The sequence below is a fragment of the Amycolatopsis sp. NPDC114478 genome (assembly GCF_055633805.1).
In genome coordinates this window covers 1-222,017 of the sequence record NZ_JBVKDO010000015.1, presented here as the reverse complement: position 1 = coordinate 222,017, position 222,017 = coordinate 1, and the positions used below count along the sequence as shown (strand labels likewise).

Genomic DNA, 222,017 nt, shown 5'->3' with positions numbered 1-222,017 from the left:
TTGACGACGCCGGGCACGCCGTCGACGCGCAGGCTCGTCGTGGCGACGATTTCGCGGATCACGGCGTTGCGCATCACCTCGCGGGCCAGGCGCAGCTGGTCGGTGGCGGTGCTCGTGGTCGAGTCCTCGACCCCGCTGGCGCCGGTGTAGGTCGTGTCGGCCATGCCGAGAGCGGCGGCCTCGCGGTTCATCTTCCCGACGAACTCTTCTTGGCTGCCGGCGTCCCAGCGGGCGAGCAGCCGGGCGGCGTTGTTGCCGGACGGGACGAGCATCAGCGCCAGCAGATCGCGTTCACTGACCTGCCGTCCGGCCCGCAGGGTCACGGTCGACTCTTCGCGCGAGGTCGATTCGGTGTCGGCCCGCTCGTCGACGGTGATCATCGGGCCCGCTTCGCCCGGACCCAGCGGGTGGTCCTTGAGCACCACGTACGCGGTCATCACCTTGGTGACGCTCGCGATCGGCACCGGCCGCGGGTCCCCGCGGCTGCCGAGCGAGCCCAAGCCCTGGACTTCGGCGCTCGCCTGCCCGTCGGACGGCCACGGCAGCGCGAGGTCGACGACGGGCCGGCTCGCGCTCGCGTGCCCCTCGACCGAGGGCGGGAAGACAACCCAGCAGGCCGCGGCGAGCGCCACCGCCACGGCGGCGGCGAGGCCGCCGGCGACGGGTGGGATGCGGGTACGGGCCATGGTTCTCCTCCGGGTGCCGGGGCGCTCGATGAGCGCACACCGTCACTGTGTACGGGGAAGATCGCCGGGCCGTCGGGGTTGTTCGACAGGTCTGAACCAGAAATGTCCGGGTTGTGTACCAAAAGACGTGGCGCGGGACCGGCTCCCCTCCGCCGCGCACGGGGAGGAGCCGGTCCCGCTGGTCTCGACCCTCAGCTCACGTGGACGTAGTCGACCACGAGCTGCTGCGGGAACTGGGTGCTGCCGTCGGGGTCGCCGGGCCAGTAGCCGCCGACCGCGAGATTGAGGATCACGAAGAAGTCGTGGTTGAACACCCACTGGTTGCCGCCGACGTCGGCCGGCGTGCGGGTCTGGTAGGCGTTGCCGTCGACCGACCACACGATCCTGTCCTGCGACCAGTCGATCGCGTAGGTGTGGAAGTCGTCGGAGAAGTTCGGCCCGCTGTAGGGCGCGCCGATGCCGCCGGAACCGGAGTAGCCGGGGCCGTGGATGGTGCCGTGCACGGTGTTCGGCTCGAACCCGACGTTCTCCATGATGTCGATCTCGCCGCACTGCGGCCAGCCGACGCTGCCGATGTCGGAGCCCAGCATCCAGAACGCGGGCCACATGCCCTGCCCGCGGGGCAGTTTCATCCGGGCCTCGACGTGCCCGGACGACGCGGTGAACTTGCCGGAGGTGTTGAGCCGCGCCGACGTGTACTCGCAGGCGCCGTACCAGCAGTTGTTCCCGCTGTTCTCCTTCTTCGCGGTGATCACGAGGTGGCCCTGGCCGTCGAGCGCCGCGTTGGCGGTGCCGTCGGTGTACCACTGCCGCTCGTGGTTGTTCACGTTGTCGCCGGTCTCGTGGACCCACTTCGAGCCGTCGACCCCGCTGCCCGCCGGGCCGTCGAAGTCGTCGCTGAAGCTCGCGAGGGTCTGCGCCGGCGCCGCCTGGCTCTGCGGTGCGGTCACCACGGCGGCGGTCACGAGCAGGGCCGCGGGGGCCACCAGCAGGCGGGCGGTCCGCCGCCATCGGGCGGAGTTCCTGGTCGACATCGTCGTCGCCCCTTCCGTTCCGCGGGCGACGGCTGGCGGCTCACCGGCACCCTATTTGTTGTCGAACACAACAAAGTATGGACGGGCCGGTGGCGAAGAACAAGGCTATCCGGTCGGACATTTTCCGACGAGGACCCGATGGTCCGGACCACCGGGTACTTTCGGGCAACGCGCGGGTCAGCGCAGGATGCAGTCGAGGCCGAGCCCGACGCCGGTGAGGACGTACTGGCAGATGTGCGACGCGTGGGCCGCGTCGGTCTCGGTGCACGACAGCGGCACGCCGAGCAGATCTACCGAGCAGTAGGCGTAGAACTGGTCCGGATTGCCCGGGACCGGGTCGGCCGACGCCGGAGCCGCCGCGGCGACCACCGCGGAAATCGTGAGCGCAGCAGCCGTCGCCAGGGAAGCGATTCGGGTCTTCATCGTGCTCTCCTTCCGCAATCTCCCCTGTGCGTCAGGGGTTTGTGCTGATCAAGATTCCCCGTCCGGACCGCGTTCACCTCCGGGTCACCGGAAAGTGTCACGCCGGCGTCCCGCGAACCGAACAGCTCGTGAACTTCACGCTGCGTGATTACGTCCGATCGTCGGTGTCACCGGGCCGCCGTGATCACCTACGCTGGCGCTGCCCTGCCGAGGTCCCCTGGAGGCTCCCGTGATGGCCGACCCGCCCGAGCTCACCCGACGCAGTTTCCTCGGCGGGGTCGCCGCCGCCGGCGCGCTCGGCGCGCTGCCGGCCGGCATGGCCGAAGCCCTCGCCGAACCGCGCGTCTCGGGCAGCCTGTCGGACGTCGAGCACGTCGTGGTCCTCATGCAGGAGAACCGCTCCTTCGACCACTACTACGGCACGATGAAGGGCGTCCGCGGCTACGGCGACCGGTCCGCGATCATCCAGCCTAACGGCCAGGACGTCTTCCACCAGCCCGATTCCGGGCGCAGCGACGGCAAGTACCTGCTGCCGTTCCGGGTGGACACGACCAAAGTGGACGGTCAGGACCTCGGCGACCTCGGCCACGGCTGGACCGACCAGCACCAGGCGATCGCCGGCGGCGCGAACACCGCGTGGGTCCCCGCCAAGGGCGAGATGACCATGGGGTACTTCGACCAGGGCGACATCCCGTTCCACCGCGCGCTGGCCGACGCGTTCACGGTGTGCGACCACTACTTCTGCTCGGTGCAGGGCCCGACCACGCCCAACCGGCTCTACCTGTTCACCGGCACGATCGACGCCGACGGCAAGGCCGGCGGCCCGGCGAACTACAACCCCGCCGACTACAAGCCGGTCTTCAGTTGGACGACCTACCCGGAACGCCTGCAGCAGCAGGGCGTCTCGTGGAAGGTGTACGCCAACAAGGAGGTCGGCGACGCGAGCGGCTCGTTCGTCGGCGACTACGGCGACAACCCGCTGTGGCTGTTCAAGGCCTACCACCAGGACTACCGCTCGGATCTGTCCAAACGGGGCAGTGTGTTCAAGACGTGGGCCCCGGACTCGGGACAGGGCAAGGACGTCGACCACGTCCTCGCCGAGTTCAAGGCCGACTGCGCGAGCGGCTCGCTCCCCCGCGTGTCCTGGGTCGTCGCACCCTACGGCTACTGCGAGCACCCCGAAGCCCGCCCGGTCGACGGCGCCGCGTACACCCAGACCGTCCTGAACGCCCTGTGGGCCAACCCGAAGCTGTGGGAGTCCACAGTGGTCCTCATCAACTACGACGAGAACGACGGCTTCTTCGACCACGTCGCCCCGCCGATCGCGCCGTCGGGCACCGCGAGCGAGTACATCGGCGGCAAGCCGATCGGCCTCGGCGCACGCGTCCCGATGACCGTGATCTCGCCGTGGAGCCGCGGTGGCTGGGTCAGCTCCGAGGTCACCGACCACACGTCGGTGCTCCGGTTCCTCGAGCGCTGGACGGGCGTGGCCGAGCCGAACATCAGCGCGTGGCGGCGGGCGATCTGCGGCGACCTCATGACGTGCTTCGACTTCGGCGCCCCGAACGTGCAGATCCCGCTGCTGCCGGACACCGCGGCGCTGCGCAAGCAGGCCGACGACACCCAGAAGAAGCTGCCGAAGCCGGCCCCGCCGGCGACTGGGAAGCAGCAGGTCCCAGTGCAGGAGCCCGGCACCCGGCCCGCCCGGGCACTCCCCTACCGGCCGTCGGTCACGACGTCCCTGAGCGCGGACCGCAAGATCCTCACGACGACGTTCGCCAACCAGGGCACCGCGGCCGTGCAGCTGATGGCCTACCGCAACGACGGCCAGACCGACGGCCCGTGGCCGTACGACCTGGCCCCGGGGGCGCAGGTGAGCGACACCTGGCGGATCCAGCTCTACGGCGGCGGCAAGTACGGCGTCGCGGTGCACGGCCCCAACCGGTTCCGCTGGGTCCTGGCGGGCGACGCGAACAGCGCGGGCGCGGGCGTCGACGTCCTGGGCAGCTACACGACGGACAACAAGCTGCGGCTGACGATGCGCAACAGCGGCACGACGGCGGTGCGCGTCACGATCACCGCGAACCACTACCGCACGGACGGCCCGTGGACGTACGCGCTGGCCGCGGGCCAGACGGTGACGGACGACTGGAACCCGGTGGCGTACGGCAACGGCTGGTACGACCTGTCCGCGACGCTCGACGCCGACCCGAAGTTCCTCCGCCGGTTCAGCGGCCACCTGGAGACGGGCGCCCCCAGCGTCACCGGCTGAGGCGCAGGCTCGTGGCCGCGGCGGTGGTTCACAGGTGCATGGCGAGCCAGAGCGCCACCCACGCCGCGGCGGCGAGCAGTGCTCCCGCCGCCGCGGCGAGGAGCACCCGGCGCAGGCCGCGGGCGGGTTTCGCGGACGTCTCGATGTGGTCCATGAAATCGATCATCACCCACGCGCGCCGGACACGACAGCCGGCGCGCTCGTCCGGGCGACCCCTGCGCGGGGTACCCCGGATGGCCGCGACGCACGTCACTCCCGGCCGCGGAACACCAAACCGGCCGAAGCGTTGTACTCGGTGTCGGTACGGCGGTGCCCCCGGGCCTCACCCCTTGCCTTCACGGAATACCGGTAACGCTGGAGCCGTGTCGTGCCTTCCGCCGCGAGGCGGCCCCCGTACCGGCCCAAAATCCCCCGTTCCCTCCCGGGCCTCCCCCGTGCGCCCGGGCGGGAGCGGGCCTACGGCAGGATCGAGTCGACGTACCCGCCGTCGACCCGGACCGCACCGCCCGTGGTCGCCGAGGCGAACGGGGAACTCAAGTACACCACCAGGTTCGCGATCTCTTCGGGCTCGATCAGCCGCTGCAGCAACGACTGTGGCCGGTGCTTCTTCATGAACTCGCGCTGGGCCTCTTCCCACGGCAGGTCCTTGTCGACCAGCTCGTAGACGAAGTCCTCGACGCCGCCGGTGTGCGTCGGCCCCGCGATCACGGCGTTCACCGTGACGCCGGTGCCGGCCGCGTGCTTGGCGAACCCGCGCGAGACCCCCAGCAACGCCGTCTTGGACACCCCGTAGTGGATCATCTCGGCCGGGATCACGACGGCGGAATCGCTGGCGATGTACTGGATCCGGCCCCAGCCGCGTCCGGTCATCCCGGGCAGGTACGCGCGGGTGAGACGGACGGCGGCCAGGACGTTGACCTCGAAGTAGCGCCGCCAGTCGGCGTCGGTGATGTCCAGGGGCTCCTGCGCGCCGAAGATGCCGAGGTTGTTGACCAGGATGTCGGCGTCCGGCACTTCCTCGACGACCTGGGCCGCGCCGGCCTCGTCCGAGACGTCACCCGGCGCCGGGATCAGGTCGGCGTCCGGCTGGTCCTCCTTCAGGCGCGCGATGGCCTTCGCGACCCCCGTCTCGCTCCGGCCGTTGACCGCGACCCGCGCGCCCGCGGCGGCCAGTCCCGCCACGATCGCCGAGCCGATGCCCTGGGTGGACCCGGTGACCAGGGCCGTCTTCCCGCTGAGGTCGACCCGCATCGTGAAAACCCTTTCTCGCGTCGGCCGTTCCCCCGGCCGATCCAAGCACAGGCGCCCGCTGCGCACCGGCTGGAAATACGGTTGCCCCGCCGGGCGCCCGGCTACACCATCTGCGCATGACCTCTCACCGCACGCCGCTCCTGCCGACCGCCGCCGCGACCACCGCGCCGGTCCAGCAGCAGCCGGGCCCCCCGCGGAGGTCGATCACCCCCGTGCCGTGACGGGCGCGCTGCTCGCCGGCCTGCTGGCCGGCTACGGCATCGCGATCCCGGTCGGCGCCGTCGCGACCTACCTCGTCGCGCTCACCGCCCGCACCTCGCTGCGCACCGGCCTGGCCGCGGCCCTCGGCGTCGCGACCGCCGACGGCGTGTACGCGCTGGTCGCGGTGCTCGGCGGGGCCGCGATCGCCGGGGTCGTCACGCCGGTCGCCGGGCCGTTGCGGCTGGTGTCGGCCGGCGTCCTGGTCGTGCTGGCGGTCCGCGGCGCCGTGCTGGCGCTGCGCTCGCACCGCGACACCACCGCCCGGCCCGTGACGCCGCTCGCGCCCGGCCGCGCCTACGTCAGCCTGCTCGGCATCACGCTGGTGAACCCGACGACCGTCGTCTACTTCACCGCCCTGGTCGTCGGCGATCGCGCCGGGGACGCCGTCTCGGTGCTCGAACAGGTCGTGTTCGTGCTCGCCGCGTTCGCCGCCTCGGCGAGCTGGCAAGCGCTGCTGGCCGGCGGCGGGGCATTGCTCAGGCGCGTCCTCACCGGGCCGCGGGGCCGGCTGGTGACGGCGCTCGCCTCCAGCGCGGTGATCACGGCGCTGGCCGTCCGGCTTGTCCTGTCTTGAGCGGAGAACCGTTGCGGTGTAACGGTTTGCCCGGTTCGCGGCCGCACGGACGGAGACGTTCGGCGGCCGGTTCCGCGGCTAGCCTGGGCGGACGCGGACGGGAGGCGGCCATGACGATGCCGATGGGGGCGATGTCCGGCTGGGACGTCGCGGGCGCGACGCTGCTCGTGCTCTGGGCGCTGGCCATGTGGGCCGCGGTCGGGGTGCTGGCGTACGCGAACCGCCGGCCGGTGCGGCCGTGGGTGTACCGCGGCTCGGTCGCGGTGATCGGCATCGGCGTCCTGGGCCAGCTCGGCCACGTCCAGGAGCACATCGCGCAGGTCGGCTACTGGCTCGGGCACCCGAACGCGCCGGCGTGGATGACGCCGTGGGGCACCGGGCTCGCGAACGGCCTGCAGATGCTGCTGCCGGACCGCAAGACGTTCGGCATGGAACTGCTGCACCTGACCGGCAACTTCATCTTCCTCGCCGGGCTGGCCGGGGTCATGGTGATCACGCGGCGGGCGCGGGGCACCCGCGCCCGCCGCTGGGCGAAGATGGGCGTCTGGATGCAGGGCCTGCACGGGCTCGAACACCTGGTCCTGACGCTGTCCGTGGCGTTCGGGTCGCGCGCCATCGGCCTCTCGACGTTCTTCGGCCTGGTGGACCCGGGCCCCGGCCTGACCACCTACCGCGTCTGGTGGCACTTCGTCGCGAACGTCGTCGGCTCGATCATCTTCGGGCTCGCGCTGTACCACCTGTGGCGCGAACGCCGCGAGGTCCGCGCCACCTTCTTCCTCCGGGGACTTCCGGCGGTCACCGAGCGGGCGGCGTAGTGCAGGTCAGCGTCGGCAGCGCCCAGTCCGCGTGGTCGTTGCCGTTGCCGTCCCCGCCGTCGCCGACCAGCAGGTCCAGGACCTGGGCGCCGGTGACGTCGACGTCGATCGGCACGGCCGCCTGGCCGCCCCGGACCACCGGCGTCGTCACCTTCGTCGCACCGTCCGCCGAGACGCTGAAGGTGACGCTGCCGCCGGTGCCCGTCTCACCGTCGACGCCCACCGACGCCGTCAAACGCGTGCAGGCGCCCGCCAGGTAGAGCTGGACGTCGCTCGCCGCGTGGGCGCCCAGGCCCTTCGCGTACGCCACCCCGCCGATGGTCATCGGCTTGCCGTCGCCGGCGTTCGCTTCTCCGTTGCTGGTGTCCCGCTCGACGGGCCCCCAGCCGTTGGTCGCGGTGAGGAACGGCAGCGAGCTGACGGCCACCTGCCCGGCCGGCGGTGCGGGCGGCACCGCGCCGACGATCCGCTCGTCCGAAGCCGATCCCGGCCGTCCGGCCTGCCGGTACGCCACCGCCACCTTCAGCGCCGCGGTGTCCACTGTGGAGGGAGCGGTGACGGGCCAGGTGAAGGTCGCCGCCCGGCCGCCGTCGACCTTCGCCACCGAAGGCGGGGACGCCGGTCCGACGGTCCACCCGGCCGGCGCGGTGAGCGCCGGCTTGACGTCGAACGCCGGGGGCGCGTCCGCGGCCACCCGGACCGTCGCTGAGGCGGTGAACCGCTGGCCGCCCGACGCGGTGTCCGGCGCGGTCAGCGACACGGTCGTGGTGGGCGCGGCCGGCATCGCGTACCGCGCGGGGTCGAAGCCCGGCGACGCGTTCTGCCGCACGGTCAGCGGCGAGGAGTAGCTGCCGTAGTTCGTCCACGCGATCTTGCCGAGGCCGCCGGTGCTGCCGTCGAGGTTCCACACCGCGACGGCGATCGTGTTGTGCCCGTTCGGGTTCAGAACCCCGTTCGGGATCGGGAAGCTGTGCTGCGGCCCGAGGTAGTTGACGTACTGCCCGAGCTGCCAGCCGTTGACGAAGAGCAGCGCCCGGTACTGCCGCGCGGGGTCGTCGCTGATCGTCAGGCCGAGCGAGGTGTCCTGGCCGCGGGGCAGGTCGAGATCCGCGGTGGTGCGGTACCAGGACACGCCCGGCGTGGTGTCCTTCGCCGGCAGCGTCGTCGACGTCCAGCGCCCGTCGGGGAAGCCGGGCAGCGACCAGCCCGCGCGCTCGCCGTACAGCCCGCCGGTGTTGAGCGGGCCGCGGACCGGGTCGAGGCCGGTCTCGCCGCCGCGGACGCCCTGCAGGCGCCAGGTCACCGACGTCAGCGGCGACCCGGTGAGTCTCGCGGAGGTGAGCCCGCGCGCGGCCTTGTTGCCGTTGTTCGCGCCGTAGTCCTCCTCGTGCCCCATGTTCACGGTCAGCACGGAAATCTCGTTGTCGCCCGGACGCACCGAACCGGCCGGGAACCCGAACGTGTGCTGCGGGTCGGTCGAGCTGCCGAGGAAGACGCCGTTGAGCCACGCCGAGAACGCGCCGGCCGGGCCGCCGCTCTGGCTCGACAGCGTGATCCCGGTCTGCTTGCCGTCGCTCGCGAACCGGCCCCGGTACCACGTGTTGCCGGTGTGGAAGCCGTAGTCGTCGGCGAAGAGCACCGGCTTCGTGCCGAGCGCGGTCGAGCTGTTGGTGGTCTGCTTGTCGGCCACCGGCCACGCCGAGTCGTCGAAGCCCGGCTGGCTCTCCGGCGACTCCTGCTGGTGCTTCCACCCGCTCAGCGCGGGGAGGGTCACCGGTTTCGCGGTCGGCGCGGCGGTGGTCAGGCTGCCGCTCGACGTCGGCTGCGTCGCGACGCGGGAACCGTTCCACGACACCGCCTTCTCGGCCGCGAAGACCTCGAACGCGCCGTCGGTGCCGGTGTCGCCGGTCAGGTTCAGCGTGCCGTGGTCGTCGGCCGCGGTCCGCACCAGGTGCGTACCGCGGACCAGCACCGGGCCGGCCGCGGTGTCCTGGCGCCAGAACGTGGCCGCCGTCGCCTTGTCCGCGAGCAGCAGGAGCAGCGGCCGCTGCCCGGGGGCGGTGACGAGCACGCGGGTCAGGCCGTCGTGGGTGTAGTCCAGCCGCAGGTCACCGCGGGCGGCGTCCCAAGTGGACGTCGCGGCCCCGCCGAGCACCTGCACGGACGGCTGCTGCGCGAACCGCAGGACGGTCTCGCCGGGGCCGCCCTTGTCGCCGTACAGGACCGCGACGTCCCGGCCGCCGATGGCCGCGTTCGTCATGATCTCCGACGTCGAGTACTGCATCCGGGTCTGCCCGAGGTCGTACCCGGCAGCGACGATCTTCGACTGGCGGCCGTTCAGCGTGATCCCGGTGCCGGGCTGCTGTGGGACGACCGGGTAGTAGTCGCCACTGCCCGTGAGCAGGTCGACGGCGTCCACGACGACGAACGGCCCGGTCGCGCTCGCGTTCTTCTGCCCGGTGACGACGATCTTCAGCGTGTGCGCGCCGGCGGGCAGGCCGCGCACCTCGTAGCCGGTGACCTGGTTCTGCTTGCTGCCCGCGTAGAGGTCGACGGTGCTGACCTTCGCGTCGTCGAGGTAGACGTCGGCGATGCCGTGGCTCGGGTCCTTCGACGTCACCCAGCGGATCCCGGTGCCGGTGAAGGGAATGCTCACGCTGTCGCCGGTCGCTTGCGAGAACGACTCGGTGTGCTGGTAGTCGCCGCCGGTGTAGTTCACCTCCGGCCCGACGTGGCTCCACGTGCCGGTGTAGCCGACCTCGGCGGCGCGGTCGTCGTAGGTGTAGCCGGCGTGCGCCGCGAGGTCGAGCGCCATCGTGGTGGTGTTGGTGGCGGTGGACGTCGAGTCGGTGTGGCGCAGGGTGTGGAACTGCGTGCGGGTGTCGGGGTTGATCCGCGCGGTGTCGGTGAGCGCCGGATCGGTCAGCGGCGCCGAGGCGAGCCCGTCGGTCTTGGTCAACGGCGTGACGGACTGGGTGAAGTACCCGATCAGCTTGTCTTCGTTGTACTTCGGGTCGAACTGGCGGCCTTCGGTGATGGCGGCGCCGTAGTCGTAGGACGTGTAGTTCTGCGGGATCGCGCTCCAGCCCCACGACGTGCCGCCGTGCAGCATGTAGAAGCTCTGGCCGGTGGCGCCGACCGCGATGTTCTGCTTGTAGAACACGTTCGCGAACTGGTCGTTGATCAGCTGGGCGCACTTCTCGTAGCCGGGGCCGCCCCACGGGTCGAAGGCGCCGCCCTGGAACTCGGCGGTGATCAGCGGCTTGCCCGGGACGTGGTCGTAGCTGATGTCGGGGACGCCGTTCCAGCGCGTGGGGTTGGAGCAGTCGAAGCCCTGCGGGTAGGAGTCGGCGGCGTCGACGTCGAGCGCGGCCTCCCCGGCGTTGAAGGTGCCGTTGTTGTTGCCCACCAGGGGAACGGTGATGCCGTCGGCGCGGGCTTTGTCCTCGAGGTGCTTCATGTACGCGCGGCCGTCGGCGTTGCCGTTGTAGTACTCGTTCTCGACCTGGTAGGCCAGCACGCTGCCGGTGCCGTTGGTGAGCTGGTGGCGCTGCAGGATCCGGTCGATCTGCGTCTGCCACTCGTCGGAGTACTTCAGGTAGACCGGGTCGGCGCTGCGGGTGTGGCCGGGGGTGGTGGACCGCCAGGTCGGGAAGCCACCGCCGTCGACCTCGGCGTTGATGTACGGCCCGGGCCGCGCGATGACGTAGAGCCCGGCCTGCTGGGCCATGTCGAGGAGCTTGTCGAGGTCGCGGACGCCGGTGAAGTCGTAGACGCCCTGGCGTGGCGAGTGGTAGCCCCAGTCGAAGTAGAGGGAGGTCGCGTTGAAGCCGGCGGCCTTCATCTTCTGGAAGATGTCCAGCCAGAGGTCGGGGCTGGGGAGCCGGTAGGAGTGGAACTCGCCGGACCACAGGTAGGTGCGGTTGCCGTCGACCAGGAAGGAGTAGCCGTCGTAGGTGACGGTGTGGGCCGCTTTCGGCGGCGGCGCGGCGGTGGCTTGCGGGACGGTCACCCCGACCAAGGCGAGCACGGCGACGAGCAGGGTGCGGACGGCGGCACGCATGCGGGGACCTCCAGGAACGACACTGAACCGAACACGATCCTTTGCCGATCACACAGAAGCGGTCAAGATACAACACCGGGATGGATCAGTGCCGACGTCGTGTTAGCGCTAACAGTCCGGCAAGCTGTCTTGAATGACTCATTCGAGGCGGTTCAGCGCGGGCCGGTGCTCTCCCGGACGATCAGCTCGGCCGGGACCAGGTGGCGCGCGCGGGTGTCGCCGCCCGCCATGCGGTCCTCCAGCAGCCCGAACGTCTTCCGGCCGACCTCGATGAAGTCCTGCCGGACCGTCGTCAGCGGCGGGGTGAAGTACGCCGCCTCGGGGACGTCGTCGAAGCCCGCCACCTGGACGTCCTCCGGCACCCGGATCCCGGCTTCGGTGAACGCGCGCAGCAGGCCCAGCGCCATCTGGTCGTTGGCCGAGAACACCGCCTTCAGCCCGCGCTTGTCGACGAGCGCCCGGCCGGCCTCGTAGCCCGACCGCGGGCTCCAGTCGCCGCGCACGACCGCGGGGACCCGCAGGCCGCGCCGCTCCAAGGTCTCGCGCCAGCCGCGTTCGCGGTCGCGGGCCTCCAGCCAGTCCTCCGGGCCCGCCAGGTGCCAGACCGTCTTGTGCCCCAGGGCGAGCAGGTGCTCGGTGGCGCGGCGGGCGCCGTCGTACTGGTCGACCGAGATCACCGGTACCGGCGCCGACTCGCCGCCGCCGACCGCGACCACCGCGATGTCGCCGGGCACCGCCGCCAGCGCCCGCCCGGCCGTCACGTGGGGGGCGATCACGACGATCCCCTCGACCGCCTGGCGCCGCAGGCTTTCCACCGCGTCGCCGATCGACGTCCGGCCCGGCCGGGTGACGCTGCAGATCGCGACGCCGTACCCGGCCTCGCGCGCGGCGTTTTCGATGCCGTACAGGGTGCTCGCCGGCCCGTAGAGGTTCGACTCCAGCGCGACCACGCCGAGGGTGCCCGACCGGCCGGTGACCAGCGTCCGCGCGGCCGTGTTGGGCCGGTACCCGAGCTTCTGCACCGCGGCGAGGACCCGCTCGCGGGTTTCCGGGCGCACCGGCCCGCTCTCGTTCACCACGCGCGAGACGGTCATGTGCGAGACCCCGGCCATGCCGGCGACGTCGGCCAGGCTGGGCTGCCGCGGCCCCGGAGCCGACGTCCTGGCCTGCTCCCCCGGCTTCGCCCGGTCCACCACCGTGGCCCCCTTCGCCTCGCTCCGCGTCACCACCGGGGAAACCGTACCGCCGAACGGGCCGTCACCGGCGGACGCCGGGCGCGTCAGGACCGGGCGAACCGCGCCGGGGTCGTCGGCGCGGTGCCCGTCCGGCGCTTCGACGTGGTCTCCGGCGGCGCGGAAGTCGCCGTCGTGGCCACGCTCGTCGTGAGCGGCGGCGCGGGCGGTGGCGCGGCGGGCGGTGGCCGCACCGCCGCGGCTGCGGCCAGCATCGCCACCACCACACCGCCACACGTCGCGGCCAGCAGCATCGCGCTTCCCCTGGGCATACCGGATGTTGTCCGCAGGCCCCGGTGCTGTTCGGGCCGGGAGCCCGGATGTGGCCCGCGTCTCATCGGGGCGGGCGAGCGGGGACGCGGGCGGCGGGTCGCGACAACCAGTAGCGTGACCAGAATCGTGGAACGGCTCGACCGGCCCGACCTCGCCGCGAAGGATCCGAAAGAGGTCTTCTCGCGGCTCTTCGACGAGTACGCCCATCCCCTGCGCGGGTACCTCGCGGGCCGGGTGGGCGTGCACGCCGCCGACGACCTCGTGGCCGAGACGTTCGTCGTCGCGCTGCGAAGACGCGCCAGCTACGACCCGGCGAAGGCGCCCATCCGCGGCTGGCTCTACGGGATCGCCACCAACCTGCTGCGCAACCACGTGCGCCAGGAGGTGCGCGGTTTCCAGCTGACGGCGAAGGCCGGCGTCGAAGAGCGTCCGGAGGACAACCACGACACCGCGGTGGCCGGCCGGGTCGACGCGGCCGCGCGCCTGCGCGTGCTCGCCGGCGAGCTGGCCGCGCTGTCCGAACAGGACCGCGACGTCCTGCTGCTCACGTCCTGGGCCGGGCTCGAACCGGCGGAAGTCGCCGAAGCGCTCGGCGTGCCCGCCAGCACGGTCCGCTCGCGCCTGCACCGCGTCCGCCACCGCCTCCAGGCCCTGCTCGTCCCCACCGAGGAGAACCCCCATGCCTGAGCTCGACGAAACCCTCGAGCTGCTCCACCGCGACGCCCGCACGGCGCCGGCCGACCTCTCCGCCGCCCGGGCGCGGCTGATGGCCGAGCTGGCAGTCACGCCCGCTGTCGTCCCGCTGCGGCAGAAGCGGACCCGCCGGTGGATCGCCGTGCCGGTCGCCGCCGCCGTGGCCGGCGCGGTCACGGTGGCCGTCGTCGTCCAGACCGGCCCGGCCCCGGACGCCCCGGCGGCCGCGGGTCCCCCGCCGAGCGCGCACCCGAGCACGACCCCTACCGCGAACTGGCCCGACATCAAGCTGATGTCGGCCGCGCAGGTGCTGAACCGGGCGGCCGACCTCAGCGTCGGCGCGGCCGACCAGCCCGTCGGGCCGGGGCAGTTCCGCTTCGTCGCGGAGCACACGTGGGTGCAGCGCGGCGTCCAGATCGGCGCCGCAACCGGGTACACGTACCTCTGGGAGCAGCAGGTCGACCGCTGGATCCCGGCCGACGAGCACGACGTCTGGCAGGAGAACCGAAGGATCCTGAACACCGGGAAGTTCCTGGGCGGCTCGGTGCCGCAGTCCCAGGCACCCGTACCGGAGGTCACGGACACCGACCAGGGCCAGTGGCAGGGCCGCTGCGGCGACTTCTTCCCGAACGCCAAGCCGCCCAAGAAGTGCGACGACCCCACCGACTGGGACAGCCCGGCGTTCTACGCGACGCTGCCGCACGACCCGGCGGCGCTGTACGCGAAGCTGCGGGCACTGACGGCGGGCCGCGGCTCGACGCCCCGGGCGATGTTCCACTACGGCATCGAGATCCTCCGGGCCGGGGTGATGCCGGCCGGGCTGCGCGCGCAGTGGTACCGGGCGCTGGCGAAGATCCCGGGCATGACGGTGCTGGCGGCGGAGACCAACCTCGACGGCCGCACCGGCGTCGCCCTCGGTCTCGACGACCGCCACGAGATCCGCCAGCTGATCATCGACCCGGTGACGGGGCAGTTCATCGGCGAGCGCCAAGTGGCGGGCGCGGAGCCGGACGAGCCGTGGATCAAGCCGGGCACGGAGATCGGCGCGAGCGCGCTCACGACGGGCGTCGCCACCCGGCTCGGCGAGGTGCCGGCCAAGTAGGAACGGCGTGTTAGCGTCGGCGCCGTGGTGGCCGTTCTGCTGCTGGCGGTGCCGGTCGGCGTCTTCATCGGAGCGATCGGCATCGGCGGTGTCCTGCTGCCGCCCGCGCTGACGTGGCTCGCCGGCCTCGACGTCCACACGGCGGCGGGCACGAGCAGCTGGGCCTTCCTGTTCACGGGGATCGTCGGCACCACGGCCTACGCCCGTCACCAGGCCATGCCGTGGCGCTTCGGCGGGTGGCTCACGCTCGGAGCGGCCCCGGCCGCGGCGGCCGGCGCCCTGGTCAACGGCGTCGTCCCGGCGACGGCGCTCTGGCTGGTCCTCGCCGTCGTGACGGCCGGTTCCGGCGCCTTCAACCTCTGGGCGCGCCCGCGCGAAGCCCTCGAGCTGCCCGCGCCGGCCGCCGTCGCGGTCGGCGCGGCCGTCGGGTTCGGCTCGGCGCTGACCGGCACCGGCGGACCCGTGCTGCTCGTCCCGGTACTGCTGGCCCTGGGCGTGCCCGCGCTGACGACGATCGCCGCCGGCCAGCTGATCCAGCTGCCACTGGTGGGGTTCGCGACCCTCGGCTACGCGGCGCACGGGTCCGTCCACTTCGGACTAGGCAGCGTGCTGGGGGTCGTGGCGGGCGCGGGAACGCTGCTGGGCACACGGCTCGCGAGGAGGTTGCGCGGCCGAAGCCTCCACCGCATCGCCTCAGCGGCCCTCGTCGGCTTCGGCGCGTTCCTCGGCGTGCTGGCGTTTCTCCCGCGCTAGAAGGGAAAGCCGCGGACCTCGCCGGCTCGGCATCGACCGCCCCTGCTCGCGGCGAACCTCAGGCGGGCGCGAGGCGCACGCAGCAGCACCCGGGCTGCGGATCGAGCCGAGCCCGCAGCCGGCGGTCGCCGGCGCCGTCGAGCAGGCCCTCGACCAGGCCCAGGTTCATCTCGCAGACCAGCCGCGTGTGCGTCCGGGCCAAGCGCTGGAACGGGCAGTTGCCCAACAGCACGCCGTCTCCTTCCACACGCGGCTCGAACCCGTGCTCCTCCAGCGCGGCGACGATGTCCGATGCCGCCAGTCCCGCGCCGTGCTCGCGGGCGCGGCGGCCCAGGATCTCCCGCGCCGACCCGCCGGTCTCGTCGGCTTCCTCGATCGCCGACGCGAGGAGCTCGCCGGCCAGCTCGTAGTGCCGCTCCGGCACCGAGACGCTCACCTGGCGGTCCGACCGGCGGTAGAGCTTGGCCGGGCGGCCCGCGCCCGGTCCGGTGCGGCCGCTGCGGCGCTCGTACTCGACGGCCAGCAGCTGCTCCTCCACCAGGCGGTCCAGGTGGAAGGCGACGGTCGCGCGGGGCACCGCGAGGGCCGCGGCGACGTCGTCGCGGCTGACCGGCTGCGGGCGCCGGACGACGTACTCGTACAGCCGGCGGCGCGTCGGCTCGTCGAGCGCCGCGACCGCGGCCAGCGCGCCGGCCTGGGACTTGTGCATCCGAGCACTCTAAAACACACAACCGTTGACGAAAACCCCGGCGGACTTCTAACGTCGGCACGTCTTGGTTTTAGAAGGAGGCCTCCGTGACCGTCGAACCCGTCAGCGAACCGGTGCCGCTGCGGCACCTGGGCGTCGTCCACGAGCGCGACGCGATGGACCTGCCCGCGGCGGAACGCGCGGTCGCCGACCTGCTGCGCGCCCTGGGGAAGGACCCGTCGTCCGAGCACCTGGGCGACACGCCGCGGCGGGTGGCCGGCGCTTTCGCGGAAATGCTGAAGCCGCGCGACTTCCGGCTGACGACTTTCCCGAACGACGAGGGCTACGACGAGCTCGTGCTGGCGAAGAGCATCCCGGTGCAGTCGCTGTGCGAGCACCACCTGCTGCCCTTCCGCGGCGTCGCGCACGTCGGATACCTCCCCGGCGAACGGATCCTCGGGCTGTCGAAGCTCGCCCGCGTCGTCGAAATGTTCGCGCGCGACCTGCAGGTGCAGGAGCGGCTGACCAAGCAGGTCGCCGACTGGCTGCAGGAGCACCTGGCGCCCAAGGGCGTCGGGGTCGTGATCGAAGCCGAGCACCTGTGCATGTCGCTGCGCGGCGTGCGGGCCACCGGCGCGCTCACCGTGACGTCGGCGCTGCACGGCCTGCTGCGCGAGGAACCCAAGACGCGGCAGGAGTTCTTCGCGCTGACCGGGGTGAGTGCCTGATGGACGCGTTCGTCATCGCCGGCGCGGGCCTGGCCGGCGCGAAGGCCGCGGAAACGCTGCGGGCGGAAGGGTTCGCCGGGCGCGTCGTGCTCGTCGGCTCGGAGCCGGAATCGAAGGGCTGACCGGCCGCCGCGTCACGGCACTCGACCGCGCCGCCCACGAGATCGAGCTGGCGGGCGGCGAACGCCTCGGCTACACGAAGCTGCTGCTGGCGACCGGGGCGTCGCCGCGGCGGCTGCGGGTGCCGGGCAACGACCTCGAGGGCGTCCACTACCTGCGCCGGCTCGCCCAGGCCGACCGGCTGCGCGACGCGCTGGCCGCGGGCGGCCGGGCCGTCGTCGCGGGCGCGGGCTGGATCGGCCTGGAAACGGCGGCCGCGGCCCGGACCTACGGCTGCGAGGTGACGATCGTCGAGCCGAGCCCGTCCCCGCTGCACGCGACGCTCGGGCTGGAGCTGGGCGCGTTCTTCGCCGACCTGCACCGCCGCCGAGGAAGCCGGGCTGGCGGTCGACGACGGCGTCCGGGTAAACGCGTCGCTGCGCACCGAGGACCCGGACGTGTTCGCCGTCGGCGACGTCGCGAGCGCGTGGCACCCCGCCTACGACCGGCACATCCGCGTGGAGCACTGGGCGGCGGCCACGAACGGCGGCCCGGCGGCGGCGCTGTCGATGCTCGGCCGCGAAGTGGTGTACGACGACCTGCCGTACTTCTTCTCCGACCAGTACGACGTTCCACGCGTTCTGGCTCGCGGGCGGCCGGGTCGTCGCCGGCCTGCACGTCAACCAGTGGGACGAAGGCCTCGACGCGGTCCGCGAGCTGATCCGCGGTGGACGGACGGTCGACCCGGACGTGCTGGCCGATCCCGCCCGTCCCCTCCCGAGCTAGCCGCGCCGGCGACCGTCAGTTGTCCCGCCGGTGCCGTCCGCCGCGCGACCCGGCGATCGCCCGGACCCGCAAGGCGAGGTCGCCGCGTCGCGCCCGGCGGGCGTACTCCAGCAACGCCTCCGCCTGCTCCTCCGGCAGCCAGCCCTCCTCGGCCCCGACTTCGAGGCACAGCAGGTGCCCCACCAGCTCACGCGACTCGACGTCGTTTTCGCCCGCCAGCTCGGCGAACCGGCGGGCCGCTTCGGCTTCGCCGTCGCACCACGCCGTCATCGCCAGGAGCGTCGCCGTCGCCGTCAGGATGTCGCCACGGTGGACGCCTCCCTCCGCCGCCAGGTGCTCCGCCAGCTGGAAGCTGCGCGTGCCGACCCCGCCGGCCCCTTCGCTGCGCACGGCTCTCGCCAGTGCCCGGATCTGCTGCGTGACATAGTCCCCGCTCGACAACCCCGACATGCTGTCCCCTCTGCCGCGCACGACAATTCGTGCGTCACCCGTCAGGTGTATCGCATCGGCGGCCAGATACGTCGGATGCCCCACGGCTTTGCGCCGAGTGGGCGTGGGATCAGCCCGAACGGCCGCCGTCGGCGTGTCGCTGCGACAGGTACACCGCCGCCGAGGTGCGCCGCTCGACCCCGAGCTTGTGCAGCACCGACGAGACGTAGTTCTTCACGGTCTTCTCGGCCAGGAACAGCCGCTCGGCGATCTGCCGGTTGGTCAGGCCTTCGGCGACCAGGTCCAGCACCCGCCGCTCCTGCGGGCTGAGCTGCTCGTACCGCGGGTCCGGGGCCGCCACGTCCGCGCCGCGCAGCTTGTTCATCACCGACGCGGTCAGCGTGGCGTCCAGCAGCGAGCCGCCGACGGCCACCGTGCGGACGGCGTCCACGAGGGACCGGCCCGACACCTGCTTCAGCATGTACCCGGCCGCGCCCGCCATGATCGCGCCGAAGAGCGCGTCGTCGTCCGAATAGGACGTCAGCATCAGGCACGCGGGCGGCGGCGCGACCGTCGAGCGGATCTCGCGGCACACCTCGACGCCCTGGCCGTCGGGCAGCCGGACGTCGAGGATCGCGACGTCCGGGCGGGACTGAGGGATCCGGACCAGCGCCTCGGCCGCGGTCGCCGCCTCGCCGACCACCTCGATGTCCGATTCGGACTCGAAGACGGTCTTCAGCCCGGTGCGGACCAGCTCGTGGTCGTCCAGGAGGAACACCGAGATCGTCATCGTCCACTCCCCTGCTCGCCGGTCCGCGCCGGCAGCTCCGCGGTCCATTCCAATCGCGAGCCGCCGCCCTCGGCGGCCGCCAGCCCGCAGGTCCCGCTCCACCGTGCCGCACGCGCGGCCAGGTTGCCCAGCCCGCTGGCCCGGCCCGGACCGGACGGGGGACCCGTTCCGTCGTCGCGCACGGCCAGGGTCAGCCGCCGGCCGGCGGTGTCCACGGTGACCTCGACCGAGCACGACGTCGCCCCGGCGTGGCGCGCCACGTTCGTCAGCGCTTCGCGCAGCGACGCGATCAAGTCGGACCGGACGGCGTCCGGCACCGCCGCGTCGAGCGGCCCGTCGAACCCCACGCGCGGCTCGAAGCCCAGCGTGTCCCGCGCGTCGACGGCCACCCGCAGCAGTTCCGCGCGCAGGCTGCCCTGGGCCTGCGCGGGCGCCTGCAGCGAGAAGATGCTGTTGCGGATCTCGCGGATGGTGCCGTCGAGGTCCTGGGCGAACCCGGCGACGCGCCCGGCGACCGCCTGGTCCGCGATCAGCCTGCTGACGCCCTCCAGCCCGAGGCCGGTCGCGAACAGCCGCTGGATGACCAGGTCGTGCAGGTCGCGGGCGATCCGGTCGCGGTCCTCGAACACCGCCAGCTGCTGGCGCGCGTCCTGGGCCCGGGAGAACTCGACCGCGAGCGCGGCGTGGCCGGCGAAGGTTTCGGCCAGCTGCACTTCGGCGTCGGTGAACGGCGTCTTGTCCCGGAACTTCGCGACGACGAGCACGCCCAGCGTCTCCTCGCCGACGATCAGCGGCACCGAGATCGCCGAGTCGAGGTCCTTGATCATCGCCGGCATCGATCCGGCGCGGTCGCGCTGCTGTTCCTGCACGCGCTCCCCGTAGTCGCGCACGACGACCGGCTTGCGGGTGGTGTACGCGACCCCGGTCGCGGTGCCTTCGGTCGGCACGGTCACGCCGGTGAGCCGGTCGGCGTCCTCGCCCGGCGGCTCGACGATGTCGAAGACGAGCTGCCCCGGCCCGTCCGGCAGCGCGATCGCGCCGGCCGTGCCGCCGGCCACGACGCGCGCGCGTTCGGCGATCAGCCGGAGGGTCGCGTGGAAGTCCTTCGTGGCGAGCAGGGCGCGCGTGACGTCGTAGGAGGCTTCGAGCCATCGCTCGCGGCGGCGCATCTGGCCGACCAGGACGGCCTTGTCGACGGCCATCGCGGTCGCCGCGGCGACCGCGCCCAGGACCTGCCGCTCGCGGGGGCCGAACTCGCGGCCGGCGGGCGGTTCCACCCGGAAGGTGCCGAGCGCCTTCGGCCCGGCCCGCAGGGGCAGCTCGACCACGCCGTTGCCGCCGGCCCGGCCGCGTTCGGCGACGCCGCCTTCGGGGCCGGTCAGCTCGACGCGACCGTGCGGGGCGCCGACCAGGTCGCACACCACCGTGACCGCGGTCTCCAGCACCGCCGGAACTTCCAGCTCCCGCGCGATCCCGGCCACCGCGGCCAGGATCGCCGGCATGCCGATTTCGTCCGCCACTTCCCGCCGACCCCGTCTGTCCGATCCCGAGTGCCCTCGGGCCGTCAAGGGTCCCACAGGCGACTGCCCGTGTCGGCCCAATCCGGTTCGTCCATCCGGTGGGTCGATCGGCGGAATGGCTTTGTTACGCGGAGTGGCAGCTGATGCGGTGACCGCTGATGGTCTCGACCGGGATCCGCAGGAACCGGCGGCCGTTCAGGGCCGGGCACGGGCACAGGCAGGCGACGCCGGCGGCGTCGACGGGCGACTCGGTGGCCCGCCCCAGCAGGCTGACGTACCACCCGGCGCCGAAGTCGTCGGCGAAGTCGTCGGCTTCGAAGGCCACCACGGCGTCGCGGGCGCCCGCGTAGAGGGGGCTCCCGGTCGGGACGGCGAACACCACGGCGTCGTCGACGACGGCGAACCGCACGGGGCGGACCGCCGGCATGGCCCGGTGGGTGAAGATCACCCGCCCGAGGCTCGCCGTCCGGAGCAAGGCCAGGCACTGCTGCCGGTCCAGCAGCAGCCCGAAGCCCACGTCGTCCACCATCGCGTTCCCTGTGTTTCTCCTGTGAAAATTCCCCGGCCACCAGCGTGATCGGTGGGCCGGGGCAGCCGGTAGGGCCGTTCGGCCCGGGCGCCGCCGCGCACCCCGGCACACACACCGGGGGTGTGGGCACCAGGGCCGGAAGACCCGAGCCGTGGCGGCCGCCCGGCCGGTGTGGCGGCCACTCCGGGTGACCTAGCGTCGTGACCGTCCGTCGCCGAGGAGAGGTGAAGTCCGATGCCGCCGCAGTCCGCCGCGGGCGAACCCGCACCGACGGCGACGTTCAGCCTCGACCCCTCGCTGGTCCGGTCCGCGATGACCGGCAACCGCGCCGCGGTCGCGGGGGTGCTGCGCGCACTGCGGCCGATGGTGTTCCGCTACTGCCTCGGCCGGCTCGGCACGTGGCAGGACGGGTCGTCGGACGCCGAGGACTGCGCGCAGGAAGTGCTCCTGGCGGTGGTCGGCGCGCTGCCCGGGTACCGCTACGCGCCCGATGGCTTCCTGGCGTTCGTGTTCGGCATCGCGGCGCACAAGGTGTCCGACTTCCACCGCCGTCGCGCGCGCGACCGGACGAGCCCGGTGGCCGAGCTGCCGGTCGACCGGTGGACCGGCCCGGATCCGACGGGCGAGGAGGTCGAGCGCGCCGCGGGGCTGGACTGGTCGGAGGGGCTGCTCGACACGCTCCCGCCCCGCCAGCGGGAAATCCTGGTGCTGCGCATCATCCTGGGCCTGTCGGCCGAGGAGACGGCGACGGCGGTGGGGTTGAGCAGCGCGGGCGCGGTCCGGGTGGCCCAGCACCGCGCCCTGACGACGTTGCGGCGCGGGCTCCTCGACCGGAAGCGCGAGGTGTCCTGAACGAGCGGGCGCGAAGGTCCGGGAGCGGCGGATCGAGGGACTTGGCCTCCTCCGATCCGGCGCTCCCGGATCGGGTCGCCGGGTCGTGACCGTCAGCGAAGCGGCGGCGCGGTCTCGTCGTTGACGTTCTCCAGCCGCCGGCCGGTCGTGCGCGGGCCGAGCACCGCGACGTCCAGCGCGACCACCACCAGCGCGCCCGCCACGACCAGGAACAGCGTCGTCGGGCCGTGCGAGTTCAGCAGCGGCACCAGCACGAACGGCATCGCGCCGCTGGCCAGGCGGGAAAGCGAATAGGTGCCGCTGGACGCCGTCGAGCGCAGCGCCGTCGGGAAGATTTCGGCCTGGTAGATGTGGAAGGCGTTCGAGAACAGGTTGCTGGTCGCGGTGTAGAGGAAGCCGAACACGAGGATCAGCGCCATCGACCCCGCGTAGCCGAAGGCGACGCCGAACGCCGCCATCGCCAGCACCGAGCCGACGACGAGGTACTTGCGCTCGACGCGTTCCACGATCGGCAGCGACAGCGCGGACCCGACCGGGTAGCCGAGGTAGGTCAGCGCGGCGAACAGCAGCGACTGCGAGACGGCGTACCCCTTGGCGGCCAGCACCAGCGGCACGAGCGTGCCGAAGCCGTAGTAGCCGAGCGTCTGCAGGACGTGGAAGACGACCATCATCCCGGTGCGGCGGCGCAGCGCGGGACCGAACAGCTCGCGCACCGGCGCGGCGGCGCGCTTGCGGGTGGTGCCGCGCGGCGGGGCCGGCGTCGCGGCCACGGTGCCGCGGGCTTCGGCTTCCATGCCCATCACCAGGTACTCGGCTTCCTCGGTGCGGCCGACCGATTCCAGCCACCGCGGCGACTCGGGCAGGCCGCGCCGCAGCAGGAACACCGCGCCCGCGCCCAGCGCGCCGAGCACGAACAGCCAGCGCCAGCCAGCGATGCCGAGGATCTCGTGCTCGGTCAGGCCGCGGGCGAGGAAGCCGACGACCGGGAAGCCGCAGAAGGCGAGCGTGTACGCCCACGCGATGAACCGGCCGCGCTTGCGGGCCGGGAGCAGGTCGGTGAGGTAGGTGTCGGCCAGCGGCGGCTCCGCGCCCAGGCCGATGCCCGCGAAGAACCGCGTCACGAGCAGCATCAGCGCGCTGCCGCTGAACGCGCCGAGCAGCGAGAACAGCGAGTAGAGCCCGAGGTTGAGCAGGAAGGCGCCGCGGCGGCCGAACCGGTCGGCGAGCCGGCCGAGCAGCAGGGCACCGAAGAACATGCCGACGAACGTCGACGCCAGCAGCGGCGGCAGCTCCGCCTTGGTGAGCGAGAACTCCTTGACGAGCACCGAGCTCAGCACGCCGGTCAGGAAGACCTCGTAGAAGTCGAAGAAGAGCCCGAGCCCGACGGCGACGGTGGCCCGGCGGTGCGTGCGGGTGATGGGCAGCCGGTCGAGCCGGCCCGCGATCGTGCCGGTGTCCGGCACGGCGGCGTCGGGGATGTTCGCCATCCGTCGTCTCCTTTGACTTCTCCACTATGTGGTTGGTCAACCCATAATGTGACGGGCCCGCATCAGAGTCAAGGGCGCGACCGTGCGCGGCACGTCGCGAAGACAGGATGGATCAGAGAGCGGCGACCCGCTCGACACCCGGCCGGTACCCGAGCCGCTCCGAAGCGCGGCGCCCGGCCTCGGTCACGATCGGGGCCAGCCGCGGCACGTCGGCAGCGGTGAACCGCTGGGTCGGCGCGCCGATCCCGATCGCCGCGCTGACCTCGCCGTTCAGGCCGAACACCGGGGCGCTCAACGACGCCGCGCCCAGGTCGCGTTCCTCGAAGCTCACCGCGTAGCCGGCCTCGCGGATCTGGCCCAGCTGCTCGGTGAGCAGGTCGATGTCGACGACCGTGCGCGGGGTGAAGCGGGCCAGGCCGTGGCCGATCGCGTCCTTGATCGCCAGCTTGTCCCAGGCCAGGAACACCTTCCCGGCCGAACCGGCGTGCAGCGGCATCACCATGCCGACCACGAACAGCCGGACCACCGGGTGCCGGGACTCGGCCAGCGAGATCACCGTGCGGTACGCGCCGTCGCGGACATAGAGGCAGGCCGTCTCGCCCGTTTCGTCGCGCAACTGCTGCAACACCGGCCGGGTCAGCCGGACCAGGTCGAGGCCGAACGTCCCGGGCGCCGCCCAGCGGACCAGGCCGAGCCCGACGCGGTAGGTGTCGTCGTAGCGGTCGAGGAAGCCCTCGCGCACCAGGTTGTGCACCAGCCGCTGGCACGTGCTCGCCGGCAGCCCGGTCGACCGGGTGATCTGCTGCAGCGTCAGCTCGGGGTCGTCGATGGTGAACGACTCGAGGATCTGCTTGAACTTGCGCAGCACCAGGACCGGTGTCGTGCCGCTGCGTTCTTCCTCTGCCATCGCGCCGCCCCGTGCCGTGGTGTGCCGCACAGTCTATCCACGCGCCGCGCTGTTGACTCCCCGACACTCGCCCGTATTCTGGGTTTACAACTCACATCGTGGTTTGGAGTCGGGCATGAGTCAGCAAACCGGACCCCTATCCGGCATCCGCGTCGTCGAGCTGGGCACCTTCGTCGCCGCACCGACCGCCGGGCGGCTCCTCGCCGACTTCGGGGCCGACGTCGTCAAGGTCGAGCGCCCGGGCACCGGCGACGAGCTGCGGCGCTGGCGGCTGCACGCCGGCGACACGTCCCTGCTGTTCCGCGCGCTCGGCCGCAACAAGCGTTCGATGACCGTCGACCTGCGCCGTCCCGAAGGCCAGGAGCTCGTCCGCGCGCTTGCCGCCCGCAGCGACGTCCTGCTGGAGAACTTCCGCCCCGGCACCCTCGAACGCTGGGGCCTCGGCCCGGCCGAGCTCCGCGCGCTCAACCCGCGGCTGGTCGTCGTCCGCGTCTCCGGGTACGGCCAGACCGGGCCCTACCGCGACCGGCCCGGTTTCGGCGGCGTCGCCGAGGCGATCGGCGGCCTGCGCGCGCTCACCGGCTACCCCGACCGGCCGCCGACGCGCGTCGGGGTCAGCCTTGCCGACTCGGTCGCCGGGCTCTACGCGGTGATCGGCGCGCTGATGGGCCTGCTCCGCCGCGAGCGCGAGCCGGGCAGCACCCCCGGTGAAGTCGTCGACGTCGCGCTGTACGAAGCCGTTTACTCCTTGATGGAGTCGCTGATCCCGGACTACGACGCGTTCGGCGTCACGCGCGGACCGGCAGGTTCGGCGCTGCCGGGGGTGGCGCCGTCCAACACCTACCCCTGCGCCGACGGCAAGTACATCGTGGTCAGCGGCAACGGCGACGCGATCTTCCGCCGCCTGATGCACGCCGTCGGCCGCGCCGACCTGGCCGACGACCCGCGGTTCGCGGACAACGCCGGCCGGGTCGCCCACGCCGGGCTGCTCGACGACGCGATCGGCGCGTGGACGGCGACGCTCACCCAGGAAGCCGCCGAAGCCGTGCTGCGCGCGGCGTCCGTCCCCTGTGGACCGATCCTGACCGCCGCCGACATCGCGAAGGACCCGCACTTCACCGCGCGCGGCATGCACGAGCGGCACCGGGTACCCGGCCACGACGCCGAAGTCACCTTCCCCGGCATCGTGCCGGCACTGACCGAGCGGCCCGGCCGGACCCGCGCCCTCGGGCCGGAGCTGGGCGAACACACCGAGGCCGTGCTCGCCGAGCTCGGCGTCACCGGCGAGGCGGTCACCCGCCTCCGCGAAACGGGAGTGATCTGATGACCGAAGTCCTCCTCACCGAGGTCGTCCTGCGCGACGGCCTCCAGGACGAGCCGATCACCGTGCCCTCGCACGAAAAGGTGCGGCTCGCGCGCGGGCTCGTCGACGCGGGCGTGCGGTCGCTCGAGGTCGGCTCGTTCGTCTCCGCGCGCCGGGTGCCGCAGATGGCCGACACCGGCGAGGTGCTGCGGACGCTGCTGGACGCCCCGGCGGTCCTGCACACGCTCGTCTTCACCGAACGCGGGGCCCGGCAGGCGATCGAGGCCGGAGCCCGCTCGGTGCGGCTGGTCGTCTCGGCCAGCGACGGCCACAGCGCCGCCAACGCGGGCGTCCCGACGGACGCGGCGCTCGACCGGCTGGCCGCGTGCGCTGCGCTGCTCACGGAGGCGGGCGTCGCCATCGAGGCATCGGTGGCGACGGCGTTCGTCTGCCCGTTCGACGGCGACACCGATCCCGACCGGACGGCCGACGTGGCCGCGCGGCTGGGCCGGCTCGGCGCGCGGGTCGTCCACCTCGCCGACACGATCGGCGCGGCGCGGCCCGGGCAGCTGCGCGCGACCGTCGCCGCGGTGCGCGACGAACTGCCGGACGTCCCGCTCGGGCTGCACCTGCACAACACCTACGGCCGCGCGGCGGCCAACGCCTGGGAAGGACTGTCGCTCGGCATCCGCCGCTTCGACTCGGCGCTGGGCGGGCTCGGCGGCTGCCCGTTCGCGCCGGGGGCGTCGGGCAACGTCGCGACGGACGACCTGGTCGACTTCTTCCACCGCGAAGGCATCGCGACGGGCATCGACGTGGACAAGCTGGCGGCGCTGCGCGACCAGGTGGGCCACGCGGTCGGCCACCGCCTGGACTCGGCCCTTTCCGCGATCCCGGCGGTTCCGGCGGCCCTGCATTGACGTGAACTGCGCATTCGGATCGGCGGCGGACCGGAATGGGTCATTCACCCGCGCCACGGTTCCGCCCCCGCTGCGAGCGGCATTCGGCCGGTGGGCATTCGGCGGGTCTCACCCAGGGATACGGACGCGGGTTCGGATCGGTTCAAAGTTTTTCGCCACATCCTCGGAAGCTGGACAACGCCCCGGTCAGCGCCCCAGGATGACCGCACACCCGAGTACGCCGGAGAGGGACACGCGCGGCGATCCAGCGTGATCCAGCCGCGTGCCCGCGCGCCCGCGTTTTTCGCGTACACCATTCTTCGTCGATTTCCCGCGCCTTTTCGCGCCCGCGCCCGGCTACGCAGACGAGAACCCGGAATGACGGTTCGTGATTACCGAAAATACCTTCTTGCCCGGTGTCAAGCCCCGGTGTAGCTTCCATCACGGAACGATAACCAGCCGGTTGTCGGCGTGGCCACGGGCAGGTGGCCGCGCACCCACCGATGTCGGGTCGGTGGCCGGCGCGGCCGTCGTTCCGTCCCGCCGACGCAGTACCTGGTGGGTACGAGCCTGGGCTCGCACCGCCAGTGTCGCGCGTTCCCGCCAGCCCGACACCCGGAGGATCCATGTCCCGCACCCAAGGGCGCCATCGCATTTCCCGCAGAACCAAGATCGCGACCGGCGGCTTCGCGCTCGCGATCGCGGTCGGCGGCATCGTCGTCGCGACGACCACCGGCAACACCGGTGAAGCGAGCGCCGACGAAGCGAACCCCGCGTTCTTCGTCGACATCCTCAAGGTCCAGCCGAACCAGTTCGACCCGCGCCCGGTCTACGGCGCGTCGACCGGCACCTTCACCGTCGACTGCGGCCGCAACGAGAACGGCCACTTCAACCCCGACAACTTCATCGCCCAGCCCGGCGTCCGCAACGGCGCCCAGCACCTGCACGACTACGTCGGCAACCTCTCGACGAACGCCGACTCGAACAACAAGAGCCTCGTCAAGGCCGGCACCACCTGCCGCAACGGCGACAAGTCCGCCTACTTCTGGCCGGTCGTGCGCATCGACACCGGCGAGAAGGAGAAGAACGAGCCCGCGAAGAAGCCGGACGGCGACCGCGTGCAGGCCGACCAGGAGGCCAAGACCGTCCAGGTCGCCTGCCCGGACGTCGCCAGCAAGCTCGCCGACGTGCCCGACCAGGCGATGGCCGAGGTCGACGGCAACCTCGACCAGCTCGACACGCAGACCGACGAGGCCAACCAGCGCATCGCGGCGACGCAGGGCCAGGGCGGCGCGAACTTCGTGCAGAACGCGATCCTGAACCCGCTCAAGGACCGCCGTGCCGCGATCATCGACCGCATCGCCATCGCGATCGGCCGGTTCGCGCCGAAGCCGCAGGACCTGGGCGGCCTCGCGCAGTGCGCGCCGAAGCCGGGCAAGGACACCGGCACGCCCACCCCGCCGCCGAGCACGACGGCGGGCGGCGCGCTGCCCGGGCAGGACGAGAACAACGAATTGCCGGGCAACGACGGCAAGATCCTGCGCCCGCAGAAGGTCCAGATCACCTTCCGCGGCAGCCCGGTCGGCAAGGTCGTGGCGATGCCGAAGTTCCTGCGCGTTCTCTACGGCGACGCGAAGGTCTCGACCAACGGGCCGGCCAACGCCCGCGCGAGCTGGACGTGCACCGGGTTCGAGAACCGCGTCACGGACAAGTACCCGATCTGCCCGCAGAACAGCAAGGTCAAGCGGATCCACACGTTCCCGAGCTGCTGGGACGGGAAGAACACGGACAGCACGAACCACCGCACGCACATCGTGTTCCCGGACCAGTTCGGCCAGTGCGCCAAGGGGTTCAAGGCCGTACCGCAGCTGCAGATCTCGCTGACCTACGACATCCCGCACGACATCCAGGTCAAGAAGCAGTACAAAGTGGACGCTTTCCCGCAGGAGAAGCACAACCCGGGTTCCGACCACGACGACTTCGCCAACGTGATGTCGCAGCGGATCATGAACGGGCTGGTCAACTGCGTGAACCGCGGCAAGACCTGCCGGGCGTGACGCTCGCGAAGCCGGCGGCGCGGGGTGCACCCGCGTCGCCGGCCCTGTCGCGGGGCGAGAACTCCTACGTGGCAACCCATCCGCTCTGATCGAGCGCCTCCTCGGTCACCACGCGCAGGCCGGCCACGACGGAGAAAGCCAGCACCGCCATCACCACGAACACCGCGCGCAGCCCGGCGACCTGCGCGATCGCGCCGCCCGCGAGCGCTCCGAGGGACTTCGTGCCCCACGCGACCAGGCGGTAGCTGCTGTTGAGCCGGCCGAGTAGCCGGTCGGGAGTGAGCCGCTGGCGCAGCGACACCATCACGACGTTCGACACCATGACGCCCGTGCCGCCGAGGAAGAAGCCCGCGCCGACGGCGTACGGGTTCGCGGTCACCGCGAGCGTGCCGACCGAAAGCCCGCCGATGAGCCAGGAGATCCACAGCGCGCGAACCCGGCCCAAACGGCGTTCGACCGCTTCGGCGACCAGCGACCCGGTCAGCCCGCCCGCCGCGCTCGTGGCCATCAGCAGGCCGAACGCCGGTGCGGACAAGCCCATCGCCGAGCCCGGCCCGACCGCGTAGAGGACGAGTACGGCGAAGGTCGCGCCGGTGGCGAAGTTGAACGTGCCGACCATGAGCGAGAACGTCCGCAACACCCGGTGCCGCAGCAGGAAACGCAGCCCTTCGGCGATGTCGGCGCGCAGGGTCGTGCGGGGCTCGCGCGGGATCCGGTACTCGCCGCGCACGAGCAGCAGGGCCGCGACGGCGACGGCCCACAGCGCCACCGGCGTCACGAGCGCGGCGACGACCCCGGCGGCGGCGAGCAGTCCGGCGAGCGGCGGGCCGGCGAACTCGTTGGCGGTCTGCTCGGCGGCGAACATGCGGCCGTTGGCGCGGGCGAGCTGCTCGCGCCCGACGACCTGCGGGACGATCGACTGCGCCGCGGTGTCGTAGAGGGTCTCGGCGCACCCGACCCCGACGGCGACGACGTAGAGCGCCCAGATCGAGCCCGCGCCGAAGACGGTCAGCAGCGTGACAGCGCCGAGGAGCCCGCCGCGGACGAGGTTGACGGCGAGCATCGCGCGGCGGCGGTCGAGGCGGTCGACCAATGCGCCGGCGGGCAGCACGAGGAGCAGCCACGGCAGGCTGAAGGCGAAGGCGAGCCCGGCGATGAGGGCCGGCTCGCGGGTGTAGCCGACCGCGACCAGCGGCAACGCGACCTTGAGGACGCCGTCGGCGAGGCTGGACAGGCCGGCCGCGGTCCACAGCCGCCAGAACGCGGTGGTCATGAATGGAGGATCGCACATCGATGGGGTTTCCTCCATCGATGTGACGCGATTCCATCGATGGACTACGCTCCGATCATGACGGAACCCCGCCGCCGGCGCCCGGCGACGCCGGAGGAGGCGAAGGCCCTCGGCCACCCCCTGCGGCTGCGCATCATGCGGTTGTGCTTGGTCGAGGAGCTGACGAACAAGCAGCTGGCCGACCGACTGGACCGCGACCCGGGCACGGTGCTGCACCACGTCCGCCAGCTGGTGGCGGCGGGCCTGCTGGAGCCGGCCCCGGTCCGGACAGGTGCCAGCGGGGCGCTCGAGAAGCCGTACAAGTCCAACAACGAGACGTGGTGGCTCGACGGGCCGCTGTCCGAAGCCGACGCCGAGACGAGGTTCGCGCCGATCGAGATCTTCCAGGAGGAGCTCCGGGCGGCCGGGCCCGAGTCGGTGGCAGTGCACGAGAAGTTCCTGCTGCACCTGTCGCCGGACGAGGTCGAGGAGCTGGACCGCCGGATCCTGGCGGTGCTGGACGAGTACGTGGCCACGGACCACGAGCGAGCGGACCGGCCGGCGGTGGGCGGGATCTTCGTGCTGCACCACCTGAAGCCGGGCGGCTGAGCGGAACGGCCCCTGCCCGGGGGAGGTGGGCAGGGGCCGATCGGTTTCCTTGCGGTGGCCGGCGCCGAACCGGGCGCTGCCCGGGGATGGTGGGCAGTGCCGGAATCCGCGCGGCGCCGAGCCTGGTCGCGGTCCCCACCCCGCGAAGTCGACCTCATCCATCCAGTCCTGGCCGGGGATGCCGGACAGAACCGGGCTGAGGTCTTCGCGGCGCACGGCCCGGCGGCCGCAGGCCAGGTCGCCAGCTAGCCGGGTGGCCAGGTCGCCGAGCGGCCAGGTCGCCGGGCGGCCGGGTGGCCAGGTCGCCGGGCAGCCGGGTGACCGCGCGGCCAGGTGACCGGGTGGCCGCCGGGTGGGTGGGTCTCGCCGCCCCCAGGGCCGGCGAGACCCGCTCCCCCGCCTCAGCGGGTCAGTGGTTCACCTTGAACCACGGCTGCGACCAGCCGAGGTAGGTCTGGCCCCACTTGCTCTTGATCTGCGCGATCGTCGTCTCGGTGTAGCTGCCGTAGCCGTTGATGTCGTTCGACAGGAACTTGCCGCCGCCGATCGAGATCATCGTGTGGCCCGCGCCGCTGCTCTTGAAGAACGCGAGCCCGCCGGCCGGGACCTGGTAGTCACCGGGGTGCTTGAACGAGGCCGGGATCTGCGTCCAGTGGACGTAGGCCGTCTCCGAGCCCGACGCGGACCAGCCGTAGTTCTGCGCGTTGATCCGGTCGCACCAGCCCTCGTAGGAGGCGAGGTCGTTCGTGTGGATCCGGGTCTTGGCGTAGGCGACCGCCTGCGCACAGGACTTCGAATCGCCGGTGCCCGCGGTGGTGCAGGTCAGCGTCGAGCCCGCGCAGTCCGGCGCGACGCGGCCGTCGGAGCCGGTGTAGACGTAGGCGTCGCTGACGTAGCCGTTGCCCACCTTGTCCCAGATGTCCGAGGTGCCGTACTTGCCGTCGACGGTCGATCCGTTGGTCTGGCAGCTGATGGTCACCGCGGTGCCGTCGGCGATGGAGCCGACGGCGCTCCCGCCGGTGCTCGGCGTGGCCCGCACGGTCAGCGCGGCGCCCGAGTCGGTGTGCACGGTGCCCGACGCCGCGAAGGCCGGGCTCGCCCCGACGACCGCGATCGCCGCGGCGATGCCGGCCACCCCGGCCATCCGCTTCAGGATCCCCATGTTCATGCTTCCGTCCTCCAGTTTTCCGGTGTGGGAACAGAATGGGGACCGCCGGTACAAGGCCCGTACAAATCGCGGCCGAGCCCGTGGAGATACGGCAAAGCGGACGAAACCCCGGCATTGTCGCGGGGTTTCGTCCGCTTTCAGGCGAGATATTCCGCGGCGGCGCGCAGGCTGACCCAGGAACCGCTGAACGTGTCGATCCGCGGCCCGGCACCATCCGGCGGCCCCGGTACCCCGGTCTCCACCCGGATGAAGTCCACAGTGGACAACGCGGCCAGCAGCTCGCGGACCCGCGGGTGCCGGTGCGCCTCCCGGGTGACCACCACGACGCTGCGGACCTCCCGCGCCGCTTCCAGGACCGCCGAAACGTCGTCCGGGGTCGCGGTCATCGCCCGCGTCCCCGGCACCAGCTCGGCCAGGTGGGCGCCGAGGCCCCACGGCATCGGGCCCGCCGCGATCGTCGGCTCGGTCTGGACGTCGACCACCAGCGGCGGCCCGGCCAGCCGGGGCTCGCCGGTGATCCGCAGGGCTTTGCGCGCCGCCTCGAGGCCGAGCCGCCGGTCGACCGGGCCCACCGAGGCCGGCGCCGGGTCGGTGCCCAGCGCCGCCGTGCGCGACGCCGCCTCCGCCAGCCGCTCCAGGGGCAGCTCCCCCGCCGCGACCGCGGCCACGATCGCCGACACGCAGGCGTCCAGGTGTTCGGCCTCGAACGCCGCGCCGCCCAAGCACAGCGCGTCCGCCCCCGCCACCAGCGCCCGGACGGCGGAGCGGCCGAGGCCGTCGTGCCGGCCGTACGCGCCGGACACCGCGCCCATTTCCAGGGCGTCGGTGATGACCGCGCCCGTGAAGCCGAGCTCGCCCCGCAGCACCTCGGTGAGCGCCACCCGGTTGAGCGTGGCCGGCTCGTCGCCCCACGCCCGGACGACCAGGTGGCCCGACATCACCGAGCGCACCCCGGCCCGGATCGCCGCGGCGAACGGGACCAGCTCGATCTCCCGCAGCTCTTCCACGGTCCGCGGCAGCACCGGCAGGGCGACGTGCGAGTCCTCGGTCGCCGCGCCGTGGCCCGGGAAGTGCTTCGCGCACGCCGCGACGCCGTACTTCTGCAGCCCGGTCACGTACGCCGCGACGTGCGGCGACGCCTTCGCCGGGTCGGACCCGAAGGCCCGGACGCCGATGATCGGGTCCTCGGCCGCCAGGGTCAGGTCCGCACACGGCGCCAGGTTGAGCGTGACGCCGCAGGCCGCGAGCCGTTCGCCGAGCGCGGCGGCGACCGCCGTGGTCAGCTCCGGGTCGTCGGCCGCGCCGAGCGCCAGCGGCCCCGGCACGAACGACCCGGTGTTGACGTCGAGGCGGGTGACGTCGCCGCCCTCCTCGTCGATCCCGACCACGACGCCGTCGCGCTCACCCCGCAGCTGCGCGGTGAGGGCGGCGACCTGCTCGTCGTCGACGACGTTGCGGCCGAACAGGACCACCCCGCCCAGGCCGTCGGCGACCCGGCGGCGGAGCCAGTCCGGCGCGGTGGTCCCGGCGAACCCGGGCAGGAGGACGGCTTCGGCGAGCTTCTCCGGTGTGGTCAACCGCTACCCCTTCACCGCGCCGGCGGTCGCGCCGGACACCAGCTTGCGTTGCACGAGCAGGAAGAAGACCAGCGCCGGGATCGCGTAGATGACCGACGCGGCCATCACGCCGCCCCAGTCGGTGGCGAACGCCGTGCGGAACGACGCCAGCCACACCGGCAGGGTCTCCTTCGGCTTGTCCTGGATGAACACCAGCGCGAACAGGTACTCGTTCCACGCCGTGATGAAGCTGAACACCGACGTCGTGACCAGCCCCGGCCCGAGCAGCGGCAGCGTGACCCGGCGGAACGCGCCGGTCTGGCTGCAGCCGTCGATCATCGCGGCCTCTTCCAGCTCGTACGGGATCCCGTTGACGAAGCCGTAGAGCATCCAGACCGTGAACGGCAGCGTGGTCGCGAAGTAGATCAGCAGCAGCGACGGCAGCGTGTTGAGCAGCCCGGCGTCCCGCATCAGCAGGAACAGCGGGATGAACAGCGCCGACACGGGAGCCAGCTGCGCCACCATGACCAGCACCAGGAAGCCCTTGCGGCCGGTGAAGCGCAGCCGCGACAGCGGGATCGCCGCCAGGGTCCCGGCGACCAGCGCGCAGAGCACCGAGCCGACCGTGACGATCAGGCTGTTCATCAGGTAGACCGGGAAGTTGTCCTTGCCCAGCGCCGTCGCGAAGTTGCCGAACGAGAACGACGTCGGGATCAGGTCGTACTTCGGCGACAGGATCTCGCCGGGCGTGCGCAGCGACGTGACGAACATCCAGTACGTCGGGAAGACGATCAGCAGCGCGACGAGAATGCCGACGACCGACAGCACGATCCGCTGCGGCAGCGATTTCCTCACTTGAGATCACCTTCCGGGGTCCGGACCAGCAGCTGGATGTACCGCCCGGTGATGAGCGCGAGCACGATCAGCATCAGGGTCGCGATCGCGCCCGCCGCGCCGAAGTGGTTGCCCGCGATGCCCTTGAGGTAGAGGACCACGGCCAGCGTGGTGCTCTCGCCGTCGGGACCGCCCTCGCGGATCGCCCAGATCTGGGCGAACGCGTTGAAGTCCCACAGCACCGACAGGAACGTCACCATCGTGGTGATCGGCCGGATCGCGGGCCAGGTGACCGCGCGGAACGTCTGCCACGCGCTGGCGCCGTCGATGCCGGCGGCCTCGTACTGCTCGCGCGAGACGCCGATGATGCCCGCGTACAGCGAGAACGTCACGAACGGCACGGCCTGCCACACGATGAGCAGCCCGATCACCGACAACGTGCTGGCGCCGCTGGAGAACCACGAGAAGCCGATGAAGCCGTGGAACCCGAGCCGGTCGAGGGTCTTGTTGAGGATCCCGTACTGCTCGTCGAAGATCCACTGGAACACGGTGGTCGTCGCGATCACCGGCGTCGCCCAGGCCAGCACCAGCGTGACCTGGACGATGATCCGCACGACCGGGCCGAGGTGGCGCATGAGCACCGCCAGCAGGAGGCCGCCGAGGATGGTGGCGGCCACGATCGCGGCGGTGAAGACCAGGGTCCGGAAGGTGACCGTCCAGAACTCCGGGTCGGAAAGCGTGTTGGTGTAGTTGTCGAAGCCGATCCAGACCGTCTTGCCGGAGACGAGCTGGCCGATGTCGAGCTTGCGGAAGCTGATCGCGAGCACCTGGACCAGCGGCCAGGCGAGCAGGACGAGGATGGCCGCCAACGCGGGGAGCAGCAGCAGGTACGGGAGGACCCGGTCGCCGAACCGGCCCCGCTTGCGCCGCTTGACCCCCGCGTCGCGCGGCGATGCCGGCGGGGTCGCCCCCGCCGGCATCGTCACATTCGCGGTCGCTGTCATCCGCCGATGAGCTTGTTCAGCGCTGCGTTGGCGTCGGCGGTCGCCTGGTCGAGCGTCTTCTTGCCGGTCAGGTACGCGGTCAGCATGTCCTTGACCGGGTTCTGGCCGGACTCCACGTCACCCCACTTCGGGCTGGCCGGCACGGCCTTGCCGTTGGTGGAGGCCTTCGCCATCACGCTGCCCAGCGGGTCCTTGTCCAGGCCGGTGAGGTCGGTCGACGTGCCGGGCACGACGCCGGCGGCGGCGAGCTGGCTCTGGTACTTCGGGCTGGAGAGCAGCTTGATGTACTCCTTGGCCGCGGCCACGTTCTTGCTGTTGGCCGGGATGGCCAGGTTCGAGCCGCCCAGGAAGACCGGGGCGCTCTGGCCGGCGTTCTTGCTCGGGATCGCGAACGCGCCCGTCTTGCCGGTCAGGCTCGGGTCGGTCTTCGCGGCCGTCGCCAGCTCCCACGGGAGGCCGATCATCATGGCCACCTTGCCGGCGCCGTAGACGGTCGCCTGCTGCGGCTTGGCCTCGTCCGCGTCCTTCGGCGCCTTGGTGCCGGAGGTGTCGACGAGCTTCTTGTAGAAGTCCAGACCGGCCTTCGCACCGGCGCTGTCCAGCGTCGCCTTGAAGTTCTTGCCGTCGGCCTGGGCGATGTCACCGCCGTTGTCCCAGATGAACGACAGCAGCGCGTACCAGTTCTGGCCCGGCATGTAGAGCGCCTGGAAGTCGGGGTCGGAGCCGAACTTGGTCTTCAGCTTGCCGATCGCGTCGATCCACTCGTCGTTCGAGGTCGGCGTCTTGGTGATGCCGGCCTGCTCGAACATGTCCTTGCGGTAGATGACCTCGCGGTTGGCCGCGTAGAACGGGACGCCGTAGGTCTTGCCGTCGTAGGTGCCGGAGTCCGCGAGACCCTTCAGCCACTGCGCGCCGTTGAAGCTGGCCTTGTCCCCGGAGAGGTCGGTCAGGACGCCGTCCTGCGAGGCGAACGCCGCGGTCTGCGTGTTGCCGATCTCGATGACGTCCGGCGGGGTGCCGCCGGCCAGCGCGGTGGTCAGCTTCTGCTGGATGCCGTCCCACTGCTGGACTTCGTACTTGACCTTGACGCCGGGGTGCGCGGTCTCGAACTCCTTGTTGAGCGCGTCGGTCAGCGTGGCGGGCGCGGAGCCCGTCATCAGCCAGACCGTGACCGTGCCGCTGAGCTGCGCCGGAGCGCCGCTCGACGAAGCGGCCGTGTCCGAGCCGCTGGAACCCGCGCAGCCGGCGGTCGCGAGGGTGAGTGCGGCGGCGCCCGCCGCCAGCTTGAGCCAGCGTTTCACTCGATGCCGTCCTTTCCATGCCCGGCCACCGTGGCCGAGCGCCCCAAATGGTGTAGACCAATGTTGGGGTTAGAGTGGTACGTACCACAGGCGGTGTCAAGGCGGTTGCCGGAACGTTGTAAACGCACCGGGGAGTTGTACGCGCAGTAGCCGGACGGTTACCAGGGACTGACGAGCGGGCGGCGGAAGTCGTCCTGATAGGAAGGTGTCCGGGCCGTTTTTCACCGCTGGGCAGCGGGAAATCCGCGCGGCCGCACGAAGTCCGCGCAACGAAAACCGCCCCGGGAAAGGCTTCCCGGGGCGGTGGTCACGCGCGTTCTACGGTTTTCGCCGGCAGTACGCCCTCACACCGTCGTTGTCGCGGGTGAGCCGGCACCTCGGCGCGCGCGGTGGGCGGCCATCCGCACCGGGGCGTTGGCCACCCCGTACCCGCGGTACCCGCCGATCCGCTGCACGACCTCGAAGAACACCCGCGCCCCGGCCAGCGCCGTGTAGAAGTGCAGGAACTCGCCGTGCGCGTCGCGGTCGTACAGCACCGAGTGCTCCCGCAACCCGGCCAGCCGCGCGGGCGGCAGGTCCAGACGGGCGTCGAGGTCGTCGTAGTAGTTGGCCGGGATCGCCAGCAGCGGCGCGCCCGCGGCCCGCATCGCCGCGGCCGCCGCGAGCGCGTCCACGCAGGCGAACGCCACGTGCTGCGGTTCGGGGACCGCCGGCGCCCATTCGCCGCGGCGGACCAGGGCGCTGTCCAGCGTCAGCCGGACCTCCCCCGCCGCCACCGCGCGGCTGCGCACCAACCCGAACGGCGCCGCGAACTCGGCCACCGGCGACGGCGTCAGCCCGAACACCGACCGGTAGAACAGCGCCGCCTCGTCGAAGTGGTCGAAGGGCTGGGTGAGCGCCACGTGGTCGATGCCGAGGATCCCCGCGCCGGCCGCCGTTTCGCCGGTGTGCACGAAGTCGTCGCGCCAGTCGTCGCCGCAGAGGAAGACCTGGGTGCCGTCCGGCGCCGCGACCGACGCCAAGTCGGCCTCGCGCGGGCCGCGCACCCGCGGCAGGACCGGCGCGAGCAGCGCTTCCGCGCGGCGGGCCGAGCGGGCCGGATCGGTGCTGGCCAGCGCCACCGCGCCGACCGCGCCGTGCGCCGCGCCGCCTTCGTTGACCACCACCCGGGCGTCGCCCTGCTCCCACAGCTCGACCGGCTTGGTCCGGTGGATCCCGGTGCGCGCGAAGCCGAGCGACGCCAGGACCTTCCCCGCGCCCGGGTCGGTGACGACCTCGGCGAACGCGTGGCCGGCCAGCGCCGGCGCGGCCGGCACGTCCCGGACGCCGAGCGAATCCTGCAGCGCGAGCAGCGACCGCATGGCGTCGACCGCGGCCGGGCGCGGGTCGGCCTGCCGGTACACGTCGTTGAAGACCTCCAGCGACAGCGGGCCGCGGTAGCCCGCGGCCAGGACGTGCCCGGTGAACGCCGTCAGGTCGAAGTCGCCCTGGCCGGGGAAGAGCCGGTGGTGGCGGCTCCAAGGCAGGACGTCCATCGGCAGCTCGGGTGCGTCGGCGAGCTGCAGGAAGAAGATCTTGTCGCCGGGGATCGCGCGGATCGGCGCCGGGTCGTGGCCCTTCGACAGGATGTGGAAGCTGTCCAGGCACACGCCGAGGGCGGGGTGCGCGGCCCGGCGCACGATGCGCCACGCGTGTTCGTAGCCGCTCACGTGCCGGCCCCAGGCCAGCGCTTCGTAGGCGATCCGCATCCCCCGCGTCGCGGCCAGCTCGGCGAGTGCGTGCAGCTGCTCGGCGGCGAGCTCGTCGTCGTCGATCGCGTCCGGCGAGACGGACGAGCAGACCAGCACGGTGTCCGCGCCGAGCTCGGCCATGACGTCGAACTTGTGCCGCGCGCGGCGGAGGTTGGCCGCGTGGACGGCCGGCGGGACGGCTTCGAAGTCGCGGAACGGCTGGTAGAGGTCGATCGAGAGGCCGAGGTCCGCGCAGCGGCGGCGGATCTCGGCCGGGCTCGACGGCGAGACCACCAGGTCGTTCTCGAACAGCTCGACGCCGTCGAAGCCCGCCGCGGCGGCCGCGGCGAGCTTGTCCTCGAGGGTCCCGGAGAGGCAGACGGTGGCGATCGCGGTACGCGGTTCAGGCGGCACGGGCGGCCTCCCCTTCGAGGGCGTCGAAGTGGCGCAGCATCCGCGCCGGGTCCGGCTCGACGCCGGTGAACAGCCGGAACGACTCGGCGGCCTGCAGTACGACCATGCCGCCGCCGTGCAGGACGCGGCAGCCGCGGGCGCGGGCCTCGGCCAGCAGCGCGGTCTCCAGCGGGCGGTAGACGATGTCGGCGACCCACAGCTCCGGCCGCAGGTACCCGGCCGGGAGCGGCGAGCCGGGGTGGGCGGCCATCCCGGTCGGGGTCGCGTGCACCAGGCCGTCGGCGCGGGGGATCGCGTCGAGGTCACCGGTTTCCGCTCGTCCGGCGCCGAACCGCCGCCGCAGCGCGTCGACGAGCTTCGCGCTGCGCTCGGGGGCGACGTCGTGGACGGTGAGCCGGCCGGTGCCCAGGGACAGCAACGCGTGCGCGACCGCGGCCCCCGCTCCCCCGGCGCCCAGCAGGACGACCTCGTCCATCCGGACGTCCGGCAGGCCGCGAGTGAGGCTGCGGGCGAAGCCGGTCGCGTCGGTGTTGTGCCCGATCGCGCGGCCCCGGTCGAAGACGACGGTGTTGACCGCGCCGAGTGCCGCGGCTTCCGGCGACAGTTCGTCCAGGTGCTCCAGGACCAGCTGCTTGGCCGGGTGCGTGACGTTGAGCCCGTCGAACCCGGCCAGCCTCGCGGCGGCGAGGACGTCGGCGACCGGGCGGCGCAGCACATCGAGGTCGAGGCGGCGGTAGAGGTAGCGGAGGCCGAGCTCGTCGGCTTCCCGCTCGTGCAGCGCCGGGCTGGCGGACGGCCCGATGCCCGTGCCGACGAGTCCGATCAGGTAGCTGGTCACGCGGTCGCCCTCCGGATTAATGTACGAACTAGTGCGTTCACGTTAGCGCGGCGACCGCGCCGGCGGAAGGGCTGGGCTAGAGTGGGGCCGTTGACCTGCAGTGGAGGGAGCCCGGTGGCCGCACCGTCGTCGGAGGCCGAACGCCAGCGCGACAAGGAACGGACTCGCGCGGACATCCTCGCGGTGGCCACGCGGGAGTTCGCGGACAAGGGCTACACCGGCGCCCGCGTCGACGAGATCGCCGCCCGCACCAGCACGACCAAGCGGATGATCTACTACTACTTCGGCGGCAAGGAACAGCTCTACCTCGCGGTACTGGAGAAGGCGTACTCGACGATCCGGTCGCTGGAGCGACAGCTCGACGTCCAGCACCTGGACCCCGAGGACGCGCTACGGCAGCTGGCCGCGCTGACCTTCGACCACCACGAGGCGAACCCGGACTTCATCCGGCTGGTCAGCATCGAGAACATCCACAACGCGGAGCACCTCGCGCAGTCGGAGATCCTGGCCGGGCTGGCCGACCCGGCGCTCGGCGGACTGACGGTGGTCCTCCAGCGCGGCCGCGCGGCCGGCCGCTTCCGCGACGACGTCGACGCGCTCGACGTGCACATGATCATCAGCTCGTTCTGCGTGTTCCGGCTGGCGAACCGCCATACGTTCCAGGCGATCTTCGGCCGCGACATGCTCGACCCGGCCCGGCGCGAGCACTACCGGAAGATGCTCGGCGACCTGGTGATCGACTACCTGACCGCCTGAAATCCCCCTCTTGACACCCGGGGCACAGTCTCGCACTCTCTATTAACTAACTAGACCGTACATTGCTTCCCCGCCGACTCTGAGCAACGAAGCACGGACGTCAGGAGCTCATCCCCGTGACCGGATCGATGCCCCGCAAGGCGGCGCTGGCCGCCTGGATCGGCAGCGCGCTCGAGTACTACGACTTCTTCATCTACGGGACCGCCGCCGCGCTGGTGTTCAACAAGGTCTTCTTCCCCGCCTCCTCCCCCGCGACCGGCACCCTGCTGGCCCTGGCCACGTTCGGCGTCGGCTACCTGGCGCGGCCGGTCGGGGCGTTCATCCTCGGCCACGTCGGCGACCGCTTCGGCCGCAAGCGCGTCCTCGTGTTCACGCTGCTGCTGATGGGCGTGGCGACGTTCGCCGTCGGGTGCCTGCCGACGTACGGGAGCGTCGGTGTCCTGGCGCCGATCCTGCTGGTGCTTCTGCGTCTGCTGCAGGGACTTTCGGCGTCCGGCGAGCAGGCCGGCGCGAACTCGATGTCCCTGGAACACGCCCCGGAACGGCGGCGCGCGTACTTCACCAGCTTCACCCTGAGCGGCACGCAAGCCGGCCAGATCCTGGCAACGGCGATCTTCCTGCCGGTCGCCGCCCTGCCGAAGGACCAGCTGCTCACGTGGGGCTGGCGGGTGCCGTTCTGGTGCAGCGCGGCGGTCGTGGTGGTCGGGTTCGTCATCCGCCGCAAGCTCGACGAGACACCGGTGTTCGAACGCACCGAGGTCGCGAAGCTGCCGGTCGCGATCCTCTTCCGCGACAACTGGGCGGACGTGCTGCGCGTGGTCGTCGCGGCGACGATCGCCTCGGTGAGCACGATCTTCACGGTGTACGCGCTGAGCTACGCGGTCAACACGATCGGCCTGGCCCGCACACCGATGCTGTGGGTCGGCGTGCTCGCGAACATCGTCGCGCTGGCGGCGATCCCGCTGCTGGCCGGGCTCGCCGACCGGGTCGGACGCAAGCCGGTGTTCATCACCGGGTGCCTGCTGTGCGGGGTCCTGATCTTCCCGTACCTGTGGTCGATTTCGATCGGGTCGTACGCGCTGCTGTTCGTGCTGGGCATCGCGCTCTTCGGCGTGGCGTACTCCGGCGTCAACGGCGTCTGGCCGTCGTTGTACGGCGAGATGTTCACCGCCCGCGTCCGCCTGTCCGGCATGGCGATCGGCACCCAGATCGGCTTCGCGGTGGCGGGTTTCGCCCCGAGCGTGGTGGCGGCGATCGGTTCGGCCAAGGCGGACTGGCTGGGCGTGGCGATCTTCACGGCGGCGGTCTGCGTGCTGGCGGCTTTGGCTGCGGCGACGGCCCGGGAGACCCACCGCGTCCCGACGGCGGAGCTGGGCCGACGGAACCCGGCGACGACGTCACCGTCCACTGTGGTCGCTTCCACTGTGGACGGCTAACGCACTCTCCTCCGGCGCGCCCGCACGAATCCGAGCGCCGAGAGCGCGACCCCCACCAGAAGCAGCGTGACCCCGAACTCCGGCCGGGCGTCGAAGTGCTTGAGCACGCGGGCCGCCCCGAAGCCGAACCCGGTCACGAACAGGACGGGGCCGACCATCAGCGCGACGGTGCCCGTCCGCGGGACGGGCACCACGGCGAACACCGGCTGCTCGTCCCCGACCGCCCGCAGGTCCGAGTAGACGGTCGTGATGGGACCGAAGGAAACCCGGTCGCCGTCGCGCAGCAGCCGCGCCTGCCTCGGCGCCAGCGCATCACCGTTGACGCGCGTGCCGCCGCGTGACCCGTCGTCGGACACCCAGGTCCCGCGCGCATCACGCCGGAGCCGGGCATGCAGCGGGCTCACCCCGTCCGAATACAGCCGGAGATCCGCTTCCGGCCCGCGTCCGACAAGCCACGAGCCGCGCCGCACCTCCAGCCGCGCAACGGCCCCTTCGAGCGTCTCGATCGTCACTGGATGTTCCATCGCCCCTCCCATCGCGGCCCGACTCGGGGTAGAGGCGGGCCGCGGCGGGAAGATATGCGGCGAACGGGTGAACGTCAGGGCTTGGGCGCGGCCTCCGGGGCCTTCACCCGTTCCAGCAGCAACTGAGCCACATCGCGGACATCCACGTTCTCCGCCTTCTGCTCGCTCTGCCGCTGCACCAGCCCATCCGTCAGCATCACCCGGCAGAACGGGCACCCCGTCACGATCGTCTCCGCGTCCGTCGCGATCGCTTCGTCCACTCGCTCCAGGTTGATGCGCTTGCCGATCTGCTCCTCCATCCACATGCGTGCGCCGCCCGCGCCGCAGCACAACGCCCGGTCCGCGTGGCGAGGCATCTCCGCTAAAGACGCCCCCGTCGCGCCGACCAGCTCGCGGGGCGGGGTGTACACCTTGTTGTGACGCCCCAAGTAGCACGGGTCGTGGTAGGTCACGCGCGGGCCGTCCTCGACCGGCTTCACCGGGGTCAGCACTCCGGAGCGGACCAGGCGGTTGAGCAGCTGCGTGTGGTGGACCACCTCGTAGTGCCCGTCCAGGTCCGGGTACTCGCGGCTGAGCGTGTTGAGGCAGTGCGGGCACGTCGTGACGATCTTGCGCAGCCGCGGCTCGCGGCCCTCGAACACCGCGTTGAGCGTCTCCGCCGTCTGCTGGGCCATCATCTGGAACAGGAACTCGTTGCCCGCCCGGCGCGCCGGGTCGCCCGTGCAGGACTCCTCCTTGCCCAGCACCACGTACTTGACGCCGGCGATGTGCAGCAGCTCCGCCGTCGCGCGGACCGTCTTGCGGGCGTTGTCGTCGAACGCTCCCGCGCAGCCGACCCAGTAGACGTATTCGACGTCTTCCGCAAGCTCGCCGTCGAAGACCGGGACGTCGAAGCCGAGGTCCTTCGTCCAGGCCAGCCGCTCGGAGTTGTTCTGGCCCCAGGGGTTGCCCTTGGTCTCCAGGTTCTTGAACAGCCCGCCCAGCTCGGTCGGGAACGCCGACTCGATCATCACCTGGTAGCGGCGCATGTCCACGATGTGGTCGACGTGCTCGATGTCCACCGGGCACTGCTCGACGCACGCGCCGCACGTGGTGCACGACCAGAGCACGTCCGGGTCGATGACGCCGCCGTCGGCCTCCGGGCCGACCAGCGGGCGCGCCTCCTCGTGCTCGGTGCCCGCGAGGATGTAGGGCGCCTCCTCGAAGAGGTTGTCGCGCAGGTTCATGATGACGAGCTTGGGCGACAACGGCTTCCCGGTGTTCCACGCCGGGCACTGCGACTGGCAGCGGCCGCACTCGGTGCACGTGGCGAAGTCGAGCATGCCCTTCCACGTGAAGTCGCCGATCTTGCCGCGGCCGAACGTGTCGTCCTCGCCCGGGTCCTCGAAGTCGATCGGCTTGCCGCCGGACTCCATCGGCAGCAGCGGGCCGAGCGCGTCCGGCAGCCGCTTCGCCGAGACGTTGATCGGCGCGACGAAGATGTGCAGGTGCTTGGAGTAGAGCACGATCGACAGGAACACCAGCATGACGCCGATGTGCAGCAGCAGCCCGACGGTCTCGAGCACCTCGGTCGTCGAGTGCCCGAGCGGCCGCAGGAGGTTCCCGACGCCGAGCGAGACGTACGCGCCGTTGTCGTACGGGAAGTTGCCGGACGCCGAGGAGGCGCCGCGGAAGAAGAACATCGTCCAGACGACGTTGAAGATCATGACGAGGATCAGCCACGCGCCGCCGGTGTGCGAGCCGTAGAATCGCGACGCGCGGTCCTTGCGCTCGGGGGCGTTGCGGATGCGGATCACCGTGAACACGCCCAGCGAGACGGCCACCATGACGGCGATGAAGTCCTGCAGGAAGCCGAGCACCGCCCAGTGCCCGATCCACGGGATCGCGAACTTCTCGTCGAACAACGCGCCGTACGCCTCGAGGTACACCGAAGCGAGGATCACGAAGCCCCAGAACGTGAAGAAGTGCGCCAGGCCGGGCACTGACCACTTCAGCAGCTTGCGCTGGCCGAACACCTCGCGCACCTGCGCGAAGAGCCGGGCACCCAGGTCGTCGGACCGCTTGGTGTCCGGCTGGCCGGCCTTGATCAGCCGGTACAGGAACGCCACCCGCTTGCCGGCGACGGCGAGGCCGACGACGGTCATGAGCAGGCCGAGGATGAGACGAACGAGCACGAGTCCTCCGTGACGTGCTGGAAGGAACGGCTCAGTGCGAGCCGGTGTAGTAGCGGCACGCCTTGCACGCGTACCGCATCTTCGCGACCCGCCAGTGTTTCCGGTACAGATCGAGGTCGGCCGACCGGCGGACGCCGAGGCGCTGGTAGCGCCCGGGACGGCGGCGGCCGGTTTCGTACTGCTCGGTCGCGCGGCCGAGGTGGGCGCGCCGCAGCACGCATCCCCGCGTCCCGCAGCGGCCGAGCGCGCCGCGGCAGAACCGGTGCAGCAGCACCAGTTCCCCGGTGACTTCTTCGACCACGCCGTAACCGGGGTGCGCGCCCGGTCCGGTGAGCCGCACCGGCAGCCCGCAGTACCCGCACTTGAGGGTGCAGGACAGGCAGCCGGCGATGTGCCTGAGCCGCAGTTCGCGCCGGTCTTCGGAGCCGGGTCCTCGGACGCGCGACGCCATGGGGCCTCCTCCGGCGACTGTGATCGGCACCACTGACTACTGGAGGGTAATGAGGAGGTCACTTCACGCGACAGGTCCGAATGGCCTAGTTACATTGTGCCGTTCGGCGTAAAAAACAAAGCAAGGATCACCTTACTGTCCGTATATCGAACGCGTCTGCGTCGTAAATCGCACGTTCGGCCCTGCTGCCGCAGGCGTGTCCCCCGCCACAATCCGGACATGACCTTCCACCCCGTCCCCTACCGGCCCGCCCGGCTGCCCGACGACGAAGCGCTCGCCCAGGCCGCCGCGCTGCGGCAGCGGATGGAGGCGCGGCGGTCGGTCCGGATGTTCTCCCCCGACCCGGTCCCCGAACGCGCGGTGCTCGACGCGATCGCGGTGGCGTCCACGGCCCCCAGCGGGGCGCACCAGCAGCCGTGGACGTTCGTCCTCGTCACCGATCCCGACGTGCGCCGGCGGCTCCGCGAGGCCGCCGAGGCGGAGGAACGGATCTCCTACGACGGCCGGCTCGGCGAGGCGTGGCTCGACGCGCTGCGGCCGCTGGGCACGGACGCGGTGAAGCCCCACCTGACCGACGCGCCGTACCTGATCGTCGTGTTCCAGCAACGGTTCGCCCTCGACGACGACGGCGGCGTCCGCAAGCACTACTACGTCGACGAGTCGGTGGGCATCGCGGTCGGCATGCTGCTGACGGCGTTGCAGGTCGCCGGGCTGGCGGCGTTGACACACACGCCGTCGCCGATGCGGTTCCTCGGCGAGCTGCTCGGCCGGCCCCGCAACGAAAAGGCGTTCGCGGTGATCCCGGTCGGCTACCCGGCCGACGACTGCGTGGTGCCGGACCTGCGGCGCAAGTCCCTCGACGAGGTGCTGGTCCGGATCTGAACCCTCAGGACGGCAGGCCGTCCGGCAGCGCGGCGAACAGCGGGCCGCACATCCGGTCCGCACCGCGCTCGCGCCACCACCCGGCCTCTTCCTCGGTCGCGACTCCGGTGACGGCGACTTCGGCGCCGGCCAGGTGGGCCGCGTCGACCAGGGCCGTCAGCGCGTGCTCCACCAGCGGGTGTTCACGCCGCTCGGCGATGTGCGCCGCCACGCGGACCGCGCGGGCCGGGAACTCCGTCAGGCACGTGACGTCGCCGAACTCGTGGATCTCGGCGCCCACGCCGATTTCGGCCAGCACCTTGAGGTTGTCCGCCGCGTCCCCGGTCGCCGCCGTCAGCGAAGCCATCGGGAAGCCGGGTCGCAGCCGGTCCGCCTCCAGGCCGGTGGATTCCAGCACCCCGCGGATCTCGCCGACCAGCTCGGGGTCGGCGGCCTGGTGCGCGGCCAGCTCGACGGTCAGCGGCACGGTGACGCCGGCCGCCACGACGCGCTCGGCCGCCGTGCGCAGGAGCCACGTGCCCAGCGGCAGCGCCAGGCCCGTCTCGCCCGCCAGCCGCACGCACGTCTCGTGCGACAGAACGCCTTCGGCCGGGTGGTTCCAGCGCAGCCGCGCCTCGACGCCCCGGACCGCGCCGTCCCGCGCGTCCACCAGCGGGCGGTAGCGGACCTCGATCTCGCCGTTCTCCCACGCGCCCGCCATCGCCGCGGCGAGGCCGAAGTCGTGGCGGTCGCGGCGGTCCAGCTCGCGGTCGAACAGGCCCCACTGGTTGCCGGCCCGTTGGACGCGCCGCAGCGTCAGGTCCGACGCGCGCAGCAGCTCGGCCGGGGAGATGTCGCGCGGCGGCCGGTGGACGACGCCGATGCTGGCCGACACCGCGACCCCGCGGTGCCCGTCGACGTACTCCGGCTCCGCGAGCTCGTGGGTGATCTTCCGGACGAGCGTCAGCACGCCCGGCGTCTCGGCCGTGTTCTGCACCAGCACGCCGAACTCGTCGCCGCCGAGGCGCGCCACGAGCGCCTTTTCGCCGTCGAACACCGCCTTCAGCTTCGCCGCGACGCCGCGCAGCACCCGGTCGCCCAGGTCCTGGCCGAGGCCGCCGGTGATCTGCGAGAAGCCGTCGAGGTCGAGGTGGAACAGCGTGACGCCGCGGGCCGCGTCGGCGTCGCGCAGCAGGGTTTCCAGGCGGGTGCTGAAGAACTGGCGGTTCGGCAGCCCGGTGAGCACGTCGTGCAGGGCCTGGTGCGACAGCCGTCGCTGCAGCAGCGACACCTCGGTGTCGTCGTCGACGATGGTGATCAGCTGCCGGGGCGTGCCGAGGGCGTCGCGGACGACCGACGCGGCGAAGGTCGCCCACATCGGCTCGCCGTCCCGGCCGACGAGCCGGCGTCCGACGCGCAGCCGGTGCAGCCGGCCGGCCACGAGTTCGGCGTAGGACTCCCGCAGCTGCTCGACCTCGTCCGGGTGGACCAGGTCGAAGAGCGTCATCGAGGCGATCTCGGCGGGAGTGCGGTTGAGCGTCTTGGCGAGCGCCGCATTGGCCCGCAGCACCCGGCCGTCCAGCTCGGTGAGCGCGACGCCGCTGGCCGAACCCGCGAACACCTCTTCGAACTGCGCGCGCGTGATGACCTGCTTCTGGCGCGTCTCCTGCTCGACCTTCAGCAGCGCCCGGCTCAGGCCTTCCTGGCGCTTTTGGATGTCTTCGCGCAGCATCTCGCCGTAGCCCGAGCTGAGCGCGCCGAGCACCAGCACCACGCGCTCGGCCAGCCCGTCGACGTGCCGCAGCTCCGGCTCGCGCAGCAGCGCCTTGCCGAGCACTTCGAGGGTGCGGCGCAGGCTTTCCGCGCCCACGCAGCGCAGCTCGACGAGCCGTCCGCCCGCGGCGGCGGCCTCGCCGAGGTCCGGCGGTTCGCTCGCGACCGCGTCGAACAGCCTGCCGACCAGCACTGCCAGCTCGCGCTCGATCTCCTCGGGCGTGTGCGGCAGGTACGCGGTGGTGGAGATCAGGTAACCCCATTTGCGGGCGAGCGTGCCGAGCCGTCTCGCCGCGCGTTCGGCGGACGGCTTCTTCCGCGGGTCGTCACCACGGGGATGGGGAGCGGTCACCTCAGCCTGTCCTGGGGCTCAGTAAACTCCGGTCGGGGTAGCCGATATATCTTGGCGCGAAATTGTGTCCGGCGCACGAAACAGCATTCATCCAATCGAGTGATAACCCTGCGGAGCGATCGCCAGGCGATCCCGCAGCCACGACCGGGTGGCGTCGCGGTAGTCCGCCGCGTTTGCGTGCAACGCAACGGAATGACCGGCACCCGGCAGGACGTACATCGACAAGTTCGACGGATCGGCGTAATACGGCGCCTCCTGCGCGCGCAGCACGCCGGCGTCCGAACAGTCACGCAGGGCGAGCAGCCCGCAGAAAAGGACGTCCTTTTCCCCCACCACCTGGAAAACCGGTACGGTAATTCCCTTCGTCGCCGGGAGCACGATCCCGAACAACGCGACCGTGCCCATCCCCGGCACCGAAACCTGGTCCTTGGTCGCCTCGTCGGCGGCGATCACGCCCGGGTCGGCATCGCCCGCCGCGTAGAACAACCCGGCCCGCGCGCCCGGTTTCGTCGTGAAGTAGAGCGGGTCGCTACCCAGCCGGCCGAGCTGCCCGTCGAGCAGCGCGGGCTGCAGGCCGAGCGCCGCGCCGAGCGCCAGCACCGGCAGGGCGGGCAGGTGCGTGATGCCGGTGAGGACGACGCCGTCGACGTCGTGGTAGGTCGAGGCCTCGACCGCGACCACCCCGGACCCGACCGAGTGCCCGACGATGACGACCTTCGCGAACGGCACGCCGCCGACGTGCCCGGCCCGCAGGTGGCCGACCACCTCGTGCATCGACTCGGCCGCCGCCCAGACCGACAGCGGCAGGCTGAGCGGGTGGCTGCTGGCCCCGGCGCCGAGCTGGTCGGCGGCGAAGGTCGCGTAGCCGTGCGCGGCCATGTCGCGCTGGTAGGAGTAGCGGTCGGGCTGGTACGGCAGGTCCCAGTACGCGCTGTTGTACGTCCCGCCGTGCACGAGCAGCTGGACCGTGTCCGGGGCGTCACCCGCCGGCAGGCAGAGCCGGCCGTGCACCGTCGCCGGCGCGCCCGGCACCAGCGGGGGCAGGGCGGGGCCGGTGACCGGGAGATCCGTGTCGCCGCAGGAGATCGCGGCCGCCTCGGCGGGCATCGCGGCCGTCAGCGAGGCGAGCAGGACACCGCAGGCGAACAAGGCAGACGTCACCTTGACGGGCAGCTTCACGCCGCACTCCCTCTGGACTCGGACAGGTGAAGGAACTCGGGAACACTACACCTGGTAGCCGGACGCGTACCGTCAGGTCCCGCGCGGCACCACGGTCATCGGCAGCCGGTTCGGCTGCATGGTGGCTTTGAGCTGCGCGCAGACCTTCTTGCCCGGCACCGGGACCAGCCGCCAGCGCGCCCCGATCGTGGCGGCGACGATGCCGATCTCCGTCGGCGCGAACACGTGGCCCGGGCACAGCCGCGCGCCGGCGCCGAACGGGATGTAGGCGCCCTTCGGGAGTTCCGCGGTCTCGCCGGGGGCCCAGCGGTCCGGGTCGAACCGGTCCGGGTCCGGGAACCAGCGCGGGTCCCGGTGCAGCGTGTGCTGGCTGACGGCGACCTCGCTGCCCGCGCGGATGGTGACCCCGCCCAGCTCGACGTCCTCGCGCGCGCGGCGCATGAGGATCAGCGGCGGCGTGCGGCGGACGATCTCGTTGACGATCTGGTGCGTGTACACCAGATCCGGGAGGTCTTCGAAACGCGCGGGCCGCCCGCCGAGGACGTCGTCGACCTCCGCGTGGAACCGGCGTTCGACCTCCGGGTGCTGCCCGAGCTCGTGGAAGAACCAGGCCAGCGCGACGGCGGTGGTCTCGGCGCCGGTGGCGAGGATCGTGATGACCTCGTCGTGCACCTGCCGGTCGGACATGCCTTCGCCGGTGTCCTCGTCGCGGGCCAGCAGCAGCATCGACAGCAGGTCGCCGTGGTCGGCGCCGTCTTTCCGGGCGGTGACCACGGTTTCGCCGATCACTTCGCGCAACCGCGTGGCCGCGGCGTCGAACTCGCGATTCGCGGGAATCGGCATCTTTTCCACGAATTTCGGAGAGAACGCCCGGATTAGCACGTATTTCAGCATGATCGGGATGGAACGCCGGATTTCCGCGAGTGCTTCGTCGCCGAGCGCGGTCGAGAAGAGCGTCTGCCCGGCGATGGTGAGGACGAGGTCCTGCATCCGCTTGTCGAACTGGACGACTTCGCCGGGCCGCCAGGAGCCGGCCAGCTCGTCGGCCAGCTTCGTGATCGTGGTGTCGGCGTAGCCCGCGATCCGCGTCCGGCCGAACGCGGGCATGACCAGGCGGCGCTGACGGCGGTTGAGCTCGCCGTTGGAGGTGGCGAGGCCGTCGCCGAAGAGCGGGCGCATCTTGTCGAAGACCAGGCCCTTGTCGAACTTGTCGGCGTCGGTGGCCAGGACCCGCCACGAGAGTTCGGGCGTTGTGACCACGTGCACCGGCAGCGGGCCGAGGCGGAGTTCGACGACGTCTCCGTGCGCCGGAAGGGAAGTGAAGAGCTTCAGCGGGTCGCGCAGCAGGGACACCGTGTGCCCGAGCACGGGCCACCGGCCGGGAACGTTCGTCATGGCCTCGTCTCCTCGCGACCGGAACACCCTAGCGGCGCGGGGATGCGCTCGAGCACGAGTCCACACGAACGGAGGAGGGGGCTACACTCGCCCACTCCGAGGAGCGCGAGGGGTGGGAGGTCCCGTGACCGGGGAGCTGAGCTGGGTACCGCCGGAGATCGACACCACGGTGCCGAACCCGGCGCGGGTGTACGACTTCTGGCTCGACGGCGACCACAACTTCGCCGCCGACCGCGCGCTCGGGGAGCAGATCCTCGAGATCATGCCGGGCGTGCGCGACGCGGCCCGCCTCAACCGCGCGTTCCTGCGCCGCGCGGCGAAGTTCATGGTCGCCTCCGGCGTCCGGCAGTTCCTCGACATCGGCTCCGGGATCCCGACCGCGGGCAACCTGCACGAGATCGTCCAGCAGGCGGACCCGTCGTGCCGCGTGGTGTACGTCGACCGCGAGTCGGTCGCCGTGGCGCACAGCCGCCTGCTGCTGCAGGACAACGACCGCTGCACGGTGCTGCAGGCCGACCTGCGCGACGCCAACGACGTCTTCGAAGGAGCGGCCGAGCTGCTGGACCTCGACCAGCCGGTCGGCGTGTTCATGTTGCTGCTGCTGCACTTCGTCCCCGACTCGTGGGACCCGGCGGCCATCCTGGCCCGCTACCGCGACCGCTTGGCCCCGGGCAGCTTCCTGGCGATCACGCACGTGGCGGCGGATTCGGAGTCGGACCACCTCGACGAGGCGGTCGAGGTGTACAAGAACAACCAGGACCAGCAGAACCAGCCGGTCCCCCGAACCCACGACGAGGTCCTCACCTTCTTCGACGGCTTCGAGGTGGTCGAACCCGGCGTGGTCGGCTGCGCAATGTGGAGGCCCGAGGGAGCCGGCGACATGTCCGACGACCCCGCGATCAATTCGCTGCCGTACGCCGGGGTAGGCCGGAAACCCTAGTCACCGCAGTGAGAACGTCGCCAGGTTCACCGGTCCGTCGAACGTCAGGTAGACGTCGTGGCGGCCGGTCGCCTTCGCCAACGCCGCCGTCACCGTCGTGTACTCGTACCGGTCCCCCGTCGACGTCACCGGCGCCGTGCCCAAGACCCGGCCCGTCGGCGAGTCCAAACGCACCGTGACCCGCCCTGACTCCACTGTGGACACCGACGCCGTGAAGCGCGCTGGGCCGTTCAGCGCGACGTCTCGGTACGCCAGCCAGCTCCCGGCCACCGCCGCGACCGAGGTGCCCGACGTCTTGGACGTGTCCGTCAACGTCGTTCCGGCGTAGTCGTCGAAGTTCTGCGCCTGGGTCGGACGGCTCAGGTCGCGGGGCTCGGCCCGCTCCCCCGGCACGAACACCGCCTGCGCCGCCGACAAGTCCGAAGCGTTGCGGCCCACGGAGAAGTCGTACCACCCCTGCGCCACCACCGACCGGTCACGTGAGACGTCCCAGGAAGCCAGATCCGCCAACGGAACCTCGAACCGGACCGTCCGCGTCTCGTGCGGGGAAAGCGTCACGCGGGAGAAGTCACGCAACCTCTGCACGCCGGACTCCTTCGAATACAGCTGGACGACGTCGGTCCCCGCGCGGCTACCCGTGTTCGTCACCTCGACGCTGACCCGCACGGACGAACCGGACCGCGAAGCGTGCACCGCGCCGTACCGGAAGCCCGTGTAACTGAGCCCATAACCGAAGGGGTACAAGGGCTTCCCCTGGTAGTACTGGTACGTCATCCCCGTCTTCGCGATGTCGTAGTCGAGGATGCTCGGCAGCCCCGCGTCGGAGGCGTACCACGTCTGGGTCAGCCGCCCGCTCGGGTTGACGTCGCCGAACAGCACGCCCGCGACCGCGTGCCCGGTCTCCTGGCCCGCGTGGCTCGTCCAGACGATCCCCGGCACCGACAGCGTGTCCCAGCCCGTCGTCGGGTAGCTGTTCTCCACCACGACCACCGTGTGCGGGTTGACCCGCGAAACCGCCTCGATCAACGCCCGTTGCCCCGGCGCCAAAGCGGTGCTCGTCCGGTCGTTCGCCTCGCGGCCGTTGATGAACGGCATGCTGCCGACCACGACCACCGCCGTGTCTGCGCCCTTCGCAGCCGCGACCGCCGACGCGACGCCGCTGCTCAGCACCTCGCGGCCGAACTTCGTCGCGTGCGCCGCGTCCGGCGAGGAGATCGTCAGGACCCCGTCCGCGCCGACGACGGCGAAGCGGTTCGGGCCGAACCACGGCTCGGTCACCTCGTTGCCCGCGTACTCGAGCACGTAGCTGCCGTCCGGTTGCGGGTCGAGCTTGAGCTGCTGCTGCACGAACCAGCCGGCGGGCTGGTCGACGTCGTCCACAAGAGCGCCGCCGGAGTAGCTGAGGAACTTGCCGTTCGCCGCCGCACGCAAGGTGTTCTTGCCCGCGCCCCAGTCGTAGGCGTCGAAGGACTCCGCCTTCCCGGCGGTGGTTCCACCCGCGGTCACCTTGCCGGGCGCGGCGGGCGCTGTCAGGTAGCGGCCGGTCGTGAGGTCCTTGAGCGCGATCCGGTCGACGCCTTCGGACGAGGCCACCGCGGTCCCGAGCCGTTCCTCGATACCCTGCTTCGGCGTGACGCGGTACGGCATCGCGCCGCTGTACCAATCCTCGTACAGCGTGTCGGACAGCGGGCCGACGACCGCGACCTTCTTCTTCGCCGCGTCGAGCGGGAGCGCGTTCGCGTTGTCGCGCAGCAGGACGACCTGCTCGTCCGCCACCTTGCGGGCGAGCGCCTGGTGCTCGGGTGAGTTGATGACCGCCGGGGTGATCTTCGCGTACGGGTTGCGGCCCGGCGGGTCGAACTCGCCGAGCCGGAACCGCAGCGACAGCAGGTGCCGGTCGGCCTTTTCGACGTCGGCCATCGTCAGCAGCCCGCGGGACAGCGCTTCCTTGACCGCTTCGACGGTGATCGAGCCGTTGGTGTCGTTGTCGGTGAAGCTGTCGAGCCCGGCCTTGATCGCCGCCGCGTCGGCTTCGGCCTTGGTGGCGTAGTACTTCTCCGAGTCGACCAGGTTGGACGGCGCACCGGCGTCGCTGACGACGGCGATGTCCTGCGGCGCCCACTTGCGGAGCAGCCCACCGAGGTTCGGGCTGACGGTGTTCGGCCGCCCGTTGACCAGGTTGTACGACGGCATCACGGCGTTGGCCGCGCCGGCCTGCAGCGGGATCTTGAACGCCTGCTCGTCGTAGTCGTGGAGGATCTTCGGCGGCACCGAGGAGTTGCTCGTGTCCCGGTTGACCTCGTTGTTGTAGGCGAGGTAGTGCTTCAACGTCGGAGCCGCCTGCAGGTAGCGCGGGTCGTCGCCCTGGATACCGTGGCCGTACGCGGTCGCGAGCGCGCCGGTGAGGTGCGGGTCCTCGGAGTAGCCCTCCTCGTTGCGGCCCCACCGCGGGTCGCGCAGCAGGTTGACCACCGGCGCCCACAGGTTGAGGCCCCACAGCGTCGGGTTGCGCGCGTTGAACCCGCGCGCCTCCTGACCGACGGCCGTGCCGACCTGCTTCACCAGGGCCGGGTCCCACGTCGACGCGAGGCCGATGGCTTGTGGGAACACCGTGCCGTCGGCTTTCACGACCGCGCCGTTGTTGTCGTAGTCGGTCGACCAGGCGACGCCGTGCAGCGCTTCGGTGCCCGTCTTGAACACCCCGATGCCCAGCCGCGGGATGGCCGGCTCGTACTGGTGCAGCAGCGAGATCTTCTCGTCGGCGGTCAGCCGGGACAGCAGGTCGTCGATCCGCGCCGCGAGGGGAAGGGCGGGATCGCGGAACGGTGGCGGGGGCGCCGCGAGCGCCGGCGCGGGGGCCAGCAGCAGGGTGGCGGCCACCACCGGGACGAGGGCGCGGCGGAGCGGGGACTGGCGCACGAACGGCCTCCCGGAATCGTCGAATCGTTTCGACAGTGCGGCGCGGAACATTCGCGTCGAAGGTGAGGATGGTGACGACTATTACAGTCGTGTGAGCACGAGGTCAAGACTTTCTGGACACGCTCCCAGACGATCCGGCCCCGCCCGGAAATCGGCCACTGAGCTGGGCGCGGAGGCACCATCAGCGGCGTTCGACGAATTCGACGAAGAGGCGATCGTCGAATGGGAATCGAATTCCCGCGGCGGGCAAATCACTGCTTGTGTTTCGGACCGGGGTCTTCTACCTTCGTGCCATCGTCGATGCGCTTCGACGCCACTTCCGCTCCGCGTCCCCAGGAGGCCGCCCGTGGTCACGATCAACGACGTCGCGACGGCGGCGGGCGTGGCCCCCAGCACGGTGTCGTACGTGATCAGCGGCAAGCGCTCGATCTCGCCCAAGACCCGGCGGCTGGTCGAGGAGAGTATCCGCAAGCTCGGCTACCACCCGCACGCCGGGGCCCGGGCGCTCGCCAGCAGCAAGACGAACGTGCTCGCCCTGGTCGTGCCGCTGCGCACGGACCTCAACGTCGCCGTGGTGATGGAGTTCGTCGCCTCGGCGGTCACCGCGGCCCGCGCGCACGACCATGACCTGCTGCTGCTGACGAAGGACGAAGGCCCGGCGGCGCTGCAGCGGGTGGCGTCGTCGGCGATCGCCGACGCGCTGATGGTGATGGACGTCGAAGCCGCCGACCCGCGGGTGCCGATGCTCATCGCGCTCGACCTGCCGGTGGTGCTCATCGGCGTGCCGGACCACCCGGCCGGGCTGAGCTGCGTGGACCTGGACTTCACCGCCGCCGGCTCGGCGTGCGTCGCGCACCTGGCCGACCTCGGCCACCGCTCGATCGCGCTGATCGGCCCCTCCCCCGCCGTCTACCGGCGCGGCACGAGCTACGCGACGCGGTTCCTGCGCGGGTTCGACGACGCCGCGAAGAGCCACGACGTGCGCGCGACGAACCGGCCGTGCGCCCACTCCTACGAAGCGGTGAGCGCCTGCCTCGACGAGCTGCTCGCCGCCGACCCGGACCTGACCGGCCTGGTCGTGCACAACGAGGCCGTGCTCCCCGGCCTGCTTTCGGATCTGCGCCACCGCGGCTTGCGGGTGCCCGAGGACATCTCCGTCGTCGCGGTCTGCCCGGACACCATGGCCGCGCAGCACGCGGTCGCGCTGACCACGGTCGCCATCCCGGCCGAGGAGGTCGGGGCCCAGGCCGTCGAGATGACCATGCGCCGGCTCGCCGGCCACACCACGCCCGAGGTCCGGCTGCTCGGACCCCGGCTCACCCGGCGCGACAGCACCGCCGCGCCGCGCAGTACCTGACCGGTTCTGCTCCAGCGTCGTAGGAGGATCACCATGTCCCTACCCCGTCGCGCCCTGATCCTGGCCGCGAGTGCCGCTTTGCTCGCCGCGTGCAGCCCCAGTCCCGCGCCACCCTCCTCGTCGAACGGCACCCGGCCCGCGTCGTCGATCACCGAGCTCGACTACTACGCCGACGAGCAGGGTTCGGCGGCGTGGCAGAAGATCCTCGACGCGTGTGCGACGCAGACCGGGATCAAGATCGAGCGGCAGAAGGTGCCGACCGACCAGATGCTGCCGAAGGTCCTGCAGGGCGCGAGCTCGAAGACGCTGCCGGACCTGCTCTTCACCGACAACCCGACGCTGCAGCAGGTCGCCGCGACCGGCGCGCTGACCTCGCTGGACACCTACGGCATCACCACCGGCGGCTACTACGACAGCATCGTCAAGGCCGGGACCTACCAAGGCAAGGTGTACGGCGTCGCCCCCGGCGTCAACGGCCTCGCGCTGATCTACAACAAGGATCTCCTGACCGCGGCCGGGGTCGAGCCGCCGAAGACCTGGGACGAGCTGAAGGCCGCCGCGGCCAAGCTCACCAAGGACGGCAAGTACGGCCTCGCCTTCTCCGCGATCCCGTCCGAGGAAGGCACCTGGCAGTTCCTCCCGTTCTTCTGGAGCAACGGCGCCGAACTGTCCCAATTGGACTCGGCGCAGTCCGTGAAAGCGCTTCAATTCGTGACGGACCTGGTGACCTCCGGTTCGGCGTCGAAGTCCGTGGTGACGTGGAACCAGAACGACGTCGCCGACCAGTTCGTCGCGGGCAACGCGGCGATGATGGTCAACGGGTCGTGGAACCTGGCCCGGCTGGACGAGCAGAAGGCGCTGCACTACGGCGTCGTCCCGATCCCGGTGCCGCAGGCGGGCGCGAAGCCCGTGATCGCGCTCGGCGGTGAGGTCGGCACCGTGCCGGTCACCGGCGGGCCCACCCAGCAGGCCGCCGGCAAGGTGCTCTCCTGCATCCTCTCCGAACCCACCATGCTCGAGTGGAGCAAGGCGCACGCCTACATCCCGTCGAAGACCGCCACCGCGGCCAAGTTCGGCGCGGACCAGCCGGCGATGCAGGCGTTCGTCGACGAGGTCGGCACCGCCCGCTCCCGCACCGCCGAGCTGGGCGAGAAGTACCCGAAGGTCTCCCAGGCGCTGGCCGACGCGCTCCAGGCGGCGCTCACCGGAAAGCAGCCCGCCGACCAGGCCCTCAAGGCCGCGCAGCAAGCGAGCGGTTCGTGACCCTGGTGGCCCCGGCCGTCGCGGCCTCGCCCCGCGCCGGCCGGAAACCCCGGCGCACGCCCCGGTTCGCCGCGTGGCTGTTCCTGCTGCCCGCGCTGGCCTACATCGTGGTGTTCTTCGGCTACCCGCTGGCCGCGAACGTCGTGATGAGCACGCAGAACTACACCGTGAAGTCGTTCTACACCGGCGAAGCGCCCTTCGTCGGCCTCGGCAACTACGCGGCCGTGTTCGACAACCCGCTGTTCGGGACGGCGGCGCTCAACACGGTGCTGTTCACCGCGGGCTCGCTCGTCTTCCAGTTCGGGATCGGCCTCGCGCTGGCGGTGTTCTTCACCGGCCGCTTCCTGGGCAGTGCGTTGCTGCGGTCGCTGCTCCTGCTGCCGTGGCTGCTGCCGCTGGTGGTCAGCGGCGCGGTCTGGCGGTGGATGTTCGACCAGGACCACGGCGTGCTCAACGCGGCACTGCGGTTCGTCGGCTTCGACGCGGTGCCGTGGCTGAGCAGCACGAGCTGGGCGCTGCCGGCGGTGATCCTGACCAACGTCTGGATCGGCATCCCGTTCAACCTGGTCATCCTGCACGGCGGCCTGCGCGCGATCCCCGCGTCGCTCTACGAAGCCGCGGCGCTGGACGGCGCGGGCGCGTGGCAGCGGTTCCGGCACGTCACCTGGCCGCTGCTGCGGCCGGTCACCGGGATCGTGCTCATGCTCGGGCTGGTCTACACGATCAAGGTGTTCGACGTGATCATGGTCGTCACCGGCGGCGGCCCGGCCAACGCGACGCAGACGCTCACGACGTGGTCCTACCGCCTGTCCTTCAAGGACTTCGCGTTCGGGCAGGGCGCCGCGGTCGGCAACGTCCTGATCCTGGTGGCGACGGTGTTCGGGCTGCTGTACCTGCGTTCGGCGAAGGCGACCCTGGCCGAGGCGGCGGCATGAAGACCTCGTCCTGGCCGCGCACGGTCTTCGGTGTCCTGATCGTCGCGGTGCTGCTGTTCCCGCTGTACTGGATGGTCAACGCGTCCTTCCAGCCCAGCGGCGCGCTGCTGCGCCCGGACCCGGCGTTCTTCCCCACCGGCGGCACCCTGGACGGCTACCGCAAGGCGCTGTCCTCGCAGGGACCGCACCTGCTGTCCAGCGTCGTCGTCGCGCTCGGCGCGGTGCTCGTGTCGCTGGCGATCGCCGCCCCGGCGTCGTACGCGCTCGCGCAGCTGAAGGTCCGCGGCGGGCCGGTGCTGGTGTTCGTGCTGCTCATCGTGCAGATGATCCCCGGCATCGTGATGGCCAACGCGCTCTACACCGTGTTCAGCAACCTGGGGTTGATCGACAACTACCTCGGGCTGGTGCTCGCGGACTCGACCGCGACCATCCCGTTCGCGGTGCTCCTGCTGCGGGCGTTCATGATCTCCGTGCCGAAGGAGCTCACCGAAGCGTCCCGTGTGGACGGTGCCGGGTACTGGCGGACGTTCGTCTCGATCATCCTGCCGGTCAGCCGCAACGCGCTGGTCACCGCCGGGCTGTTCTCGTTCCTGTTCGCGTGGGCGGACTTCCTGTTCGCCGTCACGCTCACCACCGGCCAGTCGTTCGAGCCGATCACGGTGGGCATCTACCGGTTCGTCGGCAACCAGTCCGCCGACTGGAACGGGATCATGGCCACCGCCGTCCTCGCCGCGATCCCCGCGGCCGTCCTGCTCGTCGTCGCCCAGCGGTACGTCGTCGCCGGGCTGACCAGCGGCGCCGTCAAAGACTAAGCCGTCAAAGACTAAGGAGACCCGCGTGATCACGTCCGAAGACGGCCGCTCGCTCGAGGTCACCGTGCGGCACGAGGTGCTGCGCGTCGAGCCGTGGGGCGACGGCAGCCTGCGCGTGCGCGCGGGACGCCACCGGATCATCGACGACGTCCCGGGCGCGCTGCTGCCCGCGAAGCCGTCCGCCGCGACCGCGTCGGTCGAGGAGCGCACCGGCCGGGTCGTCAACGGCGCGCTCACCGCGATCGTCGAGATCGCCGACACCGACACCGGGATCGACGCGCAGCTGAAGTTCGTCCGGACGGACACCGGCGAGGAGCTGCTGGCCGAGCAGCGCGCGCACTTCTGGTGGCCCGGCGCGCGGCTGTTCATGCCGTCCCGAAACGGGTACGGCCGCCTCGAACAGCGGTTCACCGCCTACGAAGACGAGCGGGTCTACGGCCTCGGGCAGCACACGCACGGCCGGCTCGACCAGAAGGGCCTGGTGCTCGACCTGGTGCAGCGCAACGCCGAGGTGTCGGTGCCGTTCCTGCTCTCCAGCCGCGGGTACGGGTTCCTCTGGAACAACCCGGCGGTCGGCCGGGTCGAGCTGGCCACCAACGGCACCCGCTGGGTCGCCGACGACGCCCGCCAGCTCGACTACTGGGTCACCACCGGCGCCGGCCCCCGGGAGATCCTCGGCCACTACGCCGACGCGACCGGGTACGCGCCGATGCTGCCGGAGTGGGCGGCCGGCTTCTGGCAGTCGAAACTGCGCTACCGCACGCAGGAGGAGCTGCTGGCCGTGGCGCGCGAGTACCACGGACGCGGGTTGCCGCTGTCGGTGATCGTGGCGGACTTCTTCCACTGGACCCACCTCGGCGACTGGCGGTTCGACCCGGCCGAGTGGCCGGACCCGGCCGCGATGGTGCGGGAGCTCGACGACCTCGGCGTCAAGCTGATGGTGTCGGTGTGGCCGTCGGTGAGCCCGCTGTCTTCCAACTACCGGGCCCTGCACGAACGGGGTCTCCTGGTCGCCGCCGAGAACGGCGTCCCGGCACACGCGCCGTGGAAGGACAAGGGTTTCGACGTCGAGATGCCGGTGGCGTTCTACGACGCGACCAACCCCGCGGCGCGGCAGTTCGTCTGGGGCAAGGTCAAGGAGAACTACTACGACCTGGGCGTGCGCGCGTGGTGGCTGGACGGCGACGAGCCGGAGATCCAGCCGGGCCACCCGCACAACCTCGGCTTCCACGCCGGCCCGGGGTCGGAGGTGTTCAACCTCTACCCGCAGGCGAACGCGCAGACGTTCCACGACGGCATCCGTGCCGAAGGCGACGACGAGGTGGTGCTGCTGAGCCGGTCGGCGTGGGCGGGCAGCCAGCGGTTCGGGGCGGCGCTGTGGTCGGGCGACGTCGGGGCGACGTGGGAGTCACTGCGGGCGCAGGTGCGCGCGGGGCTGAACGTGGCGCTGGCCGGGATTCCGTGGTGGACCACGGACATCGGCGGCTTCCACGGCGGCGACCCGGCGTCGGACTCCTACCGGGAACTGCTGGTCCGGTGGTTCCAGTACGGGGTGTTCTGCCCGCTGTTCCGCCTGCACGGCTTCCGCGACCCGCGGCCGCCGTTCGGCCCGGCGATGACCGGCGGCCCCAACGAGGTGTGGGCCTACGGCGATGCGGCGTACTCCTCGATCGTGGAGTCGCTGAGGCTGAGGGAGCGGCTGCGGCCGTACTTGATGGAGCAGATGCGCGTGGCGCACGAGCAGGGCATCCCCCCGATGCGGCCGCTGTTCGTCGACTTCCCCGGGGACGCCGTTTCCTGGGACGTCTCCGATCAGTTCCTGCTGGGCCCGGACGTGCTGGTGGCCCCGGTCCTCTCGCCGGGTGTGACCTCTCGGCGCGTGTATCTGCCGGCGGGTGCGGTGTGGACGGACGCGGTGACGGGTGCGCGTCACGACGGCGGCGGCTGGGTCGAGGCGGCCGCTCCGCCCGAGCGGATCCCGGTCTTCCTCCGCGACGGCGCGGAGGTGCCGATCACGACCTCGGCCCAGTGACCCGGCTTGCGCGGGGACGGCGGTCCGAGAGTCCAGCCCGGCGGCCAGGTGCGTCGCACATACACATCCGTGCGGGCGCGCGCCCGCGGGAAGCGGAACCGCTCGGCCGTGGTCCCGGTGAAGTCGGCGTGCCCGCTGAACCGCGCTCCGCCGAAGAAGGCGTCGGCGAAGCGGGCGTCGCGGAAGGACGTCCGGCCCGCGAAGCCCACGTCAGCGAACGACACGTCCGCGAACGCGCTTCCGGAGAAGTCGGTGTGAGCCGAGAACCGGGCCCCGTCGAACCACACTTCGCCATCGGCGGTGGCCTCGGTGAACGAGGCCGAGCCCGTGAAGGTGACCTTCTCGAAGTCGGCGCCCGCCTCGAAAGAGGTGCCGCGGAACAACGCGTGGCGCGCGAAGCAGGATCCTTCGAAGCTGACCGAACGCGTGAACACCGCGCCGCTGAACCGGGCGGTACCGGCGAAGCGGACGTTGCGGAAAGTCGCGTCGCGGAGTTCGCAGCCGCGCAGGTCCACGTCATGGAGCACCATCGGCGGCACGTGCAGGTCCATCCCCGGCCAGAACAGCCGCGAACCTCGACGCAGGCGCGCCAGCAGTACCGGCCACAGCTCGGCCGGCCAGGACCCGGTCTCACGCCAGCCGTGTCCCAGCTGGTCGACGAATCGATCGACGAAGTCCTGGCGCAGCGACGGGTCCCGGTCCGCCCGCTCGGCGAACTCGCGCACGGCGGCCAAGCGGACGTCACGATCGTCGGCGGAGACCTTCCGCTCGGTGTCGGAGCCGGCGATCACGGGTCCGGCGGTCAGCTCGGCATACCGGTCCCGGCGCACGACCAGCCACGCCGTCACCAGGCACGCGGCGACGGCGGCGTAGAGGAGGACCCACCAGGACACGCCCGGATTGTCCCGTGGTGGCCGACGTCCGCGACACCGGTTTAAAGTGGACTAGTGAGTCCAACCCTGACCCGGAAGGGCGCCGCGACGCGGCAGCGGATCGTTGAGGGCGCCGCGGCGGAGATCCGCGAGCGCGGCGTCGCCGTCACGACCCTCGACGACATCCGCGCGCGCACCGCCACCAGCAAGAGCCAGCTCTTCCACTACTTCCCCGAGGGCAAGGAAGAGCTCCTGCTGGAAGTCGCGCGGTTCGAGGCGACGCAGGTGATGGCGGCCCAGCAGCCGCAGCTGGGCGAGCTGGACTCGTGGGCGGCCTGGCGGCGCTGGCGCGACACGGTCGTCTCGCACTACCGCGAGCGCGGCCAGTACTGCCCGCTCAACGTGCTGATCTCCCAGCTGGGCCGGGCGACGCCGGGGGCGCAGGCCGTGGTGACCGAGCTGCTGCGCAGCTGGCAGGACGAGCTCGAAGCGGGCATTCGCCGGCTGCAGGACGCGGGCGAGGTGCGCGCGGACCTCGACACCGAACGCACGGCGGCCGCCCTGCTGGCGGGACTGCAGGGCGGCGTGGTGGTGATGCTGTCGACCGGCCGCATCGACCACCTGGAAGCGGCGCTCGACGTCGGGATCGAAAACCTGCGGGCGAGCGGGAACCGGCGCTGAGACCGGCTCCCGCTCCCGAAGTCAGGCGTTCTTGATCGCGGAGATCTCGAACTCGAGGGTGACCTTGTCGCTCACCAGCACGCCACCGGTCTCGAGGGCGGCGTTCCAGGTGATGCCGTAGTCCTTGCGGCTGATCGTGGTGGAGCCTTCGAAACCGATCCGGTCGTTGCCGAACGGGTCCTTCGCGGAGCCCTCGAACTCGAACGGAATGGTCACCGAACGGGTGACGTCCTTGACCGTCAGGTCGCCGGTGACGTCGAACGACGTGTCGCCGGTCTGCTTGATCTCGGTGGTGGTGAAGGTGATCGTGGGGTACTCGTCCATCGACAGGAAGTCATTGCTCTTCAGGTGCCCGTCGCGGTCCGCGTTGCGGGTGTCGATGCTGTGCGCCTGGATGGTGACCTGGGCGGACGACTTCTCCGGGGCGTCACCGTCGATCGTCGCGGTTCCGGTGAACTCGTTGAAGCTGCCGCGGACCTTGGTCACCATGGCGTGCCGGGCGACGAACCCGATCCGCGAGTGGGCGGGGTCCAGGGTGTACTCACCGGTCAGCTGGGGGTAGGTGGTCGCGCTGGTCATGGCTCTCAGTCATCTCCTCGTGGTGGCGCCCCCAAGTGATTGAGGGTTCAACAAGACTGTACTCACTTTCACTGGTTGCGCAAGCAAGCATTGGCTACACTCGCCTGTATGGGTGAACGGTACGCGCTCGATCTCGACGAAGCTCCCTTCTGGCGGGCGCTGATGCGCATCACGACCGCGCTGCCGCGAGCGCTCGAAGACCAGTTCCTGCCCGAGACCGGTCTCGCGATCACCGACTACGGCGTGCTGGTCGCGCTGTCCGAAGCACCCGGCCGCCTGCTCCGCATCTCGATGCTGGCCACGACCACCGGGCTCTCGCTGAGCCGGATCAGCCGCGTCGTCGACGACCTCACCCGGCGTGGCCTGGTCGAGAAGCGCAAGTGCGCCGAGGACGGCCGCGCGTCCAACGCCGTGCTGACCGACGCGGGATTGGCCAGACTGGAGGCGGCCTACCCGAGCCACCTCGCCCGCGTGCGGGCTTCGGTGTTCGACCACCTGAGCGCCGAGGACATCCGCACGGCCGGGCCGGTGCTGGCCCGGCTGGCCGCGGCGCTGGACGCCGCTCCCCCGACCGACGACTGCTGAGGACGCCGATGAGCGACGAGGGCGAGTACAAGCGGGACCTGAACTACCTCCCGGACCGCATCACCGCCGACGGCCGCGACGGCTGGCCGGTCGAGCCCGGCCGCTACCGGCTGGTCGTGGCGCGGGCGTGCCCGTGGGCGAACCGCGCGGTGATCGTCCGGCGGCTGCTCGGCCTGGAGCCGGTGCTGTCGATGGGCATCGCCGGGCCGGTGCACGACGAGCGGAGCTGGAGCTTCGACCTCGACCCGGGTGGCCGCGACCCGGTGCTCGGCATCGAGCGGCTGCAGGAGGCGTTCTTCAAGCGCGACCCGGAGTACCCGCGCGGCATCACGGTGCCGGCGTTCGTCGACGTCCCGAGCGGCCAGGTCGTCACCAACGACTTCGCGCAGATGACTTTGGACATGTCGACCGAGTGGACCGCGTACCACCGCTCGGGTGCGCCGGAGCTGTACCCGGAGAAGCTGCGCGACGAGATCGACGACGTCGCCGAGAAGGTGTTCACCGACGTCAACAACGCGGTGTACCAGTGCGGCTTCGCGCGTTCCCAGGAGGCGTACGAGCACTCGTACCGCAAGCTGTTCGCCCGGCTGGACTGGCTGTCCGAGCGGCTCGCGGACCAGCGCTACCTCGTCGGCGACACGATCACCGAGGCCGACGTCCGGCTGTTCACGACGCTCGTCCGGTTCGACGCGGTCTACCACGGCCACTTCAAGTGCAACCGGCAGAAGCTGACCGAGCTGCCGGTGCTGTGGGCGTACACGCGCGACCTGTTCCAGACGCCCGGGTTCGGCGACACGATCGACTTCCCGCAGATCAAGGAGCACTACTACGTGGTGCACAAGAACGTGAACCCGACCGGCATCGTGCCGCTCGGGCCGGACACGTCGGGCTGGCTCACCGCGCACGGCCGCGAGCAGCTGGGCGGCCGCCCGTTCGGCGACGGGACACCCCCGGGCCCGCCGCCGGAGCCGGAGAGGGTGCCCGCGCCGTAGTTTCTTGGCTACGGTGATCGCCATGGAACGCCTGCGCGATCGCCGAATCCTGGTCACCGGTGCCGGCTCCGGCATCGGCCGGGCCACCACGTTCCGCCTGATGGAGGAGGGTGCCCAGGTCATCGGCACGGACGTCTCCGAAGAGGGGCTGATCGAGACCCAGAAGGCCGCGCCGCTCGGCGGCCTGACGACGTACGTCATGGACGTGGCCGACGAGGCCTCGGTGGAGTTCGGGGTGACTTCGGCGGTCAACGCGCTCGGGGGCCTCGACGTGGTGGTCAACGCGGCGGGGATCCTGCTGGCGTCGCACACGCACGAGACGTCGCTGGAGTCGTGGAACCGGGTGCTGGCGGTGAACCTGACGGGCACGTTCCTGGTGACGCGCGCGGCATTGCCGGCGCTGCTGGCGTCTTCGCACGGCGTGGTGGTGAACTTCAGTTCGACATCGGCATCGTTCGCACACCCGTACATGGCGGCGTACTGCGCGAGCAAGGGCGGGATCCAGGCGTTCACGCACTCGCTGGCGCTGGAGTACGGCAAGCAGGGGCTGCGGGCGGTGAGCATCGCACCGGGCAGCGTGAAGAGCGGAATCACGGACTCGGCGGCGAGCTGGCTGCCGTCGGACGTCGATTTCTCGCTGTTCGGGCGGTTGCTGCCGATCCTGCCGACGGACCACACGACGGAGGTGGGCAACGCGGTGGCGGGCCCGGAGACGGTGGCGGGGGTCGTGGCGATGGTGGCGTCGGAGGACGGGAAGTTCATCACGGGCACGGAAATCCGCATCGACGGCGGCACGCACACCTGAGCCGATCGGATGCGTCGCCTGCCGAACGCTCGAGGACCGCCACTGTCCTCGAAGCACGAAACGGTAGCCGCATGGATCCCTTCCGCATCGACGTCCCGCAGGCCGACCTCGACGAGTTGCGCCATCGGCTCGGCCGGACCCGGTGGCCGGGTGAACTGCCCGGCGCCGGCTGGGACTACGGCGTCAGTGAGCCGTACCTCGCCGAGCTCGTCGAATACTGGCGAACGAGCTACGACTGGCGCGCGCACGAAACCCGCCTGAACGCCTTCCCGCAGTTCACCACGACCATCGACGGCCAGCGCGTGCACTTCCTGCACGTCCGCTCCCCCGAACCGGACGCCACTCCGCTGATCCTCACCCACGGCTGGCCGAGCACGGTCGCCGACTTCGCCCCCATAATGGCCCCGCTCACCGACCCGAGGGCCCATGGCGGCGACCCCGCCGACGCGTTCCACGTCGTCGCGCCGTCCGTGCCCGGCTTCGCCTTCTCCGGGCCGACGCGCGATCGGGGCTGGAACACCCGGCGGACCGCCCGGGCGTGGGCCGAGCTCATGCGGCGGCTCGGCTACGAGCGCTACGGTGCCCAGGGCGGGGACTTCGGCAGCATCGTCTCGCCCGAGCTGGGCCGGACCGCGCCGGACGCGGTGCTCGGCGTGCACGTCAACGCCGTCGCCAACGCCGGGGTGCCCACGGCGCCCGGTGACCTCGACCGACTGTCCGAAGAGGACCGGAAACGCGCCGAAGCGAACCGGGCCTGGTGGTACGGCCATTCCGGTTACGCCACCCAGATGTCCACCCGGCCGCAGACGCTCGCCTACGCGCTCAACGACTCCCCCGCCGGCCAGCTCGCCTGGAACCTCGAATGGTTCGTCGACTGGGACCCCACCGCGACGGCCCAGACGCCGGTCGACCGCGACGCCATCCTGACGAACGTCACGATCTTCTGGCTCACCGGCACCGCGGGCTCGGCCGCGCGCCTCTACCTGGAGGCGAGCCAGGACGGCTGGGGCGAGCGGCCGGCGCCGTCCGGCGTGCCGACGGCCGTCGCGAACTTCCGCGGCGACCACGCGATCCGCGGCCTCGCCGCGCTGTCGAACACGATCACGCGCTGGACCGAGTACGACACCGGCGGCCACTTCGCGTCCCTGCAGGCGCCCGACGTCCTCGTCGAGGACATCCGCGAGTTCTTCCGCGGCCTCTAGACCACTGCGCCGTCGAGCAGCGGGCGCAGTTCCGCGACCACCGTGTCGAGCGGTGCGACGTCCTGGTGCGCCCGCGCCAGGACGATCGCGCCCTCCAGCGCGCTCAGCATCAGGACCGCCAGCGACGTGCTGCGGGCCGCCGGCACCCCGAGGTCCTGCAGCGTCGAAGCGACCGGGCGCTGCCAGCCGTCGAACGCCTTGCCGACCGCTTCACGCAGGCTTTCGCTGGTCGCCACGGTGTCGGCGACCGTCGCGACCAGCGGGCAGCCCGCGTCGAACCCCTGCGCAGTGAACTCGTCGCGCCACTGCGCGGCCATCGCCTCGAACAGCTTGCTCGGCGTCGGCTCCTCGATCTTCGCCGCGATACGCGCGACGCGCCGGGCCGCGTAGTCCCCCGCCCACGCGACGGCTTCGGCGATCAGCTGGTCCTTACCGCCCGGGAAGTAGTGCTGCAGGGATCCCCGCGGCGCCTCGGCGTGCGCGACCACGTCCCGCATACCGGTCGCCCCGACCCCGTGGATCCGCACCAGCTGAGCGGCGCTCAGCACCATCCGCTCGCGGGGTGTCCGCGTCATCCGCCGCCTCCTTCATGACGTCCGTCATGGTAGCCCAGTCCGGGACGACCAGCGCGAAGTCCCGCTCGCCGCGTTCGTAGGACGGCACCGGCCGGAACCCCTGGCGCAGCAGCAAAGCCTCGGCGCCGGTGTTGCCCGCGCGCACGGTCGCGCGCACGGTCCAGCCCGGCCACCGCCCGGACGCCCACAGCCACCGGGTGAGCGCGCTGCCGATCCCCTGCCGCTGCCAGGGGTCGGCGACGAGGATCCCGATCTCGGCTTCGCCGGGGGTCTCCGCGACGAAGTTGAGCAGCCCCACGGGCGCGCCGTCGCGCGTCGCCAGCAGCGCGGGCGTCCCGGCGAGCAGGAAGCGCCCGTAGCGCCGGAAGACCTCCGCCGGGCGCGCCGGGCCGCCCATCAGGAACCGCAGCCGGAGGCTCTCCGGCGAGCAGGCCGCGACGAGCGCGGCGACGCGGTCCCGGTCCGCCGGGCGGTCGCCCAGCTCCCGGACTTCTATGACAGCTGTCATGACTCCATGAGAGCACAGTGCGACCGGAAGCACACTATGACCGCTGTCATAGATCAGCCGGACGCGGCGGACCGGAACCTGGTACCAAGGGCTGGATCTGGGAAGACGTCCCGGAGACCGGAGGGAGGAAAACCACTCCCCTCCATGTCTAACGTATAGCGCACCCCCGGGCTTGCGGCAAGACCCCCGTTGTGCCGCACAATTCTCAGCCGTTGCCACAACCTGCGGAAACGCGGGTGATCCGAGGGGGTCTTTTTGTTCGACGTGATCATCGCCGGCGGCGGGCCGACCGGCGTGATGCTGGCGGCGGAGCTGCGGCTGCACGGCGTCGGCGTGCTGGTGCTCGAGCGGGACGCCGAGCCGACGAAGGTCGTCCGCTCGCTCGGCCTGCACGCGCGCAGCATCGAGGTGATGGACCAGCGGGGGCTGCTGGAGCGGTTTCTGGAGCTCGGCACGAAGTACCCGGTCGGGGGTTTCTTCGCCGGCATCCCGAAGCCGTCGCCGGACAAGCTGGACACCGCGCACGGGTACACGCTCGGCATCCACCAGCCCGTCATCGACCGCCTGCTGACCGAGCACGCGCTCGAGCTCGGCGCCGAGCTCCGGCGCGGCCACGAGGTGACCGGGCTGAGCCAGGACGACGACGGCGTGACGGTCGAGCTGGCCGACGGCACCCGGGAACGCGCACGGTTCCTGGTCGGCTGCGACGGCGGGCGCAGCACCGTCCGCAAGCTGCTCGGCGTCGGCTTCCCGGGCGAGCCCAGCCGGATCGACACGCTGCTGGCCGAGGTGGAGGTCGGCGTCTCGCGGGAGGAGATCGACGTCGCCAACGTCGAGGTCCGCAAGACCGAGAAGCGGTTCGGCTTCATGCCGGTGGAAGGCGGCACGTACCGGGTCGGCGTCCCCGCCGGGGACGTCGCCGAGGGCCGCCGGACCCCGCCGACGCTGGCGGAGCTGAAGGAGCAGCTGCGCAAGACCGCCGGGACGGACTTCGGGGTCCACTCGCCGCGCTGGCTCTCGCGGTTCGGGGACGCGACCCGGCAGGCCGAGCGCTACCGGGTCGGCCGGGTGCTGCTCGCGGGCGACGCGGCGCACGTCCACCCGCCGGTCGGCGGGCAGGGGCTCAACCTCGGCGTCCAGGACGCGTTCAACCTGGGCTGGAAGCTGGCGGCCGAGGTGAACGGCTGGGCGCCGGACGGGCTGCTGGACAGCTACGAAGCCGAGCGGCACCCGGTCGCCGAGGAGGTGCTGAACAACACCCGCGCGCAGATGGAGCTCTTGCTGCTCGAGCCCGGCCCGCAGGCCGCCCGGCGGCTGCTGACCGAGCTGATGGACTTCGAGGAGGTCAACCGGTACCTCACCGAGAAGATCATCGCGGTGAACATCCGCTACGACTTCGGCGAAGGGCCCGCCCTGCTGGGCCGGCGGCTGCGGGACGTCGAACTCAAGCAAGGCCGGCTCTTCGGCCTGATGCACGCCGGCCGCGGGCTGCTGCTCGACCAGACCGGCCGGCTGTCGGCGGCGGGCTGGGAGGACCGCGTCGACCACGTCGTCGACGTCAGCGAGGAACTGGACGCGCCGGCGGTGCTGCTGCGGCCCGACGGTCACGTCGTCTGGACCGGCGAGGACGAGGCGGGGCTGCCCGCCGCGCTGCGGAAGTGGTTCGGCGCGCCCACCGCTTGAAAGCTGTTGCGGGACAACGAAGAGGGAATGTGACACAGGGGTACGAAGAAGAACTGCGGTCCGAACGCGACCACGTCGCGGGGCTGTACGCGCGGCTCGACGCCGAGCGCGCGCGGGTCAAGGCCGAGTACGAGGCCGCGCTGGGCGGCAACGGCGTCGGCGCCATGGAACGGGACGTCAGCGTGCGGGCGCTCGGCCGGCAGGTGAAGCGGCTGGACGTCGTCGACAACGGGCTCTGCTTCGGGCGGTTGGACGCCGTCTCGGGCGAGCGGACCTACATCGGGCGCGTCGGCCTGTTCGACGAAGAGGACGAGTACCGGCCGGTGCTGCTCGACTGGCGGGCCCCCGCGGCGCGCCCGTTCTACACGGCCACCGGCGCGAACCCGGAGGACATGCGGCGGCGGCGCCAGTTCCACACGCGCGGGCGGCGCGTCCTCGGCTTCACCGACGAGGACCTCGGCCGGCCGGACGGGGACGCGCAAGGCGACGCGGCCCTGCTCGCGGCCGTCAACGCGCCGCGCGGCGAGGGCATGCGCGACATCGTCGCGACGATCCAGGCCGAGCAGGACGAGATCATCCGCCTCGACCACCCGGGCGTGCTGGTGATCGAGGGCGGGCCGGGCACCGGGAAGACGGTCGTGGCGCTGCACCGCGTCGCGTACCTGCTGTACACGCAGCGGGAGCGGATGGAACGCCACGGCGCGCTGGTCGTCGGGCCGAACCCGGCGTTCCTGAACCACATCGGGCGCGTCCTGCCGTCGCTGGGCGAGACCGACGTCGTATTCACGACCACCGGCGACCTCGTGCCCGGCCTGCACGTCACGGCCGAGGACACCCCGGAAGCCGCGCGACTCAAGGGGTCGCTGGAGATCCTCGACGTGCTGAAGGCGGCGGTCGCCGACCGGCAGCGGCTGCCGGCGGAACCGGTGCCGATCGCGCTCAAGGACGTCACCGTGCGGATCGACGCCGAGACCGCGGAGTGGGCCCGGCAGGAGGCGCGCGACAGCGGGCTGCCGCACAACGAGGCGCGGGCGGTGTTCACCGAGATCGTCACCTACGTGCTCACCGAACGCGCGATCGGCCGGATCGGCCGCGGCTGGCTCGGCCGCGACGACAAGGACGAGTGGGAGAGCATGCGGAAGGGGCTCCTGCAGGACCTCGCCGGCGACGCGAAGTTCGCCGCGGCGATCGACGCGCTGTGGCCGATCCTGACGCCCGGGGAGCTGCTGTCCTCGTGGTACACGTCGGTCCCCGCGGACTCGCCGCTGTGCCGGCCGCGGGGCGACGCCTGGACGGTGTCGGACGTGCCGCTGCTCGACGAGCTGGTCGACCTGCTGGGCCACGACAAGACGGCGGACAAGGCGGCCGCCGCGGCGGAAGCGCGACGGCGGCAGGCCGAGGCCGAATACGCCGAGGGCGTCTTCCAGACGATGAAGCTGGACCGGGAGGAGATGGACGAGGACGTCATGCTCTCGGCCGAAAACCTGCTCTACGCCGAGGACCTGGCCGAGCGGTTCGTCGAGGCCGACACGCGCACGCTGGTCGAGCGGGCGTCGGCGGACCGGGACTGGACCTACCGGCACGTCGTCGTCGACGAGGCCCAGGAACTGTCCGAAATGGACTGGCGGGTGCTGATGCGGCGGTGCCCGGGCCGCTCGTTCACGGTGGTGGGCGACCTGGCCCAGCGCCGCGCGGCGGCCGGCGCGCGGTCGTGGGGCCCGATGCTGGCGCCGTACGTGGCCGACCGCTGGGTCTACCGCTCGCTGACGGTCAACTACCGCACGCCGGCGGAGATCATGGCGGTCGCGGCGGCGGTGCTGGCGGACTTCGCGCCCGACGTGCGGCCGCCGGAGTCGGTGCGGGCCTGCGGGGTTCCGCCGTGGTCCCGGCAGGTGACCGGGGACGAGCTGCCGGCGGCCATCGAGGAGTTCGTCCGCGAGGAAGCCGGGCGTCCCGGGACGAGCGTGGTGATCGGGCCGCCGGGGGTGCCGGGCGCGGTGCTCGCGTCGGAGACGAAGGGGCTCGAGTTCGACGCGGTCCTGGTGGTGGACCCGGCGGCGATCCTCGCCGACAGCGCGGCCGACCTGTACGTGGCGTTGACCCGCGCGACGCAGCGGCTGGGCGTGCTGCACGAAGGGGCGTTGCCGGCGGCGCTGAGCGGGCTCGCGGAGGTCGTCCGGAGCTAGCCGCGGTTCGGTGGCCGGGAGCGCGGGTACGTTGCCCGCGCCCGCGCTCCCCCACCGCGAAAGGCGTTCCGATGCAGCTCTACGCCGAACGGCCGATCCGCCGCACCGCCCAGCTCGTCAGCGACCTGCTCGCCCTGCTGCTCGTGATCTTCGCGGTCTGGCTGGCGACGTCGGTGTACGACGAGGTGATGAAGCTGCGCGCCCCCGGTGACGGGCTCGTCGACGCGGGCACCGGCCTGCGGGGGACGTTCGATTCGGCGGCGAACTCCGCGGGTGGGCTCCCGCTGGTCGGCGACGCGCTGGCGAAAGCGCTGCACGGCGGGTCGGACGCCGGTACGAAGCTGGTCAACGCTGGTCATTGGCAGATCGAGGCCGTGGAGAACCTCGCGTGGTGGATGGCGGCGATCATCATCGCGCTGCCGGTGGTGACGCTGGTGGCGACGTGGCTGCCGCTGCGCTGGCAGTTCACCCGCCGCGCGTCGGCGGCCGCGCGGCTGCGCGAGCTCGGCGACGAGGGCATGGACCTGCTGGCGCTGCGGGCGCTGACGACCCAGCCCCCGAGGCGGCTGGCGTCGGCCGGCGAGGTCGCGACGGGGTGGCGGCAGCGGGACCGGGACGTCATCGAGGAGCTGGCCGGGCGGGAGCTGGCCCGCCACGGCCTGGTGTCCTGAGCCGCCCTCAGCGTGGGCCCTGCCGGCGGCCCACCGAGCGGCCGATGAAGAACCCCAGCAGCAGCCCCACGACCAAGCCGATCGCGATGAAGAAGATCACCGTCGCCGCGGCGATCTTGCCCACTGTGCCCAGGAAGCCCCTCGCCTCGAACTCCCCGACCGTCGCCAGCGTCTGCGCGAGAACGTAGTGCGTCATGATCACAGGATGGCAGGCGGCCGGGGCGGGCGCACGATGGCGGAGGTCCCCTCACCGGGGCTCAGGACACCGGTGAGGGGACCTCCGTTCCCCGTGGGCCGCGGACGAGGGCTCAGCCCACGGAGGGGCCCATCCCGAGGGACTGCGGCGTGCTCGCGTCGGGCGAAGGCTGGTGCAGCCCTTCGTCCAGTGGCCCGAACTCCGTCATCAGCGCCGCGCTGCCGCCCCAGGGGGTCTGCTCCTCGGCGATCAGCGAGTTCGTCGTCAGCAGCAGGCCCGCCACCGACGCGCCGTTCTGCACCGCCGACCGGCACACCCGCAGCGGGTCGACCACGCCCATCGCCACCATGTCGCCGTAGCGGTCGTGCAGGGCGTCGAAGCCCTCGTCGTCGCCCAGCTCCCGGGTCCGCGCGACGATCTCGTGCGCCGGGTGGCCCGCGTTGTGCGCGATGAGGAACGCCGGTTCGGCCAGCGCCCGCCGGACGATCTCCACACCGATCGCCTGGTCGCCTTCCAGGCCCAGGCCCTCGAGGGCCTTTTCGGAGTGCAGCAGCGCCGCTCCCCCGCCCGCCACGATCCCTTCGGCCATCGCCGCCCGGGTCGCCGACAACGCGTCCTCGACCCGGTGCTGCAGCTCCTTCAGCTCGGCCGGCGTCGCCGCGCCGACCCGCACCACGGCGACCTTGCCGGTCAGCGCGCCGATCCGCTCGGTCAGGACGTCCTCGTCGACGCCGAACTGCGCGCGCTCCAGCTCCGCGCGCAGCTGGCCGACCCGGAACTCGACGGCGTCGGACGAGCCCGCGCCGCCGACGATCGTGGTGCGGTTCTCGGTGACCCGGACCTGCTTGGCCCGGCCGAGGTGCTCCAGCGTCATCGTCTCCATCGTGAACCCGGACTGCCGCGAGAGCACCGCGCCGCCGACGATGGCCGCGAGGTCCTCCAGCTTGTGCAGCCGCCGGTCGCCGAAGCCGGGCGCGCGGACCGCGACCGACTGGAACGTGCCGTTCATGTGGTTGTGCACCAGCATGGACAGCGCCGTGCCCTCGACCGTCTCGCCGATCACCACGAGCGGCCGCGGCGCGCGCATCACCTTGTCCAGCAACGGCATCAGCTGCTGCACCTTGGTGATCTTCTCCGCGCACATCAGGATGTACGGGTCGTCGAGCACCGCTTCCAGCCGGCCCGGGTCGGTGACCAGGTACGGCGAGAGGTAGCCGTTGTCGAACTCGAACCCTTCGACGAACTCGACGCTCATCCCGATCGACGGCGACTCCTCGACCGTCACCACCCCGCCGTCGCCGACGGTGTGCAGCGCCTTGGCGATGACCGCGCCGACCGTGTCGTCGTCGTTGGCCGAGATCGCCGCTACCCGCGCGTAGTCCTGTTCGGACACCACCGGGTGCGCCTGCTTCTCCAGGTGCGCCACCAGCAGCCCGACGGCGTGGTCGATACCGCGCTTGACGAGCACCGGGTTGCCGCCGCCCGCGATCGCGCGCATGCCCTCGTGCACGATGGCTTGGGCGAGCACGGTGGCCGTGGTGGTGCCGTCGCCGACGACGTCGTTCGTCTTGATCGCCGCTTCCTTGACCAGCTGCGCGCCCATGTTCTCGAACTGGTTCTTCAGGTGGATCTCGCGCGCGATGGTGACGCCGTCGTTGGTGACCACCGGCGAGCCGGTGATCTTTTCGATGATCACGTTGCGGCCCTTGGGCCCCAGCGTGGACTTGACCGCTTCGGCCAGCTTGTCGACACCCGCCAGCAGCAGGTCGCGGGCGTCCGAGCCGAACCGCAGTTCCTTCGCCATGTTCGGAGCTCCTAGGGGGTGAGGATGGCCCGACCGCGCACGCGACCGGCATCGAGGTCGGCCAGTGCGTCGAGAGCCGCGTCCAGCGGGTACTTCTTCGTGTGGAGCGTGACCTTCCCGGCCTGGGCCAGCACCATCAGCTCGGCCAGTTCGTTGTAGGTGCCCACGAGGTTGCCGATGACGTTGCGCTCGGTGGAGATGATGTCGATCGTCGGGATCTCGATGTTCGAGCCGTAGCCGATGACGAAGTGCGACCCGGCGCGGCGGGTCATCGCGAAGGCGTCCTGCTGGGCGCCCTGCTCGGCGACGAAGTCGAGCACGACCTCCGCGCCGTCGCCGCCGGTCAGGTCGAGCACGGCGTCGACCTGCTTGCCGTCGGCGAGCACGGTCTCGTCGGCGCCCAGGGTGGCCGCCAGCTCCAGGGCGTCGGCGTTGCGGTCGACCACGATCACGCGGGTCGCGGTCAGCGCCTTCAGCGACTGGATGCCGATGTGCCCGAGGCCGCCGGCGCCGTTGACGACGCAGGTGGTGCCCGGGTACAGGTGCGGGACGGCCTTGCGCACCGCGTGGTAGGCGGTGATGCCCGCGTCGGCCAGCGCGGCGACGTCTTCCGGTTGGGTCGCCGGGTCGAGCTTGATGCACGCCCGCGCCGACGTCAGCAGGTACTCGGCCATCCCGCCGTCGGAGTCGATGCCCGGGAAGCTCCCGTTGGGACAGTGCATGTCGTCGCCCGCGCGGCAGGCGTGGCACAGCCCGCACGTCGGCGTCGGGTGCAGGATGACCGTGTCGCCGACCTCGACGTTCGTCACCGCCGGGCCGACCTCGTGCACCCAGCCGGCGTTCTCGTGGCCGATCGTGTACGGCAGCGTGACGCCGGACTTCTCGGCCCACTGCTCTTCGATGATGTGCAGGTCGGTGCGGCACACGCCGGCGCCGCCGATCTTGACCACGACGTCGAAGGGCCCGGTGGCGCGCGGCTCCGGCACTTCTTCGATGACCGGTTGCTGGTGGTACTTCTGCAGCCGCACGGCCTTCATCCCGTGCCCTCCTCATCCGGTGTCAGCGCGTACCGCGCGCGCAGCATGCCGCGGCACACGCCGGAGTTGGCCTCCATGCTGGTGCGGGTCAGCCGGGCGAAGGCCAGGTGGCGCTTCGCGTCGGCCGGGGCCACCGCCTGCCCGGTGGCCGGGTCGAGCAGCAGCGGGTCGCCGTCCTCGGCGGGCAGGCCGAGTTCGCGGCGGCGGGCCCGCAGCCGGTCGAGGTCCGGGCTCGGCGGGACGTCGCCGAGCGTCAGCTCCCGCGGGTCGCGACCGTCCAGGGACCGGCAGACGCGGTCGGTGCCGGCCAGGACGGCCTTGCGGACGAAGTCGTACCGCAGCGTGTCGAGCTCGTCGGCGGCCTCGCCCTCGAACGACGCGACGAACCCCTGCCGGGCCGCCACCCCGCGGTTGATGACGTCGGAGGCGAAGTGGTCGTCGAGCCGGATGTCGAGCCCGGTCAGGCCCGGCACGCCGGCGACGGCGTCGTAGGCGTCGGCCACCATCAGGAACGCGAAGTTGGGCGCGCAGAAGTACGTCGGCAGCCGCAGCCGGACGACGGCGTGGCCGTCGTCGCCCACCTCGCAGCGGGCGACGAACCCCAGGTCGGTGAGGGGTTCGTCCAGCTCGGGATCGCGGACGGTGCCCAGCGCCGCCCACACGGCGGCGCGGGCACCGAGCACCAGGGTGGTCATGAGTTCGGCACGCCGACGGGTTCGACCGACTTCGGCTCCGCGAGCTTCAGCTCCGCCGGCACGTCGATGTCGTAGAGCCGCGCGGCGTTGAGCCCGAGGATCTTCTTCTTCTGGTCGACGGTCAGCGGCGCGAAGTCCGACAGCTCGTCGTCACCCGGCATGTTCCAGTCGACGAAGCCCTCGACCTGCCACTTGGGTTCCCAGATGGCGTAGTCCGCGCCGAAGATCAGCTTGTCCTCGCCGAGCCAGAACATCAGCTCGCCCATGACCTTCGCGAAGAACTTCGGCCGGGCGTGCATCAGCCCGCCGACCACGACGGCCAGCCCCGCGTAGACGTTCCGCTCCTGGGTGGCCATGAAGCAGAAGTCCTCGATGCGCGGCAGGCCGACGTGCTCGACGATGAAGTTGAGGCCCTGGAAGTTCGTCGCCACGTGGTCCACATCGGACACGTCGAAGGCGTCCTTGTCGAGGGGCCAGATCGTCGGTCCCTTGTGGATGTGGATGTTCTTGACGCCGAGCTCCTCGCACTTCTCCAGGTAGCGCGCGGCTTCCGGGTCCTTGAGGCTCCAGCCGCGCGAGTCCCCGCGCCACTCGGCGGTGTACAGCTTGACGCCCTTGCAGCCGTACCGCTTGACGCGCTCTTCGAAGGCCTTCATGCCCTCGTCGCCTTCACGCGGGTCGAAGGTCGTGTTGACGAGGAACTTGCCGGGGTGCTTCGCGGCGAGCGCCGCGTCGGCCTCGGTCGTGTTGAACCCGTTCTTGTACCACTGCCGCAGGTTGGTCGGCTGGAAGATGGCCGTGTCGACGTGCCCGACCTCGAACAGGTCGTGCATCATCAGTTCCTCGGAGTACTTCTGGAACCGGTCGATCGGCCAGTGCGTCTCCTTCGGGCCGAGCCCCTGGTAGGCGTGGAAGCACTCGATCCAGCCCTTGGCGTATTCCTCCTGGCCCTTCACCCAGTTGTCCGGGCTCGCGTCCCAGAAGTGGGTGTGGGCGTCCACCACGAAATACTTTTCGCCGTCTTTTTCGTACATCGGTGATCCTTCCTGAGCGGATCGAGTGCTTCCGTGCCGGAGTTACTTGAGCGGCTTGAGGTCGAAGTCGAGGTACTCGGCCGCGTCCTCGGGGTTGGCGAACATGATCGTGCGGTCGTCTTCGTGGATCATCCGCCCGTAGTGGGTGGACATGCTCTCCTCGAACTCCGCCGCGTTGAACCAGCCCTCCTCTTCGCCGGCGGCCTCGTCGACCTCGGCGTAGACGACGTCCATGCGGCCCACCGCGTCGACCCGGATCATCGACGGCAGCGGCGTGATGGTGACGTTGTCCTTGGTCCCCATGACCTCCGCGATGATCGCGCCGACCTGGTTGTTCATCAGGGTGAACCCGCACATGTTGGACGCGGTGTTGTTGACCTTGTACGGGCTTTCCGCGGTTTTGAAGACAGTCACTGGCCCAGCTCCTCGGGTGCCTTGAGGCCCAATTCGGACAGGATTCCGGCGAACCGGCTCTTCACGCGGTCGAGGCCGTCCTCGAACCGGATCGGCTTGGCGTCGGGCTGCGACCACAGCGGCTGCAGCGCCCGGGCGGCGGCGATGCTCTTCGGCACCCAGTCCTCGAGCCACTTCTGCAGCAGCGCGCGGTTGTGGTCGGCGAACTCCTTGTCGTTGATCAGCAGGTCGAACAACGGCTTGGTGTAGCGGAGGTCGCGTTCGGAGAAGTCGAACTCCTCGGCGCCGATCAGCGTCGGGGTGACGAAGTCGCCGTTCGCCGGCGCGGCCTGCTGCACCAGGTTGCTGCGGAACAGTTCGCCGACGAGGGGTTCGAAGACGATGTTGGCGGCGAAGATCGCCTCGCCCCAGTCCCAGATCCCGGTCAGCTGCTCGGCGGTCTCCCGCACGCCCTGCCAGGCCGGGTCCTCGTTCCAGGTGCTCAGGTGCGCGGTGCCGTCGAAGCCCTCGATCTCCTCGGTGAGCGTCAGGTTGTACAGCGCCAGGTCCTGGGCCGCGCGGATCCGGTGCATGCTGTTCACCGCGATCGCGTTGTTGTGCATGTTCGTCGGGGCGCGGCGGTTGGCGTTGGCGAACAGGTAGAGGCCGAGGCCGTGGTCGACGTGCATCCACGCGCCGACGTGCTTGGCGACGAAGTCCACCCAGTTCCGGTTCCACTGCTCGAACGCCTTGGCCTGGCGCGCGGCGTCGACGTTCTGGTTGAGCTGGCGCACGACGTTCGCGTTGTACCGGTAGAGGGTGAGCTCCCACTCCTCGTTGGGGTCGCGGAACTCGTGCCAGCCGTGGGCCGGCCAGTCGTAGCCCTTGCCGCCGGAGCCGGGGCTGCGTTCGGGCACCGGGCGGTCCGAGCCCCACGCCTTCAGCGCCGTCCACTCCAGCGGGTACCCGGCCTTGCCGTCGGCGAAGGCGTAGAGCCAGCCCTGGGACAGGTAGTGCCGCGGGTCGGGCTGGACCTCGACGGTGACGTCCTCGTAGTGGCTCTGCTTGCGCTTGGCCGGGGTGAAGTAGTTGTACTGGCGGGCATTGGAGTCCGGGAAGACCTTCGCGCCCGCTTCGGCGTCGGTGAACGCCGGCTTCGGCACGCTGCGTTCGGAGGTGGCTGTCATGGGTTTTTACCCTTCGCCCGTGGTGGTGAACTTGTCGTAGAAGACGCGCTTGTCGGCGACGCCGAGCGCGGGCAGCAGTTCCAGCGCGGCCTCGACCATCGGCGGCGGGCCGCAGACGTAGGCGTCGGCACCGGTCAGGTCGAGGCCGGCCCGGCGCAGGACGTCGGTGATCAGGCCGGTCTCGCCGTCCCAGGCGTCGTCGCCGGGTTCGGAAAGCGCTGGGACGTAACGGAAGTTCGGCAGCTTCTCTTCGAGCTCCCGCAGTTCGGCGTGGAAGCAGAGGTCGGCCTCGCGGCGGGCGCCGTAGTAGTAGGTCGCCTTCCGGTCGATGCCGCGCTCGGCCATGGACCGCAGCAGCGACAGGATCGGCGCCATCCCGGCCCCGCCGCCGACGAAGACCAGCTCCGCGCCCGGGTTGTCCCGGAGGGTGAACACCCCGAACGGGCCGGTCACCCGGAGTCGGTCGCCGACCGCGACTTCGGTGTCGAGGAACCGGGAGAACAGCCCGTCGGGGTAGACCTTGATGACGAACTCCAGCAGCCCGTCGCGCGCCGAGGTGTTGGCCATCGAGAACGACCGTGTCTCCTCGGTGCCCGGGATCGCGAAGTCCAGGTACTGCCCGGGGAAGAACTTCAGTTCCGCGTCGAGGCGCACCACCAGGTGCCGGAGGTCGTGCGTGACGTTCTCGTTCGAGACGACCTCGGCGGTCGCCTCCTGGATCGGCAGCCCGGACTGGATCATCTCCTCGTCGTAGTTGAGCAGCTCGATCGTGAGGTCCTCGTAGGCGTGGGCCCGGCACAGCAGCGTGAAGCCTTCCTCCTTCTCGTAGTCGGGGAGCGCGAAGGTCGAGTACCGGTCGTGTTCGACGTCGTCGCCGTCGAGGATGAACGACTTGCACGCCGCGCACTGCCCTTCCTTGCAGCCGTGCATGAGCATGACGCCCTGCTCGGCCGCGGCGCGCAGGATCGTGGTGTCCTCGGCGACGTCGATCTCGATCCCGACCGGCTCGAACCGGACGCGGTGCTTTTCCGCCATGCCGGGCCCTTCCCGTCTCGTCAGGCCTGCTGCGGCGCCGGCCGCCCGGCCGGGCCCTGGCGGTTGTAGTCGGCCACGAACGCGGCGCGCTGCTCGTCGGTCATCTGGTTCAGCAGCACGTTCGGCGACTGCACCTCGGGCATCCGGCGCAGGTGGTCGAGCGTCCACATCTTCTTCGGGTCGAGGTTCAGGTGCGGCTGCGCGACCATGGTCTTGCCGTCGTCGCGCACGAAGCCCATGTCGGAGACGACGTCGGCCCAGTTCCAGCCGTGGTAGAGCGTCTCCCACTCGCGGGCGCCGACCAGCTGGCCCATGTTCGGGGTGTTGCGGCCCTGGTAGGTGGGCCGGAACGCCTCGGCGTCGGTCCAGCGGCACGTCTCCGAGCAGTACGTGCGGTGCTGGCCGTCGACCTCGTCGACCACCATGTCCTCGCGGATGAGGCACGGGACCATGCAGGTCCAGCAGCGGTGCGGGTACACGTAGTCGACGTCTTCGGCGACGATCGGGTGGTGCCCGTTCGGCGTCGCGAGGCGGGCGTAGTTCTCCCACCACTTGCCGTACTTGTCGTACCAGCCCGGGTACTTGTACTCGAACCACTCGAAGTCTTCGTCGGTCATCGGGTCGATGCGCCAGTAGTTGGCGAGCCACCCGGTGGCGAAGAACTGCGCGACCTCGTGGACGTAGCCCTTGTTCCAGATCCGGTTCCAGGCTTCCTCGATGAGGTCGTGCGGGATGACGAGCCCGTACTTCTCCAGCGGGACGAGGTAGCTGCGGTAGTAGTCGTCGTAGATCCAGCGGCGCCACATCTCCGCGTAGCTCTCGCGGTCCTTGCGGCGGTCCTTGGTGCCGTACTCGATGAACGTGCCGATCGCGGCGTCGACGACGGCGTGGTTGTTCCACCACGCGTACCGCAGGTCGCGTTCGAGCAGCTGGTGGTTGCTCTCGTCCGACAACGCCATCAGCAGCGTCGCGTAGCCGTTGCTGATGTGGCGGGACTCGTCGGACTGCACCGAGTGGAACACCGTGGGCAGCAGGTAGTCGCCGTTCGCGGCGGCCTCGGCCGGCATGGCGACGAACAGCGTGTTCGTGAACGCCGTCTCGGCGACGATCGTGAGGTAGATGCTCGCTGCGGTGATGGCGTCCCCGGTGATGAAGCCCTCGGCGAACTGGCGGCCGATCGTGCCGCAGTAGTCGTTCTGGAAGTTGCGCAGGCTCGAGTTGAAGCCCGCCGGGTCGATGTAGTTCTGCATGTAGAGGCGCTTGAGGTTCTGCTGGATCGTCGAGTGGCGGACCTCGTCGATCATCTGGATCGCCTGGCCGTTGTGCAGCTCCGGGTTCGGGACCGTGCGGAACAGCAGCGGCATCGCCCGCGCCGCGGAGATCTCGGGCAGCGGGATGATCGACAGGAACAGCTTCTGCCACTCCAGCCAGCGTTCCTGCACCTGGCGGAACATGTTGCCGCGGATCGCGCCGTCCTCGGCGCCGTAGACCCGGTGGTCCTTCTCCTCCTGCATCGGGAAGTACGAGCGGAGGACCTGCTTCAACGGGTCCTTCTTCTTGGCCTTCTGGAACGTGTAGTCGGTCCCGTAGTGCGAAACCGGGGTGTGGTACGCCGGCTCCCACGACAGTTCCTGGATCTTCTGGTGGGCTTTCGCCACACTCTGGCGACTCATGGATCAACTCCTTATCGGTCGCTCGCCGTCGGGGCGGACGTCCTGCGTTGACCATTGAAGGGGCGCGGCCGGGTGATGCGGGTCTCAATCTGAGACAGAACCGCTGCTCAGGGCGTTTCGTCCCCGTCGAGCATCCGCGCGCGCAGCTCGGCCAGCTCGCTGTGGACGCCCGTGCGCACGCGCGCGTCCCCTTCGACCGTCGGGGTGATCCCGAGCGCGCGCAGCAGCGCCGCCGCCGGGTCACCGGGGTGGCCGTCCCCGCCGAACGTCGGGTGCAGCCCCTGTTCGGCCAGATGCGTGAAAACCAGGTTGACGATCGTCCACGGGTTGTACGTCTCCGCGGCATCGGCGGCCATGGGCACTCCTCCTGGTCAGCAGTGGGTCGTGCCTCCATCGGACCGCCGGGGGCGCGGCCCGGGCGTCTCAATTTGAGACACCGCGCGCCGCGCGCCGGATCTAGGCTGAACGGGCGGCACAACGGGTGTGCCCGCACCCACGTGGGCCGCGGGAAGCTGGAGGTCACGTGGACGAGATGGCGCCCGGAACCCTGCTCGCCGACGACGAGCTCGCCCGCACCCGGGTGCGTTTCCTGACAGCCGAACCGGTGCCGCCGGGCACGGTCCGGCAGACGATCCTGGCCTCCTGGCGGCGTTCGCGGGAGTTCCGGGTGGAGGCCGACCGGATCGACCCGCGCTACTTCGGCGACCAGAACCTGGACATCCCGCTCATGCGCGGCGCCGAGCCCGTGCTGGACAAGCTGGGCGAGCAGTTCGACGGGCAGCCGATCAGCCTGATCCTCACCGACGCCAGTGGCGTAGTGCTCACCCAGCGCACCGGCGACGCCGACCTGAAGCGGCACCTCGAACGCGTCGAGCTGGTACCCGGGTTCAGCTACGGCGAGAAGTCCGTCGGGACCAACGGCATCGGCACCGCGCTCGAGGACGGCCGCGCGACCACCGTGTTCGGGCACGAGCACTACGCCGAGCACCTGGAGAACCTGGCCTGCGCGGGCGTGCCGATCCACCACCCGATCTCCGGCAAGAAGATCGGCGCCGTCGACCTCACCTGCTGGTACAAGGACGCCGGCGGCCTGCTGATCGCGCTGGCGCGGTCGACGGCCGAGCAGATCCGGCAGGCGCTGCTGCGCCACAGCGACCTGCGGGAGATGATCCTCTTCCAGGCCTACCTGCAGACCTGCCGCCGGTGGACGGGCATCGTGCTGGCGTTCAACGAGGACATCGTGATGATGAACGACCGGGCGCGGCAGCTGCTCGACCCGGCCGACCAGTCGGTGCTGCTGAGCCACGGCACCGCTGCGCTCACCGACGGGCGCCGGACGTCGGCGACGCTCGCGCTGTCCAGCGGCCTGCGCGTCCGCGTGTTCTGCCGCCGCGTCCCGGGGCAGCGGGAGACCGACACCGCGGGCGGCGTGCTGTCGGTGAAGCTGATCGAGGCCGAAGAGACCTTGGCGGTGCCGTCGACGCCCATGCTGCCGATGTACCTGCCGGGCGTGGTCGGATCGGCGCCGCTGTGGCTGCGCTGCGGGCACGAGCTCGACACGGGCCACCAGCGCGGCGAGTGGGTCGCGCTGGAAGGCGAGGCCGGCACCGGCAAGCTGATCCTGGCGAAGGGCCTGCACCAGCGCCACCACCCGGCGGCGCGGCTGCTGACCCTGGACGCGGCCGCGGCGACCGGCACGGACTGGGCGGCCGCCCTGCTGCACGAGCACGCCGAAGCCCCGATCCGCACCCTGGTGATCCGCCACGCCGACCGGCTGACGGCGCCGGCGGCGAACGCGCTCGCCACGGCGTTGCGGGAGCTGCGCGAGCGGCCCGACGCGCCGTGGGTGGTCCTCACGCTCGTGCCGGAGGCCGAGACGAAACCAGCGCTGGCCGAGCTGCTGAAGTCGTTCCCGCGGACCGTGCGGGTGCCGCCGCTGCGCCACCACGTCGAGGACCTGGCGGAGCTGGTCCCGCTGGTGCTGAGCAAGCTCGGCTACGGCGGGCGCCTGACGTGTTCGGCCGCGGCGCTGCACCTGCTGATGCGGGCGGAGTGGCCGGGCAACACCGGGCAGCTCTACCAGGTGCTGCGGGCGGTGGCCCAGCGCCGCCGGGCGGGCACCATCCGCCCGGGCGACCTCCCGGCGGAGTTCCACACCGTCGGGCGGCGGCCGCTGAACCGGTTCGAGTCGATCGAGCGCGACGCGATCGTGAAGTGCCTCGAAGACGCGGACGGCAACAAGGTCCGGGCGGCGAAGCTGCTGGGCATCTCCCGGGCGACGATCTACCGCAAGATCCACGAGTACGGGATCGTGCCGCCGACCCGCTAGGTTGGCCGGCGTGACCTGGCCACCCGATCCGGTTCCCACCGAGCGGCTCGTGCTGCGCGAGTCCGAAGCCCGCGACCGCGCGGCCTACGTCGAGCTGTTCGCCTCGCCCGAGGTGGGCACGTACATCGGCGGCTCCCGGCCGCGGGCGGAGGTCGAGAGCGCGGTGCCCGAGCTGCCGGGGCGGCGGTTCGGGTCGTTCGTGGTGGACCTCGACGGGGCGATGATCGGCATGGTCACCCTCGACCGGAGTGCGGACGGGGAGACCGAGATCGGCTACCTGTTCCTGCCGTCGGCGTGGGGTCAGGGGTACGCGACCGAGGCGTGCGCTGCGGCGCTGGGCTGGTTCGCTTCCGCGCGGCCCGGCGAGCCGGTGGCGCTGCGCACCCAGACCGCCAACGTCGCCTCGATGCGGCTCGCGGCGAAGCTGGGGTTCATCGAGGTGAAGCGGTACGAGGACTTCGGCGCCGAGCAGTGGCTCGGCCGGTGGTCCCCGGCGCGCTGAATCGTCACCGCGCTGCGAGTTCGGCCAGCTGGTAAGCCAGCTTCGCGCGCACCGGCGGCAACGAGAACGCCGCCTTCATGATCGTGTTGCGCAGCAGCCGCGCCGGGCGGGGGCGCAGCGTCGCCATCCGGGTCATCCGGTCGGTGAACGCCACCACCTCCGTCGCCACCGGGCGGCGGGTCTCCTCGTACGTGTCGAGCGGTGCGTCCGGCTCGCCCGCGGCCACCCGGACCAGCAGCCGGCCGAGCGCGACCGCGTCCTGGATGCCGGTGTTCATGCCCTGCCCGCCGGCCGGGCTGTGGACGTGGGCCGCGTCGCCCGCGACGAACACCCGCCCCGCGCGGTAGTGGTCCGCCACCCGGTGGTGGACGCGGAACCGGGAGCTCCACACCACTTCGGTGACCCGCGACCGCGCGCCCTCCGGGCCGCGTGCGTCCACAATGGACTGGATGTCCGCGAGCCCGGGGGGCTCAGGCGCCTCGGCGACCGTCGCGACCACCCGGTAGTGATCTTCGCCGTCGGGCAGCGGGGCCACCACCGTCACGCCCTCCGGGGACAAGTGGAGGCTGACCTCCTCGCGGTCGAGCGGCCAGCTCATCCGGACGTCGGCCAGCATGAACGACTCGGCGTACGTGGCGCCGGTGAACCCGATGCCCGCCTGCTCGCGCACGGTGCTGTGCACGCCGTCGGCGCCGACCACGTACTTCGCGCGCACGGTGCCGCCGGTCGTCGTGACCGTGACGCCCGTGTCGTCGCCGCTGAGCGACGTGACCTCGTACGGGCGGTGGACATCGCCGCCCGCCTCGCGCAGCCGCGCCAGCAGCACGGCCTCGGTCCGGTCCTGCGGCACCATCAGCGTGTACGGGTAGGCCGTCGGGAGCCCGCCGAAGGGCACCTTGGCCAGCACGGTGGCGCCGTCGCGGACGGTGAACGTCGGGACGACGACGCCCAGCTCCTCCAGCCGGCCGGTGACGCCGAGCTCGGCGAGGACCTCCAGGGTCCGGGCGTGCACCACGCAGGCCCGGGAGGTGTTCGCGCCCTCGGCCTGGCGGTCGAGCAGCAGGAAGTCGACGCCGGCGTCGGCGAGGACGATCGCGGTGGCGAGGCCGGCGGGGCCGGCGCCGGCGATCAGGACATCGGTGCGGGCGGGCAGGGTCATGACGGCTCCTCCGGGTTTGCCAACAACTGTTGGCATCGACGGTAGGCGGGCCCGCCGTGGCTTGTCAACAAGTGTTGGCCTACACTTGTTGACATGAGCGAGCCACCGCGGCGATCCGACGCCACCCGGGCGGCCATCCTCGACGCCGCGCGCCGCCGGTTCGCCGCCGACGGCTTCCGCCGCGCGACGATCCGCTCGATCGCCGCCGACGCGGACATCGACCCCTCGATGGTGATGCGCTACTACGGCAGCAAGGACGGCCTGTTCGCCGCGGCCGTGGACGTCGAGCTCGACCTGCCGGACCTGGCCGCGGCGGACCCGGGCACCGTCGGCGCCCTGCTGACGCGGCAGTTCCTCGCGCTGTGGGAGCGGCCGCCGACCGACGAGATCCTGCTGACGCTGCTGCGCACGGCGGTCGCCGACGACGCGGTGGTCGAGAAGATGCGCGAGGTGTTCGCCGGCCAGGTCACCCCCGCCGTCCTGCGGTTCGGCGAGCCGGCCGACGCCGCCCGGCGCGCCGGGCTGGTGGTGAGCCAGCTGCTCGGGCTGGCGCTGACGCGGTACGTGCTGCGCCTGCCGCCGGTGGTCGCGCTGACCCCGGCGGAGGTCGTCGAGGAGGTCGGCCCGACGATCCAGCGCTACCTCGCGGGGGTCACTTCGGCGGATTGACCGCCGCGCTCGGCCCGGCGCCCCCGTGAGTGCCATCCTGGACGGCATGCCGACCCGCTGGACGTGCCCGCGCTGCGACCGCGAGTTCGCGCGCGCCGGCCAAGGGCACACCTGCGTCCCGGGGTGCACGGTCGAGGAGACGTTCGCCGGGCGGGACCCGGAGTTCCGCGCGATCTACGACGCCGTCCTCGGCCACCTGCGGACGCTCGGCGACGTCCACGAGGACGCCGTCAAGGTCGGGGTGTTCCTCAAGCGGGACCGGAAGCTGGCCGAGCTCCGGCCCCGCTCGCGGGACGTCCTGGTCTACCTGTTCCTGCCGCGGCCCGTCGAGACGGCCCGGATCGCCCCGGCGCGGTGGGCGTCGGGGCCCCGGGTCGGACACCAGCTGAAGCTGCGCGAAGTGTCCGATGTGGACGACGAAGTCCGCGGCTGGTTCACGATGGCGTACGACTTCTCCTGACGGGAGTTCAGGCGGCCGGGCCGGTCCAGCCGTCGGGGACGTGGCCGATGCGGACGCGCTGCGGGTGGTCGCCCACCGGCACCGAGACCAGCTTCTGCCCTGTCGCGAAGTCGATCGCCGTGACCCGGTCCGCGCCGGCCTCGGAGATGACGCACGCGCTGCCGTCGCCGCTCACCGTGGCCCAGTACGGCTTCACCGCGGGCACCAGCGTGCCCTGCTCCAGGGTCGCGCGGTCGACGACCGTGGCGTAGTCGTCCATCGTCCCGGCGACGCAGAGCTTGGTGCCCGCCGGGTTCATCGACAGGCCGTGGTGGCGGGAGTCGTTGACGAACGTGGTGCGGTCGTCGCTCGTGGCCGGGTTCTTCGGCAGCTCCTTGACCCGGGTGATCTTGTCGGCCGCGACGTCGTACTCCAGGAAGCCGTTGAAGAACGACACCTGGAAGTACAGTTTGGACTCGTCGGGGGTGAACGCGACCGGCCGCACGGCGTTGGAGAGGTCGTGGCGCCCGAAGGCGTCGAGCCGCGAGCGCATGTCGATCACCTTGACCTGCTGGAAGGTCGTGGCGTCGACGATCGTGATGTGCCGGTCCCCCTTGGTGAAGTCCCAGCCCGGGTCGTCGAGGTTCGTGTCGACGTTGCCGATCGACATGTTCCACAGGTACCGGCCGCCGGCGGTGAAGACGTTCTCGTGCGGCTTGTCGCCGGTGGCGAACGAGCCGACCTGCTGCCCGGTCACGATGTCCAGCACGTGCACGGTGTTCGACGTCGAGGCCGAGACGGCGACGCGGCGGCCGTCCGGCGAGACCGCCATGTGGTCGGCGCGGAACCCGGAAACCGGGAAGCGCCAGTTGATCCGGCCGGTGCTCAGGCTGATCGAGACGACGTCGGCGAAGCTGGGCCGCGACGCCACCACCGACGTCCCGTCCGGCGTCGTGTACATGTCGTCGACGAACTGGTCGTGCCCCTCCCCCGGCCCGTTGCGGATGCCGAGGAAGAACGCCAGCTTGATCGGGTTCAGGTAGATCTCGCGGAGCCGGTCGTCCTTGTCGGGGATGATGTTGACGCGCCCGATCTTCGCGAAGGAGCCGCTCGAGGCGATGACGTCGGCCGTCCCGTCCCAGTTGTTGCCGACGAACATCACCTCCCGCAGCGCCGCGGGCGCGCCGGTCGCGGGCACCGCCGCGCCGGTCGCCAGCAGGGCGACGGCGGAGGTCAGGTACGCCAGGCGCGAGAGGTAGGACCGCCGGCGGCGGGTTCTCGGGGAAGTGCGCACGACAAGACACCTTTCGACGCTGAACAGGTGCGGCGGTGGTTTTTGCGCCGGACAGGGGTTACTGTCCGGTATTGCCACGATAACCGGGCACCGGAGCCCGTCCGGTAGGGTCGCGCGCCCAACGTCGCCGGTGCCGGGTTGTGGCGGTGCCACAACGGTTTCGGGAGGTGCCCGGTGACGCCGCTGCTCCGCCGGATCCTCGACGACCTGGCCGCGGACGAGGCCGTGCTGGACGAGCTGGTCAAGGTGGCGCGCAGCGAGTCGCCCGAGGTCGCGCGGCTGCCGGAGGCCGAGAACCGGCGCCACATCCAGGTACTGCTCTCGGCCGCGCTGCGGGCGACGGCGAGCCCGGACGGCCCCGCGCGAGAGGACTACACCACTGCCGAGGCGCTGGGCGCCGACCGCGCGGCGCAGGGTGTCCCGCTCACCGCGCTGCTGCGCGGGGTCCAGGCCGGCCGCACGCACGCGGCCCGCGTCGCCGTCGAGCGCGCCCGGGCGGCGGGCGTGCCGGACGAGCTCATCCTCGAAACGGTCCTCGACGCGGACCGCTACACCGGGGCGCTGGAGCACCACATCGTCAAGGGCTACCACGCGGCCGAGCTCCAGCTGTCCCGCACGGTGCGCGACGCGCGCACGCAGCTGCTGCGGACGTTGCTGCACTCGGGCCACCCGCCCGCGCCCGAAGAGCTCCGGCGGGCGGGGCTGCATCCCGACGTGCGGTACTTCTGCGTGGTCTCGGACGTCAGCGACCCGGCCCAGGCGCGGACGCTGGAGCAGGCACTGCTGGAGTTCGGCGGGGTGTACGGCCTGGTCGAGGGCAGGCTGACCGGCTTGGCGGCGCGGTCACCGGCCGGAGTGGCGCTCGCGGACGGTGTTCTGCTGGTGGTGTCGCCCCCGGCGGCGTTGCCGGAGCTGCGGGAGGTCCACCGGCTCTGCACGGCGGCGGCGCGCATCGCCGGCCGCGGCTACCACGACTTGACGGCGCTGGCGGGCGAAATCGCGGTGACGGCCCAGCCGTTGCTGGCGGGCCTGCTGACGACGGCGTTGCTCGGCGCGCTGGATCCGGCGAACCCGTTCCACCGCGAGCTGGCGGCGACGGCCCTCGCGTACCTGGACCACGGCCAGCGCCTGCGCCCGACGGCGGAGGCCTTGCACCTGCACCCGAACACGGTCCGGTACCGGCTGGACCGGCTGACGGAGCTGACCCCGTTGCCGCTGACGGAAAACGCGGGCGGCCGGGTGCTGGACGCGGTGCGGTCCTGGTGGGCGCTGCACCATTGGCTCACCGCGGCGGGCTGATGCCCCGCACCGCCAGCTCCAGCAACCGCTGCGCCTCGGCCGCCGGGTCGCGGTGGTGCCCGGTCGCCAGCACTATCCCCGTCACCACCGCGATCAGGTCCGCCGCCGTCACGTCCGGCCCGACCGCGCCCGCGCCGGCCGCACGGCGGACCAGCGGCTCGGCCGCCTCCGTCATCGTCGCCGAGCACGCGTGGGCCATCGACTCCTCGTCGCGGACGAGCGCCGTCGCCAGCCCCCGGGCCGACGCCGAGTAGGTCGTCAACGCGCGCAACCACTCCAGCAGTGCCTCGCGGGCGTCCGCGGCCTCCCCCAGCGACCGGGCCCGCTCGGCCAGCGCGTCCACCTGCCGCCGGAACACCGCCTCCAGCAGCGCCGGCCGGGTCGGGAAGTGCCGGCGGACCGTCGCCGAGCCGACGCCCGCCGTCCGGGCGATCTGCTCCAGCGACGCGTCGGCACCGCGCGCCGCGACCTCCTCCTCGGCGACGGCGAGGATGCGCGCGTAGTTGCGGCGGGCGTCGGACCGCGGCACGGACCACCTCCGGAACAGGAAGTGGCGGGGGCCGCCACTTAGTGGCTAGTGTAGCGACCACGAAGTGGCGGGCCCCGCCACTTATCGTCCCGAGGAGTCCCCATGTCCCCCGTCCTGGTCACCGGCGCCACCGGCAAGCAAGGCGGCGCCACCGCCCGCGCGCTCCTGAAGGCCGGCGTCCCCGTCCGCGCGCTCGTGCGGAACCCGGAGAAGGCGCGGGCCCTGCGCGCATCGGGCGCCGAAGTAGTGCAGGGCGACCTCCACGACCCCGCCTCCCTCGCCCCGGCTGTGAAGGGCGTGCGCGGGGTGTTCTCGATCCAGATGCCCGACATGACGAACCTCGACGGCGACTCCGAGTGGGTCCAAGGCCGCAACCTCGTCGACGCGGCCCGCGAAGCCGGCGTGCCGCAGTTCGTGCACACCTCCGTGTCCGGCGCCGGGCAGCACCGGTCCGTGCCCGGCTGGGCCGAGGGACGCTGGGCGTCGATGGAGCACTACCTGGAGACCAAGACGGCGATCCAGGACCACGTCCGCGACGCCGGTTTCCCGCATTGGACCTTGCTCAAGCCCGGCTTCTTCATGGAGAACTTCCTGCCGCCGTCGTTCCTGCTGCCCCACGGCCGGCTCGTCACGACCGTCAAGCCCGCGACCGAGCTGGCCCTGGTCGCGGTGGACGACATCGGCGCCGCGGCGGCCGCGGCGTTCGCGGACCCGGCGCGCTTCGACGGGGTCGAACTCGAGCTCGCGAGCGAGCGGATGACCATGACACGGGTCGCCGAGGTCCTCTCGCACGCGCTCGCAGTCGAACTGACCGCGCCGGACATGACCGCCGAGGAGGCGATCGCGGCCGGAGCGCCCGCCTACGCAGTGCGGCACGAGTGGCAGAACGAAGTCGGCCACCCCGCGCGTCCCGAATTCGCCCGCGCGCTCGGCATCCCGCTGACGACGTTCGCGGCGTGGGCGGAAACGCACCTGGCGAAGAGCTAGGCCTTGTGCAGCTTGTCCGGGTGGTGCACCGCGGTCTTCCCGGACTTCTCGCTCTTCACGAGGTACTGCGGCTCCTCCGGCGACGCCTTGACGTCCCGCTTGCCCGCGTGGGTGTCCTCGGTGATCTTCTCCTCGACCGTCCCGGCGGAGCTCTGGTTGCCCGCGTCCCAGCGGACGCGGTCGCCCTTCTTGAAGTCCTTGCTCACGAGAACCACCTCCTGAGGCGCGGATACCCGTGATCGGAGCGGGTATGCGTCCCGAATGGACGACGGCCGGCGGCCCCGCCCCCGTGCGCGAGGTCGCCGGTCACGGGAACTCCTTCAGCACCAAGGCGTTCGCCGCTTCGCGGATGGGGCGGGCCATCTGCTCCAGGACGCGGTTGCGGCCCGGGAGGTACGGCATCAGCTTGATCATCCGGGTGTTGAACCAGGCGAACGCGCGCGACTGCGGGATGATCCCGCGCAACGCCGTCTTCGCCAGGGCCTGGTTCTTCTCGATGTAGGGCCGCATCTCGCTCTCGTACCGGGCGAGCGCCACCCCGAAATCGGGGGCGGTGGCCAGCTCGCCCGCCAGGACGTACGCGCCCGCGAGCGCCAGGCTCGTTCCCTGCCCCGACGCCGGCGAGGGGCAGTACCCCGCGTCGCCGAGCAGGGTCACGCGGCCGGCCGACAGGTGGTCCATGACGATCTGGCACACCGGGTCGAAGTAGAAGTCGCCCGCTTCGCGCATCGCGTCGAGCAACGCGGCGGTTTCCCAGCCCAGGCCGGCGAACTGGTCGGCGACCAGGTCCTTCTGGCCGTCGACGTCGCGGCGGTCGTAGGTCAGCGGCGGGGCGCTGAACCAGAACGCCGCCTTCGCGTCGGCAGCGCGGGCGGTGCTGTAGACGTTCACCATCTTGCCCGCGGCCGCCGAGTGCAGCAGCTCCCAGCGGTCCAGCTCGAAGGTGTTGGGCACCGTCGAGATCGAGAGGTAGGCGTCGAACCGGCGCAGGAAGTCCTCCTCCGGGCCGAACGCCAGCGCGCGGACGCCGGAGTGCAGGCCGTCGGCACCGACGACCAGGTCGAACCGGCGCGGCGCCCCGTGGGCGAACGTCACGTGGACGCCGTCCGCGCGCTCGTCCAGGCCGGTGATCCAGTCGCCGAAGACGTACTCGGTGGTCTCGCGAGTGGCGTCGTAGAGGATCTTCGCCAGGTCACCGCGCAGGATCTCGGTGTCGTCGCCGTGGCGGAAGCCGAACGTGTCGGCGTCCAGCGTCGCGACCTCCTTGCCGCGCTTGTTCACGAACGCCGCGCCGCGCATGTCGGTGCTCGCCGCGCGCACCTCGTCCAGGAGGCCCATCCGGCGGACGACGTCGACCGCGACGCCGCGGATGTCGACCTTGTAGCCGCCGTCGCGCAGGCTCGGCGCGCGCTCGACGACGGTGGGGCGGAAGCCGTGGTGGTGCAGCCACCAGGCGAGGGCGGGGCCGGCGACACTGGCGCCGGAGATCAGGATCGTCTTCGTCATGCCCCGGACTGTGGGCGCGGCCGCTGACCGCTCACGAACCGAGCGCGAACCGCCGCTGACCGAACTCGCTCAACGCCTGCTCGGGCGGCATTTCGCGGCCGCGCTCGAAGGCCTTGCCGTACGCCTCGGCGCCGATGCGCGAGCGCACCCGGTCGGTCACGCCCGCCACGTCCGGGTCGCCGGTGACGGGCGCGCCGCGCAACCCGACCGCGACGCCGAGCAGGAACGCCGCCCGCTCGTCCTCCTCCCGCGCGGCGAGGACGCCGGCCAGGCCTTCGATCGCCTGGGCCGCGCCCGGCAGGTTCGCGTGCTCCAGGGCGGTGGCCAGCGCCTCCTGGTGCAGTTCGGTCGCCTCGTCGAGCCGGCCCTCGGCGGCGGCCGTCCAGCCGAAGCCCGTGTGAAGCCGGATCCGCGTCTCGCCGCCGGTGACCGGCCCCGCGGCGAGGCCGACGGCCGCGGTGTACCAGCGCCGCGCCTCGGCCAGGTCGCCCGCGCGCCGTGCGATCTCGCCGAGGCCGCCGCGGGCCCGCGCGAGCGTCACCGGCGTGCCGGCCGCGCGGGCCTGCTCGGCGGCGGCTTCGTAGTCGGCGCGGGCGGTTTCGGCGTCGCCGGCCCGGAGGACGCCGTCGGCGCGGCGGCAGAGCAGGTCGGCGGCGTCCTCGAACGAACCCAGCTCGCCGGCCAGCCGGACGGACTCGTCCATCAGCTCCCGGAACCGCGCATGGTCGCCGCGCCAGTCCGCGAACTCGGCGAGCTTCTCCAGCGCGCTCGCCGCACCCCAGCGGTCGCCGAGGGCGCGGAACCCGTGCAGCGCCGCGGAAAAGTGCGTCTCGGCTTCCGCGATCCGGCCGCGGTACTGGGCGCCGAGGCCGTCACCGATGCGCGTGAACGCGCGCGACCACGGGTCGTCGCCGACCAGCGCGGCCAGCCGCTCGCCGTCCTGCACCTTGGTGTGCGGGGAAAACGCCCACAGCAGGAAGAGGTACGGGTGGCGCAGCGGCCCGTCGAGCTCCCGCAGGATCGGCTCCGGCTCGACGTCGGTGCGCGACGCGTGGATCAGGCAGACCACGTACTCCTCGGCCAGCCCGGGCGGTGGCTCGGCGCCGAACGCGGCGACGACGGCGTCCGCGAACGGCGTCGCCTCGCCGCGGCGGCCGCGCAGCCACCAGTACCAGGTGAGGGCGGCGATCAGCCGGACCGCGGTCTCCGGGTCTTCGGCGGTGCTCCAGCGCAGCGCCGCGGTGAGGTCCGCGTGCTCGGCGGTCAAGGCGTCCAGGGTCTTCAGCTGCTCGGCGCCGCGCAGCTTCGGTTCCGCGGCGCGGGCCAGGTCGAGGAAGTACTTCGCGTGCTCCGCGTGCCGGTCGTCGCCGTGCTCGGCGCAGAACGCCCGGATCGTCTCCAGCATCCGGTAGCGGCCGCCGTCGAACTCGACGAAGGACTTCTCGACCAGGCCGGTGAGCACGACGTCGGCGTCGGGTTCGGCGCAGACGCGTTCGGCCGCGTCGAGCCGCGCGCCGCCGGCGAACACCGCGAACCGGCCCGCGAGCCGCCGCTCGTCCGGTTCGAGGAGGTCCCAGCTCCATTCGACGACGCCGCGCAGCGTCCGGTGCCGCGGCTCGGCGGTGCGGTCGCCGCGCGAGAGCAACCGGAAGCGGTCGCCGAGCCGGGCGGCGACGTCGGCGGCGGACAGCGACCGCAGGCGCGCGGCCGCGAGCTCGATCGCCAGCGGGAGGCCGTCGAGGGCGGCGCAGATCCGCGTCACCGCGGCCCGGTCGGGCTCCTCGCCGGACGCGACGGCCGCGGCCCGGTCGGCGAACAGCCTCGCGGCGGCCTCGGCGGGGAGGGCCCCGACGGGCACCAGCGTCTCGCCGGTCAGGCCGAGCGGTTCGCGGCTGGTGGCGAGCACGCGCAGGCCGGGGCACCCGGCGAGCAGCCGCCGAACGAGCCGCGCGGCCGCGGCGACGACGTGTTCGCAGTTGTCGAGGACGAGCAGCAGCGGCCGGTCGGCGAGGGCGGTGGCCAGGCGGTCGGCCGGGTCCTCGGCCGCGCCCAGGGCGAGCACGCCCTGTTCGCGCAGGCCCAAAGCGGTCAGCACGGCCCGGGGCACGTCGGTGGTCGTCGCCAGCTCGACGAAGCAGGCGTCGCCGGTCGCGGCTTCGATGGCGAGGCGGGTCTTGCCCGCGCCGCCGGGTCCGGTGAGCGTGACGAGCCGGGCAGCGCCGAGAGGTTTCTTCAGCTGCCCGAGTTCGGTCCGGGCGACGAACCCGGTGAGCGGCACCGGAACGCGCCGGGCCGGGACCGGGCCGGCGGCCCGCAGGACGGCGGCGTGCGCGTCCGCCAGCTCCGGCGACGGGTCGGCGCCCAGCTCGTCGGCGAGCCGCTCCCGCGTCTCGGCGAAGACGGTGAGGGCCTCGGCCGAGCGGCCGCTGCCGTGCAGGGCGCGCACGAGCTGGGCGGTGAGCCGTTCGCGCAGCGGGTGTTCCCGGGCCAGCTCCCGGAGTTCGGCGACGACCTCTTCGTGGCGGCCGAGGACCAGGTCGGCTTCGACGCGGTCCTCGGTCGCGGCCAGGCGCAGTTCGGCCAGCCGGGCCGCGCGGGGCGGGTCGGCGAGACCGTCGAGCGCCGGCCCCCGCCACAGCGCGAGCGCCTCGGAGAGCAGTTCGCGTTTCCCGGCCGGATCGGGCGTTTCCCGCGCTTGGGCGGTGAGCCGTTCGAAGCGGTGGAGGTCGACGTCCCAGGGGTCGACGGCCAGCCGGTACCCGGCCGGGCTGAACTCGACGAGCCCGTCGGGCGCACCGCCGTCCCGAAGCCGGCGCCGCAGCCGCGAGACCTGGGACTGGAGCGCTTCGGCGGCACCCTCGGGCGGGTGGTCGCCGTGCAGGCCGTCGATCAGCCGCTCGGCACTGACGACACGTCCGGCGTCGAGCGCGAGGAGCGCGAGCAACCCGCGAAGCTGCGGACCACCGAGGGTGACGACGGTCCCATCGGGACGGCGGGCTTCGACCGGCCCGAGGATCGCGAACTGCACGCGCTGATTCTGGCCCACCGCGGGGGTCCGGCGGTCAGCTTTCGGTGAACCGGGCGTTCACGGCCGCAGGCCGCGGAAGAACGCGCGGATGTCGTTCACCAGGAGTTCCGGTTCCTCCATCGCCGCGAAGTGGCCACCTTCGGCGAACTCCGACCAATGCGCGATCTTCTCGTCCGGGTCCATGATCCGGCGCACCACGGGCGAGCTGTCGAACACCGCCCAGCCGGCCGGCACGTCCGACGGTGCCAGCCAGCCGTGGCCGGAATGCGCGGCCTCGTACAGGAAGCGGGCGGCCGTCGCGCCGCTGCGCGTGAACCAGTACAGGCTCACGTTCGTCAGCAGCCGGTCGCGGTCGACGCCGGCGCCGGTCCACGCCTGGAACTTCTCCGCGATCCACGCCAGCTGCCCGACCGGGGAGTCGGTGAGCGCGGCCGCGATCGTCTCCGGCTTGTGCGACTGGAGGTCGAGGTAGCCCCGGCCGGCCCGCCACGCCGTGCGGGCGGCGTCCAATTCGGACTGTTCGGCCTCGGACAGGTTGTCCGGCAACGGAAGTTGCTCGCCGGCCAGCGCGATCGTGCCGCGGTCGCTGTTGACGTGGGTGCCGACCACGCGGTCCGGGTACAGCGCCGCGAGCCGTCCGGTGACGCCGGCGCCGATGTCGCCGCCCTGCGCGGCGAAGCGGTCGTAGCCCAGGCGCGTCATCAGCTCGGCGAACGCGTCCGTCGTCCGGGCGAGCTCCCAGCCCGGGCCGCTCAGCGGCGTCGAGAACCCGAAGCCGGGCAGCGACGGCACGACGACGTGGAACGCGTCCGCGCCCGGCTCGGTCAGCGGCCCGATGACGTCGAGGAACTCGGCGAAGGAGCTGGGATAGCCGTGGGTGAGCAGCAGCGGCAACGCGTCGGCCCGCGGCGACCGGACGTGCAGGTAGTGGATGACCTGGCCGTCGATCTCGGTCGTGAACTGCGGGAAGGCGTTGATCGCGGCCTCCTGCGCGCGCCAGTCGAAGCCGTCGCGCCAGTACTCGGCCAGTTCGCGCACGGCGTCGGTGGGGATGCCGCGCGACCAGTCCGGCTCGTCGCCGGGCACGGGGTCGGCGAACCGGGCCTCGGCGAGGCGGCGGTGCAGGTCGTCCAGGTCGGGCTGCGGGATCTCGATGCGGAAGGGGTTCGTCATGACCAGGACGCTAGGAGCCATTGCGGAAGACTTCCTTCCGCGATTCGTGCCATCCTCGAAGAATGTTGCAGACCTCCGCCCGCCTGTTGCGGCTGCTGTCGCTGCTCGAGACGCGGCGTGACTGGACCGGCGCCGACCTCGCCGAGCGGCTGGGCGTCAGCGCGCGGACCGTCCGCAGCGACATCGGGAAGCTGCGCGACCTCGGCTACCCGGTCGAAGCCGCCCCCGGCGTCCAGGGCGGCTACCGGCTCGGCGCGGGCGCGCAGCTGCCGCCGCTGCTGCTGGACGACGACGAAGCGGTGGCCGTCGCGGTCGGGCTGCGGACGGCCACCGGTGTCGCCGGGATCGCCGAGACGTCGGTGCGCGCGCTGGCGAAGCTGGAGCAGGTGCTGCCTTCGCGGCTGCGGCACCGGGTCCACGCGCTGCAGGCCGCGACGGTCGCGGTGCCGGGCGACGGGCCGGCCGTCGACGCGGACGTGCTGACGGCGATCGCGGCAGCGATCCGGGCCGGCGAGCGGCTGCGGTTCGACTACATGAGCCACACCCGCGCGGCGAGCCGCCGCGACGTCGAGCCGCACCGGCTGGTCAGCTGGGGCCGGCGCTGGTACCTCGTCGCGTGGGACACCGCGCGGGACGGCTGGCGCACGTTCCGCGTCGACCGGATGACGCCGAAGGTGCCGAACGGGCCGCGCTTCGCCCCGCGCGAGCCGCCCGAGGGCGACGTCGCGCAGTTCGTCCAGCGCAGCGTCGGCGCGGCGACCTGGCGGTTCCACGCGAAGGTCCGCCTGCACGCCGCCGAGGCGTACGTCCGGGCCCGGCTCCCGCTCGCGGTCGAGGTGACGCCCGAGGGGCCGGAGCGCTGCGTCGCGGAGGTGGGCTCCGACAACGCGCAGATGCTCGGGCTGTACCTCGGGCTCCTCGAGGTCGACTTCGAGGTGCTCGACGCGCCGGACCTGGCGGCCGAGCTGGCGAAGACGGGCGAACGGTTCCTGCGCGCGGCTAGCGCAGGGAGTCCGCCAGCTCCTGGATGATCGCCATCTGCTCCTTGACGCCGACCTCCATGCCGGACTGCAGGATCGTGTCGCGCAGTTCCTTGCTGCCGGTCACGGTCAGCAGCTCGAGCCGCGTGCGGTCCCCGTCCAGCGCCGTGAAGGTGACGGTGTTGAGCGGGCCGTCCACGGAGTCGAGGTCCACGCCGGGCATCTCGAAGACCTCGGTGTAGACGATCCGCTCGTCCGGCACGATTTCGCGGTACTCGCCGTGGAAGCCGACCTCCGCGCCGGCGTTGGACTTGATGACGTACCGCCAGCGGCCGCCGGGGCGCAGGTCCAGCTCGACTTCGGTGGTGGTGCCGCGGTGCCCGCTCCACCAGCGCCGCACCAGCTCCGGCGTGGTCCACACGCGGTAGACGAGGTGCTTGGGCGCGTCGAATTCGCGCGTGATGAGGATCTGGTCGTCGGCGGGGGTGGTGATCTCCACGTCACTGCTCCTGTTCCTTGAGTTCTTCGAGGACTTCGTCCATCAGGTCGAAGCGTCCGGCCCACGTCCGCTCGTAGCGCTTCACCCAGTCGTGGATGGGCTTGAGCGCGGGCCCGTTGAGCCGGTAGAGCCGCTGCCGGCCGTCGCCGCGCACGTCCACGGCACCCACCTCCCGCAGCACGCGCAGGTGTTTCGACACCTGCGGCTGGGCGAGGCCGAGCAGGTCGACGAGGTCGCCGACAGACCGTTCGCCGCCCATGAGGACGTCGAGGATCTGCCGCCGCCGGGGTTCGGCGACGGCGTTGAAGGTGTCGGCGGTCGTCGCTGCTCGTGCCACGCGAGCTATCATATGCCGATATGGGTATGCGTCAAGGTGCGCATCGGCCCGGCCGGTAGTCCGCAAAGGACGGATACGCGAGGAACCGGGGTCAGCGGCCGTTGCGCTCCAGGTCGCGGAAGCAGTCCCACGCCCGGCTGACCAACGCCGGGTGGGTGCGCAGGTCGATCGTCGTCCGGGCCAGGGCCGCCGCGGACGCGAGCATCGCCGACCGGCCGCGCGGGCTCGCCGCGGCCGCCGCGAACTCCGCCGTGTGGTCGGAGTACTCCTCCGCCGTGATCGCCACGAACGGGTGGATCGCCGGGACCCGCACGCTCACGTCGCCGATGTCCGACGAGCCCAGGAACACCCCCGGCTCGGGCGGGGTCGCGTGGATCCCGCACGCCGCCAGGTGCTCGGTGAACCGCTCGGACAGCACCGGGTTGTCGCGGAAGTGCGAGTAGCCGCTCCCGAGGCGTTCGACGTCGACCTTCGCGCCCGTCGCCAGGGCCGCGCCCTGCGCGCACGTCGAGACGTCCTCGGCCAGGCGGTCCAGCGCGTCGGTCGTGAGCGCGCGGAGCCCGAAGCGGCCTTCGGCGCGGTCGGGGACGATGTTCGTGGCCTCGCCGCCATGCGTGATGATGCCCTGGACGTGCGACCCCGCCGGGAGCCGCTGGCGCAGGGCCGAGACCGCGCCGAACGCCTGGATCAACGCGGCCAGGGCGTCGACGCCGGCCTCGGGGTCGCCAGTCGGGTGGGCCGCGCGGCCGTGGAAGGTCACCTTGAGCTCGACCTGCGCGGTCAGCGGGGCCCACGACCACGAGTGCACGCCGGGGTGGACCATGAGGGCCGCGTCGACGTCGTCGAAGACGCCCGCCTCGGCCAGCGCCACCTTGCCGCCGCCCCGTTCCTCGGCCGGGCAGCCGACGGCGAGCAGCGAGCCGGCGCCGTCCGCCAGCACCTCACGCGCCGCCAGCGCGGCACCGAGGCCGGCTGCGGCGATCAGGTTGTGCCCGCACGCGTGACCCAGCCCGGGCAGCGCGTCGTACTCCATCAGCAGGGCCACGCACGGCCGCCCGCTCCCCGCTCGCGCGACGAACGCCGTGGGCAGCCCGGCGACGCCGGTCTCCACGTCGAACCCGTCGGCGGCCAGCTCCGCGGTCAGCCGCTCGGCGGCCGCGTGCTCCTCATAGGACAGTTCCGGTCGTTCGTGCAGTGCGGTCGCGACCGCCCACAGCCGGTCCGCCAGCGCGCCGATCCGCTCGTCGGCGCGCTCGTGCAGCTCTTCGTGCCACTCCATGCCCACCGGAATACCCCTACCACGTACGGTCACACCAGCGGGGGTGTTTCACCCGGCCGGCTTCGGGCTACCCGCGCCGGCCGAAGCCCAGGAGCTGACGGCCGACGAGGTCGGCGCCGAGCACACGCTCTTCTCCACCTCCGGCAGTCGAGATCCCGCCACCCCACGAGTTCGAGCTGGAGACGGCGGTGCTGCCGCGCGACGCGTTCTTCGGCCGCACCGAGCGGGTGCCACTGGCCGAGGCGCCGGGCGGATCGCGGCGAAGCGGGCTGCAAGCGGGCATGGAACTACCCGACCCGGCCGGTTCCACGCCGGAGCCGGCCGGGTCGTGGCCGCGGCTAAGCCTTGGCGCTCTTGAGTTCCAGCGGGTTCTTCGGCGCATCACCGCGCGCGTCGATCATCCGCTGCCCCAGTTCCTGCAGCCGCTTGCGGCCCATCGCCGAACGGACCTCCGGGAACCACTCGTCTTCTTCCTCTTCGACGTGGTGGCGGACGTTCTCCGTCAGCACCGTCACCTTCGCGTCGAACGTCTCGTCCTTCGGGTCCATGCCGAGCAGCTCGGACAGCATCCAGACGACGACGTGGTGCTCCTCCACGCTTTCCAGGATGTGGTCCTTCGTGTCCGGCACGGCTTCGCGCGCGGCCGGGTAGAAGATCTCCTCCTCGATGTACGCGTGGACGGTCAGCTCCTCGATGATCGAGTCGGCGATCCGGCGCTTTTCGCCGTACGCCTCCTCGCCCGCCTTCTCGAACTCCTTGAACAGCTTCTCCACGGTCTTGTGGTCGTTCTTGAGCAGCACGATCGCGTCGGTCGACATCGGTGTCCTCACGGTGCGGCCAGGCCCCGCAGGGTGACCTGGGCGTTTTCCAGTTCCTTCGTCATCAGCAGGGCCACGGTGCCGGCGTGGGCCAGTGCCCGGCCGACGTCCCCCACCGAGTCCCACGTCGCCGCGACGGCGTCGTCGCCGCCGTGGCCGGCCACCCGGCCGGACAGCAGGCCCTCCTCCAGCCGGCCCTGCAGGGCGGGCAGCAGGTGGGTCAGGTCGTCCGCGAGCAGCCGCAAGGCGCCCAGCACGCGGTACAGCTCGGCGGGTGAGTCGAGCCCGCCGTCGCCGACACAGCGGGCCAGCCGGCGCACGGTGGCCCCGGCGTCGGCGGCCAGCAGCGACGGTGTGGGAGCGTCCATGAGTGCCCGGTTACCCGTTCCCCGCCGGGGAAAACGCCGTTTGCGCCGGTCGCCGCCCGGGTATTCCACCGGCTCCCCGACCCCCCAGGAGCAACCCCGGTGAACCCAGACGTGCTGACTTTCGGCATCGAAGAGGAGTTCTTCGTCGTCGACCGGCGTGGTCACCTCTCGCAGGCCGGCGACGACGTCGTCGACGCCGCGGAGGCGGCCGAGGACGTCCAAGGCGAGCTGCAACACGAGCTGAACCTGTCGCAGGCCGAAGCCGCCACCGAAGTCTGCAGCACCCACGCCGAGGCACTGCGCCAGCTGAGCGGGCTGCGCGCGGACCTGGCCAAGGCGGCCCGGGCCCGCGGCTACCGGCTGCTGCCCGCCGGCGCGCCCCCGCTGCCCGAAGCGGAGCCGCCGCGGATCACGCCGAACCCGCGCTACCAGCGGATGGCCGAGCACTTCGGCGCCACCGCGTGGACTTCGCTCACCTGCGGCTGCCACGTGCACGTCGCGATCCCCGACAAGGCGCGCGGGATCGACGTGCTCAACCGCGTCCGGCCGTGGCTGCCCGCGCTGCTGACGATCACCGCGAACTCGGCGATCGTCGACGGCTACGACACCGGGTACGCGAGCTGGCGCTACCACCAGTGGAGCCGGTGGCCCTCGGCCGGGCCGCCGCCGCGGTTCGCCTCACTCGACGAGTACGAGAGCATCGTCGACGGCTGGCTGCGCTCCGGTGCGATCCTGGACCGCGGGATGATCTACTGGGACGTCCGACTGTCGGAAAAGCAGCCGACGCTGGAGTTCCGCATCTCCGACGTCGCCGCGACGCCGTCGGAAGCGGTGCTGCTGGCCGTGCTGGCCCGCGGGCTCGTCGCGACCGCTCTGGCCGACGACGGCCCGGCGCCGGAGCTGTCGAACGAGGTGCTGCGCGGCCGGCTGTGGCGAGCGTCGAAAGAAGGGGTCACCGGCTCCTGCCCGCACCCGCGGACCGGGGAGCTGGAACCGGTGAAGGCGGTCCTCGACGACTTGATCGCGCTGACCGCCCCGGCTTTGGAGGCGGCGGGAGACCTGGACTTCGCGCGGGAGACCACGGCGCGCTTGGCGGCCGAAGGCGGCGGCGCCGACCGGCAGCGGCGTGCCTTCGCGGAGAAGAACTCGGCGGAGGCCGTGGTCGATGTGCTGACCGGAAGTGCTTAGGGCAGCAGGGGTTCGAGCTCGTCGAGCAGCTCGAGCGCGCGGACGGCGGCCCGGGAACGGCCGGGGTCGACGACGAGGTGGACACCGGCCGCTTCGGCGGACCGGTGGGCGCGCACGAGAACTTGCAGGCCCGCGGCGCCGAAGAACCGCACCTCGGCCAGGTCGACCCGCAGGACCCCGGGGCGGGCGCGGATGTGCTCGGCCAAGGTCGCTTCGAGCGCGCTCGCGGTGCAGAGGTCGACCTCGCCGCCGACCTGGACGACGATCGCGTCCGGCGACTTCCACCGGAGCTTGCTCCGGAGGTCGCCCTCGGCCGGGGCGCGGGGCGCCGGCAGCCGCTGCGTCAGCGGCGGATCGGCCGGCACCACTCGCGGGCGTTCGTAGGTTGTCATGCGTCCGAGATACCCCTCGCGCGCCGACGGCCAAACAACGGCCGGGCCCAGGCGCATTTACCCCGGCCGAACGGGTAACCACCGCCGAACGCCCGCGCGGAAGGAGCCCGCCATGGCCGACGGCCCGCCCACGATGGGCGTCGAAGAAGAGTTCTTGCTGGTCAACCCGCGCACCGGGCACGCGTCACCGGGCGCGGAGCCGGTGCTGGCGCGGTACCCCCACCACGGGCCGCTGCCGGACGGCGTCCGGGTGCACCGCGAGCTGCGGCTCACGCAGATCGAGGCCGCCAGCGGCGTCTGCACCACCGCCGGGGAACTGCGGGAGCACTTGACGGCGGCGCGGCGGGTGCTGGCGGGCGCGGCCGCGGCCGAGGACTGCGCGCTGCTGGCGACCGGGACGCCGGTCGGGCCCGGACCGGCCACGCCGCCGCCCGCGGCGACCGGCCGCTACGCCGACATCGACGCCGCCTACGGCGCGGTGGTCGCCGACTACGAGGCCTGCGGCTGCCACGTCCACGTCGGGGTCGCCGACCCCGACACCGCGGTCGCGGTCGTCAACCACCTCGGCCGGTGGCTGCCCACCCTGCTCGCCCTCTCCGCCAACGCGCCGTTCGACCACGGGCGCGACACCGGCTACCACAGCTGGCGGATGGTCCTGCAGTCCCGCTTCCCCGGTTCCGGCGTCGCGCCGCACCTGAGCGACCACGCCGAGTACCGGCGGGCGGTCGAGACGCTCGTCGACTGCGGCGCGCTCGTCGACCCGGACCAGACGTTCTGGCTCGCGCGGCCGTCCGGCCGGTTCCCGACGGTCGAGCTCCGCGTCGCCGACACCGCGCTGACCGTCGACCACGCCGTGCTGCAGGCCCTGCTCAGCCGGGCGCTGGTGCGTCGGGCGCTGGACGACCTGGCCGCCGGGCGCGAAGCCACGCCGCTGTCCCCGCAGGTGACCGCGGCGGCCGTGTGGGCCGCGGCGCGCCACGGGGTGACCGGCCTGCTCGTCGACCCGCTCGAAGAGACGCGCCGGCCGGCCTGGTCGCTGGTCGAGGCGCTGCTGGACCACGTCCGGACGGCGCTCGAAGACAGCGGGGACCTGACGGAGGTCCAGGCGCTCGTGGCGGCGCTGCGCGCCGACGGGACCGGTTCGGTGCAGCAGCGCGCGGTGGCCGGGCGCGGGACGGCGGAGGCGGTGCGGTGGCTCACCGCGCGGACCGTGCCTGCCGGGCATGGAACGCGGCTGACCGGGTAAACCCCGGCCATGACGACCTTCACCGCCGCAGCCACCCTGCCGGCGTCCCGCGGTCCGCTTTCGGAGACCGTTCTGCAGACACTGCTGCGGGAACAGCCGCGCGCGGACCTGAGTTTCGACGGCCTCGCGGACGCCGACCCGCTCGGCGACGACCTTCAGCTCGCCCTGCACCTGTGCTACGAGCTGCACTACCAGGGCCTGCCGGGCGTCTCGCCCGACTGGGAGTGGGACCCCGAGCTGCTGCGGCTGCGCGGCGCGCTCGAGGCGCGGTTCCTGGCCGCACTGCGGGAAAACGTGCCGGGCGGCGACGACGTCACCGCCGCACTCGACGCGCTGCTCGTCGAACCGCTGGACGCCGAAGGGGTGTCGCACTTCTTGCGCGACCACGGCGACTGGAACCACGTGCGCGAGTACTTCACGCACCGCTCGATCTACCACCACAAGGAAGCCGACCCGCACGCGTGGGTGATCCCGCGGCTGCGCGGCCGGGCCAAGGCGGCGGTGGTGGCGGTGGAGTTCGACGAGTTCGGCGGTGGCCGCGCGGAGCTCGCCCACGCCCGCCTCTACACGGACCTGCTGCGCGCAGCGGGCTTGCCGGACGGCTACCTCGAGCTGATCGACCAGGTGCCGGGCACGATGCTCGCGGTGGTCAACATGATGTCGATGTTCGGCCTGCACCGGTCGCTGCGGGGCGCGCTGTGCGGTCACTTCGCGGCGGCGGAGATCACGACGGCGCCGTCGGCGACGCGGCTGGACCAGGGGTTGCGGCGGCTGGGAGCACCCGAGGCGTGCCGGTTCTTCTTCACCGAGCACATCGAGGCCGACGCCGTGCACGAACAGGTGATGCGCCGCGACGTGCTCGGCGACCTGCTCGAGCAGGAGCCCGAGCTGGCCGCCGACGTCGTGCTGGGGATCCAGGCGACGGAGTTCCTGGAAGGCCGGTTCGCCGCGGGCCTGCTGGAGAGCTGGCGGGCCGGGCGGTCGTCGCTGCGTCAGCCGTCGGCGGGCTGAGCCCGGACGCGTTTGCGGTGGCTCGTGTCGCAGAAGGGGAACCGCTTGCTCCGGCGGCACGCGCACACCGCGACGACGAACCGGTCGGACGTGACGACTTCGCCCTCCGGGGTGCACAGTTCGACCGGTCCTTCGACGAGGACCGGTCCACCCGGGACGACGGTGACGCGGCGGGGACGGTCAGCGGACGGCACGCAGCACCACCAGCTCCTCCATCCGCTGCCCCGGCTCGATCAGGCCGGCGGCCTCCAGGAACTCCGTCCGTCCGGAAAGGACCGGCCCGAACGGGATGCGCGCGGTGCGGACCACGTCGGCGCGCAGTCCGCGCGCGGTCAGCACCTGCAGCGACTTGTCCACATTCGACAGTCGGGACTGGACGATCAGCATCGTGCCGCCGGGCCGCAGGAGCGTGTCCGCCCGGTCGCAGAGCGGGTCGAGGACGGCGCGGCCATCCGGGCCCGCGTCCCAGCCGCGGGTGGCGCGGACCGTCGCGGCCGGGGACGGGACGTACGGCGGGTTCGCGACGACGATGTCGAACGGCCCCTTCCCCAGCGCGGTCGCGAGGTCGCCGCGGCGAGGCCGGATCCGCAGGCCCCGGGTCAGCGCGTTGAGGCGGACCGACGCGAGGGCGCGGCGGGAAAGGTCCAGCGCCAGCACGGTTTCCGCGCCGCGGCGGGCGAGCGTGAGCGCCTGGGCGCCGGTGCCCGTGCAGAGGTCGAGGGCCCGTGCGCCGGGCGGGATCGCCAGCTCGGCGATCGCCGCGGCGAGCAGGGCGGTGTCCTCCTGGGGGCGGTAGACGCCCGAGAGCCGCAGCAGCCGCGGGGCGGGCCGGAGGACGACGGGCCGGGCGGCCAAGGGCCCCGGGCGGACGGGTTCCGCCGACGTGGTCATCTCGGTCTCCTTCACTCGCCGCGGCCCGGCGCACTCGCCGGCGGACAACCGCGTCGGCCCCGGCTACCCGGCGAAGATCGCCGCAAACGGATCGGCCGCGGAGTGGTTGACGGAGGTGCCACGGGGTAACCGCTTCCGGAAAACACTTCCGGAGGAGGATCCGAGATGACGAGTCAGGACCGCACGCAGCACCCGACGAACCCGGCCGAGGGCGAGGACCCGCACGGCGACACCCCCGAGGCCCAGCGCGAAACGTTGCGCGGCGAGCAGGGCACGTCGAGCGGCGATCAGCACGACGACAGCGACCCGCAGTCCGGCTGACGCGGGCACGGTCGCGGCCGGGGAACTCGACTCACCGGATACCCGGCGGCAAATCCGCGGAGAAGCCGGCCGGGTTCGGGCGACCACCACTCGGCCGGCCGGACCCGTATCGGGCCGGCCTCGCCCCGGCCTCAGGTCGGAGGCGAGGTTTCCTCCATCATCAGCAGCGCTCCCTGGCTCTCGCCGTTCGCGCTGCGCAGCGCGCTGCAGCGCAGGTGGACCTGCGTCGCCCGGCCGCGGCGGTTGATCGCCTCCAGCATGTCCTCCGTGTGGAAGCTCGCGTCCGCCAGGGCGTCGCGGACCGCCGGCCGCAGCTCGGCCAGCGGGAGCCCGATGTCCAGGTTGAGCAGGTGCATCCCCTCGGCTTCCTCGCGGCGCACGCCCCACAGGTCCTCGGCGCCGCGGTTCCACGCCTTGACCCGCATCTCGCGGTCCACCACCACGATGCCCGCCTGGATCGACGTCAGCACCGACTCGAGGAACTCGTCGACCTCGTCGAGGTCGAGGCTGCGCTCGCGCAGGGCGTCGTTGATCGTCTGGAGCTCGTCGTTGGTCGACTGGAGCTCCTCGTTCATCGTCTCCAGTTCTTCGTTCGTGGTCTCCAGTTCCTCCACTGTGGACTGGAGCTCCTCGTTGGTGGTCTCCAGCTCCTCGTTCGTCGACTGCAGCTCTTCGTAGGCCGACTCCAGCTGGCGGTTCGTGTGCTCCAGCTCGGTGCGCAGCTGCCGCGCCCAGCTGACGTCGTGGAGCACCACCGACACGCCGAGGAGCTTCTTGTCCTTGCCCACCAGCGGGTTGACGTGCACCTCGTACCAGACGACCTCACCGGCCCGGCGCCACTCGACGTCCTTGATCCGCAGGGACCGCCGCTCCAGCCGCGCCTGCTCGACGTACGCGCGCAGCGCCACCGGACGGTAGGAGACGTCGAGATCGCACAGCGGGCGGCCGATGTCGCGTTCGGACAGTCCGAACGCGACCTCCGCCTGCGCGTTGACGAGCGCGGTGACCTCGTCCTCGGTCACCACGATCTGGGCCACCGGGCTGGCCGAGAAGGCGTGCTCGCGCAGCTCGTCCAGCCCGGAGATGTCGCGGGTCCGCCGCTGCGGGAAGCCCGTCGAGACGAAGTGGTTGTAGCTGACCGGCGCGTTGACCGCCTTGCGGAACACGCGCCGCTTGAGGTCGAGCGGTTCGAAGATCCGGGCGTGCGAGAGCAGCATCTCGGCCTTGCCGAGGAACAGCATGCCCTTGGGCGCCAGCGCGAAGTGGAGCCGCTCGAGGATCTTCGTCTGCGTGTCGGCGTTGAAGTACATCAGCGTGTTGCGGCAGACCAGCAGGTCTATGCGCGAGATCGGCGCGTCCTGCACCAGGTCGTTGCGGCCGAAGATCACCGAGCGGCGCAGGTCCTTGCGGAAGCAGTAGCGGCTGCCCTGCAGCTCGAAGTACTGCTCCAGCTGGCTCTCGGTCAGGCCCTCGACCTCGGCGGGGGTGTAGGCGGCGTGCCGCGCCTGCGCCAGCGCCTCGTCGTCGACGTCGGTGGCGTAGATCTTGACCCGTTGGCGGAACGCGTCGACGCCGATGGCGTCGGCGAAGAGCATCGCGAGGCTGTAGGCCTCCTGGCCGCCCGCGCAGCCGGCGCTCCACACCCGGATCGGCTCCTCCGGGCTGCGCTCGGCCAGCAGGCCGGGCAGCACGTGCTCACGCAGGTAGTCCCACGCGTCGGGGTCGCGGAAGAACCCCGTGACGTTGATGAGGATCGTGTTGAACAACAACACGAACTCCTCGGAGTTCACCTGGAGCTGGTCGATGTAGTCGGTGTAGCTCTCGATGCCGATCTGGTTCATCCGCCGCCGGACCCGCCGCATCAGGCTGCTCCGCTTGTACCCGGTGAAGTCGAAGCCCCGCGACACCTTCAGGTAGGCGAGCACCGACTCGAATTCGCCGTTCGGTTCCTTGGGCTCGGTCACGGTCCGACACGCTACGCGCCGCCGCGGCCACTGCCGGGAGCGGCACGCCTGGTGAGCACCGCCCAGACGACCTTGCCACCCGACCACGACCGGTTGCAGCCCCAGACCTTCGCCACCTGGGCCACCATGCGCAGGCCGAGACCCGGTTCGAGGACGCCGAGCCGCTCGAGCAGGACCGCCTGCTTCAGCTCGTCGTCGCTCACCGCGACGCTCAGCAGGCCGCGCCGCAGCTCCAGCCGCACCCGTGGGGCCGACCCGGTGTGCCGGATGACGTTCTCGACGAACTCCGTCACCACCAGCAGGGCGTCATCGGCCAGGTAGGGCACGGTCCACTCCGCGCAGACGCGGCGGACGAAGTCGCGGGCGAGCGCCGACGAGTTCGCCGACCGGGCCAGCAGCTGCGCCGCCCGGCGGCGCGGCGGCACCAGGAGCCGGTCCTCGGCGGTTTCGCGGTCATCGTGCACCGGCACGAACCGGTCGACGGTCCGGTCGCTGAACATCGTCCGGTGCTCGGCACGGCCGGTGACGACGCTGAAGGGGATGCCCGGCCAGTCCCCGATCCGCATGGCGACCAGGGAGAACACCGTCACCAGCGCCGGGTCGTGGATGATCAGTCCGTCGACGTCCGCGATCAGGCCGTCGGGAGCTTCGGCGGCGATCTTGAGCAGCCCGTCGCGCAGCTGGGGGTAGGACTCGATGTCGAGGACCCCGGTGACGACGGCGGTCGTCGCGGCCGTCCGGTACTCGGGCTCCAGGCGGACCCGGTCCGCGGCGATCACGGTCCGGCCTCCTCCTGCGACTCGGCCGACAGCGACAGCAGGAGCTTCCGGAGGGTTTCCGCGGCCGCGGTGCACTCGTCGGCCGTGACGGCGTACCGATCCGCGAGCAGGCCGTGGTTGCGGTGCTTCGCATGCTTGCGCAGACGCTCGGCCAGCCCGGCCTTCTCGTCGAGCGAACGCAACGCCGTCCACAGCGCCCGCTGGAACTCGGTGTCGCGCGCGCCCAGCAGCGCTTCGGCCGACCACGCGTGCCCGATCCGGCAGCGGTACTGCCCGGGCTGGCCGACTTCGAGCAGGGTGCCCTGGCAGTCCGGGCAGGTGTAGCCGGACGGCGGCAGCTCGGCACCGGGCAGCACGGCGCCGAGCCGCACGCCGTCGCGGGCGATCCGGTCTTCCAGCAGCAGGGAGGCGGACGGCCGCGGCACCTCGGCCGGCTCCAGCGGGGCCCTGGCCAGCTTGTCGAGCGCCGCGCCGAGCTCGCTCGCCGGCAGGACGCACTCGGCGTCCACCGCGGCCAGCGCGCTCTCCGGCATGCCCGGGTAGATCGCGTCCGCCGGGTCCTGCACTACGGCGAGGCCCCCGCGGTCGACGATCGCGCGCAGCCCGGCGGCACCGTCGTCGAGGGAACCCGAGAGGATGACGCCGATCGCGCGCGGACCGGCCGTCACGGCCGCCGAGCGGAAGGTGGCGTTGATCGCCGGGCGGTGCCCGCTCTCCGTAGGGCCCTGGGTCAGGATGAGCGAATCGTCATCGGTCAGCGGGTGCCGGTCCGGCGGCGCGACGTAGATGACCCCCGGCCGCAGCGGCGCACCGTGGGTGGCCGGCAGCGCCGGGAGCGGGCCAGCCCGGTCGAGGATCATCGGCAGCGCGCTGCGGGCACCGGGCGGCAGGTGCATGGTCACCAGCAGCGTCGCGGGGAAGTCGACGGGCAGCGAGCGAGCCAGCGCGCGCCGCGCTTCGACCCGGCCGGCCGACGCCCCGGCGACCACGACGTCCCGCCGGGCTGCGGGCACGGCGACCACCTCCTCCCACCACACGCTAGACCTCGTGTCGTTCGGCGGGTAGCCCACCCGTGGCCGGTCGAAACCCGATCGTCACCCTTCGTCGAACTCGAACCGCAGGGCGTCCACGCACGCCTGGTACTTCTGCGTCATCTCGTGCTCGGTGTGCGCCGCCACGAACAGCTGGGCCAGTTCGAAGCTGTAGCTGTCCTGCTCCGGCAGATCCGAAAGCCGCTGCCCGGCCGCCGGCACGATCCTGATCCGCGTGCCATCGACCCGGTCCTCGATCGCCGCGACCTCTTCCCGGGTCGGCACGCGCGTGACGACGGCGTCTTCGAAGCGGCGCAGGTACCACTTCCCGGCGATCTGGTACTTCCCCTTGCTGGGCCGGCGGCCGGGGTCCTGGCCGAGGCCGAGGCGCACCATGATCTCGTGGTTGGCGACGCCGTCGACGAACTCGAACAGCTCGGCGTGCGACTGCGAGTGCCGCGGGTTGATCTCCAGCAGGGCGACCTGGCCCGATTCGGGGTCGCAGAAGAACTCGATGCTGAAGGTGCCGTTGTCGTAGCCGATCTGCCGCATCACCCGCTCGGCCACCTCGCGCATCCGCCGCACGGGCTCCTCCCCCAGCTGCGACGGGTACTGGTGGCGCAGGAACGACGAGCTGTCGGGGTAGTCGATCGAGTCGAGGGCGCCGTAGACGACGACTTCGCCGTGGTACACGTAGCCCTCCACGGCCGCCTGGACGCCGTGCAGCGCTTCTTCGGCCAGGCAAGCGGATCCGCCGACCCGGGCGATCTCCGGCGGCAGCCGCACCTGGTCGAGCACGTACCCGAACGGCTCGCCCACGCGCCCGACCCCGGCCCGGATTTCGGCGACCGCGTCGGCGAATTCGGCTTCGTTCCCGGCCTTGAACGCGAGCTCCGAGGAGAACGACTTGACCGGCTTGAGCCACATCGGGAAGCTCACGCCGCGAGGCGGGGCGGGGTGCTCGTCGTCGAGGTCGACGACACCGAAGTTCGGCAGCTCGTCGATCACCTCGCGCTGCTCCAGCCGGCTCCAGTACTTGTGCTCGCACTTGAGGACCGCTTCCAGCGACAGGCTGGGCAGGCCGTGGCGGGCGCACAGGATCGGGACGAGCGTCGCCGCCGGGAAGTCCCAGTAGGTGACGATCGCGGCGATGTCGCCGTCGAAGGCGTCCAGCTGGTGCTGCGCCGTCTTCAGCAGCGCCTCGAAGTCGATCTCGCCGTGCTGCAGTTCTTCCGGCGTAAGCAGACCGTGGAACTCGTACGTCCCGGCCCACGGCAGTCTCTGGAGGACGCGCTGGTTCTCCTCGTCCAGCCCGACCACGAAGATGTTGTTGCTCATGACCGTGGCCTACCCGGGGCCCCGAGGCCGAAACGGTCCGGACGGCCGAGTTTCGGCGCACCGGAAGCGGGCACCCCGCGCGCATGACCGCACTGCCCGAACCGCTTTCCCTCTGGGTCGAGACCGCGCCCGCGCCGGACCGGACGGGCGTGCCGGTCCCGGAGTCGGCCGACGTCGCGGTGCTGGGCGCGGGCATCGCCGGCCTCACCACGGCCCTGCTGCTCGCCCGCGGCGGCCGCTCGGTCGTCGTGCTGGAAGCGGACCGGGTCGCGGCCGGGGTGTCCGGCCACACCACCGCGAAGGTCAGCGCCCAGCACGGGGCCAAGTACGCGGAGCTGACGTCCCGGCACGGCGAAGAAGCGGCGCGGACCTACGCGCAGACGCAGAGCGCCGCCCTGGAGTGGATCGCCGCCACCGCGGCCGACCTGGGGATCGACTGCGGCTTCACCCGCGCGGACAGCTACGTGTACACGACGCAGGAGAAGACCGTCGACTCGCTGAAGCGGGAGGCGGACGCCGCCGCCGCGGCGGGCCTGCCCGCGTCGTTCACCACGGACGTCACCCTCGACGTGCCGGCGCTCGGCGCCGTCCGGACCACCGGGCAGGCGCACTTCCACCCGCGCCGGTGGCTGCTCGGGCTGGCCGCGGAAGTCGAGCGGGCCGGCGGCACCGTCGTCGAGAACGCCCGCGCGACCGCGCTGAACGGGCAGACGGTCCGGACATCGCGCGGCGACGTCGTGGCCGGCGAGGTCGTCGTCGCGACCCACTACCCCGTCCTCGACCGCGGCTTGTACTTCGCCCGGCTGGAACCGGTCCGCGACCTGGTCGTCGCCGGTCCGGCGGCCGGGAACGCACCGCCGTCGGGGATGTTCCTCGACGCCGACACGCACCACTCCGTGCGCGGGTACACCGAGCGGGGCACGCCGATGGTGATCGCCGGCGGCGAGCACTACCGCGTCGGGGCGCACGTCCACGTCGAGCGCCGGTACCGGCGGCTCGCGGACTGGGCGGACGCGCACGCGGGCCTGCACCGGGTGACCCACCGCTGGTCCGCGCACGACATGTCCACTGTGGACCTGCTGCCGTACGTCGGGCGGTACCTGCCGGGGACGAAGAACCTGTGGGTGGCCACCGGGTTCGGCCAGTGGGGCATGACCGGCGGCACCGCGGCGGGGCACGTGCTCGCCGCGCGGATCCTCGGCGAGCCGCACCCGGCCGCGGACCTGTTCGACCCCAACCGCTTCGACGCCCGCTCGGTGCTCGGGGTGGCCGAGGACAACCTGACCGTCGCGAAGTACCTGATCGGCGACCACGTGGCGGCGCTCTGGCGATCGGAGAAGCTCGACGACCTCGCGCCCGGCGACGCCGAGGTCGTCCGCGTCGGCGGCGAGCTCGTCGCCGCGCACCGCGACGAAGCCGGTCAGCTGCACACCGTCGGCGCGCACTGCACGCACCTGGGTTGCCTGGTGTCGTTCAACGACGCCGAGAAGACGTGGGACTGCCCCTGCCACGGCTCGCGTTTCGGTGTGGACGGCGAAGTCGTCCAGGGCCCGGCGGTGCGCCCGCTGCGCCGCGGGCCCGCTTGACCTTCCCGTGAGAGTGCCGGCCAGCCGGAGGCGACCTTATTGCCGGCGTCGTAGAGCAGGTGCAGGGCGTCGGCGATACCGACCGCGGTCAGGACCGTGGCCGCCGGCCGAGTCGGGCGGGGCGCGATGACCAAGCCCGCCGCGAGCCCAGTGCCGACCCACACGTTCAGGCAGAACGGGCACCTCAGCAGCTTGCCCACCGCGTGCCCGAAATAGCCGTTCGCCGGGACGGACTCGTTCAGTTCGTCGGCGCTTTGTCCTTCGCGGCGCCGGGCACGATCTTGTCCTTCGAAGAACTCGGTGCCGACCGGGCCGGGCAGCATGACCGTCAAGGTGACGCCCTTGTCCTTCACTTCGACGCGCAGGCCTTCGGAGAAGGACGTCAGGAACGCCTTTCGACGAGGTCGACAGCACCCGCCCGCGGTCGTGCCCGACCATGCCGGGCACGACCTGCTTGGTGAGGTGCACGGCCGAGCGCACGTTGAGGTCGACGACGGTCAGCTGGTCCTCGAGGAGGGTGTCGCCGGCGAACTCGCCGTTGATGCCGACACGTCGGCGTTGTCGGCCGGCGCCTCCACCGGTCGGCCGTCGAGGTGCCGGACGAGCTCCTCGACCCGGGCCCCGCAGGCGCGGACCTGGTCGGCTGCCGCGACCGGCTCGGCGTCCTCGGCCGCGGGCACGACGTCGAAGTCGTGCCGGGCCAACTGCTTCGCCAGTTCGAGCCCGATCCCGCTGGACGCGCCGGTGACTGCGGCCAGTGGCTCGGTGGCAGTGCTCGTGCGACCGCTCCCTTCCGGTTGACTACCTGCGGTCGGGCAATCGTGGTTTCCCGGTACGCGGGGCGGGTATTTCGCGGCGATGGGACGCACCCGACTCCGCCGCAGTGACCTGAGCGGCCCCGGCATCCGGCGGATCCGCCGCGGCCGGGGCTTCTCCTACGCCACGCCCGATGGCTCGCCGGTCACCGACCCGGAGCTGCTCGACCGGATCAAGGGCCTGGTCATCCCGCCCGCCTGGCGGAACGTGTGGATCTGCCCGTACCCGAACGGGCACGTCCAGGCCGTCGGCACGGACGACGCCGGGCGGCGCCAATACCTCTACCACGAGCAGTGGCGGCGGGACCGCGACGAGGAGAAGCACGACCGCGTGCTGGCGATGGCGCGCCGGCTGCCGTCGTGGCGCGCGTCGGTCGAGGAGGACCTGACCGGGTCCGGCCTCACCCGGAAGAGGGTGCTCGCGGCGGCGCTGCGGATGCTCGACCGGGGGATCTTCCGGACCGGCGGCGAGGAGTACGCGGAGGAGAACGGCACCCACGGCGTCGCGACGCTGCTGCGTTCGCACGCCTCGGTCCGCGGGGACGAGTGCCGGTTCTGCTACGTCGCGAAGGGCGGTATCGACCGCGAAGTGGCGATCCGGGACGCCGCGCTGGCGTCGGTGGTGAAGTCGCTGCTGCGCAGCAAGTCCGGCAGCGACCGGCTGCTCGTCTACCGCGAGGGCCGCACCTGGCACGAGGTGCACGCGGCCGACGTCAACGAGCGGTTCAAGGAGCTGGCCGGCGACGACTGCACGGCCAAGGACCTGCGGACGTGGAACGCGACGGTGCTCGCGGCGGCCGCGTTCGCGACGGCGGAGGCGCCGGCGTCGAAGGCCGCCGCCAAGCGCGCGGAGTCCGGGGTGATGAAGGAGGTCTCGAAGGCGCTCGGCAACACCCCGGCGGTGTGCCGGTCGTCCTATGTGGACCCCCGGCTGGTCGAGGCGTACCGCGACGAGCGCACGATCTCGGCGGCCCTGAAGCGGGCCGCCCGGCTCGAGGGCGACGACGCGCGGGGGGTGCTGGAGAAGGCGTGCGCCCGGCTGCTCAGCCAGGCGTGATTGAAGATCACCCGGGCGGGGAACCCCGCCGATGGCGTCCCCCCGGCGAGTGACAGGAGACACGGTGAGTGAGCGTCGATCCACCCGTCCGTGTACTGGCCCGCGGACCCGGTCGTCCGGGAACCTGGGACCGGTGAACCCCGACGCTTCCCCCGTGCGCTGGCGCGCGTCGATCGGCCTGACGGTCGGCGGCGACGGCCCGGTGTCGAGCATCGTCGAGTCCGAGCACGGCAGTGAGGGATCGGCCCGGGAGTGGGTCGAGCGGAAGCTGCCGCGGACGAGGTTCCCGGCGTGGATCCCGGCGGCGCGGCGGGCCGATGGGGTCGAGTTGTTCGGGCAGGTGGCTCGGGGCCGGGTGGTCACCGGGCGGCTGGTGCCCACCTGGGAGTCCGAGGGGACCGCCGTGTGGCACGCTGATCCGGCCGGGGACCGGGTCCGGTGGCGTCGCTGTGCCGTGGAGACCGCCGAAAGCTGAGGCTAGCGGGCCTCCCCCACGTCCTTGCGCAGCAAGCAGAACTCGTTGCCCTCCGGGTCCTGCAGCACCTCCCAGGACTCGCTCCCGTCCTGCCCGACGTCCGCCCGGCGGGCGCCCAATGCGAGCAACCTCGCCAGCTCCGTCTCGTGGTCCGTCCCCGCCGGGCTCACGTCCAGGTGCAACGGCAGCTTGCCCCGCTTCGGGTTCTCCGTCCGCGCCAGGATCAGCGTCGGCGGGCCCGCCCCGAACCGGCCGCCCGGCGGGCCCAGTTCCAAGCCGTCCGGCTCGTGGCCGATCACCTCGTAACCGAGCACCGCGCACCAGAACTCGGCCAGCCGGTCCGGGTCGTGGCAGTCCAGCACCAGTTCCGTGATCCGGCAGGCCATCCGCTCAGCTCCGTTCGGTTTCCTTCGCCACGATCGCGGCTTCGTCCTCGTCCATCGCCTTCGTGTCGCGCGGCGGCAGGAACGGCTCCGCCTGGTCGTCCTCGCGGCCCGACTCGATCGCGCGCCCGCGAGCCAGCTCGGCGTCCAGTTCCGCCCCCAGCAACACCGCGATGTTCGAGATCCACAACCATACAAGGAACACGATCACCCCGGCCAGCGAACCGTAGGTCTTGTTGTACGACCCGAAGTTCGCCACGTACAACGCGAACCCCGCCGACGCCGCCACCCACAGCACGACGGCCAGCAGCCCACCCGGCGTCAGCCACTTGAACCCCGGCAGCCGCACGTTCGGCCCCACCCAGTACAGCAGCGCGAACGCCAGGCTGACGAGCAGCGCGATCACCGGCCACTTCGCGATCTCCCACACCAGCACGCCCGTCGAGCCGAGCCCGATCAGGTCGCCGATCCGGCGGGCCACCGAACCCGTCGCCACGACGTCCAGCGCGCACGCCGCCAGCAGCACCACGATCCCGACCGTCAGCGCGATCCGCAGCGGGATCGTCTTCCAGACCGGCCGGCCCTCGGGCATGCCGTAGATCGCGTTCGACGCGCGCATGAACGCCCCGACGTAACCGGACGCCGACCACAGCGCGCCCAGCAGGCCGATGATCGCCACCGGCCCGGCCAGGCTGCGCGAGCCCGCCAGCTCCTTGATCGCGCCGACGAGGATGTCCTTGCCCTGCCCCGGAACCACCTGGTTGACGGTGTCGATCACGGTCTGGATCGCGTTCGGGCCGAGCAGGCCGAGGATCGCCGTGAGCACGATGATGCCCGGGAACAGCGACAGCACGCCGTAGTAGGTGAGCGCCGCGGCCCAGTCGGTCAGGTTGTCGCGGTTGAACTGCTTGAAGGTGCGCTTGAGCACCCCGCCCCACGTCCGCTTGTCCAGCTCGCCCGGGCCTTCGGGCGTTTTCCCTCGATCGGCTGCCATCGCCACCTCCTGCTCAGGCGCTGGGCATACCCCGTCCGGGACGGGGTACTCCTCGTTCGTCCCGACCAGCAGGAGGAAGCCGTGACCGAGGTCAGCCGCGTGATCGACGTACCGCCCGACGCCGTGTTCGACGTCCTCGCCGACGGCTGGCTCTACGCCGGCTGGGTGGTCGGGAGCTCGCACATCCGCGACGTCGACGAAGACTGGCCCGCCGTGGGTTCGCGGATCCACCACAGCGTCGGCCCGTGGCCGGTGCACATCCAGGACGAGACCGTCGTGACCGCGGTCGAGCCGGGCGTTTCGCTGTCTCTGGAGGCCCGCGGCTGGCCGTTGGGCGCGGCGGCCGTCGGGCTGACGCTGGTCCCGCACGGCGAGGGCAAGACGCTGGTGCGGATGACCGAGCACGTCGTCCGCGGCCCGGGGAAGGTGCTGCCGGCAGCCGTGCAGGCGCTGCTGGTGAAGCCGCGGAACACGGAGTCCCTGGCGCGGCTGGCGGATCTCGCGACCGGCAAGTACGCCCGCGCGAAGAGCGGCCACCCGCGCCCGTGATCAGCCGGCGGGCTCGCCGAACCAGCGGGCCAGGTGGCCGTCCAGCTCCTGCTGGTGCTCGCCGATCCAGGCGACGTACCCGTCGGGGCGGAGCAGGAGCGCGGGGACGTCCACGGCCGCCGTGGGATCCGCGATGACGTCGACCCGGTCCGACCAGCCCCCGGCGGTCAGCCGCTCGGTGCGGTCGAGCACCAGGCCGCGGCCCCGGCGCAACCGGTCGTAGAGGCGGCCCTGCTTCAGCTCGACGTCCCGCAGGCCACGGCCGACCAGGTCCGGCTCCGCGCCGAAGTCGTAGCGGAGGCCGGTCGCGGTGATCTTCTCGATCAGGTACCGGTTCACCTCGGGGAAGTCCATCAGCTCGGTGAGCAGCGCGCGCACGGCCCGCGGTCCCGGCCCGGCCGCCTGCAGTTCGACCTGGGCGCGAGTGTTGGCCAGCACGTCTTCGGCGACCGGGTGGCGTTCGGCGTGGTAGGTGTCGAGCAGGGTTTCCGGCGCCCAGCCGCGGATCCGGCCGGCCAGTTTCCAGCCCAGGTTGACCGCGTCCTGGACGCCGAGGTTCAGGCCCTGCCCGCCGGCCGGTGGGTGGATGTGCGCCGCGTCCCGGGCCAGCAGCACCCGGCCGACTCGGTACTGCTCGACCAGCCGGGTGGCGTCGCCGAAGCGGGACATCCAGCGTGGGGAATGGACGCCGAAGTCGGTCCCGGCGATGGCGTTCAGCGCCTGCCGGAAGTCCTCGATGACAGGCGTCTCCGCACCGGCTTCCGGCTCGGGCACCACAACGCGGTAGATACCTTCCCCGAAGGGGCGGAAGTCGAACGACTTGGTCGTCTCGCGGACTTCGGCGACCTTGGCCGAGATCTCCTCCGGCGGCGCGCCCACTTCCATTTCGCCCATCAGCGTGAAGGTTCGCGCGGGCTCGCCGGGGAAACCGACGCCGAGCAGTTTGCGAACGGTGCTGCGCGCGCCGTCGCAGCCGACGAGGTACTGCGACCGCAGCCGCTCGCCGTCGGCCAGTTCGACGGTCACGCCGTCGTCGTCCTGCTCCAGACCGGCCACCGCAGTGCCTCGCCGGATCTCCGCGCCCGATTCGGCCGCGTGGTCGCCGAGCAGCCGATCGACGACCGGTTGCGGGATGCCCAGCAGGTAGGCGGAGTCGAGCGCGTCGGGCGCGGGCTTGGGGATGGCGGCGAAGACCCCTCCGACCGGGCGCCGGCGGCCGTGCTCGAGGAGGCGGTCGAGGAGCCCGCGCATCGCCATGAGTTCGAGGCTGCGGACGTGCAGGCTCACGACGCGGACGAACGACGACGCGGGTTCGGGTTCCTTTTCGAGCACGAGGACCCGCACATCGTGCAGCCGCAGTTCGGCGGCCAGCATCGCGCCGGTGGGCCCGCACCCGGCGATGATCACATCGAACACGAACCACCCGTTTCCGCAGGTCCCAGCATCGGCGGCCGAGTATGCGATAGCCCGGGTGCGGCCGCAAGCGAAATAGGGCGCGGGGGCGGCCGCGCTCAGGGGGTGAACCTCGTGGGTGGCTCCGCGCAACCATTGACCGCGCGGCAGCCCGCCCGGATCATCGCCGGCACCCGGTCAGCCGTAGATCGCGCGGTGGGCCGCCCGGATCACCGCCGCGTACCCGCCGCCCAGAACGCCCGCCCGGGCCAGTGCCGCCTTGGCCGCGTTCGCGCCCGGGCCTCCGTGTACCGCGCCGCCCGGGTGGGCCGATGCCCCCGCCAGGTACAACCGGTCCACCGGGGTGTCCGCGCGGCCCGTGCCCGGGACCGGGCGGAAGAACAGCTGCTGGTGGATCGCCGTCGTCCCCGCGTTGATCGCGCCGCCGACCAGGCCCGGGTTGTGGTCCGCCAGCTCGGCCGGTCCCTGCAGGTAGCGGGCCTTGATCAGGCCGGTGAAGCCCGGCGCGTTCGCCTCGACCGTCTCCTCGATGCGCTTGGCCCGCCGCTCCAGCGCCGCGCGGTTCTCCATCGTGCCGCGCGGCACGTGCGTGTACGCCCACGCCGCCTCCGTGCCCGCGGGTGAGCGCGTCGGGTCGGTCGTGGTCATCTGGCCCAGCAGCAGGAACGGGCGGCGCGGCGTCCGGCCGCGGGCGAGCTCGCCGCCGAACGCCGACAGCCCGTCCAGGTCCGTGCCGAGGTGGACCGTGCCGGCGCCGCGCGCGGCCTCGGCCGTCCACGGGATCGGGCCGGACAACGCCCAATCCACTTTCACGGTCGCGCTGTCCCACTCGAACTTGCCGAGGTCTTCGAGCAGCCGCGACGGCAGCCATTCCTCCCCCACGAGCTTGCGGTACAGCACCGGGGCGGGCACGTCGGCGAGGACGGCCTTGTTCGCCCGCACCGCGACACCGGAACCATCCCGGACGCCGAGCGCCCGGCCGTCGCCGACGAGCACCTCGCGCACCGGGCGTCCACAGTGGACCTTCCCGCCGCGGGACTCCAGCCGGCGCACCAAGGCCGCGATCAGCTCCCCCGCCCCGCCTTCGGGCACCGGGAACCCCGCGTCCTGGCCGATCATCGCCAGCAGCCAGCCGAACACCGCGCTGCCGGCGTTGTCCACGGACAGGTCGCTGTGCGCGGAGTTCCCCGCCACGAGCAGCTTCGCGCCCTCGCCGGTGAACAGTTCGTCGCCGAACCGGCGGGCCGGCAGCGTCAGCATCCGCGCCAGGCGCAGCGCGTCCCCGGTTCCGGTGCGCCGCAGCAGCTTCAGCGCCGGGCGGACCGGCGGGAACGGCGTGAACAACGCGTTCAGCAGCGGCTCGCGGATCTCCCGCCACTGCTCGAACAGCCGGCGCCACGCGTCGCCGTCGCCCGGGGCGAACTCGTCGGCCGACGCCGCCGTGTGGTCGATGTCCCGCGACAGCACCGCACAGCGATCGTCCGGCAGCACGTGCGCGAGGACGTCGGGGGCGTGCCGCCAGCGCAGGCCGTGCTCCTCCAGCTTCAGGCCACGGATCACCGGCGACACCGCCGAGAGCGGGTAGAACGCGCTGAACAGGTCGTTGCGGAAGCCCGGCTCGGTGACCTCGGCGGTGCGGACCGCGCCGCCCACGTGCTCGGTCGCCTCCAGCACGAGCACCGACCACCCCGCGTCGGCCAGCAGGTTCGCCGCCACCAGTCCGTTGTGGCCGGCGCCGATGACCACGGCGTCGGCGGCTTCGGTGCTCACTGGCGGCCTCCCGTTCAGGCTTGCGACTGGTGGCTCGGCCCCACCCGCGTGAGCGAGCGCAGCCTCGACACGACCCCGCCGCGGCGCGGCGGGGCCAGGGGCGGGCTCGCCGCCCCCTCGCCCGACCGGAGCCCGGCGACCAGCTCGGCGACCGCGGACGCGGCGTCGTACCGAGGTTGCCAGCCCAGCGCGGTCTCCGCCAGGGTCGTGTCCACGAGCGCCGCGCGGTCGGCGAGCTCCAGCCAGCCCGGGTGCACCGGCAGCACGCCGCCCGCCCAGGCCGCCAAGACCGCCACCTGCGCCAGCGGCTTCGGGACCGGGAGCCGCCGGCCGCCGAGGATCCCGGCCAGCGCGTCGGAGTCGAGCACCTCGGGCGCGGCGAGGTTGACCGCGCCGGCGAAGCGGCGGTCGAGGATCAGCCCGATCGCGTCGGCGACGTCGGCGGTGTGCACCGCCTGGGCGCGCAGCCCGGTCCACAGCGGAACCGGCAGCCCCCGGCCGCCGACGATCCGGGCGGGCACCACCGGGTCGAGCAGCCAGCGCGCGAACTCCCCGGCCGCGCGCCGGTGGACGATCGCGCACGGCCGGATCCGCGCCACCGACACCTCGGGGTGCCGCTCCCCGAACCGGTCGAGCAGGGTTTCCAGCGCGGCCTTGCCCCGGCTGTAGGCGCTGTGCGCGATCCCGGTGCGGGCGTGGGTTTCGGGCACCTTCTCCCAGCGGGGAGCCGGGCCGTAGGCGGCGACCGAAGACGCGACGACCAGGTGCGGCACCCCGGCCGCCGCGGCCGCAGCGAGGACGTTCCGGGTGCCGTGGTCGTTCGTGCGCCACATCGGCGGGTCGCCGCGCACCGGGGAGATGGCCCACGCGAGGTGGACGACGGCGTCGGCGCCGTCGAAGAGCCGGGTCAGCTCCGGTTCGGCGCCCGGGGCGCCGATGTCGGTGGCGCGCCAGCCCGCCCGGCGGTAGGGCAGGGCTGTCGTGTCGGGCAGCCGGCGCGCCAGGCCGACGACGTCGTGGGCAGGGTCGAGGGCGGCCAGCAGCGCCGTTCCGACGTTGCCGGTGGCCCCGGTGATCACGATCCGCACCCGCAGTGCGTACCCCGTCACGCGCCGGTGAAACTAGACCAGGTCGCGCGGGATCCGCCGGTGCCAGTTCCGGGAGACGATCCGGCGGGCACCTTCGTAGCCGTCGAGCCTCGCGTCGATCACGAACTCGGTGTCCGTGCAGGACACCCGGGTGCGCGTCTCGCTGCGCGCGAGCCACTCGCCGCGGGAGAAGGTCACGGTCCACGCGGTTTCGGCGACCGGCGAGCAGAAGTCGTCGGCCTCCCAGCTGTAGCGCTCGCGGACGTCGCGGGCGACCTCGAGGTCGAGGTCGTCGAAGCGCACGGTGCCCGCGTTCTTCACGATGTCGAGCGCGCTGTGGTAGTCGACGAGGTCCCGCGAGACGGTCCAGCGCTGCTCCCCCGGCGTCAGCGCGGTGACGGACATCGGTGGCGCGCCTTCGGGTTCGCCGAACGGCCGGGCGGGCAGCTCGTCCGGTTCGGCAACCGGCCGCACCGGCAGCTCCAGCGCGCTGTGTCCGGTGTGGACACTCAACAGCACCGGCTTCGGCGGCGGCCACGCGAGCGGCCAGTACGAAGTGGACAGTGACAGCCGGATCCGGTGCCCGGCCGGGAAAGCCTGCGCGACGGCGTTCAGCTCGATCTCGACGGCGCACCGCTCCCCCGGCTCCATCGGCGCCGGCTCGTCGTGGCCGTCCCGGTGGGTCAGGTTGAGCAGGCCGTAGGTGACGCGGGTGGCGCGGCCGTCCGGGGCGACGTCGGACAGCCGGGCCGCGACCATCGCCACCGGCCGGTCGGCCGAGACCTCCAGCCGCACCACCGGGGAGCCGAGGACCTCGCAGCGCTCGGTGAGCACGTCGGTGTCGAAGACCAGCGAGCCGCCGTCCTCCTCACGCTGGTCGTAGGGCAGGTCCGGCGGGGCGCTGTAGGACGCCCACTTGCCGGAGAACTGCCCGACCGACAGCGGCGAAGACACCGTCAAGGCCTCGTCTTCGACGGTCTCCTCGGGCCGGGCCAGCCGGTGCCGCGCCAGCGGCAGCTGCTGCGGCTTGACGTGCGGCGACGGCCAGGTCGCCTCCCCGACCCACCGGCCAGGCCGGTCTTCGTAGGACGTCGAGGGCGGCACGCTCTCCTGCATCCACGTCCGCAGCATCGGCCCGTCCATCGCCTCGTTCTCGGCACCGCGCAGCCAGTGGTCCCACCACGTCACGACTTCCTGGAGGTAGCCGATCGCCGGGCCCGGCTCGCCGAGGTGCGGGTACTTGTGCGACCACGGCCCGATCAGCCCGCGCCGCGGGACGTCGAGGTGGGCGAGCAGCCGGATGACGGCGTTGGAGTAACCGTCGGCCCAGCCGCTGGAGGCCAGCACCGGGACCTGGACGTCGCTGTAGTTCTCCGACACCGAGGCGTGCCGCCAGTAGTCGTCACGCCGCTGGTGGCCGAGCCAGTTCTCGATCCACAGGCTGCAGTTCTCCAGCCGCTCCAGCCACATCTCGCGCCACCGGTCGCCGACGACCGCCGGGTCCGGCGGCAGCGTCGCGTAGGCGAACATCGTGCCGGACTCGGCGACGTTGTCCGACAGAAGGCAGCCGCCCATGTAGTGCATGTCGTCGGCGAAGCGGTCGTCGGTGAACGAGGAGATGACGATCGCGCGCAGGCTCGGCGGTTTCCGCGCCGCGACCTGCAGGGCCGCGAAGGCGCCCCAGGAGATCCCCATCATCCCGGTGTCGCCGGTGCACCACGGCTGCGCGGCGATCCACTCGAGGACGTCCTCGGCGTCGAGCTGCTCGCGTTCGAGGTACTCGTCGGCCAGGACGCCCTCGGACTCGCCGGTGCCGCGGATGTCCACGCGCACGCACGCGTAGCCGTGGCCGGCGAGGTAGGGGTGGTGGATCGAGTCACGCGGGGCGGTCAGGTCGCGCTTGCGGTACGGGATGTACTCGAGGATCGCCGGGACCGGCTCGGCGTCCGAGGAGACCGGCCGCCAGATGCGGGCGGACAGCGCGGTCCCGTCGGACGCCGGGATCCGGACGTGGTCCTCGACGGTGATTTCGTGCGGCAGCGAGGTGACGGCTCGCAAGAGTCGGTTCCCTCCCGGGGTCTAGGGCTGGAGCAGGATCTTCTGGGCTCCGTCCAGCTTCTTCTGGAAGATCTCGTACGCGCGCGGCGCTTCGGCCAGGGGCAGCTTGTGGGTGGCGAAGCCCTCGACGCCGAGCGGGTCGCCGTCGGCGGTGAGCACCGGCATGATGTCGTCGAGCCAGTGGCGGACGTTGGCCTGGCCCATCCGCAGCTGCACCTGCTTGTCGAACAGCTCCATCATCGGCATCGGGTCGACCATGCCGCCGTAGACGCCGGACAGCGAGATCGTCCCGCCGCGGCGGACGGCGTCGATGGCCGCGTACAGCACGCTCAGGCGGTCGATGCCGGCCTTCTCGGTGACCTTGGCCCCGATGGCCTGCGGGAGGAGGTTGACCAGGTTGTGCGCGAGCTTGCCGACCGGGGCGCCGTGCGCCTCCATGCCGACGGCGTCGATGACGGAGTCGGCACCCCGGCCGTTCGTGAGCTGCCGGATGGCGTCGGCGATGTTCTTGTGGTCGCGGGTGTCGAGGGCGGTGGCGCCGTGCTCGCGGGCCCGGGCGAGCCGCTCGGGCACGAGGTCGACGCCGATCACCTGACCGGCCCCGCGGTGCCGCGCGATCCGGCAGCTCATCTGCCCGATCGGCCCGAGCCCGAAGACGACGACCGTGCCGTCCTCCGGGACGTTCGCGTACTCGACGGCCTGCCACGCGGTCGGGACGACGTCGGAGAGGTAGACGAACCGCTCGTCCGGCGGGCCGTCCGGCACCTTGATCGGGCCGTACTGCGCCTGCGGGACGCGCAGGTACTCGGCCTGGCCGCCGGGGACCTGGCCGTAGAGCTTGGTGTAGCCGAACAGCGACGCGCCCTTGCCCTGCTCCTTGACCTGGGTGGTCTCGCACTGCGACTGCAGGCCGCGTTCGCACATCCAGCAGTGGCCGCAGGAGATGTTGAAGGGGATGACGACGCGGTCGCCGGGCTTGATGCCGGTGACGGCGTCCCCCACCTCTTCGACGATCCCCATCGGCTCGTGGCCGAGGATGTCGCCTTCGGTCATGAACGCGCCGAGCACTTCGTAGAGGTGCAGGTCGGAGCCGCAGATCCCGGTCGAGGTGACGCGGATGACGGCGTCGGTGGACTCCTCGATCTTGGGGTCCGGTACGTCCTCGACGCGGACGTCGCGCTTGCCGTGCCAGGTCACTGCCTTCATGGCTCTCCCTTTTCGCGGACGGGTCTCGTGGCCCGGTTTCCCGCACGCGGAAAAGGCAAACGCCGCTCAGGTCAGCGCGCCCGCCACCAGGTACACCGCCGCGGCCACGGCGGCCGCCGCCGGGAACGTCAGCACCCAGCCCAGGACGATGTCCCGCGCGATCCCCCAGCGCACCGCCGACAGCCGGCGCGCGTCGCGCCCACGCCCATGATCGCCGCCGTGATCACGTGCGTCGTCGAGATCGGGGCCTTCACCGCGAACGCCGTCACGTACAGCACCGACGACGCCACCGACTCCGCCACGAACCCGTGCGGCGGGTCCAGCGGGAACACCCGGCGGCCCAGCGTGCGCATGATGCGAAGACCACCCGACCAGGTGCCCAGCGACAAGGCCGCGGCACACAGCAAGGTCACCCACAACGGCACCGAAAACGTCGTCTGCTCCCCCGCCGCCACCAGCGCCCGCACGATCACGCCCATGCCCTTCTGGGCGTCCTGCAACCCGTGGCCGAGCGCGAGCGCCGACGCCGAGAGGATCTGGAACCGGCGGAACACCCGGCCGCTGCGGTGCGGGTTGGCGCGGCGCAGCAGCCACATTGCAGCCACCATCGCGACGTAGCCCAGCCCGAGCCCGAGCAGCGGGGACGCCACCATCGGGATCAGCACCTTTTCGCCGATCCCCGCCCAGTGGACCGTGCTCGCGGCCGCCAGCGCCGCGCCCACCATCCGCCGATCAGCGAGTGCGAGGACGACGACGGCAGCCCGAAGTACCAGGTCACGAGGTTCCAGGTGATCGCGCCGGCGAGCGCGGCGAACACCACCGTGAGCGCGTCCGGGCCGGCCGGGACGTCGATGATGCCCTTCGCCACCGTCGCGGCGATGCCCGTCGACAGCAGCGCGCCCGCCAGGTTCATCACCGCCGCCAGCAGCAGCGCCGCGCGCAGGGTCAGCGCGCGCGTCGACACCGCGCTCGCGATGGCGTTCGCGGCGTCGTGGAACCCGTTGGTGTAGTCGAAGAAGAGCGTCAGGACGATCACGACGACCAGGGCGGCCGTACCCGTCACTCACGACTCCTTGACGGCGATGGTCTGCACCACGTCGGCGACGTGCTCGAAGGCGTCGGCGGCCAGCTCGAACTGCTCGACGACCTCCTTGGTCTTCAGCACTTCGAGGGCGTCCCCGCCGGGTTCGAACAGGTGGGCCAGCACGCGCCGGTAGACGCGGTCGGCCTCGTTCTCCAGCTCGTTGATCTCGATCCAGTACGGCTCGAGCTCGCCGACCTTCGCGAGCCCCGGCATCGAGTTCGCGGTCAGCTCGGCGCAGCGGGACAGCACCCGGACCAGCACGTCGGTGCCCGGCGGGAACGCCTCGATGCGGTAGAGCACGGCCAGGTCCGCCGCGGTGTCCATGAAGTCGAGGACGTCGTCGATCTTCCCGGCCAGCGCCTGGATGTCCTCGCGGTCGAACGGCGTCACGAACGAGCTGTTCAGCTCCACCATGATCGTGTGCATCAGCTCGTCGCCGCGGTGTTCGACCTCGTGCAGGCGCTTCGCGAAGGGTTCCCGATCTCCCGGCTCGGCGGCGACGAGGTCGCGCAGCACCGCGCTCGCGGTCACCAGGTTTCCCGCCGCGTCGGTGAGCAGGTCGAAGAACCGGGTTCCCCGTGGGGTGAACCGCATGGATGACCGTCCCTTCGTCGACGCAAGCGATGCGCGCCGGGTACCCCCTCCGAAGGCACGTTTAACAGGCGTTCTCCGGGAAACCAAGGGGCCATGACCGAACCCGGATCCCGGCGCCTGCGAGTACTGCTCTGGCACGTGCACGGCTCGTGGACCGACGCTTTCGTCCGCGGCCGCCACCAGTACCTGCTGCCGGCGTCCGCCGAGGGCGCGCCGTGGGGGCTCGGGAAGGCGGGCCGCGACTGGCCGTCCGCGACCGAGGTGCCGCTCGACCGCCTGGCCGAGGCCGAGCCGGACGTCGTGGTCGTGCAGCGCCCGGAGGAGCTGGACCTCGTGGCGCGGTTGGACGTGCCGGCCGTCTACGTGGAACACAACGCGCCCCGGCCGTACGCCGCTTCGAGCGAGCACCCCCTGGCCGGGCGGTCCGACATCACCGTCGCGCACGTGACCCACTTCAACGAGGCGATGTGGGACTGCGGCCGCGCGCCCACGACCGTCGTCCCGCACGGCATCCCCGACCCCGGCGCGCGCTACACCGGTGAGCTCGCCGCCGGCGTGTCGATGATCAACGAGCCGGTGCGCCGCCGCCGCGTCACCGGCGCCGACCTCCTCGAAACGCTCGCCGAGGCCGCCCCCGTGGATCTCTTCGGCATCGGGACCGAAGAGGTCGGCGGCCGGGGCGACGTCCCCGCGCCCACGCTGCACGACGAGATCGCCCGCCGCCGCGTCTACCTGCACACCGCCCGCTGGACGTCGCTGGGACTGTCCCTTCTGGAGGCGATGCACCTGGCGATGCCGGTCGTCGTCTTCGCCGCCACCGAGGCGATCGAGGCCGTGCCGCCCGACGCGGGCGTGCTTTCCACCGACGTGTCGGTACTGGCCAAAGGCTTCCGCGAGCTCGTGCACGAACCCGACTTCGCCGCGCTCGCCGGCAAGAACGCCCGCGAACACGCCCTGAAAAAACACGGGCTGGACGCCTTCCTCGCCACTTGGGACCACCTCCTCGCCGAGACGGCCCGCTGAACCCCGAAGGGAACGCCACACCGATGAAGATCGCGATGGTGTCCGAACACGCCAACCCCCTGGCCGCGCTGGGCGAAGCCGACGCCGGTGGACAGAACGTGCACGTCGCCGAGCTGTCGGCGGCCCTCACGCGCGCCGGCCACGACGTCACCGTCTACACGCGCCGGGAGAGCCTCGACCAGCCGCTCGAAGTCCGCGCGCCGCCGGGCTACGGCGTCGTGCACGTGCCCGCCGGGCCGCCCCGGAAGGAGCCGAAGGACCGCCTCCTGCCGTACATGGGCGAGTTCGGGAGCTTCCTGCGCGACCGGTGGGCCACCGACCGGCCGGACGTGGCACACGCGCACTTCTGGATGTCCGGTCTCGCGACCGTCCTCGCGGCGAGCGCGACCGGGACGCCCGTCGCGCAGACCTTCCACGCCCTCGGCGTCGTCAAGAAGCGGTACCAAGGGGACAAGGACACCAGCCCGGCCGACCGGATCCGGCTCGAGCGGATCATCGGCCGGCAGGCCGGGCGCGTCATCGCCACCTGCTCGGACGAAGTGTTCGAGCTGTCGCGCCTCGGGGTGCCGCGGTCGCGGATCTCGATCGTGCCCTGCGGCGTCGACCTCGGCCGGTTCTCCCCCGACGGGCCCACCGCCCGCCGCCGGGAACGCCACCGCCTGGTGGCCGTCGGCCGGCTGGTGCCGCGCAAGGGGTTCGACATCGCGATCACCGCGCTCGCCCAGCTGCCGGACACCGAACTGGTGATCGCGGGCGGCCCCGAGCGCGGGCGGCTGTCGCAGGACCCGGAGGCGGCGCGGCTGCGGGAGCTGGCCGACCGGCTCGGCGTCGGCGACCGCGTCCGGTGGCCCGGCCAGGTGTCCCGGGAGGACATGCCGGCCCTGCTGCGCTCGGCCGACGCCGTCGTGTGCACGCCGTGGTACGAGCCGTTCGGGATCGTGCCCCTGGAGGCGATGGCCTGCGGCGTCCCGGTGGTCGCGGCCGCGGTGGGCGGCCTGACCGACACCGTCGTCGACGGCGTGACCGGGCTGCTGGTCCGGCCGCACCAGCCGAAGGAGCTCGTGTCCCGGGTCCGCCGCCTGCTGGACGACCCGGCGTTGTGCCACGCGTACGGCACCGCGGGCCACGACCGTGCCGTGGCCCGCTATTCGTGGGACCGCGTCGCGGCCGACACGCTGCGGGCTTACCACAAGCTGGTCCCGGAAACCGCGGTCACCGCCGAAGCCCGCTGAGCTGGTCGTATGTGGTGATTCGGGTCAGCCGGGTCACATATCGTGGACGCCCTGAGCGACCACGATCAGTGCGCTCGTGGCCAGTGCAGTCCGACGAATAAGGTAATGAGTGCTGCTCCGTGGAGCGTGAAGTCCTTACCTTTCAGTACCGCGACGACGGCCAGCGTCACGGTGGCGAGTCCGGTCGCGCTGGTGACTGCCGTGGCGACGCGTGAGTTGACCGAGTCGCGACGGTCATATTCGCTCTTCAGCTCGTTCCCTATGAACGTCGCGTAGGGTCCTGAGCCGGCTCCATGCCCGGCGGGGTCGACGGTGTGGCTTGAGTCGGCGTCTCGTCGTTCTGCTGCGGCTCGGTCACGAACTCCTCCATTTTCGCCCGGATATAGTGGAGTCGCGACTTCTGCTCGTTCCCTAACGGGGACCTTCGGCGCTGCGGCCGGTCCCTCCAAGACCAGGGACGTACAGAACGGGGCTCTATCCAGTGGAGGAGCCCAGCCAACGTGAATAGCCACTCACAACGCCGTCAGCCCACGTAGCGGCGGGCCTTCGAGTTCCGCTGGGGTTCTTCCAGCAGGCACAGGCCGTGTTCGACGTGCGGCGGGACCACCTTGCGGTCCGCGAGGACCCGGGGCAGGCCGCGCAGCACGTCGAAAAGGGCGGCCGCCGTCGCCCGGTCGCGTGGGGCCGTGCGCAGCACCTCGCGGCCGCGGCGGAAGACCGCCGGCCAGGGGCGGCGCAGCAGGAGCGTCCACAGGGTGTTGCGGATGCCGAGGCGGCGGCGGTGGCGCGGGTCGCGCAGCTTCGACGGCGCGTGGTGGATCACGACGTCCTCGGCCCAGCACATCCACCAGCCGCGCGCGGCGAGGTCCAGCGCGAACAGCTCCTCCTCGCCGCCCAGCCACATCCGCGTCGAGAACCCGCCGACTTCGCGGAACGCGCTCACGCGGACCGCGGTCAGCCCGGCCATGATGCCCAGCAACGCCGGTCCCGGCAGCCACGACGGCCCCGGTACCGGGGATTCACGCAGCTCCGGCGTGATCGGGTCCTCGGCCAAGCCCGGCTCGACCAGGCAGCGGCCGGTCACCGAGGCGAGGCCAGGGTACGCGTCAAGCAGGTCCGCCGCCCGGGTCAGCGCGCCCGGCTGCCAGGTCGTGTCGTCGTCGCAGAACGCGACATACGGCGTCGTGACCTCCTCGACGGCGACGTTGCGCGCCACCGCGCCGAGGTTGTCCGGCAACGGGAACAGCCGGACACCGGGGAACTCGCGGGCGACCATGGCGGCCGTCCCGTCGGCGGACCCGTTGTCCGCGACGAAGACCGGCGGCTCGTCCGGCAAGGACGTCATGTGCGCCAAGGTCTCCCGCAGCTGCTCACGGCGGTTGCAGGTGATGATCACGACCGAGATGCGCGCCATTCGGCGGTCCTTTCCAGAGTCCGGGCCTGGTGTTCGACGTGCGCGGGCAGCACGCGGCGGGAGCCGAGGGCCCGGGGCAGCCGGGCCACCGCGCCGAGCACGGCGCTCGGCGCGGCGACGAGTGTCCGGGCCACTTCCCGGCGGCAGACGCGCGGCGGGCGGCGCAGCACGGCGATGAGCAGCCGGTTGCGCAGTTCGGCCCGGCGGCGCCAGGACGACGGCGGCCGCGACCGCGACGGGTGGTGGTGGGCGCGCAGGTGCCCGACGTAGCAGACGTCCCAGCCGCGCGCGGCCAAGTCGTAGGCGAGCAGCTGCTCCTCCGCGCCGAAGTGCAGGAGCGGGCTGAAGCCGCCGATCTGCAGGTACGCCGTCCGGCGGACGATCGCGGAGCAGGCGAGGAACCCGAGCACCAGCGGCCCGGGCGCGCCGTCGGGGCGGCCGAGCGGGCTGCGCTCCATCTCGGGCGTCACGGGGTCGTCCCGGCATTCCGGGCCGACGAGGGTGCGGGCGGCGAGGAGGCCGGTCCGCGGGTGCTCGTCGAAGATCCGTTCGGCTTCGGGCAGCGCGCCGGGCGCCCACCACGAGTCGTCGTCGCTGAAGGCGACGTACGGCGTATCGGCGACGAGCACCCCGAGCGTGCGGGCGGCGGCACCGAGGTTGTGCGGCAGCCGGATCAGCCGGACGCCCGGGAAGCGCGCGGCGACGTCGGCGGTACCGTCCTCGGAAGCGTTGTCCAGCACCACGACCGGCGGTCGCGGGTCCAAAGAGGACAAGTGCGCGAGGGTGCGCAGGAGTTCGGCGGCACGGTTGCGCGTGGCGATGACGACGGTCGTGCGCGCGCTCACCGCGAACCCGCCAGTTCGTCCAGGAACCCGCCCAGGGACGGCACCGGCGGCGGCGTGACCACTGTGGACAGACACCACTTCAAGCGGGCGTCCAGCGAAGCGGTGTCCCCGGCGTCGTCGGCGGCGATCACCGGCCAGCCGAGTGCCTTCGCCTGCGCTGTCACCTTTCCCCCGCCGGCAACCGGATCGACGGCGACCACCGGCACTCCCGCCTTCAACCCGAGTACCAGCCCGTGCAGCCGCGTGGTGACCACGACGTCCATTGTGGACAGCAACGAGACGAACTGGTCCGGCGTCGCGCACCGCTGCCAGTCCTCGTGCGCCAGCCGCGTATCGAGGGGAACCCGCGCGCAGTCCAATCCCGCGACCCACGCGGTCAGCGCGTCGTGGACTTCGTCGTGCCGGCCCGCGCCGCCGTACTCGGGCTGGTGCGGTGCGAGGACCACGCCCAGCACCGGCGTCTTCGAGACCGGCGCGGTCAGGGAGAGGTCCGGGGTGACGCCGTCGTCGCGCGGGAAGATCCGGTGGAACCCCGTCGCCGCCGGGTCTTCCGGGTCGGGGACGGAGACGCCGAGCGCGATCCGGCGGCAGGACGCGTACCGGTCGTGCAGCGAACGCACCTGCGGCCCGTGCACCGGGCCGCAGGCGAACACCACGTGCGTGTAGTCCTCAGGCGGTGCGTCGGGCAGGTGCCGGGTGCCGGGGCGGAAGCCGGGGCTCCACACGACGTCGTGGTCGATCCCCGCTTCCGTGAGCGCGGTCCCCACCGCGCGCAAGCTGAGGACGTCCCCTGCGGTCGCTTCGCCGTGCAGGAAACTGGCCCATCCGGTGAGCAGAACTCGCATGCGTGCCGGGTACCCGGGTGCCGCGGTCTAAACGGGTTTGCCGCCGGAGCCGCCGGGTAGCCGGATCGGCATGACGAATCCGGGAGTGACCAGGCGGTTCGAACGTGCGGTGGTGACCGGGGGTGCCGGTTTCGTCGGCGCGCACCTGTGCGAGCTGCTGCTCGGAGACGACATCGAAGTGATCGCCGTGGACAACCTCGCGACGTCCTCGGCGGACACCCTCGACGTGCTGCGCCGCCACGACCGGTTCCGGTTCGTGCGCCACGACGTCACGCGGCCGATCCCGCTGGACTGCCGGGCGGACGTCGTCTTTCACCTGGCTTCGGCGGCGTCGCCCCGCGACTACCTCGCCCTGCCGCTGGAGACGCTGCGCGCCGGCTCGTACGGCACCGAGCACGCGCTCGACCTCGCCCGCCGCGAGGGCGCCCGGTTCGTCCTCGCCTCCACCAGCGAGGTCTACGGCGATCCGTTGGAGCACCCGCAGCGCGAAGAGTATTGGGGCAACGTCAACCCGATCGGCCCTCGCAGCGTGTACGACGAGGCCAAGCGCTTCGCCGAAGCCCTCACCTCCGCCTACCGCCGCGAACACGGCGTCGACACCGGGATCGCGCGGATCTTCAACACCTACGGCCCGGGCATGCGCGCCCACGACGGCCGCATGATCCCCGCGTTCCTCGACCAGGCCCTCAAGGGCGAACCGATCACGGTCACCGGAACCGGCGAGCAGACGCGGTCCATCTGCTACGTCGAGGACACCGTCCGCGGCCTCCTCGCCCTCGCGCGGTCGGACCACCCTGGCCCGGTCAACATCGGCAACCCGCACGAGCTGACCGTCCGCCGGGTCGCCGAGCGGATCAAGGAGATCACCGGCTCGGACTCCCGCATCGAGGAGATCGACGCCGTCGTCGACGACCCGAAGCGCCGGTGCCCCGACATCTCCCTCGCGCGGGACGTCCTGGGGTGGGAACCGAAGATCGACGCCGACGACGGCCTCCGGCGCACCGCGGCGTGGTTCCGCCGGGCGCCGCTGCGCTGAGTAGCGACGCCCAGGGCTTTCGGGCCCGATCGTTTATGGGTGACTTCGCCGGGTAGCGCTATACGCGAGAGCGGACCGGCCAAGAAGTCCGCACCGGAATGCCAGAGGCAGGTCGATGCGCATCCTCGGGATCAACGCCGTCTTCCACGACCCGGCCGCCGCGCTGGTGGTGGACGGCGAGATCGTCGCCGCGGCCGAAGAAGAACGCTTCAGCCGCCGCAAGCACGGCAAGCAGGCCGTCCCGTTCTCCACGTGGGAACAGCCCGCGCAGGCCGCGGCCTGGTGCCTGGAGCGGGCCGGACTGTCCGCGAAGGACCTCGACGCCGTCGGATATTCCTACGATCCCGCATTGGTCGAGCCCGGCCTGGCCGGCCACGACCCGAGCGGCGAGGAGCTGCGGACCGAGTTCGCGAAGCGCGCGCCCCGGTTCCTGAAGTCCGCGTTGCCCGGTCTCGACCCGGGCATCGTCAAGTTCGTCCGTCACCACGTCGCGCACGCCGCGTCGGCCGCGCTGGCCGCGCCGTTCGGCGACTGCGCCGTGCTGGTGGCCGACGGCCGCGGCGAGAGCACGTCCTACCTGGCCGGTGAGTACCGCGACGGCCGGTTCAAGGAACTGGCCGCGCAAAAGCTCCCGCACTCGCTCGGCCTGCTCTACGAAGACCTCACCGAGCACCTCGGCTTCGCCCGCTCCAGCGACGAGTACAAGGTCATGGCGCTGGCCTCCTACGGCAAACCCGAGTACGTAGACGAACTCTGCGAGCACGTCCACGTCACCGGCGACGGCGGCTTCCACGCCGCCGGCGTCGACCTGGCCGCGCTCGCCCCGCGCCGGGCCCCGGGCGAGGAGCTCACCCGGCGGCACGCCGACCTGGCCTCGAGCGTCCAAAAGGTCCTCGAAGACATCCTGCTGGAGCTGACGGACTGGCTGCACGAGCGCACCGGCCACCGCGATCTCGCCTTGGCGGGCGGGATCGCGCTGAACTGCGTCGCCAACAGCCGGCTGCACGCCGAGGGCCCGTTCGACCGGGTCTGGGTGCAGCCCGCGGCGGGTGACGCGGGCACGGCGCTGGGCGCGGCCCTGCAGCTGGCCGCCGACGCCGGGGAACGCGGCGCGCCGATGGGCGACGCGGGCCTGGGTCGCGAATGGACCGACGAGCAGCTGGAAGCCATCCTGATCAAGGCGAAGCTGCCCTACGAGCGGCCCGACGATGTCGCCGAGACCGTCGCCGAAGCGCTCGCGGACGACGCCGTCGTGGCCTGGTTCCAGGGCCGCGCCGAGTTCGGGCCGCGGGCGCTGGGCCACCGCTCGCTGCTGGCCCACCCGGGCCGCAAGGCGAACCTCGAACGCCTCAACGACGTCAAGGGCCGCGAGCAGTTCCGCCCGGTGGCGCCGATGGTGCGGGCCGAGCGGGCGGCCGGGATCTTCACCCGCGGCCCGCTGCCGAGCCCGTACATGCTGTTCGTGCACGACGTCGCCGAACACTGGCGGGAGAAGATCCCCGCCGTCACGCACGTCGACGGCACCGCGCGCGTCCAGACCGTCGAAGACCGCGAAAACCCCGTGCTGGCGCGGATGCTCGCCGGGTTCGAGCGGCGCACCGGCCTGCCGGTCGTGATCAACACCAGCCTCAACACGGCGGGCCGGCCGATGGTCGACTCGCCCCGCGACGCGCTCGAGTGCTTCGGCTCGGCGCCCATCGACCTGCTGGCGCTGGGGCCGTTCGTGCTCCGGCGTCCCCGTCCGACACGAGCCGGCGCGGCGTCGCCGGAGGAAAAGGAGGTGCCGTGATGGAAGACCATCTCGCCGCTCTGGCCGAGGCCGCCCGGCGGGCCCGCGAATCCGCGCCGAAGATCACCGGCTGGGGCCGGCACCTGGCCGGGGTCTTCGAGGCCGGCGGGCGGCTGCTCGCCTGCGGCAACGGCGGCAGCGCCGCCGAGGCCCAGCACCTGACCGGCGAGCTCGTCGGGCGGTTCCGCCACGAACGGCGGCCGTTGTCGGCGATCGCGCTGCACGCGGACACCTCGGCGACCACGGCCATCGTCAACGACTACGGCGACCACGAGGTCTTCGCCCGCCAGGTCCGCGCGCACGGGCGGCCGGGTGACGTGCTGGTCTGCCTGTCCACCAGCGGCACCAGCCAGAACGTCGTCGCCGCGGCGAAGGCCGCGCACGAACTGGGCGTCACGACGTGGGCGCTGACCGGGCCCGCGCCGAACCCGCTGGCCGCGTTGTGCGACGACGCCGTGACGGTCGAGGCCCCGACCGTCGCGACCGTCCAGGAGATGCACCTGGTCCTGGTGCACGGCTTGTGCGCGGCGCTCGACGACGCGCTCGGGGTGACCGCGTGAAGCCGCTGGTCGTCCTCGGCGACACGCTGCTCGATGTCGACGCCGAAGGCACCGCCGAGCGGCTGTGCCCGGAGGCACCGGTGCCCGTGGTCGACCTGACCGCGCGGCGCCGCCGCCCGGGTGGCGCCGGGCTCGCGGCCTTGCTGGCCGCGAGGTCCGCGGCCGAAGTCGTGCTGGTCACGCCGCTGGGCGACGACGAAGGCGGGCACGCGCTCACCGGCCTGCTCGAACCCGACGTCACCGTGCTGCCGCTGCCGCTGCGCGGCACGACGGTGTGCAAGACCCGCGTCCGCGCGGGCGGGCAGTCGTTGCTGCGCCTGGATTCCGGCGACGGCACGGCCACCGCCGGCCCGCTGCCCGCCGCGGTGCGCGAGGCCCTCGAAGACGCCGGCGCGATCCTCGTCGCCGACTACGGACGCGGCCTGACGCGCAACCCGCACGTCCGGCGGCTCCTGCGGGACCGGGCCGAGCGGATCCCGGTGGTCTGGGACCCGCACCCGCGCGGCGCCCAGCCGGTGCCCGGGATCGCCCTGGTGACGCCGAACCTCGCCGAGGCCCGCGCGGTGCTCGCCGGGCACGAGGAGCCGGCCGAACTGGCCAAGCTGCTGCGCGGGCACTGGCACGCCGGCGCGGTCGCGGTGACCGTCGGCTCGCGCGGCGCCGTGCTGTCCGACGGTCTCGGCGAAACGGCCGTGCCGGTCCCCGCCCCGGCGCGGGCGCCGGGACACGCCGCGCCCGACACGTGCGGTGCGGGCGACCGGTTCGCCGCGGCCGCCACCACGGCCCTGCTCGCCGGGGCCGACGCGGGGGAAGCCGTCGCGACCGCGGTCGAGGCGGCTGCAAGGTTCGTCGCCGACGGCGGGGCCACGGCGCTGTCCACGAACGACGGCCCGGTGCCGGACCCGCAGCCGGCCACCGACGCCTTCGGCCTCGCCGAGCGCGTCCGGGACCGCGGGGGGCGCCTCATCGCCACCGGCGGCTGCTTCGACCTGCTGCACCCCGGGCACGTGAGCCTGCTGCGCCAGGCCCGTGCCCTCGGCGACGCGCTCGTCGTCTGCCTCAACTCCGACGCGTCGGTGCGGGCCCGCAAGGGACCCGGCCGCCCGCTCGTGCGCGACCGCGACCGGGCGCGGCTGCTGACGGCATTGTCCTTTGTGGACGCCGTGGTCGTGTTCGACGAAGACTCCCCCGCCGCCGTGCTGGACCGGCTGCGCCCGCACGTGTGGGTCAAGGGCGGCGACTACGCGGCCGCCGACCTGCCCGAACGCGCGGTCGTCGAGCGCCACGGCGGCGAGGTCGTGCTCGTCCCGACCGTGCCCGGCTATTCGACGTCGCGGCTGGTCGCCGCGGCGGCCAGTGCCTGACTCCCCCCCTCTCCGAAGGAGTGCGATGCGACCCCTCGGCAACGTCCTGATCACCGGTGGCGCTTCCGGCCTCGGCGCCGCCACCGTCGACGCCGTCCGCAAGGCGGGCGGCACCCCGTACGTCCTCGACCGCGTCCGCCCCGACGACCCGGCCGAATACGTCGAAGCCGACCTGACCGACACCGCCGCGACCGAGGCCGCGGTGCGCGAGCTCGCCGACCGCGCGGGTGGCCTGGACGGCGTGTTCACCGCCGCCGGCACCGACGCCTGCGGCCCGCTCGGCGGAGTGTCCACAGAGGACTGGGAGCGGGTGGTGAAGGTGAACCTGCTCGGCACCGCCGCCGTCGTCCGCGCCGCGCTCCCCTACCTCGAACGCTCGCACGGCACCGTCGTCACCGTGGCGTCCACGTTGGGCATCAAAGCCGTCAGTGACGCAACCGCTTACTGCGCCTCGAAGTTCGGCGTCGTCGGCTTCACCCGCGCGCTGGCCGCGGAGCTGGCCGGGCGCGTCGGCGTCACGCTGCTGATCCCCGGCGGGATGTGGACGCACTTCTTCGACGGCCGCACCGACCAGTACAAGCCGCCGCCGGACGCGAAGCTCAACCAGCCCGAGAACGTGGCGAACACGGTCGTCTTCGCGCTGCAGCAGCCGCCCGGCTCCGAGGTCCGCGAACTCGTCGTGTGCGCTTCGGAGGAGGGATCGTGGCCGTGAGCTCCGCGGTCCTCGCGCTGCGGGCGCTCGGGCTCGGCGACCTGCTGACCGGCGTCCCCGCGCTGCGGGCCCTGCGGGCCGCGTACCCGGACGACCGCTTGGTGCTGGCCGCCCCGGCGGGTCTGCGCGACCTCGTCGAGCTGATCGACGCGGTCGACGAGCTGCTGCCGACGGCCGGACTGGGCGACCTTGCCTGGCCCGGGCCGCCGCCGAAGCTGGCCGTCAACCTGCACGGCAGCGGTCCGGAGAGCCTCCACGACCTGCTGGCCACCGACCCCGCCGAGCTGCTGACCCACCACCACCCGGACTTCCCCGACGTGCCCGGTCTCGAGTGGCGCGCCGACGTCCACGAAGTCGACCGCTGGTGCCGGCTCGTCGAGTACGCCCACCTGGAAGCGGACCGCGCGGCGCTGCGGCTGCCGGTGCCGCCGGGCCCGAGCCCCGCGCCGGACGCCGTCGTGGTGCACCCGGGCGCGGCCTTCCCCGCGCGCCGCTGGCCGCCGGAACGGTTCGCCGGCGTGGTGCGGGCGCTCGCCGCGGCCGGGCACCGCGTGGTCCTCACCGGCAGCGCGGCCGAACGCGAACTGGCGTCGTCGATCGCCGACCGCGCCGGGCTCGGCGAAGACGCCGTGCTCGCCGGGCGGACGGACCTGGCGGAACTGGCCGCACTCGTGGCCGGGGCCGCGCTGGTCGTCTGCGGCGACACGGGTGTCGGGCACCTCGCGACCGCGTTCGGCACGCCTTCGGTGCTGCTGTTCGGCCCGACCCCGCCGCGGCTGTGGGGACCGCCGCCGTCGGCGCGGCAGCACGTCGTGCTCTGGGCGGGCAACGTCGGGGACCCGCACGGCGAAGAACCCGACGGCGGGCTGCTCCTCCTCGGCGAGGAACGCGTGCTGGCCGCGACCCGCTCGGCGCTGGAAGCGCGGGTGGCGCATGGCTGAGCACATCGGGATCGTCGGCGCGGGCTATGTCGGCCTGACCAGTGCCGCCTGCTTCGCGCGGCTCGGGCACCGGGTGACCTGCGTGGACGCCGACCAGTCCAAAGTGGACGCCTTGCGCCGGGGCGAGGTGGCCATCGCCGAGCCCGGCCTGCCCGAGCTGGTCGCCCAGGGCCTCGGAGACGGGACGCTCACCTTCACCGGCGCCCAAGCCGAGCTGTCCGGCGCCGGCCTCGTCCTCCTGTGCCTGCCGACCCCGCCCGCCGAGGACGGCCGGCCCGACCTCGGTGTGCTCGAACACGTCCTGCCGCAGCTCGGGCGCCTGCTGCGAGCCGGCTGCGTGGTGGTCACGAAGTCGACTGTCCCGGTCGGCACCGCGGCCCGGCTGCCCGGGCTGCTGGGCCGGGACGACCTGCCGGTCGTGGCCAACCCGGAGTTCCTGCGCGAAGGGCACGCGGTCGAGGACTTCCTGCACCCGGACCGGGTCGTGGTCGGAACCGACCCGCCGGGCTCGGCGGCGGCTTCGCGCGTGGCCCGGCTGTACGAGCCGACCGGTGCCCCGGTCGTCGCCACCGACTCGGCCAGCGCCGAACTCGCGAAGTACGCGAGCAACGCGTTCCTCGCGGTGAAGCTGTCGTACGTGAACGTCCTCGCCGAGCTGTGCGAGCGGTTCGGCGCCGACGTCCGCGAGGTCGCCCGCACCATGGGCCTGGACGCGCGGATCGGCCCGGAGTTCCTCGCCCCCGGGCCCGGCTGGGGCGGCTCGTGCCTGCCGAAGGACACCTCGGCGCTGCTGCACGCGGCCGAGTCCGCCGGCGTCGAATTCGGCATCCTGCGCGACGCGGTCCGCGTCAACGCCCGGCAGCGCGCGCGGGTCGTGCGGTCCGTGCGCCAAGCCGTCACCGGCTCGCCGGCGGGCTCCCTCGCCGGCGCGAGGATCGGCCTCCTGGGCTTGGCGTTCAAGGCCGGCACCGGCGACCTGCGCGACTCCCCCGCCCTGGGGGTGGCGGCCGACCTCGCCCGCGCCGGTGCGGAGCTGGCCGCCCACGACCCGGCCGTGAGCGCCGTGCCCGGCCTGGACGCCGTCCAGGTCGTCGACGACCCGTACCTGGTGGCCAAGGACGCCGCCGCGCTGGTCGTGCTCACCGAATGGCCGGAGTTCCGGGACCTCGACTGGGCCCGGCTCGCCGCGTCGGCCGCGCAGGCGATCGTCGTCGACACCCGCAACCTGCTCGATCCCGACGCTCTTCCGGGCTTCACCCACGTCGGCGTCGGCACCCCCTCCAGGAGGCAGTCATGACCCTGCGCGCCCTCGCGCTGACCTGCACGCTCAAGCCGTCGCCGGCGAAGTCGAGCAGCGACCTCATCGCGCGCCAGCTGCTCGACCTCTTCGCCGAGCGGGGTGTCACCGGCGAGGTGGTCCGCGTGGTCGACCACGACGTCCGCCCCGGTGTCGAGGCCGACATGGGCGCCGGCGACGAGTGGCCGGAGATCCGGCGCAGGATCGCGGCCGCGGACATCCTGCTGATCGCCACCCCGACGTGGGTGGGGCACATGTCGAGCGTCGCCCAGCGGGTCCTCGAACGGCTGGACGCGGAACTGTCCGAAACGGACGACGAGGGCCGGCCGGCGATGTTCGGCAAGGTCGCGGTGGCCGCCGTCGTGGGCAACGAGGACGGCGCGCACAAGATCATCGCGGACCTGTTCCAGGCGCTGAACGACGCCGGCTTCACGGTCCCCGCCCAGGGTGCGACGTACTGGAACGGCGAGGCCATGCAGGGCGGCGACTACCAGGACCTCGACGAGACGCCGAAGGCCGTGGCCTCGACGAACGCGACGCTGGTCCGCAACGCCGTCCACTTGGCGACCGTGCTCGGCGCGCAGCCGTACCCGGCGTCGTGACTACTCCTTTCGAGTGAGGCGCTTGCTCCGGACGAGTGAGGCGCACGCCACGGGGTAGCCGGGCAAGACCTTCGAACCCGTCAGGGGGCCCCACCGATGCCGAACCGAGTCATGATCAGCCGCGACAGCAAGCCGATCCCCTGCGAGGAGTGCGGCCTGCCGACGCTGCACGTCGCCCGGCTGGTCGCGGGCGACGGATCGCTGCTGGGCCAGACGATGGTCTGCACGGCCTGCCGCCGCCACCGCGCGGAAGCCGAGGCGCTCGCGATCCCGTGACCGCGGGCCGGCTCAGCGGTTCTCCAGCTGCTCCACGAGCAAGCGCGCGGGAAGGATCATCGTGCCCAGGCCCAGCCGGGCCGGGACGCCGTCCTCCTCCGCCGTCACCAAGCGCTCCTCCAGCTTCTCCAGCAGCGCGCGGCACTCCTCCAGGTCGACCGGCTGCCCGGCCACGGCCACGGCCTGCACCGCACCCGCCAGCAGGTGCATCAGGTCGGCGAGGGAATCCCGCGCGTCCGGCCAGGGGTACTCGAACGGGTGACGGCCCGCCCCGCTCGCCGTCGTGCGCACCGCGGCGACCAGCTGGGACACCGCGGGCCAGAGGGAGATGAGTGTCCGCAGGGGACGCTCGTGGTGCGTGCCCGAATTGGGCCGGCCCCGGCGCAGGTTGAGCTTCCGCCCCTCCTGCGTCAGGCCGACCGCCTCCTCCGCGGCCAGCACCTGGCTCCGCGCGTCGCGGGAGCGCGACAGCAGGTCGTCGAGCTCGCCCGGCTCGTCGTGGCGCACGACGTCGGACAGCGACTCCAGCAGACCGGCCAGCGCCGTCGCGAGCCGGTCGGCCGCCGTGGCCAGGCGTTCGCCGTACAGCGGCGGGAAGATCAGCGTGTTGACCGCGACGCCGATGGCCGCGCCGAGCGCCGTCTCCAGGAGGCGGTCGCCGAGCAGCGAAAGGTCGCGGGCCGTGCCGTAGGAGACCAGCAGCATGCCGGTGACGCCGACCCAGACGCCGGCGTCGCCGAAGCGCCGCCAGCTGCCCGCGAGCAGGCCGACGAAGACGACGACCGCCAACGCCACCGCCTGCCAGGGGATCAGCTGACCGGCCACGGCCGCGAGCAGCACGCCGCTGGCCACCGAGCCGACCTGCTGCAGCCACCCGCGCAGGGACCGATACACGGTCGCCTCGACCAGGAAGATGGCCGCGTACGGCGCGAGGAACGGCTGCGGCAGCTTCAGCACGAGCGTCGCCAGCAGCCACGCCGCGGTCGCGGCCAGCGTCGCTTTGGCCGTCTGGACGAGGATCCGGCGTTCGCGCCCGGGCACCCGCAGCGCGCGGGCGAACCAGCCCCACGGCGTCCGGTCGTGCCTGTCGGCGTCCGTGCCGAACGCGGCGGCGAGGCCCCGCCGGACCTCGTCCCCCGCCTTCAGCCGGACCGGGCGGCGGTCTCGGTCGTTCCGGTCGGTCATCCGGGCGGCGCCACGTGCACGAGCTTCGTCTGGGTGAGCTCGTCGAGCAGCTCCGGCCCGTAGCCGTACCCGTTGCCGCTGCGGCCGCGGGGATGGGCCGCGCCGCCGGGCGCGCCGCCGAAGACGTTGTTGACCTTCACCGTCCCGGCCGGCAGCTCCCGCCACGCGCGCTGGGCGTTCGCCATCGACGCCGTGAGCACGGTCGCCGCGAGCCCGTAGTCACCTGTCGCCGCCTGAGCGAGCCCCTCGTCGAAGCTCGGCACGACCTGGACCGGGGCCACCGGGCCGAACGTCTCCTCGGTCATCACCCGCAGGTCCGCGGCGCACCCGGTGAGCACGGTCGCCGGGTAGTGCGCGCCGGGCCCGTCCGGCAACGCTCCCCCGGTCAGCACCCGGGCGCCGCGCTCGACCGCGTCCGCGACGTGCGAGTGCACGTGGTCGCGGTGGCGCCGGTCGACCAGCGGCGCGAGGGTCCGCGCTTCGGCCTCTTTCACCAGCGCGGCGAGGAAAGCGTCGGCGACGGCTTCGTGGACGTAGATCCGTTCGACGGCGACGCAGATCTGGCCGGAGTTGGCGAACGCGCCCAGCGCCGCCTGGCCCGCCGCCCACGCCGGGTCGACGTCCGCGTCGACGACGAGGGGGTCGTTGCCGCCGTTCTCGAGCAGCGTCTTCGCGCCGGTCGCGGCCGCGCTCGCGGCGATCGACCGCCCGGTCGCCGTGCTGCCGACGTGGGCGACGACGTCGACGTCGGCGCGCATCGCCAGGACCGCCCCCACCCCGCCGTCGCCCTGCACGGTCTGCACCACGCCGCCGGGGAACACCCCGGCCAGGATCTGCCCGAGCAGCTGCCCGGTGTGCGGCGCGCGCTCGCTCGGCTTGTGCACCACGGTGTTCCCGGTGACCAGGGCCGCGCCGAGCAGGCCGCAGGCGACCGCGACCGGGTCGTTCCACGGCGTCAGCGCGACGACCACTCCCCGCGGCTCCGGCACCATCAGGTCGGTCGCGCCCGGGTCGCCGAGCAGGCTGCGCCCGCGGTGGACCGGGCCGAGCTCCGCGTACTGGTCCAGCGTGCCGGCGCCGGCGAGCACGCCTTCGCGGGCTTCGTCGCGCGGCCGGCCCGTTTCTGCCTCGTTCGCGGCGGCCAGTTCGTCCGCTTGGGCCCGCAGCCGTTCGGCCGCGGTGCGCAGCAGCGCGCCGCGTTCGGCGGCCGGCGTCCGCGCCCACGCGGTCCGCGTCTCGTTCGCCAGCGCCAAGGCGGCGTCGATCTCGTCTTCGCCCACGGTCGGCACGCTGCCCACCACGCTGCCGTCGGCCGGGTTCCGGATTTCGAGTGTCCCCGCGATCATCCGCACCTCCTTCTCGTCCCGGCCCGGTTACCCGCGCGCCCGCGATCGACACGCCGTTTGACCGGGCACCACGCGGGTAGCCCGGTCCGGTGACTGCTTCGCTCGACTACACCGTGGTGATCCCCACGACGGGCCGGGAGACGCTTCGGCCACTGCTGGACACCCTGCTCGGCGGCGAAGGCCCGCGACCGGCGGAGATCCTCGTCGTCGACGACCGCCCGGGTGGGTCCGAACTGGACGTCCCGGGCGGCGTGCGCGTCCTGCGTTCGGGCGGGCGCGGCCCGGCCGCCGCGCGGAACCTCGGCTGGCGCACGGCGAAGAGCGAGTGGATCGCCTTCGTCGACGACGACGTCGTGCTCGCGCCCGACTGGCCCCGGCAGCTGGCCGAAGACCTGCTGTGGCTGCCGCCGGAAGTCGCCGCGTCGCAGGGACGGATCACCGTCCCGCTGCCCGCGGACCGCCGTCCGACTGATGACGAGCGCAGCACGGCGGGCCTCGAGACCGCCCGGTGGATCACCGCCGACATGGCCTACCGGCGCGCCGCGCTCGTCGAGGTGGGCGGGTTCGACGAGCGGTTCCCGCGCGCGTTCCGCGAAGACTCCGACCTCGCGCTGCGCGTCGCCGACGCCGGGCACCGGATCGACCAGGGCGAGCGGCTCACGACGCACCCGGCCCGCCGCGCCGGGTTCTTCTACAGCCTGAAAGCCCAGCGCGGCAACGCGGACAACGCGTTGATGCGAGCCAAGCACGGCGTCCTCTGGCGCCAGCGCACCGGCGCGGGCCAGGGCCGGCTCGGGCTGCACGCACTGTCCACAGTGGCCGGTCTCGCCGCGCTGGCGCTGCCGGTGCTGCGGCAGCGCGGAAAGGCTGTTCTAGCCGCCGGGATCTGGGCTGGGCTGACGGCGGAGTTCGCTGCCCGCCGGATCCTGCCCGGCCCCCGGACGCCGGGCGAGGTGGCCCGGATGGCCGTCACGAGCGCGCTCATCCCGCCGGCCGCGTGCTACCACCGCGTCCGCGGGGAGATCGCGGCGCGGCGCCCGAGGCCGCCGGTCGCGGTGCTGTTCGACCGGGACGACACGCTGATCGTCGACGTCCCGTACCTCAACGACCCGGCCGGGGTCCGCCCGGTGCCGGGCGCCGCCGACCTGGTGCGCGGACTGCGTGACCGCGGCATCCCGGTCGGGATCGTGAGCAACCAGTCGGGAGTCGCGAAAGGACTGATCGCGCCGGACCAGCTCGCCGCCGTCAACGCCCGCGTGGACGAGCTGCTGGGCCCGTTCGGCACGTGGCAGGTCTGCGTCCACGACGACGGCGACGGCTGCGACTGCCGCAAACCGCGGCCGGGCATGGTCTTGCGCGCGGCGGACGAGCTGGGCGTCGACCCCGCGTCCTGCGTGGTCATCGGCGACACCGGCGCCGACGTCGACGCGGCACTGGCCGCCGGGGCGCGCGCGGTGCTCGTGCCGACGGCCCGCACGCTCGAACCCGAGATCGCCCGCGCGCGCCGGCACGCGGCCGTCGCGCGGGACCTGTCCGAAGCGCTGCGCGTCGCCGGGGTCGCCGGATGAGCCGGGTGCTCGTCGCCCGCCAGGACAACCTCGGGGACGTCCTGCTCGCCGGGCCGTGCCTCCGCGCGGTCGCGGCGCAAGCGGCGCACGTGACGCTGCTGACCGGGCCGCACGGGCGCGCCGCGGGTGAGCTGCTGCCGGGCGTCGACGAGGTGCTCACGTGGACGGCACCGTGGATCGACCCCGCGCCGCCGCCGGTCACCGCGGAGGACACCGGCGAGTTCGTCGCGCTGATCCGGGCGAAGGCGTTCGACCGGGCGCTGATCCTGACGTCGTTCCACCAGTCGCCGCTGCCCTTGGCGCTGCTGCTGCGGCAGGCCGGCGTCCCGTGGATCGGCGCGATCTCCGAGGACTACCCGGGCAGCCTGCTCGACCTCCGTCACCGCGTCGACGGCGACCCGCCGGAGCCGGTCCGGATGCTGTCGCTGGCCGAGGCGGCCGGGTACGCGCTGCCGCCGGACGACCACGGCGCCCTGGCCCTGCGGCGCCCGCTGCCGCCCATCACCCGCCTGACCGGCGGCGGCCCGTACGTCGTGGTGCACCCGGCCGCGTCCGTGCCGGCTCGACAGCCTTCGGCGGCCTGGAGCCACCGGGTGGTGCGTGCGCTGGCCGCGGAGGGGCACCGGGTGCTGGTGACGGGCGCCCCGGGCGAGGCGCACCTGACGGCGGGCGTGGCGGGGACAGCGGCGGTCAACCTCGGCGGCCGGACATCGCTGGCCGAGCTGGCGGCGGTGCTGTCGGGGGCGCAGGTGGTGGTGGCCCCCAACACCGGCCCGGCCCACCTCGCCGCGGCGGCGGGAACGCCGGTGGTGTCGCTGTTCGCCCCAGTGGTCCCGGCGGCGCGGTGGGCGCCGTACGGCGTTCCGGTGGTGCTGCTGGGAGACCAGGGCGCTGCTTGCCGGGACAGCCGGGCCCGCGTGTGCCCCGTGCCGGGCCACCCGTGCTTGGAGCATATCGACCCGGCGGAGGTCTGCCGAGCGGTGGCAGAGCTGGGCGCGGTAACCCCACCCCGGGCGGCGATCAGTTCGCTGTTGTAGACGTACTTTTCGCGTTCGGCTGTGACGGCCCGGGCGAGCGGCATCCCGCCCGGGCCGCGCCCGGTCAGCCGCCGAGTTCCTTGCTCGGATTCGGCTTGCTCAAGGGAGTCTCCTTCAGCTCGGGGAACGGCGCGGTTACCCGGCCGAAGCCAGGACACACACTCGATTCGGCGCCGGCTGTTCCTGGTTTAGTCCGGGAAGGACGTGGTAGCCGACCGGGAACGAAAGGACCGCCCCATGTCCCTCCCGGCGCCACTGCCGTCCGACGCCGCCTCGCCGCGGCGCGCCGTCGTCACCGGCGCGGATTCCGGCATCGGCCGCGCCATCGCGGTCGCTCTCGCCGGTGGGGGCTTGGACGTGGGCATCACCTACCACTCCGATGCCCAAGGCGCCGAGGAAACCGCCGCCGAGGTTCGCTCGCACGGCGCGACCGCGCACGTCCGGCAGCTCGATCTCACCCGCCTGCCCGAAGCCGCCGACGTCGTCGATGCGTTCGCCGCCGACCTCGGCGGCATCGACGTTCTGGTCAACTGCTCCGGTACCGGCAGCAGCCAGCGGGTGCTCGACCTCAGCTACGAGAAGTGGCGCGAAGTCCTCGACGTCGACCTCGACGGGGTCTTCCTCCTGTCCCAGCGCGCCGCACGGCACATGATCGATGCCGGCCGCGGGGGCCGGATCATCACCATCACCAGCGTGCACGAGCACGTCCCGCGCGTCGGCGCCGCGCCCTACTGCGCCGCCAAAGCCGGGGCGGGGGCGCTGACGCAGGTGCTCGCCCTGGAGCTGGCCGAGCACGCCATCACCGTGAACTCCGTGGCGCCGGGCGAAATCTCGACGCCGATGACCGGGCAGGCCGACGCGGACCCGGGCGAGCAGCGGCGGCCCGGCATCCCGCTCGGACGCACCGGTCACGCCGCCGAGGTGGCCGCCGCCGTCGCGTTCCTCGCGACGCCCTCGGCCGGCTACATCACCGGCACGTCGCTGGTCGTCGACGGCGGCCTGCTCCTGATGGGTGCCCAGCACGGCACCGCCCACGACGGGAACGACTGGCGTTCCCCTTGAGACCAGGGGCCCGCGCCGCGGCTGCAGGGACCGGCGCGGGTCCCGGCCGTGGGCCGGGCGGCGGACCATCGGGCCGCCGTCCGGCCCCTTCCACCCGCCGGTTTCCCGTCCGGTTCGCCGGGTATCCGGCCGTCAGGGAAAAGGAGGCTTTCCATGACGTCCGCCGAGACCCGCGCCCGGACCGGCGCGACGTGGCTCCGCCCGGTCGTCGCCGTCCTCGGGCTGCTCTACCTCGCGCTGGGGATCGCGGGGTGGCTGACGCCGGAGACGGCGACGGTCGGCCACGTGACCACCGGCCGGGTGGTGGGGCTGTTCAGCGCGAGCGTGCTCCTGAACCTCGTCCACACCGCGGTCGGGGTGCTCGGGCTGCTCGCCGCGACGCGAAAAGCGGGGGCGGTCATCTACTGCTGGGTGCTGTTCGCCGGTTTCGCCGGCATGACCGCGTACGGCGTACTCGCCACCGCGTTCAGCACCCCGGAGGACCCGATCAACGTCAACTGGGCCGACAACGTGCTGCACGGGCTCACCGCGATCGCCGGGCTGGTCCTCGGGATCGCCGGGGCCCGCGCGGTTTCGGCGCGTCAGCGGCCGGTGGCCGCGTGAAGGAGGATGTCGTGCACCAGGTGACCACAGGTGACTCGGCGGCGGTGGACGAGCCCGCCGTCGTCGTGCACTACCGGCTGCACGCCGACTTCTGCGTCCGGTTCCCCCGCCTGCGCCGCGCGCTGGGCGCTTACAGCGGGCTGGAGCTGGACGCCGACGGCCTGCGCGTGCGGTTCGGGCCGTGGCTCGTGACGACCCCGCTGGGCAACGTCGCCGGCGCCGAGGTCAGCGGGCCGTTCAGCCCGGTGCGCGCGCTGGGTGTCCGGCTGTCGCTCGCCGACCGAGGCCTGACGTTCGGCACGACCACCGAAGGCGGTGTGTGCCTGCGTTTCCGGGAGCCGGTCCGCGGCATCGACCCGTGGGGCCTGATCCGCCACCCCGGGCTGACGGTGACAGTCTGCGAACCGGACTTGGTCGCCGAGGCGATCAACCGGGTGGTGGCCCAGGCATGACGAAGATCCTGGCCGTGGCGGTCGACTGCCGCCGGCCCGATCTGCTGGCAGAGTTCTGGAAAGCGGCGCTGGGGCACGGGAAATCCCGGACCTGGACCGACTCCCACGGACTGACCTACCGGCAGCTCGACTTCGACGACGGGCCCGCGTTGCTGTTCCAGCCGGTGCCCGAAGGGAAGTCGGTGAAGAACCGGCTGCACCTCGACCTGGCGCCGGCGGAAGGCGATCAACGCGCCGAGGTCGAGCGGCTGGTGATGCTGGGCGCGAAGGTCCTCGACGACCCGCCCGACGACCCGTGGATCGTGCTCGCGGACCCCGAGGGCAACGAGTTCTGCGTCCTGCCGGCGCGCTGATTCAGGCTTGGCCCTCGGGCAGGCAGACGTTTTCGTCACTCGCGTAGGAGGCGAGGCGTTCGTCGAAGCCGTCCGGGGCCCCGGGTCTCCGGAAGTCCGGGGGTTCCGGCTGGCCCGGGTAGTCGTCGCCGTAGAGGCCGGCCACGAACGCGACCACCGCTTCCGGTGCCGGCAGCACATCCACGCCGAGGTACGCCAGCACGACCACGTCCTCGCCGGTGGCCGACTCGACGGCGGCCGCCCAGCCGTCCCGCTCGTCCCACAGCAGCGCCGTCTCGTGGTCCGGGAACCGCGCGAGCCGCCGCTCGAGCGCCAGGTACGCCGTCGCGGGGGCATCCACTTCGCAGAACCAAGCGGGCGCGTCCAGCTCGGCCGCCACGGCCAGCAGGTACTGCCTCAGCCCGCGCGCCGCCGCGCCGAGCCCGTCCCGTTCGATCATCCGCGCCTGCCCATCCGTCGGTGCCCCCGCCCGGTGGTACCCCGCCGCCGATCCGGTCAACCAGGCCGTTCCCCCAGGTGGAGCAGCACATCGAGAACGTCTTCGTCACTCGTCTGGTGGAAATCCGCGTACCACTGACCCACGGCGCGAAAGTCCGGCGGTTCGGTCACGCAGACGACGTCGTCGGCTTCGCGCAGCAACCCCGCCGCCGCGCCCGGGGCGCCGACCGGTGCCGCGAACACAACCGTCCGCGGGTTCCTCGCGCGCACGTCACGCAGGGCCGCCGTCGCGGTGACGCCAGTGGCGAGCCCGTCGTCGACGAGGATGACGTCGCGGTCGTCGAGCGCGGCCGGCGGACGGCCGTGCCGGTAGCGCTCGAGCCGGCGGCGTGCCTCCGCGCGTTCCCGGTGCTCCGCCCGCGCCATGCGGGCCGCGGTGAGCTTCAACCGGCGCAGGGAGGCTTCGTCGTAGATCGCCGGGCCCTCTGGGGTGACCGCGCCGACGCCGAATTCGGGCCGCCCGGGCGCGCCGATCTTGCGTGCCACCGCGACGTCCAGTTCGGCGCCCAGCCGGCGCGCGACGATCGCGGCCACCGGCACACCGCCACGGGCGAGGCCGAGCACGAGCGGCGACACCCAGCGCCGGCGCAGCAGTTCGCCGGCGAGCCGCCGCCCGCCGTCGGCGCGGTCGGCGAAGACGAGCCGTCCGTCATCCACCACGCGGGTAAGTCTGCGCCGGGACGAACGGCGGGTCCTCCTCCGGCTCCCAGTGGTGCAACGGGGTGATCGCGGTGGTCTCGTCGCAGTGGACGAACGCGTCGTAGCGGGCGGCCGGGACGTAGCCGCCACCGCGGTGCACGATGCCGATCGCGCGGTGCTCGCGTGGTTCGTGCGCCCAGGCGTCGTCGTCACCGAAAACGAAGAAGCTGTCCTCGTCGGGGACCGCGTCGTGCAGCACGCCCTCCCAGGTGTGCGGGTGCGCCGGCTCGACCGTCATCCGGCGCACCGACCCGCCCCAGTGGCCGGCGGCGATCACCGAGCCGTGGTGGGTACCGAACCCGACCGTGACGACGCCGTCGGCGGCGTGCCGTTCCCGCGCAAGCCCGCCGAGGGTGCCGCCGACCTGCGTGTTGTGCGCCCACACCACGGCCTTCGACCGCGGGCCGTACGCCCGCAGCAGCCGGTCGAGGGTGTCGCTCAGATGGGTGGCGCGGGCGTTGCGGGCCCGCGCTCCGCCGTGGAGGAGCTCCCGGTAGTAGCCCTCGGCGCCCGGCACCCCGGGGCGGGCCGACGTCAGCCGGCGAACGACCTCCTCGCGGCGGTTCTCTGGCACCAGCCCGGCGGAGCCGCGGGGATCGTCACCGTCGGGCTCGAAGCAGCGGAACGCGCGGATCGTCGCATCGAGCCGGTCGGGCTCGTGCTGGCGGACGAAATCGAGGACGCCGCGCAGGAAGTCCCCCAGGCTGTGGACGTCGAGACCGTGGAAGCCGCACGGGACGCCGTCGCCGGTGGCGTTGAACGCGCGCTGCCAGCGAGCGAACTCGGCGACCTCTTCGTTGGCCCACCGCCAGGTCGGCCAGTGGCGGAAGCCCCACAGCGCCTGACCGGGGTCGTTCGGCGCGCCGGGCGCCCCGGCGACGCAGCAGTGCACCCGGTGGCACTCGGCCCAGTCGCCGTCGACGGCGACGAACGAGAAGTCCCGTTCGGCCAGCAGCCGTTTCGTCAGCTCGGCGCGCCACCGGTGGAACTCGGCGGTGCCGTGGGTCGCTTCGCCGAGCAGCACGATTCGGGCGCGCGCGAGGCGCCGGACCAGCGGGTCGAGGTCCTGCGGGCTCCGCAGGGGCGTCGCCGCTTCGCGGATCGCCTTCACGTCGGTGAGCAGGGTTCCTGACATGCTTGGACGTTCCCGTTCCGGCGGGCCCTGAAACCCTCAGGGCCGCCAGCCGTCCTGCCAGTCCGGGTGGGCCTCGTACACCGAGGCGATCAGCTTCACGGACGCGTCGTCGTGGACGTCCCGGATCTCGCGGCGCAGGAACTCGGCCTTCTCGGCGAACGGCACCGGGTGCCGGTCCTCCATAGCTTCGACCGGCCCGCCGGCGAGGATGAGCCCGTCGCCGTCGTCGGCGTACATGATCCGCAGCCTGCCCCGCCGCTCGGCCTCGTCGAGCAGCGGCAGTTCGCCCTCGCGGACGCGCTCTTCGTCCTCCGCGAGCCGGGCGAGCACGAACTCGTCCAGCTTCGCGGCCGGGGTGTCGTCGAGGTTCGTCATGGCCGGGGGTTACCGCGGGAATTCCTGTCCGAAACCTGTCCCGGTAAGGACTGGACCAATATTATTAGCTCCCGAGAATGGAGTCATCGCCCTTCAGCGCGGAAGGTGACAGATGAGCCTCCTGATCCCCCTGCTGACCGTGGTCCTCGCGGCTACCCCCACCCCGGCCCCTGCGCCCGCCGCCGCGCCGCTCGCGGCGATCTGCGACAAGTACTGCGACGCCCGGGATCCCGCCCTCTCCCCCGGCGACCGCGAGGGCGCTTCGGCGACCATCAGCGGCCGCCGGCTCTCCCTGCACCTCGACGACGGCGACGACATGGGCTGGGCGGCGATCACCGGCGGTGCGGCCGGCGACCACGTCTGGCTGGACCGCTCGTTCGACGCCGGGCGCACGTGGGCGTCGGGCAGCAAGCTGGGCGACACGGCGACGCCGTCGGGCGGCACCGGCTGGCGGACGCTGATGTACAACGTCGACGACTGGAACACCAACGGCGTCGGCCTGCTGCGGGCGTGCGGGCAGCCCGCCGGTTCGGGCTCGATCGCCTGCACCGGCTGGGCGCGCACGACGTGGAACGCGTGGGACCACCGCACTGCGGCCGCGACGGCGCTGATGGAGCGCTACAACCTCGGCACCGGCCTGTTCGACACCACCGGCTGGTGGAACTCGGCGAACGCGCTGACCGCGATCATCGACAACGTCCGGATCAGCGGCATGAGCAGCTACCGGTACGCCGTCGACACGACGTACACGAAGAACCTCGCGGCCCAGGGCGGCCAGTTCCGCAACGACTACCTCGACGACACGGGCTGGTGGGGCCTGGCGTGGGTGGACGCGTACGACCTGACGGGCGACAGCAAGTACCTGAACACGGCCCGCGCGGACGCGGACCACATGTACGCGTACTGGGACGGCGTCTGCGGCGGCGGGGTCTGGTGGAGCACGAGCCGCACGTACAAGAACGCCATCCCGAACTCGCTGTACATCCAGCTGAACGCGGCGCTGCACAACCGCATCCCGGGTGACACGGCCTACCTGGCGCGGGCCCGGGCGGGCTGGACCTGGTTCGCCGGCAGCGGGATGATCAACGGCTCGAACCTGGTCAACGACGGGCTCACGACGTCGTGCGCGAACAACGGACAGGCCGTGTGGTCGTACAACCAGGGCGTCCCGCTGGCGGCGCTGACCGAACTGTCCCGCGCGACGGGCGACGCGAGCTTGCTGACGAAGGCGCGGACGATGGCGAACGCGTCGACGACGAACGGGTCGCTGAACCCGGGCGGCATCCTGCGCGACCCGGGCGAGAGCGCGGGTGGCGGCGGCGCGGACGGGCCGACGTTCAAGGGCGTGTACGCGCGGGACCTGGCGGTGCTGAACGCGGCGTTGTCGGACCACCCGTACACGGGGTACTTGCAGCGCCAGGCGAACTCGGCGTACGCCAACGACCGCAACAGTGCCGAGGCGTACGGGCTGCTGTGGGCGGGACCGTTCGACCAGGCCGACGCGGCCCGGCAGCAGAGCGCGCTGGACTTGATGAACGCGGCCCCCTGACTCGAGCCGGTCGTGCGGGGGAAACGGGGGCGGCACCCGGTTTCCCCCTCACGACCACGGGTCAGAGCGACTTCTCCAGGCGGCCCGCCAGCAGCTTGATGAACCGCGACGGGTCGGCCAGCTCGCCGCCCTCGGCCAGCAGCGCCATGCCGTAGAGCAGCTCGGCCGTCTCGGCCAGGCCCTCGTCCTCCGGTCGCGCCGCGTGGGCCTCCCGCAACCCCGTCACCAGCCCGTGCTCCGGGTTCAGCTCCAGGATCCGCTTGATCGGCGGCAGTTCCTGCCCCATCGCGCGGTACATCTTCTCGAGCGTCGGGCTCAGGTCGTGGGTGTCCCCGACGATGCACGCCGGCGACGTCGTCAGCCGCGACGACAGCCGGACCTCCTTGACGTCCTCGCCCAGCGCCGTGCCCATCCACGTCAGCAGGCCTTCGAAGTCCTTCTTCTGCTGCTCACGCGCGACTTCGGTGGCCTTCTTGTCCTCGTCGGACTCCAGGTCGACCTGGCCCTTGGCGATCGACTGGAACTGCTTGCCGTCGAAGCCCGGAACCGCGTCGACCCACATCTCGTCGATCGGGTCGGTCAGGACCAGCACCTCGTAGCCCTTGGCCCGGAACGCCTCCATGTGCGGCGAGTTCTCGATCGCGGAACGCGACTCGCCGGTCATGAAGTAGATGTGCTCCTGGCCCTCCTTCATCCGCGAGACGTAGTCGCGCAGCGAAGTCGGCTTCTCCGCGTCGTGCGTCGAAGCGAACGACGAGATCTCGAGGATGGCTTCGCGGTTCTCGAAGTCGTCGAGCAGGCCTTCCTTGACCGCCCGGCCGAACTCGCGCCAGAACGTCGCGTACTTCTCGGCGTCGGCGGTCATCATCGTCTTGACCGTCGAGAGGACCTTCTTCACCAGGCGACGGCGGATCAGCTGGATCTGCCGGTCCTGCTGCAGGATCTCCCGCGACACGTTGAGCGAGAGGTCCTGCGCGTCGACGACGCCCTTGACGAACCGCAGGTACTCCGGCACCAGCGACTCGCAGTCGTCCATGATGAAAACGCGCTTCACGTACAGCTGCACGCCGCGCTTGCGCTCGCGCAGGAACAGGTCCATCGGCGCGTGCGAGGGCAGGAACAGCAGCGCCTGGTACTCGAACGTCCCCTCGGCCTGCAGCCGGATCGTTTCCAGGGGGTCCTGCCAGTCGTGGCTGACGTGCTTGTAGAACTCGTGGTACTCGTCTTCGGTGACCTCGCTCGACGAGCGCGCCCAGAGCGCCTTCATCGAGTTGACGGTCTCGAGCTCCGCGTCGTCGCCGTCGCCCTTCATCCGGATGGGCCAGGTGATGAAGTCGGAGTACTTCTTCACGATCTCCCGGATCTTCGCCGGGGACGTGTAGTCGTAGAGGTGGTCCTCGGCGTCCTCGGGCTTGAGGTGCAGGGTCACCGCGGTGCCCTGCGGCGCGTCCTCGACCGGCTCGATCGTGTACGTGCCTTCGCCGGTCGACTCCCAGCGGACGCCCTCGCCGGTGCCGGCTTTGCGCGTCACGAGCGTGACCTTGTCCGCGACCATGAAGCTGGCGTAGAACCCGACGCCGAACTGGCCGATGAGGTCCTGCGACGCCGCGGCGTCCTTGGCCTCCTTCAGCTTGGTCAGGAAGTCGGCGGTGCCGGACTTGGCGATCGTGCCGATGAGGGCGACCACCTCGTCGCGCGTCATGCCGATGCCGTTGTCACGCACCGTCAGCGTCCGCTCGGCCGGGTCCGCCTCGAGCGTGATGTGCAGGTCGGAGGTGTCCGCGCCGAGGTCCTTGTCGCGGTACGACTCCAGCCGCAGCTTGTCGAGCGCATCGGAGGCGTTGGACACGAGCTCACGCAGGAAGGTGTCCTTGTTCGAGTAGATCGAATGGATCATCAACTGCAGCAGCTGACGCGCTTCCGACTGGAACTCCAGCGTCTCGATCGGGGTGGTCACTTCCGGTCCTTTCCGGGTGCATCGGCCGTTGGTTGGGTCGATCCTACCGACGGGGTCCGACAGTTCCGACCGCGCACTTTATGAACGCAATGCAGACGGGCCCGGACCCGGGGGTGATGCTGGCCACGCCCCGCTGCCGATCAAGGAGGATCGAGTGCCCGGACGCCTTCCCCGGTGGGCCGCCGCGTTCGCCGCGACCGCCGCCCTGACCACCGCGTTCGCCGCTCCCGCCGCCGCGGCGGGCGTCGCCGACCACCCGGTCCGCACCACCGGCTGCGGGCGCGCGGCCCCGGTCCCGGCCGGGGTGACGACCACGGCGCACGTCGTCTCGGGCGGCCTCGACCGCGAGTACACGGTCCACCTGCCGGCGCACTACAACCCGCGCCGCGCGTACCCGCTGGTGCTGTCGTTCCACGGGCACAAGCGCACGTCGCAGTACCAGGAGGAGCTGTCGGGCTTCTCGGCGCTCGACGCGATCTCGGTGTACCCGCAGGGCCTGGCCGGCACCGACGGCGAGACGGCCTGGACCGGTGCGCCCTACTCGGCGGCCGCGGACGACGTCCTCTTCACCAGCGACCTGCTGGACTCGCTGCAGCGCACGCTGTGCGTCGACAACGCCCGGATCTTCGCGGCCGGGAAGTCCAACGGCGGCGGGTTCGTCGGCGTGCTGGCGTGCCGGCTGGCCGGCCGGATCGCGGCGTTCGCCCCGGTGTCGGGCGCGTTCTACCCGCAGGGCGGCGCGTGCGACCCGAGCCGCCGGGTGCCGGTCCTCGACTTCCACGGCACGGCCGACACGACAATCCCGTACACCGGCAACCCGGCCAAGGGCCTGCCGGCGATCCCGGACTGGCTGGCGGCGTGGTCCACAAGGGACGGTTGCTTCGCCGGGCCGGTGTCGTGGTCGCCGGTCGGCGGCGTGGTCGTGCAGAAGTGGCTGGGCTGCGCGCTCGAGCACTACCGCGTCGAAGGTGCGGGGCACGTGTGGCCGAGCACGAAGCCGAACAACGACTCGGCGACGCCGACGGTCATCGACGCCACCCCGGTCATCTGGCGGTTCTTCCGCGCGCATCCGCTGCGCTGAAACACGATTGACGCAGCTCTTTCCCCTCGGCGACGATTTCCGCCGAGAGAAAGAGGTGCGTTGTGAAGGTACTCGTCTTGAACGCCGGTTACGAGCCGCTGCAAACGGTTTCGGTGCCGCACGCCATCCGGATGCTGGTGCGGCACGTCGCCGAGATCCACGAGGCCGAAGACGGTCTCGCGTACGGGCTGTTCCCGCGGCCGAAGATCGTGCGGTTGCTGCGGTACGTCGTGATGAAGTGGCGATATACGCAGCCGCCCCGCTGGTCCCGCCGCGGGGTGCTGACGCGTGACGGCCACCGTTGCGCGTACTGCGGCGGCCGCGCGACGACGATCGACCACGTGACACCGCTGAGCCGCGGCGGCGCGCGGACGTCGTGGCTGAACACGGTGGCGGCGTGCGGCGGGACGTCCCGCAGCTGCAACGCGCGCAAGGCGGACAAGCTGCCGGCCGAGGCGGGCATGAAGCTGCGGTTCACCCCGTACGTCCCGACGTGGGACCAGCTGCACGCGCTGAGCGCCTGACGGCGCGGCCTGCCTCCGGGCGGGCCGCGCCCGTCGGCGGGCTCGGGCGGCTGGGGCCGGCCGCCACGACCCGAACCGCGGCGCGGCCTTCCGGTGCTCGGCGTGCGAGCCGCCCGCCGGTGGCAGGTGGGCGGAACTCCGGGCCGCACGCGTCGGCGGGTCCCGGGGGCGGCAGGCTCGGATGGACGACAGAGCCCGAGCCGCGCCCGTCGGCGGTCCGGCGCGCGGCGCCGGGTCCGTCGGCCGGGCCGAGGACGCGAACCGCACCACAGCAGGGCAAGCCCACCTCCCCGCGCCCGCCCCGTCGGCTCAGTGCGCCTGACCGCGTGAGCCGGAGTGCGCCCGTCGGCGGGGCTGCTGGCCGGTCGTTAAGCTCGAACCGATCGTCCCCCGCATCCGTGTGTTCCGGGGAAGGCCGGGAGGTCGTCGTGACCGACGAAGGACAGCTGATCGCCGGGCGGTACCGCCTTGCCGAGCGGGTCGGCCAAGGCGCGATGGGTGTCGTCTGGCGGGCGCGCGACGAGCGGCTCGACCGCGTCGTCGCCGTCAAGCAGCTGGGCTACGAGCCCGCCATCGGGCAGGCCGCCGGAGAGCAGGCCGCCCAGCGCGCCCTGCGCGAGGCTCGGCTGACCGCACGCCTGCGGCACCCGCACGCCGTCACCGTGCACGACGTCGTCGAGGACGGCGGCGAGCCGTACCTCGTCATGGAGTACCTGCCCTCGCGCAGCCTCGCCGCCGTCCTGCTCGACCGCGAACGCCTGCCCGCCGACGAGGTCGCGCGCATCGGCGTGCAGGTCTCCTCCGCGCTGGCCGCCGCGCACGCCGAAGGCATCGTGCACCGGGACGTCACGCCCGCCAACGTCCTGCTCGCCGACGGCGGCGTCGCCAAGATCGCCGACTTCGGCATCTCCCGCGCCACCGGCGAGGGCACCGTGACCGGCGGCGGCTTCATCGCCGGCACCCCCGCCTACCTGTCCCCCGAAGTCGCCGGCGGCGGCGAAGCCGGCTTCCCGGCCGACGTCTTCTCCCTCGGCGCGACGCTCTACCGCGCCCTCGAAGGCCAGCCACCGTTCGGCAACGACGACAACCCGATCGTCCTTCTATTGCGGGTCGCCCGCGAAGAACCGATTCCGCCGCAGCACGGCAGCCCGCTCGCCGAGGTCCTCGGCCGGCTCCTGCAGCGCGACCCCGCGCAGCGCCCGTCGATGGCCGAGGTCCAGGAGCTGTTCGAGGCCGTCACCGACGGCCGTCCGCTGCCGCCGCCGCGCCCGCGGCCCCGCACCGAAACCCGGCTGCTGCGCGTCCGCCGCCCCCGCCGCCGGGTCGTGCTGGCGAGCGCCGGCGGAGCCGTCCTGCTCGCCCTCGGCGTGGTGATCGGGACCGCGCTCGTCCCCGACGCGACGCCGATCGCCGCCCCGGCGACCTCCGCGACGAACCCACCGCCGGCGACCACCAGCAGCAGCCCTCCGCCGGACCTGGGCTGCGCCGCCAACTACCAGGTGACGAACTCGTGGCCGGGCGGCTACCAGGTCGAGGTGACGGTCCGCAACGACCGCACCGACGACCTCTCCGGCTGGCGCGTCCGCTGGTCCCTGCCGGGCGGCCACCGCATCACCAATTTGTGGAACGGGAACTTCACGGTCGAGGGCTCCACGGTCACGGTAGACAACGCGGCCTGGAACGCGAAGCTCGACGCGGGCGGCGCGACGACGTTCGGCTTCATCGCCGTCACCGGCGACGGCGACACGAAGAGCCGCCCGGAACTGACCTGCCGGACCGTCTAGGACCGGCAGAGCAGCGCGTCCGGCGTCCGGCTCGAACCGATGCGGCCGGTGTAAGCGACGCCGGCGACGTACTCCCCCGGCGCGCACTGGCCCTTGTAGTTCCCGGTCGCGAAGTCGCCGCCGGGGTCGCCGGACGGCCGGTTGTCGCCGCGGTCGAACCACACCGTGCGGCCGGTCCGGCCCAGCGGCGTCGCGGACCGGCCGCACAACACGGCCGAGAACGCCGCGCCCTGGACGCTGTACCCGACGACCGCGTGGTCGGGCGGGCACTGCGCCTTGGTGTAGCCGGACGCCCAGTCGGTGTCGACGTAGGTCTCGTCCTGGACGGTCACGTACCCGCTCGGGGCGGCGAGCGTCCCGGTGCACAGGCCGCGGTTGCCGGTGTGGGCCAGGCCGGCGAGCCGCTGGCCGTCGGGGCAGACGCCCTTGCGGGCGCCGGAGTTCCAGTCCGGGAGCGCGCGGACCTGGCGCGACTCCTGGAAGTCGGCGTAGTCGAGGTTCAGCATCGACCAGTGCTCCGCCTCCGGGATCGGCCCGGTCCGGGACGGCGCGGAGATCAGCCGCTGCCACGCGGGACCGCGCCAGTCCGTGCCGTCGAGGACGTCGACGCGCCGGCCCGCGGAGTCGTATTCGAGCAGCGCCCAGCCGTCGCCGGAGCCGTTGGTCTGGAAGCCCACCGCGGGCCAGTAGGCGAAGTCCGTGTCCGTCTCGGCGAGGTAGTTCACGAAGTTTTCGAAGAACGCGCGCGACGCCGGGTCGGTCGTGTTGCGGCCTTCGCCGAACTCGCTGATCCACAGCGGCGCGGTGTAGTGCTTGCCGGTGTCGGCCGAGACGAAGAACGCCTGCCGGTACAGGGTGTCCCGCAGTTCCTGGGGCGAGAGGTCGCGGTAGCGCGGGTCGTGCGTCTCGCCGACGCCGGTCGCGCCGGAGTGGTTGGGACCGGTGTAGCCGTAGAAGTGCGCCGAATAGACGAGCTTGCCGGAGTCCACGAGCGTGTGCGACAGCGTCCGGGCGGGTTCCAGCGTGGGCCGGCCGTGCGGGAAGCCGTCGATCGGCAGCCCGGTCCAGTTGATGCCTTCGACGAAGATGAGCAGGTCGCGGTTCGCCTCGGTGAGGATGCGGTCGGCGACCTGCTGGCTCGCGCGCTGCCAGTCGGTGCCGTTGCCCCAGCCCCAGTTCGGGTCGTCGAGGGTGTTGCGGCGGACCTCGTTGTACAGGTCGGCGCCGACGACGCGCTTGTTCGTGGCGTAGCGGCGCGCCATGAACAGCCAGTCGTCCTGCCACTGCTGCTCGGTCTGCGCGGTGTTCCAGCGTTCGTTGCCGTCGAGCCCGCAGCACCAGCGCGAGGTCGTGGTGTGGTTGTTGAGGATGACGGCGAACCCGCGCGCGGTCAGCCGGTCGACGACGCGGTCGTAGACCTGCAGCGGGGTCAGGCCGTGCAGATCTGGGTTGGCGGGCAGGTCCGGGACCGGCCGGGTGTCGTGGAGCATCGCGTTGGAGAACTGCAGCCGCACGCTGTTGAGGCCCAGCTGCGCGAGCCCGTCGATGACGGTGTCGATCGACGCGCGGTCCAGCCCGAGCGGCGTCTGGTAGGCGATCTCGCCGGCGTGGTGGTTCGCCGGGTCGTTGACATCGCCGGAGCCGGTCCAGGTGCCGCTCGCGCCGTGCCAGTTGGCGGCCTTCAGCTTGAACCGGTCGCCGTGGGCGTCGACGATGTACCGGCCGCGGGTGCTGAGCGGCCCGGTCCAGGACGGCGGATCCGCCGCGGCGACGGGGACCGCCAGGCCGGCGGTGACGAGCAGGACGGTGAGCAGCGCACCCATGATCCTCACGCGAGGAGTCAACCAACTCGCGAGCCGCCTGATAAGGGCCAGAAGGAGGTCGTGAGTGGCAATCCGGTAAGAACCCGGATCACCCCTCACGACCGGCTAGCCGTGGATGCGGTCGAACGGCAGCCGCAGCACCTGCCCGGCGGTCACCGGCGCGTTCCGCAGCCGGATCGCGTCGAGTTCCGACGGCGTCAAGGCCCGGCGGTAGAAGCGGACCTCGTCGAAGCTGCCGTTCCAGCGGAACTGGCTGTCCAGCCGCTGCCCCAGCTGCAGCTGGAACGACACCGTCTGGCTCACCGACCCGGCGGCCGCCGGCCCAGACGCGACCTGGACCCCGTCGACCCACAGCAGGAGCCGACCGCCGGTCCGCTCCAGCGCCACGTGGTGCCACGCCTGGTCGTCGTACGCCTGCGCCGACGTGATCGACGCGCTCCCCGCCGCCGTGGTCATCATCGCGATCAGCCGGTGGTTGGCCGGCTCGCCGCGCAGCCACTGCTGGGGCGCCGTCGTGCCCATCCCGCCGAGCCAGAACAGCACCTGGTTGCCCTTCGTGGCGCCGTAGCGGAACCAGCCGGTCCACGTGAGGTCGCCGTCGCCCGGGGGCTGGGCCGGGTCGTACGGCACGCGGACGTAGTCGTCGACGCCGTCCAGCGTCACCGCGCCGCCGAACCGCCCGGGCGTCACCGGGGCTCCGCCGAGCACCCGCGCATCGGCGTGGCCGGAAACGTCCGGTGTGGACGGTCCCGCGGAGTTCCGCCAGCCCAGATAGGATTCGTCGAAGCGCGCGAAGCGGATCTCGTCCCGAGCGTCGACCGCGCCACCTTCGTACATCAGCCCGATCTCCGAGCCGCCGATCCGAACCAGATCGGAGTACCCCGACCAGTCGGTGGTGATCCGCGTGCCCTGCTCGGCGTTCTCCCACGTGCGGCCGCCGCCGTAGGACGAGCGGATCATCATCCAGCGGCGCCGGTCGGTGTCCGACGGCGAGGAGAACAGCAGGCGGTTGCCGACGCGCAGCACCGACCCCTGCACCATCGGTGTCACCAGGTCGGGGACGGTGGTGAAGGACCTGGTGAACGTCTCGCCGCCGTCGCGGCTGAGGGCGTAGTCGCGATTGCCGATGTCGGTGCCGCCCTGCTCGCGGCCGCCGGCGTAGATCGAGCCGTCGGCCAGCTCGGCCACGGTGACTTCGGACGGTTTCTGCGGGTACGTCCCGCCGACCGGGTGCGGGTAGCTGTTCACCGCGCCGACGTGCCAGCTGCGCCCGCCGTCGTCGCTGTAGACGAGCCCAGCGTGGTTCTCGATCGAATGCGTCCCGTCGCTGGTCTCCGCGTTGACGCCGAACACGAGCCGGCCCGCGTGGCGACCGCGCGTCAGCTGGATGCCGTGCACCGGGCCGGACGCGTACCACGAGTCCCAGTTCGGCAGTTTCGCCTGCGCGCTGATGTCGACGGGCGCCGACCAGGTCAGGCCGTCGTCGTCGCTGTACTGGGAATGCGGCGTGCGCGGGCACGGGACGTCGCACCCCTTGTCGTCGGTACGCCCCTTGTTGTACGTCGTGATCAGCACGATCCGGCCGGTGCGGCTGTCCACCACGGGCACCGGGTTGCCGTGCGTGTCCCCACCACCGCGGTTGACGACCTGCAGCGGCGACCACGTCTTCCCGCCGTCGGTGGAGCGCTTGAGCACGAGGTCGATGTCGCCGGTGTCGCCGCAGTTGTCGATGCGGCCTTCGGCGAACGCCAGGAGCGTGCCGTGGGTGGACTCGACGACCGCCGGGATCCGGAAGCAGCTGTACCCGGGATCCTGCGCGGCTTTGAACAGGACCTGCTGGTCGAACTGCGGCGCGGCCTGCGCCGGGCTCACCGCGAGCAGCGAGCCGGCCAGGGCCACCAAAGCGGCCCATCTCCCCAGTGTTCTCATACTCATCCCTTCAGGACGGCGACACCTCGCGGGGCGAGCCGGACCTCGCGCACCGGCCGTGACGGGTCGGTCAGCAGGTCCGGCGCGGCGTGCGGCAGGTCGACGGTGACCGGCTCGGTGCCGTGGTTGAGCAGGATCAGGTAAGCGCTTTCCCCGCCGTGCCGGACGACGGCCTGGACACCCGGCGGCGCGGCCAGCACCGGCGTCACCCCGGCTTCGGCCGTGATGCGGTCGAACAGCGGCGCCAGGTCGGGCCGGGTGCCGAGGTACCAGGCAACGCCGTCCCCGAACGCGTGCCGCGTGATCGCCGGACGCCCGGCCAGCTCCCCGGAGGCGAACGACGCGACGACTTCGGCGCCTTCGGGTTCGATCCACTCGGCCCAGATCGACCCGGAACCCGTTGTGCCGTCTGCGAAATCGAGGTCGACCGGCCCGGCCAGGGGCCAGAACTCGTCGACCCGCAGGCCGAGGATGTCCCGCAGTGGCGCGGGATGGCCGCCGAGGTAGGCGCGGTCGCAGCCGTCGACGATCCCGGAGAAGTACGACACCACGAGGTGCCCGCCACCCGCGACGTACGCACGCAGGTTGTCGGCGGCCGACTGCTCCAGCAGGTACAGGTTCGGGACGACGACCAGCCGGTACGACGTGAGATCCCGCGAAGGGTGGACGACGTCGCACGTGACGTTGGCGTCGAACAAAGGCGCGTAGTGCGCGAGGTGCGTTTCGAGGTACCAGCTGAGCCGGGTGCGAGTCGAGTTCGAGACCCCACCAGCTCGGCCAGTCGTGCAGCAGGGCGACGTCGGCGCGCACGCGCGTCCCGGCCAGCTCCGGCACCCGGGCCAGCTCCTGCCCCAGAGCGGCGGCCTCGCGGAACGTCCGGGTGTCGCGGCCGCCGTGCGGGACCATCGCCGAGTGGAACTTCTCGGCGCCGCCGCCGGTCTGGCGCCACTGGAAGAACAGGACGGCGTCGGCGCCCTGCGCGATGGCCTGCCAGCTGCCGAGCCGCATCGCCCCGGGTGGCTTGGGACTGTTGCGCGGCCGCCAGTTCACCGCGCTCGGCGCCTGTTCGAGCAACATCCACGGTTGGTCCTTTGTGGACCGCACGAGGTCGTAGGCGAACGCGGCTTCGACATGGGCGCGCGGGTCGGCGGGGTCGGGTAGGAGTCGAGGCTGACGACGTCCTCGTGCGGTGTCCACGTGTGCCAGTCGAGGGCTTTCTGGACCAGGCCGACGAAGTTGGTCGTGATCGGGACGTCCGGCGTGACGCGGCGCAGCACCCGCTGTTCGGTCAGGAAGCAGCCGAGCGCGGCGTCGGAGGAGAACCGGTGGAAGTCCAGCTGCTGCGCGGGGTTCGGGAACGTCGGGGCGACGCGGGGTGGCAGGATCTCGGCCCAGTCGTCGTAGCGCTGGGCCCAGAAGGTGGTCGTCCACGCGGCGTTGAGCGCCTCGATCGTGCCGTACCGCTGCTCCAGCCAGACGCGGAAGTCCGACGCGGACTCGTCGCAGTAGCAGGCCCGGACGTGGCAGCCGAACTCGTTGCCGACGTGCCACATCGCCAGCGCGGGATGCCCCGGGTGCGAGCCGGACGCCGTCGGCGCGCACCGGCAGGACCTCGGGGTGCGCGTGGGTCAGCCACGGCGGCGGGGACGCGGTCATCGTCGCCAGGCAGACGCCGATGCCCGCGCCGGCGAGGCCGTCCATGACCTCGTCGAACCAGCCGAAGTCCCACTCCCCCGGCCGCGGTTCGACGCCGGCCCACGAGTAGATCCCCGCGGTCACCATCGTGACGCCCGCTTCGGCCATCAGCTTCAGGTCGTCCCGGCGCACCTCGTCCGGCCAGTGCTCGGGGTTGTAGTCGGCGCCGTAGCGGAGCATCAGAGCAGACCCGCTTCGGCGAGCTTCTCCTTGATCCGCAACAGTTCCTCGTCGTCGAGCGGGAGCTGCGGCGGGGCCATGACAGCGTTGTCGATGAACCCGCGCATCTTCATCGCGGCCTTGAAGGCGCCGAGGCCGGCCGAGCCGCGGCCCATCCGGCTCGGCGGCGCCACCGACGTGATCGAGAACAGCTTCATCAGGCGTTCCTGCTCGCGGCGGGCGGCGGCGAGGTTGCCGGACTTGAAGTGGTCGTGGATGAGCACGTACCCGACGGGGTCGACGTTGCCGAGGCCCGGGACCGCGCCGTCGGCACCCATCGCCAGGGCCGCGTCCACGACGAGCTCGGAGCCGGTGAACACCGCGAACGAGTCGAGGCCGCGGTCGCGCTTGCCGAGCAGCACGGCGCGGAACGACGCCTCGTCGCCGCTGGAGTCCTTGAGCCCGGCGAGGACGCCGTCGGCGGCCAGGTCGAGGACCATTCCGCCGTCGAGCTTCGTGTGCACCGCGACCGGGATGTCGTAGGCGACGATCGGCAGCGCCGTCCGTTCGCGCAGCAGCCGGAAGTGCCGGTCGACCTCGGCGACGTGCGTGCGCGTGTAGTACGGCGCGGTGACCACGACGGCGTCGGCCCCGGCGGCTTCCGCGACCTTGATGTGCTCGGCGACCCGCAACGTCGTCATGTCGATACAGCCGACGAGCACCGGGACGCGGCCGGCGACCTGCTCGACCGTCGTTTCGACGACGACGCGGCGCTGGGCGTCGGGCAGGAAGGCCACCTCGCTGGAGGAGCCGAGGACGAAGACGCCGTGCACACCGGCGTCGAGCTGGAACTCGACGTGGCGCCGCAGCGAGGCGGTGTCCACGCCGAAGTCGTCGGTCAACGGCGTGCACAGCGGCGGGACGATTCCGGCGAACTTCGGCATCAGGCGCTCACTCCGGTGGGGATCTCGGGATGGATGCAGCGGTACGTGTGGCCGCCCGCGGCCGCGGCGAGCGGCGGCAGCTCGGCCGCGCACTCGCCGGTGGCCTTGGGGCAGCGGGTGCGGAACGGGCAGCCGCTCGGCGGGTTCGTCGCCGACGGCACCGGGCCGGTCAGCACGATCGGCTCGACCGGGTGGAGCAGGCTGGGCGTCGCGGAGAACAACGCCCGCGTGTAGGGGTGACGGGCCTGCGCCCCCACCGGCGCTTCCTCGACGATCCGGCCCAGGTACATCGTGACGATCCGGTCGCTCATCTTCGACACCGTCTGGATGTCGTGGGAGACGAAGACCATCGCCAGTTCCAGCTGTTCGCGCAGGTCGAGCAGCAGGTTGAGGATCTGGGCGCGGACCGAGACGTCGAGGGCGGACGTCGGCTCATCGGCAACGAGCAGCGCGGGCCGCAGGGCCAGGGCCCGGGCGATGGCGACGCGCTGGCGCTGGCCGCCCGACAGCTGGCCCGGCACGGCGTCGGCGACGCTCGCCGGCAGCCCGACCAGCGACATCAGCTCCCGGACGCGATCGTCGCGCTCGGCCGGCGTCCCGACGCGGTGCACGTCGAGGGGGTCGCGGATGATCTTGGCGACGGCGAGCCGGCGGTTCAGCGCGGTCGACGGGTCCTGGAAGACCATGCCGACCTCGCGCCCGGAGACGAGCGGCTCCCCGCGGAAACGCACGGTTCCCGCGGTCGGCCGCTGCAGCCCGACGATCACCTTGGCCAGCGTCGACTTGCCGCAGCCGGACTCGCCGACGACGCCGATCGTCTCGCCCGGGTTCACCACGAGGTGGGCGTCGGTCAGGGCGTACACGTGCTGGTGGCCGAACAGGCCGCGGCCGCGGATCTTGTGGACGACGTGGACGCCGTCGACCTCCAGGAGGTTCACGCCGTCGCCTCCTTCTCGCGCGCGATGTCGACCGCCGGGAAGTGGCAGGCGACGAGGTGGTCGACCGGCTCCCCGAACCGGACCGGGGTTTCGTCGTGGCATTTGGCGCGCGCGGCCGGGCAGCGGTCGGCGAACCGGCAGCCGGCCGGGAACTCGGCCGGGGCCGGGACGACGCCCTTGATCTGCGTCAGCCGGGCCTCGTTCTCCTCCAGCGACAGCACCGCGCTGAGCAGGCCGCGCGTGTAGTGGTGCCGCGGCGAGCCGACGACCTCGGCGGTGGCGCCCAGCTCGGCCACCTGGCCGCCGTACATGACGACGACCCGGTCGGCGATCTCGGAAACCAGCGCCAGGTCGTGCGAGACGAGGATGAGCGCGAACCCGAGCTCCTCCTGCAGCCGCAGCAGCAGCGCCATGATCTGCGCCTGCACGGTGACGTCCAGGGCGGTGGTCGGCTCGTCGGCGACGATCAGCTTGGGGTCCCGCGAGAGCGCCATCGCGATCAGCACCCGCTGGCGCTGCCCGCCGGACAGCTCGTGCGGGTACGCCCGCAGGGTGCGTTCCGGGTCGAGGTTGACCAGCTCCAGGAGTTCGACCGGAGTCCGCGTGCCGCCGCGGCGGGTGAACTGCTTGAGCTGGGCGCGGATGGTCATCGCCGGGTTGAGCGAGCTCAACGCGTCCTGGTAGATCATCGCGATGTCGTGGCCGAGGTGGCGACGGCGTTCGCCCGGGCGCAGGGCGAGCAGGTCGCGCTGGGCGAACCGGATCTGGCCGGACACCCTGGCCGCCGGCGGCTGCAGGCCGAGGATCGACAGCGCGGTGAGCGTCTTGCCACAGCCGGACTCGCCGATCAGGCCGAGGACCTCCCCGGCGCGGACACTGAACGACACCCCGTCCACGACGTCGACGCCTTCGTGGCGGCCCGGGAAGGAGATCGCCAGCCGGTCGACTTCCAGGACCGTGTCCCGGTGGTCGAGTGACCGGGCCGTGCGGGCCAGCCGCTCCCCTGCTTCGCGCAGCCCGGCGATCGGCAGCACGGGCGCGGTGTCGGCGTCGTCGCGAGCCTCGACGGCCTTCGCCACTTCGGCCGCCTTGACCGCACGGGCCGACGGCGCCGCCCAGGCGTCGGAGATCCGCTCGGACAGGATGTTCAGCGCCAGCACCGTGACCAGGATCAGCAGGCCGGGGAACAACGTCGCCCACCAGCCGCCGGTCAGGACCAGGTCCTTGCCGTCGGCGAGCACCGAGCCCCACGACGGGTCCGGCGGCTGGATGCCGGCGCCGATGAACGACAGCGACGCCTCGAACACGATCGCGTCGGCCACCGTGACCGTGCAGTAGACGAGCACCGGCGCGGCGCAGTTGATCGCGACGTGCCGGGTCAGCACGAAGAACCGGCGCGCGCCGATGACGCGTTCGGCGGCGACGTAGTCCTCGCCGTACTGGGCCAGGACGTTCGCCCGGATCACCCGGGCCACCGGGGGCATGTTGAGGAAGCCGATGGCCAGGATCAGCACCAGGATGCCGTGGCCGAACACCGCGACCAGCACGGCGGCCAGCGCGATGCCCGGGAACGCCATGACGACGTCGAGCACGCGCATGATCACCGCGTCCACCCGGCGGTGCGAGGTCGCCGCGAACGCCCCGATCACCGCCCCCGACACGAGCGCGAGCGCCACCGCCCCCAGGCCGATGGCGAGCGACCAGCGCGTGCCGGCGACGAGCCGGGAGAAGATGTCCCGGCCCGAGGTGTCCGTGCCGAACCAGTGCGACCCGCTGGGCCCGCCAGCGTCGGTGCTCAGCGCGTCCGGGTTGTGCGTCGCGACGAGCGTGCCGAGCACCGCGACCAGGAGCAGCACGCCGAGGATCGCGAGCGCGGGCCAAGCCGCGCGCAGCCGCTTCACGCGTGGCTCCGCAGGCGCGGATTGGCGATCAGGTACAGCACGTCGACGATCAGGTTGACCAGCACGAACCCGATCGCGATCGTGATCACGAAGCCCTGCACCTTGGCCGTGTCGCCGTCGGTGACGGCCTGGATCATGTTCTGCCCCATCCCCGGCAGCGCGAACATCGTCTCGATGACGACCGCGCCGCCCAGCAGGTAGCCGACCCGCAGGCCGAGCACGGTCAGCGGCGTGACCAGCGCGTTGCGCAGCACGTTGCGCCCGACCACGACCACCGGCGGCAGGCCGCCGCCGCGCGCGGTGCGGACGTAGTCCTTGTCCAGCTCTTCGACCATCGACGTCCGGATCACCCGGGTCAGCTGGGCGGCAACCGGCAGCGCGAGGGACACCGCCGGCAGCGTCAGCGAGTTCAGCCAGCCGCCGAAGGAGTCGGCCGGGCTGACGTACCCGCTGGTCGGGAACAGGCCCTGGCCGACCGCGAGCCACTGGACCAGCAGCAGCGCCACCCAGAACGCCGGCGCGGCGACCCCGGCCAGGGTGACCACGCGGATCAGCTTGTCCGGCCAGCGGTCGCGGAACAGCGCCGACGTCACGCCGAGCACCAGCGCCGTCACCAGGGCGATGACCAGGCCGAGCAGGGTCAGCTGGACGGTCAGCGGCAGCGCGGTGGCGATCGTGTCGCCGACCGGCTGCTTGGTGATCACGCTGGTGCCGAAGTCACCCTGGACCAGGTGCCAGACGAAGTGGACGTACTGCAGCGGCAGCGGGTCCAGCAGCCCGTTCTCGAGCCGGAACCGCTGGAGCTGCTCGGCGGTGGCGTTCGCGCCGTCGAACGCGGCGAGCGCCGGGTCGGTCGGCGCGAACCGCATCACGATGAACACGAACAGGATCACGCCGAGCAGCAGCGGGATCAGGGCGAGGATGCGGCTGAGCAGCATCCGCACGACGACGGCCACGGGTGTTCTCCTCCTAGACCGGCTTGGCCTGGTTCAGGTAGATGCCCGGGTAGCCCTGGGCGTGCACGCCGGTGATCGCCTTCGGGTCCCAGGCCGTGCCGAGCTGGGTGAACACGACCGGGTAGATCACGGCCTGCTCGGAGATCCGGTCCAGCAGCTGCTTGTTGAGCCTCGTCCGCTTGGCCTCGTCCGGCTCGGCCGCGGCCTGGTCTTGCAGGGCGAGCAGCGCTTGGGCGTCGGCGCCGGTGAAGCGGGCGTACTTGCTCGTGAGGATGGACTTGGCGTCGTAGTAGTACCGGATCATCAGGTCGGGGTCGTTGCCGAACTGCAGCGGGTTGTTCGTCGTCGCGACGACCTGGAAGTCCGCGCCCGCGTCCAGCTTCGAGAACAGCGCCTTGGTGTCCTGGCTGTCCAAAGTGGTCTGGACGCCGATCGCGTCCCAACCCTCCTTGATCACCTTGACGCAGTCGGCGACCAGGGAGGTGTTCGTCGTCGACAGCGTGATCTTGAGGTTGCTCACGCCGGCCTGTTGCAGCAGTTGCTTGGCCTTCTCGGGGTTGTAGACGAAGTCCTGCGACGCCGGCTGCGACGACGGGAGCTTCGGGTTGATGAACGAGGTCCCCGGCGAGCCCGCGCCCTTGAGGCCGATGTCGATCATCTTCTGCTTGTCGATGGCGTAGTGCAGCGCCTGGCGCACCAGGTTCTTGTCGAACGGCGCGTGCGCGGTGTTGAAGAGCAGGAAGAGGTTGTTGCCGCCGTCGGCGAACTCGACCGTGCGGCCGGCCTTGCGCAGCTGGTCGGCGTTGGCGGCCGGGATGTTCTCGACGATCTGCGCGTCCGGCGTGGCGCCGGAGATCGCGGCGACGCGCGGTGCGGAGTCCACAATGGACTTCCACAGCATTTTGTCGTAGGCCGCCGGACGCGGGCCGTTGTAATCGGCGAACTTCTCGAAGCCGGTGTGCGACAGCGGCGCCTGCTCGACGACCTTGTACGGGCCGGAGCCGACGACCTTGCCGCCCTTGGCGTCGTCCCATTTGCCGTCGTAGACGTGCTTCGGCACGATCTTGCAGCACTGGATCCGCTGCAGCGCGTACGGGAAGGGGAACTTGAGGACGAACTCGACCGACCGGTCGCCGGTCTTGCGGACTTCCTGCAGCCAGTGCGAGAAGAAGCTGTGGATGAGCACGTTCTCCTTCTCGTCGAGCGCGCGGGCGTAGGTGAAGACGACGTCGTCCGCGGTGACGGGCTGCCCGTCGTGCCACTTGGCGCCGTCTCTCAGCTCGAACTTCAGGCTCGTTCCGCTGACGTCGGCGGGTAGCGCTTTCGCGAGGCCGGGGAAGGGGGCGCGGGTGATCGGGTCACCCTCCACGAGGGACTCGTAGCAGTGCAGGATCGCGGCCATCGAGAACGCGGACGCGGTCTGCAGCGGGTCCCACGTCTGGTTGTTGCCGTAGCCGATGACGGCGGTCAGCGAGCCCGCCGAGCTGCCGGTCTTGTTGGTGGACGCCGGCCCGCCGCACGCGGCGAGCACGGTCGGGAACGCCAAAGCCGCCCCGGCGAAGGTGGTGTAGCGCAGCAACTGGCGGCGGCTGAGCGACGGGCTCTGGGACATCGCTGTCTCCTGCGGGCCTCGAACGGTAGGACATGGGACGTCCTATGACCGGCGTGAGCCTAGGATGGCTTCGCCTGCCGGTCAACCCTTCTGGACGTATGACGTAGGATGTCCTCTCACGACGCACCCGGGGAGGACAGCAGTGGCCCGTCCGCAGCGCAGCGAAGAGATCACCAAGCGCATCATCGACCTGATCGTCGAGAGGGAGCTCCCGCCGGGGGCGCCCATGCCCACCGAGCTCAGCCTGATGGAGGACATCGGCGTCAGCCGCAACTCCATCCGCGAGGCGATCAAGGCCCTCCAGGCGCTCGGCATCGTCGAGATCCGCCACGGCTACGGCACGTTCGTCGGCTCCGCCGGCTCGGAGTCGCTGCAGACCTGGCTGCTCTTCCGCACCCGCGCCCGCGGCGCGACCGACGTCGGGCGCCTGCGCGACCTCCTGGAAGTGCGCGAGATGCTCGAGACCGAGCTGACCCGCCGGGTCGCCACCGACCACCGGCCCGGCCTGGTCGAGGAGCTGCAGGCCTGCGTCGCGCGGATGAAGCGCAAGGGCCCGGACGCGGCAGAGGCCGACCGCGAGTTCCACGACCTCATCTGCGCCGAAGCCGGCTTCGACCTCGCCCGCGAGCTCACCGGCCTCTTCTGGGACGTCTACCGGATCGCCGAAAGCGAGCTGGGCGGCCCCGCGTCGTCCCCGACGGCCACGGCGAAGCGGCACCAGGCCATCGTCGACGCGCTCCTGCTGCGCGACGCGGACGCCGCGGCCGAAGCCGTGCACCGGCACTTCGACGAGGTCCGCAAGCGCGCGAAAGCCGGGCCGTACGGCGGTTTCGGCGTCGCCCGGCCGGTTCCCGACGCACACTCGGAGACTGTGCGTCGTTGAGCCGTTCGAGGTAATTCGGGGAAGATCGAGAACCGGTCTCAACGCCCCGGGCGGCTGGCTCGTCGGTAGTGGTGATCAACCACCACCCGGAGGTGCCAGTGCGAAGAACTTTGTCCGTCCTGGGGGTCGTGCTCGCCGGGCTCGGGGGCATCGCTCCCCCGCAGGCCGGCGCCGCGGTGCCCGCGACGTCCGCCACCTTGATCACCGGCGAGCGCGTCAGCGTCCGGACCACCGCCGACGGCCGGTCCCTGTTCGACGTCCGGCCGGCCGCCGGGAAGGGCATGGCGCGGGCGCTGGTGCACCTGCGGCTCGGCGCTCGCGACTACGAGCTCCCCGGCACCGCGCTCCCCTACCTCGGGCGCGGGCTGGACCTCGGTCTGTTCGACGTCGGCGCCCTGCTGGCCGGCGCACCGCTGCCCGCCGACCCGGCGACGTTCGGGCCCGCACTGGCGAAGCAGTTCAAAGAAGACAACGCGCGCGGGCACTTCGGCGGGCAGGGGCTCTTCGCCGGCGGCGCCCGGTTCGCGCTCCCCGGGGCGCGCCCGGCCGTTCAGCCGCGGTCGGTGATGCGCACGGTGTCGCTCGACGCCACCGACATCGCCGGCCACCCGGCCGACACCGGTGTCGCATTCCTCTACAACACCGACGACGGGAACCTGCTCGACCCGAACGAGAGCGTCAACTACTTCGCGAGCGGCACGGCGAAGTTCAGCGCCCCGGACGGGAACTACAGCGCGCTCGGCCTGTTCTGGACGGCCGACGCCGACGGCAACCCGACGGAGGTGCGGTTCAGCGCGCAGCCGGAGTTCGCGGTCAAGGCGGACAAGACCGTCCGCGTCGACGCTTCCCGCGCGTCGAGCAAGCTGACGTGGGTGACGCCGCGGCCGGCGCTGCTCGACGACACCGGGTTCCTGTTCCGCCGGGCGGCCAAGACGGGGCCGGCGCTGCTCGTCGACTTCGACGCCGGGCCCGGCGTGCCGATCGCGGTGTCGCCGACGGCCGTCCCGGTGAAGACGGGCGCGCTGCAGACGTACCCGTACAGCAGGCTGCTGTCCCCGCCCGGACCGGGCACGCCGTACGAATACGTGCTGCAGAAGGCGAGCACCCGCACGATTCCGCGGCAGCGGTACGTGATCACGGCGAAGGACGTCGCCGCGGTCGACTCGACGTACTTCAGCGAGTACTCGTCGCTGGGGTTGCGCCAGCGCAGCGGGATGTTCTCGTTCGAAGACGTCGGCGGCCGGGTCTCGCACCCGATCCAGCTGCCGCGCAAGCAGGTCGAGTACGTCTCGGCGGCACCGGACCTGCGGTGGTTCGGCGGGTTCTCGAAGTACGTCCTGCCCGGGCCGTTCCCCGGCTGGGCCGGCGGCCAGTACGAGCCGTTCCACGCCTACCGGGGCGGCACCTCGGTCACCGAGGAGTGGAACAAGTTCCCGCTGCACCCGGCGGGCGAGGTCGCGCTGCTGCCGATGGACGACGGCAGCGCCCCGGTCGCGCCGGCCGCGACGAGGGCCGGGGACCTGCTGCGGCTGTCGCTCACGCCGTTCAGCGACAACCAGCCGGGGCACACCGGGTTCGGCTTCTACGGCGAAGCCCGGGACACCGTCACCGGGCACTACACGCTGACGCAGGACGGCGCCACGGTCGCCGAGGGCACCCCGGCCGGGATCACCGAGCTCACGCTGGAGCAGCCGGTGGCACCTGGGCCGTCGACCCTGGGGCTGACGGTCGACGCCGGGCGCACCGGGCCGATGTACCGCCAGAGCACCGCGACCCACACCGAGTGGACGTGGAAGTCGCAGCACGTCGAGGGCGCGCAGCTCCCGGCGGCGCTCGTCTGCGTACGTCAACGAGGCGGAGTCGACCGGTCGTGCGCCGTCGAGCCGATGCTGACCCTCGGGTACGCCGTCGGCGGGCTGCGTCCGGACGGCTCCACGGTGTCCGGGCCGCAGAGCCTCGACCTCACGGTCGGGCACCTGCAGCAGAGCGCGCCCTCGCCCGTCACCGGCGCGACGGTCCAGTACTCGACCGACGGCACGACCTGGCTCGACGCGCCGGTCACCGCCCGCGGCGGCGGCGTCTTCCACGCGGACTTCACCGCGGTCACCGACGCCTTCCGCGGCGCGGACGTCTCGCTGCGCGTGACGGCGGCCGACGCGGCCGCGGCCACCGTGACCGAGTCGATCACCGCCGCCTACCACGTCTACCCGGTCTGAGGGGAATGTCCACTGTGAACAGAAGATGGATCGGCCTGCTGGCCGCGGTGGTGGCGGTGGCCGGGTTCGCTCCGCCCGCGACGGGCGCGACGGCACCTCGCGCGGCGTGTCCCGACCCGGGACCGGGCCTGCTGCGCTGCCTCACGACGTACTCGCCGGGCGCGGTGCGCGCCTTGGCCGACGCCCCGGCCGGCTGGGGAGCCAGCGACCTGGCGTCGGCGTACGGGCTCCCGGCCACACCGGGCCCGGAAACGGTCGTCGGCATCTCGATCGCCTACGACGCCCCGAACCTGGAAGCCGACCTGGCGGCGTACCGGGCGCAGTACGGCCTCCCGCCGTGCACGACGGCCAACGGCTGCTTCCGCAAGGTGAACCAGCAGGGTCTTTCCGCGCCGCTGCCCGAGGCGTCCTTCGGCTGGGCACTGGAGTCCACTTTGGACGTCTCGATGGTGTCGGCGGCGTGCCCGTCGTGCCGGCTGCTGGTAGTCGAAGGGAACACGCCGGGGTTCGCCGACCTGGCGGCGACGGAGGACACGGCGGTCCGCCTGGGCGCTTCGGTGGTGTCGAACAGCTACGGCGCCCGTGAAGGCGGCGCGCCGCTGGCGTTCGCGAGCCACTACCGGCACCCGGGCGTCGCGGTGGTGGCGTCGTCGGGCGACGCGGGCTTCACGGCAGCGAGCTACCCGGCGGTCCTGGCGACGACGATCGCGGTCGGCGGGACGTCTCTGGCCCGCGGCCCCTCGTCGCCGCGCGGCTGGACGGAAACGGCGTGGCAGTACGGCGGGAGCGGCTGCTCGGCGTACATCGCGAAGCCGTCGTGGCAGCGGGACAGCCACTGCGGCAAGCGCACGGTGGCGGACCTCGCCGCGGCGGCGGAGGACATCGCGATCCGCTACACGGACGCGGGCGGCTGGCTCCCGGTCGACGGCACGAGCGCGTCGGCGCCGTTCATCGCGGGGCTGATCGCCCGGTCGGGGCACGTCCCGGCGCCGTCGGACGTGTATGCGAAGGCGTCGTCGTTCACGGACGTCACGGCGGGAAACAACGACCCGTCGGGTGGCGGCAAGAAGTGCGGCGGGGACTACCTGTGCGTCGCGGGCCCGGGCTACGACGCGCCGACGGGAGTGGGGGTGCCGAACGGCCTGACGGGCTTCTGACGGGCGGTGGTGAGTGGGAAACAGGGTTCTGACCCTGTTTCCCACTCACGACCCCGGGCGGCACAGACCCCGTTCGTACGCCAGCAACCCCGCCTCGGTCCGGTGCGCGCACCCCAGCTTCCGCACCACCTGGCCGACCAGCCCCCGCACCTCCGGCTCGCCCACGCCGAGCCGCGTCGCGATCTCCGCGTTCGACAGAGCCGAGCCGATGCCGATCAGCACCTCCCGCTCGCGCGCGGAGAGCCGGTCGACGCCCGCGAGCCGCTCGTCGCGCGGGCCCGACAACCGGATCGCCGCCGAGACCAGCCGGCGGGAGGCGTCCGGGGAGAGCACCACGTGACCGTCCGCGGCCAGGCGGACCACCTTGATCAGCTCGTTGCGCCGGGCCGAGCGCAGCACGTACCCCGACGCGCCGTCACGCAGGGCGCGCAGGATGCCCGCGTCGGAGTCGAACGTCACCAGTGCCAGCACCGCCGGACGGCGGAACACCGGCCCCAGCGGCCCGAGCCGCAGGTCCAGCAGCACCACGTCCGGCAGCCGGCGGCGCAACGTCGTGCGGGCCGCGGCCGCGTCCGGGACCGAGCCGACCAGCTCGATGCCGTCCGCGTCGCCGAGCAGGGCGCCCAGCCGGGTGCGCACCGCCGGGTCGCGGTCGGCCACCAGGACCCGGACCGGCGGCGGGGGCAGCACCGTCAGTCCTTGGGCCGCAGGCGGATCAGCGGCAGGTCGGTGCGTGACGCGCCCACCAGGTCACGCCCGCCCGGGCCTCGCAGGCGCAGCTCGCGGAACCGCACCGAAGACAGCTGCGCCGCTTCGATCGGGTACACGTCGCCGTAGCGCTTGATCTTGTCGACCAGTTCCTTGCCGAGCAGCTCGACCAGCCCGGCGTGCCGCGTCGAGCCGCCGCCGAGGGGCACGTCGAGCTGCTTGCGGACTTCGGGGAACCGCTGGTCCAGCTCGACCGCCAGCTGGTGGATGGTCACGTAGGCCGGCCCGAACTCCGGCGCGTCCGGTCCCGGCGGGATCTCCTTCAGCACCTTGATGAGCTTGTCGTCCATCCCGAGCTTGTCCCACAGCGTCACCGCCGCAGGTCTACCAGAGGACCGGCACGCGGTCCACTCCCCCGGTGACCCGGTTGGCGCGGATCTCCAGCTCGTCCACCGGCACCGCGAGCCGCAGCCCGGGGAACCGGCGGAACAGCGAGCCGAACACCACGCGCAGCTCCGTGCGGGCCAGGCTCGCGCCGATGCAGAACCAGCCGCCGTAAGCGAAGGAGACGTGCGAGTTCGGCTTGCGCGCGGGATCGAACTCCCCGGCGTGCGGGAACACGGCCGGGTCCCGGTTCGCGGCCGCCAGGGCCAGGACGACCGCGTCGCCGCGGGCGACCGTCACGCCGCCGAGCTCGACGTCGTCGTGCGCGTACCGCAGGACGCCGAGCCCGCTCGGTGCGGACAGCCGCAGGATCTCCTCGACCACGCCGTGCACCTGCCCGTCGGGGTCGGCGACGAGGGCGTCGCGCCGCGCGAGGTCGCTGAGCAGGAGGAGGACGCCGAGGTCGATCCGGTTCGAAGTGGTCTCGTGGCCGGCGAACAGCAGACCGGCGGCGAGGCGGGCGAGGTCGTCGTCGGTGAAGGCGGGATCCTCGGCCTGGGCCCGGACCATGTCCGAGACGACGTCCTGGCCGGGGTCGCGCCGCTTGGCCGCCGCGAGCCGGCCCATGTAGGCGGCGAACTCGTCGAGGGCGGCGTCGGCGCCGGAGCCGATGTCCATCCGCCCCATCCGCTCGGACAGCACGCGGAAGGTGTCGCGGTCCTCGTAGGGGACGCCGAGCAGCTCGCAGATGACGAGGACGGGCAGCGGGAAGGAGAGGTGTTCGTGCAGGTCGACGGGCTCGTCCGCACGCTGGGCGCGCTCCATCGCGGCGAAGCAGCCGTCGGCGAGCTCCTGCACGTGGCCGGTGAGCCGCCGGATCCGGTTGGCGGAGAAGGCGGGCACGAGCATCCGCCGCATCCGCGCGTGCTCGACGTGCTCGGTTTCGTGGTCGCCTTGCGGCCGGCTGAGAATGGCGGCGTCCGACAGCGCCGACGCCTGTTCGGGCGCGGGGTGCGAGCGGCCGAAGCGCGCATCGGTGAAGACGGCGCGCACCTCGTCGAACCCGGTGACGAGCCAGGCCGGATCCCCGGTAGGCGTGGTCACCGGCACAACCGGCCCCTGCCGGCGCAGCACCTCGAAGAGCGGAGCGATTTCCAGGACGTTCGGCCGCTCGAAAGGCAGGCGCGGGCTGTCCGTGGTCGCGGTCATCGGGTCTCCTCCCCGGGCGCGGCCGGAGGAGGCGAAAGCGGGCGGCCGGTCACCGGCCGCACCCCCCGGTCCCCCTGCGGTCCACGGTACTCAGAAACCCGGGCAAGAGCGGGGAACGCGCGATTCCCGCCCTTTCGGGCCAACGCCGCGGAACTGTCGGTGCCCTCGGCTAGCGTGGATACCGGGCCGGAGGCCCGCCCTACAGCATTTTCCACGCCCGAGTAAGCGTGTCCCGCAGAATCTGCTCCATCTCGTCGAACTCCGCTTGGCCGCAGATCAACGGCGGCGACAGCTGCACCACCGGCTCGGCGCGGTCGTCGGCCCGGCAGTACAGCCCCGCCTCGAACAGCGCCTCCGACAGGAACCCGCGCAGCACCCGCTCCGACTCCGCGGCGCTGAACGTCTCCTTGGTCGCCTTGTCCTTCACCAGTTCGATGCCGTAGAAGAACCCGGCCCCGCGGACGTCCCCGACGATCGGCAGGTCGGTCAGCTTGTCCAAAGTGGACCGGAACGCATCCTCCGAAGACAGCACGTGCTCGTACAACCCTTCGCGCGCCATCAAGTCCAGGTTCGCCAACGCCACCGCGCACGACACCGGGTGCCCGCCGTACGTCGAGCCGTGCATGAACGTGGTCGCACCACGGGTGAACGGCTCCATCAACCGCTCCGAAGCCAGCACCGCCCCCAGCGGCGCGTACCCGGACGTCAGGCCCTTCGCCGTCGTGATGATGTCCGGCTGGTACCCGTAGCGCTTCGCGGCGAAGTCGTACCCCACCCGGCCGAACGCGCAGATCACCTCGTCGGACACCAGCAGGACGTCGTGCTTGTCGCAGATCTCGCGCACTCGCTCGAAGTACCCCGGCGGCGGCACGAAACAGCCGCCCGTGTTCTGCACCGGCTCGAGGAACACCGCCGCGACCGTGTCCGCGCCCTCGAACTCGATGGCCTGCTCGATCTGGTCGGCGGCCCAGCGCCCGTAGGCGGCGTAGTCGTCGGCGTGCTCGGGTGCGCGGTAGAAGTTCGTGTTCGGGACGCGCAGGGTGCTCGGCACCAGCGGCTCGAAGTCGGCTTTCGCGCCCGGGATGCCGGTGATCGACAGCGCGCCTTGCGACGTCCCGTGGTAGGCCAGCGCGCGGCTGATGACCTTGTGCTTCGTCGGTTTCCCGACCAGCTTGAAGTACTGCTTGGCCAGCTTCCACGCCGTCTCGACGGATTCGCCGCCGCTCACGGTGAAGAACACCCGGTTCAGGTCGCCCGGGGCAGCGGACGCCAGCCGGGACGCCAGTTCGATCGCCGTCGGGTGCGCGTGGCCCCACAGCGGGAAGTACGCGAGCTGCTTCGTCTGCCGCGCGGCGGCTTCGGCGAGTTCCTCGCGGCCGTGGCCGACCTGGACCGCGAACAGGCCGGCGAGCCCGTCCAGGTAGCGCTTCCCGCGGGCGTCCCAGATGTACGGGCCTTCGCCCCGCACGATCACCGGGACGTCGGTCTCGTCGTAGGCGGAGTGGCGGGTGAAGTGCATCCACAGGTTGCTGCGGGCCGCCCGGGCGAGGCCGGCGGCGTCGACGGAGGCGAGGTCGGCGGTAGTGGTCATGTCTCGGTTATCGCACGCCCGAAGCCACCGAGGCAAGCGATTCAGTCGTCCAGCCGAACTTGGCCGACTAATTCAAGGTCATTTACCGCATCGCACCTTCGGATTTAGTCGTCACCCTCAGCGAGAGCCCCACTGGTAGGTCTGTTTCCGCAGCTTGAGGTACACCATCGCCTCCGCGTGCCGGACGCCCGGCAGCGCGCGGATCCGCGTCGAAATCAGCTGCAGCAGCGCCTCGTCGTCCGCGCAGACGGCCTCGCACAGCAGGTCGTAGCGCCCGGCGCAGAGGATCACGTACGCGATTTCGTCCATTTCGGCCAGTGCGTCGCCGACCGGCTCGAGGGGCCCGTCGACGGTGATCGCGATCATCGCCTGCCGGAACAGCCCGACCTGCAAGGGATCCGAGACGGCGACGATCTGGATGACACCGGAGTCGGACAGCCGCTGCACCCGCTGCCGCACGGCGGCCTCGGACAGGCCGACCGCCTTGCCGATCGTCGCGTACGCGCGCCGGCCGTCCTCCTGGAGCTGCGCGATGATCTGCCGCGAGATGTCGTCGAGCACGGGCGGCGCGGGCCGGCTCGGGGTGTCCTGGCTGCTCACGCCCCGGATCATCCCCGACGCGGGCGACACAGGGCAATCCCGGCACGCCGTCACAACGCGTGACTAAATCCGAAGGCCCGCGCGCAGCCCGACGACGATTTCGGTCGTCTTTGTGGCGTTGACAACACCGAATCGGTGCTGTTCCATCCGTCGCACCTTGCCCCAGGCCGGAGGGAACGCCCATGCCCCGCACTCCCGCCCCGCCCGACGTCGCCGCGCCCGCCGAAGCGAAGAAGACCCTGACGCGCTCGATCGGCGTCGGCGGCGGCACCCTGCTCACGCTCAGCTGCGTGACGCCGGCGTCGTCGCTGTTCGTCCTCGTGCCCCCGCTGTTCGCCGACCTCGGCACCGGCACGGCGCTCGCCATCGCCCTCGCGGTGCTGCTCTGCGTCGGGATCGCCTTCTGCTACTCGGAACTCGGCACGCTGGTGCCGAGCGCGGGCGGCGAATACGCGATGGTGACGACGGTGGCGAACCGCTTCGCCGGCTGGCTGACGTTCATGCTGTCGTTCATCGTCATCCTCGTCGTCCCGCCGATCATCGCGATCGGCGTGGCCGACTACGTCGCCGCTGTGGCCGACATCAACCCGTCGGTCGCCGGCGCGCTCGTGATGCTCGCGTCCACCGTGATGGGCCTGCTGAACCTGCGCTCCAACGCCTGGATCACCGGGATCTTCCTGGTGATCGAGGTCGTCGCGATCTTCGCCGTGTCACTGCTCGGGTTCACGCACGCGACGCAGAGCCCGGCCGTGCTGCTGAAGCCGACCCTCGGGACGAACCCGATCGGGCTGATCGCCGTCGTCAGCGGGCTCGCCGTCGCGTTGTTCGTCGTGCAGGGCTTCAGCACCGCCGTCTACCTCGCCGAGGAGATGCGGGAGCCGCGCAAGACCGTCGCCCGCACGGTGTTCTGGACGCTCGGGATCAGCGCGCTGGTCATCCTCGTCCCGGTCGTCGCGGTGACGCTCGCCGTGCCGGACGCCGCCGCGCTCGCCGGCGTCGACCTCACCGCACTGGTCACGGGCTGGAGCAATTCCGCCGTCGGCGCCGCGATCAGCCTGTGCATCGCCGCGGCGATCGTGAACGCGGTGATCGTCATGGTCATCCAGAACTCGCGCGTGCTCTACGCCTCCGCGCGCGACCAGGCGCGGCCGACGCCGGTGAACCGCGCGATGAGCGTGGTGAGCGACCGGTTCGGCGCGCCGTGGGTGGCGACGCTCGTGGTCGGGCTGTCCGAAGCCGTCCTGTGCTTCGTGCCGGTGGACACGCTCAGCGGCGTCACCGGGGTCGCCGTCGTCGCGCTCTACCTGAGCGTCGCGGCCGCCACGCTGCGCGGCCGCCGGGCCGCGCACCGGAAGCCGCACGTCTGGCGGATGCCGGCCTGGCCGGTGGTGCCCCTGCTCGCCGTCGGCGCGCTCGCCTACGTCCTGGTCGAACAGAGCGCGCTCGACCTCGGGATCACCGCCGGCGTGCTGCTGGTGTCGGCGCTGTACTGGTGGGGCTACCTGCGCCGCCGTCCCGAACGGTGGGTCGTGACGGTCCCGCAGGAGTAGCTCAGTCCTTCCGGCGGCCCAGCAGCTGCCGCAGCCCGACGACGATGACGGCGAGCAGGCCGGCGATCGCGACCACGGCCCAGATCCAGCCGGGGATGCCGGTGTCCACCGCGGCCGGGGTGGCGGGCGCCTGGGCCTGCGCGGGTGCCGTCGTCGTCGCCGGGGCGGCGGCCGCGAGGGTGAAGTGCACGGTGCCGGTGAGGTTGTCGCCGTCCTTCGCGATCACCTTCCAGGTCAGCGTGTAGGCCTGGGCCGGTCCGGACGGCGTCACCGGCGCGGTCACGACCGCCCCGGCCACGGTGGGCGTGCCGACCGTCCAGGCGGTGCCGTCGCGGCCGGTGATCTTGACGGCCTCCGGCGGCAGGGTGACGGGCTCTTCGAAGGTCAGCTTGACCTCGGACGGCGCGGAGGTGAGCGAAGCGCCTTCGGCGGGTGAGCTCGACGCCAGGTCGGTGTGGGCGGCGGCCGGGCCGGCCAGCACGACGAGCCCGATGAGGGCGGCGAGAACGGCTCCGAACGCACGACGCGGGATCATCCGGACATCCTGCCCTATCCGCCCGTGCAGTCTTCGTGTCCACCCGTGCACCCGAGTGGGTCGCTCTTCTCAACGCCGCGGGCATTGGCCAGGATAGGACGCCCGGGTGGCGAGGGAGGAACCTCCATGGCGACTGTGCGCGACGAAGCCGACGCGCGGCGGCAGCTGCAGGCCGAACGGCGGCGCGAGAAGGACGAACTGGTCGTCGCGGGGCCGGTGACCAGCGGCATCGAACTCCACTACGGCGGTGTCGACGACGCCAAGAGCGCCATCGACGCGCACTACGACGAGCTGTCCCAGCACCTCCAAACGGCTCGTGGCCTCGACACCGAGCTCGCCAACGGCAAAGGGCCGGTCGCCCACTGGATGCGCCGCTCGTTCGCGGTGCGCGGCGGCGCCGAGGCCGGCGGGGTCCAAGCCGCGCTGCAGTCGTACCTGAACGAGCTGGCGACGCTGCGGCAGACGCTCGACACCGTCGTCGCGATGCACCAGGGCAACGACGAAGAGGCCGCCGCGACCCTGCCGCCGGGGGCCGTCGATGCCTGAGTTCCATTCGACCCACCACGCCCCGACCGCGCGGCAGCGGGCCAAGGCCCGGCGCGTCCGCCGGCAGAAGACGGTCAACGACCGCGAAGCCACGTTCGGCAAGATCAACTGGGACGCCTACGAGCACCGCGAGCTGTGGGACATGACGCAGTCGGCCATCCCGGCGGAGCTCGAGCAGCACGCGGCCTGGTGGAAGCAGGTGGCCGAAGGCGTCGACGCCGCGACCAAAGACGTGTCGGCACTGGTCGGGAAGCTGCAGGAGTCGTGGAAGGGGCCGTCGGCGGACCAGGCCACGGCGTCGGTGAACCGGCTGACCGGCTGGGCGGCGACGGTGGGCGAGAACGCCCAGCGCGTCGGCTCCGGGCTCGCCGAGTACACGTCGGTGGTCGGCGAGGCCAAGCACCGGATGCCCGAACCCGTGCACTACTGGGCCGAGCGGTGGTTCAAACAGGGGTACGCGGTGAAGCGGCTCGACGGCCCCGAGGGCACGTACATGCTCGACCAGCTGCTCGACGACAAGCTGCCGACGAAGCAGGAAGCCGACGCCGCCAAGGCCGAGGCGGTCCGCGTGATGGAGCAGTACGAGAGTGCGAGCCACGACGTCCGCCACCGCCTGCCTCCGGAGTTCGACACGGCCCCGCCGGTGACCGCGAATCCCGGCGCCACACCGGTGCCGCTGCCGCCGGGGCCCCCGCCGGTTCCTCCGCCTGCTCCTCCGGGCGACCCGGCTCCCCCACCGCACGCCGGACCCCACGACGAATCGGGCGCCGGACCGGACGACGCGACGTCGACGGCGTCCGCGCTGCCACCGACGTTCACCGGCATCGGCGTCCCGGGCGCGCTCGACGGGGTGATCGGAGCCGCCGCCCCGGGCTCCCCGGCGGCCGGCTACGGCCCCGGCTTCGCGAGCATCCCGGTGGCCGGAACGCCGGGCTCCGCCGCGCTCGGCGAAGGCGGACGAGCCGGCACGGGACGGTTCGGAGCCGGGACAACGGGTTTCGGACCGGGAGGCGCGGGCGGCCGCGGCACGGCGGGTGGGTACGGCATGTACCCGCCGGCCCAGGGAACGCGGCGTGAAGAGGACACCGAGCACCGCGACAAGTACGCGAAGGGCTACGACCTGCTCGACGACCTCCCGCCGGCGTACCCCCCGGTGTTCGGCGAATGACCGGCTTCCACGCGGACCCGGCGGCCCTCGAGGCGCTGGCGTCCCGGCTGGAGGACACCGCGGAGGAGTACCGCGCGGCCGCGCATTCGCTGGCGGCACCGGACGACCTCGGGCCCGGGCCGATCTCGGCCGCACTCGCCGCGCTGACCGGCGACTGGTCCAGCCGGATCGGGGCGGTGGAACAGGATTTCGCGGCGGCGGCGACGGATGTCCGGACGGCCGCGAAGGCTTACCGGACAACGGATGCCGCGGCGGCCGAAGAGCTGGGCCGCGCCGATGGCTGACCGGAACCAGGAGCCCGGCGTCCCCGCGACCGCAGGCACCGCTCACCCGCCGAAGTTCCGGACCGCTCCGACCGCTGACCGAAATCACGAGCCCCGCCGCCTTGCCTTCGGCGAGCCGGGCCGCACCGCCGCCCCCACGTTCGAGCCTGGCCACTCCGCAACCGCCGGACCGGACCGCGCCCGTGGCTGAGTTCCGCGGCCTCGGCTTCGACCCGGTCCCCGGCAGCGCCGACGCCGTCGCCGAAACCGCCCGCCGCTACGCCACCGCCGCCACCCGGCTCGAGGACATCCGCTCCCCCGGCGCAATCCCCGAGTGGGCGGGCCGCTCCGCGCAGGCACTGGCCGACCGCGCCGAGCGCGCCGCCGCCGGGCTGACCGCCGCCCGCGAAGCTCTCCGCGCCGCCGCCGGAGTCCTCGAAGACTGGGCCGGCACCCTCGTCGCGAACCGCCGCCGGGCCGAGGACCTCGACCGCCGGGCCACCGCCGCCCGCCAAGCCGTCACCACAGCACACGACGACGTCGAACGAGCCGAAACCGACGCCCAGTTCTCCCCCGCCACCGAACCGAACCTCACCGCCGCCCGGGCCCGGCTCGCGGCCCGCCAAGACGATCTCGACCGCGTCCTCGCCGAAGCCCGCGGCCTGGAACGCGCCCACCACACCGAAACAACCCGCGTCGCCGAGCGGCTGCGCGCCCTCGGCGACGGCGCCCCCTTGCCGGAAGCACCCGGCTTCGCCGAAATCACCACCCACCTTGAAACCTTCTCGGCCGTCGGACGCGAGCTGGGCGGCACCTTCGCGCGCACCCCCAAGGCACCGGTCACGCCGCCGCCGGGGGCCGTCAGCGCGTTCGCCGCGGCGCTGGGTGGCCGGTGAAACTGCCCGCCGTTCCGGGGATCACCCCGGTGACCCTGGACTCCGTCGAGCGCACGACGGCCGAGCTGCACGCGCTGATGGCCCGCCTGCGCGGCCCCGACGCCGCCCGCGACCTCGGTCTGGAAGCCGCCGCCGTGCAGTGCGCGGAAATCGCTCACGAGCGGCGGGCCGGGCTGCTGGCCCTCGTCGAACACCGTGACACCGACCCCGCACTGCTCATCGCCGGCGTCGTCCCGGTCGACAACCCTGGCGAGGCCGCCGAGCTCGGGTACTTCATCGCCGACCACACGCCCGGCATCCGCGAGGTGAGCACCGCGCACACCGGCCGGGGCTACCCGGTCGTGATCGTCGAGCGGATCGGGCTGTCCGGCGCGCAGCTGCAGGCCGTCGTGCTCGACCCGGACCGGCCGCGCGCCGCCGTGTTCACCCTCCACTCCCCCGGCGGCCGCGGCTGGCTCGAGGTCGCCGGGCTGGCCGGGACGCTCGTCGCCGGCGTCGACCTCACCCCCGCAGCGCCTGCTCCCGGAACTCGCGCGGGGTCCGGCCGGTCGCCTGGCGGAACGTCCGCGAGAAGTGCGGGGCGCTGGTGAACCCGCAGTCGCGAGCGACCTCCGCGATCCCGCGCCCGGCCTTCGCCGGATCGGCCAGCACCAACTTCGCGCGCTCGATCCGCAGGCCCTTCAGCCGCTCCGAGACACCTTGGCCGTCGTCGAACAGCTGGTACAGCCGCCGACGCGAGATGTACAGCGCTTCGGCGATCTTGTCCGCGCTGAGCGACTGCTCGCCGAGGTGCGCGCGCATGTACTCCAGGGCTTCGCGCCGCCGGGCCGCGAGCGCGTCGACGCGGTCGAGTTCGACGCGCAGCGCGCTGCGCAACACCAATTCGGCCAAGCCGAGCAGGTGGTGGGCGAGTCCGTGCGGGTCGAGCCGCGGACCGGCCGCCACGACGTGCGCGACGGCGCCGGCGAACAGCGAACGCAGCGGCGCGTCGACCTCGACCGGCCGGAACATCAGCGGCCGCAGCTCGGCGAACGAGATCGACAGCTTCGCCGCCGCGACGGTCAGCATGACGACGCCGGAGGGCTGCAGGTGCAGCGTCGCGTCGGCGTACGTCAGCTTCGCGCCGGATTCGGCGACCGCCCGCGGGACGGGACAGCGCAGCAGCAGCTGGACGTCCTCGGGGTCGCCGCGGCCGCCCAGGATCGCGGCGCGCGCGGCCGCCGCGCCGGACGCGCGGACGACGAGGTACCCGCTCGCGGGGACGTCCATCGACTGCGGCTCGGCCATCGGCACCATCGTGCCCGACGGCGGCCGTTCGGCACGGGAAGGGGGACCATGGCGCGGCGCACCGCGACGGCGGCGGGAGTGATCCTGTCGCATCTGGAATTCGATCTCCTCTGGGAGGACCTGGGACCGGGCGGGCCGCCGCCGTACCCGTTCGATGTGCCGTCGCACGGCGCGACGCACGCCGAGCGCGACGACCTGGGCGTCCAGGTGTTCGCCGGCCTCGCCGACGCCGGTCTCACCGACGGCGAGGACGTCGACCCCGAGCTGGCGGACCTGGTCGTGCTGCTGGGTTCGCCGTCGCTGAGTGTCGACGCGCTGGTGCTGGGCGAAGCACCGTGGCGGCTGCTCGCGGCGGCGCGGGACGGCGCCGGGGTGCTGGCGGTGCTCGACGACCGCGACCTGGTGCTGGAGCCGGTGCGCCCGGCCGGCCTGGTCGCCGCCGTAGCCCGGATGCTCGGCGACGCCGACGCGGGCCCGGGTGACCAGCTGCGGCTCCCCCGCGCCGCGTACTCGGCGGCGATGGATGCCTACGCGCGCAGCGGGTACGACGCGTTCGAGCGGGCGTTGAGCACGGCCGGGATCACCGGCCGCGCGGTCCGTCCGCTGGCGACGCTGGTGACGGCGGAGCGGTACGCGGCGGGCCAGCTGGCGGCGACGGGTCCGGCGGGCCGGAGCCCGGTACTGGCGTGGTTCGACACGGCGGCGGGCCGGTACGCAGTGACCCCGGAGAACGTGGGCGGCGAGCCGTGGGTGACGGTGACCCCCGCCGACAGCGCCTGGCTCGCGGACCGCCTGGGGCGTCTGGTCGACGACGTCCGCTGAGCAGTCGTCGGCCGGTCGTCACATCGCCCAGGTCGCCGGGAGCAGCGAGTCGTCCTCGGGCTCCGGTGGGCGACGCGGTCGCGCGGGCTCGTCCGGCAGCAAGTCGCCCAGCAGCTCGCGGCCCTGCCGCAAGGACTCCGCTCCCGCCTCCGACGCCAGCCGCCGGATCAGCCCGGCCAGCTCTCCCGGCGGCTTGTTCAGCGCCCACCGGTCGAAGCGCAGGTCCACCAGCGCCCCTTGCAGATCGACGACCACCGACAGGCCGTCGTCCGCCGCCGAAGCGCGGATCGCCGCCAGCCGAGCCCCGTATCCCGGCTCCGGGGCCGCGAAAGCGTCGTCGGCCAGCTCCAAGGCAGTACGCGAGTCGTTCACTGCGCCCGCCAGCTGTCCGGCGAGGTCTCTTCCGCGGCCTCTCCCGGCTCGGGCAGGCCGAGAGCGGCCACCCCGTCCTGGTTGTGCCACAAGGAAGCCGTGGCCCGCGCCGACGCGGCCGCCGTCAACAGGAGGATCCGCCGCGCCAGCTCGTCCGGCTCCAGCCGCAGCGCCGCGGCCTCCAGGGTCAGCTCCTGCAGCGCCCCACCGGGCGCGACCTCGACGGCGACCGTCCGGTCGGCGGCTTTTCCGGTGATCACGGGTGCACCCCTCCGTAGAACGTCGACGCCGAAAGCGTGTGGGTGTTCCGGCGGACGGCGTCCCCGGAGTTGCCCTCGATCATCGTGACCTGGTTCCCTTCGACCTTCTCGACGATGCCGATGTGCGTGCTCGTCGACGTGTTCTGCGGGCCGGTGCCGAAGATCAGCACGTCCCCCGGTTTCGCTTCGTGCAGCGCGTTCTTGCCGTACGCGTGGCCGTTGCGCTCACCCCAGTGGTAGACGTCGCCGCTGAAGGGCAGGACCGGGATCGGCACGCCGGCCTTGCGCCACATCGCCGTCGCGAACGACGAGCACCACGCCGCGGTCGGGCCGTACGGGTTCCGGTTGCTGCCGGGCGGGTTCTCCCGGACACCGAGCTGCGTGCGCGCGGCGTGGACGATGTCCTTGCCCCGCACCGAAACCCTGCTCGGGTGCGTCGCGTGCACCGTCTTGTCCACGACCTCGTCGTGGGTCAGGTCCTTCCGCAGCTCGTGCAGTTTCTTCGCCGCCGCTTTGAGTTCCGCGTCGACGTGCCGCAGCGTCGAGGCCGAATGCCGCGTGTACCGCGGCGCGAGGTCGGCGGCGTGCCCGACGGCCCGCATCAGCGCCGCCTGCGTCCCGGCCGCGACACCCGCGTCGAGGACCTGCTTGGCCTGCGCGGTGTACTCGTCGACGAGCCGCTGCACGGCCGTGTGCGCACTGTCCACTGTGGACGCCACGTGCGTGACGACCTTCTCCGCCGCCGCGCCGGCCACGCCGGTGACCCGCAGCTCCTTCGTCAGTTTCGCGCTGTTGTGCCGGAAGCCGTCGGCGCCGCGGCCGTGCCAGTGCTCCAGGACCTTGGCGCTTTCCTTGTGGTAGGCGTCGTGCTGGGCGTCCAGCGCCCCGGCCACCTGGTGCAGCGCGTATTCGGCGCGGACCGCGTCCTCGGCCTTGCCGGCGAGCTTGTTGCGGTGCGCGACGAGGTCCGTGGCGAAGGAGTGCGCGAGCGCGGTGGTGTCCATGTCAGCCCTTCCCGTTCAGCGCGGCGGCGGTGGCCGTCTCGTGGTCGCGGTAGGACTTCGCGGCCTTCCCGGCCGCCGAGGCGAGCCCGTCGGCGTGCGCGCCGACGCCGTTGACCTGCCGTTGCAGCGCCAGTCCGAACCCGGCGAGGGCGTCGGCGAAGCCGGATTCCTCGCCGACCTTCCCGAAGCTGTCACGGGCGATCTCGCGGACGTCGCGCAGCTGCCCGGTCGCGGTGCCCAGTGCGTCGGCGACGTGCCGGGTGCGGCCCACGTAGGAGTGCAGCACCGTGTCGTCCACACGAAGCGGGCTGCCGCTCGCGCTGCTGCCGCCGCCGGTCTTCCCGTGGTGTTCCGTGACGTCCCGGGCGGCCTTGCGTGCGGCCGCCAGGTGGTGCTTGTACGCGCCGTTCGTGTACGTCGACCAGGGCGTGAAGTCGTGGCCGCCGCCCGAGATGCTGTGGGCGACGCGGGCGTTGGTGTCCGGGTCGAACAGCCGGTCGTCGGACTTCAGGTGGTACTGCCGGCGACGCTCCGGACCGAGCGCGCCCAGCATGTTGATCTGCCAAAGGCCGTAGGAGTCGTCCGGCGGGGTGGCGTTGTGCGCGGTCGTCCGCCCGCCGGACTCGGCCAGCGCGACCGCGACCGCCGTGGTCAGGCCCGGGCCGCGGAACCCGGCCGCGTAGGCGTGCCGGGCGATCTGCTCCGCGCTCAGCTTCGTCATGGTTCGACCTTGTCCGTCCGGGTACCCGATCCGGTAGCCGCGGTGCACGCAGGGACAACCCGGGTGCACGCGCGGCTCAACCTCCGGGGCCGCTCGCCCGTACCCTGCTGGGCTTGACGCTGGTCACGGCGTCGTGCGCCAACCCGCGCGCGACGACGCCGAGCCCGATCGCGGAACCCGCGCCGCTGGTCGCTTCGACCCCGCCGACCACGACCACCCCGCCGCCGGCCCCACCCTGCGCCGTCACGACCGGCGCGTGCGTGAGCCTGGCGCGGCACCTGGCCTGGCTCCTGCGGGACGGCCGGGTCGTGCGCGGTCCGGTCCCCGCCGGGTTCGGACCGCCGGACCAGACGACGCCGGCCGGGTCGTTCCACGTCGTCTGGAAGGACCGGGAGCACACGAGCAGCGAGTACGGCACCGACATGCCCAGCTCGGTGTTCTTCGCCGCCGGCGGCATCGCCTTCCACGCCGGGCCGCTCGACGCGCCCTCGCACGGCTGCGTCCACCTCACCGACGCCGATTCGGCCGCGTTCTTCGACGGCCTGAACGTCGGGGACGCGGTCGGGGTCCAGTAGACTCGTTCCCCTGTTGGACACTTCAGTTGTCGTTTCCCGGCTGCGCGCGGCGGGCTGTGTGTTCGCCGAGGACGAGGCGGACCTGCTCGTCGCGGCCGCGTCGACGCCCGCCGAGCTCGGCTCGCTGGTCGAGCGCCGGGCCGCCGGGCTGCCGCTGGAGCACCTGCTGGGCTGGGCGGAGTTCCACGGCCTGCGGATCACCGTGCGGCCCGGGGTGTTCGTGCCGCGCCACCGCACCGAGTACCTGGTCGACGTCGCCGTCTCGCTGACGCCGCCGGACCCGGTGGTGCTGGACCTGTGCTGCGGCTCCGGCGCGCTGGGTGCCGCGTTCACCGCTTCGGTGGTCCCCCGTGAGCTGCACGCCGCCGACGTCGAACCCGCGGCCGTCGCGTGTGCGCGGGTGAACCTCCCCGGCGCCTCGGTGCACGAAGGCGATCTTTACGACGCGCTCCCGTCGTCCCTGCGCGGCCGGGTCGACGTGCTGCTGGCGAACGTGCCGTACGTGCCGTCGGAGGCTGTGGCGACGATGCCGCCCGAGGCGCGGCTGCACGAACCGCGCGTCGCGCTCGACGGGGGTTCCGACGGTCTCGACCTCGCCCGCCGCGTCGCCGAGGGTGCCCCGCGCTGGCTCGCGCCGGGTGGGACGCTGCTGGTGGAAACGAGCTCGCGCCAGGCGCCGGTGTTGAGCGGGATCTTCTCCGCGGTGGGGCTCGCGCCGCGCGTGCACGAGTCGGAGGAGCTGGGCGCCACCGTGGTCACGGGTACCACGAAGGTGTGACCTCACATTCCCGCGGACCCGGACGTCTACAGGGTGTGATCGTGAAACCGTTCGAGCAGATCGTGGCCGAGCACGGGCCGATGGTCCTGCGCGTGTGCCGGGCCGTCCTCGGCCAGGCGGACGCCGAAGACGCCTGGTCGGAGACCTTCCTGGCGGCCCTCAAGGCGTACCCCGAGCTGCCCGCCGACGCGAACGTCCAGGCGTGGCTCGTCACGATCGCGCACCGCAAGGCCATCGACGTCACCCGCGCGCAGGCCCGCCGCCCGCTGCCCGTGAGCGAGGTCCCGGACCGACCCGGCCGCGCCGACGCCTGGAACGGCGACCTGTGGGACGCGCTCGCGAAGCTGCCGGACAAGCAGCGCACCGCCGTCGCCTACCACTACCTGGCCGGGCTGCCCTACCGCGAGATCGCGGAGATCACCGGAGGCACCGCCGACGCCGCCCGCCGCGCGGCCGCCGACGGCGTCAAGGCCTTGCGGGCCGTCTACCCGCTGGAAGGAGCGCACTCATGATCGACGTAACCTGGCCGTTCTCGGGGGACATCCAGGTCGTGCCGCACTACATGCACGAGCGGCTCAACGCGGAAGCGGAGCGCGAAGGCCTGCTGGACGTCGCGTACCGCACGTTCGACAGCCCGGTCGGGTCCCTGCTGCTGGCCGCGACGAAGGAGGGCTTGGTCAAGGTGGCGTTCGACCGCCAGGACCACGACGCGGTCCTGGAGGCCCTGGCGGCGGCGATCAGCCCCCGGGTCCTCCTGGCACCGGCCCGCCTCGACGCGGCGGCCCGCCAGCTCGACGAGTACTTCACGGGCAACCGCCGAAGCTTCGACCTCCCCCTCGACTTCCGCCTGGCGCGCGGGTTCCGCTTGTCGGTGCTGGAGCACCTGCCGGAGATCGACTACGGCCACACGGAAAGCTACGCCGAGGTGGCGGCGGCGGCCGGCAGCCCGAAGGCGGTCCGCGCGGTCGGCACGGCGTGCGCGCTGAACCCGCTGCCGGTGGTGGTGCCGTGCCACCGGGTGGTGAGGTCGGATGGGTCGTACGGGCAGTACGCGGGAGGCGAGGAAGCCAAGCGGACACTGCTCACCCTGGAGGCGGCTTGAGGGTCCGGAGCGGGTGACGGGGACGAAAATTTCCCGCCCAGCCGATCTCACGTTTCACCCGGCCGGCGCGTCTACCGGGTATGAGCACTTTCGAGAACCGCGTCGCCGCCGCCGATTGGGAGGCGGTGGCCGCCGAAGTCGATGACTACGGCTGCGCCCTGCTTCCCCCGCTGCTCACGCCGGCCGAGTGCGCGAAGCTCGTCGCGCTCTGGGATCAGCCGGAACACTTCCGCGCCACCGTGAACCTGCGGCGGCACCGCTTCGGCGACCACGGCGACTACCACTACTTCGCCGCCCCCTTCCCGGAGCCCGTGCACCGGCTCCGGGAAGCGCTCTACCCACGCCTGCTGCCCATCGCGCAAGACTGGTACGCCCGGCTCGGCCGCGAGCCGGAATGGCCGTCCACTTTGGACGAGTGGCTGAAAGTCTGCCACGCCGCCGGGCAACAGCGGCCCACGCCGATCCTCTTGCGCTACGAAACCGGCGGCTGGAACGCCCTGCACCGCGACCTCTACGGCGACAAGGTGTTCCCGCTGCAAGTCGTGATCAACCTCAACGAACCGGGCGTCGACCACACCGGCGGCGAGTTCGTGCTCGTCGAGCAGCGGCCGCGAGCCCAGTCCCGCGGCACCGCGACGCTCATCCCGCAGGGCCACGGCCTGGTCTTCACCACCCGCGACCGCCCGGTCCGGTCGGCCCGCGGCTGGTCCGCGGCGCCGGTGCGCCACGGCGTCTCGGCCGTGCGGTCCGGCCGGCGGCACACCCTGGGCCTGGTCTTCCACGACGCGGCATGACCGACGCGGAACTGGAGGCCCTCGTGAAGCTGATCGGCCCGGCCCGGCACGTCGTGATCGGCACGGCGGCCGACCCGGCCTCGCGAACCGACGGCGAACGGATCGCCCGAGCCTGGGGCGGTCTGGTGCTGGCGACGGTGACGTGGCCGGAAACGGCGGCGTCGTGGCTGCGTCAGGCCCGGCGGTTCGCGGCGCCGGACCCGGACGTCTGGGTGGTCAGCGCCACCCCGGCCGGCTGGGCGGGCATGACCCGGCGGCTACTGCGGTCGACGTCATGGCGTCCGCATCGGACGGTCGTGACCGCGAAACTGGCCGAAACCCGGCTGCCCGGCCTGCGCGGTGCGCGGGCGGACGGCACCACTTGGGAGGACTGATGAAACACGCGATCATCGACTCGCCGATCGGCGAGCTCACCCTGGTCGGCGACGGCGACGTCGTCACCGGCCTCTACTTCCCGCACCACTGGACCCGCCCGGACCGGACGACGTTCGGCCCGCGCGACGACACGGCGTTCCCGGCCGCGGCAGCGCAGCTGAAGGAGTACTTCACCGGCCAGCGCACGGAGTTCGACGTACCCACGCGAGCCGACAGCCCGGCCTTCGACCGCGCGGTCTGGGCCGAGATCGCGAAGATCCCGTACGGCGCGACGGCGACGTACGGGGACCTCGCGCGGTCCGTCGGGGCGTTGCCGCACGAAGTCGGCGCTGCGGTCGGGCGGAACCCGCTGAGCATCCTCGTGGCGTGCCACCGGGTCGTGGGCAAGAACGGGAAGCTCACCGGGTACGCGGGCGGCGTGAAGCGCAAGGAGTTCCTGCTGGAGCTGGAACGACCGCCGGCCGACGAGCGGGGTCAGCTCTGGTGAGTCACACGTGGCTCAGGAGCATCGTCGCGCCGAGGCCGGTCATCGTGACGGCGATGAGGACGTCGAGGACGCGCCAGGCCGCGGGCCGGGCGAAGAGCCCGGCGAGGCGACGGGCGCCGAAGCCGAGGGCGCTGAACCAGACGGCACTGGCGATCCCGGCGCCGAGGCCGAACAGCCAGCGCCCGTCGCCATGGGCGACCGCGACCGAGCCGAGCAGCAGTACCGTGTCGAGGTAGACGTGCGGGTTGAGCCAGGTGAACGCGACACAGGCGAGCACGGCTTTACGCAGCGGCGTCCGTTCCTCGCCGACGGCCATGACCGACGGCCGGAACGCCCGCCGCGCGGCGAGGGCGCCGTAGCCGAGCAGGAAGAGCCCGCCCCCGACGGCGATCACGCCGATCGCCGTCGGCCACCGCTGCAGCACAGCCCCGATCCCGCTCACGCCGAGCCCGATCAGCACGAGGTCCGACACGGCGCAGATGACGACGAGCGGGGCGACGGCGCCGCCGCGCAGGCCCTGTTGCAGCAGGAAGGCGTTCTGCGAACCGATGGCGACGATGAGGGAGAGACCGGTTCCGAACCCGGCGAGGAGCAGAGGCAGCACCCCGCCACGGTATGACCGCCCCACCGGATTACTCCAGCTAAAGATTCTTACGTAACATTAGCGTTCGTGATGTCCGATCTCCCGCTCGACCAGGTCAGAACCCTGCTGGCCGTAATGGACGAGCAAAGTTTCGACGCCGCGGCGGCGGTGCTGCACGTGACGCCGTCCGCGGTCAGCCAGCGGGTGAAGGCCCTGGAGCAGCGCACGGGCCGCGTGCTCTTGCTGCGCACGAAGCCGGTAACGCTCACCGAGTCCGGCCAGGCGCTGATCCGTTTCGCGCGCTCGTTGGCGCAGCTGGAGCAGGACGCGCTGGCCGAGCTGGGCCTCGGCTCGTCGACCCGGACGCTGTCGATCGCGGTGAACGCGGACTCGCTGGCCACGTGGTTCCTCCCGAGCCTGGCCCACGTCCCGGAGTCCCTGGGAATCTGCTTCGACCTGCAACGCGAGGACCAGGACCACACGGCGGCGCTGCTGCGCGAAGGCTTGGTGATGGCCGCGGTGACGGCGTCGCCGCAGCCGGTCCAGGGCTGCACGTCGGTCCGCCTGGGCCGCATGCGCTACCGGGCGATGGCGTCCCCGGAGTTCATCGCCCGCCGCCTGACGGCGCCCCTCACCACGTCCCTCCCCCAGGCACCGGTGGTCATGTTCGACCGCAAGGACGACCTGCAGGACCGCTTCCTGCGAGCGTTGACCCGCCGCCGCACGTTCACGCTGGTCCGCCACTACATCCCGGCATCGGAATCGTTCGCCGACGCGGTGGCGGCCGGCCTGGGCTGGGGCATGGTCCCGGAAATCCAGGCGGCGTCCCGTGGAAAGGCACTGGTGGACCTGGCCCCGGACCGGCCGTTGGACGTACCGCTGCACTGGCAGCAGTGGAAGCTCGACTCCCCCGCACTGGCAGCAGTAGCGGGCGCCGTCGCGAGGGGCGCGAAGAACGCCCTCCTCTGAACCAAAGACAAGCTGGCGCAAGGCATCCAGTAGATGCCCTTGAAGTTCGTCAGCCCGCCACTTCCGGAAAGTCGCCCACTCCCTGTTCCACCAGGTCGAAGGCCTGGTCGATCACCGCGACCTGCTCCCGCCGCACGAGATCCGCGTCCTCCCCCGCGATGATCCGCTCCATCGCGTGCGCGAACACCGTCGTGATCGCCGATGTCAACAGGGCCGCCACCATCCGGGACCTAAACACCTCGCCCGTCTCCGCGACGAACACCTCCGCGAACGCCGAAGCGATCTCCCGCTCCTGCTCGTACCAGCGGGCCATCAACGCCGGACTCGACGTCAGCACCCACCAGAACCCCGGGCCGCCGGTGATGGCGCCCGACAGCGGGTGCCCCGAAGCCAGCAGCGCGTGCTGGTGCGCGCGCAACGCGGCCACCGGCGACACCCCGACCGGGCGGGAACGGACCACGTCGGTCAGCTCTGCGAGCCGGTCCGCGTGGCGGTCGAGGAACAAGTCCTCCTTGCGGGGGAAGTAGTTGAACACCGTCATCTTCGACACGCCCGCCGCCTCGGCGATCTCGGCCACCGTCACCTCCTCGAAGCCGCGCTCGATGAACAGGCCCGTGGCCACGTTCGAGATCAGCGCGCGGGTGGCCCGCTTCTTGCGCTCGCGCAGTCCGTGATCCGCCATAAGCCGAGAGTATAGACCGGGCATAAAGTTTGACTCGATAAAAGTTTCGGGGCACCATCGGAGCCATGAACACGGATGTGGTGATCTCCGGGGGCGGACCGGTCGGGTTGATGCTCGCCTGCGAACTCCGGCTGAGGAACGTGAACGTGCTGGTCGTCGAGCGGCTCAGCGAGCCCGACCTGACGATCAAGGCCGGGGCGGTCAACCTGACGACCGCCGAGGCCTTCTACCGCCGGGGCCTGCTGCCCGCGGTGGACGAAATCGTGCGGCAGAACGCCAAGCAGATCGAGGCGTTCATGAAGTCACGCGGCGGTGGCGGGCCGAAGGGCACGATCCCGGTGGGGCACTTCGCCGGGATCATGGTCGCCTCCAGCGGGGTCCACTTCGACGACCCGGCCTTCCGCGAGGTCGGGCCCGCCTCCCGGGTCGTCGTGATCCAGCAGCAGGCCGTCGAAGCGGTCCTCGCCGCGCGCGCCCTCGAGCTCGGGGCCGAGATCCGGCGCGGGGTCGAGGTGACCGGGTTCGACGCCGGCGACGACGGCGTGACCGTGCGGCTCGGTGACGGAAGCGAAATCAGCGCCGGCTGGCTCGTCGGCGCCGACGGCGGGCGCAGCTTCGTGCGCAAGCAGGCCGGGTTCGAGTTCCCCGGGACCGAGCCCGCCATCACCGGACGGCAGGCGCTCGCCGAGCTCACCGGCGCCGACGCGCTCCCCGCGGGCTGGCAGCACGGCAACGGCGGCCTCTACGTCCACGGGCCGATGCCCGGCCGGATGCTGACCGTCGAGTTCGACGGGCCGCCCGAGGACCGGCACACCCCGATCACCGCCGAGGAGCTCGAAGAAAGCTTCCGGCGCGTCTCCGGCGCCGACATCCGGGTGACCAAGGTGCACAGCGCGACGCGGTTCACCGACAACGCGCGGCAGGCGACCACCTACCGCCAGGGCCGCGTGCTGCTGGCCGGCGACGCCGCGCACGTCCACTCCCCCTTCGGCGGGCAGGGCCTCAACCTCGGCATCGGCGACGCCGTCAACCTCGGCTGGAAGCTCGCCGCGACCATCCACGGCACCGCCCCGGACGGCCTGCTCGACACCTACACGACCGAACGGCACCCGATCGGCGAGTGGGTCCTCGAGTGGACCCGGGCGCAGGTCGCGCTGATGCGCAGCGACGTCCGGACGAAGGCGCTGCGCCAGATCGTCACCGACCTGCTGCTCACCGACGACGGCGCGACCTACCTGGCGAAGAAGCTGTCCGGCGTCCTGCACCGGTACCCGATCGACGGCGAGCACGACCTCACCGGCCGCGGCGCGCCCGACTTCGCGTTCGCCGACGGCACCCGGCTCGGAGAGCACCTGCAGGACGGCAAGGCGCTCCTGCTCGACCTCGCCGAGAACGCTGAGCTGCGCGAAACCGCGCGCGGCTGGACCGGCCACGTCACGACGTTGACGGCTAAGTGCGTCGACGAGCCGTCCCTCACCGGGGTCCTGGTCCGGCCGGACGGCTACATCGCCTGGGCCCGCGAGGACGGCGCGACGACCGGCCTGGCCGACTCGCTGCACCGCTGGTTCGGCGAGCCCGCCTGACGCCGAGGGGCGCGCCGGGAAACCGACGCGCCCCCAGGGTTTCAGTAAGCGACCGCGAAGGCGTGGCTCATCGCGTCGTAGTGCTTCACCGTCGAGCCGGACGCGTCGGGTAGACCGCCCGACGCCAGCTGGACCGCGCCCGTCGAGCCGCTCACCCAGTCCGTCTTCACGTAGAAGTTGAACTTCGGCGCGCAGCCGTTGCCCGTCGCCGCCGTGAAGCGGGTGTTGAGCGGGACGACGTAGTGGTGGACGTCGCGGCGGACCAGCGCCGTCACGCTCGACGAGGCGTCCGACTTGCACAGCGTGCCGTCGGCCTTCCACTGGTTGACGAACAGCGTCACCCGCGCGGTCATGCTGTTCAGCGGGCAGCCGCCCGTCGGTTCGGGGTAGCAGGCCATCAGTTCCATGTCGCCGAATACGCTCAGCCCGGTCACCGGCGCCATCTCGAAGGTGCCCGAAGCCGGCTCGCGGACCGTCGGGGCCGCGGAGCTGAGGCCGATGACACGCCCGGGAGGCGTATCCCCGTCGTCGGCCTGCGGCGGCGTGCCGGCAGTCGTGTTCGCGACGCTCGTGTCCGCGAACTTCAGCTCGCCGCTCGCCAGGTTCAAGGTCGAGTTGCCCAGCCCGAGGTTCGCGCTGCGCAGGTACGTCGTGCACGTGACGGTGCCCGCCGCGCCCGGGTGGACGAGGAACCGCGTCGTGACGTTGATGTCCCGCAGCGAAGCCGGGGTGCCGGTGGCGCTCGCGATGATGACGTTCTGCCCGAGCACCTCGTTCTTCGTCCAGCCGCTCGTGCTCGAACACCGGACCTCGTTGTCGATCAGCGTCGTGTTCGACGCGTTGTTCGCGCGCAGCGTCGAGTAGACATACGCGGTCTGGTTCGCCGTCATCGACAGCTGCACCGAGCCCAGCGCGGCGACGTACTGCGTCTCGTGCGGCGAGGTCACCGTGCGCGGGGTGAACGTCACCGCCGTCGCCGCCTGGGCCGCCGGAGCGGCGCCCAGCAGCCCGGCGAACGTGGCCGCGCAGGCGACCGCAGCGGCGAAGATCCTGCGTTTCATCGAAGTCCCCTCAGCAGAAGTGGAATGATCATCGGGACCGATTCTGGCGGCCGGGAGCGAACCGCGAACCGGTCAAGACCGGACGTCGACCGAAAGAGGACACCGGAGATGGCCGAGCTGTACCCGTTGACCGAGCCTTACGACCACGGGCTCCTCGACGTCGGCGACGGCCACCGCGTCCACTGGGAGACCTACGGGAACCCGGCCGGCAAGCCCGCGGTCGTCCTGCACGGCGGCCCGGGCCAGGGCAGCGCGCCGGGCATGGCGCGGCCGTTCGACCCCGCCCGCTACCGGGTCGTCCTGCTCGACCAGCGCGGCTGCGGCCGGAGCACGCCGCACGCGACGGCGTCGGTGCGCGCCAACACGACCGACCACCTGGTGGCCGATCTGGAAAAGCTGCGCGAGCACCTGGGCATCGAGCGCTGGCTGGTGACCGGCGGCTCGTGGGGCACGACGCTCGCGCTCGTGTACGCCGAGCGGTTCCCGGAGCGGGTCTCGGAGATCGTGGTGAGCGCGATCAGCACGACGCGCCGGTCGGAGATCGACTGGCTCTACGGCGGGGTGCGCCGGTTCTTCCCCGAGGAGTGGGCGCGGTTCAGCTTGGGCGCCGAGGACGACGTCGCCGCGTACGCGCGGCTGATGGCCGACCCCGACCCGGCGGTGCGGCAGCGCGCGGCGGCCGCGTGGTACCGGTGGGAAGAGGTGGTCCTGTCCCTCGAACCCGGCGCGCCCCCGGTGAGCGACGCGCCGGTCGACGAGGCCGCGCACGCGTTCGTCCGCCTCACGACGCATTACTACGCGAACGCGGGGTGGCTCGCGGAGGGCGCGGTGATCCGCGACGCGGGGCGCCTGGCGGGCATCCCGGGCGTGCTCATCCACGGCCGGCTCGACCTCAGCTGCCCGGTGACCACGGCGGTCGAGCTGGCCGAGGCGTGGCCGGGCGCGCAGTTGCTCGTCGACGACCACTCGGGGCACCGCGGGAGCGACGTCAAGCGCGACTGGAAGCTCGCCGCGCTCGACCGGTTCGCGGCTTAGCCCTCGGCGGCCAGCGTCACCGCCACGTCGATGATCATGTCTTCCTGGCCGCCGACGAGCGCGAGCTCGCCGCAGCGGCGCAAGATCGCCTGCGCCGGCACGCCGTACCGCTCCGCCGCGCGCTCGGCGTGCAGCAGGAAGCTCGAATACACCCCGGCCCAGCCCTGGACGATCGCGTTGCGGTCCATCTTCGGCCAGCGGTTCAGGTACGGGCGGACGACCTCCTCGGCCGCGTCGAGCAGGCCGCCGACGTCGAGGCCCGTGTCGATGTCGAGCCGGTCGAACACCGCCGTGAGCACCTCGGTCGGCGAGTTCCCGGCGCCCGCGCCGAGTGCGCACAGCGATCCGTCGATGTAGCGGACCCCGGCCTCGTACGCCAGGACGGAGTTCGCGACGCCGAGCGAGAGGTTCTGGTGGCCGTGGTAGCCGACCCACGCCGTGTCGCCGACTTCCGCGACCAGCGCCTCGAACCGCGCGCGGGCTTCGTGCATCAGCAGCGCGCCCGCCGAGTCCGTCACGTACGCCGCCTGGCAGCCCGCGTCGACCATGATCCGCGCCTGCTTCGCGAGGTCTTCCGGCGGCGTCCGGTGCGCCATCATCAGGAACCCGGCGGTCTCCATGCCGAGCTCGCGCGCCAATCCGAAGTGCTGCGGCGAGACGTCGGCCTCGGTGCAGTGCGTCGCCACCCGCACCATCTCCGCGCCCGCGTCGAACGCGCGCTGGAGGTCTTCAGCCGTCCCGATCCCCGGCACGAGCAGCACGGCGATCTTCGCCTGCTTCGCCTCTTCGCGGGCCGCCGAGATCAGTTTCAGCTCGTCGACGGCGGAGAAGCCGTAGGTGAACGACGAGCCGCCGAGGCCGTCGCCGTGGGTCACCTCGATGACCTCGACGCCGGCGCGGTCCAGCGCGCGCACGGTGTCGCGAACCTGCTGTTCGGTGAAGCGGTGCGCCATCGCGTGGCTGCCGTCGCGCAGCGTCGTGTCGACGATCCGGACGTCGTGCTTGAGTTCCGGCCGGGTCACGCGGGCACCTCCTGCTTCGCGCGCGCCATGAGTTCACCGACGCGGGCGGCCGCGGCGGTCATGATGTCGAGGTTCCCGGCGTACTCGGGCAGGTAGTCGCCGTTGCCGCGGACCTCGAGGAAGATCCCGACCCGCGCGTTGCCGTCCCACTCCTCGCGCGCGTCGTCGAACTGCGGGTCCGCGCGCAGTGTGTAGCCGGGCACGTACTTCCGGACTTCTTCGGCCATTTCGTGGATGGATGCGGTGATCGCGTCGCGGTCGGCGTCGGGCCCGATCGCGCAGAACACGGTGTCGCGCATGATCATCGGCGGCTCGACGGGGTTGAGGATGATGATCGCCTTGCCGCGCCCGGCGCCGCCGACTTCGGCGACGGCGCTGGACGTCGTGCGCGTGAACTCGTCGATGTTCGCGCGGGTGCCGGGTCCCGCGCCGCGCGAAGCCACCGACGCGACGATCTCCGCGTACGGCACCGGCGTCACGCGGGAAACCGCGTGCACCATGGGAATCGTGGCCTGTCCGCCGCAGGTGATCATCGAGACGTTCGGCGCGTCGAGGTGCGCGCCGAGGTTCACCGGCGGGCACACCATCGGGCCGAGGTGCGCCGGGGTGAGGTCGATCGCCTGGATGCCGGCTTCTTCGTAACGCGGGGCGTTGGCGGCGTGCGCCTTCGCCGATGTCGCCTCGAACACCAGCTCCGGCAGGGGATCCTGGCGCAGCAGCCAGTCGACGCCCTCGGCGGAGGCCTCGATTCCCAGCGCGCGGGCGCGTTCGAGCCCGTCGGACTCGACCACGCCGACCACGTAACCGACTTCGATCACTTCGCTGCGTCGCAGCTTCGCCAGCAAATCGGTGCCGATGTTGCCGGGGCCGACGATCGCCGCTTTCACGGGAGCCATGCCGTCGACCGTCGCACCGGGCGGGGCGAGCGGAACAGCCTTGTGTTCCGGCCAACGGAACGTCAAGACTGTTCCCATGGCATTCGAGGTCGTGGCCGGCGCCGGCACCCTGCGCGGCGGAACGGGCGTGCATTTTTCGCACCGCTGGACGTCCGAGGGGGTCGGCGTGGAGACGGAGTTCACCGGCGGCCACCTGCTGAGCCTCGCGGCGGCGGGGTGCGTCCTGAACGACGTGTACCGCGAGGCGGACGGGCTGGAGATCGAGCTGGCCGGCGTCCGGGTGACGGCTTCGGGCGGCTTCGACCCGACGACGTGGGCGTCGACCGGCATCACCTACTCAGTCGAGCTGGACTCGCCGGCGTCGGCGGAGGACCTGGCCCGGCTGCTGGAGGTCGTCGACGAGGTCGCCGAGATCCCGCGGGCGCTGCGGGCTGGGGCTTCCGTGCGCCGCGTTCCCTGAACCACCGCCGCCCCGGCGAGGGCCACCACACCTCCGGCGGTCATGACAGCCGGCACGGAGACGGCGTCGACCACGAAGCCGCCGGCCAGCGCGCCGGCGGAGATCGTCGCCTGAAAGGATGCGGTGAACAGGACGGTCGCCGCCTCCGGGGCGTCCGGCGCCGCCCGGGCGAACCAGGCTTGGGAGCAGACCGGCACGGCGCCGTAGGCGACACCCCACACCACGAGAAGCGCGAGCGCGCCGATCGGGCCGGCGTGCGGCAGGAGCACGGTCGCGAGCGCGATGAGGATCGCCGCGGTGGTGAAGTTCAGCCGGTTCATTCCCGCCAGGAAGGTGCCCGCGATCCCGGCGGCGCCGTAGACGAGGAGGTAGCCGCTGAGCACCTCCGGGCGGACGACGTCCCGCAGCAGCGGCGTGACGTAGGTGTAGGTGCCGAAGTGGGCCAGCACGACGAGGAAGGTCACCGCGAGTCCACTTCGGACTCCGCGTCGGGTCAGCAGTCCTTTCAGGACGGTCGGGCGGGTCGCTCCGGTCGCGGGCAGGGGCGGTGTCACGAGCCGGAGGGCGGCGGCGGTACCGAGGGCGAGAAGGCCGAGCACGAGGAAGGCCGTCCGCCACCCGGCGAGCTGCCCGACGAGGGTGCCCAGCGGGACGCCGAGCACCGAGCCGAGCGGGACCGCGGAGAAGATCACGGAGGTCGCCCGGCCGGCGGCGGCCGTCCCGACGAGGCGGGGCGCCAAGCCCGAACCGATCGACCAGAAGCCGCCGATGACGAGCCCGACGAGGAAGCGGGCGACGAGCAGGACCGCGAAGGTGGGCGCGGCCGCGGCGAGGAACCCGGCGGCCGCGAGCAGCAGCATCAGCGCGGCCAGCATGGTGCGCCGGTCGAGCCGCCCGGTGCCGACGGTGACGACCGGCGCGGCGACGGCGGCGACGAAGCCGGGGACGGTCATGGTCCAGCCGGCCGTCCCGGCCGCGAGGCCGAAGTCTCCGGCGATCGGGTTCAGCAGGCCGATCGGCAGGATCTCGGTCGTGACGATGGCGAAGATCCCGACGGTCACGGCCACGACGGCGGGCCACCGGCTGCGCGGAGAGTTGATCATGAGACGGGGTAGACCGGCGTCGGTGCGCGGATGCTGGCAGGAACGCGACAACTCCGTGTCGGCGGCTCACCGGTTTGATCGACACGCGATCGGGGCAGCTTCGGGAAGTCAACCGAACGAGGAGGCGCGATGGCCGGGCAGACCCGTTGGCACGTGATCCCGAGGACGGCCCCGCTGTGCTGGCTCAGTCTGGCGGCGGGCGTGCTGCTGTTGGTGTCGAGCATCATCACGTTGACGACGACCGCGGCCCGGGTGCCGGTGCTGGAGGTGATCGTCGCGGTCGTGGCGGTGGCGCTGATCGCGTTGGCGGGCGTCGGTTTGGCCCGCCCGGACCTCCGGGGCCGCTGAGGTCAGGGGCGTACGCACCGCTGCGTGTCGACGTCCCAGGTACCGCCGCCGTCGAGGCAGTCGGTGAACTCCCGTTGTCCGTCGACCCACGCTTTGTGGCCGGCGCAGACGTCGTACTTGGTTTCGTCGCCGTCCCGGCACTGGTAGCCGTATTGCGGCGGCTTCCGGGTCGGCGTCTTGCGCACCGGCGCCTTCTTGGTGGTTGCGGCGGCGGCCACGGAGATCGCCAGCGTCGGCTCGACAGTGAGAGTCGACTCGCTGGTGAGAGGCGGATCGGATGCGTACGGCGCTTGCGGCCTCCTCGACGAGTTCGAATCGCACAGCGATTCGGTCGCCGAAGAGGCCGCGACGGTAATCGCCGTCCGGTCGTTGTCGCCGGATCGCAGTGCGGCGCCGAGGTCCGCGCGGCGGGTGGTCGTGCGGCGAGGGATCGTCGCCCGGACAAGCCAACGATATGGGCTGAACCGGCCGGGTCCCGCGGCGGCGCCGGGGCCCGGCCGGACGGTCCTACAACTCCTCGTGGTCCGCGTGCTCCACCTTGGCCTCCGGGACCGGGCGCCCGTCGCTCACCCGGAAGTCGTCCACGCCGTCCAAGACGAACGTCGGCGTTCCCGCCACCTTGTCCGCGCGGCAATGGTGCACGTCCAAATCCGCGACGTCGCGCGCCACGAACGCCGGGCGCGTGCCGGTCGCCGCGAATCTGACGTCCACATTGTCCAGGCTGATTCCGCGCGCGTGGCGGATGAAGAACCCGTACGCCGGGAGCGTGCCGAACATCGACGGCTCCGGGTACGCCGTCTCCAGTTCGGGTGGGTTCTGGACCGCGTCGCCCGGGGTCAGGCCGCCCGCCAGGTGGTGGCGGATGTTGCTCAGCTTGACGTCCTCGATCGGGTGGCCGGGGATGCCCGCGAGGCACGACGGGTACCGCGGGTCCGCGTCGACCGTCGTGACGTCGCTGATGCTCACCCGGCGCAGGAAGCCGACCGGGATGCCCGCCGGGCCGCGCATCCGCGCGCCCAGTCTGAGGAACAGCGGCATCTGGACGTTGCGCATCGTCAGGTTGCTGACCGTCACGTCCTCCAGCCAGCCGCCGTCCACCGTCTCCAGCGCCAGGCCGCGGCAGTGCTCGAACACCACGTTCGAGATCGCGATGTTGCGGAACCCGCCGTTCGCCTCCGTGCCGAACTTGACGCGGCCGGTCCGCCCGTACGACGGCGACGTCTTGAACGTGCCGTCGATCAGCGTCCCGAGGTCGTAGCCGCTGACGAAGCAGTTGTCGATCGTGACGTTTTCCGTGTCCCGCACCCGGTTCAGCGCGTACGAGCTCTTCAGCACGATCGCGTCGTCGTTGGGCGAGTTCACCGTCGTGTTGGCGATCCGGACGTTCTTGCAGCAGTCGATGTTGATGCCGTCGCGGTTGGTGTCGATCACCAGGCCGTCGATGCGGAAGTTGTCGACGCCGGTCGGGAGGATGCCGAAGTGGCCGCCGTTGACGATCGTGATGTCGCGGATCGCGACGTTGCGGCACAGCTTGAGCGCGATCGCCTTGTTGCCGTTGAGCGGCGCGGACTCCGCGCTGCCGCCCGCGACGAGGCCCTTGCCGTCGATCTTGCCCGGCCCCTCGATGGTGACGTTCTCCAGGTTCTCGCCCCAGATCAGGCTGTTGTGCCAGTGGCTGTGCCCGAAGTCCTGGTACGGGTTGCCCGCGCCCGGCTCGGCGGGGTCGTACCCCTTTCCGCCGGCCGGGACGGCCGCGAGGATCGTCGAATTCGCCGCCAGGTACAACGCCACGTTGCTCTTGAGGTGGATCGAATAGCTCGCGTACGTGCCGGCCGGGAAGTACACGGTCCCGCCGCGGGTCGCGGCCGCGTCGATCGCGCGGTTGATCGCGGCGGTGTCGATGGCGCGGCCGTCGCCCTTGGCGCCGAACTTCGTGACGTCGAAGACGCGGCCGTCCGCGGCCAGCTCCTGCGCCCCGGCGGACGGAGATCCGATGAATGGCAGCGCGGCGCCCGCCGCCGCTCCCCAGGTGACGGCCCGACGACGGCTCAACGGTCTGCTCACGGATGCTCCCTTTCCTAGTAACGACAGAAACACCACGCGGTGTTCCGACGGCGGATCGGGAATGCGCGAAATCAGGCTAGGAGGAAGTGATCGGATGAGTCAAGCGCGAGCGCATCACCAGCGCCGCGACGTGGTACGAGCACGGCTCGTCGCCGCGGTTGGCGTACGAATGCGGCTCGTCCGCCGGGAAGTAGGCCGAATCCCCCGCCGTCAGGACGTACTCGGCCGCGCCGACACCCAGCCACAGCGTCCCGGCTTCGACCGCGACGAACTCGTGCGAACCCGCCGCGTACGCCGGGAAAGTCCCCGCGTCGCACCCGGCCGGCAACGTGGTCCGGATCCACTCGAAGTTCACCCCGGGGACCACCGGCGTCAGGATCGTGCGGTGCCAGCCACCCGGCTCCGCGACGTGGTCCTGCTCCGCCGCGCGGCGGACGATCACCCGGTCCGACTCCAGATCGGCCAGCAGCCGCGACAGCGACAGCCCCAGACCGTCGGCGATGCGGGACAGCACCACCACCGTCGGCGTCTTCTCGCCGCGCTCGATCGCCGACAGCATGCTCACGCTCACGGACGCCCGCGCGGCCAGCGCACTGAGCGCCAGGCCGCGGTCGGCCCGCAGGTCGTGCAGGCGGCGGCCGAGGACACCCGGATCGATCATTCCTCTATAATACCTGTCATGTCCACTATAGAGGAGGCCGCCGAGGCTGACGCCGAGGGCATCGCGGCGGTCTTCGCGCCCTACGTCACCGACTCGGTCTTCACGTTCGAGACAACGCCGCCGGCCGCGGACCAGTGGCGCGCGAAGATCCGCGGCAGCGACCTGCCGTTCCTCGTCCTGCGCGGGACGAAGGTCGACGGCTTCGCGTACGCCGCGCCGTGGCGGCCGAAGCCCGCCTACCGGCACACGGTGGAGACGACGATCTACCTGGCACCCGAGGCCGCCGGGCACGGACACGGCCGGCGGCTGCTGGACGAACTGCTCGAGCGGTGCGCGAAAGCCGGGGCCCGGCAGGCGATCGCGGTCGTCGTCGACTCCGGCAACCCCGCGTCGCGGAACCTGCACCACGCCGCCGGTTTCGCCGACGCCGGTGTGCTGCGGCGCGTCGGGTTCAAGCACGGCCGCTGGCTCGACACCCTGCTGATGCAGCGCGAGCTCGGCTGACCATCGGGCAGGATGCGCGTATGGACACCGAAGCCGACCTCCTCGAAGCGGCGCGGCGCGCGGATCGCGGCGCGTTCGACCGGCTCGTGCGGCCCTACCAGAGCGAGCTGCGCGCGCACTGTTACCGGATGCTCGGCGCCCTGCACGACGCCGAAGACGCGCTGCAGGAAGCGTTGCTCGGCGCGTGGCGCGGGCTGCCCGGGTTCGAGGGACGCAGCTCGGTGCGCGCGTGGCTCTACCGGATCGCCACGAACGCCTGCCTGCGCTTGATCAAGCAACGGCCGAAACGCTTGCTGCCCCGCGACTTCCACCCCGCGGCGAACCCCGGTGACGCGCTCGCCGACCCGGTCGACGGCGAGGCGTTCGTCGAGCCGTACCCCGAGGACGACTGGGACCCGCAGCGCCGTTTCGAGCTCCGCGAAAGCGTCGAACTGGCGTTCATCGCCGCCCTGCAGCACCTGCCCGGCACGCAGCGGGCAGTGCTGATCCTGCGCGAGGTGCTCGCGTTCTCGGCCGCGGAAGTCGCCGAAGCACTCGGCACGTCGGTCGCTTCGGTGAACAGCGCGCTGCAGCGGGCGCGCAAGACCCTCGACGAGCACGCGCCGGCGCAGAGCCAGCAGGCGACGCTGCGCGCCCTCGGCGAGGAAGCGGAACGCGCGCTGGTGGCGGACTTCGTCGCGGCGTGGGAACGCGCGGACGTCCCGGCGCTACTGGAACTGCTCGCCGAAGACGCCCGCTTCACGATGCCCCCGCTGCCCGCGTGGTTCGACGGCCGCGACAACGTCGCCCGCTTCCTCGCCGGCAACGTCTTCGCGACGCCGTGGCGGCTGGTCCCGGTCCGGGCCGCGGGCCAGCTCGCGTTCGCGTGCTACCAGCGCCACCCGGACGGCGTCTTCCGCATCGGCTGCCTGAACGTGCTGACCCTGCGCGGCGACCGCGTCACCGAGATCATCGGCTTCCTCGACCCGAAGATGTACGCGGGTTTCGGCCTGCCGGCCAGGTTGCCCGTGTGATCGTGCGCCGCCAGTCACCCGTCGTGGCGAAGCTCCCGTAACAGCCCGACGAGTTCATCCTGATGGCCCGGTTGATAGACCAGGGCATCTGCAACCGCCCCGACCAGAGTTCCGAGCTCATCCTCATCTGCTTGGACTCGCACGGCGGCGGCGAGCTCGGCGGCCGTTGCCGAGTCACCCGAGAGCGCGTGCGCGATCGCCAAGGCGACGGTCGCCTGCCGCCAGTCTCTGTCAGTGGCCGTATCGCTCTCCAAGCTGCACAGCCGCGCCAGCGCTTCGAGCCGCTCGACGTCCGCGGCTCGCCAGGCCGGCTGCAGCAACGGAAGGCCGCTGGCCGGGTCGTCGAGAACCTGGAACGCCACGGATTGCTCGTTCCTGCGGGTGAGCACGAGCAGTGCGAGCAAGGTGTTGGCCACCGGATCGTTCTCGTCGCGCAAACCGTTCAGCACGGCAGCACAGTCGGCTCCGAGCAGTTCGTCGTAGTGGTCCTCCAGAAATGCCTCCGGGTCGTCCGCGCCGACCCACGCGCCGATGAGCGTCGTCGCGATGACAGTCCGGTAGGCCGCCTCGATGCCCCTTTCCACCGCATCGGCTCGCAACCTCAGGTGTTGCGCGACGAGCTCTTGATCGACATTCATCGCGCCGATCTCCGCCAAGAGGATGTCGGTGGCGGGATCGAGCAGCACCGGGTTCGCCGTGAGGTAGTCGCGGGATTTCGTCCAGGTCGGGGTGTTGAACCAGGCAACGAGGTGCTGCCCCAACATCGGATCGATGGTCAGCCAGCTCGGAACCGGCCCGACGACCTCTCCCCAAATGGTGTCGAACGAATCCGGGGCTACGGCACGTCGCATCCTCGCCGTGTCGCGAATTGCACGTACCAGATCCGGGTCATCGCCGGCATCACTCATCACGACCCGGATGTCGTTCACCGTTGCCCGGAGATCCTCGACGCCACGTGTCCGCGACAACAACAGCATGATCCGCACCGTGGGCCGGTCGGTGAAGTCGTCCAGCGCCGACTCCCACGCTTCCGCCCCCGCGGCGTCGAGTCCCGCCGCCAGAAAGCCGAGGCTCCGATCGTCCAGAACGGCCTGGCTCTTGAGCTCACTGATGCTGCTCATCAGCAATGAATCGGCGTCCGCGCCAAGCCCTGCCGCCACCTCGGCTCGGCCGAGATTGATCCGGGACATGGCCAGCAGTGCCTTCTTGTTCGGCACCTCGAGACTTTCGAACAACGCCACCGAGCGCTTGGCGGTCTCCACCGCCGCCTCGGCTTCACCAAGCTTGAGCTGTACATAGGACTGGTTGAGCAGTGCGTGACCCAAGCCGCTGGTGACCGCGGGTGACTTCACACCGACATCGAGCAATTCGATCGCCATGGCTGCTGATTCGCCTGCTTCGTCCAGCTGATCGAGTGCCAGCAGACCGGCGCACAGGTTGCTCTCGCAAATCCCCCGCAAGAGACCGATCCGCGCATCTGCCGAGACTGACTCCCCAGCGAGCTTTATCCCTTCGCGACAGAGAGCGACCGCCTCCATCGCCCGGCGGGTGACCAAGACTCCCGCCAAGTCGGCCAGTGCGCCGATGAGCCGGATCACGGCCTGCGCCGACCCGTCGAGCAGTTCACGGGCCAGGTCAACCGACTCCTCCAGGAACACGGCCGCTTCCTCTGTCGAGCCGGCAATAGCGAGCAGATTCGCCAGGCCGGCCAAGACAAGGGCGTAGTGTTCGCGCACACCGGGACGGTTGTCCGCAGCGAGGAGCTCGACCGCCTCTCGATGTCTGTTGATGGCGTCCGGCAAGTCACTCCCGGACTTCGCGAGGGACGCTTTCACCTGCCGGATGATCAGCAACCCCAACTGGGTCGAAGCCTCGCAGCTACTCGATTTTATACGCCGCAGATGCAGTTCCGCCTCCTGCAAACATGCGAGCGACCGGTCTGGGTCGCGCGTGTCATCGGCTATGGCGAGGTAGCTGAGGCCGACGACAAGTGCCGCTTCGATGCTGCTGTGGGCCATCGGTGACGCCAGCTCGATGGCCGCGGCGAGCAACTCGCGGGGGGCCGGAAGATCCGCGCGTACAATTCCACGCTTCGCCTCGGAAGAGATGACCACGGCTGCCACTCGCAGGCACAGCGCCAGGTAGACGTCGGCGATGTTGTGCTGCGCCCCGACTACGCGAAACAGCTCCACGATGCGTGCAGTGGCGGAGTCCGGCGAAAGCAGAATTTCCGGGCCGTCGGCGACACTCGTCAACGCCAGGATCGCCTCCACCTGAGCTCGCACGTGAAGCACTTCGAAGAGGGGTGCGTCCGTCCGCTGCGCGTCGGCATCGTCGATCAAATGCAGCGACCTCTCGCTGAACTTGTCAGCTTTCTTCAGATCACCGAGGCCGAGAGCGGCGGCCGCCACCATCAAGCACGCCCCGGCCAGCAGTGATTCGTTCGGAAGAGCGGCCTCCGGAGGGGCGTTGTCGTTGAGGTCTACGACCTCCATGGCAAGTTGAGACGCGTACTCCAAGTTCCCCCGGCGCATCTGTGTCAGCGCATAGCCGGCGAGAGCGGCCGAGAGGGCGCTGTTCCCGCGCGGTCCTTCGGCGACAGTTCTGGCCAGCTCGGACGCTTGCGACGCCGCCGAGTCGGCCCCTTCGAGATCTCCCGCGCTGGCACGGGAGAACGCGAGCTGGAAGAGGTGCATCACCTGGTCGGCGGGATCGCCCAGTTCCCGGCTCAGTTCCACCGCCTCTTCGGCGAGTCCGACGGCTGTGTCGGGCGAACCTGACCAGTGAAGCCTCGTTCCGACTTCGCCCAGGGCAGCGACCAGATCCGGCAGGAAAGCTTCACGATCGAGCTCGGCGAACGGCCGGAGCAGCTCGATGCCCACAAGTCCGCTGTCAGCCAGGTGTTGCCACGCGTACCGCCACAGATAAGCGTGCTGCCGCGGTGTCTGACCTTGGTCAAGCAGCGTCCGGTAAAGAACGGCGACTGCCTCGGCCACCGGTTCGGCCACCACCGCAGGCAGCCGCTTGGCCATATCGGTACCGATCATCGGCCGCAAGTAGTCGACGAGCCGCTGGTGCGCGACGCGGTACACAGCCTGATCTCCCACTGCGCCGGCCACCACGTGCCGGCCGAGCACCAGCAGCAACGCGTGGACGTCGTCGCGGCTGTACTCGGTTTTGCTGGGCGACAACGCGCTCGCCACGGCCGGCCAGACATCGTCTGCGGGCATGCCGGCACCGTGGGCACAAGCGAGTGCGAGCATCAGCTCTCGGGCCGCGGTCGGGTGAGGCTGCCCATTCACCGCCAGGACGGTTCCCCGGAGGTCTTCTTCGAGCGCGGCTTCCACGCTGGACGCGATCTGGTCGCGCCACCCTGCACTCGACGTGTCGACCGGTCTCAGCCTCAGCTGGGAAGTGATCAAGCGAGCGAGCAGAAAGGAGCCCTCCCGGCCGGGGTCTGCCGCTCTCGCCAAACCTGCGATCTCCGCAGCCACCAGCTCTGCATCCATGCCCGGAGACCGGTCTCGCAGCCGACGTTCCGAGTAGCGGCGAACATCGCGCAGCGTGGCTTCGACTTCGGTACCAAGATCGGTGACCCCCGCAGTCTCCCCCAGCAACGCAAACAGCCCTGGCTCTTCCATGTTCAGTCCTGTGAGCTCCCGGCTGCCGACCAGCACCGAGCATTCCCGGCTCAACGGTTCGACGAGCTTGACCGCGATATCGCGGCATTTGAGGTCGCCCGCTTCGTCCAGCCCATCCATGACGACCACCAGTGGTGTTCCGGCAATGCGGCGACGCCCGGCGTAGGCGAGGATGTCGTAGACGCTGGCGTCGTCTGCGAGCCCCAGCTGTACAGCCAAGATCTCGGCTGCGCCCTTGGTGTCCAACCCACGCATGTGGATGTGCGCGGACACACTCGACTCGCCCGGGTCGAGATCGTCCGGCAAGCCTTCTGCGACCAGACGTGCGCGTTCCACCGGAACGGAAAGGCTCACGAGCCGTCCCAGGATGGCCGACTTCCCCGACCCGGCGGGTCCGGTCACAACCCACGTTCCCGGGCGACGAGCACACATCCATGTGACGATCGGTGCCAGAACCTCTTCACGACCGGTGAAGAACAGCTCAACTGTCGAGCCACCTCGAGCCGCCTGGAGAAGGTGTTCGACAACGATGTGACTGGCCTGGGGGCGGTACAAAGGGTTGTTCAGCATCGGCCAGGCGTTGCCGGTGCACGCCTGCTGCGGCGAATGCCGAGGTTCACCCCACTCCTTCACCAGCGCATCGATCAGGTCGTCCCCCCGGACCCTGGCGTCGTAGGCGTTCCAGCGAAGCCGCAATGTCGGGTCGGTGGGACCATCGGTCAGCAGCCGAGCGAGTTCGCGAGCCATGGCCCCACTGCGGGACAGCTCGTCCCCCCGCGCCGACGCCACCACACCGAACCACGCCGCGCCGGGGTCGGCCCGGCCGGAGAGCACCGCGTTCGCCATTCCCAGCGCATCGGGCACTCCGGCTCCGGAGAAGCAGGAGTCGACGACGACGAGCACCTGAGCCGCGCCGGTCCGTGCCGTCCACTCCCCCAGCTGCCCGGCTGTCGCGAACTCGACGTCGTCGTCGACGCCGGCACGACCGAGCAGCCGGAGGTTTCCGCCGTGTCCGCGGATGCCGTGGCCGGTCCACAACAGGATCAGGAATCCGCCCGGCATGGACCTCTCCTTCAGAGTCCGGTCCATCTCGTCGAGCAGCTGCCCACGGCTCCGGTCTGCCAGGAGCACCCCGTCGAACCCGTGCTCTTCAGTCAGCAGGGACACGAGGCTGGCACTGTCGGGAACTGCTCGAGCGAGAGTCGCCAGCGTGTGGTACTCGCCATTGGCGACGGCCACCACCCGGGCGAGTTGCAGTGCGTCGTTCATCCTGTGACCTCATCACGATGGTCCGTTCAAGCTGGGGAAACTGCCGGGTCCCAGACGAGGAAAGGGACGCGCACCGGCTCCGGCCCTCCGGCAACGTCGCTCCCGACCGTCGCCAGATAGCCTCCGGGCGGCAGCGGTTCGAGCATCGCCCGGCCATCCGGCCGGACCACCACGGGTTGCCCGACCTGACTGCCCGTTTCGTCTGTTACTGATACCTGAAGCCGACGGTCGTCGAGGTCGCGGATGGTCACCTCCGGCGCTTCGTCCGGCGCACAGAGCTCAGGCATCACAGCGCTGATCGATCCGGGTACGCCGCGTTGCCAGACCACGTCCTCCCGGGAGAGGATTCCGTCGATCAAATCCAGAGCGGAACGCGTGTTGTGCAGCTCGCCGTGATGTTCGGCAACCTCGTGGACTTCGGAACCACGCCCGGCGACGGGCTCCGCCGAGAGCCTTGGCACCGTCCCGTCACCGCCCTGATTCCGGTTGTCGATTTCTTCGGAAAGGATCACCTGTCCAGCGACGATCCGCGCTGTGGTCACGGTCGGCTGCCGGATTCCGACGATCTTGTGCAGTGTGTACGGAGAACCCCCGTTGCGAAGATCCGCGTGGAATTTGGCGGCGTCGGCCAATGCCTTTGAACCGACCCCTGGAATCCCCACCCCGGTCAAGCTGGTTCGCTTCCCGCCGGGAAGCTCGAGGCAGTCGAAGGTCGGCAGCAACTGGTGCAGCGATGGCATGCTCCGGACCATTCCGGTGAGATCGAGACGCAACCGGCCCACGCCCGGGGCGATCCCGTTGACCAACGTGCCCAGGGCCCTCGTCGCACCGCGATGTGGCGTGCCGATCGTGATCAGGCTCCGGGTCAGCTCCGCGCCGTTCTCGTGTTCCAGGAACCACCGTGCGACCAGGCCACCCATCGAATGGCACACAAGCACGAGTCGCGCGTCTTCCTTGCCCGGCAGGCTCCGCCACCGCGAGAGCAGGTCCTCGACCTTCTTGGCCAGCAAGCGCGCGTTGTAGCGGTTCGACAGCCGCCAGTCGTAGGCGAACACGAAGAAGTTGGAGGCGACTTCGGGGTGTTTGCGATCGAATTCGACAAGGTTGAACCGGCGACCGCGAAGCAGCCTCAGGAGTCCGGCGTAGCCACCGATCGGGCTCCACACCCCCGGGATGACGTGCAGGCCACCGATCACGCCCAGAGCTCGCACACCGTCGCCTGGATGCTCGTCGCCGATGTCCTCCGGCAGGGTCAGGGCTTTGACCGATTCGCCGAAGGTCCGGATGGCCCGGACAAGGGAACCGGGGCTGATCGACCAAACAGCCCGTCCTTCAGCATCGGCGAGCGCGCTACCCATGATCCCCGGAATGAACACCACCACGTCTTGGACGGCGTTCCGATCGACAGTCATGAATATAAGTGCGCCGGACCGCACGAGATTGTTACGGACCGTAGGTACCGTTCTCGTCACGCCGTGACCGAAGTGACTTCGAAATGGTCACCGGGACTTGGCCCGCAGGTGCAGCCGCTCCCCCTGTTTCCCGAACAGGCTGAGGATCTCCGCGGGCCGGCCGACCGCGCCGAACCAGTGCGGCAGCCTCGTGTCGAACTCCGCCGCCTCGCCCGGGCCCAGCGTCAGGTCGCGGTCGGCCAGGATCAGGCGGAGCCGGCCCGACAGGACGTACAGCCACTCGTACCCCTCGTGGACCTGCGGGTCGGGCTCGCCGGTCTCCGGTTCCAGGATCATCTTGAACGCCTGGGGCGCGCCGGGCTGGCGGGTCAGCGGCAGGACCGTCATCGACGCGCCGTTGCTGCGCGGGAGGCGGCGGGCGGTCAGCCGGACGCGGGGGTCGCCGACCTCCGGGGCGCCCACCAGCTCGTCCAGGGGCACCTGGTGGGCTTGCGCGATCGGCAGGAGCAGCTCGAGGCTCGGCTTGCGCTGCCCGGACTCCAACCGGGACAGCGTGCTCTTCGAGATGCCCGTCGCGGCCGAGAGGTCGGCCAGCGTGACCCGCCGCTGCGTGCGGACCCGCTTGAGGCGGGGGCCGACCTCGGAGAGGGCCTGGGTGATCGCGTCCGTCATCCCCCCAGGAAACGCCCTCGTTGCGGAAACGGCAACATTTGTTGTCGGAATCGCGATGCCCGGCCCAAGGTGGCGGCATGACCGAAAACAGCTATGACGTCCTGGTGGTGGGTGGCGGCGCGGCGGGGCTGAGCGCCGCCCTGATGCTGGGCCGGGCGCGGCGGCGCGTCGCGGTCGTCGACGGCGGCTCGCCGCGCAACGCGCCCGCCCGGCACATGCACGGGTTCCTGTCCCGCGACGGCCTGTCGCCGTCCGAACTGCTCAAGATCGGCCGCGAGGAGCTCGCCGGCTACGGCGTCGAGGTCCTCGACGACCAGGTGACCCGCCTCGAAGCGGGCTTCACGGCCGAGCTGGCGAGCGGCCGCGAACTCACCGCCCGGCGCGTCCTGGTCGCCACCGGCGTCCACGACGACCTGCCCGGGATCCCCGGCCTGCGCGAAAGCTGGGGCACCGACGCCGTCACCTGCCCGTACTGCCACGGCTACGAGGTCCGCGACCAGCCGCTCGGCGTCCTCGGCACCGAGCCGCTGAGCGTCGAGCACGCCCTGCTGGTGCGCCAGTGGTCGCCGGACGTCGTGTACTTCCCGCACACCGCGCCACTGTCCGAAGAGGACCGTACGCGGCTCGACGCGCGCGGCATCCGGGTCGTCGACGGGACCGTCACGGCCGTGCGGCGCGAAGACGGGCACCTCACCGGGGTCGAGCTCGGCACGCGGTTCGTGCCGCGGGTGGCGCTGTTCATCCGCACGCGGACGGTCCCGCACGACGAACTGCTGCGCGGGCTCGGCTACGAAGAAGGTTCCACCGACCCGATGGGCAAGACCAACGTGCCGGGCGTGTGGGCGGCCGGGAACGTCGCCGACGCGCGGGCGACGGTGATCATCGCCGCGGCCCAGGGCGCGGCCGCCGCGGGCGCCCTGAACCACGACCTCGTCGCCGAGGACGTGCAGCGGGCGGTGGAGAAGTTCGGCGGCTTCACCCCGGCCGCCGAGCGCGCGGCCGCCGCGGCGCGCTGAGGTCCTGGCGTCCGGCGGCCCGGCGTGCCAGGCTCGACGCGTGCGTCCGACGCTGTACGACTTCGCCGGCGGCGACCCCGCGTTCCTCGCGCTGGCCGCCGCCCACCACGAGCGCTGCCTGGCCGACCCCGAGCTGAACCACCCGTTCTCGCACCCGGGGCAGAATCCCCGGCACGTCGAACGGCTGGCCTGGTACTGGGCCGAGGTCATGGGCGGCCCGCCGCGGTTCTCGGCCGAGTGCAGCGACCACTCGGCGGTGCTGCGGATGCACGCGGGCAACGGCGACATGAGCGACCTCGGCCGCCGGTTCGTCGACTGCTTCGTGCGGGCCGCGGACGACGCCGGCCTGCCCGCCGACCCCGAGTTCCGCGCCGCGCTGCGGTCCTACATGGAGTGGGCCGTGGCGGAGGTGCTCACCTACCGCGGCCCGGCCGGGGAAGTGCCCGGTGGGCTGGCGGTGCCGCGCTGGTCGTGGACGGGGTTGCAGCCGGCGTACCGATCCGGCGAAAAGTAGGCCGGCTCCCGCGCGGCTGTGGCTGTGGCCGGATCGGTACGGTCGGCACCGTAACGCCCGGGGCGGCGGCGACGTCTTGCAGGCAACGACCGGCTGTGGAGGTCCGTCGCAGAGCCGGTCCCGGGCGCGTTTCCCCCAACCCGCCCCGGGCCGGCTCGTCCACGGTGTCCGAAACCCGCCTGCGCGGCGCGCGGCACCGGGCCAGACTGGCGGGCATGCTCCTCGATCGCTTTCTCGTCGCCAGCAAGGGTTTCGAACGGCACGTCCGCGCGATCCCGCCCGACGGCTGGGCCGCGCCGACACCGTGCACCGAATGGGACGTCCGCGCCCTGGTGAACCACATGACCCGGGGCAACCTCAACTACATCGGGCTTCTCCGCGGCGCCACCCGCGAGGACTTCCTGGCCGCCCGCGACGCCGACGCCCTCGGCGACGACCCCGTGACCGCGTTCACCGAGTCGGTGCGGGCCTGCGCCGAGGCCTTCGCCGACGAGAGCGCGCTGGACCGGGTCGTCGACTACCCGCTGGGCAAGCTGACCGGGCGGCGCGCACTGGCCGTCCGCACCGCCGACAGCACCGTGCACACCTGGGACCTCGCCCGCGCGCTGGGCGCCGACGAGACGCTCGACCCCGGTCTCGTCGCGTGGATCGACGAGAGCTACGACGACATCTTCGCGGGGCTGGCGCTGAACTCCCGGGTCTTCGCCGATCCGCCGGCCGGCGCGCCCATCGCGTCCCGGCAAGACCGGGTGCTCACGCGCTTCGGTCGCGATCCCCGCCGACCGCGCACCCCAGCCGAGCCGCCAGCTCGGTGAGCGCCCGCCCCAGCGGCAGGTCGACGCGCACCGACGCGTACCGGTCGCCGCGGGTCTCGCCGTGGTTGACGATCACCACCGGCTTGCCCGCCGCCGCCGCCGCGTGGCGGACGAACCGCAGGCCCGACATCACCGTCAGGGAGGATCCCAGCACCAGCAGCGCGCCGGCCTCGTCGACCAGGCGGTAGCACTGCTCCACCCGCGGCCGCGGGACGTTCTCGCCGAAGAACACGACGTCCGGTTTGAGCACGCCCTCGCACGAGACGCACGGCACCGGCGTGAACCGGCGGACCACGTCCTCGGGCAGCTCGACGTCGCCGTCCGGGTTGATCCGGGTGGCCGCGCCCCCGAAGTCCGGGTTCGCCGCGCGCAGCCGCCGGTCCAGCTCGGCGCGCGGGCTGGTGCGGCGGCAGTCCAGGCAGATCACCCGGTCGAGGCTGCCGTGCAGCTCGACGGCGTCCGCGGTGCCGGCGGCCTGGTGCAGGCCGTCGACGTTCTGCGTGATGACGCCGCCGAGGTACCCGCCCTCGCGCAGCGCGGCGACCGCGCGGTGGCCGTCGTTCGGGTCGGCGCGCGCGATGGTGCGCCAGCCGAGGTGGCTGCGCGCCCAGTACCGCTGGCGTCCTTCGGGACTGGTGACGAACTCGTCGTAGGTCATCGGCGTGTGCCGGCGCAGGCTGCCGGACTCGCCGCGGTAGTCGGGGATCCCGGACTCCGTCGACAGCCCGGCTCCGCTGAGCACGGCGACGCGCCCGCGTGCGACGACGTCGGCGAGCTCGTCGAGGCTCGAGGTCCGGGGCAGCGGCGCGTCCGGGGACGTCCAGGTCAGGGTGGGGCGGGTCCGCACTAGGCCAGGGTACGTACGCCCGGGAGGTGCTTCTCGAACCAGTGATCGGCGTAGTGCTCGTCGTTGAACGCCGGGACCTCGCGGTAGCCCGCCGCCTTGTAGAGGCCGATCGCTTCGTCGAGCGCGCGGTTCGTCTCCAGCCGCAGGGTGCGGACGCCGAAGCCGGCCGCGTACGCCTCCAGCTCGGCCAGCAGCCGCCGGCCCAGGCCGAGCCCGCGGGCCGACGGCGCCACCCACATCCGCTTGACCTCGGCGGGCGCGCCGTCGCGGACCTTCAGCGCGCCGCAGCCGACCGGCTCGCCGTGCAGCCTGGCCACCAGCAGGACACCGGCCGGCGGGGTCATCTCGGCGTCGGCCGCGGAGATGCTGCGCGCCGCGTCGAAGCCGTCGTCGAACCGGCGGGCCAGCTCGGCGAAGTAGGCGTCCAGGCAGTGCCGGGCGTTCGGGTGCGCGGGCGGGCACGGTGCGACGGCGACCGCCGAGGCCGTCAGGAGGCGCTCGACCTCGGCCATCGCCGTGACGAGCCGGGTGCGCTGGCCGGCGGACAGCGGGGCGAGCAGCGCGGCCGCGGCGTCGTCGGAGAGCCGGTCGAGCGCGGCGCGTTCGGCCCGCCCGGCCTCGGTGAGTCGCGCGGTGCGGACGCGGCCGTCGGCGGGGCTCGGCCCGACGCGCACCAGGCCGTCGCGCTCCAGCCCGCGCAGCAGCCTGCTGAGGTAGCCGGAGTCGAGGTCGAGCCGTGCCCGCAGCTCGCGAACGTCGCATCCGGCGGCGCCGATCTCCCACAGCACGCGGGCCTCGCCCAGCGGGCGGGCGCGGGCGAGGAAGGCGTCGTCGAGCGCGCCGATGCGCTGGGTGACCGTCCGGTTGAACCGGCGGACGCCCGTGACCAGGCCGGAGTCCATTACCTGACCATAGTCAGCTAATCGGCTGTAACGCAACGCCGCGCGCGGCAGACTTCCCGGTGTCGGGTGCCTTGCGGGAAGGAAGCGCGTGAGCTGGCAGTTCGGCCCCTACCGCGTCGAGTCGCTGATCGCCCGGGGCGGCATGGGCGAGGTCCTGCGCGCCTACGACTCCCGCCACGACCGCATCGTGGCCCTGAAACTGCTGGCTCCGGAGTTCGCGGCCGACCGCGCCTTCCAGGAGCGGTTCCGGCGCGAGGCGCACGCGGTGGCACGGCTGCGCGAGCCGCACGTGATCCCGATCCACGCCTACGGCGAGATCGACGGGCGGCTCTACCTCGACATGCGGCTCGTCGACGGCGACGACCTCGGCACCCGGCTGGCCGCGGGCGGCCCGCTGGGCCCGGCCGAGGCGGTCGACGTCGTCGGGCAGGTCGCCCAGGCCCTGGCGGCCGCGCACGCCGAAGGCCTGGTGCACCGGGACGTCAAGCCGTCGAACGTACTGGTCGGCGCGACCGGGTTCGCCTACCTCGTCGACTTCGGCATCGCCCGCGCGGCCGGGCCCGCCACCGGGATCACCGCCACCGGCGGCGCCGTCGGCACCCTGGACTACATGGCGCCCGAGCGCTTCACCGACGGGCCGGCCGACCACCGCGTCGACGTCTACTCGCTCGCGTGCGTGCTGCACCAGTGCCTGACCGGCAGCAAGCCGTTCGCGGCGGCGACGGCCGCGTCGCTGATCGGCGCGCACCTGCACCAGCCGCCGCCACTGCCGAGCACGCTGCGGCCCGGGCTGCCCGCCGCGTTCGACGGTGTGATCGCGCGGGGCATGGCGAAAGACCCCGCGGTGCGCTTCGGCAGCGTGACGGAGCTGGCGGCCGCCGCCCGGGCCGCGCTCGGCGGCACCAGCCCGGTCCCCGTCGCCGCTCCCCCGACCCGCCAGGCCACCCGGATGGCGCCGGGCCCGGCGCCCCGGCGGCCGTCGAAGGTGCCGTGGCTGGTCGCCGCGGTGGCGCTGCTCGCGCTCGTGGCCGTCGTCGGGTGGTTCACCGTCCTCAAGCCGTCGTCGCAGGCCGCTTCCGGCTCGACCCCGCCCTCGGCCCCGCCCTCGACGACGTCGCCCGCGGCGGCGCCGGTGACCGCGCCGCCGGTCACGACCACGCAGGTCAGCGTCCGGACGTCCACCAGCGTCGTGGGCGGCGCCGACCTCGGCCTGGCGACGGCGATGAGCACGCCGCCGTGCGACGGCTCGTTCGTCGTGATCCTCGGGTCCGCCATCACCCCGGGCCGCTACCGCGCCGACGTCCAGCGGTTCCTGGACGCCCACCCGGGCGCGGGGTACCTGCACGCGCCGAGCACGGGGTGCGGCTCGCTGCGGCAGCGGGTGGAGGGTGCCGACGTGTACGCCGTCTACAGTGGACCGTTCGGCACGAAGGACGCGGCGTGCGCCCACCGCAGCGGCGGCGCGTACGTCAAGCGGCTCGACAACACCTCGTCGCCGACGCAGATCGTCAACTGCTGAGCGCGTTCCACACGGACTCGGTGTCCACAAAGGACTTCAGTAGCTTGGTGAGCCGCGGGTCGCCGCGCCCGTTGAGCGCGTCCGAGGCGATCCGGCGGGCGACCCCGGCGAGGAAGTCGGCGACCTGCACGCGGGCGTCGGAGCGCGAGTCGACGAACCGGACACCGGCCAGCCGGTGCCCGAGCGTTGCCTTGAGCTGCAGCACGCGCTCGCCGGTCAGGGCCAGCTGCTCGTCGTGGACCAGGGCGACCGGGGTGCCGCCGGCGCTGAAGTGCCGGACGGTGTGGATCACCGCGGGCACCAGCGGATCGAGCACCGGGACCAGCCCGGGGTCGGTCGCCAGCCGGACGCGGTAGCCGTCGACGCGGCCGGCGCCGTCCGCGAGGAGAGCGACGATTTCGCCGGCCTCGCCGGGGACCGCGGCGAGTTCGCGGGCGAGGGCGAAGAACTCGGCGGGCGACGTGGTCACGCCGCGCCGCGGCCGCAGCCGCAGCACGCTGGTGAACGCGGCCAGGAAGTACGCCCAGCGCTCGGCGCCGAACGCGGCCGGGCCGGTGCGGTGGAGGGTGCGCGCCATCGTGTCGGTGCCGTGCTCGGCCAGCAGCGTGACGGCGGCCCGCACGGCGAAGAACGTCTTGTCGGTCAGGTGCACGTGCCCGCGCCCGGCGAGGGGGCCGCCGGGGTCGAGCAGCCACTCCAGCACCGCGCGGTGCTTGGCGCGCAGCAGGTGGTTGGCCTTGTACTCCTCGGCGGGCGAGCCGATCCGGGCCCGGATCTCGCTCACGCAGGCGCGAGCGTCCTCCGGTGTCAGCCGGACGCCGGCGTGGGCGAAGACGTCCGTCTCGCCGCCGACGAGGTTCTCGCCCTCGGAGCCCGACTCGTCGCAGGCGATCTCGAGCGGGCTCACCGGTCCGATGGTGCCAGACAGCCCGCCGGGCGGCGACCGATTACCGGCAGCGGCGTCCGTCCACGGTGAACCGGTGCACCGGCGTGAACGCCTGCGGCGAGGGTCCGTGGTCCCGCAGGAATCCCAGCCGCGCGAGCGCCTGGCCGACAGTGGGCTGCCGGCCGCCGGCCACCCACCACAGGGCGGTCGCGGGCGGCGGCGCCGGCGTGAACCAGTCGCGGCGGCGCGCAGGAGGAACCTGCCGTGCGCGCTGCGGCAGACGAACTCGTGCAGGCTGCGGTAGTCGCGCCACACCGAAACGTTGACGACCACTTCGACGCCGGCGGAGGTGGCGAGGACCGCGTGCCCCGATTCGGCGCCGAGCCGCCAGACGAACCCGGGCGCCGCTTCGGCGAGCCGCGCGACGGCGTCGAGGGCGTTCGCGAACCGGGCCATCACCGGGTCGTCGAGCGGGGCCCGCGGCACCGCGACGTTCACTTGGGCGAGCTCGGCCACCACCCCAGCCCAGGTCGGGCGCGGTCACGGTTGGGCCACGGCGGCTAACGACCGGGATGCGTCCGGTGACTTGCCGGAGGTAGGTGTTCCGGGAGGCGCCGATGGCCACGAACGACCGGCCGGCCCGGCTCGCACTGACCGCGGCGGTGCTCGTGCTGCTGCTCGGTGCGGCCGGAGTGCTGGTGCAGCAACGGTTTTCCGCGACGGCGAGTCCGGGTGGGACGGTCGCCGGGATCGAGGTCGACGCGCCCGCCGGGACCCGCGTCTCGGTGCGGCCCGCGCCCGAACCGGCCGCCGCGGCGCCGTTGACGCGACGGGTCGGCGGCGGCGCGGACCTGGCTTTCGACGGCGCCGGGCCGGTCCGGGTGCGGATCCCGGTACCGGCGGCCCCGCCGGCCGGGTTCGGGCCCGTCGTCATCGGCGGGCGGACGCTCGTCCCCGCGGTCTACGACGCCGCGAGCCGGAGCATCGTCGCGGACCTCGCCCGGCCGGGCGCGTTCTGGGGCGGGCTGCTGGACTTCGCCGCGCTGGGCCGTGAGGCCGTGCCGGATCCCGCGCCGCGGCCGGGCTGCGCGGGCCGCTCGGCCGGCTCCGACGGCGTCGTCGTCGCCCTGGGCTCGGCGCCGCCGCTGTCCCCCTGCGTGACCGCCGGCGGTGGCCGCGCGAGTGTCACCTTGACGTCGAACGCCCGCGTGCCCTACCGGCTCACCCCGCCGCCGGGCTGGCCCGAACCGACCGCCCGGACGGTCACCGTCGGCCAGCCGTCCGGGCGTCCGCGGCAGCGTGACCTGCTCTGGCCGGGCGCCGCCGTGACCTACGACGTCCCGTTCGGCCGGCTTCCCGGCACCGTCCGCGGCCAGGCCGAGCCCGGCCCCGCGATCGGCACCGCGCTCGCGGCGGCCGCGCACCGCCTCGCCGCGCTGTTCGGCATGACCGACGCCGCCGGGCCCGCGCCCGAGGTGCTGGCTTGCGCCGCCGACGCCGGCGCGGAGCACGTCACCGCGGACCGGCCGGAGGCCGCCGTGTGGGCCGCGCTCGGGTCGTGCCGGCCGGCCGGTGGCGACGTGGTGCGCCGGTTCCTCGAGCCCGGGATCGGACCGGTGACGGCCGGTCTCGCCGCGGCGCAGCCCGACTTCACCGTCCCGGTCACGACGAGCCGCGCGCAGCGGTTCACGCAGACCGTCGAGTACCAGCCGCGAGCCACGACGGGCCGCGCGACCGGCGCGTGCGCGTCGGTGTCCGCGGTGTCCGGTCGCCACGACGCGTACCGCTGCACGAGCGGCGGCACGACGTACGACCCGTGCTTCGCCGTCCCGGGAACGCGGGTGGTCTGCCCGGTCTCGGCGGTGAAGGCGGTGGCGCTGACCTACAGCGGCGCCTTGCCCACGCCGCCGGACCCCGGCGGGACGGCGGACCCGTTCCTGCTGGCGCTGGTGAACGGCGCGCAGTGCGCAGCCGTCCCCGAGGATTCGGGGACCCGGTTCGCTTGCGCGGACGGGACCGTCCTGTCCGGTGCGCTGGACACGTCGGGTCCACTGTGGACGATAGCGGGGATGACCGTTGCGAAGGCCTACACCTAGGCCAGCGTGATCTTGCCGTTCGCGACGGTGACTTGCTTCTTGTCGAGGGGCTTCGCCGCCGGGCCGTGCGCGACCGAGCCGTCGGCGATCTTGAACTTGCTGCCGTGGCACGGGCAGTTGATCGTGCCGTCCGCGACGGTGTCGACCGTGCAGCCCTGGTGGGTGCAGATCGCCGAGAAGGCCGCGAACGTGCCCGCTGCCGGCTGGGTCACCACCACCTGCTTGTCCGCGAACACCTTGCCGCCGCCGACCGGGACGTCGCCGGTCGCGCCCAGCTCGGTGCCGCCCGGTGCCGCGGGCTGCTGCGCGGCCGAGGACGGCGCTCCCGAGCCGCCGCCGTAGGTGCTGCAGCCCGCCGCCAGGCCCGCCCCGGCCACCGCGATCGCGGTCCGGCGGGTCACCGCCCGGTCCGTTTCGTCGTTGCCCACGATCGCCCCCTAGAAGGTCAAGCCCGATTGGGTGAAGAACCACAGCGACGCGCTCAGCCAGAGCCCGACGAGCGCGGTGAACACGAGCCCGCCGAGGACCGGGAGCGACCAGCCGGGCGCGCCGTCCTTGCGCAGCAGCAGCATCTTCGCGACGAACGCGCCGTAGAAGAAGCAGCCCAGCAGCGAGTGCAGGAGGACGCGCGTGTCGAACGACTGGAACCCGAGCGCGTAGAGGCAGTGCAGCGCCACCGGGATCGAGACGAGGAACGCCAGCCGCCCCGACCAGCGGTGCACCGGCGACACCCACGCCGGGACGGTCCGGCCCAGTTTCCCGTACATCGCCAGTGCCGACAGCAGCTGCACGACGGCCAGCACGACGACTACCGTCGCCAGCCACGCCTTCACCGACTGCGGGCTGGAGAAGCCGGCGACGTCGACCGCGACGCCGGTCGGGGTGTGCAGGTTGCCGTAGACGCCGAGCGCCACCGAGACGACGGCGCCGACGGCCAGCGGCACGAGGAGCGCGGCCGCGGCGCGGTTGCCCGCCGTGGTCATCAGAAGTCACCGGACCCGGTCAGGCCGCTGAGCGGCTCGGCGGTGACGGCTGCCCCGTCGACGGTCGCGGTGCCGGCCGCCGCGTCGAGCGCGGGGGCGGCCGCCGAGTCCGCGTCCGTAGTGAGGATGCCGACCTGGCTGCCGTCGGGCTGCACGATCCAGCCGACCTTCGCCTGCTTGCCCTTCACCTTGGGCGTCGCGCGGTAGAGCCCCGCGGGTTTCTTCGCCGGGGGCGCGGTGAACTGCCACGTCTTTCCGGACGCCGTCACCGTGCCGGTCACCGCCGCCGCATCGAAGCTGCCCGTCAGGCTCGAGTTCTTCGCCCCTTTGAGGTCGAGCTTCCCGCCGACCGTGACGCCCTGCAGCCAGGCTTCGACCTTCTTGCCGTCGCAGAGGTAGGCGATCGCGTGGCCGTCGCGCACCGACACCGCGACGGACGCGCCGCCGCCGGTGACGCGCCCGGCGTAGTCCGCCCTCGCGGGTGCTTGTGCCTGGGGCGCCTCGGTTTTCGGCGCTTCCGACGTCTTGGGCGGGGCCACCGAACTGCCGGCGGCCGCGTTGGCGGCCCCGGCGACCGGCCCGACGCCCGTCCCGGTAGCCAGGTTGACGATCCCGATCCCGCCGGCGAGCACGACCCCGGCGAGCAATGTGAACAACGGCCCCGGATGTTTCATGGCACTATCCCCGCATTCCCCTATCCCACCACCGTGCCCACAACACGGATGTCGGGGCGAAACGGCTCAACGCTACGCGCGGAAAAGAGGTATCGCTTAGGGCTTGTCTCATTTGGCGAGTTTCTTGTAGCAGGTGATGGCGGCGGCGAGGGTAAGGAAGGCGAGGTAGTGGGTGGGTTTGCGTTCGTAGCGG

General features: G+C 72.1%; 212 protein-coding genes and 7 pseudogenes (1 of these 219 running past the window's edge). 95 read left to right on the top strand and 124 right to left on the bottom strand.

Annotated features, from left to right (window positions below):
* The 3 genes and pseudogenes from ACZ7OH_RS35050 to ACZ7OH_RS35040 all read right to left on the bottom strand — a co-directional run.
* Positions 1-686, bottom strand: partial view of a D-alanyl-D-alanine carboxypeptidase family protein gene (locus ACZ7OH_RS35050; protein WP_470284761.1) — the 5' portion only. The gene continues 235 nt to the left of window position 1, outside the view; the window shows 686 of its 921 coding nt (coding positions 1-686); its start codon is at positions 684-686; its stop codon lies beyond the left edge, outside the window.
* A gap of 194 nt (positions 687-880) precedes the next feature.
* Positions 881-1,720: pseudogene (locus ACZ7OH_RS35045) on the bottom strand (glycoside hydrolase family 16 protein); the annotation flags it as partial.
* 177 nt (positions 1,721-1,897) lie between these two features.
* Positions 1,898-2,143: a hypothetical protein gene (locus tag ACZ7OH_RS35040; protein WP_400906183.1), complete on the bottom strand. Its 246-nt coding sequence runs from the start codon at positions 2,141-2,143 to the stop codon at positions 1,898-1,900.
* A gap of 232 nt (positions 2,144-2,375) precedes the next feature.
* On the opposite strand from ACZ7OH_RS35040, the gene ACZ7OH_RS35035 reads away from it, so the two are divergent.
* A complete protein-coding gene (locus tag ACZ7OH_RS35035; protein ID WP_470284760.1) occupies positions 2,376-4,415 on the top strand; it encodes a phosphocholine-specific phospholipase C in 2,040 nt (679 codons plus the stop codon).
* Positions 4,416-4,443: 28 nt separating this feature from the next.
* On the opposite strand, the gene ACZ7OH_RS35030 is transcribed toward ACZ7OH_RS35035, so the two are convergent.
* Together ACZ7OH_RS35030 and ACZ7OH_RS35025 are read right to left on the bottom strand one after the other, a co-directional pair.
* Positions 4,444-4,569, bottom strand: coding sequence for a hypothetical protein (locus ACZ7OH_RS35030; protein ID WP_400906177.1), 126 nt, complete (start codon positions 4,567-4,569; stop codon positions 4,444-4,446).
* Between the two features lie 302 nt (positions 4,570-4,871).
* Positions 4,872-5,666, bottom strand: a complete 795-nt coding sequence (locus tag ACZ7OH_RS35025; RefSeq protein ID WP_470284759.1) for an SDR family NAD(P)-dependent oxidoreductase — start codon at positions 5,664-5,666, stop codon at positions 4,872-4,874.
* A gap of 217 nt (positions 5,667-5,883) precedes the next feature.
* Here ACZ7OH_RS35025 and ACZ7OH_RS35020 point away from each other — a divergent pair, with 217 nt between their 5' ends.
* Together ACZ7OH_RS35020 and ACZ7OH_RS35015 are read left to right on the top strand one after the other, a co-directional pair.
* Positions 5,884-6,501, top strand: a complete 618-nt coding sequence (locus tag ACZ7OH_RS35020) for a LysE family transporter (protein WP_470284758.1) — start codon at positions 5,884-5,886, stop codon at positions 6,499-6,501.
* Positions 6,502-6,611: 110 nt separating this feature from the next.
* A complete protein-coding gene (locus tag ACZ7OH_RS35015) occupies positions 6,612-7,316 on the top strand; it encodes a DUF6008 family protein (RefSeq protein ID WP_470284757.1) in 705 nt (234 codons plus the stop codon).
* Here the strand turns inward: ACZ7OH_RS35015 and ACZ7OH_RS35010 are convergent.
* From ACZ7OH_RS35010 to ACZ7OH_RS35000, 3 genes are all read right to left on the bottom strand, one after another.
* Complete coding sequence (locus tag ACZ7OH_RS35010; RefSeq protein ID WP_470284756.1) at positions 7,297-11,379, bottom strand: beta-galactosidase; 4,083 nt, start codon at positions 11,377-11,379, stop codon at positions 7,297-7,299. The two genes, ACZ7OH_RS35015 and ACZ7OH_RS35010, sit on opposite strands and share 20 nt — an antisense overlap.
* A gap of 152 nt (positions 11,380-11,531) precedes the next feature.
* Positions 11,532-12,575, bottom strand: coding sequence for a LacI family DNA-binding transcriptional regulator (locus ACZ7OH_RS35005; RefSeq protein WP_470284794.1), 1,044 nt, complete (start codon positions 12,573-12,575; stop codon positions 11,532-11,534).
* Between the two features lie 83 nt (positions 12,576-12,658).
* Positions 12,659-12,883, bottom strand: coding sequence for a hypothetical protein (locus ACZ7OH_RS35000; RefSeq protein ID WP_470284755.1), 225 nt, complete (start codon positions 12,881-12,883; stop codon positions 12,659-12,661).
* Between the two features lie 115 nt (positions 12,884-12,998).
* On the opposite strand from ACZ7OH_RS35000, the gene ACZ7OH_RS34995 reads away from it, so the two are divergent.
* From ACZ7OH_RS34995 to ACZ7OH_RS34985, 3 genes are read left to right on the top strand one after another with little or no spacing between them, the layout of a single operon-like run.
* Entirely contained in the window at positions 12,999-13,571 is a 573-nt protein-coding gene (locus ACZ7OH_RS34995) for an RNA polymerase sigma factor (RefSeq protein WP_470284754.1), read from the top strand.
* Entirely contained in the window at positions 13,564-14,679 is a 1,116-nt protein-coding gene (locus ACZ7OH_RS34990; protein WP_470284753.1) for a CU044_5270 family protein, read from the top strand. Before ACZ7OH_RS34995 ends, ACZ7OH_RS34990 begins: the two co-directional genes overlap by 8 nt.
* Positions 14,680-14,703: 24 nt before the next feature.
* Positions 14,704-15,432, top strand: coding sequence for a sulfite exporter TauE/SafE family protein (locus ACZ7OH_RS34985; protein ID WP_470284752.1), 729 nt, complete (start codon positions 14,704-14,706; stop codon positions 15,430-15,432).
* Positions 15,433-15,490: 58 nt separating this feature from the next.
* On the opposite strand, the gene ACZ7OH_RS34980 is transcribed toward ACZ7OH_RS34985, so the two are convergent.
* Positions 15,491-16,141, bottom strand: coding sequence for a helix-turn-helix transcriptional regulator (locus ACZ7OH_RS34980; protein WP_470284751.1), 651 nt, complete (start codon positions 16,139-16,141; stop codon positions 15,491-15,493).
* Between the two features lie 86 nt (positions 16,142-16,227).
* On the opposite strand from ACZ7OH_RS34980, the gene folE reads away from it, so the two are divergent.
* Together folE and ACZ7OH_RS34970 are read left to right on the top strand one after the other, a co-directional pair.
* On the top strand, positions 16,228-16,848 hold the full coding sequence (folE, locus tag ACZ7OH_RS34975; RefSeq protein WP_470284750.1) for a GTP cyclohydrolase I FolE: 621 nt from the start codon (positions 16,228-16,230) through the stop codon (positions 16,846-16,848).
* Positions 16,848-17,733: pseudogene (locus ACZ7OH_RS34970) on the top strand (NAD(P)/FAD-dependent oxidoreductase). The gene folE and the pseudogene ACZ7OH_RS34970 overlap by 1 nt, the downstream one beginning before the upstream one ends.
* A 15-nt stretch (positions 17,734-17,748) precedes the next feature.
* Here the strand turns inward: ACZ7OH_RS34970 and ACZ7OH_RS34965 are convergent.
* From ACZ7OH_RS34965 to ACZ7OH_RS34950, 4 genes are all read right to left on the bottom strand, one after another.
* On the bottom strand, positions 17,749-18,183 hold the full coding sequence (locus ACZ7OH_RS34965) for a hypothetical protein (protein ID WP_400906146.1): 435 nt from the start codon (positions 18,181-18,183) through the stop codon (positions 17,749-17,751).
* Between the two features lie 109 nt (positions 18,184-18,292).
* A complete protein-coding gene (locus ACZ7OH_RS34960) occupies positions 18,293-18,952 on the bottom strand; it encodes a response regulator (RefSeq protein WP_400906144.1) in 660 nt (219 codons plus the stop codon).
* Complete coding sequence (locus ACZ7OH_RS34955) at positions 18,949-20,454, bottom strand: GAF domain-containing sensor histidine kinase (RefSeq protein WP_470284793.1); 1,506 nt, start codon at positions 20,452-20,454, stop codon at positions 18,949-18,951. The genes ACZ7OH_RS34960 and ACZ7OH_RS34955 overlap by 4 nt, the downstream gene beginning before the upstream one ends.
* A 142-nt stretch (positions 20,455-20,596) precedes the next feature.
* Entirely contained in the window at positions 20,597-21,001 is a 405-nt protein-coding gene (locus ACZ7OH_RS34950; protein ID WP_470284749.1) for a pyridoxamine 5'-phosphate oxidase family protein, read from the bottom strand.
* Positions 21,002-21,235: 234 nt separating this feature from the next.
* On the opposite strand from ACZ7OH_RS34950, the gene ACZ7OH_RS34945 reads away from it, so the two are divergent.
* Positions 21,236-21,853: a sigma-70 family RNA polymerase sigma factor gene (locus tag ACZ7OH_RS34945; RefSeq protein WP_470284748.1), complete on the top strand. Its 618-nt coding sequence runs from the start codon at positions 21,236-21,238 to the stop codon at positions 21,851-21,853.
* Positions 21,854-21,945: 92 nt separating this feature from the next.
* On the opposite strand, the gene ACZ7OH_RS34940 is transcribed toward ACZ7OH_RS34945, so the two are convergent.
* Positions 21,946-23,340: an MFS transporter gene (locus ACZ7OH_RS34940; RefSeq protein ID WP_470284747.1), complete on the bottom strand. Its 1,395-nt coding sequence runs from the start codon at positions 23,338-23,340 to the stop codon at positions 21,946-21,948.
* 112 nt (positions 23,341-23,452) lie between these two features.
* Positions 23,453-24,247 (bottom strand): IclR family transcriptional regulator, encoded by a 795-nt coding sequence (locus tag ACZ7OH_RS34935; RefSeq protein ID WP_400906133.1) that lies wholly within the window; start codon positions 24,245-24,247, stop codon positions 23,453-23,455.
* A 115-nt stretch (positions 24,248-24,362) separates the two neighbouring features.
* Between ACZ7OH_RS34935 and ACZ7OH_RS34930 the strand changes: the two genes are divergently transcribed.
* From ACZ7OH_RS34930 to ACZ7OH_RS34920, 3 genes are all read left to right on the top strand, one after another.
* The gene (locus ACZ7OH_RS34930) at positions 24,363-25,571 is read left to right on the top strand and encodes a CaiB/BaiF CoA transferase family protein (RefSeq protein ID WP_470284746.1); all 1,209 of its coding nucleotides are present in this window, start codon (positions 24,363-24,365) and stop codon (positions 25,569-25,571) included.
* The gene (locus ACZ7OH_RS34925) at positions 25,571-26,470 is read left to right on the top strand and encodes a hydroxymethylglutaryl-CoA lyase (RefSeq protein ID WP_470284745.1); all 900 of its coding nucleotides are present in this window, start codon (positions 25,571-25,573) and stop codon (positions 26,468-26,470) included. The genes ACZ7OH_RS34930 and ACZ7OH_RS34925 overlap by 1 nt, the downstream gene beginning before the upstream one ends.
* Positions 26,471-27,075: 605 nt before the next feature.
* Positions 27,076-28,506 carry a DUF1996 domain-containing protein gene (locus tag ACZ7OH_RS34920; protein WP_470284744.1) on the top strand — a complete coding sequence of 477 codons (1,431 nt, stop codon included), beginning with the start codon at positions 27,076-27,078 and terminating at the stop codon, positions 28,504-28,506.
* A 64-nt stretch (positions 28,507-28,570) separates the two neighbouring features.
* On the opposite strand, the gene ACZ7OH_RS34915 is transcribed toward ACZ7OH_RS34920, so the two are convergent.
* A complete protein-coding gene (locus ACZ7OH_RS34915) occupies positions 28,571-29,779 on the bottom strand; it encodes an MFS transporter (protein ID WP_470284743.1) in 1,209 nt (402 codons plus the stop codon).
* Positions 29,780-29,854: 75 nt separating this feature from the next.
* On the opposite strand from ACZ7OH_RS34915, the gene ACZ7OH_RS34910 reads away from it, so the two are divergent.
* A complete protein-coding gene (locus ACZ7OH_RS34910; protein ID WP_470284742.1) occupies positions 29,855-30,385 on the top strand; it encodes an ArsR/SmtB family transcription factor in 531 nt (176 codons plus the stop codon).
* A 409-nt stretch (positions 30,386-30,794) separates the two neighbouring features.
* On the opposite strand, the gene ACZ7OH_RS34905 is transcribed toward ACZ7OH_RS34910, so the two are convergent.
* From ACZ7OH_RS34905 to ACZ7OH_RS34875, 7 genes are all read right to left on the bottom strand, one after another.
* Positions 30,795-31,553 carry a hypothetical protein gene (locus ACZ7OH_RS34905; protein ID WP_470284741.1) on the bottom strand — a complete coding sequence of 253 codons (759 nt, stop codon included), beginning with the start codon at positions 31,551-31,553 and terminating at the stop codon, positions 30,795-30,797.
* Positions 31,554-31,690: 137 nt separating this feature from the next.
* Entirely contained in the window at positions 31,691-33,130 is a 1,440-nt protein-coding gene (locus tag ACZ7OH_RS34900) for a glycoside hydrolase family 3 protein (RefSeq protein WP_470284740.1), read from the bottom strand.
* A gap of 3 nt (positions 33,131-33,133) precedes the next feature.
* Positions 33,134-33,964: a carbohydrate ABC transporter permease gene (locus tag ACZ7OH_RS34895; protein WP_400906109.1), complete on the bottom strand. Its 831-nt coding sequence runs from the start codon at positions 33,962-33,964 to the stop codon at positions 33,134-33,136.
* Positions 33,961-34,947: a carbohydrate ABC transporter permease gene (locus ACZ7OH_RS34890; RefSeq protein WP_400906107.1), complete on the bottom strand. Its 987-nt coding sequence runs from the start codon at positions 34,945-34,947 to the stop codon at positions 33,961-33,963. Before ACZ7OH_RS34890 ends, ACZ7OH_RS34895 begins: the two co-directional genes overlap by 4 nt.
* A complete protein-coding gene (locus ACZ7OH_RS34885; RefSeq protein WP_470284739.1) occupies positions 34,944-36,248 on the bottom strand; it encodes a sugar ABC transporter substrate-binding protein in 1,305 nt (434 codons plus the stop codon). The genes ACZ7OH_RS34890 and ACZ7OH_RS34885 overlap by 4 nt, the downstream gene beginning before the upstream one ends.
* A gap of 344 nt (positions 36,249-36,592) precedes the next feature.
* Positions 36,593-38,392: a TIM barrel protein gene (locus ACZ7OH_RS34880; protein WP_470284738.1), complete on the bottom strand. Its 1,800-nt coding sequence runs from the start codon at positions 38,390-38,392 to the stop codon at positions 36,593-36,595.
* Entirely contained in the window at positions 38,382-39,230 is an 849-nt protein-coding gene (locus ACZ7OH_RS34875) for a shikimate dehydrogenase (RefSeq protein ID WP_470284737.1), read from the bottom strand. The genes ACZ7OH_RS34880 and ACZ7OH_RS34875 overlap by 11 nt, the downstream gene beginning before the upstream one ends.
* A gap of 114 nt (positions 39,231-39,344) precedes the next feature.
* Between ACZ7OH_RS34875 and ACZ7OH_RS34870 the strand changes: the two genes are divergently transcribed.
* Positions 39,345-39,986, top strand: coding sequence for a TetR/AcrR family transcriptional regulator (locus ACZ7OH_RS34870; protein WP_470284736.1), 642 nt, complete (start codon positions 39,345-39,347; stop codon positions 39,984-39,986).
* A 116-nt stretch (positions 39,987-40,102) separates the two neighbouring features.
* Positions 40,103-41,422: an MFS transporter gene (locus ACZ7OH_RS34865; RefSeq protein WP_470284735.1), complete on the top strand. Its 1,320-nt coding sequence runs from the start codon at positions 40,103-40,105 to the stop codon at positions 41,420-41,422.
* Here ACZ7OH_RS34865 and ACZ7OH_RS34860 read toward each other — a convergent pair.
* The 3 genes from ACZ7OH_RS34860 to ACZ7OH_RS34850 form a co-directional block, all read right to left on the bottom strand.
* On the bottom strand, positions 41,419-41,946 hold the full coding sequence (locus ACZ7OH_RS34860) for an FHA domain-containing protein (RefSeq protein WP_470284734.1): 528 nt from the start codon (positions 41,944-41,946) through the stop codon (positions 41,419-41,421). The two genes, ACZ7OH_RS34865 and ACZ7OH_RS34860, sit on opposite strands and share 4 nt — an antisense overlap.
* Before the next feature lie 74 nt (positions 41,947-42,020).
* Positions 42,021-44,120 carry a (Fe-S)-binding protein gene (locus ACZ7OH_RS34855; RefSeq protein ID WP_470284733.1) on the bottom strand — a complete coding sequence of 700 codons (2,100 nt, stop codon included), beginning with the start codon at positions 44,118-44,120 and terminating at the stop codon, positions 42,021-42,023.
* Positions 44,121-44,151: 31 nt separating this feature from the next.
* Positions 44,152-44,571, bottom strand: coding sequence for a hypothetical protein (locus ACZ7OH_RS34850; protein ID WP_372664697.1), 420 nt, complete (start codon positions 44,569-44,571; stop codon positions 44,152-44,154).
* A gap of 219 nt (positions 44,572-44,790) precedes the next feature.
* On the opposite strand from ACZ7OH_RS34850, the gene ACZ7OH_RS34845 reads away from it, so the two are divergent.
* Positions 44,791-45,453, top strand: coding sequence for a nitroreductase family protein (locus tag ACZ7OH_RS34845; protein WP_400906083.1), 663 nt, complete (start codon positions 44,791-44,793; stop codon positions 45,451-45,453).
* Positions 45,454-45,457: 4 nt separating this feature from the next.
* Here ACZ7OH_RS34845 and ACZ7OH_RS34840 read toward each other — a convergent pair whose 3' ends face one another.
* The 3 genes from ACZ7OH_RS34840 to ACZ7OH_RS34830 form a co-directional block, all read right to left on the bottom strand.
* The gene (locus tag ACZ7OH_RS34840; protein WP_470284732.1) at positions 45,458-47,557 is read right to left on the bottom strand and encodes a putative bifunctional diguanylate cyclase/phosphodiesterase; all 2,100 of its coding nucleotides are present in this window, start codon (positions 47,555-47,557) and stop codon (positions 45,458-45,460) included.
* An 87-nt stretch (positions 47,558-47,644) separates the two neighbouring features.
* Positions 47,645-48,736 (bottom strand): alpha/beta hydrolase, encoded by a 1,092-nt coding sequence (locus ACZ7OH_RS34835; protein WP_470284731.1) that lies wholly within the window; start codon positions 48,734-48,736, stop codon positions 47,645-47,647.
* A 72-nt stretch (positions 48,737-48,808) separates the two neighbouring features.
* Positions 48,809-50,131 carry a cytochrome P450 gene (locus tag ACZ7OH_RS34830; RefSeq protein WP_470284730.1) on the bottom strand — a complete coding sequence of 441 codons (1,323 nt, stop codon included), beginning with the start codon at positions 50,129-50,131 and terminating at the stop codon, positions 48,809-48,811.
* Positions 50,132-50,255: 124 nt separating this feature from the next.
* Between ACZ7OH_RS34830 and ACZ7OH_RS34825 the strand changes: the two genes are divergently transcribed.
* Complete coding sequence (locus tag ACZ7OH_RS34825; protein ID WP_470284729.1) at positions 50,256-51,071, top strand: SAM-dependent methyltransferase; 816 nt, start codon at positions 50,256-50,258, stop codon at positions 51,069-51,071.
* Here the strand turns inward: ACZ7OH_RS34825 and ACZ7OH_RS34820 are convergent, their stop codons facing one another.
* Positions 51,072-53,990: a glycoside hydrolase family 3 C-terminal domain-containing protein gene (locus ACZ7OH_RS34820; RefSeq protein WP_470284728.1), complete on the bottom strand. Its 2,919-nt coding sequence runs from the start codon at positions 53,988-53,990 to the stop codon at positions 51,072-51,074.
* Positions 53,991-54,336: 346 nt separating this feature from the next.
* Here ACZ7OH_RS34820 and ACZ7OH_RS34815 point away from each other — a divergent pair, with 346 nt between their 5' ends.
* Genes ACZ7OH_RS34815 through ACZ7OH_RS34795 form a run of 5 tightly spaced genes read left to right on the top strand, consistent with a single transcriptional unit; the run spans position 54,337 to position 60,389 of the window.
* The gene (locus ACZ7OH_RS34815) at positions 54,337-55,347 is read left to right on the top strand and encodes a LacI family DNA-binding transcriptional regulator (RefSeq protein WP_470284727.1); all 1,011 of its coding nucleotides are present in this window, start codon (positions 54,337-54,339) and stop codon (positions 55,345-55,347) included.
* Between the two features lie 33 nt (positions 55,348-55,380).
* Positions 55,381-56,610: a sugar ABC transporter substrate-binding protein gene (locus ACZ7OH_RS34810; protein ID WP_470284726.1), complete on the top strand. Its 1,230-nt coding sequence runs from the start codon at positions 55,381-55,383 to the stop codon at positions 56,608-56,610.
* Entirely contained in the window at positions 56,607-57,545 is a 939-nt protein-coding gene (locus ACZ7OH_RS34805; protein ID WP_470284725.1) for a carbohydrate ABC transporter permease, read from the top strand. Before ACZ7OH_RS34810 ends, ACZ7OH_RS34805 begins: the two co-directional genes overlap by 4 nt.
* Positions 57,542-58,357: a carbohydrate ABC transporter permease gene (locus tag ACZ7OH_RS34800; protein ID WP_470284724.1), complete on the top strand. Its 816-nt coding sequence runs from the start codon at positions 57,542-57,544 to the stop codon at positions 58,355-58,357. Before ACZ7OH_RS34805 ends, ACZ7OH_RS34800 begins: the two co-directional genes overlap by 4 nt.
* A gap of 25 nt (positions 58,358-58,382) precedes the next feature.
* On the top strand, positions 58,383-60,389 hold the full coding sequence (locus ACZ7OH_RS34795) for a glycoside hydrolase family 31 protein (protein WP_470284723.1): 2,007 nt from the start codon (positions 58,383-58,385) through the stop codon (positions 60,387-60,389).
* Here ACZ7OH_RS34795 and ACZ7OH_RS34790 read toward each other — a convergent pair.
* Positions 60,287-61,282 carry a pentapeptide repeat-containing protein gene (locus ACZ7OH_RS34790; protein WP_470284722.1) on the bottom strand — a complete coding sequence of 332 codons (996 nt, stop codon included), beginning with the start codon at positions 61,280-61,282 and terminating at the stop codon, positions 60,287-60,289. The two genes, ACZ7OH_RS34795 and ACZ7OH_RS34790, sit on opposite strands and share 103 nt — an antisense overlap.
* A 54-nt stretch (positions 61,283-61,336) precedes the next feature.
* On the opposite strand from ACZ7OH_RS34790, the gene ACZ7OH_RS34785 reads away from it, so the two are divergent.
* Positions 61,337-61,942, top strand: coding sequence for a TetR/AcrR family transcriptional regulator (locus tag ACZ7OH_RS34785; protein WP_470284721.1), 606 nt, complete (start codon positions 61,337-61,339; stop codon positions 61,940-61,942).
* 21 nt (positions 61,943-61,963) lie between these two features.
* Here ACZ7OH_RS34785 and ACZ7OH_RS34780 read toward each other — a convergent pair whose 3' ends face one another.
* A complete protein-coding gene (locus tag ACZ7OH_RS34780) occupies positions 61,964-62,521 on the bottom strand; it encodes a YceI family protein (protein WP_470284720.1) in 558 nt (185 codons plus the stop codon).
* Positions 62,522-62,629: 108 nt separating this feature from the next.
* Between ACZ7OH_RS34780 and ACZ7OH_RS34775 the strand changes: the two genes are divergently transcribed.
* The 4 genes from ACZ7OH_RS34775 (at position 62,630) to ACZ7OH_RS34760 (ending at position 66,105) form a co-directional block, all read left to right on the top strand.
* Positions 62,630-63,106, top strand: coding sequence for a MarR family winged helix-turn-helix transcriptional regulator (locus ACZ7OH_RS34775; protein ID WP_470284719.1), 477 nt, complete (start codon positions 62,630-62,632; stop codon positions 63,104-63,106).
* Between the two features lie 8 nt (positions 63,107-63,114).
* Positions 63,115-64,098, top strand: coding sequence for a glutathione S-transferase family protein (locus ACZ7OH_RS34770; RefSeq protein ID WP_470284718.1), 984 nt, complete (start codon positions 63,115-63,117; stop codon positions 64,096-64,098).
* A 22-nt stretch (positions 64,099-64,120) separates the two neighbouring features.
* Entirely contained in the window at positions 64,121-64,903 is a 783-nt protein-coding gene (locus ACZ7OH_RS34765; protein ID WP_470284717.1) for an SDR family NAD(P)-dependent oxidoreductase, read from the top strand.
* A gap of 71 nt (positions 64,904-64,974) precedes the next feature.
* Complete coding sequence (locus ACZ7OH_RS34760) at positions 64,975-66,105, top strand: epoxide hydrolase family protein (RefSeq protein WP_470284716.1); 1,131 nt, start codon at positions 64,975-64,977, stop codon at positions 66,103-66,105.
* On the opposite strand, the gene ACZ7OH_RS34755 is transcribed toward ACZ7OH_RS34760, so the two are convergent.
* Together ACZ7OH_RS34755 and ACZ7OH_RS34750 are read right to left on the bottom strand one after the other, a co-directional pair.
* The gene (locus ACZ7OH_RS34755) at positions 66,102-66,602 is read right to left on the bottom strand and encodes an LmrA/YxaF family transcription factor (RefSeq protein WP_470284715.1); all 501 of its coding nucleotides are present in this window, start codon (positions 66,600-66,602) and stop codon (positions 66,102-66,104) included. The two genes, ACZ7OH_RS34760 and ACZ7OH_RS34755, sit on opposite strands and share 4 nt — an antisense overlap.
* A complete protein-coding gene (locus ACZ7OH_RS34750) occupies positions 66,535-67,188 on the bottom strand; it encodes a GNAT family N-acetyltransferase (RefSeq protein ID WP_470284714.1) in 654 nt (217 codons plus the stop codon). Before ACZ7OH_RS34750 ends, ACZ7OH_RS34755 begins: the two co-directional genes overlap by 68 nt.
* A gap of 255 nt (positions 67,189-67,443) precedes the next feature.
* Here ACZ7OH_RS34750 and rox point away from each other — a divergent pair, with 255 nt between their 5' ends.
* From rox to ACZ7OH_RS34735, 3 genes are all read left to right on the top strand, one after another.
* Positions 67,444-68,871: a rifampin monooxygenase gene (gene rox / locus ACZ7OH_RS34745; protein ID WP_470284713.1), complete on the top strand. Its 1,428-nt coding sequence runs from the start codon at positions 67,444-67,446 to the stop codon at positions 68,869-68,871.
* Positions 68,872-68,900: 29 nt separating this feature from the next.
* Entirely contained in the window at positions 68,901-71,057 is a 2,157-nt protein-coding gene (helR, locus tag ACZ7OH_RS34740; RefSeq protein WP_470284712.1) for an RNA polymerase recycling motor ATPase HelR, read from the top strand.
* Between the two features lie 71 nt (positions 71,058-71,128).
* Entirely contained in the window at positions 71,129-71,728 is a 600-nt protein-coding gene (locus ACZ7OH_RS34735; RefSeq protein ID WP_470284711.1) for a hypothetical protein, read from the top strand.
* 7 nt (positions 71,729-71,735) lie between these two features.
* On the opposite strand, the gene ACZ7OH_RS34730 is transcribed toward ACZ7OH_RS34735, so the two are convergent.
* From ACZ7OH_RS34730 to ACZ7OH_RS34685, 10 genes are all read right to left on the bottom strand, one after another.
* A complete protein-coding gene (locus ACZ7OH_RS34730; protein ID WP_470284710.1) occupies positions 71,736-71,924 on the bottom strand; it encodes a hypothetical protein in 189 nt (62 codons plus the stop codon).
* A 112-nt stretch (positions 71,925-72,036) separates the two neighbouring features.
* Positions 72,037-73,728, bottom strand: coding sequence for a chaperonin GroEL (gene groL / locus ACZ7OH_RS34725; protein ID WP_470284709.1), 1,692 nt, complete (start codon positions 73,726-73,728; stop codon positions 72,037-72,039).
* Between the two features lie 11 nt (positions 73,729-73,739).
* Positions 73,740-74,765, bottom strand: a complete 1,026-nt coding sequence (locus ACZ7OH_RS34720) for an NAD(P)-dependent alcohol dehydrogenase (protein ID WP_470284708.1) — start codon at positions 74,763-74,765, stop codon at positions 73,740-73,742.
* Positions 74,762-75,460, bottom strand: a complete 699-nt coding sequence (locus ACZ7OH_RS34715) for an iron-sulfur cluster assembly protein (RefSeq protein ID WP_470284707.1) — start codon at positions 75,458-75,460, stop codon at positions 74,762-74,764. The genes ACZ7OH_RS34720 and ACZ7OH_RS34715 overlap by 4 nt, the downstream gene beginning before the upstream one ends.
* Positions 75,457-76,494, bottom strand: a complete 1,038-nt coding sequence (locus ACZ7OH_RS34710) for an amidohydrolase family protein (protein ID WP_400906021.1) — start codon at positions 76,492-76,494, stop codon at positions 75,457-75,459. The genes ACZ7OH_RS34715 and ACZ7OH_RS34710 overlap by 4 nt, the downstream gene beginning before the upstream one ends.
* A gap of 42 nt (positions 76,495-76,536) precedes the next feature.
* A complete protein-coding gene (gene mimD / locus ACZ7OH_RS34705) occupies positions 76,537-76,908 on the bottom strand; it encodes a propane 2-monooxygenase effector subunit MimD (protein WP_400874954.1) in 372 nt (123 codons plus the stop codon).
* The gene (locus tag ACZ7OH_RS34700; RefSeq protein WP_470284706.1) at positions 76,905-78,074 is read right to left on the bottom strand and encodes a ferritin family protein; all 1,170 of its coding nucleotides are present in this window, start codon (positions 78,072-78,074) and stop codon (positions 76,905-76,907) included. The genes mimD and ACZ7OH_RS34700 overlap by 4 nt, the downstream gene beginning before the upstream one ends.
* Before the next feature lie 6 nt (positions 78,075-78,080).
* Complete coding sequence (locus ACZ7OH_RS34695) at positions 78,081-79,109, bottom strand: FAD-binding oxidoreductase (RefSeq protein WP_470284705.1); 1,029 nt, start codon at positions 79,107-79,109, stop codon at positions 78,081-78,083.
* Between the two features lie 20 nt (positions 79,110-79,129).
* Positions 79,130-80,782, bottom strand: a complete 1,653-nt coding sequence (locus ACZ7OH_RS34690; protein ID WP_400906012.1) for a ferritin family protein — start codon at positions 80,780-80,782, stop codon at positions 79,130-79,132.
* Positions 80,783-80,889: 107 nt separating this feature from the next.
* The gene (locus ACZ7OH_RS34685; RefSeq protein WP_400906009.1) at positions 80,890-81,138 is read right to left on the bottom strand and encodes a hypothetical protein; all 249 of its coding nucleotides are present in this window, start codon (positions 81,136-81,138) and stop codon (positions 80,890-80,892) included.
* A gap of 167 nt (positions 81,139-81,305) precedes the next feature.
* Between ACZ7OH_RS34685 and ACZ7OH_RS34680 the strand changes: the two genes are divergently transcribed.
* Together ACZ7OH_RS34680 and ACZ7OH_RS34675 are read left to right on the top strand one after the other, a co-directional pair.
* A complete protein-coding gene (locus ACZ7OH_RS34680) occupies positions 81,306-83,111 on the top strand; it encodes a sigma-54-dependent Fis family transcriptional regulator (RefSeq protein WP_470284704.1) in 1,806 nt (601 codons plus the stop codon).
* A gap of 10 nt (positions 83,112-83,121) precedes the next feature.
* On the top strand, positions 83,122-83,613 hold the full coding sequence (locus ACZ7OH_RS34675) for a GNAT family N-acetyltransferase (protein ID WP_470284703.1): 492 nt from the start codon (positions 83,122-83,124) through the stop codon (positions 83,611-83,613).
* Between the two features lie 4 nt (positions 83,614-83,617).
* On the opposite strand, the gene ACZ7OH_RS34670 is transcribed toward ACZ7OH_RS34675, so the two are convergent.
* Positions 83,618-84,772 carry an FAD-dependent monooxygenase gene (locus tag ACZ7OH_RS34670; RefSeq protein ID WP_470284702.1) on the bottom strand — a complete coding sequence of 385 codons (1,155 nt, stop codon included), beginning with the start codon at positions 84,770-84,772 and terminating at the stop codon, positions 83,618-83,620.
* Between the two features lie 93 nt (positions 84,773-84,865).
* On the opposite strand from ACZ7OH_RS34670, the gene ACZ7OH_RS34665 reads away from it, so the two are divergent.
* Positions 84,866-85,441 (top strand): TetR/AcrR family transcriptional regulator, encoded by a 576-nt coding sequence (locus ACZ7OH_RS34665; protein ID WP_470284701.1) that lies wholly within the window; start codon positions 84,866-84,868, stop codon positions 85,439-85,441.
* A gap of 25 nt (positions 85,442-85,466) precedes the next feature.
* The gene (locus ACZ7OH_RS34660; protein WP_470284700.1) at positions 85,467-85,901 is read left to right on the top strand and encodes a DUF5655 domain-containing protein; all 435 of its coding nucleotides are present in this window, start codon (positions 85,467-85,469) and stop codon (positions 85,899-85,901) included.
* 7 nt (positions 85,902-85,908) lie between these two features.
* Here ACZ7OH_RS34660 and ACZ7OH_RS34655 read toward each other — a convergent pair whose 3' ends face one another.
* Positions 85,909-87,174 carry a YncE family protein gene (locus ACZ7OH_RS34655; RefSeq protein ID WP_470284699.1) on the bottom strand — a complete coding sequence of 422 codons (1,266 nt, stop codon included), beginning with the start codon at positions 87,172-87,174 and terminating at the stop codon, positions 85,909-85,911.
* Positions 87,175-87,348: 174 nt separating this feature from the next.
* Here ACZ7OH_RS34655 and ACZ7OH_RS34650 point away from each other — a divergent pair, with 174 nt between their 5' ends.
* On the top strand, positions 87,349-88,473 hold the full coding sequence (locus ACZ7OH_RS34650) for an RsbRD N-terminal domain-containing protein (RefSeq protein ID WP_470284698.1): 1,125 nt from the start codon (positions 87,349-87,351) through the stop codon (positions 88,471-88,473).
* On the opposite strand, the gene ACZ7OH_RS34645 is transcribed toward ACZ7OH_RS34650, so the two are convergent.
* On the bottom strand, positions 88,457-89,002 hold the full coding sequence (locus tag ACZ7OH_RS34645; RefSeq protein ID WP_470284697.1) for a TetR/AcrR family transcriptional regulator: 546 nt from the start codon (positions 89,000-89,002) through the stop codon (positions 88,457-88,459). The genes ACZ7OH_RS34650 and ACZ7OH_RS34645 overlap by 17 nt on opposite strands.
* Positions 89,003-89,104: 102 nt before the next feature.
* On the opposite strand from ACZ7OH_RS34645, the gene ACZ7OH_RS34640 reads away from it, so the two are divergent.
* Positions 89,105-89,989 (top strand): NmrA family NAD(P)-binding protein, encoded by an 885-nt coding sequence (locus tag ACZ7OH_RS34640; protein ID WP_470284696.1) that lies wholly within the window; start codon positions 89,105-89,107, stop codon positions 89,987-89,989.
* Here the strand turns inward: ACZ7OH_RS34640 and ACZ7OH_RS34635 are convergent.
* The 4 genes from ACZ7OH_RS34635 to ACZ7OH_RS34620 form a co-directional block, all read right to left on the bottom strand.
* Positions 89,986-90,195, bottom strand: a complete 210-nt coding sequence (locus ACZ7OH_RS34635) for a hypervirulence associated TUDOR domain-containing protein (RefSeq protein WP_400905986.1) — start codon at positions 90,193-90,195, stop codon at positions 89,986-89,988. The genes ACZ7OH_RS34640 and ACZ7OH_RS34635 overlap by 4 nt on opposite strands.
* Positions 90,196-90,295: 100 nt before the next feature.
* Positions 90,296-91,495: an FAD-dependent monooxygenase gene (locus tag ACZ7OH_RS34630; protein WP_470284695.1), complete on the bottom strand. Its 1,200-nt coding sequence runs from the start codon at positions 91,493-91,495 to the stop codon at positions 90,296-90,298.
* A gap of 31 nt (positions 91,496-91,526) precedes the next feature.
* Positions 91,527-94,523, bottom strand: a complete 2,997-nt coding sequence (locus ACZ7OH_RS34625) for an ATP-binding protein (RefSeq protein WP_470284694.1) — start codon at positions 94,521-94,523, stop codon at positions 91,527-91,529.
* A gap of 57 nt (positions 94,524-94,580) precedes the next feature.
* Entirely contained in the window at positions 94,581-95,696 is a 1,116-nt protein-coding gene (locus ACZ7OH_RS34620) for an epoxide hydrolase family protein (RefSeq protein ID WP_470284693.1), read from the bottom strand.
* 62 nt (positions 95,697-95,758) lie between these two features.
* On the opposite strand from ACZ7OH_RS34620, the gene ACZ7OH_RS34615 reads away from it, so the two are divergent.
* The gene (locus tag ACZ7OH_RS34615; RefSeq protein ID WP_470284692.1) at positions 95,759-96,727 is read left to right on the top strand and encodes a helix-turn-helix transcriptional regulator; all 969 of its coding nucleotides are present in this window, start codon (positions 95,759-95,761) and stop codon (positions 96,725-96,727) included.
* On the opposite strand, the gene ACZ7OH_RS34610 is transcribed toward ACZ7OH_RS34615, so the two are convergent.
* The 5 genes from ACZ7OH_RS34610 to ACZ7OH_RS34590 form a co-directional block, all read right to left on the bottom strand.
* Positions 96,696-97,175 (bottom strand): SRPBCC family protein, encoded by a 480-nt coding sequence (locus ACZ7OH_RS34610; protein ID WP_470284691.1) that lies wholly within the window; start codon positions 97,173-97,175, stop codon positions 96,696-96,698. The two genes, ACZ7OH_RS34615 and ACZ7OH_RS34610, sit on opposite strands and share 32 nt — an antisense overlap.
* A 1-nt stretch (position 97,176) precedes the next feature.
* Positions 97,177-97,512, bottom strand: a complete 336-nt coding sequence (locus ACZ7OH_RS34605; protein ID WP_400905971.1) for an ArsR/SmtB family transcription factor — start codon at positions 97,510-97,512, stop codon at positions 97,177-97,179.
* Between the two features lie 91 nt (positions 97,513-97,603).
* On the bottom strand, positions 97,604-98,791 hold the full coding sequence (locus ACZ7OH_RS34600) for an amidohydrolase (protein ID WP_470284690.1): 1,188 nt from the start codon (positions 98,789-98,791) through the stop codon (positions 97,604-97,606).
* A gap of 338 nt (positions 98,792-99,129) precedes the next feature.
* Positions 99,130-99,609 (bottom strand): hemerythrin domain-containing protein, encoded by a 480-nt coding sequence (locus ACZ7OH_RS34595; protein ID WP_400893298.1) that lies wholly within the window; start codon positions 99,607-99,609, stop codon positions 99,130-99,132.
* Between the two features lie 8 nt (positions 99,610-99,617).
* Positions 99,618-99,977, bottom strand: a complete 360-nt coding sequence (locus ACZ7OH_RS34590) for a hypothetical protein (protein ID WP_400893296.1) — start codon at positions 99,975-99,977, stop codon at positions 99,618-99,620.
* 99 nt (positions 99,978-100,076) lie between these two features.
* On the opposite strand from ACZ7OH_RS34590, the gene ACZ7OH_RS34585 reads away from it, so the two are divergent.
* Positions 100,077-101,165 (top strand): carboxylate-amine ligase, encoded by a 1,089-nt coding sequence (locus ACZ7OH_RS34585; RefSeq protein WP_470284689.1) that lies wholly within the window; start codon positions 100,077-100,079, stop codon positions 101,163-101,165.
* On the opposite strand, the gene ACZ7OH_RS34580 is transcribed toward ACZ7OH_RS34585, so the two are convergent.
* A complete protein-coding gene (locus ACZ7OH_RS34580) occupies positions 101,162-101,557 on the bottom strand; it encodes an STAS domain-containing protein (RefSeq protein ID WP_470284688.1) in 396 nt (131 codons plus the stop codon). The genes ACZ7OH_RS34585 and ACZ7OH_RS34580 overlap by 4 nt on opposite strands.
* 112 nt (positions 101,558-101,669) lie before the next feature.
* On the opposite strand from ACZ7OH_RS34580, the gene ACZ7OH_RS34575 reads away from it, so the two are divergent.
* Positions 101,670-102,803, top strand: a complete 1,134-nt coding sequence (locus tag ACZ7OH_RS34575) for a carboxylate-amine ligase (RefSeq protein ID WP_470284687.1) — start codon at positions 101,670-101,672, stop codon at positions 102,801-102,803.
* Positions 102,804-102,812: 9 nt separating this feature from the next.
* Positions 102,813-103,814 (top strand): iron-containing redox enzyme family protein, encoded by a 1,002-nt coding sequence (locus tag ACZ7OH_RS34570; protein ID WP_470284686.1) that lies wholly within the window; start codon positions 102,813-102,815, stop codon positions 103,812-103,814.
* Here ACZ7OH_RS34570 and ACZ7OH_RS34565 read toward each other — a convergent pair.
* A complete protein-coding gene (locus ACZ7OH_RS34565; RefSeq protein ID WP_470284685.1) occupies positions 103,796-104,008 on the bottom strand; it encodes a CDGSH iron-sulfur domain-containing protein in 213 nt (70 codons plus the stop codon). The two genes, ACZ7OH_RS34570 and ACZ7OH_RS34565, sit on opposite strands and share 19 nt — an antisense overlap.
* Entirely contained in the window at positions 103,995-104,705 is a 711-nt protein-coding gene (locus tag ACZ7OH_RS34560; RefSeq protein WP_470284684.1) for a HemK2/MTQ2 family protein methyltransferase, read from the bottom strand. The genes ACZ7OH_RS34565 and ACZ7OH_RS34560 overlap by 14 nt, the downstream gene beginning before the upstream one ends.
* Positions 104,706-104,870: 165 nt before the next feature.
* Here ACZ7OH_RS34560 and ACZ7OH_RS34555 point away from each other — a divergent pair, with 165 nt between their 5' ends.
* Complete coding sequence (locus ACZ7OH_RS34555; RefSeq protein WP_470284683.1) at positions 104,871-105,026, top strand: hypothetical protein; 156 nt, start codon at positions 104,871-104,873, stop codon at positions 105,024-105,026.
* 131 nt (positions 105,027-105,157) lie between these two features.
* Here ACZ7OH_RS34555 and ACZ7OH_RS34550 read toward each other — a convergent pair whose 3' ends face one another.
* From ACZ7OH_RS34550 to ACZ7OH_RS34535, 4 genes are all read right to left on the bottom strand, one after another.
* Complete coding sequence (locus tag ACZ7OH_RS34550; RefSeq protein ID WP_470284682.1) at positions 105,158-106,990, bottom strand: CheR family methyltransferase; 1,833 nt, start codon at positions 106,988-106,990, stop codon at positions 105,158-105,160.
* Positions 106,991-107,001: 11 nt separating this feature from the next.
* Complete coding sequence (locus ACZ7OH_RS34545) at positions 107,002-107,766, bottom strand: ATP-binding protein (RefSeq protein WP_470284792.1); 765 nt, start codon at positions 107,764-107,766, stop codon at positions 107,002-107,004.
* Positions 107,766-108,782, bottom strand: coding sequence for a chemotaxis protein CheB (locus ACZ7OH_RS34540; RefSeq protein WP_470284681.1), 1,017 nt, complete (start codon positions 108,780-108,782; stop codon positions 107,766-107,768). The genes ACZ7OH_RS34545 and ACZ7OH_RS34540 overlap by 1 nt, the downstream gene beginning before the upstream one ends.
* A gap of 81 nt (positions 108,783-108,863) precedes the next feature.
* The gene (locus ACZ7OH_RS34535; protein WP_470284680.1) at positions 108,864-110,138 is read right to left on the bottom strand and encodes an ATP-grasp domain-containing protein; all 1,275 of its coding nucleotides are present in this window, start codon (positions 110,136-110,138) and stop codon (positions 108,864-108,866) included.
* 83 nt (positions 110,139-110,221) lie between these two features.
* On the opposite strand from ACZ7OH_RS34535, the gene ACZ7OH_RS34530 reads away from it, so the two are divergent.
* The gene (locus ACZ7OH_RS34530; protein WP_470284679.1) at positions 110,222-111,724 is read left to right on the top strand and encodes an FAD-dependent oxidoreductase; all 1,503 of its coding nucleotides are present in this window, start codon (positions 110,222-110,224) and stop codon (positions 111,722-111,724) included.
* A gap of 62 nt (positions 111,725-111,786) precedes the next feature.
* On the opposite strand, the pseudogene ACZ7OH_RS34525 reads toward ACZ7OH_RS34530, so the two are convergent.
* Together ACZ7OH_RS34525 and ACZ7OH_RS34520 are read right to left on the bottom strand one after the other, a co-directional pair.
* A pseudogene (locus ACZ7OH_RS34525) lies at positions 111,787-112,047 on the bottom strand (DUF1360 domain-containing protein); the annotation flags it as partial.
* Between the two features lie 174 nt (positions 112,048-112,221).
* Positions 112,222-112,629, bottom strand: coding sequence for an SDR family NAD(P)-dependent oxidoreductase (locus tag ACZ7OH_RS34520; RefSeq protein ID WP_470284678.1), 408 nt, complete (start codon positions 112,627-112,629; stop codon positions 112,222-112,224).
* Here ACZ7OH_RS34520 and ACZ7OH_RS34515 point away from each other — a divergent pair.
* Positions 112,583-113,596, top strand: a complete 1,014-nt coding sequence (locus ACZ7OH_RS34515; RefSeq protein WP_470284677.1) for a DNA topoisomerase IB — start codon at positions 112,583-112,585, stop codon at positions 113,594-113,596. The two genes, ACZ7OH_RS34520 and ACZ7OH_RS34515, sit on opposite strands and share 47 nt — an antisense overlap.
* Before the next feature lie 133 nt (positions 113,597-113,729).
* Positions 113,730-114,071 (top strand): hypothetical protein, encoded by a 342-nt coding sequence (locus ACZ7OH_RS34510; RefSeq protein ID WP_470284676.1) that lies wholly within the window; start codon positions 113,730-113,732, stop codon positions 114,069-114,071.
* 2 nt (positions 114,072-114,073) lie between these two features.
* Here the strand turns inward: ACZ7OH_RS34510 and ACZ7OH_RS34505 are convergent, their stop codons facing one another.
* Together ACZ7OH_RS34505 and ACZ7OH_RS34500 are read right to left on the bottom strand one after the other, a co-directional pair.
* Positions 114,074-114,457, bottom strand: coding sequence for a VOC family protein (locus tag ACZ7OH_RS34505; RefSeq protein ID WP_470284675.1), 384 nt, complete (start codon positions 114,455-114,457; stop codon positions 114,074-114,076).
* A gap of 4 nt (positions 114,458-114,461) precedes the next feature.
* The gene (locus tag ACZ7OH_RS34500; protein ID WP_470284674.1) at positions 114,462-115,448 is read right to left on the bottom strand and encodes a YihY/virulence factor BrkB family protein; all 987 of its coding nucleotides are present in this window, start codon (positions 115,446-115,448) and stop codon (positions 114,462-114,464) included.
* Positions 115,449-115,529: 81 nt separating this feature from the next.
* On the opposite strand from ACZ7OH_RS34500, the gene ACZ7OH_RS34495 reads away from it, so the two are divergent.
* A complete protein-coding gene (locus ACZ7OH_RS34495; RefSeq protein WP_470284673.1) occupies positions 115,530-115,997 on the top strand; it encodes an SRPBCC family protein in 468 nt (155 codons plus the stop codon).
* Here ACZ7OH_RS34495 and ACZ7OH_RS34490 read toward each other — a convergent pair whose 3' ends face one another.
* From ACZ7OH_RS34490 to ACZ7OH_RS34460, 7 genes and pseudogenes are all read right to left on the bottom strand, one after another.
* Positions 115,998-117,413: an FAD-dependent monooxygenase gene (locus ACZ7OH_RS34490; RefSeq protein ID WP_470284672.1), complete on the bottom strand. Its 1,416-nt coding sequence runs from the start codon at positions 117,411-117,413 to the stop codon at positions 115,998-116,000.
* A 174-nt stretch (positions 117,414-117,587) separates the two neighbouring features.
* A complete protein-coding gene (locus tag ACZ7OH_RS34485; protein ID WP_470284671.1) occupies positions 117,588-119,180 on the bottom strand; it encodes a phytoene desaturase family protein in 1,593 nt (530 codons plus the stop codon).
* 14 nt (positions 119,181-119,194) lie between these two features.
* Complete coding sequence (locus tag ACZ7OH_RS34480; protein WP_470284791.1) at positions 119,195-120,268, bottom strand: NAD-dependent epimerase/dehydratase family protein; 1,074 nt, start codon at positions 120,266-120,268, stop codon at positions 119,195-119,197.
* A 33-nt stretch (positions 120,269-120,301) separates the two neighbouring features.
* Positions 120,302-122,326: a CocE/NonD family hydrolase gene (locus ACZ7OH_RS34475; protein ID WP_470284670.1), complete on the bottom strand. Its 2,025-nt coding sequence runs from the start codon at positions 122,324-122,326 to the stop codon at positions 120,302-120,304.
* A gap of 21 nt (positions 122,327-122,347) precedes the next feature.
* The gene (locus ACZ7OH_RS34470) at positions 122,348-123,532 is read right to left on the bottom strand and encodes a zinc-dependent alcohol dehydrogenase (RefSeq protein ID WP_470284669.1); all 1,185 of its coding nucleotides are present in this window, start codon (positions 123,530-123,532) and stop codon (positions 122,348-122,350) included.
* A gap of 128 nt (positions 123,533-123,660) precedes the next feature.
* A pseudogene (locus tag ACZ7OH_RS34465) lies at positions 123,661-124,496 on the bottom strand (inorganic phosphate transporter).
* A gap of 99 nt (positions 124,497-124,595) precedes the next feature.
* Positions 124,596-125,210, bottom strand: coding sequence for a DUF47 domain-containing protein (locus ACZ7OH_RS34460; RefSeq protein WP_470284668.1), 615 nt, complete (start codon positions 125,208-125,210; stop codon positions 124,596-124,598).
* 93 nt (positions 125,211-125,303) lie between these two features.
* Here ACZ7OH_RS34460 and ACZ7OH_RS34455 point away from each other — a divergent pair, with 93 nt between their 5' ends.
* Positions 125,304-126,233 (top strand): glycosyltransferase, encoded by a 930-nt coding sequence (locus ACZ7OH_RS34455; protein ID WP_470284667.1) that lies wholly within the window; start codon positions 125,304-125,306, stop codon positions 126,231-126,233.
* 23 nt (positions 126,234-126,256) lie between these two features.
* Complete coding sequence (locus tag ACZ7OH_RS34450; protein ID WP_470284666.1) at positions 126,257-127,465, top strand: glycosyltransferase family 4 protein; 1,209 nt, start codon at positions 126,257-126,259, stop codon at positions 127,463-127,465.
* 523 nt (positions 127,466-127,988) lie between these two features.
* Here the strand turns inward: ACZ7OH_RS34450 and ACZ7OH_RS34445 are convergent.
* Genes ACZ7OH_RS34445 through ACZ7OH_RS34435 form a run of 3 tightly spaced genes read right to left on the bottom strand, consistent with a single transcriptional unit; the run spans position 127,989 to position 130,569 of the window.
* On the bottom strand, positions 127,989-128,879 hold the full coding sequence (locus ACZ7OH_RS34445) for a glycosyltransferase family 2 protein (RefSeq protein WP_470284665.1): 891 nt from the start codon (positions 128,877-128,879) through the stop codon (positions 127,989-127,991).
* Entirely contained in the window at positions 128,858-129,724 is an 867-nt protein-coding gene (locus ACZ7OH_RS34440) for a glycosyltransferase family 2 protein (RefSeq protein ID WP_470284664.1), read from the bottom strand. Before ACZ7OH_RS34440 ends, ACZ7OH_RS34445 begins: the two co-directional genes overlap by 22 nt.
* Positions 129,721-130,569 carry a polysaccharide pyruvyl transferase family protein gene (locus ACZ7OH_RS34435; protein ID WP_470284663.1) on the bottom strand — a complete coding sequence of 283 codons (849 nt, stop codon included), beginning with the start codon at positions 130,567-130,569 and terminating at the stop codon, positions 129,721-129,723. Before ACZ7OH_RS34435 ends, ACZ7OH_RS34440 begins: the two co-directional genes overlap by 4 nt.
* A gap of 70 nt (positions 130,570-130,639) precedes the next feature.
* Here ACZ7OH_RS34435 and ACZ7OH_RS34430 point away from each other — a divergent pair, with 70 nt between their 5' ends.
* The 9 genes from ACZ7OH_RS34430 to ACZ7OH_RS34390 all read left to right on the top strand — a co-directional run bounded on the left by ACZ7OH_RS34430 (position 130,640) and on the right by ACZ7OH_RS34390 (position 139,146).
* A complete protein-coding gene (locus ACZ7OH_RS34430) occupies positions 130,640-131,605 on the top strand; it encodes a UDP-glucuronic acid decarboxylase family protein (protein ID WP_470284662.1) in 966 nt (321 codons plus the stop codon).
* A 115-nt stretch (positions 131,606-131,720) separates the two neighbouring features.
* Complete coding sequence (locus ACZ7OH_RS34425; protein ID WP_470284661.1) at positions 131,721-133,394, top strand: carbamoyltransferase family protein; 1,674 nt, start codon at positions 131,721-131,723, stop codon at positions 133,392-133,394.
* The gene (locus ACZ7OH_RS34420) at positions 133,394-133,954 is read left to right on the top strand and encodes a D-sedoheptulose-7-phosphate isomerase (RefSeq protein ID WP_470284790.1); all 561 of its coding nucleotides are present in this window, start codon (positions 133,394-133,396) and stop codon (positions 133,952-133,954) included. The genes ACZ7OH_RS34425 and ACZ7OH_RS34420 overlap by 1 nt, the downstream gene beginning before the upstream one ends.
* Positions 133,951-135,318, top strand: coding sequence for a PfkB family carbohydrate kinase (locus ACZ7OH_RS34415; protein ID WP_470284660.1), 1,368 nt, complete (start codon positions 133,951-133,953; stop codon positions 135,316-135,318). The genes ACZ7OH_RS34420 and ACZ7OH_RS34415 overlap by 4 nt, the downstream gene beginning before the upstream one ends.
* A 25-nt stretch (positions 135,319-135,343) precedes the next feature.
* Complete coding sequence (locus ACZ7OH_RS34410) at positions 135,344-136,030, top strand: SDR family oxidoreductase (RefSeq protein ID WP_470284659.1); 687 nt, start codon at positions 135,344-135,346, stop codon at positions 136,028-136,030.
* Positions 136,021-136,971, top strand: coding sequence for a glycosyltransferase family 9 protein (locus tag ACZ7OH_RS34405; RefSeq protein ID WP_470284658.1), 951 nt, complete (start codon positions 136,021-136,023; stop codon positions 136,969-136,971). Before ACZ7OH_RS34410 ends, ACZ7OH_RS34405 begins: the two co-directional genes overlap by 10 nt.
* A complete protein-coding gene (locus ACZ7OH_RS34400; protein WP_470284657.1) occupies positions 136,964-138,268 on the top strand; it encodes a UDP-glucose dehydrogenase family protein in 1,305 nt (434 codons plus the stop codon). Before ACZ7OH_RS34405 ends, ACZ7OH_RS34400 begins: the two co-directional genes overlap by 8 nt.
* Positions 138,265-138,870: a flavodoxin family protein gene (locus ACZ7OH_RS34395; protein ID WP_470284656.1), complete on the top strand. Its 606-nt coding sequence runs from the start codon at positions 138,265-138,267 to the stop codon at positions 138,868-138,870. The genes ACZ7OH_RS34400 and ACZ7OH_RS34395 overlap by 4 nt, the downstream gene beginning before the upstream one ends.
* Before the next feature lie 96 nt (positions 138,871-138,966).
* Positions 138,967-139,146 carry a hypothetical protein gene (locus ACZ7OH_RS34390; RefSeq protein WP_470284655.1) on the top strand — a complete coding sequence of 60 codons (180 nt, stop codon included), beginning with the start codon at positions 138,967-138,969 and terminating at the stop codon, positions 139,144-139,146.
* Positions 139,147-139,158: 12 nt separating this feature from the next.
* On the opposite strand, the gene ACZ7OH_RS34385 is transcribed toward ACZ7OH_RS34390, so the two are convergent.
* Together ACZ7OH_RS34385 and ACZ7OH_RS34380 are read right to left on the bottom strand one after the other, a co-directional pair.
* Entirely contained in the window at positions 139,159-140,331 is a 1,173-nt protein-coding gene (locus tag ACZ7OH_RS34385; RefSeq protein ID WP_470284654.1) for an FUSC family protein, read from the bottom strand.
* On the bottom strand, positions 140,328-141,677 hold the full coding sequence (locus tag ACZ7OH_RS34380; RefSeq protein ID WP_470284653.1) for an aldehyde dehydrogenase family protein: 1,350 nt from the start codon (positions 141,675-141,677) through the stop codon (positions 140,328-140,330). Before ACZ7OH_RS34380 ends, ACZ7OH_RS34385 begins: the two co-directional genes overlap by 4 nt.
* 89 nt (positions 141,678-141,766) lie before the next feature.
* On the opposite strand from ACZ7OH_RS34380, the gene ACZ7OH_RS34375 reads away from it, so the two are divergent.
* From ACZ7OH_RS34375 to ACZ7OH_RS34350, 6 genes are all read left to right on the top strand, one after another.
* Positions 141,767-143,245: an HAD-IIIA family hydrolase gene (locus ACZ7OH_RS34375; protein WP_470284652.1), complete on the top strand. Its 1,479-nt coding sequence runs from the start codon at positions 141,767-141,769 to the stop codon at positions 143,243-143,245.
* On the top strand, positions 143,242-144,282 hold the full coding sequence (locus ACZ7OH_RS34370) for a glycosyltransferase family 9 protein (RefSeq protein ID WP_470284651.1): 1,041 nt from the start codon (positions 143,242-143,244) through the stop codon (positions 144,280-144,282). The genes ACZ7OH_RS34375 and ACZ7OH_RS34370 overlap by 4 nt, the downstream gene beginning before the upstream one ends.
* A gap of 237 nt (positions 144,283-144,519) precedes the next feature.
* Positions 144,520-145,344 carry an SDR family oxidoreductase gene (locus tag ACZ7OH_RS34365; RefSeq protein ID WP_470284650.1) on the top strand — a complete coding sequence of 275 codons (825 nt, stop codon included), beginning with the start codon at positions 144,520-144,522 and terminating at the stop codon, positions 145,342-145,344.
* A 153-nt stretch (positions 145,345-145,497) separates the two neighbouring features.
* On the top strand, positions 145,498-145,947 hold the full coding sequence (locus ACZ7OH_RS34360) for a DUF4383 domain-containing protein (RefSeq protein WP_470284649.1): 450 nt from the start codon (positions 145,498-145,500) through the stop codon (positions 145,945-145,947).
* 11 nt (positions 145,948-145,958) lie between these two features.
* On the top strand, positions 145,959-146,399 hold the full coding sequence (locus ACZ7OH_RS34355; RefSeq protein WP_470284648.1) for a hypothetical protein: 441 nt from the start codon (positions 145,959-145,961) through the stop codon (positions 146,397-146,399).
* Complete coding sequence (locus ACZ7OH_RS34350) at positions 146,396-146,752, top strand: VOC family protein (protein WP_470284647.1); 357 nt, start codon at positions 146,396-146,398, stop codon at positions 146,750-146,752. Before ACZ7OH_RS34355 ends, ACZ7OH_RS34350 begins: the two co-directional genes overlap by 4 nt.
* 1 nt (position 146,753) lies before the next feature.
* Here ACZ7OH_RS34350 and ACZ7OH_RS34345 read toward each other — a convergent pair whose 3' ends face one another.
* From ACZ7OH_RS34345 to ACZ7OH_RS34330, 4 genes are read right to left on the bottom strand one after another with little or no spacing between them, the layout of a single operon-like run.
* Complete coding sequence (locus tag ACZ7OH_RS34345) at positions 146,754-147,191, bottom strand: DUF6292 family protein (protein ID WP_400893190.1); 438 nt, start codon at positions 147,189-147,191, stop codon at positions 146,754-146,756.
* Positions 147,192-147,247: 56 nt separating this feature from the next.
* Positions 147,248-147,910, bottom strand: a complete 663-nt coding sequence (locus tag ACZ7OH_RS34340; protein WP_470284646.1) for a phosphoribosyltransferase — start codon at positions 147,908-147,910, stop codon at positions 147,248-147,250.
* A complete protein-coding gene (locus ACZ7OH_RS34335) occupies positions 147,900-149,084 on the bottom strand; it encodes an erythromycin esterase family protein (RefSeq protein WP_470284645.1) in 1,185 nt (394 codons plus the stop codon). Before ACZ7OH_RS34335 ends, ACZ7OH_RS34340 begins: the two co-directional genes overlap by 11 nt.
* 36 nt (positions 149,085-149,120) lie before the next feature.
* Entirely contained in the window at positions 149,121-149,459 is a 339-nt protein-coding gene (locus ACZ7OH_RS34330) for a hypothetical protein (protein WP_400893185.1), read from the bottom strand.
* A gap of 112 nt (positions 149,460-149,571) precedes the next feature.
* Between ACZ7OH_RS34330 and ACZ7OH_RS34325 the strand changes: the two genes are divergently transcribed.
* A complete protein-coding gene (locus tag ACZ7OH_RS34325) occupies positions 149,572-151,008 on the top strand; it encodes a glycoside hydrolase family 76 protein (protein ID WP_470284644.1) in 1,437 nt (478 codons plus the stop codon).
* 61 nt (positions 151,009-151,069) lie between these two features.
* Here the strand turns inward: ACZ7OH_RS34325 and htpG are convergent, their stop codons facing one another.
* A complete protein-coding gene (gene htpG, locus ACZ7OH_RS34320) occupies positions 151,070-152,965 on the bottom strand; it encodes a molecular chaperone HtpG (RefSeq protein ID WP_470284643.1) in 1,896 nt (631 codons plus the stop codon).
* 154 nt (positions 152,966-153,119) lie between these two features.
* On the opposite strand from htpG, the gene ACZ7OH_RS34315 reads away from it, so the two are divergent.
* The 3 genes from ACZ7OH_RS34315 (at position 153,120) to ACZ7OH_RS34305 (ending at position 156,354) form a co-directional block, all read left to right on the top strand.
* The gene (locus ACZ7OH_RS34315; protein ID WP_470284642.1) at positions 153,120-154,046 is read left to right on the top strand and encodes a CE1 family esterase; all 927 of its coding nucleotides are present in this window, start codon (positions 153,120-153,122) and stop codon (positions 154,044-154,046) included.
* 62 nt (positions 154,047-154,108) lie between these two features.
* Positions 154,109-154,570 (top strand): HNH endonuclease, encoded by a 462-nt coding sequence (locus tag ACZ7OH_RS34310; protein WP_470284641.1) that lies wholly within the window; start codon positions 154,109-154,111, stop codon positions 154,568-154,570.
* A 428-nt stretch (positions 154,571-154,998) separates the two neighbouring features.
* Entirely contained in the window at positions 154,999-156,354 is a 1,356-nt protein-coding gene (locus ACZ7OH_RS34305; RefSeq protein WP_470284640.1) for a protein kinase domain-containing protein, read from the top strand.
* Here the strand turns inward: ACZ7OH_RS34305 and ACZ7OH_RS34300 are convergent.
* From ACZ7OH_RS34300 to ACZ7OH_RS34260, 9 genes and pseudogenes are all read right to left on the bottom strand, one after another.
* The gene (locus tag ACZ7OH_RS34300; RefSeq protein WP_470284789.1) at positions 156,351-158,177 is read right to left on the bottom strand and encodes a glycoside hydrolase family 5 protein; all 1,827 of its coding nucleotides are present in this window, start codon (positions 158,175-158,177) and stop codon (positions 156,351-156,353) included. The two genes, ACZ7OH_RS34305 and ACZ7OH_RS34300, sit on opposite strands and share 4 nt — an antisense overlap.
* Positions 158,178-158,282: 105 nt before the next feature.
* Entirely contained in the window at positions 158,283-160,106 is a 1,824-nt protein-coding gene (locus ACZ7OH_RS34295) for an exo-alpha-sialidase (RefSeq protein WP_470284788.1), read from the bottom strand.
* A 2-nt stretch (positions 160,107-160,108) separates the two neighbouring features.
* On the bottom strand, positions 160,109-160,804 hold the full coding sequence (locus ACZ7OH_RS34290) for a beta-galactosidase (RefSeq protein ID WP_470284787.1): 696 nt from the start codon (positions 160,802-160,804) through the stop codon (positions 160,109-160,111).
* A gap of 196 nt (positions 160,805-161,000) precedes the next feature.
* A pseudogene (locus ACZ7OH_RS34285) lies at positions 161,001-161,909 on the bottom strand (beta-galactosidase); the annotation flags it as partial.
* Between the two features lie 71 nt (positions 161,910-161,980).
* Complete coding sequence (locus ACZ7OH_RS34280) at positions 161,981-162,904, bottom strand: dihydrodipicolinate synthase family protein (protein WP_470284639.1); 924 nt, start codon at positions 162,902-162,904, stop codon at positions 161,981-161,983.
* Positions 162,904-163,842, bottom strand: a complete 939-nt coding sequence (locus ACZ7OH_RS34275) for an oligopeptide/dipeptide ABC transporter ATP-binding protein (RefSeq protein WP_470284638.1) — start codon at positions 163,840-163,842, stop codon at positions 162,904-162,906. Before ACZ7OH_RS34275 ends, ACZ7OH_RS34280 begins: the two co-directional genes overlap by 1 nt.
* On the bottom strand, positions 163,839-165,743 hold the full coding sequence (locus ACZ7OH_RS34270) for a dipeptide/oligopeptide/nickel ABC transporter permease/ATP-binding protein (RefSeq protein WP_470284637.1): 1,905 nt from the start codon (positions 165,741-165,743) through the stop codon (positions 163,839-163,841). The genes ACZ7OH_RS34275 and ACZ7OH_RS34270 overlap by 4 nt, the downstream gene beginning before the upstream one ends.
* Positions 165,740-166,699: an ABC transporter permease gene (locus tag ACZ7OH_RS34265; protein ID WP_400893161.1), complete on the bottom strand. Its 960-nt coding sequence runs from the start codon at positions 166,697-166,699 to the stop codon at positions 165,740-165,742. The genes ACZ7OH_RS34270 and ACZ7OH_RS34265 overlap by 4 nt, the downstream gene beginning before the upstream one ends.
* 13 nt (positions 166,700-166,712) lie before the next feature.
* A complete protein-coding gene (locus ACZ7OH_RS34260; protein ID WP_470284636.1) occupies positions 166,713-168,311 on the bottom strand; it encodes an ABC transporter substrate-binding protein in 1,599 nt (532 codons plus the stop codon).
* Positions 168,312-168,453: 142 nt separating this feature from the next.
* Between ACZ7OH_RS34260 and ACZ7OH_RS34255 the strand changes: the two genes are divergently transcribed.
* The 3 genes from ACZ7OH_RS34255 (at position 168,454) to ACZ7OH_RS34245 (ending at position 172,567) form a co-directional block, all read left to right on the top strand.
* Positions 168,454-169,194 (top strand): FadR/GntR family transcriptional regulator, encoded by a 741-nt coding sequence (locus tag ACZ7OH_RS34255; protein WP_470284635.1) that lies wholly within the window; start codon positions 168,454-168,456, stop codon positions 169,192-169,194.
* A gap of 98 nt (positions 169,195-169,292) precedes the next feature.
* Entirely contained in the window at positions 169,293-171,410 is a 2,118-nt protein-coding gene (locus ACZ7OH_RS34250) for a hypothetical protein (protein ID WP_470284634.1), read from the top strand.
* Positions 171,411-171,415: 5 nt separating this feature from the next.
* Positions 171,416-172,567 (top strand): S53 family peptidase, encoded by a 1,152-nt coding sequence (locus tag ACZ7OH_RS34245; protein ID WP_470284633.1) that lies wholly within the window; start codon positions 171,416-171,418, stop codon positions 172,565-172,567.
* A gap of 45 nt (positions 172,568-172,612) precedes the next feature.
* On the opposite strand, the gene ACZ7OH_RS34240 is transcribed toward ACZ7OH_RS34245, so the two are convergent.
* The 5 genes from ACZ7OH_RS34240 to ACZ7OH_RS34220 form a co-directional block, all read right to left on the bottom strand.
* Positions 172,613-173,257 carry a response regulator transcription factor gene (locus tag ACZ7OH_RS34240; protein WP_470284632.1) on the bottom strand — a complete coding sequence of 215 codons (645 nt, stop codon included), beginning with the start codon at positions 173,255-173,257 and terminating at the stop codon, positions 172,613-172,615.
* A 2-nt stretch (positions 173,258-173,259) separates the two neighbouring features.
* A complete protein-coding gene (locus ACZ7OH_RS34235) occupies positions 173,260-173,649 on the bottom strand; it encodes a hypothetical protein (RefSeq protein ID WP_470284631.1) in 390 nt (129 codons plus the stop codon).
* Positions 173,650-173,659: 10 nt separating this feature from the next.
* Positions 173,660-174,868 carry a cytochrome P450 gene (locus tag ACZ7OH_RS34230; RefSeq protein WP_470284630.1) on the bottom strand — a complete coding sequence of 403 codons (1,209 nt, stop codon included), beginning with the start codon at positions 174,866-174,868 and terminating at the stop codon, positions 173,660-173,662.
* A gap of 199 nt (positions 174,869-175,067) precedes the next feature.
* A complete protein-coding gene (locus ACZ7OH_RS34225) occupies positions 175,068-176,459 on the bottom strand; it encodes an aspartate aminotransferase family protein (RefSeq protein ID WP_470284629.1) in 1,392 nt (463 codons plus the stop codon).
* 117 nt (positions 176,460-176,576) lie between these two features.
* The gene (locus ACZ7OH_RS34220) at positions 176,577-177,071 is read right to left on the bottom strand and encodes an Lrp/AsnC family transcriptional regulator (protein ID WP_400893432.1); all 495 of its coding nucleotides are present in this window, start codon (positions 177,069-177,071) and stop codon (positions 176,577-176,579) included.
* 170 nt (positions 177,072-177,241) lie between these two features.
* Between ACZ7OH_RS34220 and ACZ7OH_RS34215 the strand changes: the two genes are divergently transcribed.
* On the top strand, positions 177,242-178,609 hold the full coding sequence (locus tag ACZ7OH_RS34215; RefSeq protein WP_470284628.1) for an APC family permease: 1,368 nt from the start codon (positions 177,242-177,244) through the stop codon (positions 178,607-178,609).
* Position 178,610: 1 nt separating this feature from the next.
* Here ACZ7OH_RS34215 and ACZ7OH_RS34210 read toward each other — a convergent pair whose 3' ends face one another.
* Complete coding sequence (locus ACZ7OH_RS34210) at positions 178,611-179,144, bottom strand: copper resistance CopC family protein (protein WP_470284627.1); 534 nt, start codon at positions 179,142-179,144, stop codon at positions 178,611-178,613.
* Positions 179,145-179,270: 126 nt separating this feature from the next.
* Between ACZ7OH_RS34210 and ACZ7OH_RS34205 the strand changes: the two genes are divergently transcribed.
* The 5 genes from ACZ7OH_RS34205 (at position 179,271) to ACZ7OH_RS34185 (ending at position 182,607) form a co-directional block, all read left to right on the top strand.
* A complete protein-coding gene (locus tag ACZ7OH_RS34205; RefSeq protein WP_470284626.1) occupies positions 179,271-179,690 on the top strand; it encodes a hypothetical protein in 420 nt (139 codons plus the stop codon).
* Positions 179,683-180,858, top strand: coding sequence for a WXG100 family type VII secretion target (locus ACZ7OH_RS34200; protein ID WP_470284625.1), 1,176 nt, complete (start codon positions 179,683-179,685; stop codon positions 180,856-180,858). The genes ACZ7OH_RS34205 and ACZ7OH_RS34200 overlap by 8 nt, the downstream gene beginning before the upstream one ends.
* Entirely contained in the window at positions 180,855-181,142 is a 288-nt protein-coding gene (locus tag ACZ7OH_RS34195; RefSeq protein ID WP_470284624.1) for a hypothetical protein, read from the top strand. Before ACZ7OH_RS34200 ends, ACZ7OH_RS34195 begins: the two co-directional genes overlap by 4 nt.
* A 182-nt stretch (positions 181,143-181,324) precedes the next feature.
* On the top strand, positions 181,325-182,017 hold the full coding sequence (locus ACZ7OH_RS34190; protein WP_470284623.1) for a hypothetical protein: 693 nt from the start codon (positions 181,325-181,327) through the stop codon (positions 182,015-182,017).
* A gap of 29 nt (positions 182,018-182,046) precedes the next feature.
* Positions 182,047-182,607: a hypothetical protein gene (locus ACZ7OH_RS34185; RefSeq protein ID WP_470284622.1), complete on the top strand. Its 561-nt coding sequence runs from the start codon at positions 182,047-182,049 to the stop codon at positions 182,605-182,607.
* On the opposite strand, the gene ACZ7OH_RS34180 is transcribed toward ACZ7OH_RS34185, so the two are convergent.
* Positions 182,519-183,304 carry a helix-turn-helix transcriptional regulator gene (locus ACZ7OH_RS34180; protein ID WP_470284621.1) on the bottom strand — a complete coding sequence of 262 codons (786 nt, stop codon included), beginning with the start codon at positions 183,302-183,304 and terminating at the stop codon, positions 182,519-182,521. The two genes, ACZ7OH_RS34185 and ACZ7OH_RS34180, sit on opposite strands and share 89 nt — an antisense overlap.
* A gap of 48 nt (positions 183,305-183,352) precedes the next feature.
* Between ACZ7OH_RS34180 and ACZ7OH_RS34175 the strand changes: the two genes are divergently transcribed.
* Positions 183,353-184,126, top strand: a complete 774-nt coding sequence (locus tag ACZ7OH_RS34175) for an ESX secretion-associated protein EspG (protein WP_470284620.1) — start codon at positions 183,353-183,355, stop codon at positions 184,124-184,126.
* An 18-nt stretch (positions 184,127-184,144) separates the two neighbouring features.
* Here the strand turns inward: ACZ7OH_RS34175 and ACZ7OH_RS34170 are convergent, their stop codons facing one another.
* The 4 genes from ACZ7OH_RS34170 to ACZ7OH_RS34155 are packed head-to-tail and all read right to left on the bottom strand — an operon-like array spanning position 184,145 to position 186,483.
* Positions 184,145-184,498: a hypothetical protein gene (locus ACZ7OH_RS34170; RefSeq protein WP_470284619.1), complete on the bottom strand. Its 354-nt coding sequence runs from the start codon at positions 184,496-184,498 to the stop codon at positions 184,145-184,147.
* Positions 184,495-184,758 carry a YbaB/EbfC family DNA-binding protein gene (locus ACZ7OH_RS34165; RefSeq protein WP_470284618.1) on the bottom strand — a complete coding sequence of 88 codons (264 nt, stop codon included), beginning with the start codon at positions 184,756-184,758 and terminating at the stop codon, positions 184,495-184,497. The genes ACZ7OH_RS34170 and ACZ7OH_RS34165 overlap by 4 nt, the downstream gene beginning before the upstream one ends.
* A complete protein-coding gene (locus tag ACZ7OH_RS34160; RefSeq protein ID WP_470284617.1) occupies positions 184,755-185,762 on the bottom strand; it encodes a CHAP domain-containing protein in 1,008 nt (335 codons plus the stop codon). Before ACZ7OH_RS34160 ends, ACZ7OH_RS34165 begins: the two co-directional genes overlap by 4 nt.
* A gap of 1 nt (position 185,763) precedes the next feature.
* Positions 185,764-186,483, bottom strand: coding sequence for a transglycosylase SLT domain-containing protein (locus tag ACZ7OH_RS34155; protein ID WP_470284616.1), 720 nt, complete (start codon positions 186,481-186,483; stop codon positions 185,764-185,766).
* 113 nt (positions 186,484-186,596) lie between these two features.
* Between ACZ7OH_RS34155 and ACZ7OH_RS34150 the strand changes: the two genes are divergently transcribed.
* The 7 genes from ACZ7OH_RS34150 to ACZ7OH_RS34120 all read left to right on the top strand — a co-directional run bounded on the left by ACZ7OH_RS34150 (position 186,597) and on the right by ACZ7OH_RS34120 (position 190,594).
* Positions 186,597-187,058, top strand: coding sequence for a L,D-transpeptidase (locus ACZ7OH_RS34150; protein WP_470284615.1), 462 nt, complete (start codon positions 186,597-186,599; stop codon positions 187,056-187,058).
* A 13-nt stretch (positions 187,059-187,071) separates the two neighbouring features.
* Positions 187,072-187,836 carry a putative protein N(5)-glutamine methyltransferase gene (locus ACZ7OH_RS34145; protein WP_470284614.1) on the top strand — a complete coding sequence of 255 codons (765 nt, stop codon included), beginning with the start codon at positions 187,072-187,074 and terminating at the stop codon, positions 187,834-187,836.
* Between the two features lie 35 nt (positions 187,837-187,871).
* The gene (locus ACZ7OH_RS34140) at positions 187,872-188,348 is read left to right on the top strand and encodes an RNA polymerase sigma factor (RefSeq protein ID WP_470284613.1); all 477 of its coding nucleotides are present in this window, start codon (positions 187,872-187,874) and stop codon (positions 188,346-188,348) included.
* On the top strand, positions 188,345-188,938 hold the full coding sequence (locus ACZ7OH_RS34135) for a methylated-DNA--[protein]-cysteine S-methyltransferase (RefSeq protein ID WP_400893103.1): 594 nt from the start codon (positions 188,345-188,347) through the stop codon (positions 188,936-188,938). The genes ACZ7OH_RS34140 and ACZ7OH_RS34135 overlap by 4 nt, the downstream gene beginning before the upstream one ends.
* Before the next feature lie 80 nt (positions 188,939-189,018).
* The gene (locus tag ACZ7OH_RS34130) at positions 189,019-189,732 is read left to right on the top strand and encodes a 2OG-Fe(II) oxygenase (protein ID WP_470284612.1); all 714 of its coding nucleotides are present in this window, start codon (positions 189,019-189,021) and stop codon (positions 189,730-189,732) included.
* Positions 189,729-190,106, top strand: coding sequence for a hypothetical protein (locus ACZ7OH_RS34125; RefSeq protein ID WP_470284611.1), 378 nt, complete (start codon positions 189,729-189,731; stop codon positions 190,104-190,106). The genes ACZ7OH_RS34130 and ACZ7OH_RS34125 overlap by 4 nt, the downstream gene beginning before the upstream one ends.
* The gene (locus ACZ7OH_RS34120; protein WP_470284610.1) at positions 190,106-190,594 is read left to right on the top strand and encodes a methylated-DNA--[protein]-cysteine S-methyltransferase; all 489 of its coding nucleotides are present in this window, start codon (positions 190,106-190,108) and stop codon (positions 190,592-190,594) included. The genes ACZ7OH_RS34125 and ACZ7OH_RS34120 overlap by 1 nt, the downstream gene beginning before the upstream one ends.
* 1 nt (position 190,595) lies before the next feature.
* Here ACZ7OH_RS34120 and ACZ7OH_RS34115 read toward each other — a convergent pair whose 3' ends face one another.
* Complete coding sequence (locus tag ACZ7OH_RS34115; protein ID WP_470284609.1) at positions 190,596-191,198, bottom strand: LysE/ArgO family amino acid transporter; 603 nt, start codon at positions 191,196-191,198, stop codon at positions 190,596-190,598.
* Between the two features lie 69 nt (positions 191,199-191,267).
* Between ACZ7OH_RS34115 and ACZ7OH_RS34110 the strand changes: the two genes are divergently transcribed.
* On the top strand, positions 191,268-192,146 hold the full coding sequence (locus ACZ7OH_RS34110; RefSeq protein ID WP_470284786.1) for a LysR family transcriptional regulator ArgP: 879 nt from the start codon (positions 191,268-191,270) through the stop codon (positions 192,144-192,146).
* Between the two features lie 49 nt (positions 192,147-192,195).
* Here ACZ7OH_RS34110 and ACZ7OH_RS34105 read toward each other — a convergent pair whose 3' ends face one another.
* Positions 192,196-192,828 (bottom strand): TetR/AcrR family transcriptional regulator, encoded by a 633-nt coding sequence (locus tag ACZ7OH_RS34105; RefSeq protein WP_470284608.1) that lies wholly within the window; start codon positions 192,826-192,828, stop codon positions 192,196-192,198.
* 65 nt (positions 192,829-192,893) lie between these two features.
* Here ACZ7OH_RS34105 and ACZ7OH_RS34100 point away from each other — a divergent pair, with 65 nt between their 5' ends.
* Entirely contained in the window at positions 192,894-194,411 is a 1,518-nt protein-coding gene (locus ACZ7OH_RS34100) for an FAD-dependent monooxygenase (RefSeq protein ID WP_470284607.1), read from the top strand.
* A 41-nt stretch (positions 194,412-194,452) separates the two neighbouring features.
* Here the strand turns inward: ACZ7OH_RS34100 and ACZ7OH_RS34095 are convergent, their stop codons facing one another.
* Positions 194,453-195,472 (bottom strand): hypothetical protein, encoded by a 1,020-nt coding sequence (locus tag ACZ7OH_RS34095; RefSeq protein WP_470284606.1) that lies wholly within the window; start codon positions 195,470-195,472, stop codon positions 194,453-194,455.
* 108 nt (positions 195,473-195,580) lie between these two features.
* On the opposite strand from ACZ7OH_RS34095, the gene pip reads away from it, so the two are divergent.
* Complete coding sequence (gene pip, locus ACZ7OH_RS34090) at positions 195,581-196,507, top strand: prolyl aminopeptidase (RefSeq protein ID WP_470284605.1); 927 nt, start codon at positions 195,581-195,583, stop codon at positions 196,505-196,507.
* Here pip and dmpG read toward each other — a convergent pair.
* Positions 196,504-197,529: a 4-hydroxy-2-oxovalerate aldolase gene (gene dmpG, locus ACZ7OH_RS34085; RefSeq protein WP_470284604.1), complete on the bottom strand. Its 1,026-nt coding sequence runs from the start codon at positions 197,527-197,529 to the stop codon at positions 196,504-196,506. The two genes, pip and dmpG, sit on opposite strands and share 4 nt — an antisense overlap.
* Positions 197,526-198,425 carry an acetaldehyde dehydrogenase (acetylating) gene (locus ACZ7OH_RS34080; protein ID WP_470284603.1) on the bottom strand — a complete coding sequence of 300 codons (900 nt, stop codon included), beginning with the start codon at positions 198,423-198,425 and terminating at the stop codon, positions 197,526-197,528. The genes dmpG and ACZ7OH_RS34080 overlap by 4 nt, the downstream gene beginning before the upstream one ends.
* Here ACZ7OH_RS34080 and ACZ7OH_RS34075 point away from each other — a divergent pair.
* Positions 198,385-198,810: pseudogene (locus ACZ7OH_RS34075) on the top strand (hypothetical protein); the annotation flags it as partial. The gene ACZ7OH_RS34080 and the pseudogene ACZ7OH_RS34075 sit on opposite strands and share 41 nt — an antisense overlap.
* Here ACZ7OH_RS34075 and ACZ7OH_RS34070 read toward each other — a convergent pair.
* Entirely contained in the window at positions 198,759-199,988 is a 1,230-nt protein-coding gene (locus ACZ7OH_RS34070) for an MFS transporter (protein ID WP_470284602.1), read from the bottom strand. The pseudogene ACZ7OH_RS34075 and the gene ACZ7OH_RS34070 overlap by 52 nt on opposite strands.
* Positions 199,989-200,117: 129 nt before the next feature.
* On the opposite strand from ACZ7OH_RS34070, the gene ACZ7OH_RS34065 reads away from it, so the two are divergent.
* A complete protein-coding gene (locus ACZ7OH_RS34065; protein ID WP_470284601.1) occupies positions 200,118-200,336 on the top strand; it encodes a hypothetical protein in 219 nt (72 codons plus the stop codon).
* A 2-nt stretch (positions 200,337-200,338) separates the two neighbouring features.
* Here ACZ7OH_RS34065 and ACZ7OH_RS34060 read toward each other — a convergent pair whose 3' ends face one another.
* From ACZ7OH_RS34060 to ACZ7OH_RS34050, 3 genes are all read right to left on the bottom strand, one after another.
* On the bottom strand, positions 200,339-200,554 hold the full coding sequence (locus ACZ7OH_RS34060; protein ID WP_470284600.1) for a hypothetical protein: 216 nt from the start codon (positions 200,552-200,554) through the stop codon (positions 200,339-200,341).
* A 289-nt stretch (positions 200,555-200,843) separates the two neighbouring features.
* On the bottom strand, positions 200,844-202,340 hold the full coding sequence (locus ACZ7OH_RS34055) for a rhamnogalacturonidase (protein ID WP_470284785.1): 1,497 nt from the start codon (positions 202,338-202,340) through the stop codon (positions 200,844-200,846).
* A 136-nt stretch (positions 202,341-202,476) separates the two neighbouring features.
* Positions 202,477-203,061, bottom strand: coding sequence for a helix-turn-helix domain-containing protein (locus tag ACZ7OH_RS34050; RefSeq protein ID WP_470284599.1), 585 nt, complete (start codon positions 203,059-203,061; stop codon positions 202,477-202,479).
* Between the two features lie 18 nt (positions 203,062-203,079).
* Between ACZ7OH_RS34050 and ACZ7OH_RS34045 the strand changes: the two genes are divergently transcribed.
* Together ACZ7OH_RS34045 and ACZ7OH_RS34040 are read left to right on the top strand one after the other, a co-directional pair.
* Positions 203,080-203,565 (top strand): GNAT family N-acetyltransferase, encoded by a 486-nt coding sequence (locus ACZ7OH_RS34045; protein ID WP_470284598.1) that lies wholly within the window; start codon positions 203,080-203,082, stop codon positions 203,563-203,565.
* Positions 203,566-203,585: 20 nt separating this feature from the next.
* Positions 203,586-204,578, top strand: coding sequence for a sigma-70 family RNA polymerase sigma factor (locus ACZ7OH_RS34040; protein ID WP_470284597.1), 993 nt, complete (start codon positions 203,586-203,588; stop codon positions 204,576-204,578).
* Between the two features lie 14 nt (positions 204,579-204,592).
* Here ACZ7OH_RS34040 and ACZ7OH_RS34035 read toward each other — a convergent pair whose 3' ends face one another.
* The 3 genes from ACZ7OH_RS34035 to ACZ7OH_RS34025 form a co-directional block, all read right to left on the bottom strand.
* Entirely contained in the window at positions 204,593-209,488 is a 4,896-nt protein-coding gene (locus ACZ7OH_RS34035; protein ID WP_470284596.1) for a hypothetical protein, read from the bottom strand.
* 26 nt (positions 209,489-209,514) lie between these two features.
* Positions 209,515-210,900, bottom strand: a complete 1,386-nt coding sequence (locus ACZ7OH_RS34030; protein WP_470284595.1) for an esterase/lipase family protein — start codon at positions 210,898-210,900, stop codon at positions 209,515-209,517.
* A gap of 87 nt (positions 210,901-210,987) precedes the next feature.
* On the bottom strand, positions 210,988-211,572 hold the full coding sequence (locus ACZ7OH_RS34025) for a helix-turn-helix domain-containing protein (protein ID WP_470284594.1): 585 nt from the start codon (positions 211,570-211,572) through the stop codon (positions 210,988-210,990).
* A gap of 77 nt (positions 211,573-211,649) precedes the next feature.
* Between ACZ7OH_RS34025 and ACZ7OH_RS34020 the strand changes: the two genes are divergently transcribed.
* The 3 genes from ACZ7OH_RS34020 (at position 211,650) to ACZ7OH_RS34010 (ending at position 213,917) form a co-directional block, all read left to right on the top strand.
* A complete protein-coding gene (locus ACZ7OH_RS34020; protein WP_470284593.1) occupies positions 211,650-212,588 on the top strand; it encodes an NAD(P)/FAD-dependent oxidoreductase in 939 nt (312 codons plus the stop codon).
* Between the two features lie 40 nt (positions 212,589-212,628).
* A complete protein-coding gene (locus ACZ7OH_RS34015; protein WP_470284592.1) occupies positions 212,629-213,102 on the top strand; it encodes a group II truncated hemoglobin in 474 nt (157 codons plus the stop codon).
* A 215-nt stretch (positions 213,103-213,317) separates the two neighbouring features.
* Positions 213,318-213,917 (top strand): TIGR03086 family metal-binding protein, encoded by a 600-nt coding sequence (locus ACZ7OH_RS34010; protein WP_470284591.1) that lies wholly within the window; start codon positions 213,318-213,320, stop codon positions 213,915-213,917.
* Here the strand turns inward: ACZ7OH_RS34010 and ACZ7OH_RS34005 are convergent.
* On the bottom strand, positions 213,856-214,764 hold the full coding sequence (locus tag ACZ7OH_RS34005; protein WP_470284590.1) for an NAD-dependent protein deacetylase: 909 nt from the start codon (positions 214,762-214,764) through the stop codon (positions 213,856-213,858). The genes ACZ7OH_RS34010 and ACZ7OH_RS34005 overlap by 62 nt on opposite strands.
* Positions 214,764-215,666 carry a bifunctional helix-turn-helix transcriptional regulator/GNAT family N-acetyltransferase gene (locus ACZ7OH_RS34000; RefSeq protein WP_470284589.1) on the bottom strand — a complete coding sequence of 301 codons (903 nt, stop codon included), beginning with the start codon at positions 215,664-215,666 and terminating at the stop codon, positions 214,764-214,766. The genes ACZ7OH_RS34005 and ACZ7OH_RS34000 overlap by 1 nt, the downstream gene beginning before the upstream one ends.
* 88 nt (positions 215,667-215,754) lie before the next feature.
* Between ACZ7OH_RS34000 and ACZ7OH_RS33995 the strand changes: the two genes are divergently transcribed.
* On the top strand, positions 215,755-217,185 hold the full coding sequence (locus ACZ7OH_RS33995) for a serine/threonine-protein kinase (RefSeq protein WP_470284588.1): 1,431 nt from the start codon (positions 215,755-215,757) through the stop codon (positions 217,183-217,185).
* Here the strand turns inward: ACZ7OH_RS33995 and ACZ7OH_RS33990 are convergent.
* The 3 genes and pseudogenes from ACZ7OH_RS33990 to ACZ7OH_RS33980 form a co-directional block, all read right to left on the bottom strand.
* Complete coding sequence (locus ACZ7OH_RS33990) at positions 217,175-218,242, bottom strand: DUF3800 domain-containing protein (RefSeq protein ID WP_470284784.1); 1,068 nt, start codon at positions 218,240-218,242, stop codon at positions 217,175-217,177. The two genes, ACZ7OH_RS33995 and ACZ7OH_RS33990, sit on opposite strands and share 11 nt — an antisense overlap.
* Positions 218,133-218,384, bottom strand: a complete 252-nt coding sequence (locus tag ACZ7OH_RS33985; protein ID WP_470284783.1) for a DUF3291 domain-containing protein — start codon at positions 218,382-218,384, stop codon at positions 218,133-218,135. Before ACZ7OH_RS33985 ends, ACZ7OH_RS33990 begins: the two co-directional genes overlap by 110 nt.
* Positions 218,336-218,569, bottom strand: a pseudogene (locus ACZ7OH_RS33980) (DUF3291 domain-containing protein); the annotation flags it as partial. The pseudogene ACZ7OH_RS33980 and the gene ACZ7OH_RS33985, both read right to left, overlap by 49 nt.
* A 119-nt stretch (positions 218,570-218,688) precedes the next feature.
* Here ACZ7OH_RS33980 and ACZ7OH_RS33975 point away from each other — a divergent pair.
* Positions 218,689-220,167: a hypothetical protein gene (locus tag ACZ7OH_RS33975; RefSeq protein ID WP_470284587.1), complete on the top strand. Its 1,479-nt coding sequence runs from the start codon at positions 218,689-218,691 to the stop codon at positions 220,165-220,167.
* On the opposite strand, the gene ACZ7OH_RS33970 is transcribed toward ACZ7OH_RS33975, so the two are convergent.
* Genes ACZ7OH_RS33970 through ACZ7OH_RS33960 form a run of 3 tightly spaced genes read right to left on the bottom strand, consistent with a single transcriptional unit; the run spans position 220,164 to position 221,824 of the window.
* Positions 220,164-220,595: a Rieske (2Fe-2S) protein gene (locus ACZ7OH_RS33970; protein ID WP_470284586.1), complete on the bottom strand. Its 432-nt coding sequence runs from the start codon at positions 220,593-220,595 to the stop codon at positions 220,164-220,166. The genes ACZ7OH_RS33975 and ACZ7OH_RS33970 overlap by 4 nt on opposite strands.
* Positions 220,596-220,604: 9 nt before the next feature.
* Positions 220,605-221,150 (bottom strand): DUF6529 family protein, encoded by a 546-nt coding sequence (locus ACZ7OH_RS33965; RefSeq protein WP_470284585.1) that lies wholly within the window; start codon positions 221,148-221,150, stop codon positions 220,605-220,607.
* Positions 221,150-221,824, bottom strand: coding sequence for a hypothetical protein (locus tag ACZ7OH_RS33960; protein WP_470284584.1), 675 nt, complete (start codon positions 221,822-221,824; stop codon positions 221,150-221,152). The genes ACZ7OH_RS33965 and ACZ7OH_RS33960 overlap by 1 nt, the downstream gene beginning before the upstream one ends.
* Positions 221,825-222,017 lie beyond the last annotated feature (193 nt).

Excerpts from the sequence above, each read along its gene's own strand:
- ACZ7OH_RS34080 (WP_470284603.1), bottom strand. The coding sequence starts at position 198,425 with ATGGCTCCCGTGAAAGCGGCGATCGTCGGCCCCGGCAACATCGGCACC.
- ACZ7OH_RS35040 (WP_400906183.1), bottom strand. The coding sequence starts at position 2,143 with ATGAAGACCCGAATCGCTTCCCTGGCGACGGCTGCTGCGCTCACGATT.
- ACZ7OH_RS34010 (WP_470284591.1), top strand. The coding sequence starts at position 213,318 with ATGCTCCTCGATCGCTTTCTCGTCGCCAGCAAGGGTTTCGAACGGCAC.
- ACZ7OH_RS34765 (WP_470284717.1), top strand. The coding sequence starts at position 64,121 with ATGGAACGCCTGCGCGATCGCCGAATCCTGGTCACCGGTGCCGGCTCC.
- ACZ7OH_RS34845 (WP_400906083.1), top strand. The coding sequence starts at position 44,791 with ATGACCTTCCACCCCGTCCCCTACCGGCCCGCCCGGCTGCCCGACGAC.
- ACZ7OH_RS34830 (WP_470284730.1), bottom strand. The coding sequence starts at position 50,131 with ATGACGAACGTTCCCGGCCGGTGGCCCGTGCTCGGGCACACGGTGTCC.
- ACZ7OH_RS34420 (WP_470284790.1), top strand. The coding sequence starts at position 133,394 with ATGGAAGACCATCTCGCCGCTCTGGCCGAGGCCGCCCGGCGGGCCCGC.
- ACZ7OH_RS34950 (WP_470284749.1), bottom strand. The coding sequence starts at position 21,001 with ATGGTGGACGACGTGGGCTTCGGGCTGCTGCTGGACCGGCAGCAGTGC.
- ACZ7OH_RS34155 (WP_470284616.1), bottom strand. The coding sequence starts at position 186,483 with ATGACGAAGCTGAGCGCGGAGCAGATCGCCCGGCACGCCTACGCGGCC.
- ACZ7OH_RS34175 (WP_470284620.1), top strand. The coding sequence starts at position 183,353 with ATGGCGCGGCGCACCGCGACGGCGGCGGGAGTGATCCTGTCGCATCTG.
- ACZ7OH_RS34120 (WP_470284610.1), top strand. The coding sequence starts at position 190,106 with ATGAAACACGCGATCATCGACTCGCCGATCGGCGAGCTCACCCTGGTC.
- ACZ7OH_RS34460 (WP_470284668.1), bottom strand. The coding sequence starts at position 125,210 with ATGCGGTTCACCCCACGGGGAACCCGGTTCTTCGACCTGCTCACCGAC.
- ACZ7OH_RS34370 (WP_470284651.1), top strand. The coding sequence starts at position 143,242 with ATGAGCCGGGTGCTCGTCGCCCGCCAGGACAACCTCGGGGACGTCCTG.
- ACZ7OH_RS34330 (WP_400893185.1), bottom strand. The coding sequence starts at position 149,459 with ATGACGAACCTCGACGACACCCCGGCCGCGAAGCTGGACGAGTTCGTG.
- ACZ7OH_RS34410 (WP_470284659.1), top strand. The coding sequence starts at position 135,344 with ATGCGACCCCTCGGCAACGTCCTGATCACCGGTGGCGCTTCCGGCCTC.
- ACZ7OH_RS34715 (WP_470284707.1), bottom strand. The coding sequence starts at position 75,460 with ATGACCACCCTGGTGCTCGGTGCCCGCGCCGCCGTGTGGGCGGCGCTG.
- ACZ7OH_RS34135 (WP_400893103.1), top strand. The coding sequence starts at position 188,345 with ATGATCGACGTAACCTGGCCGTTCTCGGGGGACATCCAGGTCGTGCCG.
- ACZ7OH_RS34640 (WP_470284696.1), top strand. The coding sequence starts at position 89,105 with ATGTCCCCCGTCCTGGTCACCGGCGCCACCGGCAAGCAAGGCGGCGCC.
- ACZ7OH_RS34990 (WP_470284753.1), top strand. The coding sequence starts at position 13,564 with ATGCCTGAGCTCGACGAAACCCTCGAGCTGCTCCACCGCGACGCCCGC.
- ACZ7OH_RS34770 (WP_470284718.1), top strand. The coding sequence starts at position 63,115 with ATGAGCGACGAGGGCGAGTACAAGCGGGACCTGAACTACCTCCCGGAC.
- ACZ7OH_RS34430 (WP_470284662.1), top strand. The coding sequence starts at position 130,640 with ATGACGAATCCGGGAGTGACCAGGCGGTTCGAACGTGCGGTGGTGACC.
- ACZ7OH_RS34245 (WP_470284633.1), top strand. The coding sequence starts at position 171,416 with ATGTCCACTGTGAACAGAAGATGGATCGGCCTGCTGGCCGCGGTGGTG.
- ACZ7OH_RS34335 (WP_470284645.1), bottom strand. The coding sequence starts at position 149,084 with ATGTCAGGAACCCTGCTCACCGACGTGAAGGCGATCCGCGAAGCGGCG.
- ACZ7OH_RS34590 (WP_400893296.1), bottom strand. The coding sequence starts at position 99,977 with ATGGACGCTCCCACACCGTCGCTGCTGGCCGCCGACGCCGGGGCCACC.
- ACZ7OH_RS34890 (WP_400906107.1), bottom strand. The coding sequence starts at position 34,947 with ATGACAGCGACCGCGAATGTGACGATGCCGGCGGGGGCGACCCCGCCG.
- ACZ7OH_RS34395 (WP_470284656.1), top strand. The coding sequence starts at position 138,265 with ATGACCCTGCGCGCCCTCGCGCTGACCTGCACGCTCAAGCCGTCGCCG.
- ACZ7OH_RS34295 (WP_470284788.1), bottom strand. The coding sequence starts at position 160,106 with ATGAGAACACTGGGGAGATGGGCCGCTTTGGTGGCCCTGGCCGGCTCG.
- ACZ7OH_RS34665 (WP_470284701.1), top strand. The coding sequence starts at position 84,866 with ATGAGCGAGCCACCGCGGCGATCCGACGCCACCCGGGCGGCCATCCTC.
- ACZ7OH_RS34000 (WP_470284589.1), bottom strand. The coding sequence starts at position 215,666 with ATGGACTCCGGCCTGGTCACGGGCGTCCGCCGGTTCAACCGGACGGTC.
- ACZ7OH_RS34050 (WP_470284599.1), bottom strand. The coding sequence starts at position 203,061 with ATGATCGATCCGGGTGTCCTCGGCCGCCGCCTGCACGACCTGCGGGCC.
- ACZ7OH_RS34595 (WP_400893298.1), bottom strand. The coding sequence starts at position 99,609 with ATGTCGACCGACGCGATCGTGCTGCTCAAGAACGACCACAAGACCGTG.
- ACZ7OH_RS34130 (WP_470284612.1), top strand. The coding sequence starts at position 189,019 with ATGAGCACTTTCGAGAACCGCGTCGCCGCCGCCGATTGGGAGGCGGTG.
- ACZ7OH_RS34025 (WP_470284594.1), bottom strand. The coding sequence starts at position 211,572 with ATGACGGACGCGATCACCCAGGCCCTCTCCGAGGTCGGCCCCCGCCTC.
- ACZ7OH_RS34905 (WP_470284741.1), bottom strand. The coding sequence starts at position 31,553 with ATGAACATGGGGATCCTGAAGCGGATGGCCGGGGTGGCCGGCATCGCC.
- ACZ7OH_RS34110 (WP_470284786.1), top strand. The coding sequence starts at position 191,268 with ATGTCCGATCTCCCGCTCGACCAGGTCAGAACCCTGCTGGCCGTAATG.
- ACZ7OH_RS34030 (WP_470284595.1), bottom strand. The coding sequence starts at position 210,900 with ATGACTGTCGATCGGAACGCCGTCCAAGACGTGGTGGTGTTCATTCCG.
- ACZ7OH_RS34690 (WP_400906012.1), bottom strand. The coding sequence starts at position 80,782 with ATGAGTCGCCAGAGTGTGGCGAAAGCCCACCAGAAGATCCAGGAACTG.
- ACZ7OH_RS34915 (WP_470284743.1), bottom strand. The coding sequence starts at position 29,779 with ATGACCACCGCGTTCTGGCGGCTGTGGACCGCGGCCGGCCTGTCCAGC.
- ACZ7OH_RS34520 (WP_470284678.1), bottom strand. The coding sequence starts at position 112,629 with ATGCCGGGGCCGCTCAGGTCACTGCGGCGGAGTCGGGTGCGTCCCATC.
- ACZ7OH_RS34560 (WP_470284684.1), bottom strand. The coding sequence starts at position 104,705 with ATGACCACGTCGGCGGAACCCGTCCGCCCGGGGCCCTTGGCCGCCCGG.
- ACZ7OH_RS34365 (WP_470284650.1), top strand. The coding sequence starts at position 144,520 with ATGTCCCTCCCGGCGCCACTGCCGTCCGACGCCGCCTCGCCGCGGCGC.
- ACZ7OH_RS34760 (WP_470284716.1), top strand. The coding sequence starts at position 64,975 with ATGGATCCCTTCCGCATCGACGTCCCGCAGGCCGACCTCGACGAGTTG.
- ACZ7OH_RS34530 (WP_470284679.1), top strand. The coding sequence starts at position 110,222 with ATGACCGCACTGCCCGAACCGCTTTCCCTCTGGGTCGAGACCGCGCCC.
- ACZ7OH_RS34455 (WP_470284667.1), top strand. The coding sequence starts at position 125,304 with ATGACCGAACCCGGATCCCGGCGCCTGCGAGTACTGCTCTGGCACGTG.
- ACZ7OH_RS34575 (WP_470284687.1), top strand. The coding sequence starts at position 101,670 with ATGGCCGACGGCCCGCCCACGATGGGCGTCGAAGAAGAGTTCTTGCTG.
- ACZ7OH_RS34925 (WP_470284745.1), top strand. The coding sequence starts at position 25,571 with ATGACCGAAGTCCTCCTCACCGAGGTCGTCCTGCGCGACGGCCTCCAG.
- ACZ7OH_RS34695 (WP_470284705.1), bottom strand. The coding sequence starts at position 79,109 with ATGGCGGAAAAGCACCGCGTCCGGTTCGAGCCGGTCGGGATCGAGATC.
- ACZ7OH_RS34300 (WP_470284789.1), bottom strand. The coding sequence starts at position 158,177 with ATGGGTGCGCTGCTCACCGTCCTGCTCGTCACCGCCGGCCTGGCGGTC.
- ACZ7OH_RS34955 (WP_470284793.1), bottom strand. The coding sequence starts at position 20,454 with ATGCCGGCGATCCTGGCCGCGGTGGCCGGGATCGCGCGGGAGCTGGAA.
- ACZ7OH_RS34555 (WP_470284683.1), top strand. The coding sequence starts at position 104,871 with ATGACGAGTCAGGACCGCACGCAGCACCCGACGAACCCGGCCGAGGGC.
- ACZ7OH_RS34600 (WP_470284690.1), bottom strand. The coding sequence starts at position 98,791 with ATGGAGTGGCACGAAGAGCTGCACGAGCGCGCCGACGAGCGGATCGGC.
- pip (WP_470284605.1), top strand. The coding sequence starts at position 195,581 with ATGGCCGAGCTGTACCCGTTGACCGAGCCTTACGACCACGGGCTCCTC.
- ACZ7OH_RS35030 (WP_400906177.1), bottom strand. The coding sequence starts at position 4,569 with ATGGACCACATCGAGACGTCCGCGAAACCCGCCCGCGGCCTGCGCCGG.
- groL (WP_470284709.1), bottom strand. The coding sequence starts at position 73,728 with ATGGCGAAGGAACTGCGGTTCGGCTCGGACGCCCGCGACCTGCTGCTG.
- ACZ7OH_RS34920 (WP_470284744.1), top strand. The coding sequence starts at position 27,076 with ATGTCCCGCACCCAAGGGCGCCATCGCATTTCCCGCAGAACCAAGATC.
- ACZ7OH_RS34775 (WP_470284719.1), top strand. The coding sequence starts at position 62,630 with ATGGGTGAACGGTACGCGCTCGATCTCGACGAAGCTCCCTTCTGGCGG.
- ACZ7OH_RS33965 (WP_470284585.1), bottom strand. The coding sequence starts at position 221,150 with ATGACCACGGCGGGCAACCGCGCCGCGGCCGCGCTCCTCGTGCCGCTG.
- ACZ7OH_RS34095 (WP_470284606.1), bottom strand. The coding sequence starts at position 195,472 with ATGAAACGCAGGATCTTCGCCGCTGCGGTCGCCTGCGCGGCCACGTTC.
- ACZ7OH_RS34035 (WP_470284596.1), bottom strand. The coding sequence starts at position 209,488 with ATGAACGACGCACTGCAACTCGCCCGGGTGGTGGCCGTCGCCAATGGC.
- ACZ7OH_RS34810 (WP_470284726.1), top strand. The coding sequence starts at position 55,381 with ATGTCCCTACCCCGTCGCGCCCTGATCCTGGCCGCGAGTGCCGCTTTG.
- ACZ7OH_RS34670 (WP_470284702.1), bottom strand. The coding sequence starts at position 84,772 with ATGACCCTGCCCGCCCGCACCGATGTCCTGATCGCCGGCGCCGGCCCC.
- ACZ7OH_RS34860 (WP_470284734.1), bottom strand. The coding sequence starts at position 41,946 with ATGGAACATCCAGTGACGATCGAGACGCTCGAAGGGGCCGTTGCGCGG.
- ACZ7OH_RS34065 (WP_470284601.1), top strand. The coding sequence starts at position 200,118 with ATGGCCGGGCAGACCCGTTGGCACGTGATCCCGAGGACGGCCCCGCTG.
- ACZ7OH_RS34750 (WP_470284714.1), bottom strand. The coding sequence starts at position 67,188 with ATGACAGCTGTCATAGAAGTCCGGGAGCTGGGCGACCGCCCGGCGGAC.
- ACZ7OH_RS33975 (WP_470284587.1), top strand. The coding sequence starts at position 218,689 with ATGGCCACGAACGACCGGCCGGCCCGGCTCGCACTGACCGCGGCGGTG.
- ACZ7OH_RS33960 (WP_470284584.1), bottom strand. The coding sequence starts at position 221,824 with ATGAAACATCCGGGGCCGTTGTTCACATTGCTCGCCGGGGTCGTGCTC.
- ACZ7OH_RS35035 (WP_470284760.1), top strand. The coding sequence starts at position 2,376 with ATGGCCGACCCGCCCGAGCTCACCCGACGCAGTTTCCTCGGCGGGGTC.
- ACZ7OH_RS34755 (WP_470284715.1), bottom strand. The coding sequence starts at position 66,602 with ATGCGGGACGTGGTCGCGCACGCCGAGGCGCCGCGGGGATCCCTGCAG.
- ACZ7OH_RS34225 (WP_470284629.1), bottom strand. The coding sequence starts at position 176,459 with ATGACCACTACCGCCGACCTCGCCTCCGTCGACGCCGCCGGCCTCGCC.
- ACZ7OH_RS34380 (WP_470284653.1), bottom strand. The coding sequence starts at position 141,677 with ATGATCGCGGGGACACTCGAAATCCGGAACCCGGCCGACGGCAGCGTG.
- ACZ7OH_RS35010 (WP_470284756.1), bottom strand. The coding sequence starts at position 11,379 with ATGCGTGCCGCCGTCCGCACCCTGCTCGTCGCCGTGCTCGCCTTGGTC.
- ACZ7OH_RS34425 (WP_470284661.1), top strand. The coding sequence starts at position 131,721 with ATGCGCATCCTCGGGATCAACGCCGTCTTCCACGACCCGGCCGCCGCG.
- ACZ7OH_RS34720 (WP_470284708.1), bottom strand. The coding sequence starts at position 74,765 with ATGAAGGCCGTGCGGCTGCAGAAGTACCACCAGCAACCGGTCATCGAA.
- ACZ7OH_RS34620 (WP_470284693.1), bottom strand. The coding sequence starts at position 95,696 with ATGACGAACCCCTTCCGCATCGAGATCCCGCAGCCCGACCTGGACGAC.
- ACZ7OH_RS34980 (WP_470284751.1), bottom strand. The coding sequence starts at position 16,141 with ATGCACAAGTCCCAGGCCGGCGCGCTGGCCGCGGTCGCGGCGCTCGAC.
- ACZ7OH_RS34940 (WP_470284747.1), bottom strand. The coding sequence starts at position 23,340 with ATGGCGAACATCCCCGACGCCGCCGTGCCGGACACCGGCACGATCGCG.
- ACZ7OH_RS34850 (WP_372664697.1), bottom strand. The coding sequence starts at position 44,571 with ATGGCGTCGCGCGTCCGAGGACCCGGCTCCGAAGACCGGCGCGAACTG.
- ACZ7OH_RS34965 (WP_400906146.1), bottom strand. The coding sequence starts at position 18,183 with ATGTCGGGGTTGTCGAGCGGGGACTATGTCACGCAGCAGATCCGGGCA.
- ACZ7OH_RS34445 (WP_470284665.1), bottom strand. The coding sequence starts at position 128,879 with ATGGCGCGCATCTCGGTCGTGATCATCACCTGCAACCGCCGTGAGCAG.
- ACZ7OH_RS34125 (WP_470284611.1), top strand. The coding sequence starts at position 189,729 with ATGACCGACGCGGAACTGGAGGCCCTCGTGAAGCTGATCGGCCCGGCC.
- ACZ7OH_RS34685 (WP_400906009.1), bottom strand. The coding sequence starts at position 81,138 with ATGGCCGCCGATGCCGCGGAGACGTACAACCCGTGGACGATCGTCAAC.
- ACZ7OH_RS34180 (WP_470284621.1), bottom strand. The coding sequence starts at position 183,304 with ATGGCCGAGCCGCAGTCGATGGACGTCCCCGCGAGCGGGTACCTCGTC.
- ACZ7OH_RS34535 (WP_470284680.1), bottom strand. The coding sequence starts at position 110,138 with ATGAGCAACAACATCTTCGTGGTCGGGCTGGACGAGGAGAACCAGCGC.
- ACZ7OH_RS34435 (WP_470284663.1), bottom strand. The coding sequence starts at position 130,569 with ATGCGAGTTCTGCTCACCGGATGGGCCAGTTTCCTGCACGGCGAAGCG.
- ACZ7OH_RS34800 (WP_470284724.1), top strand. The coding sequence starts at position 57,542 with ATGAAGACCTCGTCCTGGCCGCGCACGGTCTTCGGTGTCCTGATCGTC.
- ACZ7OH_RS34500 (WP_470284674.1), bottom strand. The coding sequence starts at position 115,448 with ATGGCAGCCGATCGAGGGAAAACGCCCGAAGGCCCGGGCGAGCTGGAC.
- ACZ7OH_RS34045 (WP_470284598.1), top strand. The coding sequence starts at position 203,080 with ATGTCCACTATAGAGGAGGCCGCCGAGGCTGACGCCGAGGGCATCGCG.
- ACZ7OH_RS34210 (WP_470284627.1), bottom strand. The coding sequence starts at position 179,144 with ATGATCCCGCGTCGTGCGTTCGGAGCCGTTCTCGCCGCCCTCATCGGG.
- ACZ7OH_RS34945 (WP_470284748.1), top strand. The coding sequence starts at position 21,236 with ATGCCGCCGCAGTCCGCCGCGGGCGAACCCGCACCGACGGCGACGTTC.
- ACZ7OH_RS34730 (WP_470284710.1), bottom strand. The coding sequence starts at position 71,924 with ATGACGCACTACGTTCTCGCGCAGACGCTGGCGACGGTCGGGGAGTTC.
- ACZ7OH_RS34230 (WP_470284630.1), bottom strand. The coding sequence starts at position 174,868 with ATGACCGCGACCACGGACAGCCCGCGCCTGCCTTTCGAGCGGCCGAAC.
- ACZ7OH_RS34360 (WP_470284649.1), top strand. The coding sequence starts at position 145,498 with ATGACGTCCGCCGAGACCCGCGCCCGGACCGGCGCGACGTGGCTCCGC.
- ACZ7OH_RS34450 (WP_470284666.1), top strand. The coding sequence starts at position 126,257 with ATGAAGATCGCGATGGTGTCCGAACACGCCAACCCCCTGGCCGCGCTG.
- ACZ7OH_RS34105 (WP_470284608.1), bottom strand. The coding sequence starts at position 192,828 with ATGGCGGATCACGGACTGCGCGAGCGCAAGAAGCGGGCCACCCGCGCG.
- ACZ7OH_RS34960 (WP_400906144.1), bottom strand. The coding sequence starts at position 18,952 with ATGACGATCTCGGTGTTCCTCCTGGACGACCACGAGCTGGTCCGCACC.
- ACZ7OH_RS34580 (WP_470284688.1), bottom strand. The coding sequence starts at position 101,557 with ATGACAACCTACGAACGCCCGCGAGTGGTGCCGGCCGATCCGCCGCTG.
- ACZ7OH_RS34400 (WP_470284657.1), top strand. The coding sequence starts at position 136,964 with ATGGCTGAGCACATCGGGATCGTCGGCGCGGGCTATGTCGGCCTGACC.
- ACZ7OH_RS34070 (WP_470284602.1), bottom strand. The coding sequence starts at position 199,988 with ATGATCAACTCTCCGCGCAGCCGGTGGCCCGCCGTCGTGGCCGTGACC.
- ACZ7OH_RS34020 (WP_470284593.1), top strand. The coding sequence starts at position 211,650 with ATGACCGAAAACAGCTATGACGTCCTGGTGGTGGGTGGCGGCGCGGCG.
- ACZ7OH_RS34385 (WP_470284654.1), bottom strand. The coding sequence starts at position 140,331 with ATGACCGACCGGAACGACCGAGACCGCCGCCCGGTCCGGCTGAAGGCG.
- ACZ7OH_RS35000 (WP_470284755.1), bottom strand. The coding sequence starts at position 12,883 with ATGCCCAGGGGAAGCGCGATGCTGCTGGCCGCGACGTGTGGCGGTGTG.
- ACZ7OH_RS34345 (WP_400893190.1), bottom strand. The coding sequence starts at position 147,191 with ATGATCGAACGGGACGGGCTCGGCGCGGCGGCGCGCGGGCTGAGGCAG.
- ACZ7OH_RS34570 (WP_470284686.1), top strand. The coding sequence starts at position 102,813 with ATGACGACCTTCACCGCCGCAGCCACCCTGCCGGCGTCCCGCGGTCCG.
- ACZ7OH_RS35015 (WP_470284757.1), top strand. The coding sequence starts at position 6,612 with ATGACGATGCCGATGGGGGCGATGTCCGGCTGGGACGTCGCGGGCGCG.
- ACZ7OH_RS34100 (WP_470284607.1), top strand. The coding sequence starts at position 192,894 with ATGAACACGGATGTGGTGATCTCCGGGGGCGGACCGGTCGGGTTGATG.
- ACZ7OH_RS34205 (WP_470284626.1), top strand. The coding sequence starts at position 179,271 with ATGGCGACTGTGCGCGACGAAGCCGACGCGCGGCGGCAGCTGCAGGCC.
- ACZ7OH_RS34220 (WP_400893432.1), bottom strand. The coding sequence starts at position 177,071 with ATGATCCGGGGCGTGAGCAGCCAGGACACCCCGAGCCGGCCCGCGCCG.
- ACZ7OH_RS34350 (WP_470284647.1), top strand. The coding sequence starts at position 146,396 with ATGACGAAGATCCTGGCCGTGGCGGTCGACTGCCGCCGGCCCGATCTG.
- ACZ7OH_RS34470 (WP_470284669.1), bottom strand. The coding sequence starts at position 123,532 with ATGAAGGCAGTGACCTGGCACGGCAAGCGCGACGTCCGCGTCGAGGAC.
- ACZ7OH_RS34935 (WP_400906133.1), bottom strand. The coding sequence starts at position 24,247 with ATGGCAGAGGAAGAACGCAGCGGCACGACACCGGTCCTGGTGCTGCGC.
- ACZ7OH_RS34195 (WP_470284624.1), top strand. The coding sequence starts at position 180,855 with ATGACCGGCTTCCACGCGGACCCGGCGGCCCTCGAGGCGCTGGCGTCC.
- ACZ7OH_RS34040 (WP_470284597.1), top strand. The coding sequence starts at position 203,586 with ATGGACACCGAAGCCGACCTCCTCGAAGCGGCGCGGCGCGCGGATCGC.
- ACZ7OH_RS34735 (WP_470284711.1), top strand. The coding sequence starts at position 71,129 with ATGCAGCTCTACGCCGAACGGCCGATCCGCCGCACCGCCCAGCTCGTC.
- ACZ7OH_RS34200 (WP_470284625.1), top strand. The coding sequence starts at position 179,683 with ATGCCTGAGTTCCATTCGACCCACCACGCCCCGACCGCGCGGCAGCGG.
- ACZ7OH_RS34910 (WP_470284742.1), top strand. The coding sequence starts at position 29,855 with ATGACGGAACCCCGCCGCCGGCGCCCGGCGACGCCGGAGGAGGCGAAG.
- ACZ7OH_RS34325 (WP_470284644.1), top strand. The coding sequence starts at position 149,572 with ATGAGCCTCCTGATCCCCCTGCTGACCGTGGTCCTCGCGGCTACCCCC.
- ACZ7OH_RS34160 (WP_470284617.1), bottom strand. The coding sequence starts at position 185,762 with ATGGACACCACCGCGCTCGCGCACTCCTTCGCCACGGACCTCGTCGCG.
- ACZ7OH_RS34390 (WP_470284655.1), top strand. The coding sequence starts at position 138,967 with ATGCCGAACCGAGTCATGATCAGCCGCGACAGCAAGCCGATCCCCTGC.
- ACZ7OH_RS34700 (WP_470284706.1), bottom strand. The coding sequence starts at position 78,074 with ATGACAGCCACCTCCGAACGCAGCGTGCCGAAGCCGGCGTTCACCGAC.
- ACZ7OH_RS34215 (WP_470284628.1), top strand. The coding sequence starts at position 177,242 with ATGCCCCGCACTCCCGCCCCGCCCGACGTCGCCGCGCCCGCCGAAGCG.
- ACZ7OH_RS35025 (WP_470284759.1), bottom strand. The coding sequence starts at position 5,666 with ATGCGGGTCGACCTCAGCGGGAAGACGGCCCTGGTCACCGGGTCCACC.
- ACZ7OH_RS34515 (WP_470284677.1), top strand. The coding sequence starts at position 112,583 with ATGGGACGCACCCGACTCCGCCGCAGTGACCTGAGCGGCCCCGGCATC.
- ACZ7OH_RS34505 (WP_470284675.1), bottom strand. The coding sequence starts at position 114,457 with ATGGCCTGCCGGATCACGGAACTGGTGCTGGACTGCCACGACCCGGAC.
- ACZ7OH_RS34280 (WP_470284639.1), bottom strand. The coding sequence starts at position 162,904 with ATGCCGAAGTTCGCCGGAATCGTCCCGCCGCTGTGCACGCCGTTGACC.
- ACZ7OH_RS34930 (WP_470284746.1), top strand. The coding sequence starts at position 24,363 with ATGAGTCAGCAAACCGGACCCCTATCCGGCATCCGCGTCGTCGAGCTG.
- ACZ7OH_RS34260 (WP_470284636.1), bottom strand. The coding sequence starts at position 168,311 with ATGTCCCAGAGCCCGTCGCTCAGCCGCCGCCAGTTGCTGCGCTACACC.
- ACZ7OH_RS34630 (WP_470284695.1), bottom strand. The coding sequence starts at position 91,495 with ATGACGAAGACGATCCTGATCTCCGGCGCCAGTGTCGCCGGCCCCGCC.
- ACZ7OH_RS34780 (WP_470284720.1), bottom strand. The coding sequence starts at position 62,521 with ATGACCAGCGCGACCACCTACCCCCAGCTGACCGGTGAGTACACCCTG.
- ACZ7OH_RS34710 (WP_400906021.1), bottom strand. The coding sequence starts at position 76,494 with ATGTACGAAAAAGACGGCGAAAAGTATTTCGTGGTGGACGCCCACACC.
- ACZ7OH_RS34615 (WP_470284692.1), top strand. The coding sequence starts at position 95,759 with ATGTTGCAGACCTCCGCCCGCCTGTTGCGGCTGCTGTCGCTGCTCGAG.